Source organism: Corynebacterium phocae (assembly GCF_008693075.1).
In the GTDB taxonomy this organism is placed as follows: Bacteria; Actinomycetota; Actinomycetes; order Mycobacteriales; family Mycobacteriaceae; genus Corynebacterium; species Corynebacterium phocae.
Map to the genome: position 1 here is coordinate 1 of NZ_VXKJ01000048.1, position 230,686 is coordinate 230,686.

Annotated in this window: 195 protein-coding genes, 1 tRNA gene, 1 CRISPR repeat array and 1 riboswitch; of the genes, 72 read left to right on the forward strand and 124 right to left on the reverse strand. The window is 59.0% G+C overall.

The features are described from left to right. Positions 1–251: 251 nt before the first annotated feature. The 17 genes from rplQ to rpsH all read right to left on the reverse strand — a co-directional run bounded on the left by rplQ (position 252) and on the right by rpsH (position 11,224). Positions 252–746, reverse strand: a complete 495-nt coding sequence (gene rplQ, locus F4V58_RS09760) for a 50S ribosomal protein L17 (RefSeq protein ID WP_075735537.1) — start codon at positions 744–746, stop codon at positions 252–254. Between the two features lie 49 nt (positions 747–795). Then, the gene (locus F4V58_RS09765) at positions 796–1,806 is read right to left on the reverse strand and encodes a DNA-directed RNA polymerase subunit alpha (protein WP_075735539.1); all 1,011 of its coding nucleotides are present in this window, start codon (positions 1,804–1,806) and stop codon (positions 796–798) included. Positions 1,807–1,899: 93 nt separating this feature from the next. Beyond that, positions 1,900–2,505, reverse strand: a complete 606-nt coding sequence (rpsD, locus tag F4V58_RS09770) for a 30S ribosomal protein S4 (RefSeq protein ID WP_075735541.1) — start codon at positions 2,503–2,505, stop codon at positions 1,900–1,902. A gap of 29 nt (positions 2,506–2,534) precedes the next feature. Further along, positions 2,535–2,939: a 30S ribosomal protein S11 gene (gene rpsK, locus F4V58_RS09775; RefSeq protein ID WP_075735543.1), complete on the reverse strand. Its 405-nt coding sequence runs from the start codon at positions 2,937–2,939 to the stop codon at positions 2,535–2,537. A 3-nt stretch (positions 2,940–2,942) separates the two neighbouring features. Beyond that, a complete protein-coding gene (gene rpsM / locus F4V58_RS09780; RefSeq protein WP_075735545.1) occupies positions 2,943–3,311 on the reverse strand; it encodes a 30S ribosomal protein S13 in 369 nt (122 codons plus the stop codon). Between the two features lie 193 nt (positions 3,312–3,504). Next, positions 3,505–3,723, reverse strand: coding sequence for a translation initiation factor IF-1 (gene infA / locus F4V58_RS09785; protein ID WP_075735547.1), 219 nt, complete (start codon positions 3,721–3,723; stop codon positions 3,505–3,507). Between the two features lie 212 nt (positions 3,724–3,935). Further along, complete coding sequence (locus F4V58_RS09790; RefSeq protein ID WP_075735549.1) at positions 3,936–4,670, reverse strand: L,D-transpeptidase; 735 nt, start codon at positions 4,668–4,670, stop codon at positions 3,936–3,938. Between the two features lie 47 nt (positions 4,671–4,717). Next, entirely contained in the window at positions 4,718–5,506 is a 789-nt protein-coding gene (gene map, locus F4V58_RS09795) for a type I methionyl aminopeptidase (protein WP_075735551.1), read from the reverse strand. A gap of 69 nt (positions 5,507–5,575) precedes the next feature. After that, positions 5,576–6,121, reverse strand: coding sequence for an adenylate kinase (locus F4V58_RS09800; protein WP_075735553.1), 546 nt, complete (start codon positions 6,119–6,121; stop codon positions 5,576–5,578). Beyond that, positions 6,121–7,446 carry a preprotein translocase subunit SecY gene (gene secY / locus F4V58_RS09805; RefSeq protein ID WP_075735555.1) on the reverse strand — a complete coding sequence of 442 codons (1,326 nt, stop codon included), beginning with the start codon at positions 7,444–7,446 and terminating at the stop codon, positions 6,121–6,123. The genes F4V58_RS09800 and secY overlap by 1 nt, the downstream gene beginning before the upstream one ends. 232 nt (positions 7,447–7,678) lie before the next feature. Beyond that, positions 7,679–8,182 (reverse strand): hypothetical protein, encoded by a 504-nt coding sequence (locus F4V58_RS09810; RefSeq protein ID WP_084559761.1) that lies wholly within the window; start codon positions 8,180–8,182, stop codon positions 7,679–7,681. Positions 8,183–8,544: 362 nt separating this feature from the next. Continuing rightward, positions 8,545–8,997, reverse strand: coding sequence for a 50S ribosomal protein L15 (gene rplO, locus F4V58_RS09815; protein WP_075735557.1), 453 nt, complete (start codon positions 8,995–8,997; stop codon positions 8,545–8,547). A 3-nt stretch (positions 8,998–9,000) separates the two neighbouring features. Further along, positions 9,001–9,186: a 50S ribosomal protein L30 gene (gene rpmD / locus F4V58_RS09820; protein WP_075735559.1), complete on the reverse strand. Its 186-nt coding sequence runs from the start codon at positions 9,184–9,186 to the stop codon at positions 9,001–9,003. Between the two features lie 2 nt (positions 9,187–9,188). Beyond that, positions 9,189–9,842 carry a 30S ribosomal protein S5 gene (gene rpsE, locus F4V58_RS09825; RefSeq protein WP_075735561.1) on the reverse strand — a complete coding sequence of 218 codons (654 nt, stop codon included), beginning with the start codon at positions 9,840–9,842 and terminating at the stop codon, positions 9,189–9,191. Positions 9,843–9,882: 40 nt separating this feature from the next. Beyond that, entirely contained in the window at positions 9,883–10,284 is a 402-nt protein-coding gene (gene rplR, locus F4V58_RS09830) for a 50S ribosomal protein L18 (protein WP_075735563.1), read from the reverse strand. A gap of 3 nt (positions 10,285–10,287) precedes the next feature. Continuing rightward, positions 10,288–10,824, reverse strand: coding sequence for a 50S ribosomal protein L6 (rplF, locus tag F4V58_RS09835; RefSeq protein WP_075735565.1), 537 nt, complete (start codon positions 10,822–10,824; stop codon positions 10,288–10,290). 16 nt (positions 10,825–10,840) lie between these two features. Beyond that, entirely contained in the window at positions 10,841–11,224 is a 384-nt protein-coding gene (rpsH, locus tag F4V58_RS09840; protein ID WP_075735567.1) for a 30S ribosomal protein S8, read from the reverse strand. A gap of 378 nt (positions 11,225–11,602) precedes the next feature. Here rpsH and F4V58_RS09845 point away from each other — a divergent pair, with 378 nt between their 5' ends. Beyond that, complete coding sequence (locus tag F4V58_RS09845) at positions 11,603–11,845, forward strand: DUF6457 domain-containing protein (protein WP_075735569.1); 243 nt, start codon at positions 11,603–11,605, stop codon at positions 11,843–11,845. Next, positions 11,846–12,679, forward strand: a complete 834-nt coding sequence (fdhD, locus tag F4V58_RS09850) for a formate dehydrogenase accessory sulfurtransferase FdhD (RefSeq protein WP_075735571.1) — start codon at positions 11,846–11,848, stop codon at positions 12,677–12,679. Positions 12,680–12,782: 103 nt separating this feature from the next. On the opposite strand, the gene F4V58_RS09855 is transcribed toward fdhD, so the two are convergent. From F4V58_RS09855 to rplN, 4 genes are all read right to left on the reverse strand, one after another. Then, positions 12,783–14,309 carry an L-lactate MFS transporter gene (locus F4V58_RS09855; RefSeq protein ID WP_075735573.1) on the reverse strand — a complete coding sequence of 509 codons (1,527 nt, stop codon included), beginning with the start codon at positions 14,307–14,309 and terminating at the stop codon, positions 12,783–12,785. Positions 14,310–14,485: 176 nt separating this feature from the next. Further along, on the reverse strand, positions 14,486–15,040 hold the full coding sequence (gene rplE / locus F4V58_RS09860; protein WP_075735575.1) for a 50S ribosomal protein L5: 555 nt from the start codon (positions 15,038–15,040) through the stop codon (positions 14,486–14,488). A gap of 2 nt (positions 15,041–15,042) precedes the next feature. Continuing rightward, positions 15,043–15,357: a 50S ribosomal protein L24 gene (gene rplX / locus F4V58_RS09865; RefSeq protein WP_075735577.1), complete on the reverse strand. Its 315-nt coding sequence runs from the start codon at positions 15,355–15,357 to the stop codon at positions 15,043–15,045. A 3-nt stretch (positions 15,358–15,360) separates the two neighbouring features. Further along, the gene (gene rplN, locus F4V58_RS09870) at positions 15,361–15,729 is read right to left on the reverse strand and encodes a 50S ribosomal protein L14 (protein ID WP_075735579.1); all 369 of its coding nucleotides are present in this window, start codon (positions 15,727–15,729) and stop codon (positions 15,361–15,363) included. A 567-nt stretch (positions 15,730–16,296) separates the two neighbouring features. Between rplN and F4V58_RS09875 the strand changes: the two genes are divergently transcribed. From F4V58_RS09875 to F4V58_RS09940, 14 genes are all read left to right on the forward strand, one after another. After that, positions 16,297–17,940 (forward strand): GTPase family protein, encoded by a 1,644-nt coding sequence (locus tag F4V58_RS09875; RefSeq protein WP_075735581.1) that lies wholly within the window; start codon positions 16,297–16,299, stop codon positions 17,938–17,940. Then, positions 17,933–19,537, forward strand: a complete 1,605-nt coding sequence (locus tag F4V58_RS09880) for a GTPase (RefSeq protein ID WP_075735583.1) — start codon at positions 17,933–17,935, stop codon at positions 19,535–19,537. Before F4V58_RS09875 ends, F4V58_RS09880 begins: the two co-directional genes overlap by 8 nt. Before the next feature lie 267 nt (positions 19,538–19,804). Further along, positions 19,805–22,456 carry an Ig-like domain-containing protein gene (locus F4V58_RS09885; RefSeq protein ID WP_075735585.1) on the forward strand — a complete coding sequence of 884 codons (2,652 nt, stop codon included), beginning with the start codon at positions 19,805–19,807 and terminating at the stop codon, positions 22,454–22,456. 76 nt (positions 22,457–22,532) lie between these two features. Then, positions 22,533–23,834, forward strand: a complete 1,302-nt coding sequence (locus tag F4V58_RS09890; RefSeq protein ID WP_075735587.1) for an Ig-like domain repeat protein — start codon at positions 22,533–22,535, stop codon at positions 23,832–23,834. Between the two features lie 623 nt (positions 23,835–24,457). Further along, positions 24,458–25,441, forward strand: a complete 984-nt coding sequence (locus tag F4V58_RS09895; RefSeq protein WP_075735589.1) for an ABC transporter permease — start codon at positions 24,458–24,460, stop codon at positions 25,439–25,441. Positions 25,442–25,443: 2 nt separating this feature from the next. Continuing rightward, positions 25,444–26,466: an ABC transporter permease gene (locus tag F4V58_RS09900; protein ID WP_084559762.1), complete on the forward strand. Its 1,023-nt coding sequence runs from the start codon at positions 25,444–25,446 to the stop codon at positions 26,464–26,466. Then, positions 26,463–28,394, forward strand: coding sequence for a dipeptide ABC transporter ATP-binding protein (locus tag F4V58_RS09905; RefSeq protein ID WP_075735591.1), 1,932 nt, complete (start codon positions 26,463–26,465; stop codon positions 28,392–28,394). Before F4V58_RS09900 ends, F4V58_RS09905 begins: the two co-directional genes overlap by 4 nt. A gap of 264 nt (positions 28,395–28,658) precedes the next feature. Further along, on the forward strand, positions 28,659–30,374 hold the full coding sequence (locus F4V58_RS09910) for an ABC transporter family substrate-binding protein (protein ID WP_075735593.1): 1,716 nt from the start codon (positions 28,659–28,661) through the stop codon (positions 30,372–30,374). Between the two features lie 457 nt (positions 30,375–30,831). Continuing rightward, positions 30,832–35,743: direct repeats of the CRISPR family, unit length 29 nt; unit sequence GCCTTCCCCGCATGAGCGGGGATGATCCC. Positions 35,744–35,765: 22 nt separating this feature from the next. Further along, positions 35,766–36,395, forward strand: coding sequence for a type I-E CRISPR-associated protein Cas7/Cse4/CasC (locus F4V58_RS09915; RefSeq protein WP_075735595.1), 630 nt, complete (start codon positions 35,766–35,768; stop codon positions 36,393–36,395). A 2-nt stretch (positions 36,396–36,397) separates the two neighbouring features. Further along, complete coding sequence (cas5e, locus tag F4V58_RS09920) at positions 36,398–37,105, forward strand: type I-E CRISPR-associated protein Cas5/CasD (protein ID WP_075735597.1); 708 nt, start codon at positions 36,398–36,400, stop codon at positions 37,103–37,105. A gap of 14 nt (positions 37,106–37,119) precedes the next feature. Beyond that, positions 37,120–37,764, forward strand: coding sequence for a type I-E CRISPR-associated protein Cas6/Cse3/CasE (gene cas6e, locus F4V58_RS09925; protein WP_245803065.1), 645 nt, complete (start codon positions 37,120–37,122; stop codon positions 37,762–37,764). 4 nt (positions 37,765–37,768) lie between these two features. After that, positions 37,769–38,737: a type I-E CRISPR-associated endonuclease Cas1e gene (gene cas1e / locus F4V58_RS09930; protein ID WP_075735601.1), complete on the forward strand. Its 969-nt coding sequence runs from the start codon at positions 37,769–37,771 to the stop codon at positions 38,735–38,737. After that, positions 38,734–39,084 carry a type I-E CRISPR-associated endoribonuclease Cas2e gene (gene cas2e / locus F4V58_RS09935; protein ID WP_075735603.1) on the forward strand — a complete coding sequence of 117 codons (351 nt, stop codon included), beginning with the start codon at positions 38,734–38,736 and terminating at the stop codon, positions 39,082–39,084. The genes cas1e and cas2e overlap by 4 nt, the downstream gene beginning before the upstream one ends. A 332-nt stretch (positions 39,085–39,416) precedes the next feature. Then, complete coding sequence (locus F4V58_RS09940; protein ID WP_150385789.1) at positions 39,417–40,163, forward strand: chymotrypsin family serine protease; 747 nt, start codon at positions 39,417–39,419, stop codon at positions 40,161–40,163. A 310-nt stretch (positions 40,164–40,473) separates the two neighbouring features. Here the strand turns inward: F4V58_RS09940 and F4V58_RS09945 are convergent, their stop codons facing one another. Then, the gene (locus F4V58_RS09945) at positions 40,474–41,331 is read right to left on the reverse strand and encodes a trypsin-like serine protease (RefSeq protein ID WP_075735605.1); all 858 of its coding nucleotides are present in this window, start codon (positions 41,329–41,331) and stop codon (positions 40,474–40,476) included. A 220-nt stretch (positions 41,332–41,551) separates the two neighbouring features. On the opposite strand from F4V58_RS09945, the gene F4V58_RS09950 reads away from it, so the two are divergent. Further along, positions 41,552–41,923 (forward strand): hypothetical protein, encoded by a 372-nt coding sequence (locus F4V58_RS09950; protein WP_150385790.1) that lies wholly within the window; start codon positions 41,552–41,554, stop codon positions 41,921–41,923. Between the two features lie 222 nt (positions 41,924–42,145). On the opposite strand, the gene F4V58_RS09955 is transcribed toward F4V58_RS09950, so the two are convergent. The 12 genes from F4V58_RS09955 to rpsJ form a co-directional block, all read right to left on the reverse strand. After that, a complete protein-coding gene (locus F4V58_RS09955) occupies positions 42,146–42,595 on the reverse strand; it encodes a Panacea domain-containing protein (protein WP_075735609.1) in 450 nt (149 codons plus the stop codon). A 165-nt stretch (positions 42,596–42,760) separates the two neighbouring features. Further along, on the reverse strand, positions 42,761–43,045 hold the full coding sequence (rpsQ, locus tag F4V58_RS09960) for a 30S ribosomal protein S17 (protein ID WP_075735611.1): 285 nt from the start codon (positions 43,043–43,045) through the stop codon (positions 42,761–42,763). A 2-nt stretch (positions 43,046–43,047) separates the two neighbouring features. Continuing rightward, a complete protein-coding gene (rpmC, locus tag F4V58_RS09965) occupies positions 43,048–43,278 on the reverse strand; it encodes a 50S ribosomal protein L29 (protein WP_075735613.1) in 231 nt (76 codons plus the stop codon). Further along, the gene (gene rplP / locus F4V58_RS09970; protein ID WP_075735615.1) at positions 43,278–43,694 is read right to left on the reverse strand and encodes a 50S ribosomal protein L16; all 417 of its coding nucleotides are present in this window, start codon (positions 43,692–43,694) and stop codon (positions 43,278–43,280) included. Before rplP ends, rpmC begins: the two co-directional genes overlap by 1 nt. Positions 43,695–43,697: 3 nt before the next feature. Beyond that, positions 43,698–44,447, reverse strand: a complete 750-nt coding sequence (rpsC, locus tag F4V58_RS09975; RefSeq protein ID WP_075735617.1) for a 30S ribosomal protein S3 — start codon at positions 44,445–44,447, stop codon at positions 43,698–43,700. Next, the gene (gene rplV, locus F4V58_RS09980; RefSeq protein WP_075735619.1) at positions 44,447–44,809 is read right to left on the reverse strand and encodes a 50S ribosomal protein L22; all 363 of its coding nucleotides are present in this window, start codon (positions 44,807–44,809) and stop codon (positions 44,447–44,449) included. Before rplV ends, rpsC begins: the two co-directional genes overlap by 1 nt. 3 nt (positions 44,810–44,812) lie before the next feature. Beyond that, entirely contained in the window at positions 44,813–45,091 is a 279-nt protein-coding gene (rpsS, locus tag F4V58_RS09985) for a 30S ribosomal protein S19 (RefSeq protein WP_075735621.1), read from the reverse strand. A 13-nt stretch (positions 45,092–45,104) separates the two neighbouring features. Further along, the gene (gene rplB / locus F4V58_RS09990) at positions 45,105–45,941 is read right to left on the reverse strand and encodes a 50S ribosomal protein L2 (protein WP_075735623.1); all 837 of its coding nucleotides are present in this window, start codon (positions 45,939–45,941) and stop codon (positions 45,105–45,107) included. 24 nt (positions 45,942–45,965) lie between these two features. Further along, positions 45,966–46,268: a 50S ribosomal protein L23 gene (gene rplW, locus F4V58_RS09995; protein ID WP_075735625.1), complete on the reverse strand. Its 303-nt coding sequence runs from the start codon at positions 46,266–46,268 to the stop codon at positions 45,966–45,968. Then, the gene (gene rplD / locus F4V58_RS10000) at positions 46,261–46,920 is read right to left on the reverse strand and encodes a 50S ribosomal protein L4 (protein WP_075735627.1); all 660 of its coding nucleotides are present in this window, start codon (positions 46,918–46,920) and stop codon (positions 46,261–46,263) included. Before rplD ends, rplW begins: the two co-directional genes overlap by 8 nt. Further along, positions 46,917–47,573 (reverse strand): 50S ribosomal protein L3, encoded by a 657-nt coding sequence (rplC, locus tag F4V58_RS10005; protein ID WP_075735629.1) that lies wholly within the window; start codon positions 47,571–47,573, stop codon positions 46,917–46,919. The genes rplD and rplC overlap by 4 nt, the downstream gene beginning before the upstream one ends. A 45-nt stretch (positions 47,574–47,618) precedes the next feature. Beyond that, positions 47,619–47,924, reverse strand: a complete 306-nt coding sequence (rpsJ, locus tag F4V58_RS10010) for a 30S ribosomal protein S10 (RefSeq protein WP_003848085.1) — start codon at positions 47,922–47,924, stop codon at positions 47,619–47,621. 1,146 nt (positions 47,925–49,070) lie between these two features. Between rpsJ and F4V58_RS10015 the strand changes: the two genes are divergently transcribed. From F4V58_RS10015 to F4V58_RS10040, 6 genes are read left to right on the forward strand one after another with little or no spacing between them, the layout of a single operon-like run. Beyond that, complete coding sequence (locus F4V58_RS10015) at positions 49,071–49,586, forward strand: Asp23/Gls24 family envelope stress response protein (RefSeq protein WP_075735631.1); 516 nt, start codon at positions 49,071–49,073, stop codon at positions 49,584–49,586. An 18-nt stretch (positions 49,587–49,604) separates the two neighbouring features. Then, complete coding sequence (locus tag F4V58_RS10020) at positions 49,605–49,916, forward strand: hypothetical protein (protein ID WP_075735633.1); 312 nt, start codon at positions 49,605–49,607, stop codon at positions 49,914–49,916. 44 nt (positions 49,917–49,960) lie between these two features. Beyond that, positions 49,961–50,152, forward strand: coding sequence for a hypothetical protein (locus F4V58_RS10025; protein ID WP_075735635.1), 192 nt, complete (start codon positions 49,961–49,963; stop codon positions 50,150–50,152). An 11-nt stretch (positions 50,153–50,163) separates the two neighbouring features. Next, on the forward strand, positions 50,164–51,372 hold the full coding sequence (locus tag F4V58_RS10030; RefSeq protein ID WP_075735637.1) for a hypothetical protein: 1,209 nt from the start codon (positions 50,164–50,166) through the stop codon (positions 51,370–51,372). A gap of 2 nt (positions 51,373–51,374) precedes the next feature. Beyond that, positions 51,375–51,947 (forward strand): DUF6286 domain-containing protein, encoded by a 573-nt coding sequence (locus tag F4V58_RS10035; RefSeq protein ID WP_150385791.1) that lies wholly within the window; start codon positions 51,375–51,377, stop codon positions 51,945–51,947. Further along, a complete protein-coding gene (locus F4V58_RS10040) occupies positions 51,940–52,497 on the forward strand; it encodes an Asp23/Gls24 family envelope stress response protein (protein ID WP_075735641.1) in 558 nt (185 codons plus the stop codon). The genes F4V58_RS10035 and F4V58_RS10040 overlap by 8 nt, the downstream gene beginning before the upstream one ends. Before the next feature lie 17 nt (positions 52,498–52,514). On the opposite strand, the gene F4V58_RS10045 is transcribed toward F4V58_RS10040, so the two are convergent. The 9 genes from F4V58_RS10045 to F4V58_RS10085 form a co-directional block, all read right to left on the reverse strand. Further along, on the reverse strand, positions 52,515–53,366 hold the full coding sequence (locus tag F4V58_RS10045; protein WP_075735643.1) for a hypothetical protein: 852 nt from the start codon (positions 53,364–53,366) through the stop codon (positions 52,515–52,517). A gap of 218 nt (positions 53,367–53,584) precedes the next feature. Next, positions 53,585–54,775 (reverse strand): elongation factor Tu, encoded by a 1,191-nt coding sequence (gene tuf, locus F4V58_RS10050; protein ID WP_075735645.1) that lies wholly within the window; start codon positions 54,773–54,775, stop codon positions 53,585–53,587. 397 nt (positions 54,776–55,172) lie between these two features. Next, the gene (fusA, locus tag F4V58_RS10055) at positions 55,173–57,302 is read right to left on the reverse strand and encodes an elongation factor G (RefSeq protein ID WP_075735647.1); all 2,130 of its coding nucleotides are present in this window, start codon (positions 57,300–57,302) and stop codon (positions 55,173–55,175) included. A 392-nt stretch (positions 57,303–57,694) separates the two neighbouring features. Further along, complete coding sequence (gene rpsG / locus F4V58_RS10060; RefSeq protein ID WP_075735649.1) at positions 57,695–58,162, reverse strand: 30S ribosomal protein S7; 468 nt, start codon at positions 58,160–58,162, stop codon at positions 57,695–57,697. 6 nt (positions 58,163–58,168) lie between these two features. After that, on the reverse strand, positions 58,169–58,540 hold the full coding sequence (gene rpsL, locus F4V58_RS10065) for a 30S ribosomal protein S12 (protein ID WP_018017465.1): 372 nt from the start codon (positions 58,538–58,540) through the stop codon (positions 58,169–58,171). A 447-nt stretch (positions 58,541–58,987) separates the two neighbouring features. Then, on the reverse strand, positions 58,988–59,776 hold the full coding sequence (locus F4V58_RS10070; protein WP_075735651.1) for a hypothetical protein: 789 nt from the start codon (positions 59,774–59,776) through the stop codon (positions 58,988–58,990). 129 nt (positions 59,777–59,905) lie between these two features. Next, positions 59,906–60,724, reverse strand: a complete 819-nt coding sequence (locus F4V58_RS10075; RefSeq protein ID WP_425429762.1) for a sugar ABC transporter permease — start codon at positions 60,722–60,724, stop codon at positions 59,906–59,908. A gap of 83 nt (positions 60,725–60,807) precedes the next feature. Continuing rightward, positions 60,808–62,163, reverse strand: a complete 1,356-nt coding sequence (locus tag F4V58_RS10080) for a carbohydrate ABC transporter permease (RefSeq protein WP_075735655.1) — start codon at positions 62,161–62,163, stop codon at positions 60,808–60,810. 193 nt (positions 62,164–62,356) lie between these two features. Then, positions 62,357–63,589, reverse strand: a complete 1,233-nt coding sequence (locus F4V58_RS10085; protein ID WP_075735657.1) for an extracellular solute-binding protein — start codon at positions 63,587–63,589, stop codon at positions 62,357–62,359. A gap of 475 nt (positions 63,590–64,064) precedes the next feature. On the opposite strand from F4V58_RS10085, the gene F4V58_RS10090 reads away from it, so the two are divergent. Further along, complete coding sequence (locus tag F4V58_RS10090; RefSeq protein WP_075735659.1) at positions 64,065–65,624, forward strand: alpha-amylase family glycosyl hydrolase; 1,560 nt, start codon at positions 64,065–64,067, stop codon at positions 65,622–65,624. 26 nt (positions 65,625–65,650) lie between these two features. Here the strand turns inward: F4V58_RS10090 and pulA are convergent, their stop codons facing one another. The 11 genes from pulA to rpoB form a co-directional block, all read right to left on the reverse strand. Then, positions 65,651–67,459 carry a type I pullulanase gene (gene pulA, locus F4V58_RS10095; protein ID WP_075735661.1) on the reverse strand — a complete coding sequence of 603 codons (1,809 nt, stop codon included), beginning with the start codon at positions 67,457–67,459 and terminating at the stop codon, positions 65,651–65,653. Between the two features lie 133 nt (positions 67,460–67,592). Then, the gene (locus F4V58_RS10100; protein WP_075736695.1) at positions 67,593–68,894 is read right to left on the reverse strand and encodes a DUF4032 domain-containing protein; all 1,302 of its coding nucleotides are present in this window, start codon (positions 68,892–68,894) and stop codon (positions 67,593–67,595) included. A 283-nt stretch (positions 68,895–69,177) separates the two neighbouring features. Then, entirely contained in the window at positions 69,178–70,269 is a 1,092-nt protein-coding gene (locus tag F4V58_RS10105) for an ABC transporter ATP-binding protein (protein WP_075735663.1), read from the reverse strand. 117 nt (positions 70,270–70,386) lie between these two features. Beyond that, positions 70,387–70,938: a nucleoside/nucleotide kinase family protein gene (locus F4V58_RS10110; protein WP_075735665.1), complete on the reverse strand. Its 552-nt coding sequence runs from the start codon at positions 70,936–70,938 to the stop codon at positions 70,387–70,389. After that, positions 70,935–71,705: an energy-coupling factor transporter transmembrane component T family protein gene (locus F4V58_RS10115; protein WP_075735667.1), complete on the reverse strand. Its 771-nt coding sequence runs from the start codon at positions 71,703–71,705 to the stop codon at positions 70,935–70,937. Before F4V58_RS10115 ends, F4V58_RS10110 begins: the two co-directional genes overlap by 4 nt. Continuing rightward, positions 71,698–73,155 (reverse strand): ABC transporter ATP-binding protein, encoded by a 1,458-nt coding sequence (locus F4V58_RS10120; RefSeq protein ID WP_075735669.1) that lies wholly within the window; start codon positions 73,153–73,155, stop codon positions 71,698–71,700. Before F4V58_RS10120 ends, F4V58_RS10115 begins: the two co-directional genes overlap by 8 nt. Further along, a complete protein-coding gene (locus tag F4V58_RS10125; RefSeq protein ID WP_075735671.1) occupies positions 73,155–73,772 on the reverse strand; it encodes an ECF transporter S component in 618 nt (205 codons plus the stop codon). The genes F4V58_RS10120 and F4V58_RS10125 overlap by 1 nt, the downstream gene beginning before the upstream one ends. After that, positions 73,766–73,879: riboswitch (TPP riboswitch) on the reverse strand. (Overlaps the previous gene by 7 nt.) 71 nt (positions 73,880–73,950) lie before the next feature. Continuing rightward, positions 73,951–74,583: an ECF transporter S component gene (locus F4V58_RS10130; RefSeq protein ID WP_075735673.1), complete on the reverse strand. Its 633-nt coding sequence runs from the start codon at positions 74,581–74,583 to the stop codon at positions 73,951–73,953. A 383-nt stretch (positions 74,584–74,966) separates the two neighbouring features. Then, on the reverse strand, positions 74,967–76,694 hold the full coding sequence (locus tag F4V58_RS10135; RefSeq protein ID WP_075735675.1) for a hypothetical protein: 1,728 nt from the start codon (positions 76,692–76,694) through the stop codon (positions 74,967–74,969). A 510-nt stretch (positions 76,695–77,204) separates the two neighbouring features. Then, positions 77,205–81,215, reverse strand: coding sequence for a DNA-directed RNA polymerase subunit beta' (locus tag F4V58_RS10140; protein WP_075735677.1), 4,011 nt, complete (start codon positions 81,213–81,215; stop codon positions 77,205–77,207). A 121-nt stretch (positions 81,216–81,336) separates the two neighbouring features. Further along, positions 81,337–84,834, reverse strand: coding sequence for a DNA-directed RNA polymerase subunit beta (gene rpoB, locus F4V58_RS10145; protein WP_075736697.1), 3,498 nt, complete (start codon positions 84,832–84,834; stop codon positions 81,337–81,339). Between the two features lie 501 nt (positions 84,835–85,335). Here rpoB and F4V58_RS10150 point away from each other — a divergent pair. Continuing rightward, positions 85,336–86,535 carry a porin PorA family protein gene (locus F4V58_RS10150; protein ID WP_075735679.1) on the forward strand — a complete coding sequence of 400 codons (1,200 nt, stop codon included), beginning with the start codon at positions 85,336–85,338 and terminating at the stop codon, positions 86,533–86,535. Here the strand turns inward: F4V58_RS10150 and F4V58_RS10155 are convergent. From F4V58_RS10155 to dacB, 13 genes are all read right to left on the reverse strand, one after another. Then, positions 86,532–88,448 (reverse strand): 6-carboxyhexanoate--CoA ligase, encoded by a 1,917-nt coding sequence (locus F4V58_RS10155; RefSeq protein WP_075736699.1) that lies wholly within the window; start codon positions 88,446–88,448, stop codon positions 86,532–86,534. The genes F4V58_RS10150 and F4V58_RS10155 overlap by 4 nt on opposite strands. Positions 88,449–88,527: 79 nt before the next feature. Next, positions 88,528–89,346, reverse strand: coding sequence for a pantoate--beta-alanine ligase (locus F4V58_RS10160; RefSeq protein WP_075735681.1), 819 nt, complete (start codon positions 89,344–89,346; stop codon positions 88,528–88,530). Beyond that, positions 89,343–90,011, reverse strand: a complete 669-nt coding sequence (locus F4V58_RS10165; protein ID WP_150385792.1) for a hypothetical protein — start codon at positions 90,009–90,011, stop codon at positions 89,343–89,345. Before F4V58_RS10165 ends, F4V58_RS10160 begins: the two co-directional genes overlap by 4 nt. Further along, positions 90,012–91,172: a DUF6779 domain-containing protein gene (locus tag F4V58_RS10170; RefSeq protein ID WP_075735685.1), complete on the reverse strand. Its 1,161-nt coding sequence runs from the start codon at positions 91,170–91,172 to the stop codon at positions 90,012–90,014. Positions 91,173–91,196: 24 nt separating this feature from the next. Continuing rightward, positions 91,197–91,667, reverse strand: a complete 471-nt coding sequence (locus F4V58_RS10175; RefSeq protein ID WP_075735687.1) for a DUF3180 domain-containing protein — start codon at positions 91,665–91,667, stop codon at positions 91,197–91,199. Then, positions 91,664–92,149, reverse strand: a complete 486-nt coding sequence (folK, locus tag F4V58_RS10180) for a 2-amino-4-hydroxy-6-hydroxymethyldihydropteridine diphosphokinase (protein ID WP_075735689.1) — start codon at positions 92,147–92,149, stop codon at positions 91,664–91,666. The genes F4V58_RS10175 and folK overlap by 4 nt, the downstream gene beginning before the upstream one ends. A 3-nt stretch (positions 92,150–92,152) precedes the next feature. Further along, on the reverse strand, positions 92,153–92,527 hold the full coding sequence (gene folB / locus F4V58_RS10185) for a dihydroneopterin aldolase (protein ID WP_075735691.1): 375 nt from the start codon (positions 92,525–92,527) through the stop codon (positions 92,153–92,155). 5 nt (positions 92,528–92,532) lie between these two features. Continuing rightward, on the reverse strand, positions 92,533–93,438 hold the full coding sequence (folP, locus tag F4V58_RS10190) for a dihydropteroate synthase (RefSeq protein WP_075735693.1): 906 nt from the start codon (positions 93,436–93,438) through the stop codon (positions 92,533–92,535). A gap of 3 nt (positions 93,439–93,441) precedes the next feature. Beyond that, entirely contained in the window at positions 93,442–94,026 is a 585-nt protein-coding gene (folE, locus tag F4V58_RS10195) for a GTP cyclohydrolase I FolE (RefSeq protein WP_075735695.1), read from the reverse strand. Beyond that, entirely contained in the window at positions 94,016–96,646 is a 2,631-nt protein-coding gene (gene ftsH, locus F4V58_RS10200; protein WP_075735697.1) for an ATP-dependent zinc metalloprotease FtsH, read from the reverse strand. Before ftsH ends, folE begins: the two co-directional genes overlap by 11 nt. Positions 96,647–96,667: 21 nt before the next feature. Beyond that, on the reverse strand, positions 96,668–97,252 hold the full coding sequence (gene hpt / locus F4V58_RS10205; RefSeq protein ID WP_075735699.1) for a hypoxanthine phosphoribosyltransferase: 585 nt from the start codon (positions 97,250–97,252) through the stop codon (positions 96,668–96,670). A 9-nt stretch (positions 97,253–97,261) separates the two neighbouring features. Continuing rightward, on the reverse strand, positions 97,262–98,209 hold the full coding sequence (tilS, locus tag F4V58_RS10210; protein WP_075735701.1) for a tRNA lysidine(34) synthetase TilS: 948 nt from the start codon (positions 98,207–98,209) through the stop codon (positions 97,262–97,264). Continuing rightward, complete coding sequence (gene dacB / locus F4V58_RS10215; protein ID WP_075735703.1) at positions 98,209–99,492, reverse strand: D-alanyl-D-alanine carboxypeptidase/D-alanyl-D-alanine endopeptidase; 1,284 nt, start codon at positions 99,490–99,492, stop codon at positions 98,209–98,211. The genes tilS and dacB overlap by 1 nt, the downstream gene beginning before the upstream one ends. Positions 99,493–99,586: 94 nt before the next feature. Between dacB and F4V58_RS10220 the strand changes: the two genes are divergently transcribed. From F4V58_RS10220 to F4V58_RS10235, 4 genes are all read left to right on the forward strand, one after another. Then, entirely contained in the window at positions 99,587–100,060 is a 474-nt protein-coding gene (locus F4V58_RS10220) for an inorganic diphosphatase (protein ID WP_075736701.1), read from the forward strand. Between the two features lie 120 nt (positions 100,061–100,180). Then, positions 100,181–100,471 (forward strand): rhodanese-like domain-containing protein, encoded by a 291-nt coding sequence (locus tag F4V58_RS10225; RefSeq protein WP_075735705.1) that lies wholly within the window; start codon positions 100,181–100,183, stop codon positions 100,469–100,471. Between the two features lie 47 nt (positions 100,472–100,518). Then, complete coding sequence (locus F4V58_RS10230) at positions 100,519–100,971, forward strand: MarR family winged helix-turn-helix transcriptional regulator (RefSeq protein WP_075735707.1); 453 nt, start codon at positions 100,519–100,521, stop codon at positions 100,969–100,971. After that, positions 100,972–104,928: a Pls/PosA family non-ribosomal peptide synthetase gene (locus F4V58_RS10235; RefSeq protein ID WP_075735709.1), complete on the forward strand. Its 3,957-nt coding sequence runs from the start codon at positions 100,972–100,974 to the stop codon at positions 104,926–104,928. It begins immediately after the preceding gene. A gap of 74 nt (positions 104,929–105,002) precedes the next feature. On the opposite strand, the gene ppk2 is transcribed toward F4V58_RS10235, so the two are convergent. From ppk2 to groL, 4 genes are all read right to left on the reverse strand, one after another. Further along, on the reverse strand, positions 105,003–105,902 hold the full coding sequence (ppk2, locus tag F4V58_RS10240) for a polyphosphate kinase 2 (RefSeq protein WP_075735710.1): 900 nt from the start codon (positions 105,900–105,902) through the stop codon (positions 105,003–105,005). A 155-nt stretch (positions 105,903–106,057) separates the two neighbouring features. Then, the gene (locus F4V58_RS12575; protein WP_157105779.1) at positions 106,058–106,216 is read right to left on the reverse strand and encodes a hypothetical protein; all 159 of its coding nucleotides are present in this window, start codon (positions 106,214–106,216) and stop codon (positions 106,058–106,060) included. Positions 106,217–106,325: 109 nt separating this feature from the next. Further along, positions 106,326–106,571, reverse strand: coding sequence for a PorH family porin (locus F4V58_RS10245; RefSeq protein ID WP_075735712.1), 246 nt, complete (start codon positions 106,569–106,571; stop codon positions 106,326–106,328). Positions 106,572–107,168: 597 nt separating this feature from the next. After that, complete coding sequence (gene groL / locus F4V58_RS10250; RefSeq protein WP_075735714.1) at positions 107,169–108,812, reverse strand: chaperonin GroEL; 1,644 nt, start codon at positions 108,810–108,812, stop codon at positions 107,169–107,171. Between the two features lie 583 nt (positions 108,813–109,395). On the opposite strand from groL, the gene F4V58_RS10255 reads away from it, so the two are divergent. Next, a complete protein-coding gene (locus F4V58_RS10255; RefSeq protein WP_075735716.1) occupies positions 109,396–110,943 on the forward strand; it encodes a hypothetical protein in 1,548 nt (515 codons plus the stop codon). Positions 110,944–111,234: 291 nt separating this feature from the next. Here the strand turns inward: F4V58_RS10255 and F4V58_RS10260 are convergent, their stop codons facing one another. Both F4V58_RS10260 and F4V58_RS10265 read right to left on the reverse strand, forming a co-directional pair. After that, positions 111,235–111,510 carry a type II toxin-antitoxin system prevent-host-death family antitoxin gene (locus F4V58_RS10260; protein WP_075735718.1) on the reverse strand — a complete coding sequence of 92 codons (276 nt, stop codon included), beginning with the start codon at positions 111,508–111,510 and terminating at the stop codon, positions 111,235–111,237. Positions 111,511–112,674: 1,164 nt separating this feature from the next. Beyond that, on the reverse strand, positions 112,675–114,648 hold the full coding sequence (locus F4V58_RS10265; protein WP_075735720.1) for an OPT family oligopeptide transporter: 1,974 nt from the start codon (positions 114,646–114,648) through the stop codon (positions 112,675–112,677). 94 nt (positions 114,649–114,742) lie between these two features. On the opposite strand from F4V58_RS10265, the gene F4V58_RS10270 reads away from it, so the two are divergent. The 9 genes from F4V58_RS10270 (at position 114,743) to F4V58_RS10310 (ending at position 125,026) form a co-directional block, all read left to right on the forward strand. Next, positions 114,743–116,092 (forward strand): M20/M25/M40 family metallo-hydrolase, encoded by a 1,350-nt coding sequence (locus tag F4V58_RS10270; protein ID WP_075735722.1) that lies wholly within the window; start codon positions 114,743–114,745, stop codon positions 116,090–116,092. 40 nt (positions 116,093–116,132) lie between these two features. After that, positions 116,133–117,023 carry an endonuclease domain-containing protein gene (locus tag F4V58_RS10275; protein ID WP_075735723.1) on the forward strand — a complete coding sequence of 297 codons (891 nt, stop codon included), beginning with the start codon at positions 116,133–116,135 and terminating at the stop codon, positions 117,021–117,023. Between the two features lie 398 nt (positions 117,024–117,421). Next, positions 117,422–120,346 carry a Na+/H+ antiporter subunit A gene (locus tag F4V58_RS10280; RefSeq protein WP_075735725.1) on the forward strand — a complete coding sequence of 975 codons (2,925 nt, stop codon included), beginning with the start codon at positions 117,422–117,424 and terminating at the stop codon, positions 120,344–120,346. Between the two features lie 6 nt (positions 120,347–120,352). Next, a complete protein-coding gene (locus F4V58_RS10285; protein WP_075735727.1) occupies positions 120,353–120,850 on the forward strand; it encodes a Na(+)/H(+) antiporter subunit C in 498 nt (165 codons plus the stop codon). Continuing rightward, positions 120,847–122,685, forward strand: coding sequence for a Na+/H+ antiporter subunit D (locus tag F4V58_RS10290; RefSeq protein WP_075735729.1), 1,839 nt, complete (start codon positions 120,847–120,849; stop codon positions 122,683–122,685). Before F4V58_RS10285 ends, F4V58_RS10290 begins: the two co-directional genes overlap by 4 nt. Beyond that, complete coding sequence (locus tag F4V58_RS10295) at positions 122,678–123,208, forward strand: Na+/H+ antiporter subunit E (protein WP_075735731.1); 531 nt, start codon at positions 122,678–122,680, stop codon at positions 123,206–123,208. The genes F4V58_RS10290 and F4V58_RS10295 overlap by 8 nt, the downstream gene beginning before the upstream one ends. Further along, positions 123,205–123,474 (forward strand): monovalent cation/H+ antiporter complex subunit F, encoded by a 270-nt coding sequence (locus tag F4V58_RS10300; protein WP_075735733.1) that lies wholly within the window; start codon positions 123,205–123,207, stop codon positions 123,472–123,474. Before F4V58_RS10295 ends, F4V58_RS10300 begins: the two co-directional genes overlap by 4 nt. Beyond that, complete coding sequence (locus tag F4V58_RS10305) at positions 123,471–123,827, forward strand: monovalent cation/H(+) antiporter subunit G (protein ID WP_075735735.1); 357 nt, start codon at positions 123,471–123,473, stop codon at positions 123,825–123,827. Before F4V58_RS10300 ends, F4V58_RS10305 begins: the two co-directional genes overlap by 4 nt. Continuing rightward, positions 123,824–125,026, forward strand: a complete 1,203-nt coding sequence (locus tag F4V58_RS10310) for a glycosyltransferase 87 family protein (RefSeq protein ID WP_075735737.1) — start codon at positions 123,824–123,826, stop codon at positions 125,024–125,026. Before F4V58_RS10305 ends, F4V58_RS10310 begins: the two co-directional genes overlap by 4 nt. Here the strand turns inward: F4V58_RS10310 and F4V58_RS10315 are convergent. From F4V58_RS10315 to F4V58_RS10325, 3 genes are read right to left on the reverse strand one after another with little or no spacing between them, the layout of a single operon-like run. Continuing rightward, positions 125,023–126,141, reverse strand: a complete 1,119-nt coding sequence (locus F4V58_RS10315; protein ID WP_075736703.1) for a glutamate--cysteine ligase — start codon at positions 126,139–126,141, stop codon at positions 125,023–125,025. The two genes, F4V58_RS10310 and F4V58_RS10315, sit on opposite strands and share 4 nt — an antisense overlap. A gap of 14 nt (positions 126,142–126,155) precedes the next feature. Beyond that, a complete protein-coding gene (locus F4V58_RS12730; protein WP_245802986.1) occupies positions 126,156–126,908 on the reverse strand; it encodes a LytR C-terminal domain-containing protein in 753 nt (250 codons plus the stop codon). 27 nt (positions 126,909–126,935) lie between these two features. After that, a complete protein-coding gene (locus tag F4V58_RS10325; RefSeq protein ID WP_075736705.1) occupies positions 126,936–127,178 on the reverse strand; it encodes a DUF3263 domain-containing protein in 243 nt (80 codons plus the stop codon). Positions 127,179–127,194: 16 nt separating this feature from the next. Here F4V58_RS10325 and F4V58_RS10330 point away from each other — a divergent pair, with 16 nt between their 5' ends. From F4V58_RS10330 to F4V58_RS10345, 4 genes are read left to right on the forward strand one after another with little or no spacing between them, the layout of a single operon-like run. Further along, positions 127,195–127,809 (forward strand): peptide deformylase, encoded by a 615-nt coding sequence (locus F4V58_RS10330; RefSeq protein ID WP_075735741.1) that lies wholly within the window; start codon positions 127,195–127,197, stop codon positions 127,807–127,809. Next, on the forward strand, positions 127,810–128,613 hold the full coding sequence (locus tag F4V58_RS10335) for a GNAT family N-acetyltransferase, cg3035/Rv0428c family (protein WP_075735743.1): 804 nt from the start codon (positions 127,810–127,812) through the stop codon (positions 128,611–128,613). 9 nt (positions 128,614–128,622) lie between these two features. After that, the gene (locus F4V58_RS10340; RefSeq protein WP_075735745.1) at positions 128,623–129,414 is read left to right on the forward strand and encodes an exodeoxyribonuclease III; all 792 of its coding nucleotides are present in this window, start codon (positions 128,623–128,625) and stop codon (positions 129,412–129,414) included. After that, positions 129,415–130,872, forward strand: coding sequence for a phospholipase D-like domain-containing protein (locus F4V58_RS10345; protein WP_075735747.1), 1,458 nt, complete (start codon positions 129,415–129,417; stop codon positions 130,870–130,872). On the opposite strand, the gene F4V58_RS10350 is transcribed toward F4V58_RS10345, so the two are convergent. From F4V58_RS10350 to F4V58_RS10365, 4 genes are all read right to left on the reverse strand, one after another. Continuing rightward, positions 130,853–132,070 (reverse strand): multidrug effflux MFS transporter, encoded by a 1,218-nt coding sequence (locus tag F4V58_RS10350; RefSeq protein WP_249041146.1) that lies wholly within the window; start codon positions 132,068–132,070, stop codon positions 130,853–130,855. The genes F4V58_RS10345 and F4V58_RS10350 overlap by 20 nt on opposite strands. Then, positions 132,028–132,777 (reverse strand): hypothetical protein, encoded by a 750-nt coding sequence (locus F4V58_RS10355; RefSeq protein ID WP_084559768.1) that lies wholly within the window; start codon positions 132,775–132,777, stop codon positions 132,028–132,030. The genes F4V58_RS10350 and F4V58_RS10355 overlap by 43 nt, the downstream gene beginning before the upstream one ends. Further along, positions 132,767–133,756, reverse strand: coding sequence for an ABC transporter ATP-binding protein (locus F4V58_RS10360; protein WP_075735751.1), 990 nt, complete (start codon positions 133,754–133,756; stop codon positions 132,767–132,769). Before F4V58_RS10360 ends, F4V58_RS10355 begins: the two co-directional genes overlap by 11 nt. A 62-nt stretch (positions 133,757–133,818) precedes the next feature. Then, complete coding sequence (locus F4V58_RS10365) at positions 133,819–134,346, reverse strand: NUDIX domain-containing protein (RefSeq protein WP_075735753.1); 528 nt, start codon at positions 134,344–134,346, stop codon at positions 133,819–133,821. Positions 134,347–134,470: 124 nt separating this feature from the next. On the opposite strand from F4V58_RS10365, the gene F4V58_RS10370 reads away from it, so the two are divergent. The 4 genes from F4V58_RS10370 to F4V58_RS10385 all read left to right on the forward strand — a co-directional run bounded on the left by F4V58_RS10370 (position 134,471) and on the right by F4V58_RS10385 (position 140,605). Continuing rightward, positions 134,471–135,943, forward strand: coding sequence for a hypothetical protein (locus F4V58_RS10370; protein ID WP_245802987.1), 1,473 nt, complete (start codon positions 134,471–134,473; stop codon positions 135,941–135,943). Beyond that, entirely contained in the window at positions 135,943–136,962 is a 1,020-nt protein-coding gene (locus tag F4V58_RS10375) for a glutamate ABC transporter substrate-binding protein (RefSeq protein WP_075735755.1), read from the forward strand. The genes F4V58_RS10370 and F4V58_RS10375 overlap by 1 nt, the downstream gene beginning before the upstream one ends. After that, positions 136,955–139,426, forward strand: coding sequence for a serine/threonine protein kinase (locus F4V58_RS10380; protein ID WP_075735757.1), 2,472 nt, complete (start codon positions 136,955–136,957; stop codon positions 139,424–139,426). Before F4V58_RS10375 ends, F4V58_RS10380 begins: the two co-directional genes overlap by 8 nt. A 222-nt stretch (positions 139,427–139,648) precedes the next feature. Then, entirely contained in the window at positions 139,649–140,605 is a 957-nt protein-coding gene (locus F4V58_RS10385) for an L-lactate dehydrogenase (protein ID WP_075735759.1), read from the forward strand. 70 nt (positions 140,606–140,675) lie between these two features. On the opposite strand, the gene F4V58_RS10390 is transcribed toward F4V58_RS10385, so the two are convergent. The 5 genes from F4V58_RS10390 to F4V58_RS12590 form a co-directional block, all read right to left on the reverse strand. Then, entirely contained in the window at positions 140,676–141,872 is a 1,197-nt protein-coding gene (locus tag F4V58_RS10390) for an acetate kinase (protein WP_075735761.1), read from the reverse strand. Beyond that, positions 141,873–143,216, reverse strand: a complete 1,344-nt coding sequence (gene pta / locus F4V58_RS10395; RefSeq protein ID WP_075735763.1) for a phosphate acetyltransferase — start codon at positions 143,214–143,216, stop codon at positions 141,873–141,875. It abuts the gene before it with no gap. Between the two features lie 135 nt (positions 143,217–143,351). Next, positions 143,352–143,909, reverse strand: a complete 558-nt coding sequence (locus tag F4V58_RS10400; RefSeq protein ID WP_075735765.1) for a CAP domain-containing protein — start codon at positions 143,907–143,909, stop codon at positions 143,352–143,354. 18 nt (positions 143,910–143,927) lie between these two features. Next, the gene (gene purT, locus F4V58_RS10405) at positions 143,928–145,190 is read right to left on the reverse strand and encodes a formate-dependent phosphoribosylglycinamide formyltransferase (RefSeq protein ID WP_075735767.1); all 1,263 of its coding nucleotides are present in this window, start codon (positions 145,188–145,190) and stop codon (positions 143,928–143,930) included. A gap of 18 nt (positions 145,191–145,208) precedes the next feature. Continuing rightward, positions 145,209–145,814 carry a hemin receptor gene (locus F4V58_RS12590; RefSeq protein WP_170252487.1) on the reverse strand — a complete coding sequence of 202 codons (606 nt, stop codon included), beginning with the start codon at positions 145,812–145,814 and terminating at the stop codon, positions 145,209–145,211. Between the two features lie 134 nt (positions 145,815–145,948). Between F4V58_RS12590 and F4V58_RS10415 the strand changes: the two genes are divergently transcribed. The 7 genes from F4V58_RS10415 to F4V58_RS10445 all read left to right on the forward strand — a co-directional run bounded on the left by F4V58_RS10415 (position 145,949) and on the right by F4V58_RS10445 (position 154,177). Then, complete coding sequence (locus F4V58_RS10415; RefSeq protein WP_075735771.1) at positions 145,949–148,003, forward strand: HtaA domain-containing protein; 2,055 nt, start codon at positions 145,949–145,951, stop codon at positions 148,001–148,003. Between the two features lie 73 nt (positions 148,004–148,076). Next, positions 148,077–149,117, forward strand: coding sequence for a heme/hemin ABC transporter substrate-binding protein (locus F4V58_RS10420; RefSeq protein ID WP_075736709.1), 1,041 nt, complete (start codon positions 148,077–148,079; stop codon positions 149,115–149,117). Beyond that, on the forward strand, positions 149,095–150,144 hold the full coding sequence (locus F4V58_RS10425) for a FecCD family ABC transporter permease (protein WP_075735773.1): 1,050 nt from the start codon (positions 149,095–149,097) through the stop codon (positions 150,142–150,144). Before F4V58_RS10420 ends, F4V58_RS10425 begins: the two co-directional genes overlap by 23 nt. A 1-nt stretch (position 150,145) precedes the next feature. After that, positions 150,146–150,952 (forward strand): heme ABC transporter ATP-binding protein, encoded by an 807-nt coding sequence (locus F4V58_RS10430; RefSeq protein WP_075735775.1) that lies wholly within the window; start codon positions 150,146–150,148, stop codon positions 150,950–150,952. 3 nt (positions 150,953–150,955) lie between these two features. Next, the gene (locus F4V58_RS10435; protein ID WP_075735777.1) at positions 150,956–152,101 is read left to right on the forward strand and encodes an HtaA domain-containing protein; all 1,146 of its coding nucleotides are present in this window, start codon (positions 150,956–150,958) and stop codon (positions 152,099–152,101) included. A gap of 97 nt (positions 152,102–152,198) precedes the next feature. Continuing rightward, entirely contained in the window at positions 152,199–153,287 is a 1,089-nt protein-coding gene (locus F4V58_RS10440; RefSeq protein WP_075735779.1) for an HtaA domain-containing protein, read from the forward strand. A gap of 68 nt (positions 153,288–153,355) precedes the next feature. Then, positions 153,356–154,177, forward strand: a complete 822-nt coding sequence (locus F4V58_RS10445; protein WP_075735781.1) for an HtaA domain-containing protein — start codon at positions 153,356–153,358, stop codon at positions 154,175–154,177. Between the two features lie 83 nt (positions 154,178–154,260). Here F4V58_RS10445 and F4V58_RS12595 read toward each other — a convergent pair whose 3' ends face one another. Beyond that, complete coding sequence (locus tag F4V58_RS12595) at positions 154,261–155,433, reverse strand: HNH endonuclease signature motif containing protein (RefSeq protein ID WP_157105780.1); 1,173 nt, start codon at positions 155,431–155,433, stop codon at positions 154,261–154,263. Positions 155,434–155,642: 209 nt separating this feature from the next. After that, on the reverse strand, positions 155,643–156,932 hold the full coding sequence (locus F4V58_RS10455; protein WP_075735785.1) for an adenylosuccinate synthase: 1,290 nt from the start codon (positions 156,930–156,932) through the stop codon (positions 155,643–155,645). A 97-nt stretch (positions 156,933–157,029) separates the two neighbouring features. On the opposite strand from F4V58_RS10455, the gene F4V58_RS10460 reads away from it, so the two are divergent. After that, entirely contained in the window at positions 157,030–157,821 is a 792-nt protein-coding gene (locus F4V58_RS10460; protein ID WP_075735787.1) for a hypothetical protein, read from the forward strand. Here the strand turns inward: F4V58_RS10460 and F4V58_RS10465 are convergent. The 8 genes from F4V58_RS10465 to clpB form a co-directional block, all read right to left on the reverse strand. Beyond that, positions 157,818–159,005 carry an FUSC family protein gene (locus F4V58_RS10465; protein ID WP_075735789.1) on the reverse strand — a complete coding sequence of 396 codons (1,188 nt, stop codon included), beginning with the start codon at positions 159,003–159,005 and terminating at the stop codon, positions 157,818–157,820. The two genes, F4V58_RS10460 and F4V58_RS10465, sit on opposite strands and share 4 nt — an antisense overlap. 77 nt (positions 159,006–159,082) lie before the next feature. After that, entirely contained in the window at positions 159,083–160,117 is a 1,035-nt protein-coding gene (gene fbaA, locus F4V58_RS10470) for a class II fructose-bisphosphate aldolase (RefSeq protein ID WP_075735791.1), read from the reverse strand. Between the two features lie 109 nt (positions 160,118–160,226). Then, positions 160,227–161,405: a glycoside hydrolase family 76 protein gene (locus F4V58_RS10475; protein WP_075735793.1), complete on the reverse strand. Its 1,179-nt coding sequence runs from the start codon at positions 161,403–161,405 to the stop codon at positions 160,227–160,229. 52 nt (positions 161,406–161,457) lie between these two features. Continuing rightward, positions 161,458–162,135 carry a TrmH family RNA methyltransferase gene (locus F4V58_RS10480; RefSeq protein ID WP_075735794.1) on the reverse strand — a complete coding sequence of 226 codons (678 nt, stop codon included), beginning with the start codon at positions 162,133–162,135 and terminating at the stop codon, positions 161,458–161,460. Further along, complete coding sequence (pyrE, locus tag F4V58_RS10485; RefSeq protein ID WP_075735796.1) at positions 162,119–162,658, reverse strand: orotate phosphoribosyltransferase; 540 nt, start codon at positions 162,656–162,658, stop codon at positions 162,119–162,121. Before pyrE ends, F4V58_RS10480 begins: the two co-directional genes overlap by 17 nt. Before the next feature lie 28 nt (positions 162,659–162,686). Continuing rightward, a complete protein-coding gene (locus tag F4V58_RS12900) occupies positions 162,687–164,003 on the reverse strand; it encodes a type III secretion system chaperone family protein (RefSeq protein WP_075735798.1) in 1,317 nt (438 codons plus the stop codon). 110 nt (positions 164,004–164,113) lie between these two features. Next, positions 164,114–164,950, reverse strand: a complete 837-nt coding sequence (locus F4V58_RS10495; protein ID WP_075735800.1) for a sulfurtransferase — start codon at positions 164,948–164,950, stop codon at positions 164,114–164,116. Positions 164,951–164,991: 41 nt separating this feature from the next. Then, positions 164,992–167,550, reverse strand: a complete 2,559-nt coding sequence (clpB, locus tag F4V58_RS10500) for an ATP-dependent chaperone ClpB (RefSeq protein WP_075735801.1) — start codon at positions 167,548–167,550, stop codon at positions 164,992–164,994. A gap of 194 nt (positions 167,551–167,744) precedes the next feature. Between clpB and F4V58_RS10505 the strand changes: the two genes are divergently transcribed. Then, entirely contained in the window at positions 167,745–168,134 is a 390-nt protein-coding gene (locus F4V58_RS10505; protein ID WP_075735803.1) for a hypothetical protein, read from the forward strand. On the opposite strand, the gene F4V58_RS10510 is transcribed toward F4V58_RS10505, so the two are convergent. The 4 genes from F4V58_RS10510 to F4V58_RS10525 are packed head-to-tail and all read right to left on the reverse strand — an operon-like array spanning position 168,124 to position 171,094. Beyond that, complete coding sequence (locus F4V58_RS10510) at positions 168,124–169,035, reverse strand: ABC transporter substrate-binding protein (protein ID WP_075735805.1); 912 nt, start codon at positions 169,033–169,035, stop codon at positions 168,124–168,126. The two genes, F4V58_RS10505 and F4V58_RS10510, sit on opposite strands and share 11 nt — an antisense overlap. Beyond that, positions 169,035–169,670: an ABC transporter permease gene (locus F4V58_RS10515; protein ID WP_075735807.1), complete on the reverse strand. Its 636-nt coding sequence runs from the start codon at positions 169,668–169,670 to the stop codon at positions 169,035–169,037. Before F4V58_RS10515 ends, F4V58_RS10510 begins: the two co-directional genes overlap by 1 nt. Beyond that, positions 169,671–170,285, reverse strand: a complete 615-nt coding sequence (locus tag F4V58_RS10520; RefSeq protein WP_075735809.1) for an ABC transporter permease — start codon at positions 170,283–170,285, stop codon at positions 169,671–169,673. After that, positions 170,285–171,094 (reverse strand): ATP-binding cassette domain-containing protein, encoded by an 810-nt coding sequence (locus tag F4V58_RS10525; RefSeq protein ID WP_075735811.1) that lies wholly within the window; start codon positions 171,092–171,094, stop codon positions 170,285–170,287. The genes F4V58_RS10520 and F4V58_RS10525 overlap by 1 nt, the downstream gene beginning before the upstream one ends. A 245-nt stretch (positions 171,095–171,339) precedes the next feature. Here F4V58_RS10525 and F4V58_RS10530 point away from each other — a divergent pair, with 245 nt between their 5' ends. Further along, positions 171,340–172,473: an FAD-binding oxidoreductase gene (locus F4V58_RS10530; RefSeq protein ID WP_075735813.1), complete on the forward strand. Its 1,134-nt coding sequence runs from the start codon at positions 171,340–171,342 to the stop codon at positions 172,471–172,473. A gap of 5 nt (positions 172,474–172,478) precedes the next feature. Here the strand turns inward: F4V58_RS10530 and F4V58_RS10535 are convergent, their stop codons facing one another. After that, positions 172,479–173,273: a carbon-nitrogen hydrolase family protein gene (locus tag F4V58_RS10535; RefSeq protein WP_075735815.1), complete on the reverse strand. Its 795-nt coding sequence runs from the start codon at positions 173,271–173,273 to the stop codon at positions 172,479–172,481. Between the two features lie 92 nt (positions 173,274–173,365). Here F4V58_RS10535 and F4V58_RS10540 point away from each other — a divergent pair, with 92 nt between their 5' ends. After that, a complete protein-coding gene (locus tag F4V58_RS10540) occupies positions 173,366–173,644 on the forward strand; it encodes a hypothetical protein (protein WP_075735817.1) in 279 nt (92 codons plus the stop codon). Then, entirely contained in the window at positions 173,644–174,738 is a 1,095-nt protein-coding gene (locus tag F4V58_RS10545) for an alpha/beta hydrolase (RefSeq protein ID WP_170252488.1), read from the forward strand. Before F4V58_RS10540 ends, F4V58_RS10545 begins: the two co-directional genes overlap by 1 nt. Here F4V58_RS10545 and exaC read toward each other — a convergent pair. The 8 genes from exaC to F4V58_RS10585 form a co-directional block, all read right to left on the reverse strand. Continuing rightward, positions 174,735–176,255 (reverse strand): acetaldehyde dehydrogenase ExaC, encoded by a 1,521-nt coding sequence (exaC, locus tag F4V58_RS10550; protein ID WP_075735821.1) that lies wholly within the window; start codon positions 176,253–176,255, stop codon positions 174,735–174,737. The two genes, F4V58_RS10545 and exaC, sit on opposite strands and share 4 nt — an antisense overlap. Positions 176,256–176,385: 130 nt before the next feature. After that, positions 176,386–177,375, reverse strand: coding sequence for a permease (locus tag F4V58_RS10555; RefSeq protein ID WP_075735823.1), 990 nt, complete (start codon positions 177,373–177,375; stop codon positions 176,386–176,388). Beyond that, complete coding sequence (locus tag F4V58_RS10560) at positions 177,372–178,088, reverse strand: TIGR03943 family putative permease subunit (protein WP_084559770.1); 717 nt, start codon at positions 178,086–178,088, stop codon at positions 177,372–177,374. The genes F4V58_RS10555 and F4V58_RS10560 overlap by 4 nt, the downstream gene beginning before the upstream one ends. Before the next feature lie 105 nt (positions 178,089–178,193). Further along, positions 178,194–178,583: a heat shock protein transcriptional repressor HspR gene (locus F4V58_RS10565; protein ID WP_075735825.1), complete on the reverse strand. Its 390-nt coding sequence runs from the start codon at positions 178,581–178,583 to the stop codon at positions 178,194–178,196. Positions 178,584–178,598: 15 nt separating this feature from the next. After that, complete coding sequence (dnaJ, locus tag F4V58_RS10570) at positions 178,599–179,792, reverse strand: molecular chaperone DnaJ (RefSeq protein WP_075735827.1); 1,194 nt, start codon at positions 179,790–179,792, stop codon at positions 178,599–178,601. 84 nt (positions 179,793–179,876) lie between these two features. Further along, positions 179,877–180,518 carry a nucleotide exchange factor GrpE gene (gene grpE / locus F4V58_RS10575; RefSeq protein ID WP_425429763.1) on the reverse strand — a complete coding sequence of 214 codons (642 nt, stop codon included), beginning with the start codon at positions 180,516–180,518 and terminating at the stop codon, positions 179,877–179,879. A gap of 11 nt (positions 180,519–180,529) precedes the next feature. After that, complete coding sequence (gene dnaK, locus F4V58_RS10580; protein WP_075735831.1) at positions 180,530–182,401, reverse strand: molecular chaperone DnaK; 1,872 nt, start codon at positions 182,399–182,401, stop codon at positions 180,530–180,532. Positions 182,402–182,815: 414 nt separating this feature from the next. Then, positions 182,816–184,663: a hypothetical protein gene (locus tag F4V58_RS10585; protein ID WP_150385794.1), complete on the reverse strand. Its 1,848-nt coding sequence runs from the start codon at positions 184,661–184,663 to the stop codon at positions 182,816–182,818. A gap of 384 nt (positions 184,664–185,047) precedes the next feature. Between F4V58_RS10585 and F4V58_RS10590 the strand changes: the two genes are divergently transcribed. Then, positions 185,048–186,430 (forward strand): AI-2E family transporter, encoded by a 1,383-nt coding sequence (locus tag F4V58_RS10590; RefSeq protein ID WP_342743278.1) that lies wholly within the window; start codon positions 185,048–185,050, stop codon positions 186,428–186,430. 753 nt (positions 186,431–187,183) lie between these two features. Beyond that, positions 187,184–187,915, forward strand: a complete 732-nt coding sequence (locus F4V58_RS10595) for a hypothetical protein (RefSeq protein WP_075735835.1) — start codon at positions 187,184–187,186, stop codon at positions 187,913–187,915. Between the two features lie 318 nt (positions 187,916–188,233). On the opposite strand, the gene F4V58_RS10600 is transcribed toward F4V58_RS10595, so the two are convergent. The 9 genes from F4V58_RS10600 to F4V58_RS12600 all read right to left on the reverse strand — a co-directional run bounded on the left by F4V58_RS10600 (position 188,234) and on the right by F4V58_RS12600 (position 199,182). Beyond that, complete coding sequence (locus tag F4V58_RS10600) at positions 188,234–188,821, reverse strand: nucleosidase (RefSeq protein ID WP_075735837.1); 588 nt, start codon at positions 188,819–188,821, stop codon at positions 188,234–188,236. Positions 188,822–188,849: 28 nt separating this feature from the next. Beyond that, positions 188,850–192,968: a non-ribosomal peptide synthetase gene (locus F4V58_RS10605; RefSeq protein ID WP_075735839.1), complete on the reverse strand. Its 4,119-nt coding sequence runs from the start codon at positions 192,966–192,968 to the stop codon at positions 188,850–188,852. Between the two features lie 22 nt (positions 192,969–192,990). Further along, the gene (locus F4V58_RS10610) at positions 192,991–194,226 is read right to left on the reverse strand and encodes an alpha/beta hydrolase (RefSeq protein ID WP_075736715.1); all 1,236 of its coding nucleotides are present in this window, start codon (positions 194,224–194,226) and stop codon (positions 192,991–192,993) included. Positions 194,227–194,239: 13 nt separating this feature from the next. Continuing rightward, a complete protein-coding gene (locus F4V58_RS10615) occupies positions 194,240–194,473 on the reverse strand; it encodes a phosphopantetheine-binding protein (RefSeq protein WP_075735841.1) in 234 nt (77 codons plus the stop codon). A gap of 17 nt (positions 194,474–194,490) precedes the next feature. Then, on the reverse strand, positions 194,491–196,161 hold the full coding sequence (locus tag F4V58_RS10620) for a (2,3-dihydroxybenzoyl)adenylate synthase (RefSeq protein ID WP_075735843.1): 1,671 nt from the start codon (positions 196,159–196,161) through the stop codon (positions 194,491–194,493). Between the two features lie 15 nt (positions 196,162–196,176). After that, complete coding sequence (locus F4V58_RS10625; protein ID WP_075735845.1) at positions 196,177–197,259, reverse strand: isochorismate synthase; 1,083 nt, start codon at positions 197,257–197,259, stop codon at positions 196,177–196,179. Positions 197,260–197,275: 16 nt separating this feature from the next. After that, positions 197,276–197,917 carry an isochorismatase family protein gene (locus tag F4V58_RS10630; protein ID WP_075735847.1) on the reverse strand — a complete coding sequence of 214 codons (642 nt, stop codon included), beginning with the start codon at positions 197,915–197,917 and terminating at the stop codon, positions 197,276–197,278. A gap of 21 nt (positions 197,918–197,938) precedes the next feature. Beyond that, positions 197,939–198,655, reverse strand: coding sequence for an SDR family oxidoreductase (locus F4V58_RS10635; RefSeq protein ID WP_075735849.1), 717 nt, complete (start codon positions 198,653–198,655; stop codon positions 197,939–197,941). Positions 198,656–199,011: 356 nt separating this feature from the next. Then, positions 199,012–199,182: a hypothetical protein gene (locus F4V58_RS12600; RefSeq protein WP_157105781.1), complete on the reverse strand. Its 171-nt coding sequence runs from the start codon at positions 199,180–199,182 to the stop codon at positions 199,012–199,014. Positions 199,183–199,373: 191 nt separating this feature from the next. On the opposite strand from F4V58_RS12600, the gene F4V58_RS10640 reads away from it, so the two are divergent. The 6 genes from F4V58_RS10640 (at position 199,374) to F4V58_RS10665 (ending at position 207,499) form a co-directional block, all read left to right on the forward strand. Then, positions 199,374–202,178 (forward strand): (Fe-S)-binding protein, encoded by a 2,805-nt coding sequence (locus tag F4V58_RS10640; RefSeq protein WP_211272748.1) that lies wholly within the window; start codon positions 199,374–199,376, stop codon positions 202,176–202,178. Positions 202,179–202,366: 188 nt separating this feature from the next. Beyond that, on the forward strand, positions 202,367–203,785 hold the full coding sequence (locus F4V58_RS10645; RefSeq protein ID WP_084559772.1) for a cation:proton antiporter: 1,419 nt from the start codon (positions 202,367–202,369) through the stop codon (positions 203,783–203,785). Positions 203,786–203,869: 84 nt separating this feature from the next. Next, on the forward strand, positions 203,870–204,511 hold the full coding sequence (locus F4V58_RS10650; protein ID WP_075735851.1) for a DUF1707 SHOCT-like domain-containing protein: 642 nt from the start codon (positions 203,870–203,872) through the stop codon (positions 204,509–204,511). A gap of 20 nt (positions 204,512–204,531) precedes the next feature. Next, entirely contained in the window at positions 204,532–205,749 is a 1,218-nt protein-coding gene (locus tag F4V58_RS10655; protein ID WP_075735853.1) for a pyridoxal phosphate-dependent aminotransferase, read from the forward strand. A gap of 36 nt (positions 205,750–205,785) precedes the next feature. Beyond that, entirely contained in the window at positions 205,786–207,036 is a 1,251-nt protein-coding gene (locus tag F4V58_RS10660; RefSeq protein ID WP_075735855.1) for a YibE/F family protein, read from the forward strand. Further along, positions 207,029–207,499: an META domain-containing protein gene (locus tag F4V58_RS10665; RefSeq protein WP_075735857.1), complete on the forward strand. Its 471-nt coding sequence runs from the start codon at positions 207,029–207,031 to the stop codon at positions 207,497–207,499. The genes F4V58_RS10660 and F4V58_RS10665 overlap by 8 nt, the downstream gene beginning before the upstream one ends. Here the strand turns inward: F4V58_RS10665 and F4V58_RS10670 are convergent. Beyond that, on the reverse strand, positions 207,496–208,818 hold the full coding sequence (locus tag F4V58_RS10670; protein ID WP_075735859.1) for a UDP-glucose dehydrogenase family protein: 1,323 nt from the start codon (positions 208,816–208,818) through the stop codon (positions 207,496–207,498). The genes F4V58_RS10665 and F4V58_RS10670 overlap by 4 nt on opposite strands. 99 nt (positions 208,819–208,917) lie before the next feature. Next, positions 208,918–209,481: a dCTP deaminase gene (gene dcd / locus F4V58_RS10675; RefSeq protein ID WP_075736719.1), complete on the reverse strand. Its 564-nt coding sequence runs from the start codon at positions 209,479–209,481 to the stop codon at positions 208,918–208,920. A gap of 110 nt (positions 209,482–209,591) precedes the next feature. Here dcd and F4V58_RS10680 point away from each other — a divergent pair. Next, positions 209,592–209,665, forward strand: a tRNA-Gly gene (locus F4V58_RS10680). A gap of 423 nt (positions 209,666–210,088) precedes the next feature. Here the strand turns inward: F4V58_RS10680 and F4V58_RS10685 are convergent. From F4V58_RS10685 to F4V58_RS10695, 3 genes are all read right to left on the reverse strand, one after another. Beyond that, positions 210,089–210,391 (reverse strand): addiction module antidote protein, encoded by a 303-nt coding sequence (locus tag F4V58_RS10685; protein WP_075735861.1) that lies wholly within the window; start codon positions 210,389–210,391, stop codon positions 210,089–210,091. A gap of 1 nt (position 210,392) precedes the next feature. Further along, on the reverse strand, positions 210,393–210,692 hold the full coding sequence (locus tag F4V58_RS10690; protein ID WP_245802988.1) for a type II toxin-antitoxin system RelE/ParE family toxin: 300 nt from the start codon (positions 210,690–210,692) through the stop codon (positions 210,393–210,395). A gap of 191 nt (positions 210,693–210,883) precedes the next feature. Further along, the gene (locus F4V58_RS10695) at positions 210,884–211,864 is read right to left on the reverse strand and encodes an Abi family protein (protein ID WP_150385795.1); all 981 of its coding nucleotides are present in this window, start codon (positions 211,862–211,864) and stop codon (positions 210,884–210,886) included. A 356-nt stretch (positions 211,865–212,220) separates the two neighbouring features. Between F4V58_RS10695 and F4V58_RS10700 the strand changes: the two genes are divergently transcribed. Next, positions 212,221–215,136 (forward strand): DEAD/DEAH box helicase, encoded by a 2,916-nt coding sequence (locus tag F4V58_RS10700; protein WP_075735865.1) that lies wholly within the window; start codon positions 212,221–212,223, stop codon positions 215,134–215,136. Positions 215,137–215,179: 43 nt separating this feature from the next. After that, positions 215,180–219,673 carry an Eco57I restriction-modification methylase domain-containing protein gene (locus F4V58_RS10705; RefSeq protein WP_211362714.1) on the forward strand — a complete coding sequence of 1,498 codons (4,494 nt, stop codon included), beginning with the start codon at positions 215,180–215,182 and terminating at the stop codon, positions 219,671–219,673. A gap of 26 nt (positions 219,674–219,699) precedes the next feature. On the opposite strand, the gene F4V58_RS10710 is transcribed toward F4V58_RS10705, so the two are convergent. Continuing rightward, positions 219,700–220,056, reverse strand: coding sequence for a hypothetical protein (locus F4V58_RS10710; RefSeq protein ID WP_150385796.1), 357 nt, complete (start codon positions 220,054–220,056; stop codon positions 219,700–219,702). 394 nt (positions 220,057–220,450) lie between these two features. Beyond that, the gene (locus F4V58_RS10715; RefSeq protein ID WP_150385797.1) at positions 220,451–221,122 is read right to left on the reverse strand and encodes a hypothetical protein; all 672 of its coding nucleotides are present in this window, start codon (positions 221,120–221,122) and stop codon (positions 220,451–220,453) included. 196 nt (positions 221,123–221,318) lie between these two features. On the opposite strand from F4V58_RS10715, the gene F4V58_RS10720 reads away from it, so the two are divergent. Further along, positions 221,319–227,513 carry a DEAD/DEAH box helicase gene (locus F4V58_RS10720; RefSeq protein ID WP_075735871.1) on the forward strand — a complete coding sequence of 2,065 codons (6,195 nt, stop codon included), beginning with the start codon at positions 221,319–221,321 and terminating at the stop codon, positions 227,511–227,513. A 2-nt stretch (positions 227,514–227,515) separates the two neighbouring features. Beyond that, positions 227,516–229,789, forward strand: coding sequence for a 3'-5' exonuclease (locus F4V58_RS10725; RefSeq protein WP_075735873.1), 2,274 nt, complete (start codon positions 227,516–227,518; stop codon positions 229,787–229,789). Positions 229,790–230,686 lie beyond the last annotated feature (897 nt).

Sequence of the window (230,686 nt, forward strand, 5' to 3'; positions counted from 1 at the left end):
TACCCGCTTAGTCAGGAAAAACGAAACCCCCGACCATCAAACCACCAGGTCAAACTGTCAATATGAAACTAATCACACCAAAATGAGCCAACTCAGGTTAAATAAGTCACACTGGAATGACCCAAGTCAGGTTAAAATTTGAGGTGCCGTGCACACAATCAAAAACCACAAAAGACACCCTCCACCATCAGCTATGGATGGTGGAGGGTGCCTTGAGGTAGCAGAGCTAGCGCACTAGTTCCGGGAGGGTTTTACTTCTCTTCGGCTGCTGCTTCTTCTGCTGCGGTGTCCTCAGCTACGGCCTCGGACTCGGTGTCCTCTGCTGTGGTGGCATCGGATGCCTTGACAGCAGCTGCCTCGGTTGCCTGGGAAGCTTCCTTGGCAACGGTTGGCTCTAGAACCAGGGAAATCTGGGACATAGCAGCGTTGTCGCCGCGACGGTTCTCCAGCTTGATGGTGCGGGTGTAGCCACCCTCACGGCCTTCGAACTTTGGTGCCAGTTCGTTGAACAGGTGTGCAACAACATCCTTGTGAGGGATGAGCTTAAGCACCTGGCGGCGGTCGGCAACAGTGCCAGCCTTAGCCTTGGTGATGATCTTTTCGACGTAGGGGCGAAGCATCTTCGCTTTAGCGTCGGTGGTCTTGATTGCGCCGTGCTCGATCAGGTTAGCTGCCAAGTTACTCAGCAGGTGAGCCTGCTGCTTGGCGGAGCCGCCGAGACGGGCACCCTTCTTAGGGGTAGGCATAATGTACTCCTCGTGTGCTGTTTAAATAATGAGCGCGTGTGTTGGTTGTTTACTCGGACTCGTCCGCAGACGGATCCTTGAAGTCACCGGTTTCTGCGTCGTAACCCTCAAGCTGCGTTGGGTCAAAGTCCTCAGGAGTGCCCTTGAGGCTCAGGCCCAAGTTGTTGAGCTTGATCTTTACCTCATTGATCGACTTCTGACCAAAGTTGCGGATATCCAGCAAATCCGACTCGGTGCACTCAGCGAGCTCACCGACGGTGTGGATTTCCTGACGCTTCAGGCAGTTGTACGAGCGTACGGAGAAGTTCAGATCCTCAATTGGCGTGCTGTAGGCAGCAATGTATTCGGTCTCCTGTGGGGAGGGGCCAATTTCAATGCCTTCTGCAGCAGTGTTGAGCTCACGGGCAAGGCCAAAGAGTTCAACCAGGGTGCCACCGGCGGAAGCCAGGGCATCACGGGCGGAAATTGAGTTTTTGGTCTCAACGTCAATGACCAGCTTGTCAAAGTCGGTGCGCTGCTCAACACGAGTAGCCTCAACTTTGTAGGACACCTTGAGCACTGGGGAGTAAATCTGGTCCACAGGAATGCGGCCAATCTCACCAGAGGTAGGTGCTGCTGGAACGTAGCCGCGGCCACGCTCAACGATGAGTTCCATTTCCAGCTTGGCATCATCATTCAAGGTAGCAATGTGCAGATCCGGGTTGTGGATCTCCACGCCAGCCGGTGGCTGGATGTCAGCGCCGGTGATAACACCTGCGCCTTGCTTGCTGAGGTACATCACTACTGGCTCATCAGAGTCAGAAGAAAGTACCAAGCCCTTGATGTTCAAGATGATTTCAGAAACATCTTCTTTCACACCGGAGACGGTGGTGAACTCATGCAGGACGCCGTCAATCTTGATTGACGTTACCGCTGCGCCCGGGATGGACGACAGCAGGGTGCGGCGCAGTGAGTTACCAAGGGTGTATCCAAAGCCGGGCTCCAAAGGTTCAATGGTGAACTTGGACCGCGCTTCATCGATAACTTCTTCGGTGAGCTTAGGACGCTGGGAAATGAGCATGTAACTTCTCCTTGTCGGCGACCACTATTTGACGCCGGTAGAGGGTGAATAAAGGATTTAGACGAATGAAACCGTCCGGAAGAATCCGGTTGATTACTTCGAGTAAAGTTCGACGATGAGCTGCTCCTGCAGCGGAATGTCGATCTGAGCGCGCTCGGGCAGCTGGTGCACGAGGATGCGCAGGGTGTCAGGAACTACCTGGAGCCATGCCGGAACAACGGCATCTACTAGGCGGTCTTGAGCGTCTTCAAACCACTCCATCTTCTTGGAACGGTCACGAACATCAATGATGTCGTACTGGGTTACCTTGAAGGAAGGAACGTTGGTCTTCTTGCCGTTAACGGTGAAGTGACCGTGGGAAACAAGCTGACGTGCCTGACGGCGGGTGTTTGCCAGACCTGCGCGGTAAACCACGTTGTCTAGACGGGTCTCTAGCAAGACAACCAGGTTGTCACCGGTTTTGCCCGGGAGGCGGTTAGCCTCTGCGTAGTACTTACGGAACTGACGCTCTAGGACGCCGTAGGTGTACTTAGCCTTCTGCTTTTCCTGCAGCTGGAGCAAGTACTCCGATTCCTTGATGCGGTTGCGTCCTGCCTGCCCTGGTGGGTAAGGGCGGCGTTCAAATGCCATGTCTCCGCCGACTAGGTCTACGCGCAGACGGCGGGAAATACGAGTTGCTGGGCCGGTATAACGAGCCATATTACTTTACCTCTATCCTTTCTGTCTGCTTAAACCGAGCGACGCTTCTTGGGGCGGCAGCCGTTGTGTGCCTGTGGGGTCGCGTCCGTGATTGAGGAAACCTCAAGACCTGCAGCCTGCAGGGAACGGATAGCGGTCTCACGGCCGGAGCCTGGGCCCTTGACAAAGACGTCAACCTTCTTCATCCCGTGATCCATTGCCTTGCGGGCAGCGGACTCAGCAGCCATCTGCGCTGCGAACGGGGTGGACTTACGGGAACCCTTGAAGCCAACGTGGCCCGAGGATGCCCAAGCAATAACAGCACCGGAAGGGTCCGCGATGGACACGATGGTGTTGTTGAAGGTGGACTTGATGTAAGCGTGGCCTGCGGCCACGTTCTTCTTGACGGCGCGACGACCAGTGCGACGTGCGCCGGGGCGAGCTTTAGTAGCCATTGATTACTTCTTCTTTCCTGCGATCGTCTTCTTCGGGCCCTTACGGGTACGAGCGTTGGTCTTGGTGCGCTGACCACGGACTGGCAGACCACGACGGTGGCGCAGACCCTGGTAGGAACCAATTTCAATCTTGCGGCGAATATCAGCCTGTACCTGGCGGCGGAGGTCACCCTCAACCTTCCAGGTGTTTTCGATAACTTCGCGCAACGCCGTCAACTGCTCATCAGTGAGGTTGTCGGTACGCAGGTCAGGAGAGATACCGGTCTTTTCCAGTAGCTCAGCGGAACGGGTTGCACCAATTCCGTAAATGTAGGTAAGTGCGATCTCCATGCGCTTGTTGCGGGGAAGATCAACACCAGCTAGACGTGCCATGTGGCTTGTCCTTTCGGGTTGTTACGGTGGTTTTCTCCCCATCCGTCCCACACCACGAAATCACTTCGCCCGGACCGTGCCGGGAAACGTTGGGAATTCGTACGTTGGTGTAGGCTCCAGCCACCGTAGCCGGAGGTTCCTGTAGGCAGCGCGGTATCAACCGCACAGCTAGAGGGTGAGGAGGCTTGTCTTTTTACTTGTAGCGGTAGACGATGCGTCCGCGGGTCAAGTCATAAGGAGACAGCTCTACAGCCACGCGATCCTCTGGGAGAATGCGGATGTAGTGCTGACGCATCTTGCCCGAAATATGAGCAAGAACCTTGTGTCCGTTGTCGAGCTCGACACGGAACATTGCGTTTGGCAAGGGCTCAATAATTTTGCCCTCAACCTCAATAGCGCCTTCCTTAGCCATAACCTCTACTTTTCTAGGTCACTTTTACGTGTGACCTGCATACTTGTTGTCTACCGTATGGTGTACTCCACGCACTGTTAGTACAGAGCGCGCACACCAAAGCACTACAATACTGCAACGACACGCAAAAACCAAATAATCCCAGCGCACCGCCGTAGCGGGGCTGGGACATCAGCTAAGGAATCAAACGTCTGAGACGCAGGAGGCAGGCCTTAGTAAATGAAAACCTTGTCACCAATCTGGACGTTGTTCCAGTAGTAGACGGCGTCCTGATGTGTCAGGTGAATACAGCCAGCGGAATCAATGTACGGCGAGCCCTCATGGAAGGCGTGGCCGTTGTTGGTGAAGTAGATGGAATAAGGCATAGGCGCGTTATTGAACGGGATGGAGATTTCATCCTTAACCTTGCGAACCACCGGGAAGGTGCCGCGGGGGGTTGCCTGGCCAGGCTTACCGGAAGAGATGCGGGCTACGGAGTATTGCACCTTGCCGTCCCCGTCCTGGACCCAAGTGCGGTGCCCGTCAATGTCCACGCACACGCGGGCGTCAGCCGGGCAAGGGCCAAAGTTGAAACCGCTAGCGCGGCGCTCAGCCTCTTTCTTCCGAGCGGCTTCCTCAGCAGCACGGCGAGCGGCCTCCTCAGCTGCCCGGCGTGCCTCCTCAGCCTTGCGGGTAGCAAGACCCGGGAAGAAGGCGTCAACGGCACCGTCAACAACGCTTTCCAATGCCGGCGCGACAGCTGGATTGTTTAGCCCCTCAATCTGCTTACGGAGATCATTGCGGGTATTCCAGGCGGCGTCTTGGTCAAGCCCCAGGAGCTGGCCAATACCGCCTTGGGAGGAGCTACCAAAGTTGTTGTCCTGCGCAACGGCAGCAGGAGCGGAGACAGCCAGGGTGGCACCCAGCGCTAGAGTGGCTACCGAAGCCTTGAAGAATTTTAGAGACATAGCAAACAGTCTAAACCTAGTGATGTCAAAAATGCTAGTTAGTGACGCTATTTACGGGGAGTGAGGATCCTTGGGCCGTTGGCCGTTGCAGCCACAGTGTGCTCCCAGTGGGAGGCCCAAGAGTTATCGGTGGTAACAACCGTCCATTCATCGCGCAGCACCTTGTTGTCCTCAGTGCCCAAGGTCAGCATGGGTTCAATGGCAAGCACAGAGCCGTCCTGAAGGACAGGACCGCGGCCCGGTTTACCCTCATTAGACAGGTAGGGCTCCATGTGCATCTCACGGCCAATACCGTGCCCGCCGTAGCCGTCAACAATAAAAAGCTCCACACCAAACTTTTCTTCGGCGTCGTAGGTGGCTACCTCCAGCGCATGGGAGACATCGGTAAGCCGATTGCCGGGAACCATGGCCTTGATGCCCTGATCAAGGACCCAGGACGTGGCATCGTTAAGAGCCTGCACCTCCGGGGAGAGCTGCCCGATACCAAAGCTCCACGCGGAGTCCCCTACCCAACCGTCAAGGGTGGCACCGCAATCCACGGAGAACAGATCCCCTTCCTTGAGCACCGTCTCCCGGCTGGGAATGCCGTGAACAATGACCTCATTGACGGAGGCACAGATACTACCGGGGAAGCCGCCATAGCCCTTAAAGGTAGGGATGGCACCGCAATCCCGGATGGTTTGCTCCGCCAACTGGTCTAGCTCCAACGTAGAAACCCCAGGCTTGGCGGCGGCCTTGACAGCCTGCAACGTCTTTCCCACGATTTCCCCGGCGGCCTGCATGGCGTCAAGCTCACCTGCGGTCTTAGCCGGAATCTTCTTTACTCTTCGTGCCACGTGTGTCCTATCCCTTTCATGCCAAAAGGCGCCGGAATACCAGCGCCTTTGGGTGATGTTTTAAAAAAATTACTTGCCCATAGCCTGCAGGGTGCGTTCGTTGATTTCCTCAACGCTGCCCTCAGCCTTGACCGGCAAAATGATGTCCCCGTAATGCTCGATGAGCGGGTGGGTTTCATCACGGTACACACCCAGGCGGGTGCGGATGGTTTCCTCATTGTCATCTGCACGGCCGCGGGAAAGCATACGCTCAACCACCACGTCCTCAGAAACCTCAAAGTTGACCACGCCATCTAGCTTGGTGCCCTTGTTGGCAAGAAGCTTCTCCAGGATCTCAGCCTGCTCCACAGTGCGGGGGAAACCGTCAAGCAAGAATCCGTCTTGTGCGTCTTCTTGGCTTAGGCGGTCTTCCACCATGCGGGCGGTGACATCCGTTGGTACCAGCTTGCCGGCGTCAATATAAGACTTGGCTTCCTTGCCCAGCGGGGTTCCTTCACCGATGTTGGCGCGGAACAAGTCACCAGTGGAGATGTGAGGGATACCCAGCTTTTCGCTGAGAATTGCTGCCTGGGTGCCTTTGCCCGCACCGGGAGGGCCTAGTAGTACGTAACGCATTACTTCAGTAGTCCTTCGTAGTTGGATTGTAGGAGCTGGGATTCAATCTGCTTCACCGTAGTCAGGGCCACGGAAACCATAATCAAAATTGCGGTACCGCCAAAGGCAGAGGAGCCGGTAGCCGACTGCGCGCCAACACCCAAATCCAGCAGGATATTAGGCAGGATGGCGATACAAGCCAAGTATAGCGAGCCAACAAACAACAGGCGGTTCATTACAAAACCTAGGTACTCTGCAGTGGGGCGGCCCGGGCGGATGCCGGGGATAAAGCCGCCGTAGCGCTTCATGTTGTCCGCCTGCTCTACGGGATCGTACTGAACGGAGACGTAGAAGAAGGAGAAGAAGATGGTCAGCGCGAAGTAAGTAGCAATGTACTGCCAGGACGTAGGCGACTGCAGGTGGGCAATCACATTGCGCATCCACCAGTTGTCCGGAACCGTGGCGGAGCCAGAGTTCACAATCTGGGTGATAAGCACCGGCATGTAAATCAGGGAGGACGCGAAGATCACCGGGATAACGCCGGCCTGGTTGACCTTAAGCGGCAAGTAGGTGGAGGAACCACCGTACTGGCGGCGGCCCACCATACGCTTGGCGTACTGCACCGGAATGCGGCGCTGGCCCTGCTCAATGAAGGTAATACCAATCACCAAGGCAATCAGCCCGGCGATGACCATAGCCAGCACCAAGCCACCATTGTTTTGGTAGATGTTGACGCCGTCAGTAGGCATGCGGGTAGCAATACCGGCGAAGATCATCAAAGACATACCGTTGCCGATACCCTTTTCGGTGATGAGCTCACCCATCCACATAACCAACACAGCGCCCGAAGTCATGGTAAGAACCAGGATGATGAGCGTGAAGATATTGCGGTCTGGGTCTAGCACCTCTACGCCCTGGCCCAGCAGCTGCTGGCGGTCAGCCAGAGCCACGATGCCAGAGGACTGCAGCAGCGCCAGCGCCACCGTGAGGTAGCGGGTGTACTGCGTCATCTTGGACTGGCCGGACTGGCCTTCCTTCTTTAGCTCCTCAAAGTGGGGAATGACCACTGTGAGCAGCTGCACGATGATGGACGCCGTGATGTAGGGCATGATGCCGATGGCAAAGATAGACAACTGCAGCAAGGCCCCACCTGAGAACAGGTTGATGACCGAGTACAAGTTGCCTGACTCTTCTGTGAGCTCACGCAGACGCCCTGCAATAGACGCGTAGTCCACGCCTGGTGATGGAACTTGTGCACCCATACGGTACAAAATGACAATCAACAGGGTGAACAGGATCTTCTTACGCAGATCCGCGTCCTTGAAAGCCTGGATAATAGCGGACACTTAAAAATCCTCCTGGCCTACCAACACTGCACATTTTCAGACAGTGCGTGGAGGTGGTTAACTCATTAGCTTGCTTGGAAAGCGATTCTCTCCAAGAAGCAGCTGAACATATATGACCCCACTACTCTACCAGTAGTGGGGTGCCTACCCTAAACAGACCTTAGAAACCCACCTAGACCACGACTAGCACCACGGCTGGCGGTGACTAAGGTCTAAGGGTTAAGGCGTGTGCTTAGGAACTTAGCTGAAGCGAACCCATCAGGTCACGGCCAGTAATAACACGCGCGCCCACTGGGTTATCCAGGGTAACGACAGCTGATGCCAGGGCAGCCTCCCTCGTGCAGGGACCGTCCGTGCCGGGAAGCGCGCCCGTGAACAGTTTGATGTTTACAGTCGTGGCGGTTTCCGCGACCTCTGTCCGGATACCAACACACGATGGGGTGCCCGCCTGGAAGAAAATCCGCACCTGCTTTCCACCATCAAGCACCTCGTGGGAAGTCCAGGTAAGCCGCCGCTCCCCCTCCAAATCATCCCGGGAGGTCCAGTCATTCACGCGCGGGGACTGGCCCACACTAGAGGAGTCAGCAGCAGAACTACTGCCTTGATCTTGCGAGACACCGACGGAGATACCAATGACCCCCGCCAGAGCTATGAGGATGCCCAGCACACCGGCAATAAGTTCCTGCGGTGCGGGGACCCGCCCCAGAAGCTTCTTGAAAATTGTTGGATCGATCACGTTATGTATTCCTTCCTCTATCGGACAAACTTAGGTCTTACTGCTGCGGGCAGAACCGCCAATATCCGGCCCCGGAAAGGGGCCCAGCGCACCTGTCTGAGGTCATTACATCCCCTGAAGCAGTGTTAACTAAAGTATAGCTACTGCCACCACATCCGTTACCCCCCCCTGAAAGCACCCCCAAACGGGGATAAACCCACATCAACAGGGCCGGGCCGCCGGGACTACCAGGCGTTGGCAGGTGAGGCTGGCTGGGCGGTTCGGCGGCTTGGTGGGCGGGCGGCGGGCAGTTTCGAGGGGACGCAAAACCCCACCTCTTCCCGGAGGGAAAAGGTGGGGCTTAGGTAGAAAAGAAGAAAGAATTACTTCTTGGTGGCGGTGGTGGTGCCACCGGCAGCTTCAATCTTTTCAACTGCAGACTTAGAGAACTTGTCAGCGGTAACGTTCAGCTTAACGCTGATGTCACCGTTGCCCAGTACCTTCACAGGCTGCTTCGCACGGACTAGGCCGGCTGCCACGATGTCAGCAACTTTTACGTCGCCGCCCTGTGGGAAAGCCTCAGCCAGGTCAGAGACGTTGACAACCTGGAATACTACGTGGTTTGGGTTCTTGAAGCCCTTGAGCTTAGGCAGACGCATGTGAATAGGCATCTGGCCACCTTCGAAGGCGGCAGAAACCTGACGGCGTGCCTTGGTACCTTTGGTACCGCGGCCAGCGGTCTTACCTTTGGATGCCTCACCGCGGCCAACGCGGGTCTTGGACTTCTTAGCGCCCGGAGCTGGACGCAGGTCATGGAGCTTAATAATGTCAGCCATGTTTTACTCCCCTGCCACTTCTTCGACGGTGACCAGGTGACGCACCTTCTGCACCATTCCGCGAATGATTGGGGTGTCCTGCTTTACAACAGTGTGCCCAATACGCTTGAGGCCAAGAGCCTCAATATTCTTGCGGTGTACAGGCTTGGTGGCCACTAGGCCTTTTACCTGAGTAATTTTCAGAGCCATTGTTATGCCTCCTGACCTGCGCGCTTGCGCAGCATTTGGGCTGGTGCGATCTCTTCGACGGTCTTGCCACGGCGTGCAGCGACCTCTTCAGGGCGAACCAGCTGTTTGAGGCCATCCACGGTAGCGCGGACGACGTTGAGAGCGTTGTCGGAGCCCAAGGACTTCGACAGGATGTCCTGTACGCCAGCGCATTCCAGCACTGGGCGGACAGCACCACCAGCAATAACACCGGTACCAGGAGCGGCAGGCTTCATCATAACGATGCCGGCTGCGTCGCGACCCTGGACTGGGTGGGTGATGGTGCCAGCAATCATCGGAACGCGGAAGAAGTTCTTGCGAGCTTCTTCGGAGCCCTTCTGAATTGCGGCGGGTACTTCCTTGGCCTTTCCGTAGCCAATTCCAACCAGGCCCTGGCCGTCGCCTACCACTACTAGAGCGGTGAAGGACATGTTACGGCCACCCTTGACGGTCTTAGAGACACGGTTGATGGTAACTACGCGCTCGATGTACTTGTCGCGCTCAGCGTCTTGCTGGTTGCGACCGCCACCACGACGGCCGTCGCGGCCACCGTTGCGGTTGTTGTTGTTGCCGTTGTTGTTGTTACGGCCATTGTTCTCGGCGGAGCGTCCGCCGTCACGCTGTTCACGGTCCGACATTAGGCGTTCCTTCCGTTGATGTTTCCGTTTGCGATAATCATTAGAACTTCAGGCCACCTTCACGGGCAGCGTCAGCCAGAGCGGCAACGCGACCATGGTACTTGTAGCCTGCGCGGTCGAATACGACCTGCTCGATGCCAGCGGCCTTAGCGCGCTCAGCAATCAGTTCGCCAACTTTGGTAGCCTTTGCCTTCTTGTCGCCCTCAAGTGCGCGGACGTCTGCTTCCATGGAGGAGGCAGAAACCAAGGTGTGGCCCGCCAGATCATCAATGATCTGAACGTGCATGTGGCGGGAGCTACGGTGCACGACCAAACGTGGGGACTCAGGAGTTCCACGGAGGGTCTTGCGGATACGGAAGTGGCGGCGTGCACGTGCCTCACGGCGACGTGAGGAGATGTCCTTGCCGACCGGGGTGCGCTTGGTGTTTTCAGTGTTTGCCATTGCTTACTTACCCGTCTTTCCGACCTTGCGGCGGACCTGCTCACCGGCGTAACGAATGCCCTTGCCCTTGTAAGGATCATCCTTACGAAGGCGGCGAATGTTAGCGGCGACCTGTCCGACTAGTTGCTTGTCAATACCGGTGACGGACAGCTTGGTGTTGCCGTCAACGGCGAAGGTGATTCCCTCTGGTGCCTCAATGAGGACCGGGTGGGAATAGCCCAAAGCGAACTCCAGGTCTTTACCCTTTTGCTGGACACGGTAGCCGACACCGAAGATTTCCATCTTCACGGTGTAGCCCTCGGTGACGCCGACAACTGCGTTGTTGAGCAGTGAACGGGTCAAACCGTGCAGAGCGCGGCTCTTGCGGTGCTCGTCCGGACGGACTGCGCGCAAGATGCCATCTTCCAGCTCTGCCGTGATAGGCGCAGGCATGGTGACATTCTGGGTGCCCTTTGGACCTTTTACTTCTACGTCCTGGCCGTTGATGTTGATCTCAACGCCGGAAGGGACGGTGATTGGTGCTAGACCGATTCGTGACATAAGTCAATACCTCCCTTTACCAGACGTAGGCGAGAACTTCTCCGCCTACGCCCTTTTCCTGTGCCTGACGGTCGGTCAGCAGACCCTGAGACGTGGAGATGATAGCCACGCCCAGGCCGCCGAGGACCTTTGGCAATTCGGTGGATTTTGCGTAAATACGCAGACCCGGCTTGGATACACGGCGCAGACCGGACAGTGAGCGCTCACGAGCGTTGTACTTCAGCTCGATAGTCAGCTCACGGCCTTCGACGGTGTAATTTACGATGTAGCCTTCCTGCTTCAAGATCTCAGCGATGTTCGCCTTGATCTTGGAGGTAGGCATGGACACGGTGTCATGGTGCGCATGGTTTGCATTGCGCACACGCGACAGCATGTCAGCGATTGGATCAGTCATGGTCATGGTTTATGTGACCGTATACCTTTCTCATTGCGGTTCCTGCGCCCCAGCGAAAGCTGACGCGCGCCAGTATTCCGGCGCCACCCAAGCGTTGTCCGTGTGATTTCGGGCCACTCATCGCTCCAAACGGTCAATACCGCAGGGGCTCGCTGCCCTTTGATGCATACATCGGTCCGCTGATTCGGGCGGAAGGCCTACAACAAAGTAGTAGTTTTAAATTCTTACATGAATTCACCCCGTAGCCAGCGCAAAAGCAACTGACTTAAACCGGGCATGAGTCCAAGCGGAAACTATACACGCCCACCTGCGGTTTTCCAAATCCCAGCCAAGGTGCACCCGCGAGCGCCCACCGTTGGAGGCCCCGCCCCGTACAATGACCCTATGCCAAAAGACCCCCAAGCCATCACCACCGCCAACGCCTGGTTAAAGGAAATCTCCACCACGCTGAACCTGGACCCGCAGGAAGCCACCGAACTCACCGGGGAACTTCTTGAGCTCACACGCGAGGTGGCCCACAACCGCACCCGCCCGGGTGCGCCCCTAACCGCCTTCCTGGTGGGCCTGGCCTCCCGCGATCTTGACGATGCCCGCGCCAACATCGCCGCCATCAGGAAGCTGATATAGATGGCGGGGCGCAAGAACGCGACCTTCGCCGTGACCAAGGTTCACTTCCCCGGCGGGCCGGAAGCCCGCCCTAGCGTGGATACCCGCGCTGATACCGTGGCCGGGGAACAACCCTTAGAGATCCGCTCCGGCGGGACAACCATCACCACCACCATGCGCACCCCGGGCCACGACATTGAGCTTGCCCACGGGTTCTTGTACTCAGAGAGCCATATCCGGCAGGCTGCAGACATCACCGAGGCCCGTTACTGCGCCGGCGCCACCGTGGACGGCAAGAATACCTACAACCTCCTGGACGTGGACTTTGCCCGCACGGGCGTCATCAGCGCCAGTGACCTCAGACTCACCGTCACCAACTCCGCTTGCGGGGTGTGTGGCACCTCTTCCATCGAAGCCCTGGAGAAAAAGCGCCCCTACCCCATCCCGGAGATCCCGGTTGACCCCCAGCTGGTGGTGGGGCTGCCCGGGAAACTCCGCGAACACCAGAGGGAATTCCGCCGCACCGGGGGAATCCACGCCGCCGGGGCCTTCACCTTAGATGGTGAACTTGTGGTTGCGCGCGAGGACATTGGCCGGCACAATGCGGCGGATAAAGTCATTGGCCACCTGCTGTTGGAAGGGCGCCTCCCCGCAGACGACTTGGTTTTGGTAATGAGCTCCCGCGCTTCCTTTGAGCTGGTCCAAAAAGCCGCCATGGCGGGTTTCGGAATGCTGGTGACCGTCTCTGCCGCCAGCTCTTTGGCGGTGGAAACCGCCAGGGCCACCGGCATGGCCCTGGTGGGGTTCGCGCGTGAGGACCGGTTTAATCTCTACTCCGGCCAGCTCAAGGACTAGAAACCCAAGCTACCCCGTCCCGGGTTGGGCAGCACACAAACAAGGCGGCTCCCACGCTGCGGTGGGGCCGCCCAAAAATATCACGCCTTAGCCGATGGCGGATTTAGACGAAGATAGCCGCAGCCTTAACCGCCGTCTGAAAAAGCCCAAAAGCCAAAGACCCGCCTATGAACAAGCCCAACACCAAGGACGCGGCCGCGTGCAGGAAACCGGAGTTGCCCTTGACCTGGCCGGCCGCCTGCGCGGTTGTTTCCGCGTCAATTACCGTTTGTCGGTCCGCGTCCGCCTTTGCTTTCACCGAGGCCGGGTCTTCAAAGAAACGCTCAGACACCGGACGGACCAGCAGGTCCGCTACAAATCCCACGGCCAAGAGCCCGCACATAATAAATAGCGAAAGCTGGTAGAGCGATTGGCCTTCCAAGCCCTTGTCCGCTTGGGATTCCACCACGGTGTTAACAATCAGCGGTCCGGCAATTCCGGCTGCAGACCACGCAGTGAGCAACCGACCGTGAATGGCGCCCACCTGGTACACGCCAAAAAGGTCTTTGAGGTAGGCGGGAATAGTGGAGAAACCTCCGCCGTAGAAGGACAGGATAACCATGGCGGCCAGGATGAACAGCGCCACGTTGGCGGAAAATACCGTGGCCACGCCCAGGTAGAGCGCCAGGCCCAAGCCCAGATACAGAAGATAGATATTCTTGCGGCCGATATAGTCCGAAACCGTAGACCACACAAAACGGCCACCCATGTTGGTCAAGGACAACAGGCCCACAAAGCCCGCCGCGGCGCCGGCGGTAATGGCCGGGAAGTAGTCCTGGATCATCGGGGCGGCGTTTTCCAAAATGCCAATACCTGCGGTGACGTTACAAAACAACACTACCCACAGCAGCCAGAATTGCGGGGTCTTAATGGCGTTATTCGCAGCTACGTTGCCGGCGGTTTGCATAGCTTTTGGCCTTGCAGCGGCAGCGTCATAGCCATCCGGTGCCCAATCCGGGTGAGGAAGGCGGATGGCATAAGCGCCCAACGCGATGACCACTAGGTACAAAACGCCCAGGGTCAAAAACGTGGGCTCCAACCCGGCCGCCAAGTGGGACAGGTCCTTGCCGCCGCCGTAGAAGCTCATCAAAGTATTTGACGCGGGTGAGGCAATCAACGCGCCGCCACCAAATCCCATGATGGCCATGCCCGTGGCCAGACCCGGGCGGTCTGGGAACCATTTCATCAGGGTGGACACCGGGGAGATATAGCCTATCCCCAGGCCAATCCCGCCCAGGAAGCCGTAGCCTAGGTAAACCAACCACAGCTGGCCCCAGCTGATTCCCAGCGTGGCCACAAAGAAACCCAGCACCCAAAACACACCGGCGACCGCCATGGACACGCGCGGACCCACTTTTTCCACCCACGTTCCCATGAACGCGGAAGACAGCCCCAGCATGGCAATGGCCAGAGAGAAGATCCACCCAACGGAGACCTCCCCTACGCCGAAGCTTTCCATCAACGGCCGCTTGAATACGCTAAAGGCGTAGACCTGGCCAATGGACAGGTGGATGGCAAGCGCGGCAGGCGGGATAAACCACCGGTTAAATTGTTTGGGCGCAATGATTGCGCCCCGGGAGAAAAAAGACATGAGTGAGCACCTTTTGGGTTAAATAGGCCAGAAAATTCTCCCTTATATTAACCCACGCTGCGGGAACGCCCAACATAGTGCGGTGGCCCCTCTTGCCAGGAAATGGAAAAAATCCGGCCCCCAGAGGGTGACCGGATTTATTCTTGCCTAAAGCTTTCTTGGTTAAAGCTCAGTGCTTACTTCTTGAACGGGAAGCCCAGTTCCTTAAGAAGTGCGCGACCTTCATCATCGTTGGACGCGGTGGTAACCACGGTGATGTCCATACCACGAGGACGGTCGACCTTGTCGATGTCAATCTCGTAGAACATGGTCTGCTCAGCTAGGCCAAAGGTGTAGTTGCCGTGGCCATCGAACTGACGGTCAGACAGACCACGGAAGTCACGAATACGTGGCAGCGCGATGGTCAGCAGGCGGTCCAGGAATTCCCACATGCGGTCGCCACGCAGGGTGACGCGGGCGCCGATGGGCATACCCTCACGCAGTTTGAAGTTTGCAATGGACTTGCGTGCGCGACGCAGCTGTGGCTTCTGGCCGGTGATTGCGGTCAGATCTTCCAGGGCACCGTTGATGACCTTGGAGTCACGTGCGGCTTCGCCGACGCCCATGTTGACAACAACCTTGGTTACGCCAGGCACCTGCATGACGTTGTCAAAGTTGAACTCATCCATGAGGTTCTTGCGGATTTCCTCGCGGTAGCGAGTCTTGAGACGAGGGGTGTAATTTTCGCTCATGATTAGATGTCCTTCCCGTTGCTACGCGCGATACGGACTTTCTTGCCGTTTTCATCGAAACGGTAGCCCACGCGGGTCGGCTTTCCATCGGAGTCCACGATAGCCACGTTGGACACGTGGATTGGAGCTTCCTGGGTAACAATTCCGCCGGACTCAGCGCCACGCTCAGGGGCGGAGTTTGCGACGTGCTTCTTGATGCGGTTTACGCCCTCAACGAGGACGCGCTCGCGCTTCGGGTAAGCCTCAATGACCTTACCCTGAGCGCCCTTATCTTTTCCGGAGATTACGACAACCATGTCGCCCTTATGGATCTTCATAAGTTAAATCACCTCCGGTGCAAGAGAAACAATCTTCATGAACTTCTTGTCGCGCAGTTCACGAGCAACTGGGCCGAAGATACGGGTACCACGTGGCTCGGAGTCATTCTTGAGAATAACTGCTGCGTTTTCGTCGAAGCGGATGTAGGAACCGTCAGGACGACGGGTTTCCTTCTTGGTGCGGACGATGACGGCACGAATGACCTCACCTTCCTTTACGTTGCCACCTGGGACAGCGTCTTTGACAGTGGCAACAATGGTGTCACCAATGCCAGCGAAGCGACGTACGGAGCCTCCGAGAACGCGGATGCACAGGATTTCCCGTGCACCGGAGTTGTCGGCGACGCGCAGACGCGATTCTTGCTGAATCACTATGGGTCTCCTTGACCTGGATTGATGTGTGAGAAGATTTCCGGCCTTATCACACGCGGTCTATGTACATGTTGCCTGCTAGTACGCAGAAAACTCCACGCACAGTGGTTCGGAAACGCACCACTTCTGTTTCACAAGCAACCCCAGCATTCAACCATATTTTGACCAGACCACCAAATCCCCCTGTGCACCCGCCTGGGTTTGCACGACGTTGGATCCTTCCTATCAAACCAATGCCCCGCAATACTCCGCCATCACAGCGCGGGTGACGATTCCCGCCATGGCCCCTCCCTATTTTATTTCCGCAAGCTCTTAGCAGCGCCTTCACCGCTATCTTCCCTCTTCCCCAGTTACTTTCAGCGCCGAAGTAGCTTCGAATACATCACTGGTTTGCGAAAACAAACCTAAAAAGGGATTTTTTACGCCCTTTTCGTCCCGGCTCACTATAAACGGGGGTGGCCCAACCGCAGCCCGCTGCCTGGCAGCAACAAAACTTTTCCCATCTGGCTTGGCAAACTTTTGACCTTTACTGCCCCATGCGCCACGCCAGGCTGGAAGAATGGAGGCGTGAGTGAAACCTTAAAGCAATTGGAGCGGCTACGCGCCGGTCTGAACGCGGTTACCTACCCGGGTGACGCGGACCGGGCGCGTGCGCTGGCCAACCAGCTAGATGACTACATTATCCCGCGCCTGAAAGACGTGGACGCCCCACTACTGGCAGTAGTGGGCGGGTCCACGGGCGCGGGCAAGTCCACCCTGGTGAACTCGGTGGTCGGTGCGGAAGTCACCGCGTCCGGGGTGATTAGACCCACCACCCGCCAGCCTTCGCTCATCGCGCACCCCGCAGACATCGAGTTTTTCAACTCCCCGCGCGTACTTCCCGGCCTGCCGCGTGAGCACGGCGCGCCCAACCCGCAAGCACTGAGCCTGCGGATTGTGGAATCCGCCCTCATCCCGGCGGGTCTGGCGCTGATTGACGCCCCGGACTTTGACTCCATTGATGACACCAACCGCCAATTAGCCAGCCAGTTGCTGGCCGCAGCGGACCTATGGGTTTTCGTCACCACGCCATCCCGCTACGCGGATAACGTGGTATGGAACTTCCTCGATGACGCCGCTGGTCGCAATATAGAGGTGGTGGTGATCCTCAACCGCGTGGACGAGCAAGCTGCCGCCACCGTCCCGGATGACCTGCGCCGCATGTTGGCGGATAAGGGCCTTGACGCGCGGCTGTTCGTGGTGCCTTTCCACCCGGACCCGCCACTGCCGGTGGAAGAAATTAGGGCCTTCCTGCACGGCCTGGCTAAGGACGCGGCCGCCCGGCGGGAGATTTCACTCAAGACCGTAGCGGGCGCGCTCCAACAGCTGGTGGCCGGCACGGAGGATCTGGCGCACGCGCATGATCTGCGCACCGAACGCGCCAGCCAGCTAGGTGAGGCCTTTGATGATGCCTACCGGCGCTCGGTCACCCACGTCACCGACGCGACATCGGACGGCAATTTGCTGCGCACGGAGGTCATGGCCAGGTGGCAGGACTTCGTGGGGACATCGGACGTGTTCCGCTCGGTGGACCGCTGGTTTTCCACTACCCGCGACCGCCTGGGCTCCTTTTTCACCGGCAAGCCCGCCCCGGTGCGCGAGGTGGAAACCGAAATTGAAACCGGCCTGCACGCAGTAATTGTGGACGCCGCCCACACCGCCGCCGCCCGCGCGTGGTCCTACCTTGGCGCGCAAGCACCGCAGCTACGGGAGGCCGCGCCTTCCGAACTCGCCCACGCCGGAGATGACATCTCCGAGCGCGCCGCCGCATTGGTGCGCCAGTGGCAGGCGGATTTGGTTCGCTATATAGAGGACAACGCCGCGTCCAAGCGCAAGACCGCACGCCTGGCCTCTTTGGGGCTCAACGCCGTGACGGTAGCGCTGATGATTGTGGTTTTTGCTTCCACTGCCGGGCTTACCGGCGGGGAAATTGCCATTGCGGGCGGCTCCGCGGTGGTGGGCCAAAAGTTGCTGGAAACAATCTTTGGGGAGGAGGCCGTGCGGCAGATGGCCAAGCAGGCCAGGCAAGACCTAGACGCCCGCGTCACCGCGCTCATGGCGGAAGAACGCGCCCGGTTTGACCACATCGCCCAGGGCCTAACCGCCGGAACTACTGCGGCCGAGCTGCGCGAATCCGGCGCGGCCGCTCTGCAGGAGGTCGGAGATGTCTAAGCTCAACCAACGCCTGGAAGCCTTAGACCGCGCCGCGCAGTCGCAGTACCTGTCTGATACCGACCGCGCCACGATTGCCAAGGTGCAGTCCCAGGCAACCGCCCGGCGCGCCTTGTCTGCGGAGCACACCGTGGTGGGATTCTTGGGCGCTACTGGGTCCGGCAAGACCAGCTTGTTTAACGCGGTGGTGGGCGAGGATCTAGGTGCTTCCTCCCCGCGGCGGCCTACTACGTCCTCGCCTTTGGCCGCGGTGTGGCACCCGGAAGGCTCCGCGGAGCTGCTGGACTGGTTGGGCGTGGAGGACCGCCGCAACCGCCCGGGGGATTTTGCGCCCCAGGCAGGCCCGCTAATCCTCCTTGATCTGCCGGATTTTGACTCCGTGGAGGCCTCCAACCGGGAGATTGCCACACGCCTAGCCGGCCAGGTGGACGTGCTGGTGTGGGTCACTGACCCGGAGAAGTACGCCGATAAAATCATTCACCAGGATTTCATCGCGCCCCACGCGGCGCACTCTGCAGTCACCCTGGCGGTGCTCAACAAGGCCGATAAGCTCAAAGCTGCCGATATCCCGGTGGTCACCGAATCCCTAGCCGGCTTACTGCGCGAAGATGGGTTGAAGAAGGTGTCCGTCATTGCTACCTCGGCGGTGCGCGGCGAGGGCATTGCGGAACTCAAGCGTGCGATTGCCAAGGTGGCCGCCAAGAATAACGCCCTGAACTCCCGGATTGCCGCTGACTTGGACGCGCTGGCCGCTAAGTTCGCGGCTGGCAAGGCCGGGTGGCCGGGCCAGGAGTTAGCGCGGGTGGGCGGTGCCGGCAGCCTAGACCGGGCCAAGAAGGACCTTGATACCCACCTGGCGCAGGCCGCCGGTGCGCAACGCCTAGCCGCGGCCACTGCGGCGGCCTACCGTAAACGCCTGGGGCAGACCACCGGGTGGCTGCTGACTTCCTGGATGCTGCGGTTTAGGCCAGATCCGCTGCGCCGCTTTGGTCTGAAGGAGACCCGCGACACCGCCGGGGTGCACCGTTCTTCCCTGCCGGAGCTGGACGCCTCCGGCAAGGCGGTGTCCAACCAGGCGGTGCGTGCGTACGCCACGCACGCCGCCGCCGGGTTGCCCGCGCCGTGGGCCAACGCCATTGCTGAGCGGGCGGAAGCTATTGCGGCCCATCTGCCCGAAGAACTTGACCGCGCCGCCGCGCGCACCAAGCTCCCGGCGCAGCCGTCCAAGGCCTGGGGAATTATGACGTTTGTCCAGTGGCTGGCGCTACTGACTGCACTGGTGGGCGTGTTGTGGTACTTGGCCGTTGCTTTTATCCCCGGCGCGCTGCACCCACTGCTGGGGGATAACCTAGTTCCTAAGATTGAGGGCTGGCCTTATCCCACGCTGCTTATCCTGGGAGGCCTGCTCCTGGGGGTTGTCCTGGGCCTGGTCACCGCGGCCTTCGGCGGGGTGATCGGCGCCAGTATCAGGGCCCGCACCCGGCGCGCGCTACGCAGGGAGATAGCGGCCATCTCCGCTGCGGAGGTCACCCAGCCGCTGGGGGCCATCCGGCAGGATTACCTGGACTTTAGCCAGTCTATTCGCAGCGCCGGTTAGCCCTGCACTGACCTTGCTTGCTTGCTTGCTTGGACCTAACCAGCAGGAGCTAGAAGCCTGCGGATGATGGCTGGAAGATTAACTACCAGTAACGGAATTGGTCAGTTAAACGCTAAATACTACTAGCAACCGTTGCAGGCGTTGGCGTAAAGAGCTTGTAGCGGTGTATAGACTGCAACTTAACAAGCTGGATAAAACCTGAAACAATACCCAGGTATCTTTAACTTTATTTCGTTCCCTCTAAACCTGAAAGGTCTAGTCTCAATAGTGAATAAGACACTCAACCGGAAAGCCCTGGCAGCCACCACCGTGCTGGCGCTGGGTTCCGCAACCTTAGTAGCACCGCAAGGCACCGGCTTTGCTCCTGAAGCTAAAGCACAATTAATCTGCGCTTCCCCATCCGCGCCTCTTGGTGGGGCCAGTGCACAGGGCACGTTGACCTCTGCTGGTCAATGGAAACAAAACGTGGTTGCCTCCACGGACCGCGCCGAGGTTTTCCCGGGAGATACTTTCATCTACCGCGTCCAGCTGGGGTCCACCTATAGCTGGACCTCCTTCGGGCGCTTGGCGGTCAACCTGCCAGAGGGCATGAGCGTGGTGAAAACCACCAACCCTTACAGCGACTACTGCGGCTTTAGTGACCTCACTAACTCCGCCTACCCGGAGTACCAAGGTGACAAGACCGGGGTGTGGTCTGTGGCCTCCAACACCGCTTTGGTGGGTAACAAGGAGTTCCGCCAGGTGGACTTCCACATCAAAGTCGCTGAGGACGCCACTGTTCCCAGCACCCATTCGCTTGGTCTAGGCCTGCAGGTTGGACCGACCATTGGTGCAAAACAAAGCGCCGAAAACCCCAACTTTGGCCCCACAATCCGGGTCAACCCCCGGCAAGCCTCTCTTGAACTAAGCGGCGACCGCGTGATTTCTACCAGCGGGGAGGCCACCATTGAGGCGCGCCTGAACCCCGCGCAGGCCCAAGGCCGGGTGTTTTTCTCCATCGCTGGACGCGATGAAGAAGTACCGGTGGACGTAGTAAACGGCAAAGCCGTCTGGCGCACTCCCAGCCCAGATGGGCAAAACTTCACTGTTAAGGCCCGCTACGTTTCCACCAACGGCTTTGGGGAAACGGATGTGCAGTCACTGCCCGTAGAGGTCACGGCCACCCAGACCACCGTTACCCTAGACCACCCCGCCCGGGTAGAGGCTGAGTCCCCAGCTATCCTTTCCGCACGCCTGGCACCGCCCAATGCTAGGGGTTCAATAACTTTCACCTGGACCACGCACAACGGGTCCAAAACGCAGTCTCGAACCGTTAGGCCGGACGAGCTAGGCAACGCCGCCATTGAGGTGGAGTTCCCCACCCAGGGCGTGGAAAAGCTCAGCGCGCAGTTTATTCCGGATCCTGATAGCCCCGTAGCCGCGTCCCCGGTCCGCTACTCCGAGATCAACGTAGGCCAGGTAGGAGGCGCGCAAAGCAAGCAGTCTCACGTGACCCTAACGGCTCCTACCTCCGGGATCCCGGACAGCCCGCTAGAGCTGCAGGCACAAGTCACCCCATCTGATGCCCGTGGCCAGGTGGAGTTCTACATTGGTGATACCCAGCTTGGAACCGCACCGGTTATCAACGGCCAGGCCTCACAAACTTGGACGCCCACTGCCACCGGCAACATGGCGGTAAAAGCGAAATTTGTGCCTGAATCAGCACACTTGCCTAGTGAATCCCAGGCCACGTATGTCACCATCACGCCGGAGCGTTCAGTAATCCAGTCCCTGAAGGTTGATTCCCAGGCCACGTTGTTCAAGCCCGTGCGGGTTACCGCCGTGGTCCAGCAAGCTGACGCGGAGGGCGTGGTGCGTTTCTACATGGGCCGCAACCCCAGCAGTGATCCGCAACCTAGCGAAGACAAAGCTGATAAGACCATCATCGACGTGCCGGTGGTAGACACCGTGGCCAGCACCACTAGCGCAGTGTTCGCCCAAACCGGTGAATCCGTGCCTGTCTACGCGGTATTTATTCCCAAAGAAGGCTCCAAGTACGCCCGTTCTGAGGCCAAGGTAGCCCATTCCAAGGTCACTGTTCCGCAAGCCAAGGCACCCAAGAGCGGCGCAGTTAGCTTTGACAACATCAGTGTGAGCCTGGAATCTGAAGACCGGGTTTACCGCGCGGGGGACCAGATCCAGGTCCGCGTGCACCTGGAAAACCACGAGTCCATTATGAACGGGTTTACCTATGTCAATGAGGTTGGCCTGTACGCGCCCAAGGGCTTTGAGTTTATTTCCGTGGGCGGCACCGATGTCAGCGGCACGGTGAAAGCCCAGGAATCGCTGGTGGATAAAAACAACACCCGCTACACCGGATTCCGGTTGACCAAGTCCAACGTGCCTTCCAACGCTTTCCCGGACTCCGGTTACCGGGATTTCACGGTCACCTACCGGGTTACCGACGCCGCCGTGACCGGCACACCCAGCAAGTTTGAGGTGGCCGTCAACCTCTACGGCGGCGGGGACGCCTCCAAGGAGGGTGAAGTCACCTGGGTTGGCAAGACCATCCAGGCTATCTCCAATGTTGCTGGTTCCTTTGCCGGCGATATCTGGGGCAAGCTGATCAAGTCAGCCGGCACCGGCATTGGTGGCTTTATCAAGGGCCGCAAACGCACGAACCTTGGCCCCCGGACGGCGGAATCCATGCCGGTTACAGTGGCCGGGACTTCAGGTACCGGAAACCCCAACCCACCCATTGACAAGATTGAGGAAGAACCTGGATCCAGCGATATGCCGGAGTGGCAGCAATTCCTCATCGCGGTGGTATCTTCCTTCGCGGCTATAGGACTCATTGCGGCCGCGCTGTTTAGCTTCATCCGCAACCCGGACTTCATCAAGCAGTTCAACCTTCCGCCGCTGCCCAAGCTACCGTTCTAGGCACCCGGCTTCTAACCCACCATTTCTTCCAAACCCATCACGCGCGGCCGCCGCTGCGCGTGGAAAGGAAACATTTATGAAACTCTCTCGCTCAGCTATCGCACTGCTGGCGCTGACCAGCACCGCCTTTGCCACCATTACGGTTCCCTCCGCTACCGCCCGCCCCGTCATGGGAAACCAGGTTGCTGCTTTTGAGCAGCACCAGAAAGTTGGCGTCCAAGCCATCACCGTTGTGGACCACGACTCCGTGTTTCCCGGCAGCCAGTTCAAGGTGAAGGTTCTCTTCGCGCAAGACCCTGATCCCCGCAATTTTGCTAATGTCACCAAAGGTGTATATCCAAAGGCCGCCGGCGTGGGCATGGATAAGGCGCTTTGGGACGCCATTGACCATGACTCCGCCACGGTAAAGCAGTACGCCACCGCCGCTGAGGTCAAGGCAAACTTCACCGAAAAGGAGCTTGCCCAGCTCCCCGCCCCCATCCGGTCCGCGATTGACAATGACTCGTGGCAGCTGAAGGACCGCAACCGCCAGGATCTAAGCAAAGTGGCGTTTGAGGACTACTTTGGCTGGAAATACGCCGTGGTTGCGGATCCTAACTACACCTCGGACGATGACGGGCTGGGCACAGACGGCCTCATCGCGCTGGAATTTACCTTCCAGGTAGGCAATGACCTGAACGCGCAGGACGGTTTGCACGTGGGGGCTGATTTCTACGCTCCTACTTCGGGCGGAATCATCCGCGGGGATGGCGGCAATTGGAAAAATCAGCTTGCTCCAGTCACGGTAAAGGTGCGCAAAGAGGCTGACGTTGAGATGCTCACCCGGGCCGGGGACTACAAGGTTGGTGACAAGGTCACGCTTACCGCACGCGTGACGCCTAGCCAGTACCAAGGCAACGTGACCTTCAATGTGGGTGGGCAAATCATCAACGCCACGATCAACAACCAGACCGCCACAGCGGAGTACACGATGACTGAGGAGACGGTCAACGTCCGCGCCCAAATCACCGGCAATGATGAGTTCAGCGGCGCTATCTCTGATTATGTCCGCCTGGCGCCTAAGGCCACTGAGGTACCCACTCCGTCTAGTGCGCCGAAGCCCAGCCCGGATGCCCCGGCCCCCGAGCCTTCGCCTGCTCCCGCGCCTTCACCCGCCCCCAGCAACCCGCAGACCAGCGAGCCCGAGACTAGCAAGCCTCAGACTAGCGCGCCCGAGACTAGCAAGCCCTCCACCCCACCGCCCGCAGCGGATGAGCCGGAATCCAGCTCCGTTAAGGATTACTGGTGGGCCATCGTGCTTGGCATCTTGGGCTTGTTGGGCATTGCCGGTGGCCATGCTTGGATCAACGGGCTAATTCCGGGTCTTCCCCGGCCGTAGGACCGCCGCTAGCGCGCAGTGCTAGCTAGGCGAGTCCCGCTCCCGCGGGCGTTCCTCCCCTAGCAAGTGCCCGTTTGCTCCCCGTCTGTAGCTTCAATGGAAGCTGACAGGCGGGGAGCTTTTTGGTAGTGCCTAGCGCGACGGCTGGGCGGGGTCGGGCACTGCGGTATCCATCCAGCGGGTCAATGAGGGAATTTTTTTCTTGAGTTTAGGGGCGGGTAGGCCCGGAGGGCAGGGAAAGCGTTAAAACCCGGAGATTCATAAACCCTTAGTGACAGATAATCTCTTAAGCCCAGGTTGCTGGCAGTGGCGTGAGAAAAAGGGAAGTCTCAATCTTATTCAAGACGGGCCGGGCGGGATATATCGCCAGAATGCGCAGCCCCCTCACTAGGCAATTCCCGGGAAGTGAGATATTTTCTATAGCGTGAACGATTATTAAACGGGGTGCGGACATAGTAAGTTAATACCAAGTTTAGAAAGATTGTGACACTGCTCAACCCCATGGCACCTTTTCACTAAGGTCACAGTGAAACCTTCTTGATAGACCGCTTTAACCCCCAGTGGCTTTGGCTACACCGGTGGCTTAAAGGCTGTGTACGTTTCACAATTATTGGAGACTACTAATGTTCAAATATCTCATAAAGAAGGCAGCAGGTTGGACGCTCATCGTCTTTTTAGCCACCAACCTGACTTTCTTCTTGGCGTCGGCATTCCTTGACCCACGCTCGAACTATCTGGGCCGGCGTCCACCCATGACCCCGGACCAGATCAACACTCTCTTGGAGCCTTACCACCTGAGCCCAGAGACACCCATCCTTGAACGTTGGTGGTCCTGGTTCACCGGAATTATGCTGCACTGGGACTGGGGCTATTCCCCCACCGGTGCCTCCGTTAATGATGAGATTGGCTTCCGCATCTGGGTATCCGCGCAGCTGATGCTGGTGGCTACCCTGCTGACAATCGTCCTAGGCGTGTCCGTGGGCGTCTACACAGCCTCCCGGCAGTACCAGCGCGGCGACCGCATCTGGCAGGCACTGTCCATTATCTCGATGAACATCCACATCGTGGTGGCATCCATCATCGTGGTGGCCGCCGCCATCAAGATCAACGACCTGGCGGGCACCCGCGTGCTTTACGTTACCGGCGCTTCCAGCCCGGACGTGCACGGGTTCTTCCCCAAGCTCATTGACTATGCGCAGCACCTCATCCTGCCCACCGTGGCCCTGGTGGTTATCGGCTACGCCGGCTACCACTTCATGCAGCGCTCCTTGCTGCTGGATAACATCAACGCTGATTACGTCCGCACCGCGCGCGCCAAAGGCTTGACCAAGAGCCAGGCCATTCGCAAGCACGCGCTGCGCACGTCAATTATCCCCGTGGCCACCTCCGTGGCCTTCGCCGTGCCCGGTATCTTTACCGGTGCCGTCCTGACGGAGAAGATCTTTGCCTGGAACGGCATGGGCGTTTACTTCGTTGAGACCATGGCAAAAAATGACATCCATGGAGCTGTTGCCGTGGCGGCGTTCGGTGCCGCACTGACCGGCTTCTCCGCAATTTTGGCCGACATCGTTGTCGTGGCCCTTGATCCTCGAGTCCGGGTGAGCTAAAAATGACTGAACTAGATCCAGTAAAAGACCCCGCAAACCAGGGCAAGACCGTACCCGTTGGCAACCGCCGGGCCGTGGTGCCCATGGAAAAGGATGAAACTGAGGTCGTGCTCAGCTCCGCTGATGACGCGGTGGCGCAGGCTGAACCAGAGTCTCCAGAGTTGGTGCGCGGCACCAACCGCCTGACCCTCTACAAGCGCCGGTTTATGCGCAATAAGGGCGCTGTAATCGGGCTTTTCATTTTCATCTTGTTGGTGGCTTTCGCCGTGTTCGGTGGCTACCTGGCCAAGTGGGATTTCACCGAGCCTGACTTCCTTAACTTATCCACCCCGCCTTCCTCCGAGCACTGGTTTGGTACCACCGATGGCGGCCATGACTTGTTCGCACAGGCCTCGCACGGCCTGGGGCGCTCGCTTATCATCGGCGTGTCCGTGGCCTTTTCTACGACGGTGATCTCTGCGATCATCGGCGCCGGGGCGGCCCTTCTGGGCGGTTGGGTGGAAAAGACCATCTTGACGCTCATCCACTTCCTGCTGGCCGTTCCCAGCTTCCTTATCCTGGCACTGCTGGTTTCTGACTCCGGCGGTGACTGGAAGATGTTGATCGTGGTCATGATCGCGTTTGGCTGGATGTACGCCGCCCGCGTCATCTGGTCGCTGTCACTGTCCATCCGCGAGAACGACTTCGTGCGCGCCGCGCGCTACATGGGTGTGTCCCGCACCAAGACCATCGTGCGCCACATGCTGCCCAACATCAGCTCGTTGCTGGTCATCCAGTTCGTGCTGGGCACCATTGCCACCGTCATGGGTGAGACCGGCCTGTCCTTCCTGGGCCTGGGCGTGAAACTTCCCGATGTCTCCTTGGGCACGCTCCTTTCCGGCGGCACCGCCACGCTGATTACCGCCCCCTGGCAGTTCTACGTACCCGCTGCCATCTTGACCCTGTTGACCGTCTCTCTTGCACTTATTGCCGATGGCCTGCGCGACGCCATCGACCCCAACTCGAAGTCCGGAGGAAAAGCATGATTTCGCACAACTCCCCCACCCCAGGTTTCACAGAGCCCGAAAAGCCCACCGGGGACCCGGTCCTGCAGGTACGTGACCTCAACGTCTCCTTCCCCTCCGAGGCCGGGTCTGTGAGCGCGGTGCGCGGCGTGGACTTTGACCTCTACCCCGGCCGTACGCTGGGCATTGTGGGTGAATCCGGCTCCGGAAAGTCCGTGACGTCCCTGTCCATCATGGGACTGCTCCCGGAATACGCCAACATCACCGGCTCGGTGAAGTTTCAGGGCGAAGAACTAGTGGGCAAGACCGACGCCCAGATGTCTAAGATCCGCGGCAAGGGAATTGGCATGATCTTCCAGGATCCCCTCTCCGCCCTGACCCCGGTCTTCGATATCGGCTATCAGCTGGTGGAGGCCCTGCAAGCCCACCAGCGGATTTCTAAGAAGGACGCGCTCAAGCGTGCCATCGAACTGCTTGACCTGGTGGGAATCAAGGAGCCGCACCTGCGCGTGAAGTCCTTCCCGCATGAGTTTTCCGGCGGTATGCGCCAGCGCGTGGTCATTGCCCTGGCTATTGCCAACAACCCGCGCGTGTTGATTGCGGATGAGCCCACCACGGCGCTGGACGTGACCATCCAGGCACAGATCCTCGATGTTGTGAAGCTCGCACAGCGCGAAACCGGTGCTGCCACCATCATGATCACCCACGACATGGGCGTGGTTGCAGAAACTGCCGATGACGTCCTGGTGATGTACGCCGGCCGCCCCGTGGAAAAGGGCGGGGTGTTCGAGGTATTCGACAAACCGCGCATGCCCTACACCGTGGGCCTTTTGGGCTCCACCCCACGCCCGGACGTACCTTCATCCGAGCCGCTCACCCCCATTGAGGGCAACCCGCCCATACTGGTTAACTTGAAAGACCAGTGCCAGTTTGCCGCCCGCTGCCCCGTTGCCATTGATAAGTGCCTGGAAGTAGAGCCCCGGCTCACGCCGCTTCCGGAGCTCGATGACCACGAGGCCGCGTGCATCCGCTCGCATGAGATCTACGACGGCATGATTGGCGGGGAAAAGATGTACAAGGTTCCGCCGCTGAGCGAAGACGTGCTGGCCGATATCCCGCGCAATGAACGCCGGGTGACCCTCAGCGTGAAGGACCTCCGCAAGGAGTTCCCGCTCACCAAGGGCGCGCTGGTCAAACGCAAGGTGGGTACCGTCAAAGCCGTGGACGGGATTTCCTTTGATATCCACCAGGGCGAGTGCATGGCGATTGTGGGCGAGTGCATGGCGATTGTGGGCGAGTCCGGTTGTGGCAAGACCACCACGTTGCTGGAGATTATGGATCTCAAGCCCAAAGACGGCAAGATTGTTCTCAACGGCCGCGACGCTTCCGAGATGTCCAACAAGGAGCGCCGGGACGCCCGCAAGCAGGTCCAGATTGTGTTCCAGGACCCCATGAGCTCACTCAACCCGCGTCTCACGGTGAAAGAAGTGATCGCGGAGCCGCTGCAGTCTTTGGGCTACGACGGTGATGTTGACCGCAGGGTGCAGGATTTGATGGAGCTGGTGGGTCTGGACACCTCCCAGATTGACCGCTTCCCCGGGCACTTCTCCGGCGGCCAGCGCCAGCGTATTGGCCTGGCCCGCGCCCTGGCTACCAACCCCGATGTCATTGTGCTCGACGAGCCAGTCTCCGCACTGGACGTGTCCATCCAGGCAGGTGTCATCAACCTACTGGAAGACCTGAAGCGCAAGCTGGGGCTTTCTTACCTGTTCGTGGCGCACGATCTTTCGGTGGTCCGCCACCTGTCTGACCGTGTGGCCGTGATGTACAAGGGTTCCTTCGTGGAAGAAGGTGAGGTTGATGAGATCTTTGACAACCCCCAGCACGAATACACCAAGAAGCTACTCAGCGCTATCCCTATCCCCGACCCCACGGTGGCCAGGCGCTAAGCCTGACGCTTGTGAACGCAGAGCTCGCGCCAGCGCTCGTGGGCTCGGTTCACTCCCCTTCCGTGTGCGGGAGGGCTCTCCCCCGGGCTGGAAACCCCTAAAAGTTTCCCCAGTCCTGCGGAGAGTCTTTCCTCACTGGGAAGCAAAGACTCTTGAAAATCCCCAGCAACTTCCGCGTTGCTGCGGTATTCTCAGGTAAACACTCGAGGGCCGGTTCATTAACTTTTCACGAACTACCCGAAATCTACTCAAGGAGAACTTCTGATGAAAAAGAACTTCCGCATTGCCACCATGGCAGCTCTCTCCGTGGCCGCTCTTTCTCTGAGCGCCTGCGGCGAAAGCGCTGAGACCGGCTCCAACTCCAACGCCTCCTCTAGCGAGAACGGGGAAAACACCGGCAACGGCGCTTTTGAAATCAAGCCCGCCGGCTCCTACAACGAGCTGGACCGCGACCAGGTCCAAGACGGCGGTGAGCTGGTCCTTCCCACCACCGAAATCTCTGAGCAGCAGAACGCCTTCCACGGCAACATGACCGCTTACACCCGCTCCATCTGGCGCATGTACAACCCCCAGATCGCCCTCTTCGACGGTGACGGCACCTACCACGCCAACCCCGCCTACATCGAAAGCATTGATGAGGAAGAGGTTGACGGCAACCTGGTTGTGAAGTTCAACATCGTTGAAGAAGCTAAGTTCAACGACGGCACCCCCATTGACTGGACCGCCTTTGAGACCACCTGGAAGATGAACAACGGTGAGGATGAGGAACTGGTTCCCAACTCCACCGACGGCTACGAGCGCATTCTTAGCGTAGAAAAGGGTGACAGCGACAAGCAGGCTGTTATCACCTTCGACGGTGCCTACCCCTGGTGGCAGGGCCTGTTCAACGTTGTCTTGCACCCGGCAGTAAATGACGCCGCCACCTTCAACGAGGCTTATGTCAATGAGGTCCACCCTGAGTGGGGTGCCGGCCCGTTCACCATCGATGAATTTGATACCCAGAGCGGTACCGTTAGCTTCAAGCGCAACGACAAGTGGTGGGGCGAGCCAGCCAAGCTGGACAAGGTTACCTACCGCGTCATGGAGTCCCAGGCCACCATCAACGCCTTCCAGAACGGCGAAGTTGACGTAGCGGGCGTTGGCACCAAGGACAACCTGGCAAAGGCCCTGAGCATGGGCGACAAGATTGACATCCGCGCGGCTGCTAGCCCCTCCAACTCGCTCATCGTCCTTAACTCCCAGGCACCCAAGCTGGGCGACAAAGAGGTACGTGAGGCAATTGTCAAGGGTATTGACCGCAAGCAGATCGCTGAGATCCGTTTCAACGGCCTGGACTACTCCGAGGATCTCCCTGGTTCTTTGACCCTGTACTCCTTCCAGCCTGGCTATGAGGACAACTTTGCCGGCGTCGGTTCCTTCGACGCTGAAGAGTCCAAGGCCATCCTGGAAGAGGCCGGCTGGGTAGAAGGCGCCGACGGCATCCGTGAAAAGGACGGGGAAAAACTCTCCATCCGCTACACCCTGCTTGGCGACTCCCCGCTGTCCAAGGCCTTTGCCTCCGCACTGCAGAAGATGATGCGCGACATTGGCGTTGAGCTCAACATCCAGGAACGTCCTTCCTCCGACTTCTCCAAGGTCATGTCCGAAAAGGACTTCGACCTGTTCTTCATGGGCTTCAGCTCCTCCGACCCATTCGGTGTAGCTTACTTTGGCCAGACCTGGAAGTCTGACTCCGAGCTCAACAAGTCCGGCACCGGCAACGCCGAGCTGGACGCCAAGATTGAGGAGCTGCAGAAGCTGCCCACCGCTGATGAGCAGATCGCAGAAGCCAACAAGCTGGAGAAGGAAGCCTTTGCCGAGTACGGCCTGATTCCTATGTACAACGGTCCTTCCATCGTTGGCGTCAAGGACGGCCTGGCCAACTTCGGTGCCCTGGCCTTCGCCGAGCTCCCAGTTGAGAACATCGGCTGGGCAAAGTAACCCCCTAATCCCCCTTAAGTCCGCCTTCTTGGGCTAGACTGCGAAATCCCCACCCCTGGTTTTAATAGCCTACCGGGTGGGGTTTCGAGATTAGTACCCCGGGCGCTCTACCCGATAGCGTCGAGGATCAAAACGAAAAAGCCAACCCCCGGATCCGTGAAAAGATTTGGACACCGGTAGCCGGGAACCTTGGCTCCGGACGTACCATCATAACCCTCCCCAACCGCGAGTCGGAGCAGGGCTACGACTTCGACTTGCTCAACCACGAATGGGTACTAGAAGATATGGAGCGGCTCAAAGTGGTCCGCCGTCCGGGAAAACCAGGGCAAAACGAACGGATGCCCCAAGCCCGGCTGGTCCCGATCCGTAAGAAAGAGACACTACGGACGCTAGTTGTTGAGAAGAGAAAGTAAAGCTAAAATTAGTCTCCAGTGACCGAAACTCCAGGTCAACAAGTGCCTTCCCCGCATGAGCGGGGATGATCCCCTTGTTGAGTACGCGGGTCGGCTGTGCTACCGGCCTTCCCCGCATGAGCGGGGATGATCCCCATGGTGCAATCAAAATCATCAGAAAGTTCCGGCCTTCCCCGCATGAGCGGGGATGATCCCTACTGGTTTATGTTCCTGGCCTGCCAGAATAGGCCTTCCCCGCATGAGCGGGGATGATCCCGCTGGCGCAGCTGCGTGACGTGGCCGCGCTCTGCCTTCCCCGCATGAGCGGGGATGATCCCCCGTATCTTGACGGATACTTTCACTGTTCAGTGCCTTCCCCGCATGAGCGGGGATGATCCCAAAATGCTTAACTCCGGCGAACTCGCCGGGTTGCCTTCCCCGCATGAGCGGGGATGATCCCGTTGTCGAACACTGACGCGTAAGCCACGATTTCGCCTTCCCCGCATGAGCGGGGATGATCCCCAGCAAAACCAGCAGGGCGTGTTTTATCGTTCGCCTTCCCCGCATGAGCGGGGATGATCCGTCATCAAGGTTTCCGAGGTTCACTGCCATTTTGCCTTCCCCGCATGAGCGGGGATGATCCCCCCAGGTGTCTGCCAGTAGCGCTAGATACATCGCCTTCCCCGCATGAGCGGGGATGATCCCTCCAGTGACGCCCTGAACCTGAAGAAGGTTCTGCCTTCCCCGCATGAGCGGGGATGATCCCTAGGCCAAAAGGCTTTCTTTCCTAATCCATCTGCCTTCCCCGCATGAGCGGGGATGATCCCTCCGCGCTGGTGTTCGCCCCGGCGGTGTGGTGGCCTTCCCCGCATGAGCGGGGATGATCCCGCGCTTGCCAAGTGGGTGCGCTGGGGCCGTAGGCCTTCCCCGCATGAGCGGGGATGATCCTGACCTTTACGGTTAGAACCCTCTACTTGCGTCGCCTTCCCCGCATGAGCGGGGATGATCCCCCCAGCAGCAGGTGGCTCACCCAACCCCCAGGGCCTTCCCCGCATGAGCGGGGATGATCCCTCTCGGACGCCCGCGACCGCGCCCGCGCCAAGGCCTTCCCCGCATGAGCGGGGATGATCCCTCATGCAGGCGGTCCTCTAGGTCCTGCCAGCTCGCCTTCCCCGCATGAGCGGGGATGATCCCCCATCAGGAACACCTACTCATTGAGGGACGGTGCCTTCCCCGCATGAGCGGGGATGATCCCCAGTCATCGAACTGCGCTGCGCCCGACAGAGTGCCTTCCCCGCATGAGCGGGGATGATCCCCTCCCGAAAGCCCCCGACCATCAGCCGCTGGGGCCTTCCCCGCATGAGCGGGGATGATCCCACCATGGACTTCGCGTTCGAGCGCAACTCCGTGCCTTCCCCGCATGAGCGGGGATGATCCCAGTCAGTCCAACCAGTGGGAAGACGGAGAAGGGCCTTCCCCGCATGAGCGGGGATGATCCCCCCACGGCCGGCTCGCCATCGAACCGAGGATCGCCTTCCCCGCATGAGCGGGGATGATCCTGATTAACGCGGCTGGCACTGTTAGTGTCCAGGGCCTTCCCCGCATGAGCGGGGATGATCCCTTGTAGAGCGTATTCCTGGTCACTCCCAAGTAGCCTTCCCCGCATGAGCGGGGATGATCCCAGCTTGAATTATCATAGAAATCTATAGAAATCGCCTTCCCCGCATGAGCGGGGATGATCCTGGTGTCAAGCATTGGCTGGATACCAAAAGTAAGCCTTCCCCGCATGAGCGGGGATGATCCCCAGGCCACCACCTACTGCGCCTCTATAAAGGCGCCTTCCCCGCATGAGCGGGGATGATCCCGGGTTGTAGCGCACGTATGGTTTCACCGCGCCGCCTTCCCCGCATGAGCGGGGATGATCCCAATCAGTACTTTGCTGGTGGGCCGTTCCAGGGGCCTTCCCCGCATGAGCGGGGATGATCCTGGTGTCAAGCATTGGCTGGATACCAAAAGTAAGCCTTCCCCGCATGAGCGGGGATGATCCCATCGTCCATGGATAGACGGGCTGCAATGGTGTGCCTTCCCCGCATGAGCGGGGATGATCCCTCCTGCGAATTCTCCACAGTGTCAGTCAAGGCGCCTTCCCCGCATGAGCGGGGATGATCCCTCCGCGATGAACTCCGGATCGGAGTCCACCAGGCCTTCCCCGCATGAGCGGGGATGATCCCAGAAAGGCCCTAAAATGGTCACTCTCATCAAGGCCTTCCCCGCATGAGCGGGGATGATCCTTGCGCTGGTTCACCCGCACGCGATCCCAGTTGGCCTTCCCCGCATGAGCGGGGATGATCCCATCACTTCGTCATCACCGTTCTGGTAGTCGATGCCTTCCCCGCATGAGCGGGGATGATCCCTTGCTATCCATAGTCCGATAAGCAAAAGACATGCCTTCCCCGCATGAGCGGGGATGATCCCTCTTGCAGCTTGCTGGCACGCTCCTCGAACTTGCCTTCCCCGCATGAGCGGGGATGATCCTCACCTCACATCACGCACAGCAACCCAGGTGACGCCTTCCCCGCATGAGCGGGGATGATCCCAATGAGGGTCACAAATCCAAGTGAGGCTTTATGCCTTCCCCGCATGAGCGGGGATGATCCCTCATCACGCGCCTCGGGGCTGTTGAGAATGTAGCCTTCCCCGCATGAGCGGGGATGATCCACGACCTGGTGTGGGAGACGTGTGCCTGTAGTCGCCTTCCCCGCATGAGCGGGGATGATCCCATTAGGAAGTGGAAACGCCGTCACGCTGCTGCGCCTTCCTCGCATGAGCGGGGATGATCCCGTGTTGTGGGTAGGAATAAAGCCATACCCAGAGCCTTCCCCGCATGAGCGGGGATGATCCCAACGGGTGTGTGAGCTGACGGCGAATGTTCGGGCCTTCCCCGCATGAGCGGGGATGATCCCAAGGCTGACGCCCTTGATACCCAGGAACAAGAGCCTTCCCCGCATGAGCGGGGATGATCCCGAGGTTCGCTGAGGAGATGAAAGATGAGATCCGCCTTCCCCGCATGAGCGGGGATGATCCCTCCATTGGGTCGATCTCAGTTAAGCGTAGCAGGCCTTCCCCGCATGAGCGGGGATGATCCCCGGCTGGATACTCTGGCCTGGAGCGCTGCGGAGCCTTCCCCGCATGAGCGGGGATGATCCCTGGCTGAACAAGAAAAATGGGACGAGCTGGCTGCCTTCCCCGCATGAGCGGGGATGATCCCCTTTTCTCGTCTCTACCGCCAATCTGTTATGAGCCTTCCCCGCATGAGCGGGGATGATCCCTATGGAGAGTTGGCTGAGTGGTCGAAAGCACTGCCTTCCCCGCATGAGCGGGGATGATCCCTCGACCAGAAGAAGGACCAATCATGACCACTAGCCTTCCCCGCATGAGCGGGGATGATCCCACACCCCCTGGTGCGCCCCCGGGGACTCGAACGCCTTCCCCGCATGAGCGGGGATGATCCTCGTGAACGCTACTACCACCAGGTGGCGCGTCAGCCTTCCCCGCATGAGCGGGGATGATCCCTTCACCTCCGTCAGCAGCTTTGGCACCAACCAGCCTTCCCCGCATGAGCGGGGATGATCCCCTCATTGGCCTTATCGTGACCGCCCTTGCAGCGCCTTCCCCGCATGAGCGGGGATGATCCCCGGGGCCCTGCTCGTAGAAATGGCGGCGCACGGCCTTCCCCGCATGAGCGGGGATGATCCCACTCTCACCACTCCGGGGTTTTACCCGGTGCTGCCTTCCCCGCATGAGCGGGGATGATCCCTGGGGCTCAATGCTATCCAGTCGTTGCAGCAGGCCTTCCCCGCATGAGCGGGGATGATCCCTCCCGCGATGGCGGTGGTGGCCAGCAGCAGTCGCCTTCCCCGCATGAGCGGGGATGATCCTCAGCAGCCCGTAGAGGGCTACGCCTACTAGGAGCCTTCCCCGCATGAGCGGGGATGATCCCTCCTGCGAGTTCTCCACAGTGTCAATCAGGGCGCCTTCCCCGCATGAGCGGGGATGATCCCAGTTGACCGCGCCCACGGGTTACCAACCCTCAGCCTTCCCCGCATGAGCGGGGATGATCCCCGACCACCATTAATCGCGGCCAGCAGTGGCAGGCCTTCCCCGCATGAGCGGGGATGATCCCGTGGAGATGGGGGGTGGTCGTGGTAATGGTCAGCCTTCCCCGCATGAGCGGGGATGATCCCACCTCGTTTCTTCTGTCATCTTGATAGTCCGTGCCTTCCCCGCATGAGCGGGGATGATCCTTCTGGTTTAGGCCTGTGACCTGCGCAAACGAAGCCTTCCCCGCATGAGCGGGGATGATCCCTAGCAGCAGCCGTTTCAATAATACTCATCGTGGCCTTCCCCGCATGAGCGGGGATGATCCCCGCGCTAAGCGAGTTCCGTACCGGCGCGTGCAAGCCTTCCCCGCATGAGCGGGGATGATCCCTACTGGTTTATGTTCCTGGCCTGCCAGAATAGGCCTTCCCCGCATGAGCGGGGATGATCCCCAGCGTGCGGTTAATCACGTCCGGCTCAAGTTGCCTTCCCCGCATGAGCGGGGATGATCCCCTCACCCTGCGCAAGGCCATTAGTGGCCCCAAGCCTTCCCCGCATGAGCGGGGATGATCCCCACTCGGACAAGCCGCGATTGCGCTACTCTCCGCCTTCCCCACATGAGCGGGGATGATCCCCGTCCGTAGATGGGGTTGCGACTTGTAGAGCTGCCTTCCCCGCATGAGCGGGGATGATCCTGAGGTGGCAAGGTGTCGTTCTTAGACTGCTTTGCCTTCCCCGCATGAGCGGGGATGATCCCCACGGACTTGCATAGCAACGCGCCCATCAAACGCCTTCCCCGCATGAGCGGGGATGATCCCAGGCCACCGCCTACGACAGGCCACCGGGGAGCGCCTTCCCCGCATGAGCGGGGATGATCCCCTCTGCGGACTGGATCTGGGACATGGCCTCGGGCCTTCCCGACGCCCCCGACCTCAACGCCGACGCCTGCTGCCAGGTGGCCCACGCCATCGGCGTCCACCCGCTGGAGGCGGAATTCGATTACTTCACCGCAGTTGATGACAACGCCCCGGAGGACAACGCCGGCGCTGGCATGATTGGTACTATCGAGTACAACGCTTCGACTCTCTACCGCTACGCCACCATTAACGTGCCGGCGCTCATTGAGTCGCTAGGCTCTGTCGATGCCGCCGCGAAGGCCGTCGCCGCCTTCGCTGAGTCCTTTGCAGTCTCTATGCCAACCGGTAAGCAAAACACCTTCGCGAACCGCACCCGGCCAGAATTCTTCGCAGCTTCAATCCGAACTGACCAGCCGGTTAACCTTGTCGGCGCTTTCGAAGACGCTGTGAACTCCCGCGGCAGCCGTGTGGCTGAGTCAGTCTCGCGTCTGGTCGATCACTCACTGGACTCTGACAAAGCGTATGGTGCTTCCGAACCTGCCCAAAGCTACTACCTGGCAACAGGCAACGCTTCTAGGGCCGAGCGGCTGGACGAGTTTGGCGACGTACATACGCTGCCCGAAATCATTGAAATTCTCGAGGCTGCAGTCCAAAGTTCCGGCAAAGAGAACTAGTCATGTCGGTTCTTCTCTTACAACTATCTGGACCGCTGCAGGCTTGGGGTGACAGCTCGCGCTTCGTGCACAGGGAAACCCGGAAGGAACCCACTAAGAGTGGGATTGTCGGACTACTTGCTGCCGCCCAAGGCAGGCCCCGTGCCGCAGACGTCAGTGACCTCGTCGGGCTACGCTTCGGCACCCGTGTGGACCAAGCCGGCCGACTGCTCAAAGATTTCCAAACCGAGATTGACTGGCGCAACGGCAAGGCCAAACCGCTTACCTACCGGCACTATCTGGCTGATGCCAAGTTTCTGGCTGGAATCGAAGGCACGCAAGAGGTGATAGAAGGCTTGGCGGAGAGCATCCGCAATCCTGGGTTCCCTTTATTCCTCGGCCGTCGGGCGTGTACACCTTCTGCGCCCCTATTCTTGGAGATTTCTCCGCTGCCTCTCGATGAGGCATTGGATACCCACCCATGGCTAGCAGCCGAGTGGTACCGCCGCGAGCAACCCCAGAAGGTGCAGCTGGCAATCTCCACAGACTGCCCCCCAGACAAAAACCCGGATGAGCTGATTCGCGACTTGCCACTGTCTTTCGGCAATCGAACCCGTAAGCATGCGTTGCGGCCAGTGCGACATCGTTTCGCCCCGCTCATCGACAATCCCCAGGGCAAGCCCAGCTCGGGACAGCATGACCCGTTCGCACTGATCGGAGGCGCACAATGACCTACCTGAGCAAAATGCAGCTCAATCCCCGGCGCCGCGCTACCGGAAAGTTTCTTTCCAGTCCGCGTACCCTACACGCTGCTGTGGAATCTTGCTTTCCCCCGCACTACCAAGATGAGAATCCTCGTATCCTTTGGAGGCTGGAACGTGTGGGGCACGAGGCTACCCTATGGATGGTCAGTGAGAAAGTACCGTCTTTCGAACCCCTCCAGGAACAAGCCGGATGGGAAAACGCGGTGACGTGGGAAACCCGTGACTACGACCAGCTGCTAAACCGGCTTCTGGCCGGCCAGCGCTACCGCTTCCGGCTCACCGTCAACCCCGTCATGGAGAAGTTCTGCGACGATGACAAAAAGCGCCGCGTTGCCCTCTTCCGCGAGGAAGACCAGATTGATTGGTTGCTTCGTAGAGCCGATCAACTGGGGATTAAATTAACCACAGCAGATGATGACGCGAAACCAACCTTCGCTGTGCGCGAGTCCCGCAGCATGCGCTTCCGGCATGAAAAGCGGACCGTAACACTGCAACGCTGCACCTTTGAGGGTGCGCTCGAAGTCACCGATCCAGAGCTGCTCCGCAAAGCGCTGGTAGGTGGCATTGGTAAGGCAAAAGCTTACGGCTTCGGCCTACTGACGCTCGCCCCTTACAACGAAAGTTAGAAGAATGAATACCCCGGGGATGAAACCCACGCAACCTAGTTCGCTAGTTCGCGCCGACGACCGCCTGAGTTTTCTCTACCTAGAACACTGCACTATTGGAAAGAGTTCCTCAGCTCTCACGGCTACGGACGAAAACGGTGTCATCCACATCCCCAGCGCCACGCTTTCCGTGCTGATGCTGGGGCCGGGAACCCGCGTCACTCACCAAGCCATGTGCGTAATTGCCGACTCCGGCATGAGCGTCATCTGGGTTGGTGAGCAAGGCGTTCGCTACTACGCCCACGGCCGACCTATCGGCAGAAACACCCGTCTCCTTGAAGCACAAGCCAAAATAGTTAGTAACACCAGACTCAGGCTTCAAGCAGCTCGGACTATGTACGAGATGCGATTCGAGGGCGAAGACACCAGCACACTTACCATGCAGCAACTCCGTGGCCGTGAAGGAGCCCGCGTTAGAAAAATCTATCGTGAGATGTCCGAAAAGCACAGTGTCAAATGGAGTAAAAGAGACTATGAGGTAGGTAACCTCATGGCCAGCGACCCCATTAACATCGCGCTGACCGCCGCTCACACCAGCCTCTACGGATTAGTTCACGCAACTATTGTAGCTTTGGGGTGCTCACCAGGGCTGGGTGTTGTTCACACCGGCCACGACCGATCACTAGTCTATGATATTGCCGACCTCTACAAGGCTGAGGTGACCATCCCGATAGCCTTTGAAGCCGTGGTAGCCATGCAAGATCTGGAATTCACGATCGATGAACTTCCCACCTACACCCGACGCGCCTGCCGCAATGCGTTCAAGCAATCACGGATATCAAACCGGATTGTGGCCGACCTAAAGACTATTTTTCTCCCGGATGAGGCTGCAGCTGCCGAAGATGAATCATGGTTTGAGGACTCCGTTATCCATCTCTGGGACAACCTCCATGACAGAGTAGTAGGCGGCACTAACTTCGAATTTGACTCATGATAACCCTAGTTCTATCCTCATGCCCATCCTCGCTTCGTGGCCACCTCACCCGGTGGTTAACCGAAGTATCCGCCAACGTATTCGTCGGAAAAGTCACCCCCCGGATCCGTGAAAAGATTTGGACACTGGTCACCGAGAATCTTCGCTCCGGACGTGCGATCATGACCTTCCCGAGCCGGGAATCAGAGCAGGGCTACGACTTCGAAGTACTCAACCACGAATGGGAGGTAGTGGACGCTGACGGACTGAAACTAGTCCGTCGCCCAAGGAAAACAAGACCTTCGCAAAGCGACGCACCTAAGCCCGGATGGTCCCGAGCTGGAAGGAAAAGGCGCTTCGGGCGCTAGTTGTCACGAAGAGAAAGTAAAGCTAAAGTTAGCCACGAGGGACAATAATTGCAGGTCAGCAAGGCCCTCCCCGCACGAGCGGGGATGATCCCCGGGGGGTGGAAAGACTTACTGGGTGAAATCGGCCCTCCCCGCACGAGCGGGGATGATCCCGGGTTGTAGCGCACGTATGGTTTCACCGCGCCGCCCTCCCCGCACGAGCGGGGATGATCCCGCAGCAGGGCGCGGAACCATCAGGCCCAGGCGGCCCTCCCCGCACGAGCGGGGATGATCCCAGCGCAAACTAAAAATGTTTACTTTTTTCTAGAAAACCCCGTGATAACATCGTAAGTATGTTTAAGAAAATGAAAAAGAGCCTTATTGCGCTCGCGGCACTTGCCGTCACCACAGCCCCTGTCCCTGCTACCGCCAATCCAGTAGATCAGTTGTCATCTACTGCACAGATGTCTTCGAACTCACTAATCAGTGAGGTCTCCAAGTTCATCCCCACCATTAGGGTGTCTTCTGCACCAGCACCTCAGACTGGAAATGTAGTTCTTCATCAAGGAGACCGCATCAACTTCCCTGGCCAAGGAACTTGTACTGTAGGATGGATTGATCACAGCACCCGGCGCGCCTATACAGCACGTCACTGTGGTCGAGATGGTTCTACTGCCACCACTGTCTCCAACCAGATGGTAGGTGTCATCCGACACAGCCCCCTTTCTCATGGGAAGAGCATCAATGATTACGATGTCGCTTACATCGAGCTAAGCCCTAACGTCACCCCAGGAGAAAACAAGTTCTCTGGTAACCTTCGTCCGCTCAACAATGACCAAATCGCTCCAGGCGATGAAGTGTGTGCAGTAGGAGCGCACAGCCGTAGAGTAAGCTGCTCTCGCGTCATCAACAACCGAGAGGGTAATCCCTTCCTTGTATCAGCTCATCAAACTGTCTTCGGTCCTGGCGACTCGGGTGGTCCTGCTTGGGTTCCTGGTAAGGGCTTCGTAGGAATCATCCACGGCGGATACCAGAACATTTTCGGAGGAGACCGCCGGGTTCAGTTCTTCACCATCGAAAGCACCCGCGCTCTAGGATAGATTTTCCTCCTGTCGGCACCCTATGTCCTTGCAAGGATATGGGGTGCTTCTCTTTTTATGTCTTGAAAGAGATTTTTCGGAGAGAGGATGATGTTGATCTCCACTTAGATATTACGGTGACTTTCATGTCTTTTATTCTCCTTTGGTGGTGGGCCCTCCCCGCACGAGCGGGGATGATCCCTTCAGTTCCTCTCCGGTGACGTGACCGGCGGGGCCCTCCCCACATGAGCGGGGATGATCCTGATTACCGCCGGTTGAGTGAAGAAGTAGTCCGGCCCTCCCCACATGAGCGGGGATGATCCATGAGCAACTAAGACTTTACAGCCAGGTTAATCGCATCATAGAGGAAGAAGAACGGGGCTGAGAAGACGCGGTAAATCATCAGCAAGAAGTTGATGAAGCCTCCATCAATGCCACTGTCGCTACTTCTTTTGAACAGAGAGTCTCCAGCAGCCTCACCAGCGCCACCGTAGTAGCCCTTTACGCGCTCATTGGGTACTGTAGATTTCCATGGCTTCTTAATCGAAGTGACGAAGCTTCCAGGCCTGTTTCCTCCAGTAACAGACAAAGTGACGACACCAATGAACCCTTTGCCTGGAATCCATGCTGGACCGCCAGAGTCCCCGCGCTGAGCAGGTGCATCGGTGTAGTATCCACCGGCACTGTCATCAACCTTGATGACCTTGCCACAAGTCGACTTACCTGTGGTCACTCCATAGGAACACACACTGTCTCCAGGATATACTCCTCCTAGGTAGATGTTGCCCGACAGGCCATTGCTACCGGCAGTTACAGTGTCCGCCAGCTTAATGACAGCGAGGTCATTGCCGTTTCCATTAGGGTCGTAGTCTGGATGCACTACGACCTCTCCGAGGAACTGTAGCGCCTCGTTATAGGCCTTGTTGTCCTTGCGCCTATCGAAGCAGTGCGCAGCGGTATAGGCCACGTTTTTGTCGATGTACCCAATGGTACATGCTTCACCAGAACCCGACTGGATTCTATCACCCTGATTAACAACTGTCTTTTCGCCATTACGCAAAATCTCTGAAGACATCACGTCACGAACAGATCCAGCATCAGGGGCAGCCTGAGTTTCTTGTGCGATAGCTGAGGTAGGGCTACACAGTAGCGCTCCAGCCATAACAGTTCCTACGATTTTCTTGAACATTTAGTTCCTCCTTGTTTTCCGTGGTAAGGGTGCGTTTTGCGCTTTCCTTATCCATCTTCTTAATATCGTATATCAAGGACAAACGGATGTCTGTTGTCAAGCGCCATCTAATTTTGCGCGTGTAGCGTCATGTATTTTTGCGCACTACTGGCGTTGGTGATGGCTGAATTTATTTAGTTGTTTTAGTTTATGTGATGGTTTATGTCATGAGGGTGACTCCTTGTCCGTTTTGGGCTTGTTGACGCCTGATGGATTCGCCGCTGGTTTCGTTGTGGTGGGCGTGGTGCATGAGCCAGTCGAGGGTTACTACGGCGAGGTTGGTTGGGAGGATTTTACGGGACACTATCTCAAAGCCCTTGTAACAAAGTTTAAGAAATCGTTTGGATTAGTGCTTGTAGAGCTCGCCGTACTTCGTCTCAATCCAGACAACGTGAAAAACAGCACCCTGCTGAACTCCGACGAACGGCAAGTTGCCCTTATGTCTAAATACGCGGAATTTTTTGGTTCCCTGGAATTGAGGGGGCACCTGCACGGCAAAACACTTTTCACTCAAATCCTCATATCCCAATCCGTGCTTTTTGTGGCTCTTTAGCTCTTTCCAGGTTAGCATCGACCGCTTGTGCCACTTTGTCAGAAACTCCGCCCGCATAGAATCATCCATTTTGGTGAAACCCCATTTTTCCCGGAGAAACCTAGTCGAGAGCAAAGGAAAGGCTTCCGCAGACGCCGCTAAATCGACGACGCGGGCGTCCGGTTCGGATTGTTTAACTGGAGTCGGCCGCGAGCCCCGTCGCCGTGATTTTTTTGCTATGGCTTAGCAGAAATACTCCTTGAGATCTGCGTCGGAGATTTCAATGGCTCTTTCGTCCGCGTTGAAATTCTTCAGCCATGGGCTTTCGGTATGAGTTTTGTTGCGCAAAGCCCAAGCGGAGTATGGACCGTACTTCTGCCAGGTCTCTATAAGGACTTCCTCAACGTCGCGGAAATCGTCCCAGCAGAATTCGTCGGAGACAAAGGTATCCGGATCGATGGCATTTCGGCCACACCCCTTGAGCTGATGATAGAGTTCGACAACCACGGGGCCGTGCGCCCAAGCTTCCATGCGGTCCGAGAACAGTGGAACTCCACCGGAGGCGCGCAGAAACGCGCCCTTGGCGTAGTAGAGCAGTTTTTGAAGCTTTAGCGGAGTTAGGTCCGCGTCCTCCATTTCCTCTGCCCAGGACACGAACCACTCGGCTATTTCGCGAGCTGTAAAAGTTTTCATATTCAATCCCCCTTGTGTTAGCTGAGACTCTACATCACACCGCCCCAGTTGTGAAGATCGTCGGGATAGCTCCCAGGGCAGTTACGGCAACTGCCCCACGCCAATGGCCCCCGCCAGGAAATAAATCCTGTGGGGGCCAAGGTGTTCGTTGACTGTTAAATCGGCTTACTTAGCCTTTTCAACGATCTCGACGAGACGGAAGTGCTTGTCCTTGGACAGCGGGCGGGTCTCGGCGATACGGACGGTGTCGCCGATGCCGGCAATCTCGTCCTCGTCATGTGCCTTAACTTTGGAGTTAGAGCGCATGATCTTGCTGTAAAGTGCGTGCTTCTTGCGGTCTTCGAGTTCGACGACAATGGTCTTGTTCATCTTGTCGGAAACCACAATGCCGGTGCGAGTTTTACGAGCACCGCGCTCTTTGGTTGATTTGTTCACGTTTGCCTCACTCATGATTAAGCCTCAGCTCCCGGAACGGCGGACAGACCCAGCTCGCGCTCACGAAGAACGGTGTAGATGCGGGCGATGTCGCGCTTAACAGTGCCGATACGCTGGTTGTTGGTCAACTGGCCGGTGGCCTTTTGGAAACGAAGGTTGAAAAGCTCTTCCTTCGCGTCCTTCAGGCGGGTCTCCAGCTCAGCGTTGTCGAGCTCACGGAACTCGTGTGCAGGGGTACCTAGTGCCATTAGAACTGGTCCTCCTTCTTGATGATGCGGACCTTACAAGGCAATTTCTGGCCTGCGCGGCGCAGGGCTTCAATTGCGGTTGCTTCGTTCGGGTAGGACATCTCGAAGAGGACGCGGCCAGGTTTAACGTTGGCAACCCACTTCTCGACTGGGCCCTTACCGGAACCCATACGAACGCCAAGAGGCTTCTGGGTCAACGGACGGTCCGGGAAGATGTTGATCCACACCTTGCCACCACGCTTGACGTGGCGGTTGATGGCAATACGTGCAGACTCAATCTGACGGTTGGTGATGTACGCAGGCTCAAGAGCCTGGATTGCGTAGTCACCGAAGTTGATGCGGGTACCGCCTTTGGCGACACCGCTACGGGTTGGGCGGTGTTGGCGACGGTACTTGACGCGCTTAGGAATCAGCATGGATTAGCCCTCCTGCTTCTGCTGTGCGCGCTGCCGGCGCTGGCCACCACGGCGCGGACGACCACCACGGTCGTTGCCGCGGCCACGGCCGGCTGCCGGAGCGTTCAAATCGGACTCACGCACGCCACCGATGACGTCACCCTTGTAGATCCACACCTTGATGCCAATACGGCCAAAGGTGGTGTGGGCTTCTGCGGTGCCGTAATCGATCTCTGCGCGTAGGGTATGCAGCGGAACGCGACCTTCGTGGTAGCGCTCGGTGCGGGACATCTCAGCGCCGCCCAGACGACCGGACAGGAGTACCTTGATACCCTTGACCTGCGGCTGGCGCATTGCAGACTGGATGGCCTTGCGCATTGCGCGGCGGAAAGCCACGCGGTTAACAAGCTGCTCAGCGATAGACTGTGCAACCAGAGTTGCGTTGGCGTCAACCTGCTTGACCTCAAGAATGTTAAGGGCAACCATCTTGCCGGTGAGCTTTTCCAGCTCGCGGCGGATGCGGTCAGCCTCAGCGCCACGGCGGCCAATCACAATACCCGGGCGGGCGGTGTGAATGTCCACGCGGACGCGGTCGCGGGTGCGCTCAATGACGACATCGGCAATGCCAGCCCGCTCGAGGTTCTTCTCGAGGAACTCGCGGATTTTGATGTCTTCAGCTACGTAGTTTGCGTATTCCTTCTCGGCGAACCAGTGAGTCTTCCAGTCAGTGGAGATACCCAGACGGAGGCCGTGAGGATGGATTTTCTGGCCCATTACTTGGCCCCTTCCTTCTGGCTTTCGACAACCACGGTGATGTGGCTGGTGCGCTTGCGAATCAAGAATGCACGGCCCTGTGCACGAGGCTGGAAGCGACGCATGGTTGGGCCCTCGTTGGCGTATGCCTCGGAGATGACCAGGGTGCGCGGATCCAGGCCAAAGTTATTTTCAGCGTTAGCTGCAGCGGAAGCTACAACCTTAGCTACGGGCTCAGCAGCACCCTGGGGTGCGTACTTGAGGATTGCTAGCGCTTCGGCTACGGACTTACCGCGAACCAAATCGATGACGCGGCGTGCCTTCATCGGGGTTACACGGACGAAGCGAGCCGTTGCGGATGCGGAGGTGATGGTGTCACTCATCGCTTATCGACGTCCCTTCTTGTCGTCCTTGATGTGACCCTTAAAGGTCTTGGTTGGTGCGAACTCGCCCAGCTTGTGGCCGACCATCGAGTCATCGATGAATACCGGAATGTGCTTCATACCGTTGTGAACGGCGAAAGTGTGTCCGATGAAGTCGGGCAAAATGGTGGAGCGGCGTGACCAGGTCTTAATGACCTTCTTGGTGCCGGCCTCGTTTTGAGCATCTACCTTGTTGAGGAGGTGCTCATCTACAAACGGGCCCTTCTTTAGGCTGCGTGGCATTTTCTACCTCCTCTTAGCGCTTCTTGTTCGGGCGACGACGGCGCACGATCATGTTGTTGGAATAACGGTTCGGGTTGCGGGTGCGACCTTCCTTCTTGCCCCAAGGGGACACAGGATGGCGGCCACCAGAAGTCTTACCTTCACCACCACCGTGTGGGTGGTCAACCGGGTTCATTACAACACCACGAACGGTCGGGCGAACGCCCTTCCAGCGCATACGGCCGGCCTTGCCCCAGCGGATGTTCATCTGGTCAGCGTTGCCAACCTCACCCACGGTAGCGCGGCAACGGATGTCAACGCGACGGATTTCGGTAGATGGCATACGCAGGATTGCGTAGTTGCCTTCTTTACCCAGCAACTGGATGGAAGCACCAGCGGAACGGGCAAGCTTAGCGCCTGCACCTGGCTTGAGCTCCACAGCGTGGATGGTGGTACCGGTTGGGATGTTGCGCAGTGGCAGGTTGTTGCCAACCTTGATATCTGCGTTAGCGCCAGCTTCAACAAGCTGACCCTGCTTCAGGTTCTTAGGAGCCACGATGTAGCGCTTCTCACCATCTGCGTAGTGCAGCAGGGCGATGTTAGCGGTACGGTTTGGGTCGTACTCAATGTGAGCGACCTTGGCCGGGATACCGTCTTTGTCGTGACGACGGAAGTCGATCAGACGGTAACGGCGCTTGTGGCCACCGCCGATGTGGCGGGTGGTGATGCGGCCGTAGTTGTTACGGCCACCAGTCTTAGACAGTGGGCGCAGCAGAGACTTTTCCGGAGTCGAGCGAGTGATCTCCTCGAACATGGAAACGGAGCTCTGGCGGCGACCTGGGGTTGTCGGCTTGTACTTACGAATAGCCATAGTTTTTCCTTACCTCGACCTTTCCTACGCGCCTGCGCCGAAAATGTCGATTGCGTCGCTGCCTTCACGCAGAGTCACATAAGCGCGTTTGGTGGACTTACGTTGACCGTAACCAGCACGGGTGCGCTTGCGCTTACCTGCACGGTTGGCGGTGTTAACGGAGTCTACCTTGACGCCGAAGATCTGCTCGATGGCATCCTTGATCTGGGTCTTGTTGGAGTCAGTTGCTACATAGAACGTGTAGGTGTTTTGTTCCATGAGGCCGTAGGACTTCTCAGAGACCACAGGTGCGAGAATGATGTCGCGTGGGTTTGCGATCTTAGCCATTGTTGTCCTCCTTGTCCGCGGCGGTTGCGCGGGAGATGAAGGTGTGCAGAGCCTCAACAGAGAACACGATGTCATCAGCATTGAGGACGTCGTAGGTGTTGAGCTGACCAGCGTCCAGGATGTGGACGCCAGGCAGGTTGTTGGCGCTGCGACGGGAGTTGAGGTCCTCGCGGCCTACAACAAAAAGAACCTTCTTGTTGTCGGTGATGCGCTCGAAGAAAGCCTTTGCAGACTTAGTCGAGGGAGTTTGGCCAGGAACCAACTCTTCGATTACGTGGATACGCTCACCGCGGGCACGGTCAGACAGAGCGCCGAAAAGGGCTGCCTTGATCATGCGCTTTGGAGTGCGCTGGGAGTAATCGCGCGGAACTGGTCCGTGCGAAATACCGCCACCTGCGTAGTGAGGCGCGCGGATGGAGCCCTGACGTGCGCGGCCAGTGCCCTTCTGACGGAATGGCTTGCGGCCACCGCCACGCACCTCTGCGCGGGTCTTGGTCTTGTGAGTACCCTGACGCTTAGCGGCAAGCTGAGCAGTGACAACCTGGTGAAGCAACGCTACGGAGGCTTCGGTGTCAAAGATTTCAGCAGGCAGCTCTACAGAGCCGTTGGTCTTGCCTTCAGCGGTCAGGACATCTAGCTTGAGGTTACTCATGCGTGTGCACCGCCCTTCACTGCGGTCTTAACGGTGACAAGTCCGCCGCGTGAACCAGGGATAGCACCCTTGATGAGCAGCAAGTTGGACTCGACATCGATTTTCTGGATCTTCAGGTTCTGCGTGGTAACGCGGTCCTGGCCCATACGGCCAGCCATGCGCTTGCCCTTGAAGACACGTGCTGGGGTTGCACAGGCGCCGATGCCACCAACGCGGCGGTGGGCTGCCTGGTTACCGTGGGAAGCACCCTGGCCGGCGAAGCCGTGGCGCTTCATGGCGCCAGCATAACCATGGCCCTTGGAGGTGCCGGTGACGTCAACGAAGGTGATGCCTTCGAAGATGTCAGCCTTAACTTCCTGGCCTACCTCGTATGCGGAGGTGTCTTCCATGCGGATTTCAGCGACGTGGCGGCGTGGGGTCACGCCAGCCTTCTTGAAGTGACCGGACGCAGGCTTGTTGGCCTTACGTGGGTCAATATCGCCAAAGGCGATCTGGATGGCGTTGTAGCCATCGGTTTCTGCGGTGCGAATCTGGGTAACTACGCATGGCCCGGCTTCAACGACGGTAACCGGTACTACGCGGTTGTCCTCGTCGAAGACCTGGGTCATACCGAGCTTTTTGCCCAGAATGCCCTTGATCTCGTTTTCACTCATTGTTAGTTCTCCACTAAAGTTAAGTATTTAAGGTCTGTTGGACGCTTACTGAATGTTGACGTCAACGCTGGCCGGAAGATCGATACGCATGAGAGCGTCAACGGTCTTCGGGGTTGGGTCGAGAATGTCAATAAGGCGCTTGTGCGTACGCATTTCAAAATGCTCACGCGAGTCCTTGTACTTGTGCGGAGAACGAATAACGGCGTATACGTTCTTCTCAGTTGGTAGCGGCACCGGGCCAACAACACGAGCACCCGTACGGGTTACGGTCTCAACGATCTTCTTTGCAGAAGCGTCAATCGCCTCGTGGTCATAGGCCTTCAGCCGAATGCGGATTTTTTGTCCCGCCACGCTTATCCTCTTCCTCGTCTCCCCACTTTTACATTCCCGGCGTATCCGGGGCGTAAAGCGGTGGGAACTACGCTTCTCGATTTTCTCTATAACGTTGTCCAGGTTTAGGGCCCAGCTCAACGCCAGTGGTTGATTTTCTTATCACGATGACCATCAAAGCGCGCTGGCAATAACCAGCAACCGTTCAGTCAAGTGACTGTCCGTTGGCCACAAAGCTACAAAAGCACCTTTGAGATGATAGGAATAAGGATGTTCTCCGTGGGGGAACAACCAAGTCATATACTGCCGCTGTTTATTTGCCATGCCCTTCTCTGGTTTCAACGTCCGGGGTTTACTTCTACTAAACGCGAGTCTTACCCGGGCGATGAACCTTCTGTTGCGAGTGTGCTCCGGCCAATTAACTTGGCACGGTGCCCTCCTCAACGCGAAGGCGTCATGTTTACCTCACCAGCGCAAACGCTCATATCCGGAGCCGTCAAGGCCCGTCAATTAGCGTTGCCCTGTTAAAGCAACCCTCATATTTAAGCACGTTAAGAACAGTTTCGCAAACCGTCCTCCGCACCTAGCCCGCGCCGGCCCAGTTGCACCCAAACTCTCCTCCCCCAAAACCCGGCCGCCTTGCTTCCACACTCTGCTGTCCCCGTGCACACCACTCTGCTATCCCCGTACACACCCACCCGGCACCCAAAACCCCACCAGCAACACCGACAGCGGATTCCTGCGGCCAGGCCTTGCACCCGGGCACATAATTGCAGAGGATTTTCTGCAGCACGTTTCTACGATCGCCGAGGTTAAGCACAACCGCACCCCCTCCGCGGGGCCTTGCCGGAGACACTGTTCGGCTTACAAGGCGGTTAGCCGGGCCCACGACCTGGTTTTGGGACACGGCCTATTGGTGCCCAGGGCCACCTGCCCTACCAGCCGGTTTTTGCCCACAACCTGCGATTAATCGCTGCAGGGTTGAGACGAGGACATTCGGCGGTAGGTAACTAATTGGTATCAATCAAAAAAATCCTTAGCGCCGGTTTAGGAAGCTGTATATGCTAGGCAACGTTCGTACCGGTTTTGGAATTGAAAGCTCGCCACCCGGCGGGTTTCGCCCAAACGCTAGGTACGCAAAGTATCTCCAAGTGAAAAGGATTAAAAATGGCTGAGAACAACAAGTCCCAGAACACCCCAGCAACCGCTTCCAAAGACGTTGCTGTTGACAAGAAGGACGTCAACACTGACGTCGAGAACACCCGTCGCGTGAACGAGAACCTCGAGACCGAGTACGGCACCACCACCATCGAAAACACCGTTGTTTCCAAGATCGCCGGCATCGCTGCGCGTGAGGTTTCCGGCGTGGCCGCACTGGGCGGCGGCGGAGCTCGCCTGGTTGGCAACATCCGCGAGTCCCTTGGTGCATCTGAGGACGTTCGCCAGGGCGTGTCTGTTGACGTCAACGAAGGCGTTGCCAACATCTCCGTTGCCATCATCGCTGAGTACGGCGTGGCAATCCACGAGCTGGCTGAGGCAATCCGCCGCAACATCATGAACTCCGTTGAGCGCATGACCGGCCTTGACGTCTCCAGCGTTGACGTAACCGTTCATGACGTTAAGCTTCCTTCCGAGGATGAGGACGAGTCTGACAACGAGCAGCCCGCCCTTATCCAGAACTAAAGCCAAGGCAAGATAACAATGGCTTCAGCTCGATTTGAGCTTTCAGCGGCCACAGCGAAGCAATTGGCGGAAGCTTTGGCAGCTCTTCCCGGCGTGCATTCCCTCTTCGGAGGGGATCACGGCGAGATTGCGCTTTTGTTCCCAGGTGAACGTGTTCGCGGTCTTAGGTTCCTAAGCCCCAAGGACGACACCCAGATTGCAGCGCACATCGTTGTCGACTTCAACGCCTCTCCTGATCTCAAGGAACTGGCAGAGAAGATCCGCTCCACCGCTTTCGCACAATGCCGCGACTTGACCAGGGTGAACGTCGTCTTCGCTGACGCGGCTTAATCAGCCACACCCCCGCATTTTTAAGAGAAAGACTAAGAATAGTCATGAAAAACTTTACGTCTCTTGGCGTCCTGGCAGGTCTTATCCTGGCATGGGTCGTCATTACTGGCTGCTGGGAACTGGCGGTCTTGTGCGTCGTATTCGCGACCGTCGGTGGTCTGATTGGTGCCCATTTTGATGGCCGCATCAATCTGAAGGAAATTGGCACCAACCTTGTTGGCAAAGGCCAAGGATAGGTCGCGGCTCAATGGAAAAATCAAAAGTTTCCAAAGGAGCTGCAGCGGCTAATTCTGGTAAGGGCGAAAACATAAGTTTAGATTCCAAGCCCGCTGACGTCATCGTAGCTGTCGAGACCCCGGACACTCCGGGCAAAGACAGCCTACAACCGACGGCAACGGAGGCTGCCAAGCAGGACAACCACCCCGCAAGGAATCAAGACATCTTCCCCGCCAAGGGCGTGGAGGCTGTCATTGGTCAGCAGCTGCTGACTATCCCCGGCGTGATACCGGTTGATTCCAAGCTGGCTGGCCTGGGTGGCCGGGGGTTCCCCCGCGTAGTGGCCCAACTTGATCCGATCAGGAAGGTTGCTGTCGTGGAGGCTGCCATCGCTGTCGTGTGGCCTTCGCCTGTCACCCGCGTTGCTGAAGAGGCACGTCGGGCGATTGCGGAGACCGTCACCGCGTATACCGGTTACAAGACCACCCGCGCCAACGTTGTTGTTGGCCATGCGGAGCCTGGTACCCGTGTCACTGCCGCAGCGATTGAAGAACGCAGGCCAATTAGCGCTAGGAAGCCTATCTCTAGGGAATCCGACATCCGTCAACCTGTTACTACCCGGGGCGTCGAAATCCGCAACGTTGAGCTCCTCGATGATCCCAAGGTCCGCAGCATTTCCACACCAAGTGAGAAGTCCGTGCAGTCTATTCCGGTTCCTGAACCGCCACAGCTCACGGAGATTGTCACTGCTGACAGCGCCAACCTCGTGGAGGTTCCTGAACCCAAGGAACCACAAGTGCGGTCAATCTCTGCACCTGCCACCCGGGAGCTCGCTGCGGTTTCGGTCCGCGAATCCGTGGAGGTTGTCAAACCTGAAGCTCCGAAGGAGCGTCAGCTGGTAGAGGTTAACTACAACAAGGCCAACGTTTGGAAGCCCACCACCCGCGAAGGCGTAAACCTGCGCGAGGTAGAAGCACCGGAGGTAGAACCACGCGTTGTTGAAGCCCCGGCGCAAAAGCCGCTTCGCCGTGTTGTCACCCCAGATACCCAGCCGCGTAGCGTACAGGCACCCCGCAAGGGCCGTCTGAAGCAGGTAACGGTTAATTCCAAGCCTTTGCGCGAGATCTCCATTGCGCCTTCGGCTCCTGTCCGGCACGTGCCGGTTCCGGAACCCACGCCGTTGCGTTCAATTGAGGTTATCCCCGCAAATGCAGAACAACTACGAAGGGCAGGTCGATAGCCGTGGCGAAGTCTCCACAAACAAACGCTCACTACGGCCAAGAACCAAAGGCCTCCCCCGCTGTTCGTTGGGCCACCGTAATCTTAGGCCTCATCCTTCTTGGTCTGGCCTTCGTGGCCGGCCGTGAGGTATGGCGGATTCTGGCAGCACCGGAACAGCAGTCCTGGACGCAGCCAGCAGTTGACGTAATGAGCAAGCCAGGTCTAGAAGATTGGATGCTCTACGCCGCCGCTGGGGCAATCGTTGTTGGGCTTATCTGCCTTTTCTTGGCCTTTAAGCCCCGGCGCAGCACCCACGTTAGCGTTAGCCACGACAACGGTCCTTCCACCTGGATCCGCCACGTGGACGTAGCGCGACGTAGCTCCGCTATTGCGCGCAACGTTCCCGGTGTCGCTTCCGCGCACAGCACGTCAAAGAACAATGTTGTGACGGTAACGGTTAATGGTGATGTCGGTGACTCCGGTCTGGCAGAGCGCGTTTCGCAGGCCGTCAGCGCAGAACTCAGCCACCTTGCCCGCCCTCCGCGGGTGAACGTGAAGACCGAACAAATCCAGGGGGTTGGAAACAATGTCTAGAGCAGTTGCCGGTTTAGACCGGACGATATTTTTCATCCTGGGCTTGGTACTCATTGCCCTCGGCTTGTGGCCCATCCTGGTGTACTTTGGCGTCGATTTTGCTGAGCATCTGGCACGCTGGATTGACCATGACCAATGGGCTGCAGCCCCAGAGCAAGAATGGTGGGTTTGGGCGCTGGGCATTGGCGCAGGCGTAGCCGCGTTGATTGCCCTCGGGCTCATCTGGGCTAACCTGCACATGCGCCGGATTAACAAGGTTGACTCGGACGCCTCCACTGATGACGGTTCCATTGTCATGCACATGAACCCCATCACCGAGGCTATGGTCAACTCCCTAGAGGATAACCCTTACGTGGTTGAGGCTAGCCGCAAGCTTGCCCACGACCGCAAGGATCCGCAGCTGACGGTCTCTGTGCTTGCAAAAGCAGAGACGCCACTGTCAGAGCTAACCCGCATTGTGGATGCCACTGAGAGCGACTTTAGGGCCGCTTTCCCGGCCTCCAAGCTGCATACGGTCTACGAGGTTCAGTACGACCGCTTGACGCAGTAAAACCTGCGCAGAGCTTCCTAGGCGCCCATTCCGTCCACCCGGCGGATGGGCGCCTTTGCTATGAAGATATCCTGCACAGCACCCAGGCAGGCGGTTCCACCGGCAGACAGCTCAACCACCAGATCGTCGCCCGGCGTGCAACTGCGAATACGCGACCAAGAAAGAGTGTCCCGCTTGAGCTCCCGGCGGAGCTTTTCATAAACGTGTATCCGCTTGCCCACCACCACCGTGGCCGACTCAGTACGCACGGCATAGGCGTACCCGTGGAGGTGGCCTTGATGAAGCCCATTGAGGTGCTCAACGTCCAGGGTAGTGGGCTGAAGGGCGGAGATTTGCTTGACTACACCCATCCTGTGCTCGAAGCCGTCACTATCGGCCACCACGAAGGGCCGTGCAGGACCCGTGCGCCTAATACGGCCGTACTCCCACACCACTGGCTGCGTGGCCTCCCGCGCGGCGGGGCCGCGGCCACCAGCGCGCTGGAGCGGCACGGTGTGAACCACGATATGCTTGGCGTCTAGCACCGCGCTGGTGTGTACTCCGCGGCCCTGGTCTGTGGTTTCCACCAGCCAGGTACCAAAGGAAACCGATGCGCCGCGGTTTCCCGCAGTGGGGGCAGTCGAAGCAGCGGCGCTGGCGGCGGCCCCAACCGGGAAGGTGCCGGCCTGCGCGCCAGGGATAGGGAACAGCGGCGGGTGAACCGAGGCCAGTTCCTCGAGAACCTCAACCAGCTGCTCATCAGAACTCCCCCACCCTATCCCGGCGTTGGAAACAACTCCTAGCAAAGTGGCCAGGGGTAAGTCAGGTTGTCCTTCCCACGCGGCGCGGAGGCTGGCAATTACTTTGTCTATTCGCGTTGGATCTTTCACGGCTCATACCTTAGCCTTTTGGCGCGAATCCGGGGTTCACAGGGGGCGTGCGGCCCCGTCTACCCGCAACAAGCGCGCAGAGCGGGTCACTCTTGTCGCCGAACGGACCTGGGGCGGGGGCGGAACAATAGCAAAAGCCGCCCCGTTCCTCCAAGGAGGCCGGGGCGGCTTTCGGGTCGTGGGCTAGCGCCTAAGCGCTAGACCGGTGACTGCAGGAATTACTCTACAATCTTGGTGACGCGGCCAGCGCCAACGGTGCGGGAGCCTTCGCGGATAGCGAAACGCAGACCCTCATCCATTGCGACTGGCTGGATGAGCTCAACCTTCATCTCAACGTTGTCGCCAGGCATAACCATCTCGGTGCCCTCAGGCAAGGTGATGACGCCGGTAACGTCGGTGGTACGGAAGTAGAACTGTGGGCGGTAGTCGTTCTGGAATGGGGTGTGGCGGCCGCCCTCTTCCTTCTTCAGAACGTATACGGAGCCCTCGAACTTGGTGTGAGGGGTGTAAGCGCCTGGCTTGATAACAACCTGGCCACGCTCAACGTCCTCACGCTTGGTGCCACGAAGAAGCAGACCACAGTTGTCGCCAGCTTCGGTGTAGTCCATCATCTTGCGGAACATTTCGATACCGGTAACGGTGGTGGTGGTGGACTTCTCGCGGATGCCGATGATCTCGACGTCCTCGTTGACCTTCAGGGTGCCACGCTCTACACGACCGGTAACAACGGTGCCACGGCCGGTAATGGTGAAGATGTCCTCGATAGGCATCAAGAATGGCTTTTCCATCTCGCGCTCAGGATCAGGGATGGACTCATCACAAGCTTCCATGAGCTCAACGATGCCCTCAACCCACTTCTCGTCGCCCTCAAGTGCCTTCAGAGCGGAGATGTGGATGATTGGAGCGTCTTCGTCGTAGTCCTGGTCGCCCAGCAGTTCGCGGATTTCCATCTCAACGAGCTCGATGATTTCCTCATCATCAACCATGTCGCACTTGTTCAGTGCAACGAGGATGTAAGGAACGCCAACCTGGCGAGCCAGAAGAACGTGCTCACGGGTCTGAGGCATGGGGCCATCGGTTGCAGCAACAACCAAGATAGCGCCGTCCATCTGAGCAGCACCGGTAATCATGTTCTTGATGTAGTCGGCGTGGCCCGGAGCGTCTACGTGTGCGTAGTGGCGCTTAGGGGTGGAGTACTCAACGTGGGAGATGTTGATGGTAATACCGCGCTCCTTCTCCTCAGGAGCCTTATCGATCATGTCGAAAGCGAAAGCGGTGTTCTCCTCAGGGTACTTGTCAGAAAGTACCTTGGTGATTGCTGCGGTAGTGGTGGTCTTGCCGTGGTCGACGTGCCCGATGGTGCCGATGTTAACATGCGGCTTCGTACGTTCGAACTTCTCCTTTGCCACTGTGTGTCCTCCTAGACTTTTGTGGCGGCCACAAGATGTGGCCGGTTATTTCTGATTGTCATTGGCACTTGAGCTACAACCGAGGTTGTCACCCGAAGCGCAAATGACGCTTTCTTTACGTGCCAGTTACATGATCCTAGAATCTAGCCAAGGTTTTTTCAAACCGCCATCATGATAGGTGGTAACTCCGCGCATGTTAGTGCGGCCGTACCCCAACACATGAATCCGACATGAATCTTCAATGGGATCCGCTGAGGGTAACGGCCGGCTGGTCAGACCCGCTAAAGCGGGCCAAACAAGCTCGACCGCTACCCCACGCAAGCACCAAAGTACCCACTGGCGGGAGTACACTCACCCGGCCCCGGAGGGCCAGGCTAGCGGTGCTTACAAGAAGCTATTAGGACTTAACGCCCGTGCGCTCTTCAATAACGGCAGCCGATACGGAGGCAGGAACCTCAGCGTAAGAGTCGAATACCATCGAGAAGTTTGCACGGCCAGCGGTGCTAGACCGTAGGTCACCAATGTAGCCGAACATCTCGGATAGTGGAACCTTAGCCTTGACAACCTTGGCACCGGAACGGTCTTCCATGGCGTAAACCTGGCCACGACGGGAGCTGATGTCACCGTTAACGGTGCCCATGTACTCCTCAGGCGTGACAACCTCAACGGCCATGACTGGCTCAAGAAGGACTGGCTTTGCCTTGGCAACAGCTTCCTTCAGGACCTGGGAACCGGCGAGCTTGAAGGCCATTTCAGAGGAGTCAACGTCGTGGTAAGCGCCGTCTTCCAGGGTGGCCTTGATGTTTACCAGCGGGAAGCCAGCAAGGTAGCCGTACTGCATTGCGTCCTTGATGCCGGCGTCAACGGACGGGATGTACTCGCGAGGAATACGGCCACCGGTGACGGCATTTTCGAACTTGTAGGTTGGGGACTCGCCCTCTTCCAAGGTCTCTGGATCCGGGTTGTAAGGCTCGATAGTGACGATAACCTTTGCGAACTGACCGGAACCACCAGTCTGCTTCTTGTGCGTGTAGTCCAAGGACTGCACAGTCTTGCGGATGGTTTCGCGGTAAGCAACCTGTGGGTTACCAATGTTGGCTTCCACCTTGAACTCACGCTTCATGCGGTCAACCAGCACGTCGAGGTGGAGCTCGCCCATGCCGCCGATGACGGTCTGGCCGGTTTCATCATCCAGCTCAACGGTGAAGGTTGGGTCCTCAGCAGCGAGCTTCTGGATAGCGGTACCCAGCTTCTCCTGGTCAGCCTTGGTCTTAGGCTCAATGGAGACCTTGATAACCGGATCCGGGAAGTCCATGGACTCGAGGATGATTGGGTCATTCTTGTCGCAGAGGGTGTCACCGGTCGTGGTCTCTTTCAGGCCGATAACTGCGTAGATGTTGCCGGCGTCTGCCTGCTCAACAGGGTTTTCCTTGTTGGCGTGCATCTGGAAGAGCTTACCAATACGCTCTTTCTTGCCCTTGGTGGAGTTAAGAACCTCGGTACCAGGCAGAACCTGACCGGAGTACACGCGAACGAAGTTGAGCTGACCGAAGAATGGGTGAGCTGCAATCTTGAAGGCGAGTGCGGAGAAAGGAGAGTTAACCGAAGGCTTACGGGTAATCTCTTCATCCTCGTTGCCCACAGCGTGGCCGGTGACCTCACCGATGTCCAGCGGAGTTGGCAAGTAGTCAATAACGGCGTCCAGCAGTGGCTGGATACCCTTGTTGCGGTAAGCGGTACCGCAGAGCACTGGGTAGACCTCAGAGGCGATGGTCAGCTTGCGGATAGCGCCCTTGATTTCTTCGAGGGTGAGCTCTTCGCCACCGAAGAACTTCTCCATCAACTCGTCGTCAGATTCTGCGACGGTTTCCAGCAGCTTCTCGCGGTACTCTTCTGCCTTGTCTTTAAGGTCAGCAGGAATTTCTTCGATGGTTGGCTCAGCACCGGTTTCCACCTTGCCGCGCCACGTAATGGCCTTCATTTCCAGAAGGTCAACAACGCCGTCAAAGTCATCCTCAGCGCCAATAGGCAGCTGCATAACGAGTGGCTTTGCACCCAGGCGGTCGATGATGGTCTGCACGGTGTAGTAGAAGTCCGCGCCGAGTTTGTCCATCTTGTTGACAAAGCAGATACGGGGAACGTCGTACTTGGCAGCCTGACGCCACACCTGCTCCGACTGAGGCTCAACGCCTTCTTTGCCGTCGAACACGGCAACAGCGCCGTCCAGGACACGCAGGGAGCGCTCTACCTCAACGGTAAAGTCAACGTGGCCCGGGGTGTCGATGATGTTGATCTGGTTGTTCTTCCAGAAACAGGTAACAGCAGCGGAGGTAATGGTAATACCGCGCTCCTTCTCCTGCTCCATCCAGTCAGTGGTGGAAGCACCGTCGTGGGTCTCGCCTACTTTGCGGTTAATACCGGTGTAGAAGAGAATACGCTCGGTGGCGGTGGTCTTACCGGCATCGATGTGAGCCATGATGCCGATGTTGCGAACCTTGTTTAGGTCCTTAAGCACTTCTTGTGCCACGGTTTTACCCCAACTTCGTTGTTTGTATGTCTAAGAAAAAGTGACCTAGAGCGCCATTTTCCTAAACGGTGAATATGTTTGTCTAATTGTGCCACTAACTGGCGGCTTAAGCAGCCCGAGAACCGCGAAATCTTCACGCTGTCACCGGATATTTTCCTGCCTAGCAGCCTTTTTAGGTGCAATATCACACCGTTAAAAAATATGGCACTTCGAGGATTTTTTACTTTATTGCGCTAGCGCTTCTCAGGACACTAGCACCGTCCTATGCTTATGACCCGAGCAAGGCGAAACCACGCGCGGAGCGGCACGCAAGGCGCGCCTGTCCACTTTCGCCAAAGGCGCCTGCGTGGCTACTGAAATAACTCGGGTCGTAAGGCATAGACAAGTGTGAATTACCAGCGGTAGTGAGCGAAGGCGCGGTTGGCCTCTGCCATCTTGTGGGTGTCTTCACGGCGCTTCACGGAAGCACCAAGGCCGTTGGAGGCATCCAAGATCTCGTTCGCTAGGCGATCGATCATGGTGTTCTCACGACGCTGACGGGTGAAGGTGACCAACCAACGCAGAGCCAGGGTGTTGGCGCGCTCAGGGCGAACCTCAACTGGAACCTGGTAGGTAGCGCCACCCACACGGCGGGAGCGAACCTCAAGGTCAGGGCGGATGTTGCCCAGAGCCTTTTCGAGGGTACCTACGGGATCAGTACCGGTCTTCTCACGGCAAGCCTCAAGAGCGCCGTAGACGATACGCTCTGCAACGGACTTCTTACCGTCCTGCAGAACCTTGTTAACGAGCATGGTTACCTGCTCGGAGTTGTATACCGGGTCCTTGACTACAGGACGCTTTGGAGCAGCATTCTTACGCATTGTTTATTACTGTCCCTTCTTTGCGCCGTAGCGGGAACGAGCCTGCTTACGGTCTTTGACGCCCTGGGTATCCAGTGCGCCACGGATGATCTTGTAACGTACACCAGGAAGGTCTTTCACACGACCGCCGCGAACGAGCACCATGGAGTGCTCCTGGAGGTTGTGGCCCTCACCTGGGATGTAGGCGGAAACCTCAATACCGGAGGTAAGGCGCACACGAGCAACCTTACGCAGAGCGGAGTTAGGCTTCTTAGGAGTGGTGGTGTACACGCGGGTGCACACGCCACGACGCTGAGGCGAACCCTTCAGTGCCGCAGTGGCAACCTTGGTGCGCTTATCATGGCGGCCCTTACGGACCAGCTGCTGAATAGTTGGCATGAACCGTCTTTCTATCTTTTGACAATTGGCTTCTCAACCCCTTGGGGGTTTAGAACTCCCAGAGTTGATGACAGATATCTGTTTATTGGTATCTTTGTGCCCGTGCACCACGCGTAGATAACTCCGGCTAGTTAGGTTCCCTATACATACGAAAATAGGGGCTCTTTTCCGGGGCCACGACCGTGATGCTTTGAACTTTGAAGAACTAACTAAAAGCGAAAGTTCCGACTTCCCGCTCCCCAAGTGCCAGGCACCTGCTTGACGGACAAAATTCAAGGCTCCCAAATAAAATATGGGACTATCCACCAACGATAGTCCCACGAGAAACAATAATCAAATCGCCCCGCGCGGCCGGCTTCCTAGCTAGGACCGCAGGGCACCCGCTAGGCCAGCAAGGTTCCCTGTCGCGCCGGCAGGACGGCCCTAGCCCCGCCGGGAAGGTGCCCGCTAGGCCAATAGGGGCACCGCGAGGGTTCCCGCAGCCAGGGCGGCGGGAAACACCAGAAGCACCGCCGCTGGAGGCAAACCCGGTTGCTCGCGCAACAACGGCGCGCGGTAGTGCAGGAAGATGACCCCAAAAGCCGGCGCCAGGCCAAAGGTAGCGCCGATGAGTGCCGCGGACATCATCATGGTGTTCTCCCGGCCCTTGAGGTAGTAGAACACCACAAACATCAGAATCACGATTACCCCGGGGAAAAAGCCGGCAAAGCGAGAACCCACCGCACCCAGGACGGCCCACGCCAGCGCCGCAATAATCACCGCAACAACCGCAATCTTCCCCGCCGCCGCCCCCGACTCCACCCCTGGCCCGGTCCCTGGCCCCGCCCCTGACTGCGCCCCAGTACCGGCGCGGCGCGCAGCCACGAAGATCACAAAGCACAACAGGAAGGACCAGGCGAAGGTCTGCGAGGCGAAATCGAAGAGAGTGCCGGTGCGCAGGAAGTCATAGGCTAATTCCGTAAGCACGCACAGCCCTAGGGTGGCCCAAAAGATAGTGGGCGTTGGACCGCGGGTTTCCAACAGCACCAGGAAGCAGAAAGCCAAGATTGGGTACGCAGCCCAGCTGAGCACCTCAAAGATAATCACCAGGCTCAAGTCCCCAAAGCTGGCCTGACTGGTATCTGGAATACGCCCACGCTCAACCACCAGGCTGATCACGTGAAATACCAGGAAAACCCCCGCTATTGCCAGAAGTTTAGCTAGTGTAAGGCCGCGCCCGGCCTGAGTATTTGCCATAATAACCCGCCATCTTAATAGCGTCAGGGCGCCAACCGGGAACAAGTCCCCGCGGTGGCGCCCTGACGGTGTTGTTGTTAGTTTCCCAGGACTCCCGGATTGCCCTGTGCCCTGTGCCCCAGTGTGCCCCTAACCCTTGACGGAGCCAGCCATGGACTCCTGGTAGTAGCGCTGCATGATGATAAACAGGATGACAATCGGGATGGACACGCACACCGCACCGGCGGCAAAGCGTGCAAACCAATCATGGATGTACTCCTTTTCCAACATCTTCCACAGCCCCAAAGCCACGGTGTAGTTATCCTGCGTGCGGGCGATTGCCTTAGCCAACACGAAGTCCAGCCACGGGGTCAAGAAACCAATGATGGCTTGGTAAACAATCATGGGTTTAGCAATGGGCAAAATAACCATGTAAAACACCTGCCAACGGGAGCAACCATCCAGATAGGCGGCCTCATCCAAAGACTTGGGAATGGTGTCCATGTAGCCCTTCATGATGTAAAAGCCCATGCCGCTACCGGCGGAATAGACAATAATCAGGGCCACATTGGTCCAGGAACCGCCGGTAAGGCCCATGGCTTTCAAGATGAAGTAGATGGCAACCACGGCCATAATTCCGGGGAACATACCCAGCGTCAACGCCATGTTCATGTAGACCTTCCGGAACCTAAAGCGCATACGCGAAAGGCTGAACGACACTATGAGCACGAAGAATACCGAGATGAACATGGTGCAGATAGCAATGATCAGCGTGTTCATAAACATCCGCGGGAAGTCCAGCACCGTGCGTTCGGTGAACAGCGCTATGTAATTATCAAACGTGTATTCCGTGGGGAAGAACGTTGCCGAATACGGCGCGGTGTTTTTGTTGAAGGAGTTGGCCACAATCCAGACGATTGGAGACACCCAGATGATGGACAGCGTGCCCAGCAACAAATAGCTCAAGATATCAGCTACCCGCCGCTTGGAGCGTTGGTCGCTTACCTTGGATTCAGCGCGGGAAGCACGCGCAGTGGAGTCAAAAGGCTTACTCACTGGAAACCCTCCTCGTTACGGTAGGAGCCGGAGCGGCGGTAGGTAATCAGCGCCACCGTGGACAAAACAATGAAGGTCAAGATGCCAATAACGGCACCGATATTGTAGTCGCCCTTGTCCACTGTGAGCTTGTACAACCAGGTAATCAGAAGGTCCGTCTTACCTGCGGAGGCGCCCACCGGGGTGGGGTCACCGCCCGAAAGCAGATAGATGACGTTGAAGTTATTGACGTTAGCGGTAAAGGTGGTGATCAAGTACGGCGTCATCACAAACAACATGTACGGCATGGTCACGCTGCGGAAGGTCTGCCACCAGCTAGCGCCGTCCAGGCGCGCGGCCTCGTAGAGCTCACCCGGGATATTCTGCAAAATGCCGGTGACCTGCATGATGGTGTAAGGAATACCAATCCACAGGTTGATGATGATGACGGTTACGCGCGCCCACGTGGTGTCGGTAAAGAAGGGCAGCGCGCTATCAATCAGACCGTAGTCCATCAACAGCCGGTTGATGGCGCCCTGGGGCTGCAACATAGAGCGCAGCACAAGCAAGGACACGAACTGCGGCACCGCCACGGATAGGGAGAAGATAGCCCGCCAGAACGCCTTGCCACGGGTTGTCTTGCGGTTGATGACCATGGCCAGGAACATGCCCAGGAAGTAGTTCAAGAACGTGGCAAAGAAAGCCCAGACCAAGGTCCACGCCAAGACGCCCAGGAAGAGGTTGAAGTTGACCTCGCCGCCGTCATTGCTAAAGACAGTGGCAAAGTTATCCAAGCCCACCCATTTGAAGTTTTGGGAGTTCTTCGAATCAAAGCTGGTAAACGCCATGGAGATCATAAAGATCAGCGGCAGGACGGTAAACACCAAGATGCCGGCGGTAGGCAGCGTCATAAAGAGGATGGGGGCGTCGGTGTTCAGCAGCGCCTTAAGGTCAGCGCCAAAGCTCCGGGCGTGGCCATGGTTTTCCACCTGCACCTGAGCCTTGAAGGCACTGCGCAGGGCAATGGTGGCAAACCACAGGAACACTAGGACCGCGACCACGGCCACAATCCCGTCCAGCAGGACCACAATGGAAGTCTCCGCTGTGACGTAGGTCCAAAAGCCGTCTACCTTGACGCGCGTTTGGCCACCCTCGCCTCCCAGCTCGGGCAAGGCGGTGATCTTTTGCAGACCCTTGGTGAAAAGGAAAAATAAACTAACTATCTCGATGGTGAGGAGCATCACGCCTTTGATGAATTGCTTCCGGGCTAGGTTACCCAGACCAAAGACGAATAGTGACAACTTGGTGAACAGGTCACCGTCGCTCCACGCTTGCCCAATTTTAAACTCGGCTTCTTGGCCGCGGTGTTTCATTGGTGGTTCTCCTTGTGAAGGACTTGGGGTGCAGGACTTGAGATGCACGATGTGCGGATTTCGCTGACGCGGGATAAGAGGATAAGGGTTTGGTAGAAAAAGCCCCGAAGTCTCCGGTGAAAATCAGAGCGCTTCGGGGCTAGTAATGGAGCCTTTGCTAGCTACCAACTACTTTCTGAGAAAACCTACAGCTCTATTTGTAAGCGGAGAACCAAGCCTTGGTCTTCTCAACTGCGTTTTCCTTGGTTACCTCACCGTTAACCAGGGCCTTACCAAAGTTTTCTGCTGGCTCCCAGAAATCGCTCATAGCCTTGAAGGTTGGCTGCAAGATGGAGGCGTTGGCAACCGTGTCAAACAGAGCCACCGCTACTGGGTCAGAGGAAATATCCGCGTCATCAGCCAGGGTCTTGTCAGAAGGAATGACGCCGTTGAGCTCAAAGTGAGACTTCTGGGATTCACTGGAGGCCAGGAACTGGGCAAACTTAGCTGCCGCAACCTGGTGCTCAGAGTTAGGGTTGTACGCCACGGCCTTGGAGCCGGAGAAGGCCTTCATCTGAACCTCTTCACCGTCTAGGTTGTAGACCGGCGGGGCCGCAACTGCGTAATCATCACCCAAGGCTTCCTTGGCAGCCTTGGCGTCCCAAGCACCGGAGAACACAACGTCCACGGAGCCGTTAGCCAAGCCGCCTAGACCGGAGCCGTCAGCGTCATCAATGAAATTGGGGTTAGCTGCGACGTCAGCCAGGTACTTGGTGACTGCGTCCGCCTTAGCGCCAGGTTCAATTCCGGCGGATTCATCAAGGCCGTCAGCACCAAAGAACTCGGTGCCGGCACCGGCGTAGAAAGAGGAGATGTACCAGGAGTTAGACAGAGGGAAGGACACCTTGGCCTTTTCCAGCATGGTGTCAAAGCTCTTGACGTCTTCCTCAGAAAGCTTGGACTTGTTGTAGTACATGAACCAGGTGTTTGGCTCGTAAGGCAGGCCGTAGACTTCCCCGTCCGTGCCGGTAACGGAGTCAATCAGTGGCTGCTCAGCCTGTTGCTGAATCTGTTCCTTACCTTCGTCGGAGAGCGCACCAATGGCGTTGGCGTCCTTCAGGGCCCCTAGCTGGTCATTGGCAAACAGGTACACGTCCGCAGCGGCGGATGGGTCTTGAGTGACGGTGATACCCGCATCAGCGGGGGAAACCACGGAGTTTTTCCACGTGATATCCATGTCCGGGTTGGCCTCTTCGAACGCCTTTTCCTGAGTCTGCAGCCAGGCGCTGTCATCGGTCTGCTCTTCCTGGGAGGTCCAGACCGTTAAGGTTACGGCCCCGTCAGCTCCGCCAGCGGAGCTGGAGGATTCATCACCGGAGCACGCCACCAGACTGGATGAGCCCAGAACAACAGCGAGCACTGCTGCAAAGGCCTTACGAGTGTTCATCACTGTACAAACACCACTTTCTTATAGAAGATTGTTCCCAATCAAGCGTTCTTGAAAGAGATTGCGGAAATATATTGGGCTTATACCAAGAGCTGAGGAGAAGTGTGTACTTTTCCTACCAACCTTTATAGAAGCTCACTACAGATATCTAAACACAGTCATTAAACCCAACAAAGACTGCCAACTGTGCCCGAAGCCACAAAAAGGCCGTTTACCTTTAGTTAACCTCAGCGATGACCGCAGGCAATGAAAAATATCACAAAATTTGCCACTAAATACCCCAATCACGCCCAAAAACCCGCCCTCCAACGCCCCTAGACGGGGGGAAGATCCGATCTTTCCTCACCGCCCGCAACAAGAAGCCCGGGGCGCGTGCGCCCTCCCAGCCCCGCGCCTGCCGCCGCCCGCACCTGAGACGACGCTCCCCCACCTACCGGCCCGGCGCCGCCGCCTCCGGTTGTTAGACTTGACGGCTATGGACAAAGCACAATGGCTCGAACGTGCCACCTTCTATCAGATATACCCACAATCTTTTTATGACTCCAACGGTGACGGCATAGGTGACCTGGACGGAATTACCGCCAAACTCCCCTACCTCAAAAACCTGGGCATAGAAGGCATATGGCTCAATCCCATCTTTGACTCCCCGTTTTTGGACGCGGGCTACGATGTCCGCGACTACTACACCATTGCCACCAGGTACGGTGACCAAGAAAGCCTCCAGCGGCTGGTACACGCCTGCCACTCCCACGGAATCCGGCTACTTTTGGACCTGGTACCAGGTCACAGCAGTGACCAAAACCCATGGTTCCAGCAGTCCCAGCAACCGGACACAAACAGCCACTCGGACCGCTATATCTGGACCGATAGCTGGTTTGGTGACGCCGATGGCCTGTCCTTTGTGGCAGGGGTGGCCCCACGCGATGGTTGCTACGTGGTGAACTTCTTTCATTCCCAACCCGCCCTCAACTACGGTTTCGGGCAGCCCCGGCGCGCCTGGCAACACACCCCCGCCGCCGCCGGACCCCGGGCCAACCGCGCCCAGATGGTTGACATCATCCGCTTTTGGCTCTCCCAAGGAGTTGACGGCTTCCGCGTGGATATGGCCGACTCATTGGTCAAACGTGATCCGGGCAAGCAGGAAACCATCAAGACTTGGCAGGACATCCTAGGGCAAGTCCGCACTGAATTCCCAGACGCCATCTTCGTCTCTGAGTGGGGAAACCCAGACCAGGCCCTGGCTGCAGGCTTTGACATGGATTTCTATCTGGATTGGCCGGGCAACGGATATAACCAATTGGTGCGGGGCCCGGAACCGTTCTTCGCGGCGGCATCGGCCCGCAGCGCAGCTGACTTCGCGGCGCAATATCTACCGCACTACCGCGCCAGCACGGAGTTTTCCGGCGGGCATTTTTCCCTCATCTCCGGCAACCATGACTGCACCCGCCTTGCCCACCATCTAAACCCCACTGAACGCCCCCTCTTCTTCCTGTTCCTCCTAACCATGCCCGGTGTGCCGTTCATCTACTACGGTGATGAAATTGGCATGACGTGGCACGACCTCCCCACGCTGGAAGGCGGGTACACCCGCACGGGCTCACGAACGCCCATGCAATGGTCCGCCGGCCCCCAATCCGGGTTCAGCGCCGCCACTGACACCTACCTTCCCGCCTTTGCAGACACCAGCGTGGCCGCACAGGAAGGCGACCCGCAATCGCTACTCCACTTCGTACGCGAACTCATCGCGCTGCGGCGCGAGCTGCCCGAGCTGCACGCCTCTGCGGCCTTCGAGATGTGCTTGGATGACAACCACCCGCGGGTGCTGCGCTACCGGCGCGGCGAGCTGGAAGTCATCATCAACTGCTCCACCCGGGACATCGAGGTCCAGGCAGCCCAGGTTCTATTTGCTACCGGGCAAGTCCACGATCCGGGGCTGGGCGCGGAGTCCGCGGGGTCCTCCCCGGCGCAGCCGGACTCCGGTTCCACGCGGGCTTTCCGGGTGGCACCGCTCAGCGGTGCCGTCCTCCGGCACTAGCTCACCGCGGGCCGGCGCCCGGTTTCCTAGCCCAGATACTCCAGCACCGTGGCCTCAAGCGGGGCCACGACAAACTCAAAGTCCAACCTGATGGTCTCCGGGTCATGGAACACCGTGCGGTTATTGACATGGACGCGGTAGTTTCCCGCCTCCACGGGGTGCGCCCAGTGGCTCTTGTCCCCGTTGATGAGCACTAGGGCGTGCCGGTTGGGGCCAAAAGCGTTCTGTACGCGGAAGCTCAGCCGCTGCCCCTGGGCAAAAACCACCTCGCGCGGCCAACCGGCCTCCCTGGTCCACGGGTACTTCTTGCGCAGGACATTGAGGTTGCCCACCAGCGCGACCTCATAATCAAATCGCTGCGCGCGGTCATAATCGAAGGCGTTGATACTATCGGGGCTGTTATAGGAGTTTTCCTCCCCCTTCTTTGTCCGCAGGAACTCCTGCCCGGCGTGGAGGAAAAGGATTCCCGGGGTGAAATATTGGGTAAAGGTAGCCAGCGTGTGTCGCTTGGAAATCTCCGCGATGGTGGCGCGGCGCAGGCCCTTGGTCCCCCGCAACTTATCAAACATGGTCCAGTTGTCATGGGCCTCGTTGTAGATGACCGACTGGGAGGGATTAGGCGGGTTCATGGCGTTGTGCAGACGGTTAGCGTCCAAAGACTTGGAACCAGATACAAACCCCGGGTTAGACAAGAGGAAGTTATCTCCCTTGAGGCTGTCGCGGTAGTAGTCGTTGAACATGGCTATCCCGGGCATCAGCGCGGCGTTACCCTGATGCGCCCCCTGAACGCCCCCGGGATGGTTGCCCATCTCCCAGCCTTCCCCGATTACCACAATCCCCGGATCAATAGCGTCCAGCGCTTGCCGCACAGCGTTCATGGTTTCCACATCATGGATCCCCATCAGGTCAAAGCGGAACCCGTCAAGACCAAAGGTGGTGGCCCAGTACACCACGGAGTCAACAATGAATTTACGCATCATGGACTTCTCCGAAGCGGTTTCATTGCCGCAACCAGTGGCGTTGTGTAAGCGCCCACGTGAATCCGTGCGGAAGAAGTAGCCCGGGACAGTATTTTCAAAGCAGTGGCTGGCGGCGTCATACACGTGGTTGTACACCACGTCCATCACCACGCGCAGCCCCCGGGAGTGCAAGGCATCCACCAAAGCCTTGAACTCCCTAATGCGGGCGGCCGGGTCTGAGGGATCGGTGGAATAGGAACCTTCTGGGGCGTTGTAGTTTACCGGGTCATAACCCCAGTTGTACTGCGCATCAAAGCTCAAATCCCCAGTCTCATCCACACTGCCAAAGTCATAGACGGGCAGGAGCTGAACGTGGGTGCAACCCAAGTTGGCCAGGTAGTCCAGCCCGGAGAGGTTTCCCTTATCCGTGCGCGTGCCCGGCTCAGTAAGACCCAGGAACTTACCCTTGTTGCTAATTCCGTTGTTGGCGGAAATGGTCAAGTCACGAACGTGGGCCTCGTAGATAATCGCGTCAGTTGGCGGACCAAAGCTAGGCATGCGCTCTGCTGGACCAATCACCCGGTCAATCCCTATAACCACGCCGCAACGCCCGTTGGCGGTGACGCTTCGAGCATAAGGATCCACCGCGGTGGTTGTACGGCCATCCGAGAAGGTGAGCTGGTAAGTGTATTCAGCCAGGTGCATATCACCTTCTACGGAAGTCTCCCACTGGCCCTCCCCGCCTTTTACTAGCGGGTACTTCTTGCCTGCCAGTTGCAGGATAACCTCTTGCGCGGTGGGCGCCCACAAGCGAAAGGTAGTGGCTTCGGGGGTGTAGATGGCTCCAAGTTCACCGTCGAAATGGGGATAAGACATGGGCGGAAAAAGCTCTCCTTTTAGAAAAATATGGGGGTCAGAAAATCTGTCCAGAAGGCGCAACAATTCACAGGCTATAGCCCGCGCCCACCGGTAGACAACATGGTGAAACTAGCGGATGGATCCACCAACCTTAATTATCAAGAAAATCCAGGTCATCTGCCAGTCCACCGTCTAGATCACTTTCTTCACTGTTCGGGTGGACAATGAGAACCTTTTCATCCCGGTGACTGGGCAGCACCTTGTGATAGTAGGAGGTGGCAGCCTCCTCGATTGGTACGGCACGGGCGTTTTCTTGGCTGAGGAAATACCGGTGGTCCAGGATCTCGTGGAAAATCTGCGGAGGCTCAAGCTTATCAATCAGCTCCGGCGGGATGGCCTGCACCGTGGGCAAGTATTCCTCGTTATACCACGCACGGGCAGCCTGCTGGATGGGCAAATCCGCCTGGTAATGCCGGATTTCAGACAGGAAACGGCGGGCTTGTTGTTCTTCAACATCCATCCCCAACAAGCTCACAATAAGGTTGCGATGATGGCCCGCGTCTACAATCTTGGGCTTGGCCGTAATCATCCCCGAAGCCCCGGAGGACAACCGCAGCTCCCCAATATCAAACCCCATCTCCGCCAGCTTTTCCACCCGCTCCTTAACCCGCCAGTACTCCGCCGCCGGAACCTCAAACTCCTCCGTCAGCTGCGCCCACAGATCCACGTAGTAGGTTTCAATGGAGTTGCCCAGCGCAATCGGGTCTATTTCCGGGTCCAGAGTCCCGCCTGAAGACAAATCCATCAACTCCCCAATGACGTTAACGCGGGCAATTTCCACGTCATACAAACGGCGGTTCCGGGAAAGCTCCGGCTGGAATTCACCCGTCTCCGCGTCCACTAGGTAGGCAGAAAAAGTATCCGCATCCCGCCTAAACAGCGTATTGGACAAGGAAACATCCCCCCAATAAAAGTTGAGAAGATGCAGCCTCACCAGCAAGATAGCCAGTGCGCGGATGAGCTTGTCCGCCATGGCAGGCTCCAGCTTCTGGGAGAAAATTTCCCGGTACGGCAGGGAGAACCTCAGATGCTCGGTTACCAGCGCGGCCGTGAGGACCTCCCACTCCGGGGACCGGCGCCCCGTAATCACCGCGATGGGGGTCACGGCCGGCGCTTTGACCCGGCGCAGCTCACGCAACATAGCGTATTCGTGGTGCGCGGTCTTGCGGCCAATCTCCTTAATAGCCGCGATGATCCCGCCCGTGGGGGACATCGTGGCAAAGTCAGTGCCAGTTGCGTCCCCCAGATGCACAAACCTCACCACGTGCCGGGAAATACCCCGCGGCAGCCTGACCACCACGTCATCCCCCCACTTATCCAAGGGCGTAGACCAAGGCAACGGCAAAAGACTAGGCGCGTAGGCGCTACCGTCTATATTCATGGAGTTTGTCATGGCGTGATCCGACCTTTCCTTGTCCAACAGCATCCAACAGCTGAACTTCTCTTCCCCTTTGGGCAGTAACGCAAAGCGCTGCCCCAAAGGGGTTTTCTCCTAGCTTGCCCGCGTAGCGCGCAACTTCCAAACCCCCTCCTTACACGCCACAGCCGGCCTGTGGCGGGTTACACCACAAGCCGGCAGGGCCTTAAAAGGGAGGAGCCAAAGGCGTGAGCCAACGTGGCCCCGGGCAGAATAACCAGACGGGCAGTTGGCAGTATGCCACCCTAGCCAGGCACAGTTAAGGCAGGCGGAGCCCGGACTTAGCCGCAAAGTTGTGCTGGCCTTCGGGCTTGACGCGGACGTGGATGGTGGTGCCACGGTCCGGGGCCACGTTCGGGGCGGCGCGGATAACCAGCGGTTTGTTCTCCGCGCCCTCAATATTGCCGTAGAGGAAGGAGTCCGAACCCAGCTCCTCCACGAACTCAAGGGTCACTGGGATGGTGTCACCGGCGGAGGCGTCAACAAGCTCCAGCGCCTCCGGGCGGAAGCCAATGGTAATGCGCCCCTCATCTTCAGCGGAGACAGCAGCCAGCGTTTCAGGAGCCACCGGGATACGAGCTTGGCCGATGGTTGCCACATCACCTTCCAGCTTGCAATCAAGAATGTTCATGGCGGGGGAACCAATAAAGCCCGCAACAAAGACGTTGGCTGGGTTGTCGTAGAGCTCACGTGGCGTACCCACCTGCTGCAGGAAGCCGCCGTTAAGCACGGCAATACGGTCGCCCATAGTCAGCGCCTCAGTCTGGTCGTGCGTAACGTAGAGGGTGGTAACCCCCAGCTTGCGCTGCAGGGCAGCAATCTGGGTACGGGTTTGCACACGCAATTTAGCATCCAGGTTAGACAGAGGCTCATCCATCAGGAATACCTGCGGGTTCCGCACGATGGCGCGGCCCATAGCCACGCGCTGGCGCTGACCACCAGACAGGGCCTTCGGTTTACGCTCCAGGAACTCGGTAAGGTCCAGGGTGCGCGCAGCCTCTTCCACACGGCGGTTGATTTCCGCCTTGTCCATCCCGGCAATCTTTAGAGCAAAGCCCATGTTTTCCCGAACGCTCATGTGCGGGTAGAGCGCGTAGTTCTGGAACACCATGGCAATGTCGCGTTCTTTGGGAGCGGCCGTGGTGACGTCGCGGTCACCGATGTAGATATTTCCCTCCGTGACATCCTCCAGGCCAGCAAGCATACGCAGGGTAGTGGATTTACCACAGCCGGAAGGACCAACCAGAACCAGGAATTCGCCGTCCGCGATCTCAAGGTCAAACTTGTTGACTGTGGGCGCTTTCGCGCCGGGGTAGGTCAGGGAAACTTGATCAAAAGTTACTGATGCCATGATGGCTTCCTTTCATCGGCAGGTACGTGCCGAACGATCCGAGTGAAGAAGTAAGCAAGAGCCCAATCTAGGCCCCTCGCCAAAAATACCACTTTTTTACGGAAGGTAGGTCACTTTTTAGAGGCGAATGTGAGAAAGCACATTAGGCCGGCGGAGCCGCCACACTTTCGGGGGGTTACTGCCCGAGCCGATAAGTAAATCAGGAACCACGCCCTCCCGCGCCCAGCGCGCAAAGTGCTCTTTTTCCTGCCTGGCCCACATCTGCCAGAACTCCCCGTAGTTGTCCTCCGCGTCCCGGTCAAAGGCACGGCGCTGCCGCAGCCTAGCCGGTGCGTCAATCACCACTGACACCACTGCCCCACGGGCAGCAGCAGCACGCAGAGAACCCGCGGACAACGCCCCCACACCCTCCACAATGAGGTCTTCACCGGGGTCTAGCGCCACCCACTGCCCGGGCCGGTCATTTTCCCAGTCCCAACGGCGGTAACCAGGCAAGTGCCCCGCCAACACAGAGTCCGCGACCTGCCGGGAGGCCGCAGCCAAGCCGGACCACCCCGGATAGAAGTCATCAAGGTGCACCACGCGGGCACCCAGCCGGCTGGCTAAGTCCCCCGCCAAGGTGGTTTTGCCCGAGCCGGAAGGCCCATCAATTAAGACCGTGAGCGTCACAGCCCGAAGAACCTCCATGCACCTGTGGCCACGGCAACCGCCACCGGGATGGCCGCTACGGCCATGCCCCCAGCCAACGCCCAAAAGTCCACGGCATGCAACTTAGACTCCCGCGCCCAGGTGCGCTTGCCGCCGCCCGGCGGGGTGCGCCCAAAGCCGCGCGCCTCCATAGCGGTGGCCAGCTTGCCACCACGCCGAAGCGCAATAACCAACAAACCAAAGCTCATGGTCAGCATGTGCTTGAACCGCCCCACATCGGCTATCCCACGGGCCCGGCGGGCCCGTGCCAAAGAGTCCCAGTCATCCTTGAAAAGAGTCAACATACGCACGCCCGCCACCGCGCCGATAACAAAGCGGGAGGGAAGGTGGAGTACCTGTGAGAGGGCATCGCCAAGTTCGGTGGGGTCAATATTGCGGGCCAGGATGAATACGGGGAGCGTAACCGCAAACACGCGCAACATAACGGCTATAGCCAGCTGCACGGAGTTCTCACTAACCGTAACCAACCAGAACGTAAAGTACACCTCCCCACCTTCCCGGCCGTAGAGCAGCATAGAAATGCCAGACAGCGGAGCGATGAAGAACAACGGAAGCGCCATTTTCAACAAGCGCGGAATGGAAACCCCGCACAAAGGCGCGAGCACTAGGGAAAGTGCCACAGACACCGCCGCTGATACCCAATCGATGGTCAGCAGCAGTGGCGTGGTGATGATGACCATCAACGCAATCCGGGTAACGGGATTAACCCCGCGCAGAAGGTTAGGCATGGTGGCCCCCTTCTGCAGTTATACCGGCGGCAAAGCCCGGGGTTTCCCCGGCCTTAACATGAATGCGGTGGTCGCCCAGCGCCGCAATAAACGCTGGATCGTGAGTGATAGAGGCAATAGTGGTACCGGTACTGGCGATATCGCGCAACATACGCACTAATTCGGCAAAGGTTGTAGGGTCCTGGCCAAACGTTGGTTCATCAAGCAACAGTACTTCAGGCGCGGCCACCAGGGCAGTGGCCACCGAAAGCCGGCGTTTTTCCCCGCCGGAGAGGGTAAACGGGTTCGCGTTAACAAGGTGGGTCAGGCGCAGCCGCTCAAGCAGCTCCTCCACGCGGCGGTCCGTACTGGCGTCCTTCTTACCGCGGGCCATCACGCCCGGCCCAACGCGCATTTCTTCAGCCACCGTGCGCGCAACAAACTGGTGCTCCGGGTTCTGGAACACAAAACCAATCCGCCGGGCCAAGTCCGCAGACTTCCAATCATGCGGATCACCCTTGATTCCTTGGCGTACGGCGTCGTGCAAACCGATCTCCCCGCCCCGTGCCGGCAAAAGCCCCGCCACGGTCATCAGCCAGGTGGTCTTTCCCGCACCGTTTTCACCGGTAATAACAGTGGAGTGCCCACGTGGGAGTTCGTAGCTGCGCGGCGGGCCAAAGCGGGTAAGCAATTCGCGGGAAAAGAGCGCCGGCTCCGCGCCAGCCACCGGCTGCGCCTCCGGCAGGCCCGTAATTTTCCGGGTCTCCACAACCTCAGCAAAGGAAGAATCAGCCACCAGCCGGCCATGTTCCACCAGCAACGCGCGGTCCAAGACACCTTCCCAGGCTTGGTACTGGTGCTCGACCACAATCAGGGTCACTCCCGTAGCTTCCGCCACACCAGCAACCGCCTTGACGATGTCCTTTGCACCCTCCGGGTCCAAATTGGCCGTGGGCTCATCCAACAGGATAAGACCCGGGCGCATGGCCATGACACCAGCCAACGCCAACCGTTGCTTCTGGCCGCCAGAAAGGCGCTCTGTAGGGTGATCAAGTGGAACGTCTAGCCCCACCAAATCAAGAGCTTCTTCCACACGGGACCAGATTTCTTCCCGTTCAATGCCCAGGTTTTCACAACCAAAAGCCACGTCATCCCCCACACGGGCGGAAATGACCTGCGCGTCCGGGTCTTGGAGCAACAGCCCTACCGGAATGTTGTGACCGGGGGCTTCGCTGAAATTGCGGGAACGCAGCAGGATCTCACCTTCCTGGTGCCCTTCCTCAGACCCACCCAACACTCCAGCCAGGGCGGCCAAGAGTGTGGACTTTCCGGAACCGGAATCACCAGCTAGAAGCACCCGCTCCCCCGGCTCAATGTGGAAGGTCAAACCCTCCAACGCTCTGCGGGAGCGCCCCGCATGCGTCCACCCAAAGTTTTGGGCGGTAACGCCTACACCTATACCGGAAGCCACTATGGAATACGGGCCTCACGGCCCACGGCGAAGCGGTCTAGCGCGCCGGTCCTAGCCAAAGCCTGGACCAGGAAGTGGCCCAACAGCCCCGCCAAAAGGGCGCCGGAAATAATCAAGCAAACCAGGTAGATGATAAGGAACTGCGGGTCCTTGGCCAAGTTGCCGGAGAGGAAAAGCTCCAGCACCCACGCGGCCACACCAGCGGCAGCGCCGGAGAGCATAGCCACAACGGCACCGAACTTACGGTAAAGGAAAATAGCCACAATGATCTCCACGCCCAGGCCCTGCGCCAGACCCGAGTACAAGGTTTCAATACCCCACTGGGAGCCCAACAAAGCAGACACCGTGGCGGCCAGGGCCTCCACGTAAAGAGCCGCACCCGGCTTGCGGATAACCAGCGCGCCCAGTACGCCGCCAATGAGCCAGATGCCCACCGCGATACCGCCCAGGCCCGGCGTCACCGAGTCCATCGCGGTGAACCAGGCATAGCCAACAGAGTTCCAGCCCACGAACAGCAGGCCGCAGGCTACCGCCAGAACAGTGGCGACGATGATATCCACCACGCGCCACTGCAAGTTCCGCTTGCCAGAGATATGATTTGCGCCCGAAGTGGTCACAAGTATTCCTTCCTTATACGCCGGTATTACCCGGATCAAGTTCAACGGTTTGCCAGAGTAAGTGGCATCTCAGCCGGGGCAAAGCCCCAGCACCCGTATTGTTGTTTAGTTGTTCCCTGAAGTTTTTGCCCGCCTCCAAAATGCAAGGCCAGGCTTTCCCAGGTTAGCAAACCGCTGGCTACACGGCTGCGCGGGCCTCACGCCCCACAGCAAACCGGTCCAACGCCCCGGTCTTAGCCAAAGCTTTAGCTACCAAATGCGCACCCAGACCAGCAATAAGTGCTCCGGAAATCAACAGCGTCACCAGGTAGATGGCCAGGTATTCCGGCCCCTTAGCAAGGTTGCCGTAGAGCACCAGCTCCAAGATCCACGCGCCCACACCGGCCGCTGCACCCGCAAGCATGGCTACCTGCAGATTGAACTTCCGGTACAAGAAGATGGCAACCACGATCTCCACAGCCAGGCCCTGTGCAATCCCCGACCACACAGCAGCGAAACCCCATTGCGCGCCCAGCAGCGGCTCCACGAGCGCCGCCAGTACCTCACAATAGATTGCCGCACCTGGCTTGCGGATGATTAGCGCACCCAAGGTACCGCCGATGAACCAGGTACCGGTGGCCAAGCCACCCAATCCCGGCGTCAGCGCCTCTAAGGACAGTAACCAGGCATAGCCCACGGAGTTCCAGAACATGAAAAGCAACCCGGACGCCAGCGCCAGCACGGTGGCCACGATGATATCTACCACCCGCCATTGCAGGTTACGTTTGGACGCGCCCCTAGGCGCAGTAGATGAATTAGCAGAAACGCTCATTATTTTCTCCCTTATTCGCCGGCATTACCCGGATCAGGTTCAACGGTTCACCACCCATGGAACGTCACTATTTCATTCCATACCATGTGGCATCTCAGCCGGGTTCAATCCCCAGCACCCGCGAAGTATTTATATGTCTTTACTGGTGATTCCTAAAATCAGTCACCAGCGCCTAGTTAGCATAGACTAACCAAAACTTTTTTGCTAGTCCCCAGGTTCCCCTGCCACATCCCCAAAACCACAACCTGCCCTAAAACCAACAACAGGGGTCTTCCCCCAACCCGTAGGTTGGGGAAAGACCCCTGTCTTTTCCGCGTAGATACGAGGTTTTTAAATTCCCTCACGCTCTTTGCCCAAGAGGTTCCTCTGGGCGCAAGCAGCTACTAGGACTGGAAGCGGTGGAAGATATCAGCAACTGGCCCAAAGACGCGGGTCCAGTCATTGCGGCCAGCACCGTGAACTCCAAATCCAGGCAGGATATTCAAAGAAGGCAGCAGTGCGGGAACAAAGTTAACCAGCAGACCAATCAAAGCGGCAGCAGCGGCACCGCCACCAAGCAGACCAATCAACCAGCCGTACTTCTCCAGAGTCTCGTTCTTATCCTCGCCCGACTTGGATGAGCCGTTGTCTGACGTAGAGGACCCGGTGCCTGGCTTAGGGGCCTCATCATCAGTCGTCGTTGGTACAGGCTCGGCCTTGGCAGTAACGGTCACAGTTACTGGCGTTGCACTGGCAGTTACGGTCTCGGTTGCCGTGACGGTGGTAGGAACCGGCTCAACGGGAGCAGCGGTGGCCGTGACGGTGGAAGTCTCAGTAGCCGTCACCGTGGATGGCTCCGCAGTAACCGTAGTCGTGGACAGGACAGTGCTTACCTCAGTCTCAGTCACCGGAGAAGCCTGAACCGTGCTGACGTTCGTGACGGTGGCTGGGTCAGGCTGAACGGTAGTGGTAACCGGGTCAGGCTGAACGGTAGTGGTAACAGGAGCAGGCTCAACCGTGGTGGTTTCCGTAGTGGTAACTGGAGCAGGCTCAACCGTGGTGGTTTCCGTAGTGGTAACTGGGTCTGCCACAACCGTCGTGGTTTCTGTAGTGGTAACAGGAGCAGGCTCAACCGTGGTGGTCACTACCTCGGTGGTGGTAGTAGCTTCAGTCACCGTGGTCTCAACCGGAGTAGTAACGGTGGTGGTCGCGGTCGTTACAACTGGGTCACCAGAGTTATTGGGGTTGGTCTTCTTTTCATTTGGTCCGACCTCAGGGTCGTCAATGGTTTTACCATTTTCATCAACAATAGTGTTGAGCTCTTCGCCGTCCTTCAGACCATCGCCATCGCTGTCTGCTTCCAGAGGATTTGTGCTACCGGCTAGTGCCCCAGTGCTGTAGCTATCGGATTTGAAAGGGTTCTTCTCACCGGAAACTTCGTCATAATCGTTGACACCGTCTGAATCAGTATCGACATTTTTCGAATCCGTGAAGAATTCATAGATTTCGTTTGCATCGGGGAGCCCATCCTTGTCATAGTCCGGGACACCAACAGTAAGCCCCATAGCTTCCTTCACTACGTCCGCAATACCGGCGCCGTCCGAATCTTCGGTGGCGGTATTAGGGTCAGTTTGAAGCTCATATGGGAGATCTAGAAACTGGGTTTTGCTATTTTCATCCACAAATGTACCGAGTTCGCGCCCATCGCTTATCCCATCACCATCGGTATCCGGGTTAATAGGGTTCGTCGTCCCTCGAAGAACTTCGTCCTCACCATTATCACCCTCGATGACGAAGAACCCCGTTTCAAAACTGTGGTAGCCGAAGTTGCCCCACACCTCATCGTAGTCACTGATGCCATCGCTATCCGTATCAGGATCGGTGACACTAGTCCCAAAGCGTTCTTCCAGGTCATCCCGGAGACAGTCGTTATCCTGGTCTGGAACTTTGTTCGCATCCTCTTCGGAGAGGTAGGCACCATCATCAGCATAGTAGTGACATCCGTTGTCGGCGTTTGGAGCCAGCTCTTCCTCAGCTCCGGCCGGGACGGTTGCACCGGCAGTTGCCAGCGCAATGAGGGTTGCCGTGGAAATGGCAACCTTCCTCGTACGGAAATTTGCTTTATTTAACATTAAATTCCTTTCTCAGCAACCAAACGGACTTCCCCCACATTTAGATTTACTAGGTCAAAGAAAATCAAAGCGGACAATCAATCTAACGTCCAAGGGTGGGAATAATACGAGACTGCCTAAAGTTTGCTATTTACCTGGTGAATCGTTCTGAGTTTAGCAGGCTCAAAGTATGCGTCCAACCCAATAAGGACTGACTAAAATTCTTACCCGACTTTAACGGTTTAGGCATTAGTAACATTTTCATAAACTTTCCAAAAGCCCTGCCCACCATAACCTGCAGCCGGAGATACAGCTTGACATAAGCAATCTTTCCTACACTTATTTTGAATATAAAAGCCTTTCGGCTTCATTGCCGGTATGCCGTTTCCTGTCCGTTTTCTCCCCACGAGCCTGGGAGCCTTCCACCTATCTGGATAGCTACTGTGGGTGTGGTGTCTATGAGCACGGCTAAGCCCCGGCACCTCCTGGAAAAGGAAGTACCGGGGCTAAGCGGACTGGCAGTGACTGAACCTAGAAGGAGAAGTCCTCGTCCAAAGGCACGGAGGCGCCGGTGAACTCACCAAAGCCATCATCACCGTAGATGGAATCACCGTAGGTGGGGATGGAGTACGCAGCATTCCGAGCGGCCTCAGTTGGCTTGACGGAGATGTTGCGGTAACGGGAGATACCGGTACCAGCTGGAATCAGCTTACCGATAATCACGTTCTCCTTCAGACCGATGAGCTGATCGGAGCGCTTATTGATAGCGGCGTCGGTAAGAACGCGGGTGGTCTCCTGGAAGGAGGCGGCGGACAGCCACGACTCCGTAGCCAAGGAAGCCTTGGTAATACCCATGATCTCCGAGCGCAGCTGAGCTGGCTCGCCCTTTTCCGCAACCTGCTTAGCGTTAACCTGCTTGGCCTCAGAAAGGTCAACCAAGGTGCCCGGCAAGAAATCGGTAGAACCGGCCTCAATGACGGTACCGCGACGCAGCATCTGGCGAATGATGATCTCAATGTGCTTATCGTGGATAGCCACGCCCTGTGCACGGTAGACGGCCTGAACCTCATCAATAAGGTGCTTTTCCACGCCACGACGGCCCAGAACTTCCAGAACATCGTGCGGGTCAGCAGCACCACGCATGAGACGCTCGCCGGTGGTGACGTGGTCACCATCACGCAAGGAACGCTCAATCATGGCATCCGGATTGGACTCCATTGGGCGGCGAACCTGGGCCAGGCCCTGGCGCTTAGACAGCTTCTCATACTCGATGTTGTCAGAGCCATCATCAGGAGTGATGGTCAGGGTCCAGAAGTTACCCTCATCAGACAGGGAGATGGTGCCGTCAACGGAAGCAATCGGTGCACGGTTCTTCGGGTTACGAGCCTCAAAGAGTTCCTGCACACGCGGAAGGCCGCCGGTAATGTCGCCACCAACACCACCCTGGTGGAACGTACGCATGGTCAGCTGGGTACCCGGCTCACCAATGGACTGTGCTGCCACAATGCCCACTGCCTCACCGATGTCAACCAGCTGGCCGGAAGCCATGGACTTGCCATAGCACTTAGCACACACGCCGGCTGGGGTCTGGCAGGTCAGCACGGAGCGAACCTTGACCTCAGCGAGCCCAGCATCAAGCAGTTTCTGGGTATTGTCTTCAGTCAGGTCATCGCCCGCACTAAGGACAACGTTTCCATCAACATCCTTGGTGTCGGATGCAACGACACGGCCAGAAGCGGTGGTCTCCCACAGTTCGTGCTGAACCAGGTTGCCCTTCCCACCTTCGGTGCCGGACTTAGCCTGACCGATGTGGATAAGTACACCTTGGCGGGTGTTGCAATCCTCTTCGCGGACAATAACGTCCTGGGCCACGTCCACCAAACGGCGGGTGAGGTAACCGGAGTCAGCGGTACGCAAAGCGGTATCGGCCAGACCCTTACGGGAGCCGTGCGAGTTGTTGAAGTACTCCAGAACGGACAAGCCCTCACGGAAGGAGGTCTTAATAGGACGGGTGATGTACTCGCCGTGCGAGTTCACAACCATGCCCTTCATGCCGGCCAGGGTCCAGATCTGACGCATGTTACCGGCAGCACCGGACTTCACGATCATCGGAATCGGGTTGTCGTCCGGGTACAGGTCCTCAACGGCCTTACCCACGGTGTCCGTGGCGTCCTTCCACAGCTCAACCAGGCGGTCGTAACGCTCACGCTCAGTAAGCGCACCCTGCTCCCAGAACTTACGCTCAATGCGGGTGGCTTCCTTCTCGTAGGACTCCAGAACTTCTTCCTTGTTGGGAAGAACCAGCACGTCGTCCATAGAGATGGTCACACCGGAGCGGGTTGCCCAGTAGAAACCGGCATCCTTCATCTTGTCCAGAACCTGAGCCACAGTAATCATCGGGTACTTGATGGCTAGGTCATTAATGACATCACCAAGCAGCACCGCGTTGGACTTGCCACCCTTGCGGAGCATGACGCCCTCAAGGTATGGGTAGTTCCACGGCAGCAAGTCGTTGAACATGATACGGCCCAAGGTGGTGTCAGCCAGCCAAGGCTGACCCTTCTGCCAACCGTCGGGGAACTGCTCAGCCTCAATCTCAGCCGGTGGGCGCAGGTGAGAGATACGCACCTTGATGGGGGCCTGCAGACCAACCATGCCGCGGTCCCAAGCCATGATGGCCTCAGCGTAGGAAGAGAACACACCAGTGGCTGGCTTGTCCTCGGTCGCTGGGGTGTAGCGGCCATTGCCACCAATCTCATCAGGTCCCTTGTCCATGGTCAGGTAGTAAAGACCAGTAACCATGTCCAGACGCGGCATAGCCAAAGGCTTACCGGACGCAGGCGACAAAATGTTGTTGGAAGCAAGCATGAGCACGCGTGCCTCAGCCTGAGCTTCTGCGGACAGCGGCAGGTGAACTGCCATCTGGTCGCCGTCGAAGTCAGCGTTGAAAGCCTCACAAGCTAGCGGGTGCAGCTGGATAGCCTTACCCTCCACCAGCTTGGGCTCGAAGGCCTGGATACCAAGGCGGTGCAGCGTAGGTGCGCGGTTAAGCAGCACTGGGTGCTCCGAAATGGCTTCTTCCAAAACGTCCCAGACCTCTGGGCGCTGGCGTTCCACCATGCGCTTGGCGGACTTGATGTTTTGGGCGTAGTCATTTTCCACCAGACGCTTCATAACGAAGGGCTTAAACAGCTCCAGCGCCATGAGCTTAGGCAGACCACACTCGTGCAGTTTGAGCTGCGGGCCGACGATAATAACCGAACGGCCGGAGTAGTCAACGCGCTTACCCAGCAAGTTCTGACGGAAACGGCCCTGCTTGCCCTTGAGCAAGTCAGACAGAGACTTCAGCGGACGTGAGCCTGGCCCGGTAACCGGGCGGCCACGGCGGCCGTTGTCAAAGAGGGCATCGACAGATTCCTGCAGCATGCGCTTTTCGTTGTTGACGATGATCTCTGGGGCGCCCAGATCAATCATGCGCTTCAAACGGTTGTTACGGTTGATCACACGACGGTAGAGGTCATTCAGGTCGGAGGTGGCAAAGCGGCCACCGTCCAGCTGCACCATGGGGCGCAGCTCCGGCGGGATGACCGGAATAGCGTCCAAGACCATACCCGCTGGGTCGTTGCCGGAACGCAAGAACGCAGCAACAACCTTTAGGCGCTTGAGCGCACGGACCTTCTTCTGGCCCTTACCGCTGTTGATGATTTCCTTGAGAATCTCTGCTTCAGCTTCAAGGTCAAAGTTCCGGATGAGCGTCTGGATAGCCTCTGCACCCATGCCGCCCTGGAAGTAGTCCTCGTAGCGGTCAACTAGCTCCTCGTAGATGTTTTCATCAATGATCATCTGCTTCGGAGTCAGCTTCAGGAAGGTGCTCCAGATTTCATCCAGGCGGGCGATCTCGCGCTCGCCGCGCTCACGGATGTGCTGCATCTCCTTATCAGCGGCGTTTTGAACCTTGCGGCGGGCGTCAGCCTTAGCACCGGCAGCCTCTAGCTCAGCTAGATCCTGCTCCAGCTTGGCGGCGCGCTCCGCGATGTCCGAGTTAACGTCATCCTCAACGTCCTTCTTTTCCAGCAGCATTTCTGCTTCCAGAGTGGACTGGTCATTGTGGCGCGCCTCCTCATCAACGTGCGTGATGATGTTGGCAGCAAAGTAGATGATGCGCTCGAGGTCTTTTGGAGCCAGGTCCAAAAGGTAACCCAAACGGGAAGGAACACCCTTGAAGTACCAGATGTGGGTAACGGGCGCGGCCAGCTCAATGTGGCCCATGCGCTCGCGGCGAACCTTAGACTTGGTCACCTCAACGCCACAGCGCTCACAGATGATGCCCTTGTAACGAACGCGCTTGTACTTGCCACACTGGCACTCCCAGTCACGGGTAGGGCCAAAGATGCGCTCGCAGAACAGGCCGTCCTTCTCAGGCTTCAAAGTACGGTAGTTGATGGTTTCCGGCTTTTTAACCTCACCCTTGGACCAACGACGGATGTCTTCAGCGGTAGCGAGGCCGATGCGGAGCTCGTCGAAGAGATTTACGTCAAACACGTAATGTCTCCCTTTCATCCTCATAAATTTCGAGGAATTGATGGCTTTTAAAAAGAATTATCATTTTGCCTGGTTGCGGCCGTTAGACCGCAACCAGACCAGGCACAAATGCTTAGGGGTTCTAAGCGATGTTGTCGGCGTCGGACCGCTCATCGCGGGACAGGTTAATGCCCAGGGATGGAGAGTCCATGTCGTCATCATCGGAGCCGGAAAGCTCCATCGGAGTGCCGTCAACGGCAAGAACTTCCACGTTCAAGCACAAAGACTGCAGTTCCTTGAGCAACACCTTGAAGGACTCCGGAATACCCGGGTCTGGGATGTTGTCGCCCTTCACGATTGCCTCGTAGACCTTCACACGGCCCACCACGTCATCAGACTTGATGGTCAGCAGCTCCTGCAGGGTGTAAGCAGCGCCGTATGCCTGCATTGCCCACACCTCCATCTCACCGAAGCGCTGGCCACCGAACTGGGCCTTACCACCCAGCGGCTGCTGGGTAATCATGGAGTAAGGACCGGTAGAACGAGCGTGAATCTTCTCATCAACCAAGTGGTGCAGCTTGAGCATGTACATGTAGCCCACGGAAACCGGGTACTTATAAGGCTCACCGGAACGGCCGTCAAACAGACGGGCCTTGCCGTGCTCATCCACCAGAACATCACCATCGCGGTTAGGACGCGAGGAAGCCAGCAAACGAGAAATCTCTTCATTGGTGGCACCGTCGAATACCGGGGTGGCGGTCAAAGAATCAGCCGGGACGTCGTAAAGCTCCTCAGGGAGGGTCTTCAAAATCTCCGCGTTCTTTGGATCCTCAACATCGATCTTCCAACCGGAGTGAGCCAACCAGCCCAAGTGAACTTCCAGCACCTGGCCAATGTTCATACGACGAGGAACACCGTGGGTGTTCAGGATGATGTCTACTGGCGTGCCATCTTCCATGAACGGCATGTCTTCCGGAGGAAGAATCTTGCCCACCACACCCTTGTTGCCGTGGCGGCCAGCCAGCTTATCGCCGTCCTGGATCTTACGCTTCTGGGCAACGTAGACGCGGATCATCTCATTGACGCCAGGCGCCAAATCATCATCTTCATCACGGGAGAAACGAGCAACGCCAATAACCTTGCCGGTCTCACCGTGAGGAACCTTCATGGAGGTGTCGCGGACTTCGCGAGCCTTCTCACCGAAGATGGCGCGCAGCAGGCGCTCCTCCGGAGTCAGCTCGGTCTCACCCTTAGGCGTGACCTTACCCACCAGGATGTCGCCGGGGCGGACATCTGCGCCAATACGGATAATGCCGCGGTCATCCAAGTCGCGCAGGACGTCCTCAGAGACGTTGGGGATTTCGCGAGTGATTTCCTCAGCACCAAGCTTGGTGTCGCGGGCATCGATCTCGTGCTCCTCGATGTGGATGGAAGTAAGCGTGTCATCCTCCACAATCTGCTGATTGAGGATGATGGCGTCCTCGTAGTTGTGACCTTCCCAAGGCATAAACGCAACCAGCAGGTTGCGGCCCAGGGACATCTCACCGTTGTGGGTACCAGGACCATCGGCCAAAACCTGGCCGGCCTCTACACGGTCACCCGCAGAAACTAGCGGGGTCTGGTTGTAGTTGGTGCCCTGGTTGGTGCGCTCAAACTTGCGCAGCAAATAGGTGTCGCGCTGGCCAGAGTCATCCATGATCGTGATCGACTGTGCGGACACAGCCTCCACCACGCCGTCCTTGGCGTTGATGATGAGGTCACCGGCGTCATACGCGGCGCGCTGCTCCATGCCGGTGCCCACAAACGGGGCCTCGGAGCGGACCAGCGGCACTGCCTGGCGCTGCATGTTGGCGCCCATCAGTGCACGGTTGGCGTCGTCGTGCTCCAAGAACGGAATCATGGCGGTTGCCACGGAAACCATCTGGCGCGGGGAGACGTCAATGAAGTCAACGCCCTTGGCGTCAGTCACACCGATATCACCCTCTTTGAGGCGAACCTCAATGCGGCTGTCGGTAATGTAGCCCTGCTCATCACGCTCCACCTCGGCTTGGGCAATCGCGTAGCGATCTTCCTCGTCAGCGGTAACGTAGACGACCTCGTCAGTGATACGGCCGTCCTCAACCTTGCGGTAAGGGGTCTCAATGAAGCCAAACGGGTTCACGCGGGCATAAGAAGCCAGCGAGCCAATCAAACCAATGTTAGGACCTTCGGGAGTCTCAATAGGGCACATACGGCCGTAGTGAGAAGGGTGAACGTCACGAACCTCAATGCCGGCGCGCTCACGCGACAGGCCGCCTGGACCCAGCGCAGAAAGGCGACGCTTGTGCGTCAAACCAGACAAAGAGTTGTTCTGGTCCATGAACTGCGAGAGCTGGGAAGTACCAAAGAACTCCCGGATAGCTGCAGACACCGGACGAACGTTAATCAGCGAGGTAGGAGTAATGGATTCCGCGTCCTGAGTGGTCATGCGCTCGCGAACCACGCGCTCCATACGGGATAGACCCACGCGAACCTGGTTTTGGATAAGCTCACCAACGGTACGCAGGCGGCGGTTACCAAAGTGGTCAATATCATCAGTGTTCAGCGGGATCATCTGGCCATTAGGGGCCTTCATCTCCCGTTCACCGGCATGCAGACGCACCAAGTACTCGAGGGTGACGGCAATGTCTTCCTCGGTCAAGGTCATAAGCCCATCATGGTCCCCACCCAGGCCAAGTTTGCGGTTGATCTTGTAACGGCCCACACGAGCCAGATCATAACGCTTAGCCTTAAAGAATGAGTTGGCCAACATGGCCAACGCCAGATCACGCGTAGGCTGCTCACCCGGGCGCTGCTTACGGTAAATCTCCAGCAATGCCTCATCCGTGTTGGCAACGCCGTCGCCTTCCAGGGTAGACATCATAAGCTCGGAGAAACCAAAGCGTTCCCGGATCTGCTCCTCGGTCCAACCAAGGGCCTTGAGCAAAACAGTCACCGGCTGGCGACGTTTACGGTCAATACGGACACCAACGGTGTCGCGCTTGTCCACGTCAAACTCCAGCCACGCACCGCGGGAAGGAATAACCTTCACGGCGTGCAGCGGGCGCTCCGTAGACTTATCGATTGTCTGGTCAAAGTAAACACCAGGGGAACGCACCAACTGCGAAACAATGACACGCTCGGTGCCATTGACAATGAAGGTGCCCCGGTCGGTCATCATTGGGAAATCACCAATGAACACCGTCTGGGACTTAATCTCCTGGGTGTCTTTGTTGACAAACTCTGCGGTCACATACAGTGGCGCGGAGTAGTTAATATCTTTTTCCTTGCTTTCATCAACCGTGTACTTCACGGGTTCAAAGCGAGGCTCAGACAGGGATAGCGACATACGCTCGGAATAGTCCTCAATGGGCGAGAGCTCATTCAGGATGTCTTCCAGGCCGCTGGTCACGCGGGCATCAGGCCCACGCAACTCCTGCTCACGTTCACGCCACTCAGGCGTGCCGATAAGCCACGAATAGGAATCTAGTTGTACGTCGAGTAGACCCGGAACGGTGATAGGCTCGTCGATCTTTGCGAACGAGTACCGCTTCGGGGCTCCCGGAATCTTTGTCACTGACTTGGTCTGGCGCGAGACTGCCAAGATGGGTCCTTCCAGCACCTCACGCGGAACCGGGTGATCAACCACTCATGCTTGTGATTGGCCCGAAACCGCTGGTAGATTAGCATTTTGTTTAGCTTAAGGAACCACTGCACGTAGAGAGCACGAAATCACCTTGTCAAATAGGTATTTTAACAAGGTGTATGGGTCTACGTAGAATGATTCCAGCGCAACACAACAGTTTATAGCAAAGACGACCGTTTGTCTAGGCGCGCTAATCCACGAGAGGGCCAGTTACCAAATCCCGCTGTTCACAGCCCCTAAACAGCCATCGCCTTCAAGGCCAGACCCGCGCGATCCCGCAGCGAGTGACAGAACAAACTATGCCAACCCCGGCTTGCGTGATGGAATATACCACCTTCAGCCGCCGAGGCCCAAGGACACGCCGCCTGCAACTTGGGCTGCGAGCCGCAAAGCACAGCGCCGCGTAGTCGCGCCCAAAACCCATCAATCTGTGCGCCTAGTGAGAGTGTTTCCGCAAGGGCGCTAAGATGGGTGACCATGTTGCCCCTCTCCCGTGTTATCCCGGCCCTTCTTCTAGGCGTGGGCGTGGCCAGCGTGTCCGCTGGCGTAGCCGCGCCCGTGTTCTTGGACGCGCGGCCTGCGGTACCGCTGGACCTTGAAGACACCACCTGGACCATCGTGGATGAGTCCGCCACCACCCGACTGTTCCAGGACGGGCGGCAACTCAACGTACCCGTTACGGCCCAGTGGCACCTCAACCTCCAAGAGCCGGCTGACGAAGACACCACCACCGTGCGCATTGGCTCCAGCCTCATGCGCTCTAGCCAACAGTCAGAATTAGAGCGGCTAATCCAGGCGCAGGTGTGGACTTACCCCATCGACCGAATTACGCGCAGCTCCACCGGAGTTGCGGAAGTCTCCCACACCATCGGCATGCCCAGCGCCGGACTCACCGTGGACGGCGTGTGGTTCCTGTTCCCGGCAGACGCGGAGAAAACCACCTACGAGGTCTTCGATGAAACGCTACGTGGCACCGCCCCCGCCGTATTCGACCGGGAAGAAAAGATAGATGGACACACCATCTACGTCTACCGGCAGGAAATTGCGCCCACCAACGTGGCAACGCGTTACGCCAGCCTTTTCAACGTCACAGAAGTCGCCGAAAAGGCTCAGCCCGCGCCACCACCTGCTCCCGCCGCACCCGAGGGGCTGCCAGAGACACCCGGGGATGTGCCGGAACCACCCGAGGGGCTGCCAGAGACACCCGGGGATGTGCCGGAACCACCCGAGGGCCTACCCGAGGCACCCGAGGGCCTACCAGATGAACCGGCACCCGACACCCCGGTGGCCCCGGAGCCGCCACAGCCGCAAAAGGGCTACCTCCATCACTCCGCCACCCGCGATTTCTTCGTTGATCAGCGCACCGGCCTGGTAGTGGACATGGACGTGCAGGTCCACGACTTCTACGCCACGGCAGAGGGCGCGGAGCTGGAAAATTCCCTAACCTTTTCCGGCTCCATCTCCGAGGCAGACACCGCGCAGTTGCTAGAACAAACCAAGAAGTTCCCCAACCCCGCGCTCATTAGGACTGTTCGCCTCACCCTTATCATCGGCGGCGGACTACTGACCATTGTCTCCGCGCTAGGCGCTTTTGGACTGGTGGCGCGCAAGCGCCGCGCTGTTAGCACACCGGCCGGCGAAGGGCAGGCCGTGCCCGCTAGCCTGCAGAACCCCTAATCCGGAATAGCCTTCCCTCCCAAAAGCGGCGCCAGCACCTCCGCCAACTGGTCCATGCCAGCACATGTATGGTTGGCCATAATCGTAATCCGGATAATGGCCTGCCCCCTGGGCACGGTGGGATAGCGGATGGCAGGGGCCCAAATTCCGGCCTGCGCCAGTTGCTGGGAAACCCACATAGCGCGGGCTTCATCCCCCACCGGCACCGCCAGAATGGGGACCCCGCGCGCGGCCATCCCTAAGACCTTCTCCGCGTAGGCGATATTGCGGTGCAAACGCCCCACCACGTCCGTGCTGCGTATCAGCCGCAAAGACTCCCTAGCCGCCGCCACGGGGCCGGCGGACAGCGAGGTGGAAAAAACGTAGCTTCTCGCCTGGTTGCGCAGCAACCTGGCGGTCTCAGCGCCACAGCACACAAAACCGCCTTCCGCACCGAACGCCTTTGACAGTGTTCCCACCAAAATATCGGGCGGCAACCGATCTGACGGCAGGCGTTCCTGGTTCAACAACCCTGCCTCCTCCACAACGCCCCGGCCGGATATTCCCAGAGTGCCGATACCGTGCGCGTCATCCACCATGGTCCAGCAGCCGGAATCCATAATCTTCGCTAACGGCGCGCGATCCCCCGACATGGAAAACAGGCCATCAGTCACAATCAACCGTGGGGCGCAATCACGGGTGCCACCGCCCGTCCCGGCGCGCGCAGAAGGCGGAGAAAGGTGCGGGTAGACCTCCACCTTGGCGCCCCGCTGTGTAGCCAAGCGCATGCCGTCAATCAGCGAGGCATGGTTTGCCGTGTCCGAATAAACTTCCAGACCCTCCCCCGCCAGGGCTTGCAGCGTAGAAAGATTGGCCTGGTAGCCGGTGGCAAATAACACGCAGTCCTCGTAGCCCAACCACTGCGCCAGACTGGTTTCAAGCTCGCGGTGCAAACTGTGCGTACCGGTGGTAAGCCTTGACCCGCCGGAGCCAGTGCCCCACAGTGCCGTAGCTTGCAGTGCGGCACTCACCACCTCCGGGTGATGAGCCAGTCCCAGGTAGTTGGAGGAAGAAAACAGTAGGTATTCCCGGCCATCAATAACCGCCCGAGGGCCTTGTGCGGAGCCGAAGGTCCGCGGTTGGCGTTCCAAGCCGGCGGATTCCCACGCCGCATTTCGTTCCGCGCACACCTCGTTGAGCTTTAGCGCGGGTCGTGCAGCTTTCCGGCCCGGCGCGGTGGCGGCGTCCCGCTGGCTGATGAACACCGGCGTGCGCTCAAGGTAGCGGACAATCTCATCCACGGTGGCAACCTGTGGGTCAATAAATAAGGCGCGGCCGCCATGCGGTGAACCCTCGGGTTTGATGTGATGTATGCGGTAGTAAGTGCCGCCACGGGCTACGTACCCGGTGGTATAACGGGGGTCATCGGAAACGCAGACCTCCGCCACCACGCCGGGGCAAGACTGGGCCTTTGTGGCCAGCGCCAAGGCCTCCCGGAAATGACTCTTTGCGCCGCTGTCCACAGAAGTGTCTTGCCAATCCATCCGGGAAACCCGCACGCCCCGGGCGCGGTCCGGTTCCACACGCTGACCGGTGTGGATATCGATGAGGGCAGCGCCGCGAAGGCGCTCGGAATTCCGCGCCAGCTCCAACCCGGACGGCGGAAGATCCGCCAACAGCTGGGCAAGCCTGTCCTCCGCAGCGATATCCCCTGGCTCCTCTACCCGTAGCGCGGGGATGGTCCTCGGGTGGGTCCCCAACTGCTCTACCGTAAGGGTGAGACTATCTGGCAGACCCTGTTCGTGGACCACCGCGCGGTGGGTCAACTCCCCGGCAATCTTTTCCCACTGCCCGGGGGTGGTCACTAGCCTTTCCGCCCCGGAGGTATGGACTCCCGCGCGGGAAGCCCGCATGCGCACTGAATAAACCGCCATGTGGCCATCATAGCCACCAAATTGAACGCCGTTTAAGGAAACAGTGGTGGAAAGATTCGCCTCAGCCCGAAACAAACTGTCACCGGGACTGCGCCTGGTACTGCTCTAGGTTCCTAAACCCAATCCCCAGCGGCAAACCGGCGTTATCTATCAACCGAACTCCACCTACCGTGGCTGCTATCAGCAAACGGCCATCGCCTTGCTCCGGGGGCTCGCCCAGGTCCGCGCCACGAACCTGTACGTATTCAGCTTCCACTCCCGCCGCCTCCAATACTGCCTGGGCAACATCCTGGACTTTCTGGGCTCCTGCCTCCGCGGCGTGCGCCCCGGCAGTTAAAGCCGCTGAAATAGCGCGCGCCTGCTCCCGCGCCTCTGCGGCTACACGGGAATTGCGCGTGCTCACAGCCACGCCGTCCGGCATACGCACGGTCGGAACTCCCTGCACCCGCACCGGCAGATTCAGGTCCTGCAGCGCAACATTAGTGGCCACCAACAGCTCATAATCTTTCTCGCCCATGATGAGGTGGCTGGGCATTACTGTCCCCACCATTGACAACACGCGGTGAAGCTCCGTGCCCAGCTCCGCGGCCGGTTCCAGTCCCTGGAACGTCGGCGCAATCCGAATGCGCACCGGCCGGGGCGCGTAGTGCCAGACCACGTCGACTTTCTCTTTTCGCAACACTTCAAGGTCCGCGTCGCCAACATCACCGACCGCAACTATGACCACTGCCCCCCGGACGGCCCGGGCGGCTCGGACGAGGGCAACATGCCCCGCATGCACACCGTTGCCCAGCGGCACAAGAGCAACCGGGCATCCGGTCTTTCTGAAAGCCGAAGATATCATCCGCACCTGTGCAGGGTCGTCAGTCTCAACGGCACGGCCTAACTCAAAACTCATCGATTCTCCTCCAAAAGTGCCCACATCTCCAGGCTGGGATCTCCGTGGATTTCCGCATACCGGCTAGCGGCCGCCAGATATGCCCGCCGCAAGCTGGGGTCCCCAATATGGGGAAACGCGGCCATAACGCCCCTGCCGCCAATAAGCGGGTCACCATCATTATCTTCATCCAAGAGACCGCGTACGGCCTCCTGCGCCGCCAGCGCGATACTCCGCGTCATCTTGGCGTAGGCCACCTGGGCGGCAAGCAGTCCCCGCTCCGCGTCGGGTATTTCACACCCCTGAGCACCCATCTCCCCCAGAATGAGCTGCGCGATAGTTAGACCCAATTCATCGGCCGCAGAGACCACCCACCGGTTGCCACTGACCGGAGAAATAGCAGCCACTACCACCCCCAGGGTCTCGAGGTTGTCTAGAACCTGCACACCCGTCGATAGGCAGGTGTGAATGACAATGTGAGCGCGCCGCAAATCTGGTTCCAATGCTTGCGTAACCCGGGAAATTCCACCTTCATCAACTGCGAGGATGAAAGCGTCATAACCGCTGAGGCTGTCCACACCGGGATTTTCAACTACCGTGTGCCCGGCCGCCGCCATCCCCGCGGCTAGTGCGGTGCCCTCACGACTTTTGCCCAATAGCGCGACCCGCATACGTGGCGCGGGCACTTACTTATCCTTCTTCAGTTCTGCCAATAGCTCCGCCACCGTCTTCACGCCGTCGCGGTCATTATCAGACCGGCGGCGCCCGTGGCGGTCATAACTTTCCTTCCCCTGGCTGCCAGCTGGAGCAGCCCGCCGGGCACCTTCTGAGCGGTCACGGTCTTCCGGCTGGAGCGTTTCACCGGCTGACTCGTTCTGCCGTGTGGCCCGGGTGGACCCAGTGGATTCGGCCGTCTGAGTGGACCCGGCGGCCTGACCTGTCTGCTCCGGCTGAGGCTTACCATCAACGCTCAGGAATTCCCCGGTATCCCACTTCACCGAATCAAAGGACTTAGTACTAAACAACGGTTCCGGCATTGCCCGGGAAGCGGGTTCAGACCCAGCCTCCACCCGTGCGGGCTGGGGTTCTTCCTCACGCTCTGGAGTTGTCTCAGAGGCGGCGGTGGACGGCAAGTCTTCGGGCACCGGTTGCGCCTGCCGCTCGCTTTCCTTTTGCCGATCTTTGATGAGCGCAGCCAAAGGATTGTCTTGGCGGGGAGCAGATGTGTTTCCCACTTCGCCAGCAACAGCGCTGAGAGAAGGTGCGCCCTGCGAAGGCTGCGTAAAGGAGACTTCTTCTTCCCGCGCAAAATCTTCTGCTGCCGGCGTTGGCGCGCGGAACTCAATCTCCGCTATCCGGCGGGCCTCAGCGTAGAGCGCCGCCGGCTCATAGGCGTACTCCCGCCCGGCCAGCTCAGCGAGCTGAGCCTGGATTTGTTCCAGCTGCTCTTTAATTTCTTTCCATTCTTCCGGCACGGTCGGTGCAGAGGGAGCTGCAGGCTCCTGCCGGGTGTTGTCAGTTGCTTCAGAAGCAACACGAGCCAGTTCGGATTGGTAATACTCCTCACGAATCCACAGCTCATTCTCGCGTTCTGCGGCTTCCCACCTGTAGCGGCTAAGGAGGAAAAAGCCCAATACTGCGGCCCACAAAGAAGCCAAAAGCGCCAGTTTAAGCGCCACGTCAGAGCCGGAAACCAACATCACCACGCTGGCCAGGACGGCCAGGACAACCAGCACTATGACGCCCAGTTGGCCCTTGTCCATGCTAGATTGCTCCGCGGAGGCCTCACCATAGGTGTCTTGGTCCTCAGCAGCTACTTCGGGTTCGTTGCCACGCTCTACAGTCATGGGGTCTAATTTACCCTACTTAATTCACGCGCCAACACCATCAGGCGGCGGTGGCGCTTCACACTGGCCTTCCAGGTAATACCCGGACGCCGCCATGGCTACTCCGCCGGAGATGCAAAAGATGACGCCCCAAAGGTCATCCGCAGCCGCCGCCAGCTCATTCACGCGGGGAAAGACGTAGCAACCAATGCCCCCGTATGCACCAGCTACCACCGCGCCCGTCCACGCAGACGCTTTTCCCACCAGCATGAAGTTGGCCACCGTCATGGGGTTAAGCTGCGAGCGGTCCAATCCGATCCCCAGACCATCGTCCTTCTTGGCAGCGCGGACCTTAAAAGCCAACATCACGCACACCACGGTCATCAACCATAAGGTGACAGACACGGTCACTGGGATGGAGTAGATATTCCCGTAAAAGGCCGGGGTAACTATGGCAAAGGCTGCCACCAGGAAACCAGCTACCGCCACCAGTGCTTTGAGGCTCGTGCGTTTCATAGCTCCTCCATCATTCCAAGTCTGCGGACTCCGGCTACTTCAGCGGGATCCAAGTCCGCTATCAGCGCGCCCAGCTCTTTGCCATGCAGTGTAGCTGCGGGATGCGCCTCCAACCAGGGGATCAGGACAAAAGCGCGCTGATGGGCATAAGGGTGCGGGACGGTAAGCTCCGCGGACTCGGAACTAAAACCTTCAATGTCCACGATGTCCACGTCCAGGGTTCTGGGACCCCACCGGCGCAGGCGCGCGCGCTGGGCTTGGTTTTCCAGCTCCTGCCCGCGCGCCAGCAGCTGCAAGGGCGTGTCATTCACATCCACTACGAGCACCGCGTTGAGGAACTCATCTTGGTCTTCCACTCCCCATGGCGGGGTAGAATACACAGCGGACTGGCTAACAATCTCCCCCGCAAAATCCCGGAATACGGTGCGCAGAAGCTCCACCCGGTCATCCATGTTTGAGCCAACCGATAGCACTGCCCGCATGGCCTAGCCCATGTACTTTCGAGAACGCCGGGCAACTACTGCCACATCTTTAAACGTCCGGGGGATAGGTGCTTTTGGTTTGTGCACAGTCACTTCTACCGCCATCAGGAAACTGAAGGTACGCATGACATCTTCCGCCACAGCAGAGGCCACGGTCTCGATGAGGTCGCGGGAGGGGCCTTCCACAACCTTGGCTGCCACCTCCGCGAGTTCGGCGTAATTGAGGGTCTGCGCAAGATCATCCGTACGGGCGGCTCCGGAGAAATCCAACCAGCACGTTATATCAATGATAAACGGTTGGCCTTCGCGCTTTTCCTCCGCTAATACACCGTGGTAGCCGTAAAACTCCAGCCCGGTCAGTTCAATTCTGTCAGCCATCTTCCTTAACTCCTCTGGTAGGTCTGCGGGGTGGTGTGCCCACCAGCATAGGCTGCGCCGGCGTTCCAGGCGGCTGCCACATCAACGGCGTCGCGGGAGACTGCCACTTCGTGGACCCGAACCCCCCAAGCGCCCAGGTGCGCTGAAATGGCGGTCACCGCTGCGGTGGCGGGATCCGCCAATATAGGGTTTGACTCCACGCCCCGGTCCCCGCGGATAGCGGCCAGGAACCTCTTCCGGGAGGCACCAACCAGCAGCGGGAACTGGCCTTCTAGAAACTGCGGGAGCGCGTTGAGCAAAGCCCAGTTATCTTGCGGGGATTTGGCAAACCCTAAGCCTGGGTCCAGGACTATATTGTCGCTGCGCACCCCGGCGGACAGAGCTTTGTTCACCAGCCTGCCGAGTGTTTCCTGCACGTCTTCGACTACACTGCCGTCCTCATGGGCGCGCCCGGCAGAAGACAACACCCCCTCCTGCAGCGTCTTCCAGTGCATGAGACAAACCGGGATACCTGCACTGGCCATGGCGCTGTACATGCCTGGGTCCGCTAGCCCACCGGACACGTCGTTGATGAGATCCACTCCCGCATCAGCGGCGGCAAGCGCCGTTGCCGCCCGCATCGTGTCCACGGAAGTCCGGATTCCTTCCGCGTGCAAAGCCGCGATAACCGGCACCACGCGGGCGCGCTCTAAGTCAGCGTCTACCCGGGTTGCCCCGGGCCGGGTGGATTCTCCGCCCACGTCAATGATGTCAGCGCCCTTGGCCACCAACTCCCGCGCATGCTTTACGGCTGCGGACGGATCCACCCACTTCCCGCCGTCGGAAAAAGAGTCCTCGGTGACGTTGACTATCCCCATCACTAGAGTGCGGTCAGCAACAGTCAGGTCAGCTACGCTTTGTGCTTGGTCCATTGGTTAGTGCCTAATCAGGCTCATAACCTCAGCCCGCGAGGCAGGGTTGGTCTTAAAACCGCCGCGCACTGCGGAAGTGGTGGTGGTGGCCCCCGGCTTGCGGATACCCCGCATGGCCATGCACAGGTGCTCAGCCTCAATAACCACGATGGCGGACTGGGCGTGCAGCTTCTCTACCAGGGCGTCGGCTATCTGCGAGGTCAGGCGTTCCTGAACCTGCGGCCGCTTGGCGTACATGTCCGCCAGACGGGCCAGCTTGGACAGCCCCGTGACGTGGCCGTCTTTACCCGGGATGTAGCCAATGTGGGCCTTGCCATAAAAGGGCACCAGGTGGTGCTCACAGGTGGAGTAAATAGGGATGCCACGGACCAGGACCAATTCCTGATGGTCCTCAGCAAAGGTCTTAGCCAGCACCTCAGTGGGATCGGTATGCAAGCCCGCGAAAATCTCCCGATAGGAACGTGCCACGCGAGCCGGTGTTTCTTGCAGCCCCTCCCTGTCGGGGTCCTCGCCAACGGCCAGGAGCAGTTCGCGTACCGCGGCCTCCGCGCGTTCTTGGTCAAAGCGTGGGGTGGCTTTATCGCTCATTGCCATCCCCCCGGCCGGTGCCGTACGGGTTGTCCTCCGGATCCGGAACGTGCCAGCCGGGGTTCGCCCAGTCATCGGAAGTCTCCGGTGCCCGGTAGTGCCGCCCCCGCGGCGCGGTGCCTGCGGCGTTGTCCGCAGCGTTGTCCGCAGCGCTGTCCTTAGCAGCGTCGTCCGCAGCGCTGTCCTTGGCAGCGTGCTCGCGGCGGTCACTGCGGTCACTGCGGTCATCACGGTCACTGCGGTCGTCGCGGTCGTCGCGCTGTTCATGCTGGGCAGCGCCATCCCGCACCGAAATTACCTCTGTAGAACCGGGTTGGACTGCCAGAGTCAGCTCCTGAGTCTCCTGCTTAGCTTCGCCGTTATCGGAGCTGTCCCGCTTGCCGTCTTCAGAGTAATCACCAGCGTGAATACCAAAGTTGAATCCAATTTCTTCCTCAGCTTTGATAACGCGCTTGGTGGGCACAGCAGCGCCAGAACCGTCTTCCGACTTATCCTGCGCGCCGTGAGCTCCGGGCTCTGCACCCTTGCTGCCTAAGAAGGGCTTACCGGGAATAATCGACTTAGCCGGCTTCTCACTACCCTCGGCCTTTTCGGCTTCCTCAAGGCGGGCTTTGCGCTCAGCTTCGCGGCGGGCGCGCACGGCCTTGGTGGCATCAAGCAAGGTGAAACGCTTGGGCGGTTCCTCGCCGCGCTCTTTGGCAATCTCCACCGGGGTCTTAACCGGCTCCCGGCCTTCCTGGCGGGGGAAGAAATCATCTTCGCCCTCAAAGACCTCTAGGGCCTCCCGGGGCTCAATTCCAGCAAAGCACGCTTCCAAGTCCGGCCGGCGCAAAGTTTCCTTCTCCAGCAGCATTTCCACCAGCTTATCCAGGTAGTCACGGTTTTCCGCTAGAACGTCATAAGCCTGGCGGTGTGCGCGCCCCAGAAGGTAGCGCATCTGTTCATCAATGGTCCGCGCCACGGCATCGGAGTACTCAATGCTCCCGCCGGCGCCACCATGGGCAAAGGGATCCCCCTGCTCTTGGCCGTATTTCACGGTGCCCAGCTCCGGGCTGAAACCGTATTCGGTCAGCATGGCGCGCGCTATCTTGGTGGCGTGCTCAATATCGGAAGACGCGCCGGTGGTCGGTGCGCCAAAAACTAGCTCTTCGGCAGCGCGGCCACCCATGGCAAAGACCAAGCGGGCGAAAAGCTCATCCCGGGTGTACATACCCTTGTCGTCTTCCTGGGACGTCATGGCATGGCCGCCGGTGCGCCCGCGGGCCAGAATGGTGACCTTATAGACACGCTCAATATCTTTCATGGCCCAGGCCGCCAAAGTGTGGCCGCCCTCGTGATAGGCGGTGACCTTCTTTTCATGCTCGGAGATGATCTTCGACTGCCGGCGGGGGCCGCCCACAACGCGGTCGGTGGCCTCTTCCAGGGCGTCGGCGGTAATGACATTGCCGCCAATACGGGCGGTAAGCAACGCCGCTTCGTTGAGCACGTTGGCCAGGTCCGCGCCGGACATGCCGGCGGTACGCTTGGCCAATTCCTTGACGTTAACTTCCCTAGCCAGGGGCTTGTCTTTGGAGTGGACTTCCAAAATCTTCTCCCGCCCGGCCAGATCCGGTGCGGTTACGGGAATCTGGCGGTCAAAGCGCCCGGGGCGCAGCAGCGCGGGGTCCAGGATGTCAGGCCGGTTGGTAGCGGCAATGAGGATAACGCCCTCACGGTCGCCGAAGCCGTCCATTTCCACCAGGAGCTGGTTGAGGGTTTGCTCCCGCTCGTCGTGGCCGCCACCCATGCCGGAACCGCGTTGGCGGCCAACGGCGTCAATCTCATCTACGAAGATGATGCAGGGGGATTGCGCCTTGGCCTGCTTGAACAGATCGCGCACGCGGGAAGCGCCCACGCCCACAAACATCTCCACAAAGTCCGAACCGGAGATGCTAAAGAATGGCACCCCGGCCTCACCGGCTACCGCACGGGCGAGCAGCGTCTTGCCTGTACCCGGAGGGCCATAGAGCAACACGCCGCGCGGGATCTTCGCGCCCAGCTCATGGTAGCGGGAGGGGTCTTCCAGGAAGTCCTTGATTTCCATGAGCTCTTCCACGGCTTCGTCTGCACCAGCAACATCCGCAAAAGTGTTGGTGGGCATATCCTTGGTGAGCTCTTTGGCTTTGGACGCGCCAATGCCAAACATTCCGCCACCGCCCTGCTGCATGCGGGACATGAAAAAGAACAGCAGACCAAACAGCAGCAGCATCGGAAGCATGAAGCTGATAATGCTGCCGATGAAGGATTCCTGCGTCACGTGCGTAGCAAATTTCTCCGCGCCGGAGTCCTTGACCGAGTTGAAAATCTGCTCAGTGGCACGCGCGGGATACTTAGCTATGACTTCTTCGATGCCCTCGCGCTCTTCGACAGTAATGGGCTCGCGGAGCTTGAGCCTGACTTGTTGTTCGCGGTCATCAATCTGGGCCTCTTCGACGTTTTTCTCCGCCATCTGCTCTAGAGCGATGGAGGTGTCAACCCGCATAAAATTGCGGGTGTCATTGGTAAAAAAGGTAAAGGCGTATAGCGCCATGAGCACCAGCGCAGCGATTGAGCCGTAGCGCACAATGTTGGAATTCTTCATCAATTTTTTAAAGTTTTCTTTTTAATCCGTGTAAACGTCAGGCTTCAGGGTGCCTACGAAGGGCAGGTCGCGGTAGTTCTCGGCAAAATCCAGGCCGTACCCCACAACAAACTCATTGGGAATATCAAACCCGGTAGCCAGCAGGTCCAGGTTGGCCTTGACTACCTCGGGTTTGCGCAGCAGGGTAACAATCTCCAGGCTGCGAGGCTTGCGGCCGCGTAGGTTTCCGAGCAGCCAGGACAGGGTCAGTCCGGAGTCAATGATGTCCTCCACAATCAGGACGTCGCGGCCTTCAATGTTGCGGTCAAGGTCTTTGATAATCCGCACCACGCCGGAGGAAGAGGTGGAATTTCCATAGGAGGAAACGGCCATAAATTCCTGCTGGGAGGGGATAGACAACGCGCGGGCGAAATCTGACAGGAAGAATACGGCTCCCTTGAGAACTCCCACGAGGATAAGCTCTTGCTCGATGTCCTTGTACTTCTCCGAAACCAGATCCGCCAGTTCCTGAACGCGCTTACGGATCTCTTCTTCAGAGAGCACAACGTGTGCAATATCTTCACCGTAAGGGTTGGCCGGAATCGGGTGGTCTTGGATTTCGTGCATGGAGGCTCCTTAGTTGTCTTTACTGGAGATTGTGCCGGGCAATAGTGCCAGTTTGCCACCTTGGCGCTTGACTTCCAACCTCACCCGGGGGTTTCCGCTACTTTTCACCGCCACGGGGCCCTGCCCGTGCCAGTTTGTCACTAGCCTACCTATAGCCTCTAGACTAGCGCGGCCGGCGTCCACCCCGTGCGCTAGGAGCCACGCTTTGATGGCGCGGCTGCGCTGCGGTGCCGGAAGTTCTACCAACGTGGCGATGTCGTTGCTGGCTGGTGTGGCCAGCAGCGCGTTATCTGCCGCTAGGGCGTCACCGGCTGCCGCCAGCGGTGCCACCGCGTCCCCGCCCACGATATCTGCCAGGAGGGGCAGGACCTCTTTCCGCACCCGCACGCGGCGGAAATCCGCGCTGTCATTGTGGGGGTCTAGCCAGGGTTCCAGCCCCAGCTCGGAGCAGGCGGCCTCGGTGTGTGCCCGCCGCAGGTGCAGCAGCGGCCGGAGGATACGGCAGCCCTCCACTTCCGATTCCGGGGCCATGCCCGTAGCGAACCCGCGCAGCGCGCCCAGTAGGAGGGTTTCCGCCTGGTCCTCGGCGGTATGGGCCGCCATCACCGGCAGGCCGAAGGTGGCTAGCGCCCGGTACCGGGCAATTCTTGCCGATGCCTCCCCGGACCCCGCCGCCACCCGAACTACCTGCGCGCGCAGCCCGAAGGACCGCGCTTTAGCCGCCGCGCCGGCGGCAACGTCTGCGGAGCCTTCCTGCAAACCATGGTCCACGCAAATGGCTAGTGGCGGCTTTGTGCGGTGGGAGGATCTGGAGGACTCGGCCGCCAGCGCCGCGGCCAGCGCCAGGGAATCCGGTCCCCCGCTAAGCCCTACCGCCACGGGGTGAGCAGTGAATTCACGTACGGCTGCACGCAGGAGGGCGAAGTTGGGCGAGCGCCGGGGCCAGAAGGGTTCCATTAGAACTCGTGCAGCGCGGAAGCTAGGTTATCCTGCAGCCCGCGCGCAGCCAGGATATCGCCGTCATTGACCAGGAAGGCAAAGGCGTAGATGTGACCCGAAGTGCCCTGCGCTATGCCCGTGAGCGCCGAGACCCCGGTGAGCGTGCCGGTCTTGGCACGGACAAAGCCCCGGCCGCCAAGTTCGGTATAACGCGCGTCCAGGGTGCCCTTTCCGCCAGCCACTGGGAGGTAGCCTATAACCGGCCGCAACGCAGAATCCGTGGCGGCCGTGGCCATAACCTTGGCCAATACCGCCGGCGGGATCCGGTTGTCAGTGGACAGCCCAGAGTTGTCTTCTAAGATCACTCCGGTGGTGGGCATCCCGCGTTCTTCCAGTACCGCCAGCGTGGCGCGCGTAGCGCCGGCAAAGCTGGGTTCTTCACCGCGCGCTGCTGCTAATTCTCTGCCGATAGCCTCAGCCATCACGTTGTCAGAATGTTTCATGGCCGCCTCAGCTCGCTGTGAAAACGGCGGGGAAACGATCTCCGCGATGACCTCCGCGCCCGCTGGGGCCGGCCCCACCCCGAAAGTGGGGGCGTCTAGCCGGCGCGCTAAAAACTTGGCCACGTCAAAGGAAGGGGTGTGGCTGCGCGGGACGTCTCCTTTTGCGGCACCGAGGCGGCCGCCAAAGACCATGCTGGGTTCCATGGGCGTGATGAAGCCGCCATCAACGTTGTCCGGGTCCCAGCCCTTGGCCTCCACCGGGCCCGGCCACACGGAGTTATCCACAAACACCGCTTCTACCTGGGGTACCACTGCCAGAATATCCTGGGCCACCTGGTCTAGCTGCGTGAGCGTCATCCATACGTCCCCGGCAGATTTGATGACCACCTCACCGGGGTTAGCGCCGCGAACAATCTGCGTGTGCAGGCGGGCCCCCGCGTCGAGCTGCGCGGTAGCTGCGGCCACGGTCAGAGCCTTGGTCGCGGACGCGGGCACCAGCGGTGCGCCGCCTTGTTTGTCCCAGACAACCTCCCCGCTGGTGGTGTCAATGACCTGGGCTCCTAGCACTCCCGCGAAACCAGCCGAAAGTTGCTCTAACCGGCCGGACAGCGCTCGGGTACCCACCGGCACCGGCTGCACCGGCCGCAGTGGTAGGGCCACCGCTGGCGCTTGGTAGGGCTGGCCGTGATCCAAGCCGGAATAGGCATCGTGCACAGCCACACCAGTTGCCGCGACCGCAGAACCGGCTCCTAACAGGACTACCGCACAGGTAGCCCACCACACGTAACGTTTACTCATCGCACTAAAGCGTAGCGGGTATGCTGTGAGATGCAATTGTCAACACCCTAAAATCTTGGCTCCCGCTGGAGCCAACCCATTGGAGGAATACAACGTGAGCGTTGAAGTAACCATCGAAATCCCACGCGGGTCCCGCAACAAGTACGAAGTTGATCATGAAACTGGCAAGGTCATGCTGGACCGCTACCTGTTTACCCCGATGGCTTACCCGGCAGACTACGGCTTCATTGACCACACTCTGGGCGAAGATGGTGACCCACTAGACGCGCTGGTCATCCTGCCTGAACCTGTATTTCCAGGCGTTGTTGTTGAGGCCCGCATCCTGGGTGTATTCAAGATGACCGATGAGGCCGGCGGAGATGACAAACTGCTGTGCGTCATCGACGACCCCCGCTGGGAGCGCTACCAGGACATCTCTGACGTGGAAGACCACATCAAGGAAGAGATTGAACACTTCTTTGTCCACTACAAGGACCTGGAGCCCAACAAGGAAGTCACCGGCTCCGGCTGGGGTGACAAGGCAGAGGCGGAAAAGATCCTCGAAGAGGCCATCGCCCGCCACCAGTAACCCGCCGCTGGGATAGATCCGCCGCCGCCCGGTAAAAAGGGGGAAATAACTTCTCCTTCCGCACCAGGGTTTGTGGCGGATTTTGCTTTTCCCCGAATAAAAGTGTCTAGAGTGGGCAGCATGAAACAAGTAGAACCGAAGAACATCCCGTCCGGCGCCCAAATCATTGATGTCCGCGAAGATTGGGAGTACGCCACAGACCACGCCAAGGGCGTCAAGCACATTCCCATGGGTGAGTTGGCGCAACGCGTAGGAGAAATTGACCCGGACCAGGACATCTACGTTATTTGCAAGTCCGGCGGCCGCAGCGCCAAGGTCTGCGCATACTTGGAACAATCCCTGGGGTGGGACGCACACAACGTAGCCGGCGGGACGGACCGGTGGCGGGAGGAAGGGCTCCCCATGGAGTAGCGCCCAATAGTTGGCTTTAACCAATCTTTTGAGGCTAAGATGGTGGCATGTCTAATAATACCCCCATCCCCACCGCCCTCCTAGAGTCTCCATCCTTCCAGCTGGAGAGGGTCCGCCGCCGCGTCCGCGACACCGTGGAATCCGCCCTTGATGACAAGGACACCACCCTCCGGGAGTTCTGGGTCCTGGCCTGCCTCATGGATGAAAGCGCCTCTAGCCAAACCCAGTTGTCCGACACCCTGGCCATTGACGCCTCGGACATGGTCCGGCTGATTGACTCCTTGGAAAAGCGCGGCTGGGTTAGCCGCCAACGCGACCCCAGCGACCGGAGGCGTCAGATTGTTACCAGCACTAAGAAAGGCACCAAGGCCCACAAGGAGCTGGCCGAATTGGTCACTGAAGCCGAAGACGAGGCACTGGATGCCTCCACCAATAAACAGCTCAAGCACCTGCGCAAACTGGCAAAATCCATCGTGCTGGCTGGCGAGGCTGATTCCTAGATGAACCGCGCCCCCGGCTCCGGGAGCCGCCACGGGCGGAATTCGGAGCCCGACCAACCGCCCCTGCCTGGCCCTGGCACAGGCCCTGGCCCAGGCCCAGGCCCAGGCCCAGTCGCAGGCCTAGGCCACGTACCGCAGCAGTACCTCACCAGCGACCAAGCGCCACCTCCGCGCACCCTGGTAGACATCGTGCGCACGAATGCGGAATTCTTCCCCGCCGCTGCCGCCATCGATGACGGGGAGATCCTCACCTACGCCGAACTCCTAGAACAGGTAGAGGCCTGGGCCGCAGAACTGCGCGCGGGCGGCGTGCGGCGCGGGGACCGGATAGGCGTGCGCATGTCCTCCGGAAAACGGGAGCTCTACCTAGCCATCCTGGCCACGCTCTTTGCCGGGGCGGCCTACGTCCCGGTGGACGCGGATGACCCGGAAGAACGCGCGGAGATGGTCTTTGCTGAGGCCAAAATCAACGGCGTATTCACCGATGACGGGTTCCACTTTCTGGGCAGCGCCGGCGGCCCCACGGGAGATCCCACTCCAGAAGATGACGCCTGGATAATTTTTACCTCCGGCTCCACCGGCAAACCCAAAGGCGTAGCCGTGACCCACGGCAGTGCCGCCGCCTTCGTGGACGCGGAAGCCCAGCTTTTCCTCCAGGATGATCCCCTGGGACCCGAAGACCGGGTCCTAGCCGGCCTATCGGTGGGTTTTGACGCCTCCTGTGAGGAGATGTGGTTGGCCTGGGGCCACGGCGCTTGCCTGGTTCCGGCCCCGCGCTCCCTAGTGCGCTCCGGCATGGATCTTGGCCCCTGGCTCATCCGCCGCGACATCACGGTGGTCTCCACGGTGCCCACGCTGGCAGGACTCTGGCCCGCCGAGGCCCTAGACGCCGTGCGCCTGCTCATCGTGGGCGGAGAAGCCTGCTCCCAGGAACTCGTTGACCGCCTAGCCACCCCCGAGCGGGAGATGTGGAATACCTACGGCCCCACCGAGGCCACCGTGGTGGCCTGCGCCGCCCAACTCACCCCCGGCCAGCCAGTCACCATCGGCCTGCCCCTTCCCGGGTGGGACCTAGCTGTGGTCGACGCCCACGAACAACCGGTCAAAATTGGCGAGGTTGGCCAACTAGTCATCGGCGGCGTCGGACTTGCGCGCTACCTGGACCCGGTCAAAGACGCAGAAAAGTACTCCCCCCTAGAGTCCCTCGGCTGGCAGCGCGCCTACCGCTCCGGCGACCACGTGCGGCTAGAAGAAAACGGCCTGTACTTTGTGGGCCGCGTGGACGACCAGGTCAAAATTGGCGGGCGCCGTATTGAGCTAGGCGAGGTAGAGGCCAGCGTGGCCGGACTTGCCAATGTCTATAACTCCGCGGTGGCAGTCCGCTCCACCCCCAGCGGGGAAAAGGTGCTGGTAGGATACGTTTCCTTGGACAACGACAGCGCTGGCTTTGACGAATCCCAGGCCCACGCGCGCCTCGCTGAAACCATGCCGGCCGCCCTAGTGCCACGAATCTGCGTACTTGAACAGCTGCCAGTGAAATCCTCCGGCAAGGTGGACCGGGACGCTCTACCCTGGCCTCTTCCCGGCGTGGGCGTGGACGCCTCCGGGCTCAACCCCACCGAAGCCTGGCTGGCGCAGCTATGGGTAGACGTCTTGGGCGTATCAGTAGAGCACAACAAGGCCGACTTCTTTGCGCTAGGAGGCTCCTCCTTGGCAGCGGCCACCCTGGTAGGAAAAATCCGCGAACGCTACCCCACCGTAGCTGTGCGCGATCTCTACGACCACCCGCGGCTGGGCAGCTTGGCAGAAAAGATTGCTGCTACTAAAGCCCCGGTACCAACAACCACCGCCAAGCCAGTCCAACGCGTGCGCCTTAGCACCCGTGCTATCCAAGCACTGGCGCAAATCCCCGCTATGACTTTGCAGGGCACCTCCTGGCTGGCATGGATTCTCCTAGCCGCCAAGGCGCTTGGCTTGCCCGCTGCCCATTACAGCTGGTGGTTAACAATAGCCATGGTGCTCATCTTTGCCACCCCGCTGGGACGGATCCCCATCGGCGCGCTAGGCGCACGCGCGCTGACAACCGGGATAGGTCCAGGCCGCTATCCCCGGGGCGGAAGCACCCACCTGCGAATCTGGGCCGCGGAACGCTGGGCGGACGCCTCCGGTTCCCGCTCAATCGCGGGCTCCACCTGGGTCAACAGCTACGCCCGACTGCTGGGCGTCAAGCTGGGAAAAAGCGTGGACCTGCATTCCCTCCCTCCGGTGACAGGACTACTCACCATCGGTGACCACGTGGCCGTGGAACCGGAAGTAGACTTAACCGGGTACTGGCTCAATGGGGACACCCTCCACGTCGGTGACATTGTCATCAACCACGACTCCCGGATTGGCGCGCGCACTACGCTGCTCCCCGGTGCGGTTGTTGGCAAAAACGCACACATTGAGGCCGGTTCCACCGTAACGGCGCGAAAGAAAGTCAAGTCAGGCCAGCGCTGGTCCGGCTCACCCGCGCGCAAAGTAGGCCGGTCAAAGCACCGCTTCCCGGACGAACACCCCGCCCGGCGCCCGCACTGGGTATGGATCTACGCGCTCACCTCCTTCCTTCTGGCCGCCTTTCCCTTAATGTCTGTAGGCGTGGGCACAGCCGCAGTCCTAGGGCTGGTGTCAATGACCCACGGCAACCCCTACATTGGTGCGGTACTCTTTGCCCCACTCGGGGCGCTCACGGCCTTCGCCGTGTACATGTCCGTCATCTGGGCCGGAACCAAAACACTGCAGATTGGCCTTCAACCCGGGATCGCTCCCGTGCGCTCCGCCCTAGGCTGGCGGATCTGGGCCGTCGAACGCCTCATGGATGACGCCCGCACCCACTTATTCCCCCTCTACGCCTCCCAACTCACACCTATATGGCTGCGCTCTCTAGGCGCAACCGTGGGCAAGGACGTGGAAATTTCCACAGCAGTCATGGTTCCAAAACTCACCGAAATCCGCGACGGCGCCTTCCTCGCCGATGACACCATGGTGGGCGGCTATGAGCTAGGCCGCGGATGGATGTTCACCGGTCCAACCCGCGTGGGCAAGAAAGCCTTCGTGGGCAACTCCGGAATAGCCGCCCCCGGCCGCAAGCTGGCCAAGAACTCTCTCATTGCTGTGTTGTCCTCCACGCCAAAGAAATCCAAAGCTGGCTCCAACTGGTGGGGCTCACCCCCAGAGCGTATGCGCCGGGTGGAAGTCCAAACCGCTGGCAACGACTCCCAGTCGCTGACCTATAACCCACCCCTGCGCCTCAAAGCAGCACGCGGACTGGTGGAAACCATGCGGCTTTTAGCCCCCATGACCTCCGCCATGATCATGGCCGCCACCGTGGGCACCATGTACTACCTGCTCGCCCACCACGGTCTAGCCACCGCGTGGGGTTTAAGCGGCCTGGTACTCATAGCCTCCGGCTGTGTAGCCATGGCCATCACGGCCGCCGTGAAGTGGGTCTGCGTGGGCAAACACCGCACCGGGGACCACCCGCTCTGGTCACCGTTTGTCTGGCTCAACGAGCTCCAAGACACCTTCGTGGAATCCGTGGCCGCGCCCTGGTTCTTCACCCACACCACCGGCACCGGCGCGATGAACATGGGACTGCGCGCCCTGGGGGTGCGGATTGGCCGTGGCGCGTGGATTGAGTCCTACTGGTTCCCCGAAACCGACCTCTGCGTGGTTGGCGACGGCGCGACCGTGGGCCCCGGCACAGTAGTGCAAACCCACCTCTTCCAAGACCGCGTTATGAGCCTAGATACCGTGCACATTGGTGCCGGCGCTACCCTTGGTTCCCACTCGGTTGCCCTTCCCGCAGCCACCGTTGGAACCGGTGCCACCGTAGGGCCGGGCTCGTTGGTCATGCGCGGCGACCGCGTGCCGGACAACAGCACCTGGCAAGGCAACCCCATTGAACCCTGGCGGTAGCCGCAAAGCGAAAGCGGCCTCCCCGGCAAAGAAGGGAAGCCGCTCAGACGGGCAAACAGGTTGCCTAGAAACTTTTAATCACCAATCTGTTCACGGCCGCGCTTGACAATTAAATCATCAGGCTCACCGACCACACTGTGGTCCTTGCTGGTGTACTCAAACTTGGAGAGCACATAACGCATAGCGTTGACACGAGCGCGCTTCTTGTCATTGGACTTGATGGTAATCCACGGGGACTCATCCGTATCCGTGTACCGGAACTGCTCCTCCTTGGCCCGGGTGTAATCATCCCACTTATCCAAGGAAGCCAAGTCCATGGGGGAAAGCTTCCACTGCCGGACCGGGTCAATCTGGCGGATAGCAAAGCGGGTGCGCTGCTCCTTGCGGGTCACGGAGAACCACAACTTGGTAATCGAAATACCGGAACCCAAGAGCATGTTTTCCAACATTGGAACCTCCCGCAGGAACTCCGCGTGCTGAGACTCCGTACAAAAGCCCATCACGCGCTCCACGCCAGAGCGGTTGTACCAAGAGCGGTCAAAGAAGACTATCTCCCCGCCAGCCGGAAAGTGCTCAATGTACCGCTGGAAATACCACGAAGTGGACTCCCGTGGGGAAGGCTTTTCCAAAGCCACCGTGCGCGCACCACGTGGGTTAAGGTGCTCGTTGAAACGCTTAATAGTGCCCCCCTTGCCGGCGGCGTCACGGCCTTCAAAGATGATGATATGGCGCTGACCAGTCTCCTTGGTCCAATTCTGCCACTTCAACAGCTCAATCTGGAGCGCGCGCTTAGTGGACTCATACTCATCACGGGTCATCCGTTCTTCGTACGGATAGTTCTCACGCCACGTCTGAATGGGTGAGCCATCCGGCATAATCAGATCCGGGTCATCCTCATCCGAATCATCTACTAGATAGCCTTCAGTCTTAGCTAAGTCAATCTCCGGCAATTCATCATCTTTAATATCAGCCATACAGCCTATTTTACGCGTTTTTCCCAGGCCGGGCCGTGATTTTGCCAAGTTTCCCTACCCCAAATGTAGTGAGTTGGCTCGCACCCACATATGAAAAAGCCCGCACCGTGCGGTGCGAGCTTTCCAACGTTCAGCTGTGTCAGCTGGGTGCTAAATTACAGCAGGCCCAGTAGAGACTTGACAGCAGAAGCCAGACCCGAAACGTCCTTCAGGAAGCCGAACAGCTGTCCAAATAGGCCGTGAGAGGAAAGCATATCCCAGTCGCGGAATGCTTCAGCAGCGCCCTGAGCTGCAGTCTTCTTGTCATCGTTCATGTTGATACTCCCTTTGAGTTAAAGATTAAGGTTGGTTTTTCCGACCCTGGTATTTTCCAGGTCCGGGCCATGATGTCCTACTTCGACAAGACATCAAGGTTTCAGAAACTTAGTTGTTACCCTCAGTATCTTTCTTGAAGATACCCTCGGTTACGTCCCAGTGCTTGGAGATGTTCAGAGGTGCCTTGCCGTCAACCTCAGGGTTCTTAACCCAGTTGTCACCAACGAGGTTGCCATCAGAGAACCAGTTGGAGAGGGTGCCAAGGGTGTTAGGAACACCCTGGAAAAGCTTCACGATGTTGTCAATGAAGGTGGAGAAGTTGGACAAAGCGTCCTTGATTACGGAAAGATCCATTTGGGTCTCCTTAAGAGATTCTCCGAACCTAGAGAAGGCCGGAGGCGGTCAATTACAGTTATCACGACTACCCTCGGTGGGAGTCACAAGAAACATCATTGCACATTTTCACAGCCAAGCAAGTTGTTTAAATGAAAATTTTCCCCAGGCAGAGCAACCCACGCACACACGAAAACCTCAGCAGGAAATTTTAGACAACCGCAAAAACGCATTGACCATTATCTTTACACCCGCCAAAAGAATTTTAGGCACTTTTTCACCCTTTCGTGTAACACCCATGGAAGGCGTTGCGATTAAATTAAGCCCGCAACACGGCTGAAAAATTTGGAAAGAACATCAGATATCACCCCTTTCCAGGGGTATTAAATCCCTCTTCTGTCAGAAAGATTTACGCCCCCAAGCAACTTTTCCCCATCAATTCCACAACTTCGGCGCGTCACTGGTTGTAAATAACCTAATTTTATGCAACCTAGAGTTCCCTTAAGGATAAGTTTTTATTAAGTTCGCGGCCAGAAAATAAAAAGACCCGGAATGCACGATCTGCATTCCGGGTCCAGCGAAAGGTGCTACAGCGCTAGCACCCGCGCAAAATTGGGACTAGAAGCCCATGCCACCCATAGCGTCAGCATCAGGGGCACCAGCGGCGCCCGCTGGCTGCGGCTTCTCAGCCACAACGGCCTCAGTAGTCAGGAACAAAGCCGCAATGGAGGCAGCGTTCTGCAGCGCGGAACGGGTAACCTTCACCGGGTCATTGATGCCAGCGGCCATGAGGTCCACATACTCGCCAGTAGCGGCATTGAGGCCCTCACCCTTAGGCAGGGAAGCAACCTTGTCAGCAACCACACCTGGCTCCATGCCAGCGTTGAAAGCAATCTGCTTCAGCGGCGCGGACAGCGCCTCGCGCACAATCTTCACACCGGTGGCCTCGTCACCGGTGAGATCGTCGAGCGAATCGAGGGCATCGGCAGCCTGAAGCAATGCAGCACCGCCACCAGCGACGATGCCCTCTTCAACCGCAGCCTTAGCGTTACGCACAGCGTCCTCAATACGGTGCTTGCGCTCCTTGAGCTCAACCTCAGTAGCAGCGCCGACCTTGAGCACAGCCACGCCGCCGGCCAGCTTAGCCAAGCGCTCCTGCAGCTTCTCACGGTCATAATCAGAATCAGAGTGCTCGATCTCCGCGCGAATCTGCTTCACGCGGCCATCGATCTGCTCCTGGGAGCCAGCGCCCTGGACAATGGTGGTGTCATCCTTGGTGACAACGACCTTGCGGGCCTGGCCCAAGTACTCAAGCTCCGCGGTCTCAAGCGAAAGGCCAACCTCTTCAGAAATAACCTGTCCACCAGTGAGGATAGCCATATCCTGCAGGGAAGCCTTGCGGCGGTCACCGAAGCCAGGAGCCTTAACAGCCACGGACTTGAAGGTGCCACGAATCTTGTTGACCACCAGAGTGGACAGGGCTTCGCCCTCAACGTCCTCCGCGATAATCAGCAAAGGCTTGCCGGACTGCATGACCTTCTCCAGCAGCGGAACCAGGTCCTTGATGTTAGAAATCTTGGAAGAAACCAGCAGGATGTACGGATCCTCCAGCACAGCCTCCTGACGCTCCATGTCAGTAGCGAAGTAACCAGAGATGTAGCCCTTATCAAAGCGCATACCCTCAGTGACCTCAAGGTCTACACCGAAGGTGTTGGACTCTTCCACCGTAATGACGGAGTCCTTATTAACAGCGCCATTTCCGACCGCGTACATAGCTTCCGCAATCTTCTCACCAATAGCCGGATCAGCCGCAGAAATACCAGCGGTGGTAGCAATCTGCTCCTGGGTCTCAATCTCCTTAGCGGAGTCCAGCAAAGACTTCACAACAGCCTTGGTAGCAGCCTCAATACCGCGCTTGATACCCATTGGGTTAGAGCCAGCGGCAACATTGCGCAGACCCTCACGAACCAAAGCCTGCGCCAGAACAGTAGCGGTGGTGGTGCCGTCACCGGCAACATCATCAGTCTTCTTAGCAACTTCCTTGACCAGCTCAGCGCCGATCTTCTCATATGGGTCTTCCAGCTCAATCTCACGAGCGATGGAAACACCGTCATTGGTAATGGTCGGTGCGCCCCAGGACTTTTCCAGGACAACATTGCGGCCCTTGGGGCCCAAGGTGACCTTCACGGCGTCAGCCAGGGTGTTCAGGCCGCGCTCTAGGCCACGACGTGCTTCTTCATCAAAGGCAATCAGCTTTGCCATAGGTTTTTGTGCTCCTTAGATCTGTAGATTCGCTAGGACGACACTCACGTCACCACGGCATGGACGCCCGCGACGGCACGGCTGGTGAGTGTTAACCAACCTCAACCACGCGTGGTTCGATGTTTGTTTAGCACTCACCCTTCGCGAGTGCTAGCAACCATATTGGCACTCGATTGGCCCGAGTGCAAGGTGGCGCGCGGGGGCTTTAGGGGATCGTTACATTGACTGCCAGAACCCCACCTTCCGTGTCAGCCTCGCGAGACGACACGATACATTCGAGGTCAGCAGTGCACTAAAACCATTCGGAAACCACCGAAGGGCAAGACAGCCGCTAGTGGAAACATTGCATTTCATAGGGCGAAGCAAGTACCTCAAACCATCTCCCTTGGGTCTCAATTGGTCAACATGAAGTTGAAGTTGCTGTGGCGAGTTTTTCTCAATGCTTCAAAACATTCCACCCTGGCTTGTATACAATTCACCTCGGTTCTTGGCGTAAGGAAAAAATCAATACCCTAACCCCTTACTGGACCTCGGGTATTGTTGATAAGTAAAATATTCAACTAGCAGACAGGAACTCAAAAGCATGAAATCCATCAACTACCCGTCCTGGGACGAGCTCAAGAACAGCGGTTCCGAGCTAAATCCCAACTTGGAAGATGCCCTTGCTGCATGTCGCGCTTTCTGGCTGGAGTATTACAAGGACGTTGGCGGCGAGGTTTTAGCGAAAGCCCTCCAAGAAAGCGATACGGTCGAAGAATACGGCGGTGATAGCTCTTACTTGGACAAGTTGAAGTCCCTATTGAAATATAGCAACGAGAGCGCTGACGGGGGAAACACAAGGCCAAAGTGGGAGCCGGATACGAAAGACAATAAGGAGCTCAATATAGCCCTTGGCGAATTCTTGCTCGGTTGTTTCCACCCCCAAGATCGCCCTCTGTTGGTGCTAGCGCTGCTTTCCGAGCTGAGAGAATCGATAGAAGATAAAGAACTCAAGAATTTCTTCGAGAAAAGGCATACGGCGGAAAACAAACTTTTTACTTGGTATACAAAGGTCACTGAATGGCTCGAAAACAAAGACGACTACATAAAGGAATTTTTTGGAAAAGCGATACTTTCCCTCACTCCGGGCAAGTCTGAGGATATAACACAGATTCCCTACCTTCTTGGGTTGATTGGCCCAGACGGAGCGGTCCAGTTGAAAGAGGAGGTCAGGCCAACAAGAGCTATTCCTGAATCAGTAACGATTCCTGGAAATGGTGAAGACCTGCGAGTCGTCTGGCTACTGAGGAACCCGGGCTACGGGCCCACGCTTTCGGAAGCTCTCCATGAAATCACACTTAGTCTAAAGGATAGGAACGACCAAAAGTTTATAATCGAGGACGGGCACTCCCACCTTCTAGACCAATGGAACACAGCCAAATCGACAATTACCGGAGGTGGACTCATGCCATGGTCATCCTACGGGCCAGAAGGATTGAGTCGATTGAGACCCGAAACTTATGGCGGCTGGTATCGAAGGGCTTTATTCGAATTTCTGAATGGCGACGATGAAAACGCCAAGGCTTTCGATGTCCTTTATTCACCTCAAGTATTCTTAGACGCCGATGATAACGAGATTGAAGTCAAAGATAGGGTCGCGGATACCAGCCGAGATGAGGGGGCCGTTCCAAATTCTTTTGATAGGAAAATCGGGAGAATCGAGTTATACCCTTACCGCTCGCAGGATAAGTGGCAGATTCCAGAGCTCCTGACGAGACTTCAGAAAGTTGGTGTTCTTCTACCATCTCAGAATCAAGCATTATCGATACTTGGGGCCCTGCTATCGAGGCAAGGATTCAACACCACCGAACTGGTGAAATCGGTCAGTTATTCAAGTTCCAGTGAACAGGGGGCTATCCCGCAAAAGACAATTCAAACTCGGAGGAAGATCCAGTTGTGGAATGACAGTGCTTCTACGACAGAACTCTTGTTGGCCCCCCTACGGTTCTGGGTACGGAGTCCGGAGGACTGGTTGAAACTGATAGTAAACTCTAATTTCTCCAACTTGTACCTTGACTTTCTTGAAAGCGCGTCTAAATACGGAGCCAATAACGTCTTGAAAATTGACCACTTCGAAGATTCGCTATCATAGCTGTTTAAACCAAGGCCAATACCGGATTGGATTCTGCTTCAGTCGGAGCACAACACCTCCTGCCAAAAGGAGTCGCCAGGCACACTAAACAACCCAATCCTATCCACAAATGGAACACTATTGAGACTACAGAAGGCTTCCCAACGGTAGCTCAATGATGTCGAAATGAAGGGTCAGCGAGCTCTTTACCGCATATCTCGGACATTTAAAATGGCCCTCACCTGCCAGTAGCAACCAGTGAGGGCCGAAGCATCGTGAAACATTTGTCGGGACGCTCCCACGTGAAGAATCCTACTCCAACTTCTCGCCAAATTTAAGTTCGCCACGTTCTATGAGAGCTTTTACCTCCTCATGGGTGACCTCTCCGGGTTCTAGCCGGGATTTCCTTGCTGCCTCAACATCTGCAATGTCCTCCAAGGATTCCAAGGCTCGAGCAAAGAACTCAAGAGTCACGAGCACAGCCCTTGGCTCGCCTTTTGTGTCGAGAATTGCCACAGGCTGCGTTGCAACCCTGTCCAAATAGTGAGCCATTTTGGCTTTCAGTTCGACTTCGGTAATCGATTCCATGACTCACAACGTACACGTGTGAACGGGTCGTTGTGTGGTGAAGTGCAACAGAGGCTGCCGTTGGCGCTGTCACCGTTTACTTAGAGTGTGCGCTAGTAATCGGGGTGACCACCGCGAATCCGAGAAACTTCCGCCCTCAAAATTGCTCCGGCGGAATGCTTCCGTCGCGGCACTCAAGGTCTGCGGAGCTGATTGCCGGGGCCGAATCAAAATTTTTCGAACCCCCTCCTCAACTCGCTAGATCTTTCGACTTCGGAAAGCGATGGGAGAAGCCTGCCGTCTTTTCTGTCCCCGGAGGGATCTACGGCTCCTTGGGCCTGCCCCACGTTCCTGGCAACTTTCCGCGGGGAGAAACTCTGTTCACGCGACGCCACCCGCACTCACCTCTACATGGAAACGAAGACCGGCCCTGGACTCCCACCGAGACGGGCAGCGGAACCGGTCATGTTGGTAATCAATATACTTTGTTGGCATAGCCGACACAAGAGTCATTGGTAGGTTCTTCGGCCAGTGAAGCTATTGCCGTGCCGCTCCTCTACTGCCGCGCGCGATGGAGCCTCCGGAAGGACCTGCCGACCGTACTGCGGTATTTAATCGTGTATTTAGCCACAAAATTCTCCGGCCTCGTTTAAACGAGACCAAGTTCCTTTTCAGAGCCTTTGCCCCTTGCACGTCCGACGTTTAAAACAATTTCCCCAAGGACATCCCCAACTCAGAAAGCATAATCTCATTTTTTGCACGATTACTTCGAAGTTTCCCGTGGCAACTATTGAGCGGATTCAAAGAACAGCGGCAAATGCGGCCCCGGGCGGGAAGGCGCTGCTAACAAAGGCGGTGGCGGTCACGCCATCGCGGCAACAGTCCACGCCCCCTTGTTCCTGAATCTGAGGAAAGCAAACGCCCCGTCAGTAGACGAGGCGTTGCGGTAATTTATGGCACTTAACCTTACTTAACGCGGCCCGAAGGGCCGCTTTATTCGGGTCACGAGTCTGAGACTCAGCCCACCCGGTGCCGGCTGTCAGTCTGAGACTGGGGCTTGGGCACCTCACCCCAATCTACCGGGGTCAAGCCGTTTATGTATACGAGGCGCGGGCACGCCCGTGCCCATCCACTCCCATTGCCTTCGGTAGGGAAAGCGGCGTGCGGGCGAAGATGAAGAAACGTTTACTGGTTCACCTTGGACATGGTCCAGCGGTAGATGAACGCCACGCCGGCAATAAACGCGATGACGCCGATGATGTTGGCAAAGGAGCCGCCGGCAAAGATCTCCAGCGGGCTATTGCCGCCAGAGGCGGCGATGATGGCGGCGTTGACCACGCCGAATAGGGACTCGCCCACGATGAGGCCGGTGGCAACTAGGGTGCCCAGGCGCTTGGCGGCATCGGGGGCAGATTGCTTGGCGGCCCAGCGGTTGTAGACAGTGCCAATGATGGCACCAATCGGGATGATGACCGTCAGCGTTACCGGGAGGTACATGCCCATGCCCACGGCCAGCGGGGACAGGGAGTACTTGTCGGTGGTCTTGCGCAAGACCTCATCAACGATGATGAGCACTACGCCAATGCCCATGCCCAGGAAGATGAGGTTCCAGTCCAGGGAGTTATCGAAGATACCGGTAGCCACGGAGGACATGAGCGCCGCCTGGGGTGCGGCGAGGGCATCGGGGCCGGCGCCCTCCATGCCCTGGAAGCCAAAGCCGGTGAGCATGACCTGCAGGATTGGTGGGATGACCACGGAGCCAAAGAGCACGCCAATAATCAGTGCGACCTGCTGCTTCCACGGGGTGGCGCCCACCAGCTGGCCGGTCTTGAGGTCCTGAAGGTTGTCGTTGGAAATGGTGGCAATACCGAACACGATTGCGGCGGTAAACAGCGTGTAGGCCACCAGGGACAGCGGGTTGGCATCAGTGCCGGCGGTCACGGCCGCAATCAGCAGCGCCACGGACAGCACGGCGATGATACCGATGGAGGAAATCGGCGAGTTAGAAGCGCCCACCAGGCCGGCCATGTAACCACACACGGACGCGATGACCAGGCCCAGGACCAGGGTGAAGAGCACGGAGACGGCAATCAGGATGAAGGCATGCTCGTGGATGTCGGTCTTAGAGAGGAACTCCCAGAGCAAGAAGCCGATGGGGATCATCAAGAATAAGATGGTGCCGGCCACGTATGGGAACGGGATGTCGCGCTCGGTGACGTCTACTTCCTCGCCGCCCTTGCGGGCCTTGGCGGCGCCCAACGAAGCAGTAATACCCTTGACAATAGGACCCACAATCTTCACCAGCGTCCACACCGCGGCAATGGCCATGGTGCCCACACCAATGAAGCGGATCTCGCCGGCAAAGACGGAGCTGACTACGTCGCTGAGCGCGGCGGCATCGGTAATCTGGCCAGAAGTGCGCAAGGGAAGCAACACGATAAAGGAGATGAACACGCCGGTGAGCATGGCGATACCCACGGACAGGCCCACCAGGTGGCCCACGCCAATCAGCGCCATGGACAGCGAGGAGCCCAGCATGGTCGCGCCGGATCCCAGCTTGAAATACCCCATCACCGAAGACGCGGCGGCCTTGGTGGCGGCCAGCAACGACATCGCGGCGGAAATCAAGCTGCCCACCAGAATGACGCGCAGGCCCTTGGCGTTTTCGTCTTGCTCGCCGCTCTTGTGCGCGGCGGCATCGCCAACGCGAAGCACCTCAGCCGCAGCCACGCCCTCCGGGTAAGGGAGATCGGAGCCCGTGACCAGCGCGCGGCGCAGCGGGATGGAATACATGACACCCAGCACACCGCCGATAGCGCACACCGCAGCCGTTTCAAAGAAACCGAAACCCTGCCAGTACCCCACCATCACCAGGCCGGGAATGACGAAGATGATGGCGGATAACGTACCAGCCGCAGACGCAATGGTCTGCACAATGTTGTTTTCCTTGATGTTGTGCCCGGCAAAACGCCGCAGCACGGCCATGGAAATCACGGCCGCAGGAATAGAAGTAGCAAAAGTCAGGCCCACCTTGAGGCCCAGGTAGACGTTTGCCGCCGTGAAGATGAGAGTGATAAGCCCACCAATGATGATGCCGCGAAGAGTTAACTCCGGCAACGACTTGGCAGACTGACCAGCCGGGGCTGTAGTGGTAGCCATGGGCTGTCCTTTCTGTGTGGAAAATACGCAACAAAACAATAATCGTAGACCTTCGCGCCCCACGGAAGATAGAGGGGGATATACAGTAGATCCCATGACTGATATCAAGAAGACCATTACCGCAGACCGCGAGCGCATCTTTGCGCAGCTCAAAGAACTAGTTTCCTTCAACTCCGTGCACGGCGCGGAGGGCTCCGAATCCGCCGCCGCAGCCGCCTGGGTGCGCGCCGCTTTCGAAGATCTAGGCTTTGACATGCAGACCTTTGACACCGCAGACGGCTCCACCGCACTACTAGGCACGCTAGCGGGCAAGCCCGGCGCGCGCACCGTCTTGTTGTATTCGCACTACGACGTGGTAGCTGCCGGCAACCGAGACGCCTGGGAATCCGACCCGTTCGAGCTCACCGAGCGTACCCACGCAGACGGGTCCACCCGCTGGTACGGCCGCGGGGCGGCGGACTGCAAGGGCAACATCGCCATGCACCTGGCGGCGTTGCGCGCGGTCAAGGCGGCTGGCGGCACGGATCTCAACCTCAAGATCCTCATAGAGGGGTCTGAGGAGCAAGGCGGGGAGGGCTTGTCCCACCTCATCGAGGAACGCCCGGAGCTTTTTGCCGCCGATGCCATCATGATCGCCGACGCCGGCAACTCCCAGGTAGGCCAACCCACACTGACCACCTCCCTGCGGGGCGGCGGCCAGATTGCCGTTCAGGTAGACACCCTCCACGCGGCCGTGCACTCCGGTCAGTTCGGTGGCGCCGCCCCAGACGCGGTCAAAGCTCTTATGCGCACACTGGACTCCCTCTATGATGAGGCCGGCCGTACCGTCATCGACGGCGTGGACTGCGCCGGTACTTGGGAGGGAGAGCCCTACCCCGCTGCCGCGTTTAGGCAAGACGCGCAAATGATAGACGGCACCAACATCATGGGTGGCGGGGAAACCGCCATCGCCGATCTAGTCTGGGCGCGCCCAGCCCTGACCGTCACCGGTTTTACTTCCACCCCCTTTGACGAGGCGGTCAACGCCGTACCCGCTACCGCGAAAGCTAACGTCAACTTGCGCGTGCCTGCCGGTATGGACGCCGCCGCTACCGCCAAAGCGGTGGTCGCGCACCTTGAGGCCCACGTGCCGTGGGGCGCAAAAATCACGGCCGAGGTGCTAGAGGCCAATGACGGATTCTCCACCGATCCCCAGGCACCCGCAATTGCACTCCTGGGCCAGTGCCTGTCCGAGGCCTACGGCGGTACCGCGACCACCGAGCAGGGCATGGGTGGTTCCATCCCATTGACCACCGAGCTGCAAGAAAAACACCCCGCCGCTGAAATCGCGCTCTACGGCGTGGAGGATCCCAAAGCGGTCATCCACTCCGCTAACGAGTCGGTAGACCCTACCGAGATTGAAAACGTGGCCATAGCGGAGGCGCTATTCCTCACGCGCTTCTAAATGCTAGAGTCGTTGATATCAATTCGGGGGGATGATATCAATGGACACTGTGTCCACCGTGAGCGGGCTTAGCCGCTCGCAGCTAGCGCGAAAATTAGACAAAGGGCAGATATTCCGGCTGTGGAAAGGCACCTACGTAGAGGAACTTCCCACACCCAGTGCGCTGTTTCTTTTCCTGCGGGAAAAATACCCAGACGCTTTACTCACCGGCCGGTCCGTGGCCCAGATCATTCTTGGGGAGGAAGTGACTTTCCCGCTTCACTTCGCAACACCCCGGCGCTTGCCGGTAAGCGACTACGTATCCGGGCACCGCACCACAGTGTTGCCCACATTCCTGCTCAACAATTCCCCCGTCCACCTGCCGCTGCTGGCGCTGCAATGGGTAGAGGATGACGAACTGGCAATAAGCATGCTGGAAAAACTCTATGCAGGCCGAAATGGCCGGGCGCAGTTGGAAAAGGATTCCACATTGGTTCGCCTACTACCCACACGCTGCAGACAACTGCTCAGCCAAGCCGCCCTGGGCACCGACTCCAGCGGCGAGGCAAGACTCATCCGAGCGCTCCAACGCAAGGGACTGAAGGTAGTAGCCAACCACAAGATTGGGCACTACTACTGGGACGCTGTCATCCCCCGCTGGAAAGTAGCCATTGAAGTTGACTCCCACAGGCACCACACCGGCTTGCCGGAGTTCATCCGCGACCGGTGGAAAAACAATGACGCCACCCTGCGCGGTTGGACCACGCTAAGGTATTCCGGCTCCTGCGTGGCGCACCACCTGGACTTAGTAGTGGAGCAAATCCTGCAGGCCAAAAATCCAGATCTGGATGCTAGGTGCTTCCGCGCGGTGTGGAACTGGCACGAGATTTTCCTTCGGGATACTTCCCGATTGGATATGGACGGCACCATACACCACGGTGATTGGGCTTAAGGCGGCTAAACCTGCACATCTGCCAAATCTCAAGGAACACGCGCCCGGACCCGCCCCAGATTAGGCAACAACCACCCAAAAACCTGCACACCCGCCAAAACTCAAGGAACACGCGCCCGGAACCACCGCAAATTAGGCAACAACCACCCAAAAACCTGCACATCCGCCAAAACTCAAGAAACACGCGCCCGGACCCACCGCAAATTAGGCAACAACCACCCAAAAACCTGCACACCCGCCAAAACTCAAGAAACACGCGCCCGGAACCGCCGCAGATTAGGCAACAAAGCAGGTTTTACCCAGAGCAGGCGCTACCAGAGAGCATGGCCAGTACCCGAATACCCGCCATTTTCCGGTAATCTTTCAAAAGGACTAGACAAACTACATGAGGAGCGGGCGTGTTATTACTGCTGTTTGCACTACTGGCTGCATCGGCGGCGGCTCCCATTGTCATCTATAAGTTAGGCAGACCCGCCTTCGCGCTGCTGGCGCTGGTCCCCGCCGCCGGTTTCGTGTGGATAACCCAACAATTCATGGCGGGGACCTTCGCCCACGGCGGGGTGCTGACCTTTGCTCTGGAGTGGATGCCAGCCGCCCACTTAAATATCGTCTTGCGCCTGGATTCATTGGCCGCGCTGTTTAGCCTCATCATCCTAGGCATGGGCGCGCTGATTTTACTCTACTGCTGGGGCTACTTTGATAAAGCTCCCCCACGCCTGGCCCTGTTCGGCGGGGAAATGATGGGCTTTGCCGCCGCCATGTACGGCCTGGTCATAGCGGACAATCTGCTACTAATGTACATGGCCTGGGAAATCACCTCCCTGCTGTCTTTTTTGCTGGTCAGCTATTACGGTGAGCGCGCTTCCGCGCGCAGGTCAGCTATCCAAGCGCTGATGGTAACCGTCCTGGGCGGGCTGGCCATGCTGGTGGGAATCATCAGCTTCGGCCGCCAAACAGGAGTATGGACTTTCAGCGAAATAGCTAGCTTCACCGCCGCAGCCGGGCAGCCCATAACCTCCACGCCTTTTATCACCATCTCCATTGTGTTCATCCTGGCCGGCGCGCTATCAAAATCCGCTATTGCACCGGCCCACTTCTGGCTGCCGGGCGCGATGGCGGCCCCCACCCCGGTTTCGGCATACCTGCACTCGGCCGCAATGGTGAAGGCAGGAATCTACCTCATCGCACGCCTGGCACCGGACCTGCGCTTCGTGGAGTCGTGGTACCTGGTGATTATCCCGCTGGGAATATTCACCATGCTGCTAGGTGGCTGGATGGCGCTTAAACAACGGGACCTGAAGCTCATTCTGGCCTACGGCACCGTCTCACAGCTGGGCTTTATCATTGCCGTGATGTCAATAGGCTCCCGGGAGGCCCTGCAGGCCGGGCTGGCGCTGACGTTCGCGCACGCCCTGTTTAAAGCCGCGCTATTTATGGTGGTGGGCGCAATTGATCATGTGACCGGCACACGCGATATCACCAAACTTTCCGGGCTAATGACCAAGGAGCCACTACTCTGCGCAGCGGCGGTGATCTCCGCCCTGTCCATGGCCGGCTTCCCGCCGCTGCTGGGGTTTGTGGCCAAAGAAGCCGTGATTGAAACGGTGCTACATGAGGACCTGCTGGTGGGGATGCCGCGCCAGATGTTGCTGGTGGGCGTGGTATTGGGCTCGGTGCTGACCATGGCCTACGCCTTGCGTTTCCTCTGGGGCGCTTTTGGGCGGAAGCAAGGCCAGACCTCAGAAGCCGTCTCCAGCGCGCAAAAAGCCGGCCCGCTGCTGTGGCTGCCACCCGCTGCCCTGACGCTGCTGACCATCTTCTTTGGCGTCCACCCGAAGCCTTTAAGCGTGGTGTTCAACCAACACCTGGACAACGTGATGGTCCGGCTGCCGGTCTCTGCTGAACCTACCCACCTGGCCTTGTGGCACGGCCTGAACCTGCCTTTGGGAATTTCGGCGCTCATCGTTGTGGGCGGGGTGGTGATGTTCTGGCAGCGGGATTTGGTGGCCAAGGCGCAATTTGACACCCCGGCGCTGGGGTCGGCTAATGACGCCTATGACCAGGTTCTCATCGGCTTGCGTAAGGCCTCGTTGAAGATCACGGCCAGCACCCAGCGCGGTTCGCTGCAGTACAACCTGACCACTATCTTCTGCTGCCTGATTGTGGTGGTAGGCGCGTCACTGATCTCCGGCGACCTCAACGATGTCCGCATGATTGTGGCGGACAACCTCTGGCAAGCGGTGGCGGCGGTTACCATCATCGTTTCCGCAATCGCGACCATCAACATGCACAACCGCCTGTCCGCAGTGCTGATGGCCGGGGTCAGCGGCTACGGCATCTCTTTCATCTTTGCGCTACACGGCGCGCCGGATTTGGCGCTCACCCAGCTGCTAGTAGAGACCATCGTGGTAGTGCTATTTATGCTGGTGCTGCGCAAAATGCCTTCCAACACCGAATGGCGCCAGGACCCCAAGATGAACCGGTTGCGGGCATGGCTGTCCGTGGCGGTGGGCGTCACGGTGTCTGTGGTGGGATTGTTTGCCCTCAACGCGCGCACCGCAACCCCAATTTCCAGCTTCATGCCGGAGCTGGCGGAGGAGATTGGCCACGGCGCCAACACAGTCAACGTGCTGCTGGTAGACATGCGCGCGTGGGACACCTTCGGCGAGGTCACGGTGTTGGTGGCCGCGGCAACCGGCGTGGCTTCCCTTATCTACGGATCAAAGTCTTTCACCCGCCCCTCCCGGCGCCCCACGCTGCGTACTAAGGGCCGGCGGTGGTTGGCCACCTCCGGGCATTCGGAACGTAGCCAAAACCGGTCTTTGTTAGTGGACGTGATAACCCGCGTGCTTTTTCCTTCCATGCTGGTGCTGTCCATGTACTTCTTCTTCGCCGGGCATAACGCGCCGGGTGGCGGCTTTGCCGGGGGGCTTGTAGCCGGATTGGCGCTGACCTTGCGTTATCTGGCCGGGGGCCGCGAGGAATTGGAGGAAACGCTGCCCATAGACGCCTCGCGGTTGCTGGGCAGCGGGCTGCTTTTAGCCGCCGTCTCAGTGATAGTGCCGCTCTTTTTCGGTCACCCGCCGCTCACGTCGTTCTACACCGCCTTGGAGCTGCCGCTGCTGGGGCACGTTTCTTTGCCCTCGGCGCTGGTCTTTGACGCCGGCGTGTACCTGATAGTGGTGGGCGTAATCACTCTCATCCTGTCCTCGGCCGGCGCAAAGTTGGACGAGGAAGAAGACGCCCGTAAACAACGAGCCCGCGAGCGCGCCGCCAAGGCCGCGCATCACGCGCGCTCCCGGACCAAGAAGGCAAGGGCTTAAGACACCATGGAAGCAAATCTCATGTTGCTGCTGACCACCGGGGTACTTTTTGCCGCCGGGGTCTACCTCATGTTGGACAGGGCCATGACCAAGATGCTCATTGGCATCTTGCTCATTGGCAACGGAGCCAACCTATTGATGCTGCAGGCGGGCGGGCCACCTGGCTCCCCGCCGATTGCCGGGCGCGAAACGGAGCAGTACGGGGAGCAAGTTGCTGACCCCTTAGCGCAGGGCATGATTTTAACCGCGATTGTCATCTCCATGGCCATGACGGCGTTCATCCTGGCGTTGGCCTACCGGCAGTACTGCTACCGCACTGCCGATGTCATCGAAAACGACGCCGAAGACAAAGCCATTGTCGCGGCGGCCGGAAAATCCAGCAACGTGGCCTCCCCGGATGAGGACGCCTCCACTGATAGGACCACCGGCCGCAACACCAGCAAGGGCGACAACTTTGGCCCAGACTTCTTTGAAGGCCCGGTCCAGGAAGGCGGTTCCCAGTGAAAGAGGCATTCAGCCAAGTAGTGAGCTACTTGTTTCCCCTGGTGGGCTACCTGATTCCGATGCCGGTTGTCATCCCGGCGGTAGCCGCAGCGCTGACCTTGCTGTTGACAAAACACCGGTGGTGGCAGCGTGCCGTGGCGTTTTTCTCTTTGCTGGCCGTGGCCCTGGTGGGCGCCAGCCTTATCATCGTGGCCGATTACGAGGGCATCCAGACCCTGCAGGTAGGCGGCTGGGACGCACCGGTGGGCATTACTTTGGTGGCGGACCGCCTCAGCGCCGTGATGTTATTCACCTCCTCCATCGTGCTGTTTTCCGTGATGTGGTACGCCATCGCGCAGGGTATCCGCGACGGCGGCAAACACGAGCCGGTGAGCGTGTTCTTGCCCACCTACATGGTGCTGACCATGGGAGTGAACCTGTCCTTCCTGGCCGGGGACTTGTTCAATCTCTACGTGGGTTTTGAGATTTTCCTTGTGGCCTCGTACGTGTTACTCACGGTGGGGGCCACGGCAGCCCGCGTGCGCGCCGGAGTGGGGTACGTCATGGTCTCCATGGCCTCCTCCCTCATCTTCGTGGTGGGATTGGCGTTAGTCTATGCGGCCGTAGGCACGGTCAACATGGCCCAGGTGGGCATTCGCATGGACGATGTCCCCAGCGGCACCCGCGCCGCCATCTTCGGGGTACTCCTGGTTGCCTTCGGGATTAAGGCCGCGGTGGTCCCGCTGGATGCCTGGCTACCGGATAGCTACCCCACCGCCCCGGCGTTGGTCACCGCCGTATTCGCCGGACTGCTCACCAAGGTAGGCGTGTACTCAATCATCCGCATGCGCACCTCCGTGTTTACCACCGGCACCATGGACACCCTGCTCATGTGGGTGGCGCTAGCCACCATGGTGGTAGGTATCTTGGGCGCGATGGCGCAGACAGACATCAAACGTATGCTGTCTTTCACTCTGGTCAGTCACATCGGCTACATGATCTTTGGCGTAGGTCTGGGCACCGCCCAGGGGCTTTCCGGGGCCATCTTCTACGCCGTGCACCACATCCTGGTCCAGACCACCCTCTTCCTGGTGGTGGGCCTCATCGAGCGCCAGGTGGGAACGTCCTCCCTGCGCCGGTTGGGTTCGCTGCTCTACACCGCGCCCATCATTGCGGTGCTTTATTTCATCCCCGCTATTAATTTGGGTGGCCTTCCGCCATTTTCCGGGTTCCTGGGCAAGATTCTCATCCTGGAGGCGGGCGCGAACCACGGTACGTGGCTGGCGTGGGTGCTCATCATCGGCGCCGTGTTGACCTCCCTACTCACCTTGTATGTGATGATCGTGGTCTTTAGCAAGGGGTTCCAGCGCGACCGCGCCGATGCCCCCGAGGGCAACCTGGCCATATCCAAGACCGCTCCCTTATCCGGCAAGGTCAGCCAAATCGACTGGGCGGACCGCGCCGATCCAGGAAAACTACCCTTTGGCATGCTGGGGGCCACCACACTGCTGGTACTGGCCTCCTTGTCGCTGACGGTGATGGCCGGGCCCATGTCAGGAATTACCTCCCGGGCTGCTGAGTCCGCCCAGGACCGCGATATCTACCGCTTTGCCGTCCTCGGGTTTTCTGCCAGCACCCCCACCCGGCACCTGGATCAAAAAGACCGGTATACCGACGGTGCGGATTCCATTGGCCACCGCCAGGATCCGCTGCCGGAGCCCGCGCCAGGGATTTCGACCGCCCCGGTTACACCCTCCCCGGAGAAATCACCGGCCCCGGCATCCGGCACCGCCGTTGAACCTAACGCAGACACTGGGGCGCACGCCACGCCCAGAAAGCAGGTGAGCAATGAGTAACCCCAGCTTGGCCTCCCGCGTACGCGGGCGCTTCCGGCCGGTTAACTTGGCGTGGCTAGTAGTCATGTGGGTGCTGCTCATGGGGGAGCTTTCCTGGGCCAACGTAATAGGTGGCCTGGTGGTGGGAATTTTAGCAACCGTACTGCTGCCACTGCCGGCCATGCCGTTGAGCGACATGCACATTTCTTGGGGCAAGCTCCTGGTGTTTTTGGGCACGTTTGCCTTCGACTTCCTGGTTGCCTCCGTGCGGGTTTCCTGGCTGGCGCTGCGCCCCAGCGGGCCACCGCGCACGGCCATCGTCAACGTGCCGCTACGCGTTGACAGCGAATTCGTACTAACCGCTGCCGTGCTGCTGTATAACCTGGAACCGGGAGGCACGGTGACAGACATTGACATTGCCAACCGCACGCTGACTGTCCACCTGCTCAACGCAGATTCCGAGGCAGACATCGCGCGCGAAATCCGCGCGATAGCAAAGCTGGAACGGACAATGATAGACATCTTCGAAAGGACTACCAGGTGACCTACTACGACATTGGCTTATCCGTGGCCGCAGCGTTTATCGCGGTATCTTTCCTCATCACCACCTGGCGTATTGTTGTAGGACCAAATTCCCTCGACCGCCTGGTGGGGATGGACGCTTTCATTGCCATGACCCAGTGCGCGCTAGCGGTGTACCTGTGCTGGTCTTTTAACACCTCGGTAGTCAACGCCATGCTAGTGGTGGCGTTGCTGGGCTTTATCTCCACCGTGGCGGTCACCCGCTTCCGTAGGAGGGATAACCAATGAGTGTTATCTCCCTTATTTTTGTGGTGACCGGCGCGCTGTTCATCTTCGCCGCAGCCGTGGGTATCGGCCGCTTTGGGGACACCATGTCGCGCGTGCACGCGGTGACCAAACCGCAAACCATCGGCCTGGTATTTTGCCTCACCGGCGCGATTATCAAGATTGTCAGCTCCCCTGACTTTGGTGTCTCGCAGCGCAGCGACATCGGCATCGTAGTGCTGTTGGTCATCTTCGCACTGCTGACCTCACCGGTAACGGCGCAGCGCATCTCCCGCCTGGCCCGGCGCGAAGGCTTGTATGCTGATGACATGCTGCGCAACGACCGCCCCGCCGGCAAGAAACGGCGGAAACGATGAAACTTCACGGACGCGTTACCCTCGCAACGCTCTTCACGCTGCTTACTGCGTTGGTTTTTTACCGCTACAGCATCTTTGACAGCGACCACGCCCTGCAATGGCGCGAGCCGCTGGACTTGAAAATCTACGCGCTGGCCGGCAAAGACGTAGCCGAAGGGGGCCTGCTCTACGACGCCCCCTACATAGGCGACCTCCCCTTCACTTACCCGCCCTTTGCTGGGGTGGTATTCCAAGGGCTAGCCGCTTTGAGCGCTGACACCGTCTTTGTCCTCTGGCAGTTCGGCACCGCCTTTGCCCTGCTGGCTGTGGTCCTACTAGTGCTGCGCAACCGCAACGTGCAACTGGACTGGCTCACCGTCTACATAGCGGCGTGCGCAACTTTCTGCTCGCTCGCGCTGGCACCTGTTGCCGGCACGCTCTTTTTCGGACAGATCAACATCTTCCTCATGCTGCTGGTTGCCCTGGACTTCCTGCCCAAGAAATACCGGCTGCCCGGAGTGGGGATAGGACTCGCGGCAGGAATGAAACTTACCCCCGCCTACCTGGGCTTAGTGCTGCTGTTTCAACGCCGCTGGGGAGCCGCCTGCGGGTCCATGCTCACCTTCATGGCCACGGCGGGGATAGGCTTCCTGCTCATCCCCGATGCCCGCGATTTTTGGTCAGACGCGGTATTCCGGTCCTCCCGCGTGGGCGTCCACGAAAACGGCGGGGCCATGGCCGTGCGTTCGGTGTTCCACCGCGCCTTTGACATTGACGGCGGCCCGGTATGGATCCTAGCCATCGTGGTCATAGTGCTCATCAACTGCGCGGCAGTGTCCGTTGCCTGCGCCCGGCACAACGGCGCGGCCGCTATGGCGTTCACCGGGCTGGGGGCGTGCCTAGTCTCCCCCTTTAGCTGGTTCCACCACTTCGTGTGGCTAGTCCCGCTACTGGTGCTGATTTTGGTGGGCACAAACCGCTACCTGGGCCCAAAGATAGGTTCCCAAGCCGCCGGCCTGATTTCCTTCCTGGCCATGGCCCTAGCTGCCTTGCCGTGGCTGTCCCAACCAGTAGCCAGAAGCGTGTCCTTTTATCAGCTCAACAACTTAGATGAGCTAGCCCCGTGGGGGACGCTGCTGTTCAGCGGCGCGGTGGTCATCTACATGGCCGTCTACGCCGCCTCCGGGTTTTTCACCCTGCGCGGGCGCAGCCGTTTCTAAAAACGGATCTCCGCGCAGGTCATGTCAACGACGTCTTTCCAGGAACCGGTTTCTTTAAACATTGCCCGTTGGCGCTCATAACTGGCACCGCGGTTGACGATGTCCATAATCCCCTGCAGTTCCCGGTGGCACCCTAGCGTGCTTGCCAAGGGGCTGAGCAGATCCACCAGCTCCGCGAGCTCGTCTTTCACCCAACGCTCATCAGTCTCACGGCTGGTAATCACCAACGCGTCCATGCCGTAGCGAGCCCCACGCCACTTATTTTCCGCCACATGCCACGGCTGCAGGGTGGGAAGCCTTTCACCGGACTCGAGCATCTGGTCATAGTGGACCACCAGGCAGTGCGTGAGCGCCACGATGGCGGCAAGCTCTGCGGGACGCGAGACGGCATCGGAAACCCGCACCTCCACCGTGCCCCACTTAGACGCCGGCCGGATATCAAAGTGCATGGAACCCGTGTGGTTAATCACCCCAGACCGGTTCTGATCCTGCAAATACGACTCCCACTGGAACCAGTTCTCAAACTGATAGGGCATGCCGGCGGTGGGTAGTTGCTGGTACAACATGGTCCGGTTGGAGGCGTAGCCGGTGTCCATGCCCTCCCACGCCGGCGAGGACGCGGAGATAGCCAGCAGGTGCGGCAGCTTAGTCATCAACGCATTGATGATGGGCCACACCTTGTCCTCGTGGCTAATCCCCACGTGGACGTGGGTGCCCCACAACAACATCTGCTGCCCCCAGTACTGGGTGCGGTTGATGATCTCTTTATAGGATTCCTTATCCCCCAGTGGGTTGGTGCGGAAATCGGAGAACGGGTGCCCGCCAGCCGACCACACCTTCAATCCCATATCTTGGGCCTCACGCTGAACGTGCTGAAGGCCCACCCGCAGCTCCTCCATGGCTTGCGGGACCGTGTCGCAGATCCCGGTGACCAGCTCCACGGTGTTTTGGAGAAATTCCTTTTCCAGGTGGATGTCCGGGACACGCGCGTTGACGCGCTCAATGAGCTCCGGCCCGCGCGGGACCAGGTCACGGGTTTCAGGGTCTATTAGCGCAACTTCCCACTCCACGCCCAAAGTGGGGCGCGCGGAGCGGGAGAAGTTATCAGGTTTAATCACAAAACGGCAGTTTACTGGCCAGCCAGAACTATTGTTAGTCCAGGGGAGGCGGGCAGGCTAGGGATGTTCTCGCGGGCGATGCCGCCAAACTGGGTAGCCAGCTTCCGGGCCTCTTGCTCCGCAGCGGCGTTACCAGCCGGGAAGAACACCGTGGTAGTGGGCAGAATCTGGTCATTGAAATTGCCTACCTCAGGCACCTGGTAGCCGCTTTGTTCCAGCTTGCGGGAGGTGTCCGCAGCCCAGCCTTGAACGGTGGAATTGTTCAAAACATTGACCGCTTTTATATTCACGTTTGCCCCTGGGGCTGGTTGTGGTGCCGCCGGCGCGCCTTCCGCGTTGGCCCCTGCGGACCCGTCTTGTGGTGCCGCCGGCGCGCCTGGGTTAGCAGGATCAGCCGGATTGGCTGGGTTAGCAGGATCAGCCGGATTGGCTGGGGCGGCCGGGTTAGCAGGGTCGGCCGGGTTAGCAGGATCAGCCGGGTTAGCAGGGGCCGCTGGGCTGCCAGGGTTGTGCGAAGCGGCCGGGGCCGGCTGGAAGGTCACCCCAGGAGCCGAGGTAGCCGCAGGATGGGCGCTGTTGGCCCCATCTTTGTCATCGCTTTGGGTGAGGGAATAAAGAGCCCACAGCCCAAGCATGATTGCCACGGCTATGAGAACCATGGCCACGCCCCGCAACGGCAGTGCGCTTCCACGGGATTTAGAGCTCGCCGGGATTGCCGGGGCAGCTTCGGGGGTCATTTCATCGTTATAATTCACATCAGTCACACGGGTAACAATAGCGGGAGGGGAAGGCTATTCCCGCGCGGCGCGCCGAGCGATATCGCGCCTTTCCCGCACCCGCCGCAACCGACCCACCAAAACAGGTTGAGCAGCCAACGCGGCCGGGTCATCAAGCAGCTCATTGAGCCGCTGATGGTAGCGCACTGGAGACAGATCAAAGTTCTCCCGGATAGCTTTTTCCTTCGCGCCCACCGAGCGCGGGGCCCGTGATTCAAAGTCTAAAAGGGCGGCGTCTAGATCGGAGAGCTTGTCCATGCCTAAACTGTAAACCATGACTATTCGCCCCGTTGTTATCCACGGTGACCCCGTGTTGCATAACCCCACCGCACCCGTAACTGACCCAATTGACTCCGCTGAGCTCCAAACGCTCATCGCGGACATGTACGAAACCATGGAAGTAGCCCACGGCGTGGGCCTGGCTGCCAACCAGGTAGGCGTGGGACTGCGCCTGTTTGTCTACCACTGCCCCGACGTGGATGGCCCGGAAGGCACCGAAAAAGAAGGCGGTGGTATGCGCACCGGCTGCGTTATCAACCCCGTTCTGGAGACCTCCGAAATTCCCACCACCATGCCGCTTGATGACGGCTCAGATGACGAGGGCTGCCTGTCCGTGCCCGGCCTGGGCTACCCCACCGGCCGCGCGGACTGGGCACGGGTAACGGGCAAAGATGAACACGGCAATGACGTGGACATTGAGGGCTACGGCTTCTTCGCCCGCATGCTTCAGCACGAAGTAGGTCACCTGGACGGTTTCTTGTACACCGACGTGCTCACCGGCCGCTACAAGCGCCAGGCCCGCAAAGACATTAAGGCCAACGGCTGGACGGAACCCGGGTTGTGCTGGATGCCGGGCGAAGGCGAAGACCCCTTTGGCCACGAAGACTAAATGAGCAGCATCTTCCGCTCCGATGCCCCCTCGGCCGGCGAACGCGTAGTGGTCCGGCGCCGCTACGGGGAGGTCACTTCCGATGTCATCGGGCATGTGCTCTCCCTAGACCCCCTGGTGGTACGCCCCCAGGAGGTGGGTGGATACCCCTCCGCGTTGGACGCCATTGAAATTCCCGCTGAAGATATCCAGATAATCAAGCGCTTGAGCCCGCGGATGGTGCGCAACTCCGATATCCGTGCGATTGAGGTCGCGTCTGCCCGGGCCAACCCCGCCCACCCACAGGCGTGGAGCGCCGATTCCCAGTGGTTTATGCGCGCCGGTGCGGATCCCTGCGCCATCCCTTTGGGGCGGTCTGCCGCCTTCGCACCGCCACCGCTGGCCGAGATAACCGACTTCTTCCGCGCGGCGGGCCTACCGGTGCGCTTACTGCTTCCCGAACGCCTGGGGCGCGCCGCAGAGAAATTTCTTGATACCGGCTGGGAGCTTGGGCCGGAGGAAATCCTGGTGGCCTGCAAGCTAGACGGGCAATCATCCGGGCAGCCGGGCACGAGTTCAGGGAGCAGGGACAGCAGCGGCACCCACAGCACCTCCGGCGACAGCAGCGGCGGGCGGCTGGGCGAAGACGGCGCCGGTAAACTCTGGCTGGAAGTTTCTTCTCACCCCACTCAGTCAGAGCTCACCGCGACACTAGCGTGGGCGCAATCCCGCGGGGCCACGGGTGCGTTTGCACGCGGCTTAACCCTGCCCGGTTTTAGCGAACACCACCGCTACCGCTACGCAACAATGCCAAACTCGCGGTAGCCTTAAACCATGCGTATTGGCACCTGGAACATCAACTCCGTCCGCACGCGCGCCCAACGCGCCGTGGACTTGGCCCAACGGCACGACCTAGACGTGTTGTGCCTGCAAGAAACCAAAGTTGCCGATGACAAGTTCCCCGTGGATATCTTCCGCGACGCCGGCTACCACGTGGCCTGTCACGGGCTAAACCAATGGAACGGCGTGGCCATCTTATCCAAAGAGGAACCAGAAGATGTCCGCACCCACTTCCCCAACCAACCGGGATTTGCCAAGGACCCCGCCAAGAGCCAAGACCGGGAAGCGCGCGCCATCGGCGCTACCATCCGGGGCGTGGAAATCTGGAGCCTCTACATTCCCAACGGCCGCGAACTCACCGACCCCCATTACAACTACAAACTGCAGTTCTACTACCAGCTGGCGCGCTACGTGGAGCAACGCTCCCGTGGCAAACTGCTGCTGGGCGGGGACTTCAACATTGCCCCGGAGGACACCGATGTGTGGGACATTGAGGTATTCAGGGGCAAGACTCACGTCTCCGAACCCGAGCGCGCGGCCTTCCAGCGGCTCCTCGAGGCCGGGCTTCGCCCGCTTGAGCACCCGGAGCCTTATACCTACTTCGACTACAAGGGGGCTCGGTACCAGCGCGGCCTGGGGATGAAAATTGACTTCCTGCTAGTCTCCGAGCAGCTCAAGGCCACCAAGACCTTCGTGGACATGGAAGAGCGCGCCGGGGAGAAAACCTCCGACCATGTGCCGCTTCTCACCCAGCTGGATCTCCCAGACTTTGACTCGGTGCGGTAGATGGACTGGAACGTAGAGCTATCCACGCTGCAGGCCATAGGCCTACTGGTGGACTACTCCATCAAAATCTTTGCGATTGGCTTTGTCCCCGAAGGCCGCCGGCCGTCCAGCTCTACCGCCTGGCTACTAGCCATCCTCTTGGTGCCATTCGTGGGCCTGCCACTGTTTCTGCTCATGGGATCCCCCTACATCAACCGCCGGCGCCACCGCCTGCAGGCCCAAGCGCGGGAGATGATTGATGATGTCCAAAAAGATATCCCCGATCACCCCTCCTGCACCCTGCCTTCCGAGGTAGAGTCCGTCATCCGACTCAACCGCCGGCTCACCGGATTTCCCGCCGTGGAAGGCAAGAACGAGGGCCTCCACACAGACTACGCCCAGATTATCCAAGCGATTGCCCGCGCGGTTGACCAAGCGCAAGACTACGTCTACATCGAAATCTACATCCAGAGCTGGGACGAGGACACAGAACCCTTCTACCGCGCTCTGGAGCGCGCCCGGCAGCGCGGGGTGAAGGTGAAGCTGCTTTTGGACCAAATCGGAAGCCTGAAATACCCTGGCTACTTCGGTCTGGGGCGCCGGCTCAGCGGCATCGGCGTGGACTGGCGCTTGACCATGCCACTACAGCTGCACAAATTCCGCTTCCGCAGGCCGGACCTGCGCAACCACCGCAAGCTGGTGGTCATCGACGGCAAACGCGGGTTCCTGGGGTCAATGAACATGATTTCGCGGCGCTACAACACCTCCACCCGGATGTGGGTGGACTACATGGTGGAGCTATCCGGGCCCATAGTCACCTCCTTGGAGGTGCTCTTCGCTGTGGACTGGTACCTAGAGTCCGACGAAGTTCTAGACTTTGAACACCCCCAGCCGCTGCCCCAGTTCACCCCGTCCGCCAACTACTTACAGCTCATCCCCTCCGGCCCGGGATACAAAGCGGAGCCCAACCTCCGGATGTACAACTCACTTATCCACCACGCCAAGAAACACCTAGTCATGGTCTCTCCCTACTTTGTGCCGGACGAATCCATGCTAGAAGCCGTCACCACCGCCTGTTACCGCGGAGTGACCGTGGAGCTGTTCGTGTCAGAAAAAGCCGACCAGTTCATGGTGGGGCACGCGCAGTCCTCCTACTACCAAACGCTGCTGGAAGCCGGCGTTAAAATTTGGCTGTTTCCCGCCCCGTTCGTGCTGCACTCCAAGTTCCTTTTGGCGGATCCTGATGGCAGCGAACCAATGAGCATGTTCGGCTCCTCCAACATGGACATGCGCTCTTTTGGACTCAACTACGAATCCACGCTGCTGGTGGCGGAGGGCAACCTCATCGCGGAGCTAAACCAACTGGCCAACAATTACCAAGTGGTATGCCACGAACTCACGCTGGATGAATGGAGCCAGCGCGGGCCGTTTAGGCGCTACATAGACAACGTCATGCGCCTTACCTCCGCCTTGCAATAGCGGCTGTAGCAGCCCACGCCCCCGCTACCGCAAGCAGGCTGCACGCCACCATGCCCGCCGCCATATCCACCGGCGGGTTGTGTCCCAGGCCCACCAAGGGGGAAACAGCACCGGCGGCCAGGGATTGCACAAAGCCCAGCAGCGCGCTGGCGGCCCCGGCGCGCGTGCGCAGCAACCCCGTTGCCAAGGCAGTGGAGTTGCCCAGGATTAGCCCCGTGGGACCCACGCAGAAAAATAGGCACAGCAGCTGCACCGGGACGGGCGCGTTCAACGCCGCTGCGCCCAGCAAGACGGCGGCGGCCAGGAACTGCGCCGCCACGCCCACCCGCAGCATGGCAACTGCACCCACCCGGTTCACGGCCCAGGAGTTAGTCAGGGCGGCTAGTACCAATCCCAGCGCGTTGGCGGCAAAAATGAAGGAGTAGGCGCGGGGGCTAAACCCGAAGGAGTGTTGGATAACAAAAGGGGAGGCCGCGATGTAGCAAAACAGCGCGCCGAAGCCGAAGGCCGTGGCCGCCGCGAAGCCCCAGAACTCCCGGGTCCGCGCCACCGCCAAGTAGTTGGCGGCCACCTGGCCCGCAAGCCGCTGCCCGCCGGCGCTGTGGCCGCCCGTGGCCGGAACCACTGCCACCGCCAGCAACAGCTGCACCGCGTGCAGGCCTACTAGCGCCCAGTAGATGCCGCGCCACCCAATGGGTTCGGCCAAGAAGCCGCCAATTATCGGTGCGATTGCCGGGGCTAACGCGCCGATGGCCATGAGAAGGGAGTAAGCCCTAGCCGCAGCGTTGCCGGTGGCAAGGTCGGACACGATGGCCCGAGCCAACACCACGCAGGCGCCGCCGCCTAGGCCCTGGAGGGTGCGTGCCGCTATCAGGATTAGAATTCCGGGCGCGGTAGCAGCCCCCACCGATGCCACCAGCGCCACACCCGCTGCCACCACTAGCAGGCGCTTTCTTCCCCAGACGTCGGAAAGCGGCCCTACCAACAGCTGGCCTACGCCCATACCTAAGAAAAAGCCGGTGAGCGTGAGTTGTACCAACGCGGGACTGGCACCGAACTGCCCACCAATCGCGGGCAACACCGGCAAGTACATATCAGTCGCAAAAGGCGCCGTTGCGGACAACAGCGCCAATACAGCAAGGAGTGGAACAGGGATCAAGCGTCGCGTACCACCAGCAGCGCTACGCCGATACCCCACAGCACCAGACCCCAAACCAGGAAGACTACGCCATACATGGCGATACCCTCACCCCACGGGGCGTCCGGAAGGGACCGTTCAGAAATCCAGTTCTGCAGGCCACCAAATGGGGAGTAGTAAATCAACTTCGGGCCAATTTTAGGAATGAGCTGCACCAGCTGGTCAATACCTAGCAGGAAGATGAGGCCAATGGACACCGCACCGGCGGTTTGGCGCACAATCCAGCCCAGGCCCTGCCCAAAGAGAACCACCAGCACCGCGCCCAGCGGAAGCTTCCACATCAGGCGCCGTCCAATTTCAGTCTCCCACGGCTTGTAGATATCCGCGTACTGGGGGTCGTAGAAAATCTTGGTAATGGCAATCGAAAGCGCTAAGGCAACCATCGTCAAGAAAGCGGCAATCAATGCGTAGAGCACAAATTTCACCACTGCCACCGTGAGGCGTGAGGGCTGGGCCATATACAGCGGCATCTGCACGTTATAGCGGTACTCGGTGGTCACCACCATGATTGCTTGAATGAGAATCAAGGCGTAGCCCATCACCTGCAGCCCGGCGACCACGGTGGTGTCTAGGACCGGGCCGGAAGCCCACGCCGCGTTAAAGGCGGGGAACATACAAGAAAGCAGCACCATCAACGCGGAGGTCATCCAGAAAGACCTGGTGGTACGCAATTTGGTGAATTCGGATTTAAAGGTATTAAACAACATTGTTGTCCTCCTGCGCTTGTGGTTGCGGAGCGATGGTGCCAGCACCAGCGGCTCCGGAGGGCAAAGTACCGGCTGAGTATTCCACCGAGTCCCCCGTCAGGCCCATGAAGGCCTCCTCCAAGGAAGCCCGCTTGACGGTGAGCTCGTTGAGCGGAACGCCCAGGGAGAAAGCAAGCTTGCCCACGTAATCCACCTCTTGGTCGTTGATGACCAGGGTTGGGCGGCCTTCGTCGTCCGTGGCGCGGTCAAAGTCCAGGCCCTCGGCCGTAAGCGACTCCGCCAGGGTGTCTAGGTAATCCGAACGCACGATAACGTGCGATCCGGAGTTCGCAGCCACAAAGTCCTTAGTGGACTGGTTGGCCACTAACTTGCCGCGGCCGATAACCACCAGGTGGTCGGCGGTCAACGCCATCTCGGAGAGCAGGTGGGAAGAAATCAGCACACTGCGGCCCTCTGCCGCCAAGGCGCGCACCAGCGAGCGCACCCAATAGATGCCCTCAGGGTCCAGGCCGTTGACGGGCTCATCCAAAATCAGGACACCGGGATCCCCCAGCAACGCAGACGCTAGTCCCAAGCGCTGGCCCATGCCCAGGGAAAAGCCGCCGGCCTTCTTACCGGCGACATCGGAAAGCCCTACCAGCCCCAAGACCTCATCCACCCGGGAGGGGGCAATCCCGTTGGACTGCGCCATCCACTTCAGATGGTTGGCCGCAGAGCGGTGCGGGTGAACCGCCTTGGCATCCAGCAACGCACCTACCTCATGGAGAGGGTTTTTTATATCTCGGTAGGGTTTGCCATTGATGGTAGCCCTGCCCGCAGTGGGTTTGTCTAGGCCCAAAATCATGCGCATGGTGGTTGATTTACCCGCGCCGTTGGGACCTAAGAAACCGGTGACTAATCCGGGTTTGACGTCAAACGTTAGGTCATCTACCGCCCGGACCGCCCCATACTGCTTAGTCAATCCTTCAACTTCAATCATGCCCACAACCCTACCGGCATTTGCCTGCCCTTACCTTATTGGTACGGGGAAAGCCCCAAGCACTATTGCGCCAGGAGGCCTTCCGCCACCGCCAAGACCCGGGGCAAAGATTTCCGGAAGGGCTCCAGCAGCACCAGTTCCTCATCCGGACCACCCCCGGATAAAACGTCTTTAAGCTGGGATAACTCCACCCAACGCAGCTCGTATGATTCCTCATTGGCCTGGGTATCAACCGGCTCCGGCACGCGCGCGATCACGGTGGTATATGTCCAGTCATCCCCCGGGAACGGCCCGGCGGTCACCATACTGGTCAGCACTTCTGGAACCTGCGGATCAATCCCGCACTCCTCAAAAGTCTCCCGCAACGCACCCTCCACGGCGGTTTCCTCCCGGTCTACCGCACCCCCGGGGATTCCCCAGGTGTCCCCCAGATTGGTCCACGCGGCGCGGTGTTGAAGCAGCACGCGGGGGTTCTCCCCGCCCGCCACCAGGAACAAACCAGCCGCCCCAAACAGACCCCAGACCTTGGTGTCTCCCGGGCCCTTGGCCCAGCCGTCTCCGCTGCCGCGCTGTGTGCCTTTTCCAGTCATATCCCCAATTCTAACCGCCCCCGCCCCCGCAGACCCGAAGAAAAGCACCCCAACAGCTAAAATTCTCCAAGGAAACTAGGCCAAATCCCAGCGCGTAAAGCCCATCACTACGTATTCTGGACTAATGACCACGCCCGCGCAGTCTACAGGCACCACCCCGCACGCTAGCGATCTTGCAACAGACGCTGCGGGGGACCGGGACGCGCACGCCCACCAGGACCAGTGGCTCGATGAGGTATCCGAGCCGGCGCAGCCCATCTTCGACCGCGCCACCCACCGCGCCCTGATGTGGTTTGCCGGCCCGGCGCGGCTCATGCGTAGGGGCTACAACTTCATCACCACCACGCCGGGCAAGATGACCACCATGATGGTGCTGCTGACCGTGACTATCGCGGCCGCTGGGCTGTCCATGGCCAACTTCTCCTCCGCGCGCCACGAGCGCCTTGACGTGCTGCTAAGCTCCACGGAGCCAATGAACAACGCGGCGCATAACCTCTACACCTCCTTGTCTTTGGCGGACACGGTGGCCTCCACAACGTTCGTGCAGGCGGGCGACACGCCGGAAATCTCACGGCAGCTTTACAACGACTCCATCGACCGCGCGGCCGCCGCGGCTACGCAGGCGGTCCTGGGCACCGATGAAAGCGATACCCACATCCGTTCGCTGGTGGGGCTCATTCAGCGGCGCCTGCCGGTGTACACCGGCATGGTGGAACAGGCGCGCGCTAATCACCGTTCCGGAAATGCGGTGGCGGTGACGTACATGACTAACGCTTCTGCGCTGATGCGCGATGACATCCTGCCGGCGGCCGGGGAGCTATTCCAGCTAACTAGCGCCAAGGTGGCCACGCAGGAACGCGAGCTCACCACGCCGCAGTGGATTCCCATCACCGGTTTCCTGGCGGCGGTGGGGCTGCTGCTAGTAGCCCAGTGGTGGTTGTGGCGGCTGACACGCCGGCGGTTTAACCGTGGGTTTTTAACCGGCACCGCGCTCATGCTGGTTGCCCTGGTGTGGGTGGTCATTGCCAACGTACTCACGTGGGCCTCCGGTGGCCAACGCTTTGATACCGCGGCCGCGCCGTGGGAGCAGCTGACCAACTCTCAGATTGCGGCCCAGCAGGCGCGTACTGCGGAAACACTGCTGTTGGTCAACCGCCAAACCCCGGACTCGGTGTCGGATGAATTTACCGGGATGGCCAGCGCGGTCAACCAGGCGCTGGACTCTTTTACCAACGCCGAGCACAAGGAACCACGCCACCAGGAGACGGTGGACTCCGCTCGCGCCGCGCTCGCGGAGTGGAGCGTAGCTCACCGGTTGATGGTAGAGAACTTGGCCGCCGGCAATTACGATGCCGCCATCTACCAGGCCACCGCAGTTAATCCGCCGGAGGAGATTCCTACCTCCGCCCCGGCGTTTAGCCAGCTAAACAATTCCCTCACCCAACTAATTGCGACTACCCGGGAAGTCATGCGCACCTACATCAATGACAGCTTGACGGTAAACCGGGCCCTGGGCGGCGCGGTAGGGTTCTTAACGATTGCCGCTATTTTTGCCATCTGGGTTGGTATCCGGCCGCGTCTACAGGAGTACCTCTAATGAGTACCCGCCACGGACTGCTCTCCCTGCTTCTAGCCACCGTTCTGGGCGCCGGTGGCTGCGCACAACTGCCCCCGGACACGGGTTCGCCGCTGGCCTCGCAGCTCAACACCCCTGCTCCGAAGCCTGCTCGGGGGGTGCCGGAACCGTATGGCTCCGTCCTGGAACCGGCCGGAAGCCACCGCGCGCAGGAAATGACCATAGCCCCAGAAAAGCTCCGTGGTAGCCTGCGCCCCGATGACAAGGCCCCAGCGGAGCGGGTGCCACGCATCTTGGCGCGCGGCCGGCTGATTGTGGGCGTGGACCAGTCCAATAACCTGATGAGCTACCGCGACACCGTCACGGGGGATCTGCGGGGCTTCGAGGTTGACATTGCGCGGGAGATAGCCCGGGACATTTTCGGAGATCCGGGAAAAGTAGACTTCCGGTTTGTTACCTCAGCGGGCCGGGTTCCGGCGCTTCAACGGGGGGACGTGGATATTATTATCCGTTCCATGACTGTGACCGCTAAAAGGCAGGAACAGCTGGAGTTCTCCCTGCCGTACATGGTGGCGCACACCCGCATGTTGGTGGAGACCCGCTCCGGAATCAGGTCGCTGGATAATATGGCCGGCCGCACCGCGTGCGCTACCCGGGGTTCTACCTCCGTGGAGTGGGTAAGGGACCGCGCCCCGGAAGCAGACATCCTGATAACCAACAACTGGGGCGATTGCCTGATGGCCCTGCAGCTGGGCCAAGTGGATGCCATTGTCACCGATGACGCCCTCCTGTCCGGCATGAAAGCCCAAGACCCCTACACCGCGATTGTGGGGGAAAAGCTCTCCACCGAGCTCTACGCCGTGGGTGTAGCCTCCGGAAACAACGGTTTAGTACGCCAGGTAAATTCCACCCTGCAGCGGATCCGCTCCGACGGCACGTGGGATGACATCTTCGACGAATGGCTGGGCCAGTACCTACCGCGCCCAACCCTTCCACCAGAGAACTTCCGGGACGAGCCGAAAGGACAAGCGCATGGATAAGCGCATGGATAAGCCCATGGATAAGCCCCAGCCCGATTCCCAGCCCGATTCCCAGCGCCTCGACCAAACAGAGGCCGTGGCCTTTGACCCTTTTGCCGATGACAGTTCTTCTGCTGAGCACACCTCTGCGGTGAAGTTTGACCCCTTTGCCGACGATGAGGACCCCACGGAGGGCGGCACCTCCGCCGTTAGCTTCAACCCCTTCGCTGATGACGAAGACGGGGACTCCACCGACATCGCCGCGTTGGTCGAAGAGCTGGACAAGCTGCGCAGTGCCGTGGGCAACCAACCGGCGGCAAAATCAACCTCACAGACCTCCCGGGAGCGCGCGCTCAAGGCCTTCCGGGACCTGCGCGGAGCCACCCGTACCGACCGCAACGTCGCGGACGGCATGGTCTCCCTGCCCTTTGTCACCCCCAACAACCCCCACGACGCCCTGGTGGATGTCTCCGCAGAAAGCAGCCTTTCCACCCCGCGCCCGCAGCTTGGCCCCGGCGATATCGTGGGCGGACAGTACGAAATCTTGGGCGTTATCGCCCACGGCGGCATGGGGTGGATTTACCTGGCCAACGACCACTTTGTCTCCGGGCGAATCGTGGTATTGAAAGGAATGCAGGCCCACAAATCTGCCGATGAAACCGCCGCCGCTGAGGCCGAGCGCGAGTTTCTGGCAGACATCACCCACCCGGGTATCGTCAAGATTTTCAACTTCGTGGACGACGACCGCGTGCCCGGCGGGTTCATCGTCATGGAATACGTGGGTGGGCCCTCCCTGCGCGCCCGCCGTAACGCCCAAGAAGGCGGGCTTTTGCCCATAGACATAGCCATTGCCTACATCCTGGAAATCCTCCCCGCGCTGGACTACCTCCACTCCCGCGAGGTTGTCTACAACGACCTGAAGCCGGACAACATCATTGTCACCGAAGACCAGGTCAAACTGATCGACCTGGGCGCGGTATCCGGGATCGGTGCCTACGGCTATATCTACGGCACCAAGGGTTTCCAAGCCCCCGAAGTAGCCACTGAGGGTCCCTCCATAGCCAGCGATATTTACACCATCGGCCGCACGCTAGCCGCCCTCACGCTCAATCTGCCCCGCGACGAGGACAACATCTACCTTCCGGGCATGCCCAGCCCCACCGATGAGCCCGGGCTCCGCGCCCACCTGTCCTACTACCGCCTGCTCGCACGCGCCATGCACAAAGACCCCAAGCAGCGCTTTGCCAATATCACGGAACTGCGCACCCAACTCTACGGCGTCCTCCGGGAAGTCATAGCTCAACGAGACGGCATCCAGCACCCCGCGCAGCACTCACTATTCTCCCCCTCGCGTTCCACCTTTGGCACCAAACACCTGGTGTTTCGCACCGACCAGCTAATTGACGGGATTGACCGCACGGTGCGGATAACCTCCCCCGAGGTGGCATCGGCGCTACCAGCACCGCTGTTGGACCGCCGCGACATCGGTGCCGCCCTGCTCCAAGGCTTTTCCTACGCCGAGCCGCAGGAAGCCCTGGAAACCCTGCGCCAAGCCATGCACACCCCGGAGTATGAAACCTCCGCGGAAATACCCTTCGGCGTGGTGCGCTCCATGATTGACCTGGGGTTCATCGGGGAGGCCAAATCCTGGCTAGACAAAATCAAAGACCGCCTGGGCCACGACTGGCGCTTCTACTGGTACTCCGGCGTGGCCGAACTCCTGCTGGACCGCTACGCGAGCGCCCAGGAACACTTCGTGGAAGTACTGACCATCCTGCCCGGCGAGGCCGCGCCCAAACTCGCCATAGCGGCTGTCAACGAGCTTATTTTGCAACAGCTGGGATACCACAACGCGAGCTTCCTTGACCCGGAGATGGCCCGCGCACTCTCCGGCAACGGAACCTCCCTGGCGGACCTTCCCAACGCGGAATTCGCGGATCAACCCGGCTTCTGGGACCACGTTACTGACGACCCCCGGCTGTTAAGAATAAACTCCATGCGCCTCTACGCCCTGGTGTGGGACACCAACCCCACCACGGTGTCCTCCGCGTTTGGCCTAGCCCGCCAACTTCGCACCGAAGGCCAGATTGAGCTAGCCGTGGCCACCCTCGACCGCGTCCCCAACGCCTCCCGGCATCACCGGATGGCCCGGCTAACCACCGTGTTGCAGCTCATTAACCAAGATCTCACCGAATCACGCGTGCGCCGGGCCGCCCGCCGCTTGGAGGAGGTCCCCATGAATGAACCCCGGTTCCTGCAGATCAAGGTGGCCGTCATTTCCGCCGGGCTCAACTTCTTGCGCACCGAAGGGCTTGATGCCGCCGCCTCCCCCAACGACCTCTTCGAATACTCCTTTACCCAACGGGGGCTGCAGACTGGACTGGCCGACACCTTGCGCACCCTCGCCCGCCAAGCGCCTTTCAGCCGCCACCGCTATGAGCTGGTAGACCTGGCCAACCAGGTCCGGCCGATTACCACTTTCTAGGTCCTCGCCCGCGAAGCCGGCGCTACCCCGGGAAGCCGGCACTACCCGAGTGGCCGGCGCTACCCGAGTGTCCGGCACCCCTTTTGCGACTAAGGGCCGCCAGCGGATCCTGACGAGTATCACACCCGGAAAAGTGGGAAAGATCGGGGCAGATCGGGCATAATTAAAGGTGTATAGAGCCAGAAGCAAACACAAACAAGAACACGAAAGGCGGGTTGCTTGATGAAGCAAACTGTAGGAAACAAAGTTGTCCTTATCGGTGCCGGTGATGTGGGAGTGGCATTCGCCTACGCCCTGGTTAACCAGGGAACCTGCGACCACCTGGCCATCATCGACATCGATGAAAAGAAACTGGCCGGAAACGTCATGGACCTCAACCACGGCGTGGTGTGGGCACCTTCCCGCACCAAAGTCACCCGCGGCACCTACGCCGACTGCGAAGACGCCGCCATGGTGGTCATCTGCGCCGGCGCCGCCCAGAAACCCGGCGAAACCCGCCTGGAACTGGTGGACAAGAACATGAAGATCTTCAAAAACATTGTGGACTCCGTCATGGGCGCCGGCTTCGACGGAATCTTCCTGGTGGCCTCCAACCCGGTGGATATCCTCACCTACGCCGTGTGGCGCTACTCCGGTCTGGAATGGAACCGCGTAATCGGTTCCGGTACCGTCCTGGACTCCGCCCGCTTCCGCTACATGCTGGGCGAGCGCTACGAGGTGGCCCCTACCTCCATCCACGCCTACATCATCGGCGAGCACGGTGACACCGAGCTGCCAGTGCTGTCCTCGGCAACCGTCGCCGGTATTTCCATGCGCAAGCAGCTGGAAAAGACCCCCGGCCTGGAAGAAGACCTGGAAAAGATCTTTGAAAAGACCCGCGACGCCGCCTATGAGATCATCGACGCCAAGGGATCTACCTCCTACGGTATCGGCATGGGCCTAGCCCGTATCACCAAGGCCGTTATCCAAAACCAAGATGTGGCGCTGCCCGTCTCCGCCCTGCTCCACGGCGAGTACGGCCAGGAAGACATCTACATCGGCACGCCCGCCATCATCAACCGCAAAGGCATTCGCCGCGTGATTGAACTCGAGCTCAGCGAACACGAAGCAGAGCGTTTCAACCACTCCGCTGACACCCTGCGCGCCATCCAGGAAAAGTTCTTCGCGCCCGAAGACTAACCCAAAGACTAAAACGCCCAGAAAAAGTGCCCCACCAGCCGGTGGGGCACTTCTTAGGTTTTCAACCCGGCTAGGAAACTAGCTCGGTAGCCTTCTGCGCGATAGCAAGTTCCTCATTAGTAGGAACTACCAGCACCTTCACGGCGGAGTCAGGGGTGGAGATAACCCGCGCCTCAGAGGAACGAACCGAGTTCTTCTCCTTGTCCAGCTTGATGCCGTACATCTCCAGACCTGCCAGCGCGTCCGCGCGGACATCGTCATCATTTTCGCCCACACCAGCGGTGAACGTGATGGCGTCCACGCGGCCAAGCGCGATCATGTAAGAACCAATGAACCGGCGCAGCTGGTGGATGTAAATCTCATACGCCAGCTTGGCCTGGGAATCCCCACCCTGAATCTTCTCATGCAGCACACGGAAGTCATTCACACCCGCAATACCCTTGACGCCAGACTGCTTATTCAACAGGTTATCAATTTCATCGATGCCCATGCCGGCCTGGCGAGCCAGGTGGAAGATGATGCCCGGATCCACGTCACCACAACGAGTACCCATAACTAACCCGGCTAGCGGGGTAAGGCCCATGGAGGTATCAATGGCCTTGCCGTTGGCCACAGCCGCGCAAGAAGCGCCGTTACCCAAGTGCAAAGTAATCTGATTGGTCTCCGCAGGATCCCGCTCGATAAGGCCCGGCACCTGCTGGGAAACAAACTCGTGCGAGGTTCCGTGGAAGCCATAGCGGCGAATGTTGTGCTCTTTGGCTACTTCGCTGTTAATAGCGTAAAGAGCAGCGGCCTGGGGCATGGTGTTGAAGAACGCGGTGTCAAACACGGCCACGTGGGGCACGTCCGGCAAGATGGCGCGCGCGGTGCGAATGCCGTCCAGGTTCGCGGGGTTGTGCAGCGGCGCTAGCGGGATAAGATCCTCAATCTTGGACTCGGCGTTGTCGTCGATGACCACTGGCTCGCTGAAAATCTGGCCACCATGGACCACGCGGTGGCCAACGGCAATGAGCTCCACGTCCTGCGGGCCCACCTTATGTTCGTGCATGATTTCAAAAGCGCGGTTAAGGCCTACCGAGTGGTTGGGGATTTCCAACTCCTCGGTGAACTTTTCTCCACCGGTCTTGACGGTAACGGAGCCCTTGGGCTCACCTACCTGCTCTACCAGGCCGCTGACCAGCGGGGCGTCGGTAGCAGCTGCGGTGGGATCTACCACCTGGAACTTCACGGAGGAAGAACCGGAATTTAGAACAAGCACATACGACATTTATTTAACTCCTGCTTGGATAGCGGTAATAGCAACGGTGTTGACAATATCCGGGACGGTAGCCCCGCGAGACAGGTCATTGATGGGCTTGTTGAGCCCCTGCAGAACCGGCCCCACTGCCAGGGCGTTGGCGGTGCGCTGCGCCGTCTTGTAGGCGATGTTGCCGGCCTCCAGGTCCGGGAAGATGAAAACGTTGGCCCGGCCGGCTACGTCCGAGTCCGGCATCTTCTTCTTGGCCACACCCATGTCCACGGCGGCGTCAAACTGCAGCGGGCCGTCAACCTTGAGGTCAGCGTCGAAGGCGCGGGCGGCCTCCACGGCAGCGGCAGCGCGGTCCACGTCCGGGCCAGCACCGGAGGTGCCGGTGGAGTAAGACAGGATGGCCACGCGGGGGTCAATTCCAAACTGGGCGGCCGTCTGCGCGGACACACCAGCGATTTCGCCCAGCTGCTCAGCGGTGGGATTGGGGTTTACGGCGCAGTCGCCGAAGGCCCAGAGGCGGTCGCGGAAGACCATCAGGAAGATGGAGGAAACCACGGATGCGCCCGGCTTGGTTTTGATGATCTGGAAAGAGGGCTTGATGGTGTGCGCGGTGGTGTGCGCGGCACCGGAGACCATGCCGTCTGCCAGGCCCTTGTGGACCATCATGGTGGCAAAGTAGGAGATGTCTTTCATGGTCTCCCGGGCCTGCTCCAGGGTCACGCCCTTGCTCTTGCGCAGTTCCGCGAAGTCAGCAGCGAATTCCTCTGCCAATGGGGAGGTTTCATGGTTGATGAGGTCAGCCTCTGAGAGGTCAACGCCCAGTTCAGCGGCGCGGGCGGTGATTTTTTCCGGATCCCCCAGGATGGTGAGCTTGGCAATCTTGCCGTCCAGCAGCTGGCCGGCGGCGGTGAGAATGCGGTCGTCGTCCCCTTCAGGCAGCACAATGTGCGCACCCGCGGCCTTGGCTTTCTCCAGCAGCTGGTACTCAAACACGGAGGCGGACATCACTGGCTCCGATGCCTCCCCTACCTTGGCGGCCAGCCCCTCTAGCGAAGGCCCGGAAACAACTTCCGCTTTGAGGGCCTCTGCGTGGCGTACTGCCAGACCCAGCGCTGGATCTTCGCCGACAATAACCAGCGGCACTCCCAGTGCCGCAGCGGACATCGCGTCAAAGTGAGTGTCCCCGGTACCCCGGATGACGGTTTTGCGCAGTTCATCGCCCTTCTTCACCACGTCGGATAGGGTATCTAGGCCCTCAATGGAGCCTTTCTCTGCGCCCAGCGCGGAGGCAAAGGAGTCCACGTCAAGGCCTTCAAAGCCCCGACCTGCGACGGTCAGGAGTGCGGAACGAAGTGCAGTCATTGGGTTAACGCCCTTTCTAAAGTTGCTAGTGCCAGCCGTCACAGGCCGACGCATAAGTGACACCTCTACCTTACCCATCCGTAGGGTTGTTCAGCCACCTCGCCGCCCAACTGAGCAAAAATTTGCCGGCGCCAGTTACCACAGCAACTGCAGCGTCGCGTAGACCCTCGGCTGGCTAGGGTCGGAGATGGAAAACCCTGCCCGCGTTACCTCATGACTCAACATGTTCGCGTTGTGCCCCGGGGAGTTGCGCCACTGGACAAAGAAGTCCTCCGGAGTCAGCGGGAGACCGGCGGGCCTCATGGCAATGTTTTCAAATGTTTTGTCATGCGAGTGCACGAAGTGCCCGGTGCGTCCCATGTGCCACGACCACCGCCGGGCCTGGTCTGTGAGCTCCTGGCTGACCCGGACCGGCTGCCTGCCGTTGGCCCTGCGGTAGTTGTTCATAATCTCAAAAAACCGGGCGTCGAAGTTAGTGATCCACACGCCGTCAACCAGAACATAGTCCGGCCCTGGTGCGGGCCCTACCGGTTTGGGCCCTATGCCCGAAGACAAGGCCGCAGGAATACCGGAACTTAGAGCAAACGGGCTTTCTTGCGCCAGTGCGGGCGCGGCCCCGGCGGTTAAACCGTGCGCCCCCAGCGCAGCAGCAACCAAAAGCGATACCAAACCATTAAGAGTGTGCTTTCTCATAGCCACTAATACTAGTTTCTAGGTCCGCCATTTTCTAGGTCCGCCATCCGAAAGCGTGATAGCTCTTGCCGCCAAGGAAGCGTTCTCACGAGCCAGGTCCGCAGTATCAGCCGTGGCCACTACCAGGCCCAGCCGCCGCCCCGCGTAGGCACCGGGCTTACCAAAGACCCGGACGTCCGTCTCCGGAAAACTCAGCGCCTCCCGTACTCCGGAAACCACCACTTCTTTCATGTCACGCTCCGCATGCAGCACCACGGCAGCGCCGGGGCTGGTCAGCGTGACGTCTATCGGATAGCCCAAAATCGCGCGGGCGTGGAGATCAAACTCGCTGAAACGCTGGGTACGGAGGGTGAGCATGGCGGCATCGGAAGGCCGGGGGGAGACCGCGGAGAAATAAACGTCATCACCGGAAACAAACAGCTCCACGCAGTAGACCCCGCGCCCACCTAGCTCATTGGAAATCCGGGCGGCCACAGACCGGGCGTTTTCTAGCGCCTGTTCACTAATGGCGAGGGGCTGCCAGGACTCCGCCAGGTCACCACCCTCGTGGCGGTGCCCAATGGGCTCACTAAACCAGGTGGCCAGGCACCCGGTTGCCGGGTCCACGGACCGCACGGCCAACAGGGTTACCTCATGGTCAAAATCAACAAAACGCTCCACCACCACGTGCCGTTTGTCGGTGCTTACCCGGTGCACGTTGGCCCAGCATTCCGCAATTTCCTCCGGCCCGTGCACCACCACGTGCCCGCGCCCGGAGGTAGCAGCATCAGACTTGACGATGCACGGAAAGCCCAGCTGAGCAGCCGCCTCACCCAATTCCTCAGCCGAGGTGGCAAATTTATATGCCGTACCGGGCAAGCCGATGGACTCCGCGATCTGCCGGATGGAGGCACGGTTCCAGGTATCCGCGCAGGCCCGGGCGGTGGGCACTACCGTGCAAAACCCGGACTCCTCCAGCCTGTTCAAGGCCGGGACTGACACCATTTCCACCTCTGGAACCACGACGTCGGGGCGGATTTCTTGGGCTAGAGCCCAGACCGCTTCCTCATCATTGATGTCTGCCACGTGCGCAAACTGCGCGACCTGGTGGGCCGGGGCACCGTGATAGCGCTCCACGGCATGGACCTCTAAGCCCAGGTTCTGGAACGCTCCGGCAATTTCCTTGCCCAACTCCCCCGCGCCAAGCAGCATGACTCTAGTGGCGTTCGGCGTAAGTGCCGTACCGATGCTGTCTCCCAGCGCCGGGGTGTTTATAGCGGGCTTGTCAAAATGCTCAGGCATGTTCCCGATTATCGCACATCAGGGTTGGGTTTCCACCCTTTTAAACTCCGCGGTGTCCTGGGGGCTGGGGTTACTGACTCCGGAAACTGGGACGGCCACACCCGGCTTCACGGCCGAGCGTCGCGCGGACCACAGGGGGTTAAACCCCGGCATCAGCCACGCCAAAATAGCGGTAAAAACAGCGGCACCGATGGCGAAGTACAGGCGGCTTTCTGCCGTGGCAAACCAGAAGGCGAGGAGGTTCACAGCAATAATTATCACCCAAAAAAGGGTCATCCAAAAGGCCAGGTTTTTTAAAGTTAAAGATTGATCTTCCGCCCACTGTTGACCCGGAAACCGGTCACGAGCTTCCTTACGAATCCTCCGCTGGGTTTGGTTTCCCGCCAGGTACAACACGAACAACAATAAAGCCAAACCGATACCCGCAGCTAGAACGTCCCCCATTACGCAGCCGAAACTCAATATAGCTAAAGCGCCTGCGCAGGAAAGACGTTCAAAAAGCGTCAACGGTTTTCCCCTGGCGGGATCTACGTCCGGATAAAGCTGAGCAAACGAAGTCAGTGGCGCGTGCTGGTTGTAGATCATGGGAATATTTTCCTCCGAGTAAATGGTCAAAAAGTTCAACTAAGTGTAGCCTAATATTCGCTTGGACCTTATGCTAAGCCTTGCCTTACCGGCCGATGTCATCTTCAAACCGACGGGGTCGCGCGCAAGAAGCTTCCGCAGTTAAACCCACCGACCTGGAAGAGCTACCACCTATGGCATCAACCCGCACCGGATACCGCATCCACGCCCGCGCACTGGGGATTATCTCCGCAGCCGCGATAGGCAGCCTCAGTCTCTTTGGCGCCCCTACCGTTAACACCCCGGAGGCCATGGCCCAGGGGACCTGCGCTTTCAACTGGGGCATTAAGGAAAGCTGGCGTTACTACCTCCAAGGGCCCATCGCTAACGGCAACTGGGACAAAAACTCTGGCGTGGGCTTCACCGGTTCCCCGCGCGGTGCCGACGGCGCGTTCGTCTTCACCCCCGAAAAGGCCACCATCAACGGCCCCTCAGAGGCCGTCATTCCTATGCAAGGAACCCTGCACTTCCTGGGGCACAAGCACAAAGATGACGTGCCGCACCTGCTGGATATGAAGATTTCCGACATCAAGGTCAAGGCTTCTGGCAACACCGCAGAAATCACCGTGGACTACGACTCCTACTTCTCCGATTTTTCCGACACCAGCCAACGCGGTGAACCCGTTTCCGGCGATGATGAGGTCATTGGCACCATTGCCCTGAACACCCCAGTCAACACCGACTCCGGCACGGTTGATCTCAGCGGCCCGGTCACCGCCACCGATAGCACCCTGCGGTTGTTTATCTCCGAAAAATACGCTGCCGGCAACGCCCTTGATCCGGCTTCCGGCGTGGTAAAGCTTGACGGCAGCTGCGCCGGTAGCGGCAGCAACGCCGGGGGCTCCGGCTCCCGGGGCGGTGGCCAGAAATGCGGCGCCAACTTTGGCCGTGTGAAGGGCGAATTTGACGGCGACGCTGAGGAAGTCATGGGGATGATCTCCGAGCTCAACGACACCATCGGCGCCGTTGACCTACTGTTGTGCAACTCCACCAACCTCAAGCGCTCCATCGAGGACTTCACCGGCGTGAGCACCGGCCCCAATGGTAGGAACAACGGCGGCGGCTCGGGCGGCTCTGGTTCTGGCAACGGCGGGGCAAACGGCGGCGGCTCCGGCAGCGGCTCTGGGGCCAACGGCAGCGGCGCTGGTAACGGCTCTGGTTCTGGGGCCAACGGCAGCGGCACCGGCACGGGAACCGGCACCGGCGGCGGGGCCAACGGCGCAGGCACAGGCAGCGGATCGGGCTCAGCATCCGGCAGCAACGGCGCTACTGGCGGCACCGGCGCGGGGGCGGCATCGGCGGTAACGGCTGCCGGCGTCTGCGAGGCCGGAACCGCACACGGCGTAAAAACCGCCACTACCCGGTGGGGCATCAAGAAATCCTTCCAGTCCTACATCACCGGCTCCATTGCCAAAGGCAGCTGGACCCTCTCCGGCATCAAGCACGAAGGCGGCCAATTTGTCTTCAACGGCAAATCCGGCGCGGTAGACCCAGCGGCCAAGAAGGGCACCATCGGCTTTGGCGGCGGAGTGAAATTCACCGGCCACAAAGGCATCCTCAACCTGCAAATCACCAACCCGGAAATCCAATTCAACGGTTCCGAAGGCACCCTAATTGCCAACGTCAAATCTTCCGACACCTCCGGCAACCGCAGCGATTACGGCCGCGTGGCCGTGGGCAACCTGAAGTTCAGCTCACTGGAGGTGTCTGACTCCAAGGCTTCCGGGCGCGCCGCCGTGTACCTTACGGCCGCCGGTGCCAAAGCCTTCGCCGGGTTCTACGAGCCCGGCCTGGAACTAGACCCGCTGGAATTCACGGCCAATTTGGGTGCCGCAGCTAACTGCGCGGCCGGACAAGGCACCGCCGCTGCCACCGACGCCGCCGGCGGAAACGGCCAAGGCCCGTCCGCTGCGGAGCTCAAATCCCAGGCCGGCGGCACCGACGGCGCCAGTGGCGACACCACCACCGATGACGTCACCTTCGACGATGAGAACACCGAAACCACTACCGAAGGCTACGAAAACGGCAAGAACAAGTTCAAGATCAAAAGCTCCGCTGCAGACGCCGCTGGCGGCAACGGAGTTGGCGGCACCGGGCTCACCCCCGGTATGTATGCCCTGCTGGCCGCAGCGGCCCTGGCTATCGCCGGTGGCAGCATGGGACGCCTAGCACTGAGCCACCCCGCCTAGAACACTCAAACAGATTGGAGTTTCACCCTTGATTTCTTCTTCTAAACACCTAAAGACCCTTTTCGGCGGGCTGATGTGCAGCGCTTTGCTAGCCGGCTGCGGCGTACAGGGCGCCTACGAAACGGATTCAGACGCCGAACTACGTGACTCCCTGCCGGCTGCAACTTCCCTCGATGATCCGCGCAGCTTCACCGGCGTAACCCACGTCCGGGACTTCGACGAGGTAGTGCCAGTTACCGACAGCCCCCAGCCGGCGCTGCCCGTTGAGCTCACCGACGCCGACGGCTACGACGTCACCGTCACCGACACCTCCCGTATCCTCGCGCTGGACCTCTACGGGACCTACACCAAGACGCTCACCGGCCTAGGCCTGGGAGAAAACATCGTGGGGCGCACGGTTTCGTCTACCGAAAATTCTCTAGCGGACTTGCCCGTAGTCACCCAGGGCGGGCACAACATCAACGTGGAAGCCGTGCTGTCACTCAACCCCAGCGTGGTCATTGTGGATCACTCCATTGGCCCGCGCGACGCCATTGACCAGATCCGCAACGCCGGGGTCACCACCGTGGTCATGGAGCCCACCCGCACCATTGAATCCGTGGAAGAAGACATCAAGACCCTAGGCGCCGTAGTGGGCCTGCCGGAAGAAGCCGAACAACTGGCGCAACGCACCGTCGCCGAGGTGGAAAAAGACCGCGCCGCCATTAAAGACCTAGTTCCAGAAGAACCCATGCGCATGGCGTTTTTGTACGCACGCGGCAACGGCGGCGTGTTTTTCATCCTGGGTGAAGGCACGGGCGCACAGGACTTGATTGAAGGCGTGGGCGGGATCGACCTCGCCGCCGAGCACAACCTGTCCTACGCGGAGCCCGCCAACGCCGAGGCGCTGGCCAAAATCAACCCCGAGGTCATCATCATGATGGACAAGGGCCTGGAATCCACCGGCGGCATAGACGGCTTGCTTAAGCGCCCCGGCGTGGCGCAAACCGTTGCCGGCCAAAACCGCCGGATTGTCACCCTGCCCGACGGCCAGTCCCTAGCCTTCGGACCGCTCACCGGCCAAACCCTCCTGCGACTAGCGAAAGCAATCTATGCCCCTCAAGACGCAAGCTAAGCCAACGGACGTTTTTGCCAAGCGTGCCCGCCGGCGCGTGGTGATGTTTGCCGCCCTGGCGGCGCTGGTGTTCATCGCCTCGCTGCTATCCATTGTCTTGGGCCAGTTCTACGTCCCCTTTTCCGACCTCGGCCGCCTGCTACTAGCCGGCCCCGGCCAACAGGAACTGGCGGGAAACGTCATCTGGTCCATCCGCCTTCCCCGGATTGTGCTGGGGCTATTCGTAGGCGCGGCCCTGGGCGTGGCGGGCACGCTCATGCAGGCCGTATTCGCCAACCCACTCGCGGAACCGTCCATCATCGGCGTGACTTCCGGCGCCGGCGTGGGTGCCGCGCTAGTGATTGTCTTCAACCTCACCGTCTTTGGAACCTTCACCGTCCCGCTGGCGGCGTTTCTCTCCGCCGTGCTGGTCACCTTCATCATCTACGGGTTGGCCCGCCACCAAGGCAAAGTACAGGTAGTGAACCTCATTTTGACTGGTATTGCCATCAACGCGGTGTGCGGTGCGCTCATTTCCTTCATGGTTTACCTAGCGCCCACCGCCAACCGCGAGCAAATCATCTTCTGGCAGATGGGCTCACTCAACGGCTCCCAGTGGAAGCATGTGTGGGTCGTGGCCCCCATCGTGGTCATCGGCATTGCCATCTCGCTGCGCCTGGGCCGCAAACTCGACGTCCTGGCGCTAGGCGAAAAAGCCGCCGGGCACACCGGCATCAACGTACCCAAGCTACGAATAGTGGCCATCGGCGCATCCACCATCCTGACCGCCGGTGCGGTGTCCTTCGCCGGGCTCATCGGTTTCGTAGGGCTTATTATTCCGCACCTGCTGCGCTCAATAGTGGGGCCGGAAAATAAAATCCTGCTGCCCGCCTCCGCGCTGGCCGGTGCCGCGCTCATCGCGCTAGCCGACGTTGCCGCCCGCACTCTCATTCCCTTCGCGGACCTTCCCATCGGTATTTTTACCGCGCTAGTTGGCGGGCCCACCTTCTTTGTTCTTCTCCGCCGCATGATGAGAAAGGGGTTGTAAAGTGATAACCGTCAAAAACGTATCCGCCAAAATCGGCGACAAAACCCTCCTCCACGACGTATCTTTCACCGCCCAAGCCGGGCAAGTCACCGGGCTGATTGGCCCCAACGGTGCCGGCAAATCCACCATGCTGGCCGTGCTCAGCGGGGACTTGGACCGCTGCGCGGGGGAAGTCCACATCGCGGGCAAAGACCCGGCCACTACCATCAACCGGGAGCTGGCCCGCGTGCGCGCGGTCATGCTCCAGGACGTCGGTGTTTCCTTCCAGTTCCTAGTCCGCGACGTCGTGGCCATGGGCCGGCGCCCCTGGGAGGGAACGGACAAACACGCGCTCGATGACGCCATCATCGACGCCGCGCTGGAAGCCACCGACGCCGCCCACCTAGCCGGACGCGATATCGCCACCCTCTCCGGCGGGGAGCGCGCCCGCGTGGCCCTTTCCCGCGTCCTGGCTCAGCAAACCCCCGTCATTATGCTGGATGAGCCCACCGCTGCGCTCGATATCAAGCACCAGGAACAGGTATTGGGCCTGGTCCGCAACATCGCGCTCGACGCCGGGGTGGCCGTAATCGTGGTGCTCCACGACCTCAACGCGGCTGCCGCCTACTGCGACCATATTGTCTGCCTGGCTGACGGTAAGGTGGCATCGGCAGGCCCAGTGGATGAGGTCTATACCAGCGAAAACCTTTCCACTATCTACGACTGGCCCATCCACGTCAGCCACACCGGCGGCGTTATCAGCGTCCATCCCCAACGGCGGCGCGACACCGCTACCGCCACCTCCTTTGTCAACCTCGTTAAGGATTAGACCATGAAGAAACTTCTCATCACCGCACTGCTGGCTACCTCCGTGGCCGCCCCCACTGCCCACGCCGCCGATACCGCCTGCGAACACCCCGGCTACACCGTCACCGGCGGCACCCTAAACTGGGGCATCAAGGAAAGCTGGCGCAGCTACATCAAAGGCACCATCGCCCACGGCGACTGGAAGACCACTGACAACATTTCCCCCCAGGGTGATCCCGTCGCAGCTGACTTTAAGTTTGGGTTCCCTGTGGACCCTGCCCGGACCAAGCTGGCCGTAGACTCCGCCGGTAACCTGCAGGGCGCGGTGGTTGAAACCGAACCTAACGGCATTGCTTTCCAGGGCCACGGCGGATCTTTGGCGTCCACTTTCTTATCCCCCTACGTCCGGGTGGCAGGCACCAAGGCCATGGGCGGAACGGGATATGTGGGCTACTACGTGCCCAACAAGGGCATGACCGACTACAAGCCGGGTGACCGGATTCCGGAAAACCGCGTGGAAGGCAAGGACACTTTTGCCAACGGTGACCTCAGCAATTGGAAGGTCACCGACGCCGGCAATGATCGCGTAAACATCACCTTCGCCTCCCAGGGCTTAAGCATTGCGCCACAGCCCGGCACCAAGTCGGAGAAGATTGGTGAAGAGTGGCATACCTCTATCGAAGGCGTGGACATTGTATTCTTGGGCATCTACACCACGGACTACAAGCCCGAGTTCGACGACTTCCAGGTTTCCCTGGAGGCCACAAAAACCTGCTTAGACGCCGCCGATGCCGCCGCGCTCACCGCCGAGCTGCAAGCCGAGTCCCTGCCCTCTGAATACGCCACCCCGCGCCACGAAAAGTCCTACTTGTCTGAGGATCTGCAGGAAATCTTTACTTCGCTGAACCCGGGCCTTGATTTAGAGTCCGGGATCCCTGGGTCGAATGGCCCGAAGCCCAACGTAGCGCCCAAGCCCAGCACCACACCCGAGCCCAGCACCACACCCGAGCCCGATTCAAAAGGGGAATGGAAAGACATCCGTAAAGGTTGGTCGACGTTCCTGGCGGTAATAGGCGCAATATCAGCTTTTGCCATCCTGGCGTCCCTACTCAAGGACGTCATCACCCCGTTTCTTCCCAAATTTAATTCTCCTTTTCCCCTACCCCGTTAACAGTCTTTTGTTTGACCCTTAACCATTGTGGAGCCAAACCAACCACTGCTAAGGTTAGGCTTAGTTTAAATCTTGTATTCTGCTTGAAGGAGCATAAATGTCACGCACTCGTATCGCCTTAGTTGCCGGAATATCGGTAGCTGCTTCCCTAGTTACCCCAGTTGCAGCTACTGCGGCTGAGGATCTGTCCACCTGTACCACGAAGGGCTTCGCTGTCAAGGAGGGGTCCCTCCACTGGGGCATTAAACAATCCTGGCGCAAGTACATCCTGGGCAGCCTCGCCCGGGGCGATTGGAGCACCGAAGGTGCAGTCACTGACAACGGCAAAACGGAAACGGAGCCAGCATTCCAGCACATTTTCGAAGTGGATCCGGAACTCACCCGCATTGAGGGCACACAGGGCCCCGATGGTTCCGTAAACATCTCCAAAGCCGTAGTGGGCACCAAAAAATCTGCTATCAACTACACCGGACACCACGGTGCTTTAGGGACCACGTTGCGCTCGCCCTACCTAGAGGTAGACGGTGACATGGCCAAGGTTGGCGCCTCCTACATTGCCTACTACGTCAAAGGCAAGAGTATGCACGAGTACAAGGAATCGGACCGCACCACCGAAAACCGTCGTGTAGGTACCGACACCTTCACCGAGGGGTCCATCGGCGGCTGGAAGCTTGACGGTGACACCCTCACCCTGAGCACCAACGGACTAAAGTACAAGGCCCAGGAGGGAACGGACCCGCACGGTAAAATCGTCGGCGTTGACATTGCCTTCATGGGTAAGTACACCACCGGCAAGAAAGTCGATGACGCCACCGTTTCCTTGCAGGTAGAGCCCACTTGCTTGGACGGTAAGACCACGCCAACCGTGGGTTACGAAACCGATCTTTCCACCCCTCCAGGTGACAAAGACGCTTCTGGCAACGACGCTGTGCCAGATACAACTCCAGGCAACACCCCGGCGCCTGCCCCCAAGCCGGACAACACCCCGGCGCCTGCCCCCAAGCCGGATAACACCCCTGACAACACCCCGGCACCGAAGCCTAAGCCGGATGCTCCTAAGCAAGATGGCTTGGACACCGGTGCTATCGTGGGTATCGTAATCGCAGCCATCGTGGCCCTGCTGGGCTTGGTTGGCGCAGGTGCGTTTTTCACTAACCCCGGACTGCTCACACAATTCGGAATTTAACCCCATCGACTAACAACGCCCTGCCATTACCGGCAGGGCGTGTTTTTCCGGAAAGGACACCCTAGACAATGAAAAAGAAACTCCTCAGCGGCGCTTTGGCAGCCGCCATGTGCCTGACTATTCCCACCACCGTTGTTGTTGCCCCGGCCACCGCACAAGTCATTGAAAGTAACCAGAACCAGCTGGAATCGGGTTCCTTCACCTGGGGTTTTCGCAGGTCTTTGGTGCGCTACATGGAAGGCTTTATCGCAAAGGGAAAGGTTGAGCTTTCCGGCCCGGTTAAACGCGAGGGCGCGAATTTCATTTTCCCGCTTGACGCCGCTAATTCTCACCTCGATGCCGCTGGAAACGGCCAGCTCAAACTCCTAGGCGGTCTTCATTTCCTGGGACACTACAACAAATCCGCTCAACGCTGGGATATGGACGTGACTATAGATAATTTTGTCCTGGACGTTGAGGGCAAGAAGGTCACCGTGCGCGCAGACTACGTCACCAAAGGCGATTTGAGCAAGGCTCCTTCCAGCCAAGATGGTGATCAAATCTCCGGAAAGAACGTAGCTTTCGCGACGTTTGAGTTGGACAGCGCAATTAAGCCCGGCACCAATGTGCGCTTTATCAACCAGGATACTGCGGCCACGGCACCCGGATTCTCGGAGGCTTTCCTCAATGACCGCTACGCCACGGGAACGCCTGTCGATGGCCCGAATCTGAAACTGGTCAGTGATCCAACCAAACCGTTTACCGAATACGGCAAGGAGAGCTCGGTAGATAGTGAGAACCGGACTGGGGTAATCATTGGCTCGATTGTGGGTGTCCTAGCAGCGATTGGCGGCCTGCTTGGCGCGCTGAAACACTTCGGACCACAGTTTGGCATTCGCTTGCCGTTCTAGGCGCGCACGTGTGGGGCAGTAGGTTTTCCTACTGCCCTTTTTGTGTGCGCTGGCTAGGCTTGCCGGTGCCGGTGACGCTGCGGCTAGTGCTGCGGCGGCGGGTGCTGCCCCGGTGCCGGCTGGTGCTGCTGGTGGTCCGGCGGCTGGTGCTGCTGCGGCTGGTGGTCCGGCGGTGGGTGCTGCTGCTGCGGCGGTGGTTGCTGCCGGTTTGGTGGTGGCCGGTGGTTGGGGATGTGGGGTGTGATGACCCGTGGTGGCCCGCCTTTGGGTGGTAGCCAGACGACATTCCCGTTGATGGTGTCGATTTTTCCGCGGGTATTAGCCGGCCCGGAGTCCTCGTTGACCCCGTTGTGGTAGGCACACAGCGGGACAAGGTTGTCGAGGTTGGTTAGCCCGCCGCCGGCCCAGCTGTGGATGTGGTGGTATTGGCAGTTATCGGCTGGGGTATTGCAGTCAGGCCAGACGCAGTGCGGGAACTGCGCGGATATCATCGCGCGTTGTTTCCAGTTGGCAAACCTGGCAATCCGGTAGAGGTTCACCGGCCCGGCTACCGGATCAACTAGGGTTATCAGCCCGCAGTCAGCGAGCCGGCGCTCTAGGTATTGTTTGCCGGTCATGGTTGCACCGTTGGTGAGTTGGAAGGTTAGTTCCTCCCCGTCGCCGGAAATTAGGCGCAGCCAGTCCTCGAGTTCGATGATGATGTTGGTTTGGACTGCGGCAATAGCGGCGTCGGTGCCGTCGGTGCCTGTGAAAAAGACGTGCCGGAAGGCCTCGGCGGTATCTGTGGCGTTGGTAGAAGCCAGCACGGCCGCCATGTCAGCGACTTCTAGGGCGGTGCCGGTATAGGACAAGGTGTTGACCCCGCAGCGACGGCGGGTAATGCGCACCCCGGTGGCAGGTGGTGGTTTGGGCGTGGCTTTGAAGTGGTCTTTGGCAACGGCGTCGACGCGCTGGGGTTCGGTGGCGCAGAGTTTAACCCGCAGGTTCCAGGCATCAAGCTGGCGGCGTACTTTGGCCACGTGGGCTTCGATGCGTTGCAGGGAAGCTAGGCTGTGGCGCGCGGCGCTATTGCGGGCGCGGCGTTGTTTGTTGGTAAACGGGGTTTGACCGAAGTAGACGTCTGCCAAGGCGTGGAGGTCCGTGGCCACGCTGCGGTCTAGGCCCAGGCTGAGAAGGTCGGTGATAGACATGCCGCGGGCTTCCTCGACCGGGTTAAGGCCCCGGGAGGTGTAGCTGGCGAATGTCGAAAGGTTCATAACACTGCACGCTAGCACACCGGAAAATCGGGTTTTAGCTGCAAGGACGCTGCCTGTGGATAACTTTGCCTAATACCGGCCGGAGGCGGGGGAAGTTATCCACAGGGCAGAAAAATTTTGCCCAAAACCTTGACATCACCGCCAGGGAGGGTATCATTTGCCCGTTTCCGGCCAATAACGCCCCACCAAGGGAAAATGTGAAATTAGTCTCAGGAGTCCAAAACGTCGTGCCGAACGATGGTTTGGTCGCGTCCCGGACCCACACCAATGTAAGAAATACGGCAGCCGGAGAGCTCCTCTAGGCGCAGAACGTAGTCCTGAGCCTTCTGAGGGAGATCCTCAAACTTGGTGCAGCCCGTGATGTCCTCATCCCAGGCGGGCATGGTCTCGTAGATGGGCTGCGCGTGGTGGAAATCGGATTGGGTCAGCGGCATTTCGTCGTGCCGTACGCCGTCCACGTCGTAGGCCACGCAGATGGGAATTTCCCCAATTCCGGTGAGCACGTCCAGCTTGGTCAGGAAGTAATCCGTAAAACCGTTGACGCGGGAAGCGTAGCGCGCCACCACGGAGTCATACCAGCCACAGCGCCGTTTACGGCCGGTGTTCACGCCCACCTCACCGCCGGTGGTCTGGAGGTATTCGCCCCATTTATCGAACAGCTCCGTGGGGAACGGTCCGGCACCCACACGGGTGGTGTACGCCTTAATAATGCCCAAGGAAGAGGTGATTTTGGTAGGGCCCACGCCAGCGCCCACGCAGGCACCGCCCGCGGTGGGGTTAGACGAAGTCACAAAGGGGTAAGTGCCGTGGTCCACGTCCAGCATGGTTGCCTGGCCGCCTTCCATCAACACGTGCTTGCCGGCGTCCAGTGCCCGGTTAAGCTCCAGTTCCGCGTCGATGATCATGGGGCGCAGGCGGTCAGCATAAGACAGGAAGTATTCCACCATCTGGTCCGCTTCAATCTTCTTGCGGTTGTACATCTTGACCAGCATTTGGTTTTTGATGTCCAGCGCGGATTCGATCTTCTGGCGCAGGATGGACTCGTCAAAAATATCCTGCACGCGCAGGCCTATACGCGCCACCTTGTCCGCATAGGTGGGGCCAATGCCACGCCCGGTGGTTCCAATGGCGCGCTTGCCCAGGAACCGTTCCTGCACGCGGTCTAGGGTCTGGTGGTACGGTGCGACCAGATGCGCGTTCGCGGAAATCTTGAGACGCGATGCCTTGGCGCCGCGGGCTTCCAGTCCGTCTATCTCATCGAAGAGCGCTTCCAAGTTGATGACCGTTCCGTTGCCCAGAATGGGCACGGCGTTTTCGGAAAGCACGCCGGCGGGAAGGAGCTTGAGCTCATACTTTTCACCGCCCACAACCACGGTGTGGCCAGCGTTATTGCCGCCGTTGGGCTTGACCACGTAGTCCACGCGGCCGCCCAGGATGTCAGTGGCTTTGCCTTTGCCCTCATCGCCCCATTGGGCGCCCACGATTACGATAGCTGCCATGGTCTATGTCACTTCCTAGCTCTTGAAGTTAAAAATACTTTCCCATTCTACACGCCACCAGCTAAGGTTTTCACCAAAACTACCCGGAAGGTGACCCGTGAAAATTCTGGCTTTGCGCTGCGCAAGCACCCTGGCTGTCCCCAGTGGCATTGAAGTAGTTGACCTCTCCGCTGTGCCTGACCGCAAGGAGCTTAAAGCTGCCGATACCGCCGCCAAGGCAGCGCTGCCCCACGATCCCACGCCCACGCTCGCGGAGATAGCTAGCCGGCCAGATGTTTCCCATCAGGGCGCGCCGGAGTTTGCACCGCAGCCGGTGGATGAGCCGCTGCGGCTGGTGGTCATCGGCAGCGACGCGGCCTTGAGTGCGGTGTTAACCCGCGCCATGCGGGCTGATTACCTGTGGGCGCATGTGGCTTTAATCCCGGAGGGTAGCTCCACGGCGGCTAAGAACTGGGGGCTGCCGTCCGGCCGCGCCGAACAATGGGCACTGGCCAGCGAGGGCACCGTTAAACCGGCCCCGCTCATCCGAAATGACCAGGCGGTGGCGGTGGCGGGCTCCGCCGGGATCCGGGACTGGGACGGCAAGCGTTTCACCGGTGAAATTGTGGTGGACAATAGCGTGTTGGCCCGCTCCGAGGGATACGGGGCCCGGCTGGTGCCCACCTTGGGGGCTCCGGGGATTGCGGCCGTTAGGGCCACTGCGCCGGAGACGGGGTGGCGCGCCAAGTTCCGGCCAGCACTAGACCCAGAGTCCCTGCTTACCGGCCGCGCGGTGCAGGCCGGCGGGCCAAAGCTGCGGGTCACGGTGGACGGGGTCAGCCATAAACGCCCAGTTGAGCGCGTGACTTTCTACCGCCATCTCAGGGACTTGCAGGTGGTGCGACCTTAGTCTGGATGGACTTCCGGCGGAAACGCCGGGTGGCTGGAGGTGGGCACCAGCGAAGCCACTGCGGACTCGTTAGACATGCCGCACACCATGAGCAGGTCCACCACGATGGAACGGGTCTGCGCCAAGATAGCGTAGGAGGATAACACCGGCGGCTGCTCCACGATGTCCATTCCGGCTTTGGCGCCCACGGCCCGCAGCCGGTGGATGGCCTCGGGGATAACCCGGGACTCTTCCAACCGGCGTTGCTTGGAGGATTGCCCGTAGAGCTCTCCGAGAAGCCTGGAGATATCGGCTAACTCCTCGATGAGCTGGATTTGCACCTCGGAAATGCGGTCTTTATCCAGGGAGGACACCAGGGCCCGGCGCGCTAACACCCGCACGCCACGCACCGCGTTGTCCACCGGCATCAGAATCCTTTCGAGCGAGCGGATGTGGCGCTGCGTGGCCCACAGGAAAGGTGACACGCGGGCGGTTTCCTTGCCGCCCTTGGCGGCGGTGAGCATGGCGTTGATGTTTTCCTGCGAGCCCTGGACGGCGCGGCGGGCGTCCCTGATGGCTTCGGGTTTTCCCTCGCGCAGGCCGTAAGCGACATCGGAAAGCACGGATCCCGCCAGATGCAAGACCTTGGAGACTTCTACGCGGCCGGCGCGCAGCGGGGAGGTAGGGATAAGCGCCATCATGGCCACGCCGATGACCGCGCCCACCAGCGCGTCAATAACCCGGCTTTGGCCCCCCATGTTCTCCGGCGGCAAGATGGTGGCGATGAGGATGGCGCCCACCGCTATCTGGTTGCTAATCAGCTGCGAGTCGGTGAGGAAAAGGGCCACCAGCAAGGCAATCCCAATGGTGATGGTCAGGTGAATAGGACCCGTACCTAGCCAATCGACCAGGAGCGTGCCCACCACCACGCCCACAATTCCGCCCACGGATAACTCAATCGCGCGGGTGAGGCGGTCACTGCCGGATAGCCCCAGAATAATGATGACTGACATGGGGGCAAAGAAAGGTTGCTCGTGTCCAAAAAGGACGTGCGCCACGTAGAAGGCCAGGCCGGCACCCAAAGTAGCGTGCAGGATAAAGACCCACCGGCTGTTGACGCGACGCAGCCGGGCTTTCAAGGATTTATCGAAGGTCCGCAGCGTTTCCCGCGTGGTCTGCCGAACGGAATTTTTCTCGATACCCATAATGATTTAAGAGTCTACCCTGACATGCTAAAGCCGCCCCGCGCAAACCGGGGCGGCTCCAGGTTTAAGTGGTGTTTTTACTTAGAGGTGGTCTTGCCCACGGAGTGCAGATCCTGGCAGGCCTCAATGATGCGGTCAGCCATGCTCTGCTCAGCCTTCTTCATGTAGGAGCGGGGGTCGTAGACCTTCTTGTTGCCTACTTCACCGTCAATCTTCAACACGCCGTTGTAGTTTTCGAACATGTGGGAAACGATGGGGCGGGTGAAGGCGTACTGGGTGTCAGTGTCCACGTTCATCTTGATGACACCGTAGCGCAAGGCTTCCTCGATCTTTTCCTTCTCAGAGCCGGAGCCGCCGTGGAATACGAAGTCGAATGCCAGGGCGTCATCGGACAAGCCCAGCTTTTCACGGGCAACCTTCTGGCCCTCCAGCAGTACCTCCGGGCGCAGCTTAACGTTGCCGGGCTTGTAAACGCCGTGGACGTTGCCGAAGGTAGCGGCCAGCAAGTAACGGCCGTTTTCCCCAGTACCCAGGGCATCAATGGTCTTAGCAAAATCCTCTGGGGAGGTGTAAAGGTTAGCGTCTGCCTTGGCCTGGACGCCGTCTTCCTCACCGCCAACAACGCCAATCTCAACCTCAAGGATGATGTTGGCCTTGCGGGCCTTAGCCAGCAGCTCCTGAGCGATTTCCAGGTTCTCATCGATGTGGATGGCGGAGCCGTCCCACATGTGCGACTGGAACAAAGGCAACTCGCCGCGGTCCACGCGCTCCTGGGAGATAGCAATCAACGGACGCACGTAGTCATCCAGAACTTCTTTCTGGCAGTGGTCGGTGTGCAGTGCAACGTTGATGTCGTAGTGCTTGGCGGCCTCATGTGCGAAGGCAGCCAGAGCGCTGGCACCGGCAACCTTGTTCTTCACGGACAGGCCGGAACCGAACTCCGCGCCACCGGTGGAGAACTGGATGATGCCGTCAGACTCAGCTTCTGCAAAGCCACGCAGCGCCGCATTGATGGTTTCCGAAGACGTGCAGTTGATTGCCGGGAACGCGAATCCGCCCTTCTTGGCGGTGTCCAACATCTGGTTATAAACCTCAGGGGTTGCAATAGGCATGAAATCATCCTTAAGAAATAGGCTACGGTTATACCGTTTTTACTCCTCCATTATGCCAGATAACTACTGCCTACAGACAACCGCAAAAGGGCCGCCGCGCGCCCGGAATCTACTGCCGGAAAAGCCGCGCCACGGCCTCTAGCAGCATCCAGCCGGAAAGTTGGACGGATAGGTCACGCTCTGCCACGCGCACCAGCCCCACGCGTTCGCTCAAGGAGGTTGAGACAAAGCCGTAATTATGCGGCAGCTTGGCGTCTTCGCCCCAGTCGGTGCCAAAAATGGGCAAACCGTCCACCTCCAGGCGGTGCTCCCATAGCGACTGCGCCGATGCCGTGACCAACCTCCTGGCCAGCTTCTTCGTGGCCCGGTTAGACGGCGAGTCTCCGGGTAACCTCACTGCGACATCGGCAAGATAGCGGGCCAGGATGCCCTTGAACAACCCGCCGTCGCCGTCACCGGTGTCGTGGTCTATCACACCGCTGGGGGTAGCCATCCAGGAGGCGATGGCCTGCACCAGCCCGCGGATACGAGTGACGTAAATCATCTGCTCCTCCACGTCTTCGGCGTCTTTGACGGACTCCAGGTGCTCCAATTCCAAGCGGGAGGACTGGCGCAGCGCGAGAACAATTTCCAAACAAGCCCCCAGCACCACCCCCTGGACGTAGGGGTGGATATTGCGAACCACCTCTTGGCCGTCCATGCGAAGCCGGACACCATCCATGACTAGGCCCTGGTCATCAATGAGGTTGTCGTAGATCCAGTCCACAATGTGGCGAGCTTCATCAATCTTGCCCATCCGCGCCAACATAATGGCACCGGGCCCGTTGGAGGGCACGTTCATAAACGTTTCATTGGTGCGCCACGGCAAGATGTTCAAATTGGGATCGAGTCCCTCAATAATGTTGCGCTGCAGCGGGGCCACCGCCTTGGGGCAGGGCACCTTGTCCACATTGCCGGCGCGTTGGAGCGCCAGGGCCAGCCAAGCCTTGTCATCGTAGTAGTTGTTGTTGGTCAAGGCCGAAAGGTTGCGCAACCGCATGCCACGGATGGTCTCGTTGATACGCCGGCGGCGCACCTTGGTGTTGCCACGCAGCGCGGCGTCCACCAAGCAGTCCAGGTAGTGCGCCTGCCACCAGTAGTGCCAATGCACAAACAGCTTCTCCTTGGCGGTGGGAGGCCAGCTCACCAGCGCCAGGTTGGTAGATGGGATCCACCACAGGCGGCTGGCGTGACGGTCATTGATGGCTGTCTCTGCGAGGTCGGCGCGGTGCGCCCACTTTTCTTCCACTACTCATCCCCTAAGAGTTGCCGGATACTAACGGGATTATCTTAGCCCCTATTTACCACGCGCGGGACAGATCAGCGTGCTGCCTGATCCAGGCGTGCATGGCTATGCCGGCGGCCACCCCGGCGTTGATGGAACGCGTGGAACCAAACTGCGCGATGGAACACGTCATCCGTGCATTTTCCTGGGCTTGCGCGCTCACGCCCGGGCCCTCCTGACCAAACAGCAACAGGCAGCGCTTGGGCAGCTGGGCGGTTTCCAAAGGCACACATCCCGGGGTGTTGTCGATAGCCACCACCGCCAACCCCTGCTCCTGCGACCACGCGATGAGGTCCGCCACGGTTTCGTGGTGCATCAGGTGTTGGTAGCGGTCGGTGACCATGGCGCCCCGCCGGTTCCAGCGGCGCTTTCCCACGATGTGGACCGTGTTCACCGCAAAAGCGTTAGCCGTTCGCACCACGGTGCCAATGTTGGAGTCATTTTCAAAGTTCTCGATGGCAATGTGCAACTCGTGGCGGCGGGTGTCGATATCGGCCACGATGGCCTCGCGCTTCCAGTACCGATAGGCGTCCACCACATTGCGGCGGTCACCTTCGGCCAGCAGCTCCGGGTCCAGGCGGGCGTCCTCGGGCACCGGTCCTTCCCAAGGGCCCACGCCGTGGCGGCCCTCCATCCACTCCGTTGGGCCTTTATCCGGCCCCAGCTCACCGCGCGCTTTAGAGCCCAAGGTCATCAAGCCCGAGCAGGTAGCGGTATTCCAGGCCCTCTTTAGCAATCACGTCCCCGGCCCCCGTGGCGCGGTCCACCACGGTGGCAACGGCTACGACCTCCGCCCCGGCTTCGCGCAGCGCCGCTACCGCCGTGAGCGGCGAGTTTCCGGTAGTAGTAGTGTCCTCCACCACCAAAACCTTCTTGCCCACCACATCCGCGCCCTCGATCCGGCGCTGCATGCCGTGCTTTTTTGCCTCCTTGCGCACAACGAACGCGTCAATCGGGCGGCCATCGGCATGCATGACAGACGTTGCCACCGGGTCAGCGCCCAGGGTCAGGCCGCCCACGGCATCGTAGTCCAAGTCAGCGGTTAGCTCACGCAGCTGCGCGCCAATGAGGCGGGAGGCCTCATGCTGCAATGTCGCGCGGCGCAAGTCCACGTAGTAATCCGCCTCCCGCCCGGAAGATAGGGTCACTTTCCCGTGGACAATGGCTAGTTCTTTCACCAGCTCCGCCAGGCGGGCGCGTTGCGTGTTATCAGTCATGGTTATTCTCCTTGTGTTGATAGAAATTCTAGTTCTCATCGTTGAAAATGGACGACTTGCCGTCCAAGTTACGCCGTACCCTGGGCCCTTCGGCTTGGGGGCGTTCGTTGCCGTCGGCAATGGCGTCCACCTCGTCCGCACCCACCGCGCGGTGTGCCACCGGGCCGCGCGCGGCGCTGACCTTACGGGTGGGCATATCCACGGGTTCTTCGGGCCGTTGGATGGGCGGCGGCGTGAATTCCTCATCCGCCTGGGCTACCAGAACGGGGCCGGTGGCCAACATGGTGGCTTCTTGCTCCATGATGCGGGTGGGGTCACCGTCTTCTAGGCGCAAGACCAGGGCCGCCTGTGAGCGCGGCGGCAAGCACCGGGCGGTATCAGCAATCAGCGCCATAGCGGCCTGCATGGCCTCCCACACCGAGGGCTGGGCGTCGCGCGGGAACTGCGCCAGGGCCCACTCGGATTCCAGCCACACCGCTGTGACTTCTTCCGGTAGGGACTCCAGGGCGACCTCCATGCGGGGGTCAATCATGCGCTGGGCCACGGCCGGTTCACTGGCAAAAACGCTGAAACCGGCTATCTCCTGGACCTCGGTGAGGTCCTCGGAATGCGCCTCCAGCTGGCCTGTGCGCCGGAAGTCCACGATTACCTCCGATGCCGCCCCCGTGCGCACCGCCATCACACCCACGTTGCCAATATCCATGAGCAACATCTCATGGCCCAGCACGTGGCCGGCCACGATGTCGCGCGGGGCAGCACCCGTGGCGGCCGCACCGCGGGTGAATTCATCAATCAGGTACTCGTCATGCTTGTGATAGTCATAGCCGCGTTCTAGGGCCCACTCACGGCGTTCCCGGCGCAGCGCACCAGGTAGCTGCCGCAGGCGGGAGGTTTTTCCCGGTATAAGCTCCGAACCCCTTCCCCTAGACTCTGGTTCTGGTTTGGGTGCCGGTGCCGGTTCTGGCTTGCGTGCCGGTTCTGGTTTGGGTGCTGGTTCTGGCTTGCGTCCTGGTTCCGGTTCCGGTTCTGGTTTGGGTGCCGGTGCCCGTGCCGGTTCTGGTTCTGGTTCTGGTTCTGGGGCGGGCTCCGGCGCGGGGTCGGCCGAGGGGGCCGGCACTAAGCCCGGCGCCGTCGGAGACCCGGCCTCCGGCTGTGGCTCGGGCTCTGCCGTCGCAGTAAACCCGCGCCGGGAATCCCGCGCTGCTTTCAACTCGGGGTTGGACTCTGAGACCGGATCCACGTCCTGCGGCGCGGACGCCTGGCGCTCTAGACGAACGGCGAAAACCCACAGCAAAACGCCGGCAGCAGCCAGGAGCACAGCTAAGGAAAGAAGGATTAAAGGCATCACCCTTCAAACCCTAGTAGGTAGGTGGCGTCTTTAGGGCAAGACAAGGCATATTCTTCGGGTTAATTCTTCCGGGCACAGACTCCGGCCGGTGGCCGGTGGCCGGGAAGCTAGAGCCCACGCTCCACCGGGTTTTTAGGGTTAGCTGACCATTGGGACCAACCGCCCACAAAGTGACGCGGCACGGGAAGCCCCGCCCACTCCATGGCGGCGATGGCCAGGCCAGAGTGGTTTCCGGAACCGGAGTATATGATGGCGTCTTTGAGGTTTTCCTCGTTTGCGCCCGCTTTAACAAAAGCGTCGCAAATCTCCTTCTTGGACTTCCAAGTTCCGTCTGGTTTGTGGAAGGCACGTTCCGGAACGTTGATAGCCCCCGGGATGTGACCGGCCTTCAGGTCAAGGTTCTCCCGGAACCCGGCAAAGCGGTTGGGTTCACGGGTGTCAATAAGAAGCCCCTCGTGGGCCTTGACTTCCTCGATAGTGGCGGTGGGCAAGGAACCAGGCCGGACCTGGGAGTCGGACTCCACTGCAATATTGCCAGGCCCTGCCAGGGTGGGATAGCCCTGCTCACGCCAATTCTGGAAGCCGCCGTCAAGGATACTGACGTCTTTGATTCCGGCCCACCGCAGAATCCACCAGGCACGCCCGGCCATCAGGCCGCGGCCTTCGTCATAGACGATGACGGGGCGGTCATCTTCCAACCCCCAGCGCTGGAACCATTTTTGGAGGTTGGCCGGATCCGGGAGCGGGTTGCGCCCAAATTGTGAGCCTGGAATGCCCGCTAGCGCTGCAGCCGCGTCACAAAAGCGGGCGGTGGGAATATGCAGGGAAGAAAACAGACCGTAGCTGCCGGCGGGGCCGGGTTCCCAAACGCTAGCCAGGAGGGTAAAACGCTTGCCGGTATGAATTAGGTTGTTAAGTTCGGACGGAGAAACCAATATGCTCATGCCCTCAATAATAAGGGCATGAGCACATTTGCGCTAAGCAGCTAACTACGTGGGGCTAACTCCAAGGACTGGCTGTCTTCTGCGACGGTCACGTCCACGGTGTCGCCGTCCACGATATCGCCAGCCAGAAGCGCCTTGGCCAGCTTGTCCCCAATAGCCTGCTGGATGAGCCTGCGCAGCGGGCGGGCGCCGTAGGCGGGGTCATACCCGCGCTCAGCCAGCCAGCGCTTGGCATCCGTTGATACCTCCAGGATCAGGCGGCGGCCAACCAAACGCGCCGCGAGGCCACGCAGCTGGATGTCCACGATCCCTTCGAGCTGCGCCTCATTAAGCGAGTCGAAGACCACCACGTCATCAAGGCGGTTGATGAACTCCGGTTTGAAAGCGTGCTTGACGGCCTCCATGACCTGCTCCTTGGTACCGCCGGCCCCCAGGTTGGAGGTCAGGATAACCACGGTGTTGCGGAAGTCCACGGTGCGGCCCTGGCCATCGGTCAAGCGGCCTTCGTCGAGAACCTGCAACAGCACGTCGAAGACGTCCGCGTGGGCCTTTTCCACCTCATCGAACAGCACCAGGGAGTACGGCCGGCGGCGGACGGCCTCGGTCAGCTGGCCGCCGGCGTCATAGCCCACGTACCCCGGAGGGGCACCGACAAGACGCGCCACGGAGTGCTTCTCCCCGTATTCGGACATGTCAATGCGGATCATCGCGGACTCATCATCGAAGAGGAACTCGCTCAAAGCCTTGGCCAACTCCGTTTTACCCACGCCCGTGGGGCCTAGGAAGAGGAAGGAACCTACCGGCCGGTTGGGGTCAGCAACACCTGCGCGGGCGCGGCGGACGGCGTCAGACACAGCCACCACGGCTTCTTCCTGCCCCACCACGCGGGCGCCCAGCAGGGACTCCATGGCCAGCAGTTTCTCCGTTTCGCCCTGCAGCATCTTGCCGGCCGGAATGCCGGTCCACGCGGAGACCACCTCAGCGATGGTATCCGGGCTAACCTCCTCCACCAGCATGGTGTTGACCTGGGCGTTGGCTTTGGCTTCCGCCTCCGCCAGGTCCTTTTCCACCGGCGGGATCTTGCCATAGCGGATTTCGGAGGCCTTAGACAGATCCCCGTCACGCTCCGCGATTTCGGCCTCGCGGCGCAGGCTATCGAGCTGCTCCTTGAGTGCCTGCACGGAATCGATGGCCGATTTCTCGTTGGCCCAGCGGGCCTTGACTTCGCCGAGCTTCTCGCGCTCATCGGCAAGCTCTTGCTGCAGCTTTGCCAACCGGTCCTTGGAGGCGGCGTCCTTTTCTTTCTTCAGAGCCAGCTCCTCGATCTCCATGCGACGGACCACGCGCTCCAACTCATCGATTTCCTGCGGGGAGGAGTCAATTTCCATGCGCAGCCGCGAGCCGGCCTCATCGACCAGGTCAATGGCCTTATCCGGCAGAAAGCGGTTGGTGATATACCGGTTGGACAGCTCCGCGGCCGCCACCAGGGCGGAGTCCTGGATGCGGATCCCGTGGTGGACCTCGTAGCGCTCCTTGAGCCCGCGCAGGATACCAATGGTGTCCTCCACGGAAGGCTCCGCCGCATAAACCTGCTGGAAACGGCGCTCCAGCGCGGCGTCCTTCTCAATGTACTTGCGGTACTCATCCAAGGTGGTGGCACCAACCAGGCGCAGCTCGCCGCGCGCCAGCATGGGTTTAATCATGTTGCCGGCGTCCATGGAGCCCTCGCCCGTGCCGCCAGCACCGACGATGGTGTGCAGCTCATCGATGAAGGTAACAATCTGGCCGTTAGAGCCCTTAATTTCATCAAGCACCGCCTTGAGGCGCTCCTCGAACTCGCCGCGGTACTTCGCGCCGGCAATCATGGAGCCTACGTCCAGGCTGATGAGCGTCTTGCCCTTCAGCGACTCCGGGACATCGCCCGCCACAATACGGCGGGCCAGACCCTCCACGATGGCGGTCTTGCCCACACCGGGCTCACCGATGAGCACCGGGTTGTTCTTGGTACGGCGCGAGAGCACCTGGACCACGCGGCGGATCTCCTGATCGCGGCCAATAACCGGGTCAATCTTTCCCTCCCGCGCACGGGCGGTTAAGTCCGTGGAGTACTTCTCTAGGGCCTGGAACTGGTCCTCCGGGTTCTCGGTGGTCACCTTGGCGGCACCGCGAACGGACTGGAAGGCGCCCTTGATGGCGTCATAAGTAGCGCCGCGAGAGGTCAGCAGCTCCGCCGCGTCCGTCTTGGAGCCGGCGATGGCGGCGAGGAGGACCTCGGTGGAGACGTATTCGTCTCCCAGCTCGCCGGCTAGTTCCTGCGCGCGGGTAAGGACGTTAAGGCCGTCACGGTTAAACTGCGGGTTGCCCATGCCGGAGCCTTCGGCTTTGGGGTAACCGTCCACCAGCTTGGTGGCCTCACCGGCCACGGTCTGCGGATCTACGCCGGTAGCGCGCAGCACGGGCGCTGCAATGCCGTCCTCCTGCTTCAAGATGGCTGCCAGCAAGTGGGCGGGGCGGATATCGGGGTTTCCGTTTGCGGAAGCGGTCTGCAGCGCCTGCTGCAGGGCTTCCTGGGATTTTGTAGTTGGGTTGAAAGCGTTCATAAGGGGTGTAAATCTCCTTGGTTTATGTGAGTTGCTGGGTGCCTATCTGCTTCGTGGCTCCCAGTCTATGTCTGTTACTTCCCACAACGCCACAAAAGTTGAGTCTATTCCACTCAACCCGAAAAAATTTGAGCGCGGTCCACTCAACTTTTTAACCATTGTAGAACGCCCAGTTGGTGCCTATAATCGCACCTATGAAGATCGCACAGATTACCGCACTCCTGCTTCTTGCAATCGGACTTCTTCTGCTCATCTTCATGGGCAACTCCGGCAACCCGTTCCCCCTGACGGGAGCCGTGCCTTACGCGCTTGGCCTACTGCTGACCGCCGGTCTGGGAATCTTAGTCTCACGGAAAGGCAAGCCGCTCACCCGGCTCATCCCCGGAGTAAGCCCAAAGGCTTTGGCCTTTGTTGTTACACTCTGCGGGATCGGTGCCATAGTGACCCTGGTTCTGGATGTGACCCTCCTCGATAACGACAGGTGGGCGGACGTGGTCTTCTACAGCCTCTTTGCCGTCATGATGGTCTCCCACCTGGAGATTATTGTGGCCTCCAGGCGGGAAGAACCGGCCGCTAGTCGGTGAAGAACTCTTCCACGATGACGTCCACTTCAGCCTTCTCCGGCCCCACGTGGCGCACGTTCATTGCCTTGAGATTCTCGGTTAAAAGGCCCGCGTTGAAGGCATCGAGGGAAGCGATAGCTTCCGCCGGTACGCCCTGGGCGTAGAGCGGAACCACATTCTGAGCGGAAATAATGTTCTTTGGGTCTTCCAGGCGAACGGTGGGAAGCTCGTTACCGTCGCGGTCTAGGACCGGGGAGGTGGTGTAGATATTGGCCACGTCAATCTCCCCTTTTGCCAGGGCCGCCACGGTCAGCGGGCCACCAGCGTCGGAGATAGGTTTTACCTCCACGTTGTCAATGCCGTAAACCTCTTTCAGGCCTTTGGGACCGAAGGGGCGGTTGACAATCTCCGGGTTAGCCCCCAGCGTGAAACCGTCGAGCTTGGCCAGGTCCGCGATCGAGGTCACGCCGTTGGCCTTGGAGAATTCCTCGGTAACGTTGAAGGAGTCCTTGGACTCAGCGGCAGACATCTTGCCCACTTTGAGCTTTTCCGGGAGCACGGACTCTAGTGAGGCATAGACCGCGTCAGCATCGGCGCCAGGCTCAAGTTCCGCGCCGTAGTATTGCGCCAGACTGCCGGTGTATTCCGGCATGACGTTAATTTCCCCGGACTCTAGCGCCTCAAGGTAGACCTCGCGGCTGCCGATCCCGCTTTTGACAGTGACATCGAAACCCTCGTCCTCTAGCACCGCGGCCCAAAGTTGGCCCAGGATCTCAGATTCGGGGAAGTTGGCGGTGCCAATGACGATCGACGCGCCGGGAGCTGCGGCGCTAGTGTCAGCGTCGGGAGCGTCCAGCGGGTCCTGGCCGCCGCAGGCGGTAAGGGCGAAAGCTAGGCAAAGAACAGGGGTTAGGCGTTTCATTAGTTGAGTCCTTTCGGGCGCACTAGGCGCTGGATTAAAGCAAAGATGAGATCCACCGTAATAGCTAAAGCGGCAACTAGCACTGCGCCGGCCAGCATTTGGGGGTAGTCACGGATAGCTAAACCATCGATAAGGTAGCGCCCCAAGCCTGAAAGGCCAATGTAGGCCACGATGGTGGTAGTGGCTATGACCTGCACGGTAGCCGACCTGATGCCACCGACAATGGAGGGAGCCCCCAGCGGCAGTTCGACTGCTCTTACAATATGGGATTCACTGAACCCAGAGGCCCGGGCGGAATCAACTACCGATGTCGGAATGGCGACCAATCCAGATACCGTCCCGGCCAAGATGGGCGGGACAGCCAGAATAGCCAACACGATTATTCCCGGAATCAGCGGCAGAGAAAGTCCGAACGAAAGCTGTAGCGTCAGCCACGTGAGCAGCCCTAGCGAAGGGACGGCGCGTAGCGCGCCCGTGGCCGCCAGGACCAGACTGGCAAAGCGCCGCGTGTGGCCCAAATACAACCCCAGGGGCAACGCTAGGACCACGGCGGCAAGTACCGCGAGCGCGGAGTAACCCAGGTGCTCGGCCAGCCGAGGTAGTACCGTTGGCTCATTGGCAATGAAGGTAAACATCTAGACCCTCCTCTGCCAAGGCATGGATACCCAGCCCAGGAGGACCAGTAGAAGGTCAAATATTAGGGCCAAGACCACACATCCAATTAGTCCGTAGGCCACTTGTTCGGGATAGTTGCGCAAAAAGCCCTCTGTAAAAAGGGTGCCCAAAGAGGGCACGCCAATCAGGGCACCGACCGAAATCAACGAAATAGTCGAAGCACTAACCACCCGGAGTCCGGCTATCAAACCCGGCCCAGCTAGGGGGAGCTCCACCTTCCAGAAACGCTGCCAGGCTGAATAGCCCACCGCCGTGGCGGCCGCGCGAATGGGGCCGGAAACAGTGGAAAAGGCGTCAGCGGCAGAGCGCACCTGCAACGCCAGACCAAACAGTGTCATAGCGATAATCACGTTGACTGGAGACAGTAGCGAGGTGCCCAGGACCTTGGGCAAGATGATGAATAAGGCCAGAGAGGGGATGACGTAGAGCAAACTAGTCACTGTTACCAGCACTTCCCGTACCCGGGGATAGTGGGATGCTGCCCAACCCAGAGGCAAGGCCAGTACTGCGGTGATAATCAGTGGAGGCACGGCTAGCAGGGTATGCGCCCATGCTAGCTCCAAAATCTTGTCCATTAGTCCTCCAACAAGGCCACGATATTGCCCTGGGCATCCACTACCAACCGTTTACCGTCCCGCTCAGCAACGCGGACCTTACGGTGCTCCATACCCACGAAGTGCTCAACGATTTCGTTGGCCGGCCTAGTAATAAATTCCTCCGCCGTGCCGTGTTGCTCGATGTGAGCGTGATCAGACAGCAGCACTATCTCATCGCCCAGGTAGAAGGCTTCCTCAATATCGTGAGTCACCATGATGATGGTCTTTGCCATCCGCTCCTGGAGCCCCAGAACCTCTTGTTGAAGCTCCCGGCGAACAACCGGGTCCACGGCACCAAAGGGCTCGTCCATGAGCACGATGTCCGGGTCAGCCACCAGGCCACGCGCTACCCCGACGCGCTGTGCCTGCCCCCCGGAAAGCTCTCCGGGATAGCGCTTGAAGAGCGCCGGGTCAACGTGTACGGTCTCCAGCCACTGCGCCGCACACTCCCTGGCCTCAACCTTGCTCGCGCCGGACAGCCGGGCCACGGCCGCCACGTTCTCCAGGGCTGTTACGTGCGGAAGCAGCCCAGAATTCTGCATGACGTAGCCAATTGAACGCCGCAGCTGCACAGGATTGCGGCCGGCAATGTTTTCACCACCGATGCTCACAGCCCCCGAGGCCGGCTCCACCATCCGGTTTACACAGCGCAAGAGAGTGGTTTTGCCACAGCCTGATGGCCCCACCAAAGCGGTGGTTTTCCCGCGGGCAAAGTGGAAGCTGAAATCCTCCACTGCCGGGGCAGCGGTCCCGGGGTAGGTCACGGTAACGCGGTTGAAATCTATCATCAGCAACCAATCCTACCCAGAAATCCCTCACCTACGCCCACAAAGGGGACCGGTGACTCAGCCGTGGCAACGTGAAAAGCTCACTGCTTGCGAAGAAGCATCACCCTAGAAGGACCTGTCTATCACCACGTCCCCCGAAAATTTTTGGCCGGGCGTTAACTTCTAGCCGCTGGGTATTTTAGCCACACCCGTGGCTCCGGTACCTGGTTGGGTTCCAAACCGGGAAAAGTAGCTAGACTAAACCCATGAAAAATTTGGCCGAGCTGCTGCGCGCAAACGCTGATTCCTACCGCGAGAAAGTCCATCAAGAGTTCTTCCTCGACCACCCGGAAGCCCGCCAAATCTTTTCCTTGTCCATGAAATCCACCCACCTCGAACTCGCCGGCGGGCTGGCGTGGTTCCTCGAACGCTGCGACCACTGGGGAACACCCTCGCCTGCCGCGCTGGAGCGCGTGCGCCGCCTGGGCGTTGACCACCGACGCCACGGCTTCCCCCCAGAAACTTACGCCCAATTTGCCACCTACCTCATCCGGGGCCTGGATCTTTTTGACCTCTCCCCCTCGGACCGGGTTTCGGCGGAAAAGGCGGTAGGGATGGCATCGGCAGCCATGCGCGAGGCCGCAACCGAGGCGGACAAAGCCGGGGTTGCCCCCGCACACCAAGCCCGCGTAATTGAGGTTGACCACCCCAACCGGGAGACCGCCACAATCCGCCTGGAAACCGCCATGCCCCTGGCTTATCACCCCGGTCAGTATTTCTCCGTGACCACCTCCCTCATCCAAGGGCGCTGGGTTCACCTAGCCGCCGCTGCTCCCCCCAACCTGGCCGGCCAACTAGAGTTCCACGTGCAAGCGTCCGCGTCCGGGGAGATGGAAGCCGCCGGCGTGCTCAAACGCGCCAAGCTGGGCGATTCTTGGACCTTCGGCGAACCCCGCGGCACCTTTCCGCGCGCGGCCGCAGACGTATTCCTCTGCTTTGGCACCGGCTGGGCCATGGTGCGCTCGCACCTGGTGGGGCTGGTCGATGCCACCGCGGGCCAACCCAAGTGGACATCGGCAGTGTATGCACACGCCTTAAGCCCCGGGCAGCACTACGACGCCGCCACGCAGGACAACTTGAGCCGGTTGGGGCTTAGCCTGACACGGTTGGTAGGCAGCAACACCGACCCCTGGTTGCTGGGAGCCAAAGGCCAAGCGCCGTCTTGCACGGTCACTGACAACCCCGTGGCCACCGTGATTGAGCGGGAAGGCACCGGAAAAAGGTTTGTCCTGGTAGGCCCCGCCGCGCAGGTGGACAAAGCCGCCGCGCAACTAAAAGCCGCCGGCGCCACGGACGTAGAAACCCACCCGTGGGCAACCGGGCGGGCCTGGAACCACTAACCCCGCTACTTCAACACCGGCAGCTTTGCACGCACCTTATCTACTACCTCCGGGTCAATGTCCGCGTAGATGATGGTGTCCTCATAGCCTGCCTCCGCCAGGCGCTCACCGGTGGGAGAAACCACCACCGAATGACCCACGCCCAGCGGCCCGGAGGTCTCCCCGGCCTTAGCGTTACCGCCCGGGCGGGACTGATCTGCCGCCACGATATAAGCCGTGGAGTCCAGCCCGCGCGCTGTGGACAACAAACGCCATTGCTCCAGCTTGCCCGGACCATCCGCCCAGCTGACCGGCACCGCAATGACTTGCGCCCCGGCGCGGGCCAGATCCCTAAACTGTTCCGGGTAGCGGACGTCGTAGCAAATGGCCACGCCCACGGTCACGCCTTCCACCTCGAAGGTACACAGGGAATCACCTGGTTTGACGGTTTCGGATTCTTGGTAGTCCTCAACGTCGTAGGTGTGGATCTTGTTATATCCCTTATGAACCCCGGCACCGGTAATCAGCGCGGTGTTGTACACCCGGTTGACGTCCCCCACGCTGTCAGCTGGGCGGAACATGCCGGCTACCACCACAACATCGAGCTTTTCCGCGACCTCCCGCAGCCCGGTGGCAAAGGGCCCGTCCAACTCCTGGGCCTGGGTATCTAAGCGCCCGGAGTCGAAGTTCTGGGAGGTGGCCTCGGGCAGAACTATGAGCTTTGCGCCCTCGCCCGCAGCTTTGGTCACGAGCTTAGTTATGGTCGCGAGGTTTTCCTTGATGTCTCCAGTGGAGTTAAATTGCACAGCAGCTATCTTCATAACTGCCCAATGTAGTGGTAAACCGGCCAGTTATCCACAGGTTTTCAGCAGCCCCCTTGCCACTGCCCCTCCAAGAGGGCACTTTAGGGAACATGAAATACCTCCAAATCACCTCATGCAGCCAATCCGTCCGTCTATGCAACCAACTTGCGCGCCTTGAACGCGCTGCTCTGAGCCCTCCCCCGGGGCCTGGTAATCCCAGCGGCGGCGGATATACCGCAGCCGCGTTGCGCGCAGCCACGGAGACCTGGGAACGCGAGCTACAGTCTGCAGACCGCCGTGCGGTAGAGCTAGCGGAGTCCTTCCGGGGGTTCCTGGACCAGGCCGCGCATGCCGATGCCCACCTGCGCCGGAAGTTAGAGGCCGGATGATGGCCGCACACTTTTCCCAGGCAGCAACCACACTTGCGGGCCAGCGGAGCAAGGTCTTGGAATTCCAGCATCAGTCCCTCCAGCTGTGGGAATCCCTGTGGGAGGGCGTCCAGGGCCCCGCGCCTGCGGCCGCCGCGCGTTTTTTCCAGACCCTGGAATCTCAACGGCGCGCACCCGTGGAGCAGATGGCACAGGTAGTGGAAATATTAGAGGAGTATAACCAACGGGCGGAGCGTGCCCGCACCCATGCCTTGCGGGAGAACCGCGAGCTAGTTGAGGAAGCCCTCGACATCCTTTGCGCGCGGGCAATAACCCAAGCGTGCGTGGCCCCATCCCCCGCCCCGGCGCGGGGGCTGAGCTCCATGCAAGGTTTAAGCCTTCCCGCCATCCACGCCCTGAACTTTGCGGAGGCCCCCGCTTATGTACGGGCAATGGTGGAAGAAAACCCGGACATTACCTTGTTGGAAGTGGGCAACGGGACGGTAGCAGCGCTCGTGCCCCCAGACGGGCCGCACGGGCTCGATGAGTTGACTACCCACCCCGCCTCGGTGACCACGTTTGTTCCGGGGGTTTCTTCCACCCTGCCGGAAAATCTAGGGGATCAAATCTCTCACGCCCGCAGCCTGGCCACCGCTACCCGTGGCCCCGCAATAGCGTGGTTGGGCTACGGTGCCCCGCGGACCGTGGTCAACGCGGCACAGAAAAAGTCCGCCGTGCAGGGGGCTCGGCGGTTTGAAGTGTTCCAGCGGGCCGTTGATGCCCGCTGGCCGGATTCCCACAAGGTAGTGGTGGGACATTCCTTTGGATCCGTGGTGGTTGGCGGCGCAAACCTGCGGGATTCGGGTGTGGATGATTTTGTGATCATCGGCAGCCCCGGGGTGCAGCGGGACACCGCCGCTGAACTAGGCGTGCGCACCTGGGCGGCCCGGAGTGATCTCGACCCTATTGGGCTAGTAAGCGGGGTGTACGGAACGGACCCCACCAGCCCCCGGTTCGGCGCCCGCCGGCTAGGCAGCGGGCGCTTTAACCCGGGCGGTCACAGCAGCTATTTCGAGGATCCGGGGTTCCTCAAAGCGCTAGGAGCACTGGTTTAGAAAAATCCCATAGGATTCTCATCGTAAGACACCAGCAGGTTCTTGGTTTCTTGGTAGTGGTCCAGCATCATCAGGTGGTTCTCGCGGCCAATGCCGGATTCCTTGTAGCCGCCGAACGCCGCGTGCGCTGGGTAGTTGTGGTACTGGTTGACCCACACGCGGCCGGCCTGGATTTCGCGACCGGCGCGGTAGCAGATGTTCTGCTGGCGCGACCACACGCCGGCACCCAGGCCAAAGTTGGTGTCATTGGCAATCTTGATGGCCTCATCGAAGTCTTTGAAGGTGGCCACGGATAGCACGGGGCCAAAGATTTCCTCGCGGAAGATGCGCATGTCATTGGTGCCCTTAAACACGGTGGGCTCAATGTAGTAGCCGTTTTCCAGGCCGTCGATCTTGTTGATGTTGCCACCGGTGAGCACCTCCGCGCCCTCCTTCGGGCCAATCTCCAGGTACTCGGTGATCTTGTCCATCTGCTCCTGGGATGCCTGCGCGCCCATCATGGTATCCGTATCCAGCGGGTGACCAATCTTAATGGCCTTCACGCGCTCAATGGCACGCTCAACGAATTTATCCGCAATGTCCTCGTGCACCAGCGCGCGTGAAGGACAAGTGCAGACCTCGCCCTGGTTAAGGGCGAACATTACAAAGCCTTCCACGCACTTGTCCAGGTAAGCGTCATCTTCATCCATGATGTCTTTGAAGAAGATGGACGGGGACTTGCCGCCCAGCTCCAGGGTGACCGGAATGAGCTTGTCAGAGGCGGCTTTGTTGATCATCTTGCCCACGGGGGTGGAGCCGGTGAAGGCAATCTTGGTGATTCGGTCGGAGCCGGACAGTGCCGCACCGGCTTCTTCACCCACACCGTTGACAATATTGACTACGCCGGCGGGCAACAGGTCTTCAATCAGTTCCATGACGTAGAGGATGGAGGCCGGGGTCTGCTCAGCAGGCTTTAGAACCACGCAGTTGCCGGCGGCAAGTGCCGGGGCCAGCTTCCAGGCGGCCATCAAAATGGGGAAGTTCCAGGGGATGATTTGGCCCACCACGCCCAGGGGCTCGTGGAAGTGATAAGCCACGGTGTTGTCATCGATTTGGGACAGGCGGCCCTCTTGGGCGCGGATGGCGCCGGCAAAGTAGCGGAAGTGATCCACGGTCAGCGGGATGTCAGCGGCCAGAGTCTCACGGACTGCCTTGCCGTTTTCCCAGGTTTCCGCGACGGCAATCTTTTCCAGGTTCTCTTCAATGCGGTCAGCAATCTTGTTGAGAATGTTGGCGCGTTCCGTGGCGGAGGTCTTGCCCCACGTCTTAAATGCCTCCTCAGCGGCGTCGATGGCCGCGTTGATGTCAGCTTCTTTGCCGCGGGCTACCTCACAAAAGACCTCCCCGTTGACGGGGCTGATGTTTTCCAGGTACTCCCCATCTTTTGGGGCTACCCACTGGCCACCAATGTAGTTGTCGTAGCGCTTGCGGAATTCAACAATCGCGCCTTCGGTTCCGGGATCTGCGTAACGGGTCATAAAACTCATCCTTCCTATGGGGCGTAGGCCACGAAGATAAAAGTTAGTGACTTACGCCATATTACAATGGTTGGCCCCACGATAGTTTTGTACAGAGAGATACGCCAGGATTTTTCTGAACCCACCCCCGTTAAGGGGAAATCACGGCCCCTACCGCCAGTCCCATAAACAGGGCGGCCACAAAGGTCAAAGGAGCGAAACGCGCCACAAAGCGCCGGCCCCAAGCCCCGTATTGCATGGCCATGAGCTTGATGTCCACCATGGGACCTACCACCAGGAACACCAGCTGCGCGGCCGGGCTTATCTGAGTGAATGACGCCGCGATGAAGGCATCAGCTTCTGAACACAGGCTCAGCGCCACGGCAAGTAAGGCCATCACCACGCACGACACTAGGGGGTAGGCCCCAATGGTCTCAAACCACTGACCGGGCACCGTAACTTTAATTAGCGCCGCGACCATAGCCCCCAGGGTCAGGAAACCCCCGGCGCTGGTGAGGTCGTGCAGTGCCGCTGCGCGGAAGGCCTCCCAGGTGCTGGCCCCGGCTTGGCCGTGGCTGTGGCCCTGACTGTGGCTGTGGCCGAACCTGGCCAGCGCCCCCACCATGGGAACCCGGTGGCCAACAAGCACCCACGCCCAACCCACGGCGATGGCCGCGAATAACGACGCCACTACCCGTGCGGCTGCCATGTTTGGGTGGCCCTGGAAGGCCACCACAGTGGAAACAATCACCACGGGGTTGATAGCTGGGGAGGCCAGCAAGAAGGTCAGCGCTGCGGCCTCCGGGACCTTGCGCCGGATAAGCGACTGCGCTACTGGTACGGAGGCGCACTCGCAGCCGGGCAACAAAAAGCCCGCCGATGCCGCCGCCGGGACCGCCAAGAAATCGTTGCGCGGAGTAATCCGGCGCAGCAGCCCCTGTGACACGAAGGCGGAGATAGCCCCGGAAACCAGCACGCCGAAGACCAGGAAAGGTACCGCCTGCATAACGATAGCAACGGTGATGGACGCCCAGGCCTCGAACAGGCCCTCTAGCTGCAGCGGGGGTCCCCAGGTAAGGCTGAATGCCATCCCGGCCAGGCTGAACGCTATGACGATTAAGGGTCCGCGGTAGGCATTCATAGGTAGGGCACCTCCGGAGCCGGAATTGGCTCTACCTGGCTTACCGCGATGGTGGGTAGGTCCGGATCCGTGGTGGTGTCCACGGTGCCCGTGATTGTCACCCAGGAATCCGCCCCCGGGTTGGGCGCACCGCTTATGCGCACGCCGTAAGCTATCGCGTCAGCCGCGCAGCAAAAGATCTTGAACCGCGACAGCATCCAGCCGCCCCCGGTGGGCACTGCAAAGCCGGTTACGCGGACGGGTTTTCCTTCAATCCGGGCCTTGTCATCATAGGCAAAGCGGTTGAAGAGCTCCTCCACCGTAAGGTCATTGGGCGTGGTGGCAGACAGGTCCTTATAGGCCAGCAAAGACCTTGATATTGGCTTGACGTTGGTGGCCTTTTTCAGCTCACCGCCGCCCACTGCGGTTGAGGTGACCATGGCGCTGCCCAGCGGGTCCGGGCGGGCCAGGATGGCCAGAATCACTGGTACCAGCAACATGCCGGTCATCGGGTGCAGCGGGTCCTTGCCGCCAGTTGCACTCTTGGCGACGCGAAGGCTCCATACCCCCAGGCCAGTCAACAAGACCCCGGTAATGAGAATAAAGGGGCGGAACCATTCCCGTAGGTAGTTGTTGCTCACTCCGCTTAAGGCCACGCCGCAGAGCAAGATGCCAAATACTGTGACCACGGTTGCTGCCATGGCTGCCTGTTGCTGGCTGGCGTCTTGTTCCACTCACGGCTCCTTCATGTGGCTTCCTACCAGCAAAATCTACCACGCCTATAAGCGTAAAAAGTCTCACCCGAGCACTACGGGTGAGACTTCCAGACTGCGCGGTGGCTAGGTGCGACCGCGTTTGCTGCGGGGTTTCCACATCACCAGCGAGGTTGACCGTGGAACGTGGACCAGCTCGCCGCCCCGGGAGCGCCCGCGCTGGGCGCGCAACTCACGGAGTTCTTCAAGCAAGGCATCCCGCTCTTCTTCGAGCTGATCCCGCTGCTCGGTGAGCTCGATGATGGCTTTGATGCCCGCCAGGTTCACGCCTTCTTCGTGGGAAAGCGCCTGAATCTTGCGCAAGGTGGCTATGTCCCTGTCGGTGTACCGGCGGCCACCCCCACTGGTTCGGGCGGGGATGACCAGGCCCATGCGGTCATAGGTGCGCAGCGTCTGGGCGTGCATTCCGGATAGTTCGGCTGCCACCGATATCACGTACATCTTCTGCTCGCTCATCACTTCACACCTCCTCTACGCCTGGCCGTCCCAGTTAGCCCGGGGGTTGAAACCGGATTCCTTCTCCGCTTGGGCGTACGCCCGCAGCGCACTGGTAGCGGAAGCATCCAGCGTGGACGGAACCTGGACTTCCACCGTCACCAGCAGATCACCGGCCTTTCCGCCACGCCTTTCAATACCTCTGCCGCGCACGCGCAGCGTACGGCCGTCAGGGGTACCGGCGGCAATTTTGAGACGAACCGGCTTGTCTAGCGTTGGCACCGTAATCGTGTCCCCCAGTGCCAGCTCCGCGAAAGAAACAGGGACACTCACGTGGAGGTCATCACCGTCACGTGTGAACACCTTGTCTGGCTTCACGCTGACGGAGACAAAAAGGTCACCAGCCGGGGTACCGTTGGGGCCGGCTTCACCTTGGCCCGCTAGGCGTACCTTCTGGCCGTCAATAACACCGGCCGGGATGCGAACCGTGATGGAACGGCTGCGCTTAACAGTCCCGGTTCCGGAGCAATCCGGGCACGGATCCGCAATCGTCTGGCCGTTGCCCCCGCAGTGAGTACACGGCGCGGAGAACCCGAAGGCACCCCGGTTTTCGGAAGTAAAGCCCGAACCCTGGCAGTGCTGACAGCTAGTGGTCTTGCCCGACTTAGCACCGGAGCCGTGGCAGGTGGTACACGGAGCGTTGCCAGTCAGCTGCAGCGGAAGGGTAGTTCCCGTGGCCGCCTCGCGGAATTCGAGGGTGACCCGGGTTTCTACATCCGCCCCCCGCGACGGCCTAGCTGATGGGCCAGGACCACCGCCGCGGTTGAAAACGCTACCGAAGATATCCCCAAAACCGCCGCCAGCAGACGCTGCTCCGCCTTGTCCGAAGATGTCGGAGAAGTCTGAGAAGTCCGAGGCCCCGAACCCTTGCGCGCCCTGCGACCGAAACCCGCCGGGAAATCCGGCGCCTCCTGCCCCAAAGCCACCGCGGGAAACCATGGCTTTGAACTGGTCATACTCCTTACGGTCAGCAGCGTCACCAATAACGTCATAGGCTTCGCCAATTTTCTTGAAGCGCTCGAGCTTTTCCGGCTCATCCGGGTGGGTATCCGGATGGTTTTCACGCGCCAGTTTGCGGTAAGCCTTCTTGATTTCTTCCTGGCTTGCGGATGAGGAGACCCCCAGATCCGCGTAATAATCTTTTTCAGCCCATTCAGGTTTTGCACTCATCTGGGCATCTCCTCCTTTCAAAGCGGAGATAGTTTAAGCGCCGGGGCTTTAAAAAGTTTTTGCACCCGGCGCCTAAGTGGATAGTTATTCTGATTCGCGACCAGCGATGATGACCATGGCGGTGCGCACTAGGCGGTCACCCACGCGGTAACCGCGGCGCAAGACCGTGCCTACCACCTGATCTTCACCATCGGACAGATCTTGAACTGCTTCGTGGATTTCTGGGTCAAAGTCATCACCCTCAGCGGCAAAGGCTTCGAGCTTCTGCGACTTCACCGTTGCCAGGAGCTTGTCAGCGAATGCCTTGAGTGGCCCTTCCTCCAAATCCCCGTGCTGGCGGGCCAGCTCCAGGTCATCCAGCAAAGGCAGGAACTGGGAGAGAACCTGGGCCTTGGTGCTGGTGACGGCGGCATCACGCTCACGCTGAGTGCGCCGGCGGTAGTTGGTGTACTCCGCAGTTAGGCGCTGGAGGTCTTCCGTGCGCTCGGCCAACTGATCCTCAACGGAAGGCTCGGTTGGCTCGGTTGGCTCAGCGTCAGCTTCTGCACCGGACTCAACGTCCACATCAGCCACATCAGCTAGGGCTTGTTCCAGATCCGCCTCGAGGGAGGGGTCTATCTCCGGCTCCTCATCAGCTTCCGCGGCACGCTCTGCAGCCGCCTCCGCTTCATTCGGAGTCATGGACTCGTGGTCGGTATTTTCCGGATTTCCCGGGTCATTTGGCATAGTCATACGGTCTACTTGCTTTCCTTATCAGCGTTGTCAGAATCAGCAGCGTTGTCCGCGTCCTCATCAACAACCTCAGCGTCTACTACGTTGGGGTCGCTGGACTGCGCACCCGCCGCGGCATCGGCAGCACCGGCTTCAGCAGCCTGAGCTTCGTAGATCTGCTTGCCCATCTCCTGGGACTCCGTGTTGAGCTTCTCCACTGCGGCCTTGATGGCCTCAATGTCCTCACCCTTCAGAGCCTCATCAACGGCATCGGCGGCCTCGGTGACCTTGGTCTTGACGTCCTCAGAGACCTTGTCAGAGTTCTCATCCAAGAACTTGCGGGTCTGGTAAGCAGCGGACTCTGCCTGGTTGCGGGTCTCCTGCTCCTCGCGGCGCTTCTTGTCCTCTTCGGCGTGGGCCTCTGCGTCCTTGACCATCCGGTCAATTTCTTCCTGAGACAGGCCGGAACCATCCTGAATCTTGATGGTGTTTTCCTTGCCAGTGCCCTTGTCCTTAGCGGAGACGGAAACAATGCCGTTGGCGTCGATGTCGAAGGTAACCTCAATCTGCGGCACGCCACGTGGAGCCGGCGCAATGCCGCCCAACTCGAAGGAACCCAGCAGCTTGTTAGCCGAGGCAATCTCACGCTCACCCTGGAAGACCTGGATCTGCACGGAAGGCTGGTTATCTTCAGCCGTGGTGAAGGTCTCAGACTTCTTGGTAGGGATAGTGGTGTTGCGCTCGATGAGCTTGGTCATCACGCCACCCTTGGTCTCAATGCCTAGGGAAAGCGGGGTGACGTCTAGAAGCAGCACGTCTTTGACCTCGCCGCGCAGAACGCCAGCCTGCAGGGCAGCGCCCACGGCAACCACCTCATCAGGGTTAACGCCCTTGTTTGGCTCCCGGCCGGTGAGTTCCTTGACCAGCTCAGACACGGCTGGCATACGGGTGGAGCCGCCAACTAGGACCACGTGGTCAATGGAGGACAGGGAAACTTCCGCGTCCTTAATAACCTGGTTAAACGGTGCCTTGGTGCGGTCCAGAAGGTCCTGGGTAATGCGCTGGAACTCGGTGCGGGACAGGGTTTCATCCAAGAACAGTGGGTTCTTGTCAGCGTCAACCGTGATGTACGGCAGGTTGATGTTTGCGGACTGGGAGGAAGACAGCTCAATCTTGGCCTTCTCCGCAGCCTCGCGCAGACGCTGCAGGGCCATCTTGTCCTTGGTCAAGTCAATGCCGTGTGCGGACTTGAACTTGTCCACCAGCCAGTCAACAATGCGCTGGTCCCAGTCATCTCCACCCAGGGAGTTGTCACCGGCGGTGGCCATAACCTCAACCACGCCGTCACCGATCTCTAGGAGGGAGACGTCAAAGGTGCCGCCGCCCAGGTCGAAGACCAGGATGGTCTGCTCTTGCTCGCCCTTTTCTAGGCCGTATGCCAGCGCAGCCGCAGTTGGCTCGTTAACAATACGCAGGACGTTGAGGCCGGCAATCTGACCGGCTTCCTTGGTTGCCTGACGCTGGGAGTCCTCGAAGTAAGCGGGGACGGTGATAACTGCGTCGGTTACTTCCTCACCCAGGTAGGACTCTGCGTCGCGCTTGAGCTTCATCAGCGTGCGCGCGGAGATTTCCTGCGGGGTGTAGTTCTTGTCATCAATTGCAACGGTCCAGTCAGTGCCAACGTGGCGCTTGACGGAGCGGATGGTGCGGTCAACGTTGGTGACAGCCTGGTTCTTAGCCGACTGGCCAACGAGGATTTCGCCGTTCTTTGCGAAAGCAACGACGGAAGGGGTGGTGCGTGCACCCTCGGAGTTAGCGATTACTACTGGCTCTCCACCTTCCAGTACGGAAACTACTGAGTTGGTGGTACCGAGGTCAATGCCTACTGCGCGTCCCATGGTGATAATTCTCCTTGTGTCTAGGGGTTTTACTTTAAGTTGATTGTACTTGGCTCAACTTTCGTTGAGCTCGACAGCCACTCTAGCAGATTCCGTCAAGTCTTGACCAGAACCTTGAGTGGATGTCACTCAACCTATACAACGGGAGCTACGTCAAAGTTGTTCCCGCTTCGCTCAACTTTTTTCAAAAGTCCACTTAATCCCTCACGGAAATGCTGTTAGGAGACTAGATCTCCAGATCCGACACCCGACCTCAGTCGGGACGTGGAAGAGTGTTAAAGATTTGGTAACAAACCAGCATGCCCGGCTGTCTCCCCTTCGGCAGGCAGCACACAGACGCCTCCTACACTCCAAATTTTCGGGCGGATGCACGGTCAGTAATTCGAGGGTTCCGTGCAGTACACCGTTAATCAGCTAATCCCCCGAAGCATAGAGCGCATAATGCGGTTCATTTATTCGAGAGAAATCCCCTCGACGAAGGCCCTCTACGATATCTTCGAATTTTCCGGCTAGCTCGAGAATAGTCATATGAGGTGCACGACCTGCCCGATCTTTATCCATAGCCTGATAACACGTATCTAAGAATTCCCGCATGGCTTTGGACAACGTCCGATATTTCAAGCTTTCAGGTACTTCAGAGTGTGCGGTTTGATTTCGTACGTATCGCATTCGCTGTAAAGCGACGTCAGCTTCCCGCTCGACCCTCCTTAAGTACTCCGCCATCGCCGCTGCATTCCTCCGCAGCTTTACAACCTGGTCAATCCTGAGACTGGTCACCAAATCGACCTTCTCGAGAATCTCGTTAAACTGCTTCCGAACCAAATCAGCTTCCTGCGCCGAAAGACCTTTATCGCGGGAGAGCCGGACCATACCTGCACCCGCCGAATCATTCCCAGCGGCCAGGAGAGAGAATAGATTCTTCTGGTCTATGTACCTGGAGGTTCGAGGACCTTTACGCAGTTGCAAAACTTCTTTAAGGGGGCTCGGTAAATCCGACACGGGTGTCGATCCTGTGATCGAAAAGGCGACGTCATTGGCTAGATGCTGCAAGGAACTTAGCGCAATAATCTTCGGGACATACGTCGCGACGAATGCTTGGGCGGAGAGGTTTCGATTTCGAGAATCCTTCACTTCATTGCCTCGACCCAGGTACTCAAGAGCTGACCAACCGAAAAAGATTGCCATCGCTCCCGCGCGTTCAGTAGAAGCTCTCGACGCAAGGCGAAGAGAACGCTGAACGCTAGGAGAATCATGCTCCCTCATGGCCCTCGTATTTTTAGTCCCCTCAATTGAATCCGAGAGATAGCAAGTCCGTTTTTCGCCATGTTTGAGAACTAAAACTTTTCTCTTTACTCCGAAATCTCCGATACGATGCTCAGCGTTAATACGGTCCATCAGGGTCTCAGCTTTGTCGAGGGCAATATGCCGAGCCTGAATAGGATCCCATGCGCGAACATCCCAGACGAATACCTGGGCATGGACGAAATGGTCACAGCTAGGTTCCGCACTTTCTACCTTCCAGTGCTCCATACAGAAGTTGTAAAGGTCAGATTCCGCATGTGAGCCAGGGCTAAAGGAATTTCTCTTCCCATTTCTTTTCTTTCCACCTACTCGCCCCATCCACCTCACAGGGCCGGGGAACGTCAATGCTCGCCCTTGCAAATCCTTCAAAGGTTCACGGTAATCAACGGCCCCCGTGATGACCGTCGCAACGGAATATTGTGCAGGTTCCCGAGTTAGCAACTGATAGACACGCTCGCACAGTTCTTCGTCTGTTCGGTCTCTTTCAGCTTCGAAAATTGCAGCGATATCTTCTGCCAGTACTTCAACCACCCGACCACAATAGCTAAGGAAATTGGAGATCTCAGGCACTATTTTCCCGATCTTCTCTACACTCCTCTCTGGCAGCACTTGAGGCCGTAGTGCTGCCCGCGCACGCTGGCATAACGATTCAAAGTAGAAGGCTTTTAACTCTTTGAGGGCCTCTCGTAAAACAACCTCCACCGAAGATACGTTGTCGGACACAAACCCCTTTCGCCTGCGCCCGGACGCTGATTCAAACCCTTCAGAGAATTTCTCAACCGAGTTCTTCAAGCTTCGACAGTTAGGAAGTTGCAGAATTCGAAGACTCAGAACAGATGACGAGAACGAGAAAAGGATCCGATTAAACACGTAGGGCAGCGAATTCCAAGTCTGCTCTGGCTCTGTTTTGTAGGCATTTAAAGCTTCTACTGCCTCTTCGAGGGCTTCAACTGGGGTCAAGATCCAATTCGAAGATGTTTCAAAATACGTCTCTCTAGCCACGCTCCGGCGCAGAATTTCCTCGAATAGTTCTATCGGTCTCGATCCGTTGGCCACAGCGCTCCCCGGGGTAAAAATAAAGCTAACGCCCCCTATTTTACTAGGGGGCGAGCCCGGATGTGGAGCTGGCTCATCTCGAGTGCCCACACAACCTCTAATTGCGTCCATATTAGCACGCGGTAGCCTGAAATCAAGTCTTTTCCCTCGAGTCCTCGACTAATATTCTCCGGGACCCAATATCGCGTGAACTCCTGTCACCAATCCGAACATCAAAAAACCGGATTGCTAAAGCTTTGGTAACAAAATCGCCGAAAGGCCTGCGCGAATTCGTAGAATACTGAAACCTTGGCTTACTATCGCCTGATGAACAACAAGCAAGTCCGGTTCCATGCCGACGACGTAAACGATCGTCACGCAGAAACCGAAGATAAAAATGGCGTACCCGAGCAGCCGATGGTCGAAAAAGACAAAGAGGGCCTGGGCCAGGACGTGGGCGTACCCATTCGCCACGACAGCAAGTCCGCCGTCCTCACCAAAGACATCCACGAAATTGCGATGTTCTTTGGCCGCTTCATCCTCATCGTTGCCGGGATCGTTGTCACCGGGTTCATTCTCAAGTACATCTGGGCCGGCCTTTTGCCAGTAATTTTGGCCCTGCTGGTAGCAACCGTCATGGTTCCAGTGGCTCACTTCCTTCGCAATAAACTGCGCTTCCCTTCCGCCCTAGCAACCTTGACCACCATGGTGGGCTTCTTTGCCATCATCGGCGGCGTCATTGCCGCCATGGTCGCAGTAGTCAGCGCCCAGGGCGAGGAACTTGTGAACCAGGCCCGCCAGGGTTTCTACGAGCTCAGTAAGCTAACGCAAAATCTCCCCGTGGAGATTCCCGTTGAGCGCCTCGATGAAGCCGTCACCGAGATCACCGGAATGGTAAAGAACCAGGCCTCTAATATTGCCGGCGGCGTGATGAGCGGTTTCTCGACCGTTTCCTCCATTGTTATCGGTCTAATCATCATGCTCTTCCTGTCCTTCTACATCACCAAGGACGGGGAGAAGTTCCTTCCTTGGCTGCGCAAATACACCGGCTCCCCGCTGGGCTGGCACCTGACCGAACTAGGCTCCCGCATCTGGAAGACCCTGTCCGGCTTCATCCAGACCCAGGCGCTGGTCGCTTTGGTCGACGCCATCTTCATTGGCCTTGGCCTCTGGGCCCTGCAGGTACCACTCGCACTGGTTATCGCCGTAGTCACCTTCTTCGCCGGCTTCATCCCGCTCATCGGCGCAATTGTTGCCGGCCTGCTGGCAGTCAGCATCGCGCTGGTCTCCAACGGCCTGACCAACGCCCTGCTAGCACTACTGCTAGTCATCCTTGTTCAGCAGTTTGAGGGCAACGTCCTACAGCCGCTGCTCCAGTCCAAGGCCATGGGCCTGCACGCCGCAATTGTCCTGCTCTCCGTTACCGTTGGCGGCGGCCTAGCCGGCATTGTGGGCGCCTTCCTGGCAGTTCCCGTTGCGGCCACCATCGCCGTGGTCCTGCGTTACCACGGAGTCACGGCCGCGCTACGCGCCGGTGAGGTTGACCCCGAGGAAGTAGATATCGTCACGCCGGGCGACCAAAACGAACATGGCTCCGTGGCCAACAAAATCCGCGAGCTCTACCGCGAACTGGCCAAAGAGAGCTACGACCCAGCGCACGAGGTCGTGGCAACTGGCAACCACGCCAAGTAATGCCTGAAGCGTTCTAGCCCCGCCTAAGGCTTTATCAACTGCTCCCCAAGAGTCAGGATTGATTTCCTCAGTCCAACTTCTGGGGAGCAGTTCGTGATCTAGGCCAAACACGGAACCACCTGCGCGCTTCTCATCGAGAATCAAGACGGCATTCAGCTTGCCGCCAAAGAAAAGAAGCTTCCGAACCTCCAGCGGGGTTCTTCAGACTCCGATTGGGGTGCTCTCCACATTTTAACGGCCGTCGACATACTCGAACGCTGCTCACGCACCAACCTTATTGCCAACCGTGCCGAAAAGTGCGAAATCTACACCAAGATACAACGCCCAGACGACGGGCCCCTTTACAAGGCAACCCAGTTAAGCAGGCTGAGTTGGACCAGGGGTTAAACGACCTACAATCACCTCGCGCCCGGCGCATGCGGCCGTCACCGCTTAACACCCCGTTCAAGGGCCCAATTTATCAGGGGCCCAATTTGATCGCACTGTGGACGCACGCACTCAGGAATTCGAACACCGCCGCCCCGCGACGCGGTCTGCACCACCTACTCGACGGCGCGAAGTTATTTTTCCTCCCCCAACAACACTAGCTGATATACCGCCCTGAACAGCTAGAACGTGGGTCAGCAGCCCGCCAAACTGGCTTCCGAGGAGGTTTGAAAAAGCATTTTTCCGAGCCAGTGTCCACCCGTTATGGTTTAATGTTTCCTATCACCATTAGAACACCCGTACGAACGACCTTAGATAGGAACCGCCATGACCTTTCAACTCAATTTCGCCACCGCGCCCCTTCGCCTAGCCGCTACGCAACAAGGTGCAACACACGGATTTTCGCGCACTCCCGCCCCTACGCTTGCGCGGCGCCGTCCAGACAGCCATGAGCCGGTGGGGGATTTGGACACCGCCAAAGACCAGCTACAGCGGGCATTCCATTCGCGGCCGGTGGTCGTGGACATTCCCGCCGCCGCGGTCGCCCCGCCGCTATTTGAGCACACCACTGCCCAAGCTGCCAGCGCGTTGCGGCGCTATGGCCTAACTGTGGCTGGCGCGGCGGACATACTCGAGGACGCTGAGCGCACCCCCGGGAGGGAGGGCCGGACCTGTTTCTGGACCGGAGATTTCTACGCCGTGGTGGATGAGCCCGCTTCCCTACTCATCGCCTGGCAGCCCCAAACCACATCTCCTCGCCCACAGTGCCGGAAGACCCCGGGAGCTAAGCGCGGCGGCCGGCGGGATACGCGCCGGCCACTGCCCACCACCCGGCGGGATTACGTCGCGGCGCTGGAATCCTTCGGCTTTGTCATCCGCGATGGCCGCAAGCACTCCAAAATCACCCACCCCGACTTCCCCGGCAACCAGTTGACCATGCCCAAGACAGCCTCCGACTACCGGTGGATTGCCAACAACGCCCGCGATATCCGCATGGTGTTTGGCGTTGATATTCGCACCAGCACCCCGGAGAAACCACAATTGCAAAGCTGCGCGTAGGCTGCCAGGAAACCCGAAGCAGTTGGCAGCAAACGCCTATAAACCATTCATTGCCGTGTCAGGAACGTGCGCCATACTTGCATCATGCGTTTGAGAGGGAGCTTGAGAACGCAGATGAGAGAGATTCCCCTTGTTCTAGAGGGGTGAACGGCTTGAGAACCCGTTCGGGAGACTAGGACACCTTGAGAGATAGAGACGCTTCAGGGCCTTGGACCACACCGTGGTTCAAGGCCCTTTAGCGTTGCCGGGTTCCGGGTTCCTGTTCGCGGTCCAGGGTTGGGGCTTGGGGAACCTAGGCCGCGCGAGTTGCGCCGGGACCTAGTGCGGTAGGAAGCCCAGCTTCTTCGCTGCCTGGTCAAGCTCAAATGCGGCGCGGTCAAGGGCGTTTGCCCACTGCCCCACGGTTTCCTCATTGGCCGGATCTGACACCTGCTTCAGCATGGTCAGTGGCACCCCGAAGTGTTGGCAGGCAGCGGCAATGGCGTAGCCCTCCATATCGCAGAGCCCGGATTCTTCAGCCAGGCGGTTGCGCAACTGGGTGTCCGTCACGAAGGTGTCGCCGGTGGCCAGACCCTGCCTGGGCAACTGCCCGGTGGTCTCCAGCTCGATGACCTCGGGCAGGAGGTAGCGGTGGATATCCGACTCAATCAGCAGGTTCCAGTCATGCTTGATGACGGTGGATATCTCAAATACGCCGTCTAGGCCATCCCGGAGTGCCCCCACAGTTCCCAGGTTCACCACGCGGTCAGGCAGTTGGCCGCGCTCACGGGCGGCCGCCAGGTACTCGGAGACTTTCATGGCGGCATTGACCGTTCCAATCCCGGTAATGAGCAGTTCCGCGTCGCTGGGCAGGTGCTTGACCTCGGCGTCAACGGCAGCTACGAATAAGATTTTTTCTTGACTCATAGCCACACACCTTAGCGCAGCACGCGGCCTACGCCCTATCCCCAGTGCGGGTTCGGGAGACTATTTTCCGCGCTAAGTCTTGAAGCACCTCGGGGCCCACCATGCCAGGGTGGGAAACCTCAAAGCGCTCGGACTCTAGGTTCCCGACCAAGGGCAGCCAGGCGTTCGCGCGGATGAGTTCGGAGCGGCCAGCCTCGTCCGCAACCGCTGTGTAATGCAGCGCGTGCCCCGGGTAACTACCGGCCGTGTGTTCCCGCATTAAACGGGCATTGTGCTTAACCATGGTCCGGATTCCGTGAATTTCGTGGTCTTCCAGTGCGGCGAAGGTACTGTTCCCGGCTTTGAGGGCCGCCAGGACTGTGTCTGGGTCTGTGGATTCTTGGGCGTCGAGCTTGATTCCTGCCATAGCCAACACTCCAGCCCACAGTTCCTCGTCCGTGGGCGGGGTAAGCTGCTGCCAAACGGCCGGCGGGTAGGCGTCTAGCAGGTAGAGCCCAGCAACGGCTATCTTCGGGTGCGCCTGCGCTAGTTGCGTTGCTACCTCGTGCGCCACCACGCCACCTACTGACCAGCCCACCAGGTGTACAGCCTTCACACCGTGGATGTTTGCCAGGTCTGCGATGAAGTCTACTGCTGCCGATGCCTGTTGCGTGATACTTTCCGCCCGCTGGGAGGCCTCCACTATCCCCAAGGACTGCATGCCAAAGATTCCGGCGGAAAATCCCGGGTCCGCGGTATGCAGCGCGTGAACTAGACGGGCATAAGACCAGGCCAGGCCACCCGCAGGGGCAAAGCATAATACTGGAGCGCCCTGCGTGAAGGCGGTGAACTCCATTACCGGGGAAAAGCCCCGGCGGGTATGCGGCGCGGGCTTTGAATCAGCGGAGCGCCCAGTGGCCCGCGCGGAACGTTCGGGGTGGTCCGGTCCAGCGGTGCTGGAATCCCAGGTGGGGTCAGGGGACGTACCGCCAGCCCCTGCCGGACCGGCGCGGTTGTCTAACAGGGCGGCTAGGCCGCGCGGGGTACTCGTGGCAAAAATATCCGCTACGTTGATATCCGCCGAGCCGCCGGCAAGCCTTATCCCTAGTTCCACCGCGCTGAGCGAACTTCCGCCCAAAGCGAAGAAGCTGACGTCAACGTCCGTCACTGGTGTTCCCAAGATGGCGGAGAACGCTTCGAGGACCGTCTTTTCGGTGTCAGTTAGCTCTTGGTTAGCAGTGGGGGCCGTGCCGCTGGGCGGGAGCGCAGGTTCCGGTAGTGCCGCTACATCAAGCTTGCCGTTGGGGGTTAGGGGCAGGGTGTGGACTGGAAGGTAGAAGGTGGGAACCATGTATTCCGGTAGGTGGCCTGCGGCTAGCTCGCGGAGATCGCGGGAGAGATCTTCCGCGCGGTCTGTTGGGGACTGGGGTTTCGTTGGGATGTAAAAAGCCGCCAGGTAGGGGTTGTCCCCGCGGTGTTTTAACACCACAGCGGCCTCATTGACCTGGGGGTGGGTGCTGAGAACCTGGGATATTTCCGAAAGTTCTAGGCGCTGGCCGTGAATCTTGACCTGGGAGTCTGCGCGGCCCAGGTAGTGGATACTCCCGTTGCGCCAGGCGGCTATGTCCCCGGAGTTATAGACCCGCCCGGCTGTGGCTGGGAGCTGGGGGTTGGAAAAGAAGCGCTCATCGGTTAGTTCCGGTTGGCCGCAGTAGCCCAAAGCAACCTGCACCCCGCCAATGAGCAAGGTGCCGGGGACGCCCGGAGGTACCGGAGCAAAATAGTGGTCCACCAGGTGAATCTGGGTGTTCCAGACGGGCGCGCCGATGGGGATGGTCTGCTCTGTGCCCGTCACCGTATGCGCGGTGACGTCAATTGCGGCCTCCGCTGGGCCGTAGAGGTTATGGATCTGCGCCCCGAAGATCTCCCGCGCGCGGTTAGCCGTAGCACTATCCAGTGCCTCCCCGGATGAGATCACCGCCCGCAGCCGGAAGGCCTCCGCACCGGCCTGCCATTGCGCGCTGGAGATGTAGGAGAGAAAGACCTTGAGGGCCGAGGGCACGAAGTGGCAGAAGGTGGCCCCGGATGAGACGAGCTGAGCTGCGATTTCGGCTGGGTTGCGGTGCGATTGTGGGAGCGCCAAAGCGGTGGGGACACCGTGGGTAAGCGCAAGCAGGTATTCCCACACGGAGACGTCGAAGGAACTTGGGGTTTTATGCAGCAGCACGTCTTTTTCCCCAAATCCGTACCAGTCGCACATCCATGCCAAGCGGTTGACGATACCCCTTTGCGGCACGGCCACCGCCTTGGGAACGCCGGTGGATCCGGAGGTAAACAGGATGTACGCGCATTCCGGGTCCACGGTTGGCTGGAAGCGGTGTCCGGGAAAGCCCTCCGGGTTAAAGCCTTTTACTGCGGTGTGCAGTGTGGGCACTGCGCCAGTTACGGAAGGGTCATGGTCACCGGCTGTGGTGATAACCAGCCCGGCGCCGGAAGCTATCACCATGTGACGGCGGCGCGCCACCGGCAACGTTGGGTCGACCGGGCACCAGGCCACACCTAGTTGGGCGCAAGCGGCAACCGCGTAGAAAAACTGCTCGCCCCTTTCCATGTGGATAGCGACCACGTGGCCCGGCCCCAAGCCGTAACCGGCCAACGCCTGAGCGCGGGAGTCAACTTGGTCCCAGACATCTTGCCAGGTAAGCCACGTGGGCCCACCCTTCCAGTCTTCCGCCCGGGAGGGATCGAAGACCCCCAAGATGTGGGATTCGGGCCGGGCTGCGGCGCGGGTGCGCGCTATGAGCTCAGGGAGGTTGGCCGCCGGCATATCGTGGCTAGTGCGGTTGCTCGCGGCTATCGCAGATAGTTCCGCCGGCAAGGCCACGCTGCGCCCGGCGAACAGCGGCCGGGACAGCTCTTTGGGCTCCGGCAGATGGCTCAGGAAGTTAGCTAGCCTAGCAGCGTGCGTTTCCACGTCCGCGCGGAGATTAGAGCCCCGCGCCATGACCTGAATCTCCAAAGTCTGGTCGCTGCGGGATTCAACGATGAACTCGCAATCATTGATGGGGCCTACCGAAACGGTGCGCAAGCTGGCGCGGCAATCCCCAAAGGCGAACGTGGGGCTGAATGGGCGGAAGTTCACGTGGGGCCCCACCAGGCGCGCTTGCGGGTCCTTTAGCCCGCGCAGCACCCTTATCTGGTGCCCTAATACGTCCGAGTGCTGGCGCAGCTGTGCCAGCGCACTAGCTACTCCGGCGGCAGTCACACCGTCCGCAGAATCCAGTTGGGGTGAGCGCGCCGGGTTCAGCGCTACCACCAACGGCAAGACTGTGACCGTGGGGGCCTGTTCCACCAGCTTTTGACCCATGGGGCGGTTCATCATGGGCAGTCCCAAGCTAATGTACTGGTCCGATCCGGATAGGACAGCACAATAATGGGCCGCCGCACCAAAAATAATCTCCAACTCACTCACACCCGCAGCACTGGCGCAGGCCCGCAGCCGCTGGCGGGATGCAACGTCTACGGTGGCTGCGGCGTGGACCATCAGGGTATCGGCAGCTGGGGCGGACATGATGGTATCCGGGGCGAAAACGGGAAGCTCTTTCCAGAAATCTGCGGTCGCGGCCGCCGGTTCCGGGGTGCGGACTTCAGTTCCCGCAGGCACACTAGGGAGTTGCCGAAAGGGACTTGGTGGGTCCCCTTGGCCCGCCTGGCGCGCGCTGAAAGTAGCGGCAATCCAGCGGATCAGGGTGTTGACAAAGAAGCCGTCGCAGCAGATATGGTGGAAGCGCGCGAGCCAAAAGACGCGCCCATCTGCGCCGGCAAAGATCCAGTGCGCGGTCAGTACTGCGCCGGAGAGCTCCGTACCGGCTTCCGTGGTGATAAGCCGGCTTGCGTGGTCTAGCGGCTGGTCAACACGGTGGTCAAGGTGCCGGACCTGGATGGGGTTAGGCACCCGCACGGCGGTGTGGGGATTGGGGTAGCGAGCCTGGAATACCTCCAGCGCCTCCAGGCAGTCGGTGATACACCGCGCCAGCAAGCCGGTATCCATACCATCCGCGGGGAACTCCACCAGCTCAGCCGTCTGGTACTGCGCCCCGCTGGGATCACTCATATGGGCCAACCACAGGGCCTGCTGATTGGGGTTGAGGGCAAAGTGGGTGCTCATGGTGATCCTTCCGGGGCGGGGACTAAAAACAGTTGGGATTAAGGGCGGCTGGGGGCAAGCCCTTCAGCGCGGCCGCCAGATGGCTAAGAAGAAGCTCGCGCCACCACGCTATGTCGTGGCCGCCATCAACCGTTTGATAGGTGTGCGGCCACCCGCAATCTTCCAACGCGAAGGCCAGGTTCAGACAGTGTGGCAAGAGCTGGTCTTCCCGTAGTCCAGCCGCCAGATAGACGATAGGGAAATCCGGAAAATCAGCGGCAGATTTGGCATAGAGGCGTTCCACCAGCCAGGGAGTAATTTGCGTGTGCAAATCCCGCGGGCTAGCCCCGGGGGCGGGGCTCCACCACAAGGAGGGCGAATAGGTAATGACGCTACTGAAAGCCTGGGGCGAGTCCATGGCAGCTATCAACGCGTTGAAGGCCCCTAGGCTCTGCCCAGCAATAATTGGGGGCAAATCGCTCAACTGGTGGCCGGAATTCTTAGCCTCCCGGCGCGCCAGGCCCGCAAGTCCGGAGGTTAGCTCCGCCTGAAACTGGGAGTTTAACCCCAAGCTTTCCTTGCGGTCCGCAGCACTGGCAAAGCCACGGCCGATCACCGCCACCGGAGGTAGCTTCCCAGTGGCTATCGCCTGCCCTAAAACCAGGTCTAGGCGTTGGCGGGTGAACCAGACATCGGCATCGGCAAGTATGAGCAAGGGCAAGTCCTGGAACGCGGCCGCAGGGGCCCACCAGAAGTATTGCTTTCCGCCCTCAGTGAAGGTGCGGTAGCTGGCCGGGCGGTGCCTGTCCAGTCTCGCCCACTGCGTACTCGGGGACTGGCGGGCACCCAGCAGCAAGGAAAGCCCGCACGAACCGGCATCCACCACCGTGCCGCCCCGGGCAAAGGGATCCCGCGCGTGAGGGAACTGGTTGTGCCCCGGTGGTCTATGCCCGCCCGCGTTAAGGCGGAAACAATACGCGGCGCGGACCGTTGGGGGCACGTACACCGTGCGAACCCACACACTGGTCCCAGGGACCTGGCGCATGACTCCGTGTTCATGGTGGGCCTTGTCGGTGAGGCGGTTGATCCACAGGTGTACTTCACGGACCGGCTCCTCCGGGAGGGCCGCCCCCAAGGTGTCCGTGTCCACGATAAACGTCATCAACGGGCGCGTGGGATGGACCAGTGGGGTGCCCGCGGCGCTAAGCCTGGCGAACAGCTCCCGAGGATTCGCACTTGTAGCGAAGAGCTCAATGAGCTCATCATCTGTATAGAACATGCCGCCGCGGTTGCTAAGCATCCTGGGTAAGTAGGCTTACCCAATCACCAACGGTGGGCGCTGCGATGAGCTCGTTGAAATCCACCTCGTGGCCCTCCGCACGCCACTTTTCGGTCAACATGATGAGTTTCATGGAGTCCAACCCCAGGTCGCTAAGCAACTGCTCATCTCTAAGATCACTTGCGCCTATGTTGTTGTCTACCGCCGCCGCCAGGTCAGCGCGAATTTTTGCTTCTGAAAGTGCCATACTGTTAAAACTTCCTTCTAGTTGTTGTTTTGGGTGGCATATTGCTGGACCATTGCGCGTAATTCCTTGCGGCTGGTCTTGCCCACGCCGGTGTGGGGAAAACTGGCCGCAAATTCGAAGAAATCCGGCAGCTTGTACTCCGCGAGGCCGCGCTCACGAAGATAGGACCGTACGGCCACCGCGTCCAGATCTTTACCGGTGCTACCTTCCGTACGCACGATGAAGGCAAAAACCTTCTCCCCTTGCGAGTCATCCGCAACCGCCACTACCGCCGCGTCCAGGATGTCCGGATGGGAAATCAGGTGATCCTCTATTTCCTCAGCGGAGATTTTCTCCCCGCCCCGGTTAATCTGATCCTTGGATCGCCCCTCCACCACCAGGTGACCGGAGGGCAACTGGCGCACGATATCGCCCGTGGAATAGAACCCACCGGCGGTAAAAGAACCGGGGTCTGCGCCCTGGAAATAGCCGGTGATGGTGTACGGTCCGCGCGTAAGCAGGTGGCCACGCTGCCCGGGAACTACATCCTCCCCGTTGTCATCAACAACCCGTATCTCATCATCCGGTGAAATGGGCTTGCCCTGGGTAGTCTCAATCAGCTCTGCCGGATCATCCAAGCGGGTGTAGTTAACCAAACCTTCCGCCATGCCAAAGACCTGCTGGAGTGTGCAGCCCAGCTCCGGGGCCACACGGCGGGCTGCCTCCGGGGTGAACTTGGCACCGCCCACCTGCAGCACCTCCAAAGATTCCAGGTTGGGTTTAAGCACCGGTGCCAAGGACAGCCACGCCAACGCCAAGGGTGGAACCAACGCGGTCATGGTGATTTCCTCCGCCGCAATGAGGCCAAACGCGGTGGAAGGGGAAGGATCAGCGGTCATCACTACACAACCACCAGCCCAGAACACGCCCAAGATGCCCGGCGAGGACATGGTGAAGTTGTGTGAGACCGGCAGAACCACCAAGAAGCGGGTTGCCGGGGACAGCCAGCAAATCTTGGCCGACTCCCGGACCGAATAAAGGTAGTCCGCATGCGTGCGCGGGATGAGCTTGGGTATTCCCGTGGTTCCACCCGAAACCTGCAAGAAAGCCAGGTCCGTAGAAACGGGGTTAACAGCATCAAGGGCCCGCACACTGGAACTATCCGCACCTTCCCACACCGCAGGGCTCAAGCACACATTGTCCCCCGCGTCTGCTCTGGCAATGATAACGGCAAGCTCAGGGGTATCCTCCCGCAAACTCTCCGCTAGTTCCCGATGGTTGAAACCCTGGTACTTATCCGCACAGATCAAAGCCTTGGCTTTGGTCTGCGCAATGAAGTGCCCCAGCTCCTCGCGCCGGTGTGCCGGCAGGCTGAAGACCGGCCGCGCCCCCAAGCGAAAAAGGGCACCAATAACCAACACGTACTCGTAGATATTTGGCAGCTGCACCACCACAAAATCTTCCGGGTTAATGCCCTGGCCGGCCAGGAAATCAGCCGTCGCAGTAATCTGCTGATTAAGCTGCCGGTACGTTGCCCGGCGCGCCGCGCCCTGGCAATCCTTAGCCACCAAGGCCTCATTGTCCGGGAAAGTTCCAGCACACGTGGCAAAGAACTCCGCAAAGGTATCTTCAGTCCAGTAGCCCTTTTCTTGATACTGCTTTGCCCGCTCTGGCGGGAAGTATTCCGGCTGTTTAACCAAGTCTGACATTGTTTATCTTTCGCCTTAATCCACGTCTGTATTTAGTGTTAATTTCTCTGGTTCTAACCCCAGCACCGCTCGGATGGGACCCAGCTTCGCGGAGGTTTCCGCGAGTTCTTCCGCCGGCACGGAGTCCGCCACGATGCCGCCGCCGGCATAGGCCGTGATGGCTTCTGGCTCCACGAGCGCGCTGCGGATGGATACCCGCCATTCGCCGTTGCCCTGGGAGTCCGCCCACCCCACGACACCGCTGTAGAAGTTCCGGTTAGGCTCCTGCCGCGCCAGCATCTCCCGCGCTTGAGGGGCCGGGTGGCCGTTGACGGCGGCGGTGGGGTGCAGCATATGCGCCAGGGACAGCGCGGAGATATCTTCGGCCAGCTGCCCCACAATCTTGGTTCCCAGGTGCCATGTGTGGGCAGTGTGCATAAGCTCCGGCTGCGGGGGCACCTCCAAGTGAGTGCACAGCGGGCCCAGTACCTCAGCTATTCCCTCGGTGACGTAGGCATGCTCAACATGGTCCTTCGTGGAGGTAAGCAGCGCCTGCGCACGGGCGTTATCGATCTCCGGGTCGTGGCTGCGCGGGGCCGTGCCCGCCAAGGGGAAAGACTCAATCCAGCGGCCTTGTTTGCGGATTAAGACCTCCGGGCTGGGCCCCACAAAATACGCGCCGCCGCCAACGGCCGTTAAGTAGCCGTATCCGGTACCAGCGGTGGCCATGTATTTAGCCAAGATGGCCTCCGCGCTAACCGGTGCCGCTAACTGGTAGCGCTGCGCCCGGGACAGGACAATCTTTTTCAAGCTGCCTTGCTTGATAGTTTCCACCGCCTGCGCGACTGCCCGCTGGTGTTCCTGCGGGCTGGGGTGGTCTTCTACTCCAATGACCTGAGCGTCCAGCCAGGTTTCCAGCTGCGGCAGCTTTTCACCAAACTCCCAGGAGTCCGGCTGGAACAGGTAGGCGGGGTCCCTGCGGTGGAAGGGGATGGCCCCCACCAGTAACTTTCCCGGCTGTTGTAAGAAACCTTCCGCTTCTGCCAGCGTTGTAAACGCTACTTCTACCCCGCGCGCAGCCAGGGTGCGCGAGTGGTCAGCAAAAATAAAACTGTACATTTTTACCGAATCCCCGCTAACTAACCGCCGCCGCAGACACGGCCTCACAAGCCGCCGCTGCGTCTAGCACCACACCGCAACGCTTTGCCACCCACTCCAGCGCCTGCTGGTGCTCCCCGGCACTAAAGTCTGCGATGGCGTCGCTAACCATAAACGGCTGAATATCTTTCATAAAGGCGTCCCCCGCGCTGACTTGGCACCCCATGTGCCCGTATACGCCGGTGATTATCAGCTGATCCCGGCCCGCAAAGGACATTGCCTGTGCCAGACCGGTGCGCTCAAACGCGGAATAGCGCCACTTGGTGATTACCTCATCACCCGGCTGGGGTGCCAGCGCCGTGATAATGCCTGCTTCTTCTTCCGTCTGCATGCCCTGCCCCCACACCTCGCTCAGCAGCCCGCGCTGCAAGGGGTGCTGGCGGGGCGGTTGCGCCGAGTAAAACACCGGCACCCCGGCTTCTCGCGCAGCCTCCAGCAGCCGCGCGATGTTGGCAATGACCGGTTTGATTGGCGCGTGCCCCGGGTCGTAAGCCGCAATGAAATAGTTCTGCATGTCATGAACTAGTAGCGCCGCTCGCTGCGGGTCAAGCTCCCACGCGGCCGCGCGCCGCTGCGGGGGTTGAGGGATGTCGTAGTTGGGGATTGCAGGTATAGCCATGGAAAATATCCTTTACGTAATCTAGCTATCGAGGGTGGCTCCGCCATCCACGCGCATATCGTGCATGGTGATGTGCCCGGCGGCAGGAGAGATAAGAAACAGGCAGGCCGCCGCAACGTCTTGCGGTTGCGCTAGCTTGCCTAGCGGGATTCCCAGGCGGTAGGTGTCCTGGTTGCCCGCAATTACGGCCGCGGATTCATCCGCGCCGGGTGCCCACATCCCTTCCAGCATGGGTGTGCGCGTGGAGCCAGGGGAAACCACGTTGCAGCGCACCCCGTGCGGCGCGCATTCTAGGGCTAGCGTTTTTGTCCACGCGGTAACCGCCGCCTTGGACGCACCGTAGCTGGCCATGCCCACGCGCGGGGTGGTTGCCGCGTTGGAGGACACCACCACAACTGCGCCGCTGCCCTGCTGGCACATCTGGCGCGCTACGGGCGCTACCACGTTGACGGTTCCGCCAAAATTCACTGCGAAGTTAGCGTTATCTTCTGGCTCCAGCGCACAGTCCGGTTCCATCACGCCGGCCACGTGAATCAAGGCATCTACCGGCCCGCGCGCCTCCACGGCTTTGCGGAGATGTTGCTGCACCGCCTCTGCGTCCCGCACATCTACTTCCGGTAAGTCCCAGGCCGTAACCTGGCCGCCACTGTCAGCTGCCAGGTCCAGCACTGCTTTGCCGATACCCCCTCCAGCCCCCGTTATCAACAGGTGCCGGAATCCGGTGTCCCAGGTGGCCATGGCCGCACGCTCCTTCAAGGTTTCCTGCGCCGCACAGGGCCAGGTGCCCGCAACGCAGACGAGCGCGTGCGGGATTCCTCCCCCAGAACAATGCAAAGGTTGGTAATAAAATTCATCCGAAAGACGTAACAATTGAACCACGACCGCGGATAAATGGCCAGTTTTTAGGACAGGTTTACCTCATTTTCTGCCGTTGCCGCCCTCAAGGACATAGCGGAACCTGACTGCGCCTGGACAACTTAGCCCCTTGTATCGAGCAACGTTTAACACGTTCCAGGTAGCGTCATTCAGGTAGCGTCATTTTCAGTGCTACAAGTGGTTGGATGGAACGGCCAGTTTTTGGAAAGGGCTTGGACCTAGTTCCCCGGATCAAGCAAGTTTGCCGATTGATCGAGAGGACTTCGTGGCAGTCCACGGCCCTCTTCCAGATAGGCGTCAATGTCAAACTCCGGCACTTCTCCCATTAACTCTTCGGGAGTCAAAATAGCCAGTTCTAGAGCGGTAAATCCCCCCGAAGGTTCGTCCATCAGAAAAGAACTCCTTCATAGACTTGGCAGTCACTTGGCTTCTGAACCGGGACCCTACCACACCGGCTGCACCGCGGTAAAGGGTATTACAGAGCCGGACAGGGGCCGGCCCGCACTGACTCCCACTTTTTGGCTCCCAAGGTTTAGGCTGTTTGATAACTGCGCAAACCCAAAAGGAGCCCTACTACCCCATGTCTTCCGTGTTCGGCTGGATAGCTATCCTCGCATCACTTCCGGTGTGGGGCTACTTCTTCTACCGCGCGTGGAAAATGTACGCGTTTATCAGCTCCGGCGGACCTAACTCCGTCACGCGCACGGACAAACCCGCCAGGCGCCTCAAGCGCGTCATCGTTGAGGTCTTCGGCCACACGCACTTCAAGGGCCGCCCCTTTGTCAACGCCGCGCACTGGGCCGTCATGGTGGGCTTCCTCTTTGGCATAGTGGTCTGGTTCGAGGCCTACATCCAAACCTTCGCGCCCGCGCGCGGGTGGCCGCTCATATCCAACCTGGCGGCCTATCACCTGGTGGAAGAAGTCCTGGCCATAGCCACGGTCCTGGGCATTAGCTTCCTTGCTTTCATCCGCTGGCGGAAACCAGCCCGGTTTGAAAACTCCCAAACCCTGCCGGCAATTCTGGTGGAGGCAATCGTCTTCTCTGAAGGCCTGGGCATGCTGTTTGTGAAGGCCGCCAAAATTGCGGCCTACGGTCACGGACACATGGCCACGGATTTTGTCTCCCTCCCGCTATCCCACCTGCTGCCGGCCAGCCCCGCACTAGTCTCCGGATTGGCGCTCTTTAAGCTGCTCACCGGCCTGGCGTTCATCGTGGCCATCTCCCGCTACTTCACATGGGGTGTCATGTGGCACCGCTTCTTAGCCTTTTTCAACATCTTCTTCCAACGCAACCCCAGCGGGGAAAAAGCCCTGGGCAAACTCCCCACCCCGGACCTGGAAGAAGACGTCACTTTCCACAGCTGGAAGATGCTGCTGGACTCCACCACCTGCACAGAATGCGGGCGCTGCCAGGATCTTTGCCCCGCCTGGAACACGGACAAGCCGCTGAGCCCCAAGAAGTTCATGACCGACCTACGCGACGCCGCCGTGGACCAGCACGCCAACCTCAACGTCCTCAACCTCACCGGCGTGATTGACGATGACGTCCTGTGGTCCTGCACCAACTGCGGCGCCTGCGTGGACCAGTGCCCCGTGGACATTGAACACATTGACCACATCAGCGACCTACGCCGCTTCAAGGTCCTGGCGGAATCCGACTTCCCCTCCGAGCTGACTTCCCTGTTTAAAAACATTGAGAACAAGGGCAACCCCTGGGGCCGCAATAACTCTGAGCGCCGCACCTGGATCGATGAGGTCCGCGCCCAAGGCATTGAGGTCCCCATCATCGGCGAGGATGACTTCACCGACATGGAGTACCTGTTCTGGGTGGGTTGCGCCGGCGCTTATGACGATGCCGCCCGCGCCACCACCAAAGCCACCGTCCAGCTCCTGCACACCGCCGGGGTCAAGTTCGGTGTGCTGGCCACCGGGGAAACCTGCACCGGGGACCCGGCGCGTCGCGCCGGCCACGAATTCCTCTTCCAGATGATGGCCCAGCAGAATGTGGAAACCCTCAACAGCGCTTTCTCCGACTTTGACGCCACCGAGAAATCCCAGCGCAAAATCATCACCACCTGCGCGCACTGCTTCAACACCATCCGCAACGAATACCCCGACTTTGACGGCCACTTTGAGGTCTTCCACCACACCCAGCTTCTCAACCGCCTAGTCCGCGAGGGTCTGCTCAAACCCGTCCCCCGCACCCCGAATAACCGCAAACCCATTACCTACCACGACCCCTGTTTCCTGGGCCGCCACAACAAGGTCTACGACCCACCCCGTGAGCTACTCGAAGCCACCGGCGTGCAGCTGCGGGAGATGGATCAAAACAAGGAAACCGCCATGTGCTGCGGTGCCGGCGGCGCCCGCATGTTCATGGAGGAAAAGCAAGGCCAGCGCATCAACGAAGTCCGCTCCGCCCAGGCGGTTGCCACCGGCGCGGAGGAAGTTGCCACCGGCTGCCCCTTCTGCAATGTCATGTTCACCGGCGGGCTCAAAGCCGTGACCAGTGCCACCGGCGGTGACTCCCCCGCCCCGCGCGTCAACGATGTGGCCATCATGCTGCGTAACTCCATCACTGACGCCGACGGCAACCTGCCCACCGCCCGCCCCAAGGCCTTCCTGGGCCAACCCGTCCGCCGCCTTTCCAGGCCACAATCTTCGCAGGTAACGCAGTCCCCCACTCCCACGGCACCTAAAACCCCCGTAGCGCCCAAACCCCCTGCACCAGCGCCAGCAGCGCCAGTAGCGCCAGCGCCAGCAGTGCCAACACCACCGGCAAACGCAAGCACAACACCAGCACCACCGGCCGCACCGGCTGGAGTAGCACCAGCAGCGCCAGCGCCAGGTGTACCAGCAGCGCCAACACCGCCAGCACCTCCGAAACCACCAGCACCTCCGGCTGGAGTAGCACCAGCAGCGCCAACACCACCAGTGCCACCGGCAGCAGCTCCACCGGCTGGAGCAGCACCGGCAGCCCCCACGCCACCAGCACCAGGTGTGCCAACGCCACCGCAAGCGCCCGTAGTAGCGCCAGCTGTACCAACGCCACCGGCAGCGCCAACGCCACCAGCACCTCCGACTGGAGTAGCGCCAGCTGTACCAGCAGTGCCATCGCCGCCGGCCGCGCCCACACCACCGGCAGTAGCAGCCCCACCGGCTGGAGTAGCACCAGCAGCACCAACAGTGCCAACACCACCGGCCGCACCCACACCACCGCCGCCTCCGGCTGGAGTAGCACCACCACAGCCACCTGCAGCAGCTCCAGCGCCACCAGCTGGAGCGGCACCGGCAGCCCCCACGCCACCGCCGCCAGCTGTACCAGCGCCACCGGCTGCGCCGCCAGCACCGGGAATTCCGTTACCACCGCCGCCCCCAAGTTAAGGCCAAGTGCTCGGGGGTTTAAGCCCGAAACGGGCGCCATACCTTGCCATGTCACCTTGCTCGAAAGAGTCCGTGCCTGGCTCGGACTGCAAAAATTGTGACACCTAGCGTGAGCCAAACACCTGTGCGCTTGATAACACGTTCGTTCAATAGTTAAATACCGGCGGCTCTTGCGTAAGATCTACTCCATGCTTTCTACTGCGGGGTTTGGCCCTGACACTATTTATTTAGCTGCTGGCGCAACTGAATACACTGACTCGTTGAAGTCCTTTGCCTGGATTATGGCCGCAGCCTTGCTCGCGCCCTTGGTTTCTTTCATGCTGGGGCGGAAAATGCCTGCTGTGGCCCTACTGATCATCTTCGGAATGATAATTGGCCCGTCAATCATGGACGTGGCGCATCAAGACGCTGGTATTGGCATGGTCAAAGAGCTGGGTGTCGGCGCGCTGTTTTTGCTTGCAGGCTTTGAAATTGATCTTTCCACCATGAAATCCCGTGAGGCTAAAAACGCGCTGTCGACGTGGACCATGTGTCTAGCGGCCTGTGTTGTGGGGGCCTTTTTCCTGGTGGACGGTTTTTCCATGGCACTGGTCATGGGGTTGGCACTGACGTCCACGGCGTTGGGAACTATCATGCCGGTTTTGCAGCAGGAGAAACTCAACGGCACCGTGGTTGGCAACTCCGTCATGATTCACGGGGCGGTGGGTGAAGTTGCTCCAATTACAGTTATGGCCCTGCTGTTGGGTACACGGGATACCTTCTTGACGGCGATCATCTTGCTAGGTTTCATAGCCATTGCCGGTTTGATGATGTTCGCGCCGCAATTGATTGCAAAGATGTTGCCGGTGCTTCGCAAGGCGTTTGTTGCCAGTGCGGGGGCCACTAACCAAACTACGCTGCGCTTAATTATCACGGTGCTAGCCATCCTGATGGCTATTGCGGCAGTATTTGAACTCGATATTGTGCTGGGTGCCTTTGCCGCCGGCATTATTTTCAACCGCATTATTCCGGAAGAGATGCACAAGAGCCTTGAGAACCGAATGAACATTGTGTTCCATTCCATGTTGATTCCGGCCTTCTTTGTGGTTTCCGGTATGTCCATTAACTGGGATTCCATTGTTGGCAATCCTTTAAAGGTTCTGGGTATTCCGTTGCTCATTTTGTTTACTCGCGGTCTTCCTGTTTTCTTGCGGGAAAATGTTCACCACACTGGCTCGGAGATGGAGACTTGGCGGGAGCGTCTGCAGGTGGCACTGTTTGCGGCCACGGGTCTGCCCATCATCGTTGCGGTGACCACCATTGCGGTTGATTCGGAGATTATGGGTACGGAAACTGCTTCTATATTCATTGCTGGTGGCGCGCTCACTGTTGCTATATTCCCGTTACTAGCTGTGCTGGTGGGCCCAAAGAAGCCCCGGAAAGCCTCAAGCTCTGATGACGAGGACAAGCAAAGTGCCGGTCAGCATCCGGCGGACTCCGGCGATGGCCAAGACACTGATGAAGACGAGGATGAGCACTCCCACGAGGATCTGGCCAAAGGCATGGTGTGTGATGTTGATGACGGTGAGGCGCAGAAGGTTCAAGAAGATGCGGGACAAAGGTCTTAGGTACCTTGGCCAGTTGGCAGGGTAAGCACTTTAAGTCCGAGTGCCGCTGACACAGGCTACTGCACCTGGCCTACACTGGTTTTTGTGACTAATAGCTTTGATTCTTTCCCCGCCGGCAACCGCGTCCGGGCGTCGGATGCTGAGCGGCAAGACGCGATTAACCTCCTTGCTACGGCGGTCGGGGAAGGGCGGTTGAGTATTGAGGAGTTTGAGGAACGCGCGGACCGGGTAATGAGAACCACCACGCAGCAGGAGCTAGCAGCTATTTTTCGCGACATCCCGGTGCGTGCGGAGGTTGAGCCCAAGGAGTTTTCCCGCGCTGAGCTAGAACGTGCGCGGCAAGCTGGAAGAAGGCCCCGGCTGGCCACTGCGCTAATTGGCAGCGGTGCGCTCAACTTCGCAGGCGTGGCGCTACTTGTCGCTGGTGACGGTTCCGGTTCGTTGCTTGCCCTTCTAGCGGGTCTGGGGGCGTTCACGCTGATACCTATTCTTTGGATCCTGCTTTACGTGGCCAAGATTGGTCCTGATTCCTGGCATGTGCCGTCCCCGCGCCAGATTGAGCGGCAACAGATCCGCGAGCTGCGGGCTCTGACGGCTAGGCAGCGCGCGGAGCAAAAGCAGCTGGAATCTGAGATGTGGGCGCAGCGCCGCCTGCAGGCGGGTGAGTTGACAGGTGAGGCTCTGGATTTAGCAAAACGAACTATTGACCGTATGCACCGGCGTTAGGGCGTATAGAATAGCGCGTTATGGCGCGTATTTTCGGAGAAGCAGACAAACTCAAAGGTGTGGCGTATGACATTCGTGGGGAGGTAACCACGGAGGCCGAACGCATGGAACTTGATGGTCATTCCATCTTGAAGCTTAATACCGGCAACCCGGCGGTGTTTGGTTTCAACGCCCCTGATGTCATTATGCGTGACATGATTGCGGCGCTTCCCACCGCGCAGGGTTACTCCACCTCCAAGGGCATTATTCCGGCCCGGCGCGCCATTGTTACGCGCTATGAGTTGGAGGATTTCCCCACTTTTGACATTGATGATGTCTATTTGGGCAACGGCGTATCGGAGCTTATTTCCATGACCACGCAGGCCTTGCTCAACGATGGTGATGAGATTTTGATTCCCGCGCCGGATTACCCGCTGTGGACGGCCGCTTCCTCGCTTTCCGGGGGAACCCCGGTGCATTATCTGTGCGATGAGGAAGATGATTGGAACCCCTCGATTGAGGACATTAAGGCCAAGATCTCGGATAAGACCAAGGCCATAGTGGTCATCAACCCTAACAATCCCACGGGCGCGGTGTATTCGCGGGAAGTCTTGCAAAGCATTGTTGATATCGCCCGGGAGCATGAGCTGTTGATTCTCGCGGATGAAATCTACGACCGCATTCTTTACGATGGCGCCAAGCACATCAGCATTGCTTCTTTGGCACCGGACTTGCTGTGTATTACGTACAACGGACTGTCCAAGGCCTACCGCGTTGCCGGTTACCGCGCTGGTTGGATGATTATTACGGGGCCCAAGAGCCACGCCAAGGGCCTTATCGAGGGCATCGAGCTGCTTTGTGGCACCCGCTTGTGCGCCAACGTTCCGGCCCAGCACGCCATCCAGGTAGCGTTAGGCGGCAAGCAGTCTATCTATGGGCTTACTGGGGAGGGCGGCCGGCTGCTAAAGCAGCGTGATGTGGCCTTCGAAAAGCTCAATGAGATCCCTGGCGTTTCTTGTGTGAAGCCCATGGGGGCGCTGTATGCGTTCCCGCGGCTTGACCCGGAGGTGCATGAGATTCACGATGACGCCAAGCTCATGTTGGATATCTTGCGGTCGGAGAAAATTTTGATGGTGCAGGGCACTGGATTCAATTGGCCTAAGCCGGACCACTTCCGCGTGGTCACCTTGCCGTGGGCTTCGCAGTTGGAAAAAGCTATTGAGCGCTTAGGAAACTTCCTGGCAAGCTACAAACAGTAGCCCGGGTGTGCGCCACGGGGACTACTATTAGACCCCATGGGAAGACATTCAAGCGCACACGCAGTTGCCTCTAGGCCTAAGAGATCCCCCTGGCGCGTGGGTTTGCTAGTTGGCCTTGCTACCTGCTTTATTGCCACGGTGGTGGGGTTGGTGGCGCTGTGGCCCAGCGGGGACGCTGACCGGTTTGTCACAGAGCAGTTCAGCCAGACTTATGCGCTGAATCAGCCGCAGGTTAGTGGCACGGTGGTTTCAGTGGATGACCAACTGTGCAATTCGCAGGCCACCGGCCAGGCATTTTCGGAACCTCCTCCCAAACCGGCTTTTGATGAACAGGCCGGGTGTGAACGCTCCTTGGTAGAGCTTAACTCTGGCAATAACGCTGGTAAGTACACTCAACTGGTTCACTGGGGCTTGGCGGGTGATCCCACTTTGGCGGAGGGTGACAGGATTTTGTTGTCTGAGTCTGCGGACTCGACGTATTCCTTTGCTGACTTCGAACGCGGAAAAGGCATGTGGCTGTGGCTTGGTTTTATTGTGGCCGCCATTGTCATCTTTGCTGCGTGGCATGGATTACGTGCGCTCGTGGGCCTGGCGTATTCTTTGGCGCTGATTTTTGTTTTTCTCTTGCCTGCTCTGATTGAGGGCCGTTCCCCCTTGCTGGTGGCGTTGGTGTGCGGTGCTGCCGTGGTCATGGGGGCTATCCCGTTGGTGCATGGCGTCAACTGGAAATCAGCGGCCGCATTGGGTGGCACGTTGTTGTCACTGGGCGCGGCGGGTGTCTTTGCCAAACTGGCCATTGACTCTACTGCGCTAACGGGGATGAGCAATGAGGAAAATCTTAAGCTGGCGCTCTATTTACCTTCGGTGTCAATCGTGGGGGTCTTATTATGCGGCTTTGTGGTGGGTGCTTTAGGCGGCCTCAACGACGTGGCAATTGCGCAGGCTTCCACGGTTAATGAGTTGGCGGCGGTGTCCCCGGATGCCTCCCCGTGGCAGTTGTTTGTCTCCGCTATGAAGGTGGGCCGGGATCATATTGCTTCGATGGTTTACACCATTATTTTGTCCTATACCGGCGCGGTTTTGCCGCTGCTCATCCTTATCTCCGCTGCTTCACGTCCCGCGGGGCAGATTCTCACGTCAGATCTTATTGCTACGGAGTTGATGCGTTCGGGAGTGGGAGCATTGGCCCTAACGCTTAGTGTTCCCTTGACCACGGTGCTAGCCGCTCTCACAGTGAAAAATCAGCCAAAATCTCAGTCTCAGGTCTATAATCTTAGCCATGATTAAGACTTTCCTGGCTGGACTCATGACCTTCATCGCTTCTTTCACCTCCATGCCGTACGGTGCCGGTCCCACTGTGGGCAGTTCCTCGCATGGTTCTTCACATAACCCGATTGTTCAGGAAAAGATGATCCCTTCCCAGCCTTCCTCCCCAGCGGATATCGCCCAAATCCGCCAGGGCACTTATGTGGGCACCGCGGACCGCGCCTTGCGCGTGGAGTTTCGCGGCGAGCACATTTTCTTCACCGATGGTTGCAACCAGTACAACGGTACGCTGGATTTTGCCGGCAACGTCATTCACGTCACCGGCATAACTTCCACACGGGTGGCGTGCCCGCCGGCGCGTATGCGCATGACTGACCAGTTCTTGGACGCGTTGGAAGGTGGAGAGCTTTTCAACCCGGCAGGCGACACCGCGCACGTTTATCTGCGCCACGGTTCTCACACCATCGCGCTGCGCCAAGCCTAGAGGTTGCGCCCTAGGGCCTCCACGGTCCAGCCGGCGGCCTGCCACGCGGCCACGTCTAATACGTTGCGCCCGTCGATGATGTGGCGCGCGGCCACCAGCTCACCTGCGGCTGCGGGGTCCAGGTCGCGGAACTCCTGCCACTCGGTGGCCAGGATGACCAGCTCCGTGTCTTGCAGCGCCTTACTTGCCGATGTCGCGTAGGCCAAGGTTGGAAACACCCTCCGCGCGTTGTCCATGCCCTCGGGGTCGTAGACCGTCACGGCCGCGCCCGCCAGTGACAGCGACCCCGCTACGGATAGCGCTGGGGAGTCACGCACGTCATCGGAATTAGGCTTGAACGCGCACCCCAGGACGGTGACGCGGCGGCCCAGCACCGACCCGCCCAGGGCGCGCTTGGCCACGTCCACCATGCGGTCGCGCCGGCGCATATTGATGGCGTCTACCTCCCGCAGGAAGCTCAGCGCCTGGTCCGCGCCCAGCTCACCGGCGCGCGCCATGAACGCGCGGATGTCTTTGGGCAGGCAGCCGCCGCCAAAGCCCAGGCCCGCGCCTAGGAACTTGCGACCGATACGCTCATCTAAGCCGATGGCGTCTGCCAGGGCCACCACATCCCCGCCGGCAATTTCACAGATCTCCGCCACGGCGTTGATGAAGGAAATCTTGGTGGCCAAGAAGGCGTTGGCGGAGACTTTGACCAGCTCCGCCGTCTGTAAGTCCGTAACTAGCAATGGCGTGCTGGCCTCCAGCGCCTGGGCGTAGACCTCCCGGGCTACCTCCTCCGCGCGCGAGGCCTCCTCGCGCACACCCAGCACAATGCGGTCCGGGGTGATTGTGTCTTGGACCGCGTAGCCTTCCCGCAAGAACTCCGGGTTCCACGCTATTTCCACGTGTGTATCCGGGCCGGCCAGGCTATTGGCTAGTTCCTGCAGATCCCGCGCGGTGCCCACCGGGACCGTGGATTTGCCAAAAATGATGTGGCTGCCCGTGAGCTTAGGCACCAGGTCCTCGATGACCGCGCGGACGTAAGTTAGGTCTGCTGCGAAGGAACCGTGGCGCTGCGGGGTGCCCACGCCCAGGAAGTGTACGTTGGCAAACTGCGCTGCCTGCGCGTAATCAGTAGTGAAATCAAGGCGGCCGGCCGCGATGTTGCGCTCCAACACCTCCGGCAGGCCGGGCTCAAAGAACGGGACTTGACCCGCCTGCAAGGACTTAATCTTGGATTCATCCACGTCCACGCCTAAAACCTCATGGCCAAGCTCAGCCATGCAGGCGGCGTGCGTTGCACCCAGGTAACCGGTGCCAATTACTGTCATCCGCATAGTCCGCCATCTTAGGCAGGCTAAGTGAACGTCCGGTTACACGCGGCCAAAGATCAGCATGCCAATCCGACCACCAACAAATCAGACCGCCAAAACCGGCTAGCGGAAGTTCAGGTAGGACCGTGAAGGCGTGGGGCCGCGCTGCCCCTGGTACTTCGAGCCCAAAGCCCCAGTTCCGTACGGGCTTTCCGCCGGCGAGGACATCTTAAACAGCGCCAGCTGGCCCACCTTCATCTCCGGCCACAGCGTGATGGGCAGGTTGGCGGTATTGGACAGCTCCAGCGTGATGTGACCGGAAAAGCCTGGGTCAATGAACCCTGCCGTGGAGTGCGTGAGCAGCCCCAAACGGCCCAGGGAGGACTTGCCCTCCAGGCGGCCAGCCAGGTTATCCGGCAGAGTGAACATCTCCAGCGTGGCGCCCAGGACAAACTCCCCCGGGTGCAAAACGAAGGCGTCCCCGTCCTCAACCTCCACCAGCTTGGTGAGATCCGGCATCTCTTCCTTGGGGTCAATGTGCGTGTAGCGGGAGTTGTTGAACACCCGGAAGAACTTGTCCAGGCGCACGTCAATAGACGAAGGCTGGATAAGCTCCGGGGAGAAAGGCTCTACGCCAAGCGCCTGGGAGTCAATGGCGGCACGGATGTCTCTGTCAGATAAAAGCACGTCCACAATTTTACGCGCTTAGGCTTCCCGGCACCTAGTAACCCCTATTTTTCACTAACCGGGCACGCGGTGTAATATGAACACGAGCACGGGCTTCTAGTCCAGTGCACGCCGGCGTAGTTTAGTGGTAGAACATCAGCTTCCCAAGCTGAGAGTGCGGGTTCGATTCCCGTCGCCGGCTCCAATTGATCCATATCGTGGAACAGGCAAAACCATCTGAAACTTTTTGCCACGGGGGCTCCTCAAGTTGCACATATCACTTCGGGAAGGGGATCCCAGGCGCGCACTCTTGAAGGCAACTGGAGCAGTAGCTACAGCGCTCGTTTCAATATGCACCAAGTCCATCGCCGCCTGGGGATATCAAAGGTCAACCCCCATCCTCAGATCATTAGGTAACACAACAAAAATTCAAGCCGGTGCCGGCGCCAGAATAATGGTTGACGCTCGTGAGGACAGGTCAAGTCCAAGGTTCGCCTTTATACTGCGGCCGGAATCGTTGTCACCTCTATTCTGCTCATCCCTTTACGGCTGCGTCCGCTAGGGTGGTGTGCTTTCTGAGACGGGCCCACTGTTCCCCGCCTCCGGCACAGACCGAAAATGAGAACCCCTAGCGAGCTTCTGGCGCCAGGGTCAGCTTGAGCCCCAATGCTTCCATAACTCGCAAAATGGTTGCGAAAGAGGGATTCCCTTCGGCCGACAGGGACTTGTACAGCGACTCGCGGTTGAGGCCGGATTTCGTGGCTAGAGCGCTCATTCCTTGGGCCTTGGCAATATCCCGTAGGACTAGTTGGATATCTCGCGGATCTCCGTCCTCTAGAGCAGCGGCGAGGTATTCGCGCACCGTTTCGGCATTATCCAGATACTCACTGGCATCAAATCTCCGCGTCCTAGTAGCGACCTTCGTATTCATGCTATCCCTCCGCAAATTCCTTCGCTAACCGTTTGGCAAGTTTAATATCTCTTGACTGTGTGGACTTGTCTCCACCTGCAAGCAGCCACACCAAGGTCTTTCCATGCTGCGCGTAGTAGAGGCGGTATCCGGGACCGAAATGGAGTCGAATCTCATGAACACCACCAACTGCTTTAATGTCCCCGACCATCCGGGATGCTCTTTCACACTTCGTTATGGCATACAAGATTCGCGCCTTACTCCTCATATCTTTAAGGCTCTTCAGCCAAGAGGAAAAGTGATCGGTTTCGCGAATTTCCACGACACCATTGTAGCCCATGGACTACACGGGGTGCCATCCTGCCGGAAATTAATCCTCAGTGGTTGAGCAGTCCACTTGTCGCTACCGGCGTTCAAGCGCGGTCCCCGTGGAGCACTATCTGAAAGAGCAGTCTGGCAAGTCTTAGGGTTGCCGCTCTACACAACTGACCTTGCGGCCATCTACACAAAAGGTCAGGCGAAAGGGGACGTCATTATCCCCAACTTGAGTAAGGGGCGCTGCTCTAGGAATTCTTCCAATTCTTGGAGGTAGATCGCCCGCAGGTCACCGGGCAGAAGCCTTGACAAGACCACCAGCACAACGAACTGAGCTTGCTTATTTTGATTCTTAAACTCACCTTCCCTATAGCGGCGCTGCAGGTCCTTCGGCATACCCGGGCTTTTCGCCATGGGGCGTAGCCATAGGCGCTGATGATGAAAGACGGTGTTTCTTAAGACGCCGAATGCGTCAACGGTGACACTAAAATGCTTTGCGGAAATTCCCAGCTCTTTGGATATCTCTTTCCACACTGGGACCGCTAAGGAGACGCCAGACTCTTTGCCTTCCGCCACTCCACACATTTGGATAAATTTCCCCAACGTTCCTATCGAAAAGCTGTCCACCACAGCCCAGAGGGGAAGGTTCTTAGTGAGCTCCAGCCACAACTCCTCGTTGCTGCCAGGACAGAAGCGTGGACGGCTTTTGAGCCCCATCCGGGAAGCAGCCTCTGTAAGATGCTTCGCAACATAGGGCTCACCGTGCCGCTGGATACCGTCAAGGATTTTGGTTTGAAGCTGAGGCCTGTCGCCTTGTCTTAGGCTCGTCCAACGGGAAGTGTCCAAATATCCTTCCCCGTGCCCGGGTGCGGAACAGAAGTGCTTAACCGTCAGCGTCCGGAGGTACCACTCCGCTCTCCGCAGCCAGGGAGTAAGGAAAGCCGCTAGTTCTTCCTCATCAGCAATCAGTGACCGCAAGGTACCGATGGTCGGATCGACGTCAACTACTCCCTCTCTTCTGAGCTGGCGAAGGTTGCGGGCGTACCCGAGGAAATAATGAAAGTTGATTGTTTCGAGCCAGTCGCGTTCTGTGTTAGTGAGCGGTACCGACGAAATCATCCCGTGATCCCGGAGGAAGGCTTCTTGGGCATCTTGCCCCAGATACGGTAAACGTTTCACAGAACACCTGGCTTGTAGAAAAAAGGGCCCCCTTGAGGCGCTTCCATGAGAGGCGTAGGGGGTGCTGTTAAAAAGAATGCTACACGACTAAGGGAACATGAGGAATTCATTTGCCGAAATCAACACATTTCCACTGTTCAACGACATTTTTAACCATTCATAGGTTCGAATTCCTCCGAAAAATAGATATGCGCCGAGCGACTCTTAACGCGTGACTTGGTTTTGAGCCTCCTTCCTACCGCTTACCCGGAGACTCCTCACGGACGTAAAGCTACGCCGAACAGGTATCAATTATTGCCGGTAACACAACGGCTAAAGCGAGGACTACTGCTGCGAAAAGGGATACCCTAAATACTATGATTCCAGACCGCGTATCCCCCACCCGGCAGCCTGCTACCTCCGCTGAAGACGCCGCGCAGTTAGCTCCCGGCATTATCGTCGAGGTCCGCGATGAGGAATGGCTGGTGACCAGCGTTATCCGCTCGGTTGACGGCTGGAAGATTAAGGCACGGGGGCTCACGGAGTACGTGCGCGATAGCGTGGCCACGTTCTACTCCGCCATTGATAACATCCAGGTGTTTGACCCCACCCAGGTGGAGGTGGTGCCGGATAGCTCCCCGCAGTACCGGCACTCCCGCTTGTGGATGGAGACCACGCTGCGCAACACCCCGGTGCCGCTGTACCAGGAAGACTTGTCGGTTGCGCCCAAGATGTTGGCGGACCCGCTGCCTTATCAGCTATCGGCGGTGCGCAAGGCGCTATCTGAGCAGAATATCCGCCCGCGCGTGCTGTTAGCGGACGCTGTGGGTCTGGGCAAGACCCTGGAAATCGGGATGATTTTGGCGGAGCTCATCCGCCGTGGCCGCGGCGACCGCATCCTGGTAGTCACACCCAAGAGCGTGCTGGAGCAGTTCCAACAGGAGATGTGGACGCGCTTTTCCATTCCACTGGTGCGCCTGGATTCCCAGGGCATCCAGAAGGTAAGGCAGAAGCTGCCGGCTTCGCGCAACCCGTTTACGTTCTTCCCGCGCGTCATTGTTTCCATTGACACGCTGAAGTCGCCTAAGTACCGGGCGCAGCTAGAGAAGGTCAATTGGGACGCGGTGGTCATTGATGAGATTCACAATGCCACCAACGCGGGCACCCAGAACAACCAGTTGGCCCGTACGTTGGCACCTACTACGGAGTCACTCATCCTGGCCTCCGCCACCCCGCACAATGGTGATCCGGAGTCTTTCAAGGAGATCCTCCGCCTGCTAGATCCCACCTCGGTATTGCCAGACGGCTCGATTGATGTCACCGCCGCCAAGCGCCTGATTATCCGCCGCCACCGCAATTCGGATGAGGTGGCGCAGGTTGTGGGCCAGCGTTGGGCCAAGCGGGAGGAGCCCAAAAACATCATCATTGATCCTTCGGAGCAGGAGCTGGACATCGCCAAGGAGCTGGATGAGACCTGGATTAGCCCGGAAGACAGCGCCCCCAGCAAGGACCACCTGTTCCCTTGGACGCTGGTCAAGGCCTTCCTCTCCTCCCCGGCTGCACTCCAGGAGACGGTGGCCTCCCGCCTGGAGCGTGCCAAGGACCCGCAGGAGCGCGCGGCATTAGAAAAGCTCCAAGGCTTGGCCAATGAACTCACCCCGGAGACCAGTGAGAAGTACAACGCCTTGGTCAATTACCTGCAAGAAATCGGTATTAAACGTAATTCCCCCACCCGCGTGGTGGTCTTCTCCGAGCGCGTTGCCACCTTGAAGTGGCTGCAGGAAAACCTCACCAAGCACCTGAAACTCAAGAAAGGTGCGGTTGCCATCATGCACGGCGACTTGAGCGATGTGGAACAGATGGAGCTCATCGACAGCTTTAAGCGGGAGGACTCCCCCATCCGCGTGCTGGTCACAGGTGACGTGGCCTCAGAGGGCGTTAACTTGCACACGCAGTGCCACCACCTCGTGCACTACGACATCCCGTGGTCGCTCATTCGCATCCAGCAGCGCAACGGCCGTATTGACCGCTACGGCCAGGAGCATTCCCCGGAGATTGTTTCTTTGCTCCTGGACACCGGCGAGCAAGCAGAGGGCCTGGGTGAGCTGCGCGTGCTGGCCAAGCTCATCGAGCGCGAGCACACGGCGCACGAAATTCTTGGCGATGCCGCCAGCCTGATGGGCAAGCACTCCATCGGCGGCGAGGAGGAAGAAATCCGCCGCGTCCTGCAAGGCACCCGCGATTTCGATGCCGCCGTGCGCACCCCCGAGGCCGTCCAGGCCGGCGCCCACGCGCTCATCAAAGAGCAGGAGCAAGCCGAAAATAACAACGCGGACACCACCCTCGCAGACATCGATGACCTCCTGGCAATGCTCAACCCCAAAAGCGACCCGGACGCAGGCTCATCCACCACTGCCACGCACTCCGAAATCGGCAGCCTCTACACCTCCGAGGCGGGCTATCTCCTCGATGCCCTCGCGGAGGCCTTCGCCGACCCCCGCGCCAGCAAGCGCGGCGGCGGGATCGAACTCGTGGAGCACCGCAACGACATCGTGGAGTTCGCTCCCCCAGCGGATCTGCAGCGCCGCCTAGACTTCCTGCCGCAGGACTACGTGGAGTACCGCAAGGTTTACGACAAGCTTTCCCTGGCCACATCAGCAGAGCGCGGCAACCAGCTCTTGCAGGCCGCCCGCCAGGGTGATTCGGAGAAGTCCTGGCCCACCGCCGTGTACCTGGGCCCGCTGAGCCCAGCCACCAGCTGGGCCGCGGATCGCGCGCTGTCTTCGATGTCCCGGCGCGAAATCCCCGCCATTACCGGCAATGTGGACAGCCCCACGGTCTTCCTCATGGGGACGCTGACCAACAGCCGGGGCCAAATTGTGTCGTGTAACTTTGTCACCGCCAGCCGCAACGAGTGGGGAATCATCTCCCCGGATATCCTCCTGGATCCGGTGGCGTGGTTGAAGTCGGCGGGCCTGAGCATGGACGCCATCAACCCCGGCGGCACAAAGGTCCCGGAGGGCGTGCAGGCGCTCATCGCCGAATCCGTCGATGCCGCCCAGGGCCAAGTCGCACTGACCAAGCAGTCAGCCACCGCCGCCGCGGAGGCCCGTATCTCCCAGTGGCAGGAACGCGCTGCCCGCTGGGAAGAAAAGCGGGAGGGAGCCGCCCACAACTCCCGCGCCGTCAAACAGGGAGCCCCCATGATCGAGGCCGAGCGCAAGCTCATCCCCGACCTGGAACCCGACCGCACGCTGGTCCGGCCACTGCTTCTCATCGTGCCCGCGAACTAAAAACACCTTTCTCAATCCACTACCAAAATTTAGGACCCTTATCATGGCTGCTTTTGACTCAATCATTAACGTAGAAGAATGGATTAGCGACCATTACTTCATCTCCGATGAAAACCAATCCTTCGGTAAACGAGTAACCGGTAGGCACACGGAATGGGAAAATGAAACAGAAACCAGCAATAGCGGCACCAGCCCGTGGACGCGTTTCCATTCCTCTCGCGAGCAATTACAGCTGGCGTTGGCCACGGTGGAAAAGGGGAATCAGGACAAGATCCGGGATCTCAATAGTTCGATTGCTCTCGCCTTGGGCTATCCGGAGCCTCACGCGGTAGAAGTTGAACACGGCGGTGAGACCATCAGTTTTACTGGCCATATCAGCCAAGAGGGCAGCTATGCGGTCATTGCTTCGGAGCCGGTAAGTGACGTTTACGGACTTGCTGACGCTTCCCCAACTGGACCTGTGACCGTAGCGGACAAGGAAGTGAAGCTAAGCACTCACAAGCTGGTGGGGCAGGTGTTCTTGTCCGATAGCGCTCCGGAATTTATTGTCATCATCGCCGGGGGCTTCATCTTCCTCGCCGAGCGTGATACTTGGGCTCTGGGTCGCTTTGTGGGAATTGATTTGGCACTCGCTATCGAGCGAAATGACGCCAAGGTAAAAGGTGAGCTCCAGCGTATCGCCGTTATAGTGTCCCGCGAGAACGTTGAGCGCGCCGCTGACGGCGTTACCTGGTGGGCGGAGACTATCGCGGAATCCCGCGACCACGCCGTCAAAGTGTCCGACGGTCTACGTGAAGCCATCAAGAAATCCATTGAACTGATTGGCAATGATGTCCTCAAGCGTTCTGAGAACCAGAACATCATCGCAGACCCCAACGAGGTTGATGGCAATGAGCTGGCTAAGCAGTCCTTGCGCTACCTCTACCGAATTTTGTTCCTGCTCTTTGCGGAAGCCTCCCCGGAGTTGGAAATCCTTCCCACGGGCACCACAGAATACGATGAGGGCTACGGCCTAAGCCGCCTGCGCGATCAGATCCTGACCCCACCGGTTTCAGAACGTGCCCAGAACGGCACCCACCTCTACCAATCCCTGCAGCTGCTATTTAACCTGGTGGATGAGGGCCACGACCCCGCAAACTTCGCGGACTCACGCGCTTCCGAAGGCGGGGACCATGGAATCGTATTCCGCAATCTTTCCGCAGACCTGTTTCAGCGCAGCGCCACCTACTTGATTGACCGTTGTCAGCTGTCCAACTCGGCACTGCACCAGGTTCTTGAGCATCTCCTACTCTCCCCGGAACGCAAGGGCCGGGACAGGGGCTTCATCTCCTACGCCACCCTGGGCGTCACCGAACTGGGCCAGGTCTATGAGGGACTGATGTCTTTCACAGGTTCCATCGCCCAGGAAGACTCCGTGGAGGTAGCTCCCAAAGGCGACCCAGCGAAGGGCTCCTGGGTGGTCCCGGAACGCCTAACCGATGACCTACCAGAAGATTGCTTCGTCAAAATTGAGCAGGAAATGAGCGAGGGTGGAACCGACAAAGTCATCAAGCGCTACCCCAAGGGTTCCTTCGTCTACCGTCAATCTGCACGCGACCGCGAGCGTACCGCATCCTTCTACACCCCGGTCGTGCTCACGTCCTTTACGGTCGGCCAGGCAATTGAGGAACTCCAAGCCTCCGGGAAAATTGAGAAGGCCGATGACATCCTGGCGCTCACCATCTGCGAGCCAGCCATCGGATCCGGTGCCTTCGTGGCTGAGGCCGTGCGCCAGCTTGCTGACCTGTACCTGCAAATGAAGCAAGAAGAGCTGGGCCAGGAAATCGAACCCGAGCAACGCGTGACTGAACTCCAACGCGTCAAGGCCTATATTGCGCTGCACTGCGTTTACGGTGTGGACCTTAACGCCACCGGCGTTGAGCTAGCCGAAATCACACTCTGGCTGGACACCATGACCTCCGATCTTAAGGCTCCGTGGTTTGGCCTGCACCTGCGCCACGGCAACTCCCTGGTGGGTTCCCGCCGCTCCACCTACTCCGTCAAAGAGGTTGAGGAAAAGGCGTACCTGTCTACTGCTCCTCAGCACCACATGCTGGAGGACTTGGCGGATAGCTCAATTCCCAACACCACGTTCGGCCGTATTCACCAATTCCTTTTGCCATCTGCTGGCTGGGGCGCTGCCGCTGACGCCAAAGACGTTAAGGACCTTGTCCCTGATGAGATTAGATGGCTGAAAGACTGGCGGAAGCAAAACAAGCTAAAGCTCAACAAAGGCCAAATCAAGCGGCTCAAAGACCTAGCATTGCGCACGGAAACCCTGTGGAAGTTCGCTCTCACCCGACTCCAAATTGCTGAGGCCCAGATCCGCCGTGACATCAAGGTTTGGGGCCAGGACTTTCCTGCCGCCACCCACTCGGTGACCCGCGCGCAGATTGAGAAGGAACTTTTTGGCAACCTCGAAGGCGCCTACCAACGCCTCCGCCTGGTCATGGACGCCTGGAACGCCCTGTGGTTCTGGCCCTTGCAATCAGTGGAGGAAAATGCCGCTAACCTCCCCAAGATCGATGAATGGCTGGACTTCCTGCAAGCCACACTAGGAACCACCGCCGAGGTCAAACCCAAAGACCGCGACCAGTACCAACTGGGTGAGAACCCCTCCTGGGATGAACTCAACGACTCCGAGAAGTTCGACCTAGCTATCTCCGGTGCCTCATCCCGCGATAGCCTCCTTAACCGCTTCCCCTGGCTTAACTCCGTCACCGACATCGCAGAGAAACAAGCCTTCTTCCACTGGGACCTCGACTTCGCCGTAGTCATGGCCCGCGGCGGTTTCGACTTCCAGGTTGGTAACCCGCCGTGGGTGCGGCCCGATGCCGATGTGGACGCCCTCCTCTCCGAACACGATCCTTGGTTCTCGATCGCGCACAAACCAACCCAAAAAGTCAAGAGAGAAAGAACCTCAAAGATTCTCCAGTATAACCAGGTCGTCTGCGATTTACTAAGAGGGGTTACGGAAAGTTTCATTCTGGCGAAAATTCTGGGTGATACTACACAATTTCCCTACCTCTTAAAACAAAGAGCCGATCTATACCGTGCATTTATCAATCGAATTTGGGGGAATTCCAGTAAGGATGGAGTGGCCTCACTTATTCATCCAGAGTCGCTATTTACCGAAAAGAAAGCTGCACCACTGAGGCGAGAAGCTTACCTTCGGTTGCGACGGCACTGGCAGATCCACAATGTGTTAAAACTTTTTGCCCACAACCACAGTCAGCTGATTTACGGGATAAATGTATATTCAACACCCCAACAACATCCATCATTTATGTCGGCTTCAAATATTTACCATCCCCAAACCATTGAAGATTCGATTCTGCACGATGGTAGTGGAGACTTGCCAGGATTAAAAACCTCCGATAATAATTGGGACCGCCGAGGTCACTCAAGTCGAATTATCACTGTCGATTCAGATGAGTTAAAAATCTGGCATTCCATTCTCGAAGATGAGCATACTCCCCTACTTGATACTCGGATGGTATTCACCGTGAATGAGAGTATCTCAAATATCTTAGAACAGCTCGCTCAGGCTCCTCGCGTGAAGGAACTAAAGTTCTACTTCTCCGGTGGCTGGAATGAAACGACGGACAAAAAGGCCGGAATCTTCGATACCGGCTGGGCCGTTCCTAAGTCTTGGGAAGATGTAATCCTCCAAGGGCCCCACTTGGGAGTCTCAACCCCTATGATCACGCAGCCCAATCCTACACTGAAGAACAATAAGGACAACTCCCCTGTAGATCTCGAGGCAATCGGGCCAGGTTTTATTCCAGCGACTGGTTACCAACGAACCGCCGATAATGAATATTATGTCAAAAAGTATGGATCCTGGACCATTGACGGGAAAGAAGTTCCGGTTGCCAGCACATACCGGATTGCGTGGCGGGAGATGGCGGCGACCACGGGGTACCGAACCCTGTACCCAGCGATTATTCCGCCGGGAGCGTGCCATGTAAATACTGTTAACAGTTGTGGGTCTCCCAACAATTTATGGGGTCTATGCCTTGTGGGAGGCACCCTTTCATCCTTGGTCGTAGATTTCTTTGTTCGAGCATCCGGTGCGGGACACATTTCTGCAGAAACGGTTAAGGGGTTGCCATCCGTAGATCCCGCAAGTCCGCTGTCGCAGGAGATTGTGCTCAGATTCTTGCAGTTAAATTGCCTTACCTCGGCTTATGCTGACATTTGGGAAAATGTTACAGGTACAAAATGGGATACTTCCACCCCGATTCGAAATGCCCTCAAAAGGGAAAAAGTAAAAGCGGAAATTGATGCATTGGTCGCTCTTGCTCTCGGAATCTCGTACCAAGAGCTCAAAACCGTTTACCGGAGTCAGTTCCCGGTCATGAGAAAATATGACCAGCAGTGGCGTTACACGCAAGAAGGCAAAATTTTAGGAGCAAATTCCCCAGACGGAATTACGTTCGACCGAGTTGGAGTCTGGCGACGCATATTTCAGAAACATGGTTCACCAGTTGCGTAAGCCCTCTGAAACCGGAGGGGTTTCCGCTACAAGTCTTCCAACCCACGGTATATCTGCGCGTAGAGGGTTTCACGCTCGATCTTGCGAAATGGCCTTTCAATCTTGTAGACCTCTCCCGATTGGGGGTGTACATAATCAAAAACGTCCCGGTCATCCGAGTCCTCATTTTTAGATATCTCCGCTGGGACCAGTCGCCCATTTTTGTCAAACAAGCGTTCTCCATCGTACTTGCGCATGACGGGGAACTGACTGCGATAAATGGTAAGAAGATCGGATAAGGACAGGCCCAAACCGTGCGCCACCAGTGTGTCAATCTCGCATTGGGCGATTTCTCTTTCATACTGGACTAAAAGTGGAGTTTCTGGGGTCCAAGGCTCAGACATGAATTGCTCCCATAGCGGGGCATAAGCGCCGGTCAGGCAGTTTAGACGGAGGCACAGTTCAAGAATCCTAGAAGTATGGTGCTGAGAGTCAGTCACTAATATCGGCAATGATTCGAATGCAGGACGACGAATATTGGAACACGCACTAGAGCGTAGGAAAAAATCACAGATTAGGCTGCTAGCTCCAGCCGCAGCCAATAAGCTTTCTTCGCAGAATATACCCATGCTGTAGATGCCATCGATATGAGCGGAACCCGGGGGTATTATGCAGGGGATAAGAGTCCGGTATCCCGTTGTAGCTGCCATCTTTCGCCAAGCAACCCGGTAGGTACTTGCAATCGGAATTTCTTTACCGTCGACGGTCCAGGATCCATACTTTTTGACATAATATTCATTATTGTTCCACTATTTGGCTCATTTCCGCATGTGCTTCTTGGATGGCAGCTTCCCGGTCGAAAGGTTCGAAAGGAGGCTCGAACCTATAATTCACTCCTGACTGTGGGTGGGTCCAGTCTAGATCTGTTTCAGCGGAATTCCCCTCATACGCTTTCACGATCTCCTTGGGTACGACGCGTCCATTTTGATCATAGAGAACTTCACCGTCGTAGCGCCGCATGACCGGGAATTGGGACCGGTAGATAGTTATTAAATCCTCTACGTCGAGACCAAGGGCAAGGCCAACCAGGGCATCAATCTCCGTCTGTACCTTCTGACGTTCCAGTGCGATCCGTACCGGTACAGCGGGTGTCCATGGAGTCCCCATGCACGCCTCCCACAGTTCCGCGTAGGCTTCGGTCAAAGCGCACAAACGGAGGTAACGTTCCACCAGCATGTCAGATATTTGAGCGTCGAAGACCATCGGTAAGCTCTCTAGCGTAGAACCGAATATATTCGCAGCACCAGCAACGCGCAGTACGAAGTCACAAGGGAAGCTACTCATTACGGCACCAGCAACGACCAGCGTCTTAAGGTCGGGATGGGTGAACGACAGTACCCCGTTTATATGCTTGGCACCCGGAGGGATGATAGCTGGATAAAGGGTTCTGTATCCGGTGATTGCGGCCATAGCTCGTACTGCCACGCGGGGTACCGAGTCCATCGGGACAGGCTTGCCATCAATAATCCAGCTGCCGTAGGAATTGGTGACAGAATATTCATTATCAGACAGCTATGCGCAGACGCGCTCAGTTTTTCGGGCTGGACGGTTCATGCGGTGCGATAAGCTGGGGGTTGCTAAATAATCTCGAGCATATGGGGTTCCAATGTCCACTCTCATTCCGGTCCACGCTGCGCATACGGTGCGTCAAGGTATAACCGAGTACTTGACCACCAGTTTCTCCCTGGCTGATAAGAATACGGCGGCTAGGTTGGCGGAGTTCTTGACGGACTCCGAGACCGGTATGTTCCGTGGGCCATACGTCCGCACGCGTCTGCCCTATGCCCCGGCTGACACAAGTGGTGAGCTCTCCGCGATTCTTCCAGAAGGTTTTAGGCCCTACCGCCACCAGGCGGAAAGCTTCAAACGCCTGCGCTCGGTGGATGAGAATGGCGTGGCCCGCAAGCCCGAGCCCACCTTGGTGGTCACCGGTACTGGCTCCGGTAAGACGGAGTCCTTCCTCTACCCCATCCTGGAGCACTGCCAGAACTCGGACGCCCGCGGTGTGAAGGCGCTCATTCTGTACCCGATGAACGCGCTGGCCAATGACCAAGAGGCTCGCCTGGCCAAGCTCATTGATTCCAACCCTGAGCTGAAGAACGTCACCGCCGGTATCTACGTTGGTGAGAGCGATAGCAGGCCGAAGAAGATGTCCAAGACGCGTCTGATTGCCGACCGCAGCCAGCTACAGATGAACCCACCAGACATCCTGCTAACCAACTACAAGATGTTGGACCAGCTGCTACTACGCTCCAACGACCAACCCATCTGGGAGCGTTCCGCAGCCACCTTGCAGTACCTGGTACTCGATGAGTTCCACACCTATGACGGCGCGCAAGGCACGGACGTTGCATTGCTGCTGCGCAGGCTGGAACTGATGCTTCAGAAGTTCCGCCCCGAGCGTGCGGATATAGCGGTCACGCCAGTGGCGACATCGGCAACTATGGGCGCTGACGCTGACCCGGCAGCCATGGTGGACTTTGCACACACCGTGTTCGGCGTAGAGTTCCCGTCCGACGCGGTTATCTCCGAAACCTCGCTGACGCTTGAGCAGTGGCAAGAGCAGATGACAGCGAGCTTCGGTGAGCACCACGGCGAGTTCCCCGAGCTAACGGGGCAGTTGGTGCGGGCGGTGAATGAGGGCATCGGGAGCCGTCAGGCTGAGGGGGACGCTCCCTACGACCACGATGTACACGAGGTTATCTGCGAAAAGCTATTTACGTGCCCCAGCACCGTTGATGCAGCACTGGCTGCTTATAACAAGCACCCGCTCATCGTAGAAATCTTGAAGCATGCGAGTGAAAGCCCGGTCCCGCTCGTGGCACGAGAGGAAAGCGACGAGGTGTCCCTGGCTACGAAAGTGCTCGAGCCGACTCTGCTGAGGGTTTTGGGTGACGAAGCCCAGACCTTCCTCATGCACGTGCTGAGCGAAATTGCTTTTCTCCGCGCCGAGTACGGGTTTGACCACCCCTTTGAAGCCAAGCAGTTGCCGGGCGTGGAGACACACCTCTGGGTGCGCGAGGTCTCCCGTGTGGAGCGTGCCGTTGGACCGACTGACGGCCCGATGTTTAGGTGGTACGACGACGGCCCTAGTGACGACCCGCAATGGCTGCCGGCATGCTACTGCCGTAACTGCGGTCGAAGCGGATGGATGATTGCCAAAGAGGCCGGCGACGACCAACTAGTCACCGAAAGCCAGAAGATCCGCTCCATCAGCATGGACAAACCGCAGCTGCAGCGCCCGCTGCTAGATGCTGAAGCGGAGGCGCTCGAGGAAATAGGCCGCGACCTAGGTGATATTGCGAGTGTCCACTGGCTAAACCTGACGCTTCCTGCGCTCACCCGCACCAAGCCTTCGGACAAAGACGTCGAGGACAACCGGATTATTCCGGTGCTGAGCTACGCCACCAAAGACAACAGCGAAGCCGACCTAGCAATTGACCGCACCTGCCCGTCGTGCGGTGAGTCAGATACCATCCGCTACCTGGGCTCTTCGGTGGCCACGCTGCTTTCGGTGGCGCTATCTAACTACTTCGGGCAAAAGGACCTGGATGATGAGGAAAAGAAGACCCTCATCTTCACCGACTCCGTCCAGGACGCCGCGCACCGCGCGGGCTTCGTGCAATCTCGTGCGCGTGCGTTCGCACTGCGTACCTTCATGCGCAAGCTGGTTGCCGAGGACGAACTCACACTCGATAAGCTGCCGGCACTGCTGACCGAAAGCGCCAAAGCCTCCCCGCGAAAGCGCTACGAGCTCATCCCGTCTGAAATGGTGGACTACGACGCCTTCCGGGACTACTGGGCCGAGGAGAACCCCAAGGGTGCCTTGAGGCGCAACGTAGAAAATCGCCTGGCCTTCGACGTGGCGCTGGAGTTCGGCCAGCGCGCGGATCTAGCCCGATCACTTACAACCACCGGTGCGTTGACAGTGATGGTGGACACTGATGACGACACCCTGCTCAGTGCCGCGCAGCAGGCGCTCAGCAAGACCTCCATGCAGATGCCGCTGGGCGGTTTTGAAGACGCGACTCTCATCGCGTGGGTACGCGGGATCATCGAAATCATGCGACTCAAAGGCGGAATCAACCATCCTTGGTTCCAGTCCTACCTCAAGCACGATTGCAACCCCTACCAACTCAACCGCAGGGAGTCCCTATCCAAGGGCGTTACCGCCTTTGCACGCGGGAATACACCGAAATTCCCGCGCCGCGGCAAGAGCGTGTCCCATAAAGACTACGGCGATATGTCCATTGGCTCCCCGCAGGCTTTCTACCCGCGCTGGACTGCAAAAGTTCTGGGCCTGGGTACCCAGGACGCTGGACACGTGATGGTGTCGTTGTTTGAGGCGCTCACCAACCGTGACGTGGTGACCGCCGTGCGCACGGACACCAACGGTGAAGTCTACGCTTTGGAACCGCACACAATTGTGCTTTACGCAGAGGCCGAGCCAAAGTTCCTGGAGTGCAGTGTCTGCCATGCTCGCGTGGGCGTGGGCGGGCCGGCGCGCCGAGTTTTGGACGGCCACCCCTGTCACAACCTAGGTTGCCTAGGTGTCTACGAAGTCAAAGCAATTGAGGACAACTACTACCGGGAGCTCTACACCTCCACCGAACCCAGGACCGTAGTGGCAAGAGAGCACACCAGTCTGCTGCCCACCCAGGAGCGCCTAGAAGTGGAGAACAACTTCAAGAAGCCGGTGGGTAGTGTTCCGCACGCCCCGAACGTGCTGGTGGCTACCCCGACGCTGGAGATGGGTATTGATATTGGCGACTTGTCTTCCGTCATGCTGTCCTCCCTCCCTAAGACCGTGGCCAGCTACGTGCAGCGCGTGGGACGTGCAGGACGCCAAAGTGGCAACTCCCTGGTCATGTCTATGATTCGCGGACGCACCTCCGCACTGCCCATGCTCAATGCTCCGCTAGACATGATTGGCGGAACCGTAGAGCCGCCGGCGGCATTCTTAGGCGCAGAGGAGATTCTGAAGCGACAGTTCATTGCCTACCTCATCGAGAGCAACGAGCTTGCCAAACAAGTACCGGAACTTCGGTGGGGCTCGTCTGTCTTTTCGCTAGCCCCCGGCCGAAAATCCGAAACCCTCATTGCGGTGATGGAACGGGAACTCACCGAAGAAGTTATTGCCAAGGGACTTGCGGCCTTCCTAAGCACCATCAGTGACTACGTCACCCCGGACGTGGTGGAAGAACTCACCAGCTGGGCTACCGGGGGCGGTCTGCATGCTTTGCTCCACCAGGCACGCTCAGACTGGAACAAGGATCTAGAACTGCTGCGAGAACGCAAGATCGAGCTCGAAAAAATTGTTGCGGAAACCGAAAAAGCAGCTAACTCGGCTGCGGCCGACGGTGAGACCGTTGCCCAGGACCGCAGCGCAAAAGCCAGCCTGCGGCACTTGCGTAAACAAATCAGCACCCTGGTGGAAGAATTCTGGATCTCCGCGATGGAGCGCCACGGCCTGCTGCCAAACTTCACGCTGCTGGATGACGCGGTTGATCTCAACGTACAGGTCAGCTCCCAGAACCCGAACACGCGCGAGTTTGATACCCAAAGCAGCGAGTACAGCCGCGCGGTGTCCGCCGCCCTGTTTGAACTAGCCCCCGGCGCGACCTTCTACATCCAGGGAATTGCCGCGACGATTGACAGTGTCGAGATTGGCAAAGGCGGCGAAGCCATTGAGCAACGCCGCTTCTGCCCCGACTGTTCCTACTCCGAGCTGGTGACCGATGAGCCCCAGAAGACTTCTGCGTGCCCGGTGTGCGGAGCAGCGCGCTTTGCAGACATGAACCAGGTTCTCAACGTGGTACAAATGCGTAAAGTCTCCGCAGAAGTCGAACGCACCCGCTCCGCCATCACTGACAACGCTGAAGACCGTAAGATAGCTCATTTTGCACGTCTTACTTCCTTCATCTACCAGACAGAAGACGTGGGCAAGGAATGGTACGTAAGCTCCGGCTTTGGTGTTAAACACATTCGCAGGCTGGAACTGCACATGTTCAACCTGGGCAAAGGCAACGGCGATAAACGTGTCATTGCCGGCAACGAGATTGAAACTCCGCTATTCAGGGTCTGCCGCTACTGCGGCCACCTCGATTCCCAAGCCGACTCCAACAGCTGGCGTGACCACCGGCGCTGGTGCTCACACCAGAAAGCACGCCAGGAAGATAGCGTGAGCTTCGCGCTCTCCCGGACCTTAAAGACCCAGGGCGTGCTCATCACGCTGCCGACGCTGCTCTCCGTGGCCGATAAGGTGACGGTGCCCAGCGTTACGGCTGCGCTTCTCATGGGCTTCAAACTATTACTCCGCGGCAACCCGCACCACCTACACATTCACGAAGTAAGCATGGCCAGTGACAAATCTGGTCTCCTGCTCAACGACGCAGTGCCTGGCGGTACCGGCTACCTCACCCAATTCGCCCAGCCCGAACAAGTCCGCAAACTCCTGATGCTGGCGTGGGCGCGTCTGAGTACCTGTAGCTGCATAGACACCGATCGCCTGGCATGTGAGAACTGTTTGCTGCCCTACGCGGCCTTCAACGCCGACTCAGTATCCCGCGCCGCTGCGGAGTCCGCGCTCTACAAACTGCTTATCGATAATATGCACCCCGAAGATGACATTGATCCGGGAACGGTGAAGTGGGACACCCAAGCCACGGCCCCCGACAACAAGTACAGCGAATCCGCACTCGAGGCGCTTTTCCTCCGCGAGTTCCTGCCCCAGATTGAAGACAAAGCCGAATACTTGCGGGAAAAGGTTGTAGGCCGGCACCGGGTATGGGAATTCCGATTCAAAGGGGAAAAACATGCCTGGCGTATGCGCGAGCAATTCGATAAGGGCGAAACCATCCCTGACTTCTATATTGATACCGAAGACCCCAACATCCGCGATATCGCCCTCTACTTGGACGGGGCCCAGTACCACATTCGCGGCAACAACGTCCGCGTAGAAGATGACATGCGCAAGCGCCGCAGCCTGCGTCGCAAGGAAGACATTATTCCGTGGTCGCTCACGTGGAAAGACGTAGAAACCTATGAAGATGTACGCAAGGGGGTGGATCCCGAGGCTCCGCGATGGTTCAAATCAGAGCAGGTAGGGGCCCTGTCAGGACACTATTCGCTCGACCATCTCACCACCACTCTGCTAGCGAAGAATCCAATCATCCCGCTGATGCGCTATCTACAAAAGCCCACGGAAGACGTATGGTCCAGGTTGTCCAACATTGCAGCGCTTATGTCCATGTCCCGAGGCGCCACAGCCGAAGACGGTATGAAAAAATCAACTGGCCTTGGCGAGTTAACAGTCTGGTTCGATCCACGCGGCAACCACCGCTTGGAGCTTTTCTTCCAAAACGAAGTAGACGAGGACGTGTGGCGGGAGTACCTCCATCTTTCCAACTTCTTCTTCGCGAGTGAGAAAGACTGCCACGTCACGGTACGACGCGGATCCCCAATTGAGCACTTACTGGAAGAAACCGTTGAGACTGCGCCTACCCCAGAACCCGCAACCGGTGCGTGGGCGGATGTTCTCAACGAGTTCGCTGGGGAAGACGAAGTTGTGGCGGCGCTACAACTGCTGGAAAAGCATGGCGTGCCGCTGCCTTCCAACTCCGGCGAAGAAGTCGAGGGACTTCCCACCGTTGCCACCTGGACGGAAGAAAAAGTGGCGTTGCTTTACCCCGAGGACGCCGAGCTACTAGAGGAGTTCACTGGCCTGGGCTGGCACACCGTCCTCGCGGAGGAGACCGATACGCTGGTTGAAGACGTCACTACTGGATTGGCGAGGAGCTAAACATGGCAAACATCATCATGTACAACAAGTTCGAGGTTGCCCCCGAACTACGGGAACCAACGCTGGCCCTCATCAAGCAGCTCGGATCCAATTTGGAAGAGGTTTTACCAAGGTTTGTCACACCAGACCGTTTAGTCGATCCGCGCGCCCGCCTGGTCCCCGTCGATGACGAATCCATGATGTTGATCTTCGATATCACTGGTGAATCAACACGCCAGTTGCTGTTAGTAGGTGTGTACCAGAACGGTGAGGCCACGGACAAAGCCGAAAGGCTCAAGATGGAGGTCAACCCGGTCAATGGGATCACCTCCTTGGTCGAGCATGAGCCAACTGTTGATCTTAAGGCTGCAGCTACCGCTGCGCCTGCGGCCGAACCTGCGGCCGAATCTGCCGCTGAGCCGGTAGCTCCAAGCGAAGATGCCCGCACGCTGATTCGACAGATTGATGCGGGATCAGAGTCCGCGGGCGCGCTGTCAAGCCAGCTCATAGACGACCTAGGGTTCTCTTACGCACTCGTTCAACTATTGGAGTCTCATACCGATACCGACTCCTTCGCGGAGGCAGCTTCCGCTCTCCCGGCGTGGGAAGTAGACGCCGCGCTGGCATTGGTTGCGGGGATGTCTGTGGACCAGGTCAAGGAAGACTACGGCCTGAATCAACCCACGGCCACCGATGAGCAGACACCGGATGAGAAGCTCGCAGCCGGCCTATCCCACCCGGCGGCGCAGATGCAGTTCACGCACGACCCGGACGCCGACGCCATGGAGGCCATCATCGAGTCGGCAGATTTTAACGCCTGGCGTATCTTTGTCCACCCGCAACAGCGCAACATCATCACGGCAAACCACAAGGGTGCTGCCCGTGTGACCGGTGGCGCGGGCACAGGTAAGACCGTGGTACTCATCCACCGCGCTAAGCACCTGATGGAGCAATCCCCGGAAGCACGCGTGCTGATGACCACTTACACCAAGAGCCTTGCTGAGTCGCTGAAACTCAACATGAATATCCTTGACCCGCGGTTCCTAGAAGCCAGCAAGCCTGGCGATTCCGGTTTATGGATAAGCGGTATTGACGCACTTATCTCCTGGGTGATGAAAGAAGCCAGTAACCAGGAAATTCAGCACGCAATCAAAGCTGTCACCGGCTTAGACGAAGTCACCCGCCCGCGTGCGCTCGACGGCAAAAAGGAGCAACAATTCTGGGAAGACGCCCTGGATCTATATGCAGCAGACCTTCCAGAAGGTGCGCAGATACCAGCGTTTCTGTCCGACGAGTACGAGGCGATCATCCTAGGCCAGCAAATCACTGACATGTCCTCCTACCTGCGCGCGTCGCGACAAGGACGCGGCGTGCCGCTTAACCGCTCACAACGCAAAGTCGTGTGGAGTGTCATGGCATTCTTCACCAATAAGTGCATGACCGCTGGCCGAGTGCCTTTCAAGCTGTTGGCGGCACTTGCTGCCGCAGTGGTTGAACAGCGCAACGAGCCCCTATTCGACCACGTGCTCGTTGATGAGGCCCAGGACTTCCACGCTGGGCACTGGCGGTTCCTACGCGCGGTTACTGCGCCGGGAGCCAATGATATCTTCCTTGCTGAAGACTCCCACCAGCGTATCTACGGCCAACGCCTGTCCCTGCGCCAATTTGGCATTGAAACTCGCGGCCGTGCCACCAGGAAGCTCTCACTGAACTACCGCACCACCAAGGAAAACCTGGACTATGCAGTTCGGATCTTGGAAGGCGCAGACAACGAGGAATGGTTGGACTCGAATGGCGACGTGGACGCCCTCACTGGCTACCACTCGCTGCGCTCCGGCCCTATGCCGATAGTTCGCCGCGCCACGACTGTAACCGAAGAAATCGACGTGGTAGCCGAGCAAATCAAAGCATGGCGGGAGGACAACCCGAGCTCCCACATCGGTGTACTAGCCCCGACCAATCGAAAGGTATCCCAGACCATTACCGGCCTGGAGGGCCACGGAATTGCTTCCCGAAATAACAACACTGCTTCCAACAGCAACGACAGCGATAGCGTGGCAGTCCTGACCATGCACCACGCCAAAGGCCTGGAGTTCACGCATGTCATCCTGATGGGTGTTTCTGATGACGCCGTGCCGCAGCGCTACCGGATGGAGGGGCTTAGTGATCAGGACAAGAACAGCCAGCTGCTCCGGGACCGCGCATTGCTCTACGTGGCGGCGTCCCGTGCCCGTGATGCCATGATGATCACCATGTCCGGACAACCGAGCGAGCTGCTGCCAAAGTCGGAGGATTAAGCCCAAGAAGAATACTTCCATGCCACGCCACCCGCATTGCCGTCTGCGGCATCTGCCGAGCGACATTTAAACCGTTCCAACTAGCGTCATTAAATTGTTCCAGCCCACACCACCACTACCCCGGAAATGATAAAACGGCGTACGTGCTAGCGCGTACGCCAGCCCTAGTCCCTCAGCCTTGGCGCTGACGGAACTGATACTCGCTAGCTGTCAGACCCCCCTCGACGACGACGGCGCAAGACTCGTCCTGCAAGCCATCAGCGACGTATACGAACAACAAAGCCTCATCATCAGCGCAAACCTCCCCTTTCTCACAATGAGGACAAGTCCTCGGCAACAATGACATGGTCGCAGCCGCCATCAACCGAATAGTCCGCCACGGCCGATTCCTAAAATTCGCCAGCCCCAGCTACCTCGTCGCACAGGCCCTCATGAAAATAAGCCGCCGCCAAAGGACTGCCCAAATGGCCCACTTTTCAAAGCCATTTTGGCCCTGTATTTTGTCAAATAGAAGTGAACCAAAAGGGCACAGAAAACTGTGCCAAGTGGGCACGTTTTTGTCCCTTTTGGTTTCGGGTTATTTCATGAGGCCGTGTTCGCCGATCACATGACCCGCACCTTCGGCGTGACGTGGGAGCCCCGGGAGATGGGCTGGGACCGGAACCGGTCGTGGGCGATCAGTAGCGTCCCTGAGGACCTGGTCGCGTAGTTTTCCACGAGGGTGCGGCAGATTGCAGTGGAGAAGGACCGGCTGATGGCCAAGTACGCTGCGACCCACGGTCGGCAGCCATCGGATGCCACGGCGATCCGGTTGCGTGCGCAGACCACGCTCGCGACGCATCCAGAGAAGCTGATCTACTCGTTGGCGGAGCTGACCGAACAGTGGCGCACCCCCGC

What these genes read in the sequence shown, in the direction of transcription:
- rpsE (WP_075735561.1), bottom strand. Translation starts at nt 9,842, where the DNA reads ATGTCGGACCGTGAACAGCGTGACGGCGGACGCTCCGCCGAGAACAAT.
- cas6e (WP_245803065.1), top strand. Translation starts at nt 37,120, where the DNA reads ATGCAGCTCAATCCCCGGCGCCGCGCTACCGGAAAGTTTCTTTCCAGT.
- rpmC (WP_075735613.1), bottom strand. Translation starts at nt 43,278, where the DNA reads ATGGCACTAGGTACCCCTGCACACGAGTTCCGTGAGCTCGACAACGCT.
- F4V58_RS10040 (WP_075735641.1), top strand. Translation starts at nt 51,940, where the DNA reads ATGTCTAGAGCAGTTGCCGGTTTAGACCGGACGATATTTTTCATCCTG.
- F4V58_RS10090 (WP_075735659.1), top strand. Translation starts at nt 64,065, where the DNA reads ATGGACAAAGCACAATGGCTCGAACGTGCCACCTTCTATCAGATATAC.
- F4V58_RS10465 (WP_075735789.1), bottom strand. Translation starts at nt 159,005, where the DNA reads ATGGGTATCGAGAAAAATTCCGTTCGGCAGACCACGCGGGAAACGCTG.
- F4V58_RS09940 (WP_150385789.1), top strand. Translation starts at nt 39,417, where the DNA reads ATGTTTAAGAAAATGAAAAAGAGCCTTATTGCGCTCGCGGCACTTGCC.
- F4V58_RS10100 (WP_075736695.1), bottom strand. Translation starts at nt 68,894, where the DNA reads ATGACAAACTCCATGAATATAGACGGTAGCGCCTACGCGCCTAGTCTT.
- F4V58_RS10605 (WP_075735839.1), bottom strand. Translation starts at nt 192,968, where the DNA reads ATGAGCACCCACTTTGCCCTCAACCCCAATCAGCAGGCCCTGTGGTTG.
- F4V58_RS10275 (WP_075735723.1), top strand. Translation starts at nt 116,133, where the DNA reads ATGGACACTGTGTCCACCGTGAGCGGGCTTAGCCGCTCGCAGCTAGCG.
- dnaK (WP_075735831.1), bottom strand. Translation starts at nt 182,401, where the DNA reads ATGGGACGCGCAGTAGGCATTGACCTCGGTACCACCAACTCAGTAGTT.
- F4V58_RS10715 (WP_150385797.1), bottom strand. Translation starts at nt 221,122, where the DNA reads ATGGCCGCAATCACCGGATACAGAACCCTTTATCCAGCTATCATCCCT.
- F4V58_RS10610 (WP_075736715.1), bottom strand. Translation starts at nt 194,226, where the DNA reads ATGTTCTATACAGATGATGAGCTCATTGAGCTCTTCGCTACAAGTGCG.
- F4V58_RS10415 (WP_075735771.1), top strand. Translation starts at nt 145,949, where the DNA reads ATGGCATCAACCCGCACCGGATACCGCATCCACGCCCGCGCACTGGGG.
- F4V58_RS10225 (WP_075735705.1), top strand. Translation starts at nt 100,181, where the DNA reads ATGAAACAAGTAGAACCGAAGAACATCCCGTCCGGCGCCCAAATCATT.
- fdhD (WP_075735571.1), top strand. Translation starts at nt 11,846, where the DNA reads ATGGCGGGGCGCAAGAACGCGACCTTCGCCGTGACCAAGGTTCACTTC.
- rpsM (WP_075735545.1), bottom strand. Translation starts at nt 3,311, where the DNA reads ATGGCACGTCTAGCTGGTGTTGATCTTCCCCGCAACAAGCGCATGGAG.
- F4V58_RS10330 (WP_075735741.1), top strand. Translation starts at nt 127,195, where the DNA reads ATGACTATTCGCCCCGTTGTTATCCACGGTGACCCCGTGTTGCATAAC.
- F4V58_RS10525 (WP_075735811.1), bottom strand. Translation starts at nt 171,094, where the DNA reads ATGATAGATTTCAACCGCGTTACCGTGACCTACCCCGGGACCGCTGCC.
- F4V58_RS10375 (WP_075735755.1), top strand. Translation starts at nt 135,943, where the DNA reads ATGAGTACCCGCCACGGACTGCTCTCCCTGCTTCTAGCCACCGTTCTG.
- F4V58_RS10555 (WP_075735823.1), bottom strand. Translation starts at nt 177,375, where the DNA reads ATGAATGCCTACCGCGGACCCTTAATCGTCATAGCGTTCAGCCTGGCC.
- F4V58_RS10175 (WP_075735687.1), bottom strand. Translation starts at nt 91,667, where the DNA reads ATGAAACGCACGAGCCTCAAAGCACTGGTGGCGGTAGCTGGTTTCCTG.
- F4V58_RS09890 (WP_075735587.1), top strand. Translation starts at nt 22,533, where the DNA reads ATGAAACTCTCTCGCTCAGCTATCGCACTGCTGGCGCTGACCAGCACC.
- F4V58_RS10665 (WP_075735857.1), top strand. Translation starts at nt 207,029, where the DNA reads ATGATTAAGACTTTCCTGGCTGGACTCATGACCTTCATCGCTTCTTTC.
- pyrE (WP_075735796.1), bottom strand. Translation starts at nt 162,658, where the DNA reads ATGACTGATAACACGCAACGCGCCCGCCTGGCGGAGCTGGTGAAAGAA.
- F4V58_RS10150 (WP_075735679.1), top strand. Translation starts at nt 85,336, where the DNA reads ATGTTGCCCCTCTCCCGTGTTATCCCGGCCCTTCTTCTAGGCGTGGGC.
- rpsH (WP_075735567.1), bottom strand. Translation starts at nt 11,224, where the DNA reads ATGACCATGACTGATCCAATCGCTGACATGCTGTCGCGTGTGCGCAAT.
- folK (WP_075735689.1), bottom strand. Translation starts at nt 92,149, where the DNA reads ATGCGGGCAGTGCTATCGGTTGGCTCAAACATGGATGACCGGGTGGAG.
- F4V58_RS09855 (WP_075735573.1), bottom strand. Translation starts at nt 14,309, where the DNA reads ATGTCTTTTTTCTCCCGGGGCGCAATCATTGCGCCCAAACAATTTAAC.
- F4V58_RS10720 (WP_075735871.1), top strand. Translation starts at nt 221,319, where the DNA reads ATGTCCACTCTCATTCCGGTCCACGCTGCGCATACGGTGCGTCAAGGT.
- ftsH (WP_075735697.1), bottom strand. Translation starts at nt 96,646, where the DNA reads ATGAAGAATTCCAACATTGTGCGCTACGGCTCAATCGCTGCGCTGGTG.
- F4V58_RS09915 (WP_075735595.1), top strand. Translation starts at nt 35,766, where the DNA reads ATGGCCTCGGGCCTTCCCGACGCCCCCGACCTCAACGCCGACGCCTGC.
- F4V58_RS09765 (WP_075735539.1), bottom strand. Translation starts at nt 1,806, where the DNA reads ATGCTCATTTCCCAGCGTCCTAAGCTCACCGAAGAAGTTATCGATGAA.
- rplC (WP_075735629.1), bottom strand. Translation starts at nt 47,573, where the DNA reads ATGAGTGAAAACGAGATCAAGGGCATTCTGGGCAAAAAGCTCGGTATG.
- folE (WP_075735695.1), bottom strand. Translation starts at nt 94,026, where the DNA reads ATGAGCGATAAAGCCACCCCACGCTTTGACCAAGAACGCGCGGAGGCC.
- rplE (WP_075735575.1), bottom strand. Translation starts at nt 15,040, where the DNA reads ATGAGCGAAAATTACACCCCTCGTCTCAAGACTCGCTACCGCGAGGAA.
- rpsS (WP_075735621.1), bottom strand. Translation starts at nt 45,091, where the DNA reads ATGCCACGCAGCCTAAAGAAGGGCCCGTTTGTAGATGAGCACCTCCTC.
- rplB (WP_075735623.1), bottom strand. Translation starts at nt 45,941, where the DNA reads ATGGCTATTCGTAAGTACAAGCCGACAACCCCAGGTCGCCGCCAGAGC.
- F4V58_RS10620 (WP_075735843.1), bottom strand. Translation starts at nt 196,161, where the DNA reads ATGTCAGACTTGGTTAAACAGCCGGAATACTTCCCGCCAGAGCGGGCA.
- rplP (WP_075735615.1), bottom strand. Translation starts at nt 43,694, where the DNA reads ATGCTGATTCCTAAGCGCGTCAAGTACCGTCGCCAACACCGCCCAACC.
- F4V58_RS10310 (WP_075735737.1), top strand. Translation starts at nt 123,824, where the DNA reads ATGAAACTTCACGGACGCGTTACCCTCGCAACGCTCTTCACGCTGCTT.
- F4V58_RS10505 (WP_075735803.1), top strand. Translation starts at nt 167,745, where the DNA reads ATGAAGATCGCACAGATTACCGCACTCCTGCTTCTTGCAATCGGACTT.
- F4V58_RS10305 (WP_075735735.1), top strand. Translation starts at nt 123,471, where the DNA reads ATGAGTGTTATCTCCCTTATTTTTGTGGTGACCGGCGCGCTGTTCATC.
- rplO (WP_075735557.1), bottom strand. Translation starts at nt 8,997, where the DNA reads ATGGCTGACATTATTAAGCTCCATGACCTGCGTCCAGCTCCGGGCGCT.
- rplF (WP_075735565.1), bottom strand. Translation starts at nt 10,824, where the DNA reads ATGTCACGAATCGGTCTAGCACCAATCACCGTCCCTTCCGGCGTTGAG.
- F4V58_RS10480 (WP_075735794.1), bottom strand. Translation starts at nt 162,135, where the DNA reads ATGACCTTGGGCTCTAAAGCGCGCGGTGAGCTGGGGCCGGATAAAGGC.
- F4V58_RS10705 (WP_211362714.1), top strand. Translation starts at nt 215,180, where the DNA reads ATGGCTGCTTTTGACTCAATCATTAACGTAGAAGAATGGATTAGCGAC.
- F4V58_RS10615 (WP_075735841.1), bottom strand. Translation starts at nt 194,473, where the DNA reads ATGGCACTTTCAGAAGCAAAAATTCGCGCTGACCTGGCGGCGGCGGTA.
- rplQ (WP_075735537.1), bottom strand. Translation starts at nt 746, where the DNA reads ATGCCTACCCCTAAGAAGGGTGCCCGTCTCGGCGGCTCCGCCAAGCAG.
- F4V58_RS12595 (WP_157105780.1), bottom strand. Translation starts at nt 155,433, where the DNA reads ATGAACCTTTCGACATTCGCCAGCTACACCTCCCGGGGCCTTAACCCG.
- F4V58_RS10520 (WP_075735809.1), bottom strand. Translation starts at nt 170,285, where the DNA reads ATGGACAAGATTTTGGAGCTAGCATGGGCGCATACCCTGCTAGCCGTG.
- cas5e (WP_075735597.1), top strand. Translation starts at nt 36,398, where the DNA reads ATGTCGGTTCTTCTCTTACAACTATCTGGACCGCTGCAGGCTTGGGGT.
- F4V58_RS10325 (WP_075736705.1), bottom strand. Translation starts at nt 127,178, where the DNA reads ATGGACAAGCTCTCCGATCTAGACGCCGCCCTTTTAGACTTTGAATCA.
- F4V58_RS09905 (WP_075735591.1), top strand. Translation starts at nt 26,463, where the DNA reads ATGATTTCGCACAACTCCCCCACCCCAGGTTTCACAGAGCCCGAAAAG.
- F4V58_RS10030 (WP_075735637.1), top strand. Translation starts at nt 50,164, where the DNA reads ATGGAAAAATCAAAAGTTTCCAAAGGAGCTGCAGCGGCTAATTCTGGT.
- F4V58_RS10445 (WP_075735781.1), top strand. Translation starts at nt 153,356, where the DNA reads ATGAAAAAGAAACTCCTCAGCGGCGCTTTGGCAGCCGCCATGTGCCTG.
- F4V58_RS10400 (WP_075735765.1), bottom strand. Translation starts at nt 143,909, where the DNA reads ATGAGAAAGCACACTCTTAATGGTTTGGTATCGCTTTTGGTTGCTGCT.
- F4V58_RS10160 (WP_075735681.1), bottom strand. Translation starts at nt 89,346, where the DNA reads ATGAGTTTTGAGTTAGGCCGTGCCGTTGAGACTGACGACCCTGCACAG.
- F4V58_RS10270 (WP_075735722.1), top strand. Translation starts at nt 114,743, where the DNA reads ATGACTGATATCAAGAAGACCATTACCGCAGACCGCGAGCGCATCTTT.
- exaC (WP_075735821.1), bottom strand. Translation starts at nt 176,255, where the DNA reads ATGACCCGTTACGCAGATCCCGGAACCGAAGGCGCGATTGTTGAATTC.
- F4V58_RS10265 (WP_075735720.1), bottom strand. Translation starts at nt 114,648, where the DNA reads ATGGCTACCACTACAGCCCCGGCTGGTCAGTCTGCCAAGTCGTTGCCG.
- F4V58_RS09790 (WP_075735549.1), bottom strand. Translation starts at nt 4,670, where the DNA reads ATGTCTCTAAAATTCTTCAAGGCTTCGGTAGCCACTCTAGCGCTGGGT.
- F4V58_RS10420 (WP_075736709.1), top strand. Translation starts at nt 148,077, where the DNA reads ATGTGCAGCGCTTTGCTAGCCGGCTGCGGCGTACAGGGCGCCTACGAA.
- F4V58_RS10710 (WP_150385796.1), bottom strand. Translation starts at nt 220,056, where the DNA reads ATGTCTGAGCCTTGGACCCCAGAAACTCCACTTTTAGTCCAGTATGAA.
- F4V58_RS10170 (WP_075735685.1), bottom strand. Translation starts at nt 91,172, where the DNA reads ATGACTGTAGAGCGTGGCAACGAACCCGAAGTAGCTGCTGAGGACCAA.
- F4V58_RS10295 (WP_075735731.1), top strand. Translation starts at nt 122,678, where the DNA reads ATGAGTAACCCCAGCTTGGCCTCCCGCGTACGCGGGCGCTTCCGGCCG.
- F4V58_RS09895 (WP_075735589.1), top strand. Translation starts at nt 24,458, where the DNA reads ATGTTCAAATATCTCATAAAGAAGGCAGCAGGTTGGACGCTCATCGTC.
- F4V58_RS09910 (WP_075735593.1), top strand. Translation starts at nt 28,659, where the DNA reads ATGAAAAAGAACTTCCGCATTGCCACCATGGCAGCTCTCTCCGTGGCC.
- F4V58_RS10360 (WP_075735751.1), bottom strand. Translation starts at nt 133,756, where the DNA reads ATGATTGAAGTTGAAGGATTGACTAAGCAGTATGGGGCGGTCCGGGCG.
- F4V58_RS10515 (WP_075735807.1), bottom strand. Translation starts at nt 169,670, where the DNA reads ATGTTTACCTTCATTGCCAATGAGCCAACGGTACTACCTCGGCTGGCC.
- F4V58_RS10130 (WP_075735673.1), bottom strand. Translation starts at nt 74,583, where the DNA reads ATGAGCGTTTCTGCTAATTCATCTACTGCGCCTAGGGGCGCGTCCAAA.
- F4V58_RS10685 (WP_075735861.1), bottom strand. Translation starts at nt 210,391, where the DNA reads ATGAATACGAAGGTCGCTACTAGGACGCGGAGATTTGATGCCAGTGAG.
- F4V58_RS10635 (WP_075735849.1), bottom strand. Translation starts at nt 198,655, where the DNA reads ATGGCCACCTGGGACACCGGATTCCGGCACCTGTTGATAACGGGGGCT.
- F4V58_RS10530 (WP_075735813.1), top strand. Translation starts at nt 171,340, where the DNA reads ATGAAAAATTTGGCCGAGCTGCTGCGCGCAAACGCTGATTCCTACCGC.
- F4V58_RS10640 (WP_211272748.1), top strand. Translation starts at nt 199,374, where the DNA reads ATGTCTTCCGTGTTCGGCTGGATAGCTATCCTCGCATCACTTCCGGTG.
- F4V58_RS10600 (WP_075735837.1), bottom strand. Translation starts at nt 188,821, where the DNA reads ATGAGTCAAGAAAAAATCTTATTCGTAGCTGCCGTTGACGCCGAGGTC.
- F4V58_RS09955 (WP_075735609.1), bottom strand. Translation starts at nt 42,595, where the DNA reads ATGAAAACTTTTACAGCTCGCGAAATAGCCGAGTGGTTCGTGTCCTGG.
- rpmD (WP_075735559.1), bottom strand. Translation starts at nt 9,186, where the DNA reads ATGGCTCTGAAAATTACTCAGGTAAAAGGCCTAGTGGCCACCAAGCCT.
- F4V58_RS12600 (WP_157105781.1), bottom strand. Translation starts at nt 199,182, where the DNA reads ATGGACGAACCTTCGGGGGGATTTACCGCTCTAGAACTGGCTATTTTG.
- F4V58_RS10085 (WP_075735657.1), bottom strand. Translation starts at nt 63,589, where the DNA reads ATGAACACTCGTAAGGCCTTTGCAGCAGTGCTCGCTGTTGTTCTGGGC.
- dacB (WP_075735703.1), bottom strand. Translation starts at nt 99,492, where the DNA reads ATGAGTAAACGTTACGTGTGGTGGGCTACCTGTGCGGTAGTCCTGTTA.
- F4V58_RS09945 (WP_075735605.1), bottom strand. Translation starts at nt 41,331, where the DNA reads ATGTTCAAGAAAATCGTAGGAACTGTTATGGCTGGAGCGCTACTGTGT.
- rplW (WP_075735625.1), bottom strand. Translation starts at nt 46,268, where the DNA reads ATGGCTAAGATCGCAAACCCACGCGACATCATTCTCGCACCTGTGGTC.
- F4V58_RS10015 (WP_075735631.1), top strand. Translation starts at nt 49,071, where the DNA reads ATGGCTGAGAACAACAAGTCCCAGAACACCCCAGCAACCGCTTCCAAA.
- F4V58_RS10655 (WP_075735853.1), top strand. Translation starts at nt 204,532, where the DNA reads ATGGCGCGTATTTTCGGAGAAGCAGACAAACTCAAAGGTGTGGCGTAT.
- rpsK (WP_075735543.1), bottom strand. Translation starts at nt 2,939, where the DNA reads ATGGCTACTAAAGCTCGCCCCGGCGCACGTCGCACTGGTCGTCGCGCC.
- F4V58_RS10495 (WP_075735800.1), bottom strand. Translation starts at nt 164,950, where the DNA reads ATGAGCATATTGGTTTCTCCGTCCGAACTTAACAACCTAATTCATACC.
- rpsQ (WP_075735611.1), bottom strand. Translation starts at nt 43,045, where the DNA reads ATGAGTGAGGCAAACGTGAACAAATCAACCAAAGAGCGCGGTGCTCGT.
- rpsD (WP_075735541.1), bottom strand. Translation starts at nt 2,505, where the DNA reads ATGGCTCGTTATACCGGCCCAGCAACTCGTATTTCCCGCCGTCTGCGC.
- F4V58_RS10670 (WP_075735859.1), bottom strand. Translation starts at nt 208,818, where the DNA reads ATGCGGATGACAGTAATTGGCACCGGTTACCTGGGTGCAACGCACGCC.
- F4V58_RS10370 (WP_245802987.1), top strand. Translation starts at nt 134,471, where the DNA reads ATGACCACGCCCGCGCAGTCTACAGGCACCACCCCGCACGCTAGCGAT.
- F4V58_RS10345 (WP_075735747.1), top strand. Translation starts at nt 129,415, where the DNA reads ATGGACTGGAACGTAGAGCTATCCACGCTGCAGGCCATAGGCCTACTG.
- tilS (WP_075735701.1), bottom strand. Translation starts at nt 98,209, where the DNA reads ATGGAACCCTTCTGGCCCCGGCGCTCGCCCAACTTCGCCCTCCTGCGT.
- pulA (WP_075735661.1), bottom strand. Translation starts at nt 67,459, where the DNA reads ATGTCTTATCCCCATTTCGACGGTGAACTTGGAGCCATCTACACCCCC.
- grpE (WP_425429763.1), bottom strand. Translation starts at nt 180,518, where the DNA reads ATGCCAAATGACCCGGGAAATCCGGAAAATACCGACCACGAGTCCATG.
- F4V58_RS10070 (WP_075735651.1), bottom strand. Translation starts at nt 59,776, where the DNA reads ATGGCAAATACTCAGGCCGGGCGCGGCCTTACACTAGCTAAACTTCTG.
- dnaJ (WP_075735827.1), bottom strand. Translation starts at nt 179,792, where the DNA reads ATGAGTGCAAAACCTGAATGGGCTGAAAAAGATTATTACGCGGATCTG.
- F4V58_RS10025 (WP_075735635.1), top strand. Translation starts at nt 49,961, where the DNA reads ATGAAAAACTTTACGTCTCTTGGCGTCCTGGCAGGTCTTATCCTGGCA.
- F4V58_RS10700 (WP_075735865.1), top strand. Translation starts at nt 212,221, where the DNA reads ATGATTCCAGACCGCGTATCCCCCACCCGGCAGCCTGCTACCTCCGCT.
- hpt (WP_075735699.1), bottom strand. Translation starts at nt 97,252, where the DNA reads ATGCACGAAATCCAAGACCACCCGATTCCGGCCAACCCTTACGGTGAA.
- F4V58_RS10155 (WP_075736699.1), bottom strand. Translation starts at nt 88,448, where the DNA reads ATGGCGGTTTATTCAGTGCGCATGCGGGCTTCCCGCGCGGGAGTCCAT.
- rpsG (WP_075735649.1), bottom strand. Translation starts at nt 58,162, where the DNA reads ATGCGTAAGAATGCTGCTCCAAAGCGTCCTGTAGTCAAGGACCCGGTA.
- F4V58_RS10020 (WP_075735633.1), top strand. Translation starts at nt 49,605, where the DNA reads ATGGCTTCAGCTCGATTTGAGCTTTCAGCGGCCACAGCGAAGCAATTG.
- F4V58_RS09900 (WP_084559762.1), top strand. Translation starts at nt 25,444, where the DNA reads ATGACTGAACTAGATCCAGTAAAAGACCCCGCAAACCAGGGCAAGACC.
- F4V58_RS10115 (WP_075735667.1), bottom strand. Translation starts at nt 71,705, where the DNA reads ATGCCTAACCTTCTGCGCGGGGTTAATCCCGTTACCCGGATTGCGTTG.
- F4V58_RS10235 (WP_075735709.1), top strand. Translation starts at nt 100,972, where the DNA reads ATGAACCGCGCCCCCGGCTCCGGGAGCCGCCACGGGCGGAATTCGGAG.
- purT (WP_075735767.1), bottom strand. Translation starts at nt 145,190, where the DNA reads ATGCCTGAGCATTTTGACAAGCCCGCTATAAACACCCCGGCGCTGGGA.
- F4V58_RS10260 (WP_075735718.1), bottom strand. Translation starts at nt 111,510, where the DNA reads ATGGAATCGATTACCGAAGTCGAACTGAAAGCCAAAATGGCTCACTAT.
- rpsL (WP_018017465.1), bottom strand. Translation starts at nt 58,540, where the DNA reads ATGCCAACTATTCAGCAGCTGGTCCGTAAGGGCCGCCATGATAAGCGC.
- F4V58_RS10105 (WP_075735663.1), bottom strand. Translation starts at nt 70,269, where the DNA reads ATGGCATCAGTAACTTTTGATCAAGTTTCCCTGACCTACCCCGGCGCG.
- F4V58_RS10455 (WP_075735785.1), bottom strand. Translation starts at nt 156,932, where the DNA reads ATGGCAGCTATCGTAATCGTGGGCGCCCAATGGGGCGATGAGGGCAAA.
- F4V58_RS10230 (WP_075735707.1), top strand. Translation starts at nt 100,519, where the DNA reads ATGTCTAATAATACCCCCATCCCCACCGCCCTCCTAGAGTCTCCATCC.
- F4V58_RS10595 (WP_075735835.1), top strand. Translation starts at nt 187,184, where the DNA reads ATGACCTTTCAACTCAATTTCGCCACCGCGCCCCTTCGCCTAGCCGCT.
- rplV (WP_075735619.1), bottom strand. Translation starts at nt 44,809, where the DNA reads ATGAGTGACACCATCACCTCCGCATCCGCAACGGCTCGCTTCGTCCGT.
- F4V58_RS10355 (WP_084559768.1), bottom strand. Translation starts at nt 132,777, where the DNA reads ATGTTGTTTAATACCTTTAAATCCGAATTCACCAAATTGCGTACCACC.
- clpB (WP_075735801.1), bottom strand. Translation starts at nt 167,550, where the DNA reads ATGAACGCTTTCAACCCAACTACAAAATCCCAGGAAGCCCTGCAGCAG.
- ppk2 (WP_075735710.1), bottom strand. Translation starts at nt 105,902, where the DNA reads ATGGCTGATATTAAAGATGATGAATTGCCGGAGATTGACTTAGCTAAG.
- F4V58_RS10245 (WP_075735712.1), bottom strand. Translation starts at nt 106,571, where the DNA reads ATGGATCTTTCCGTAATCAAGGACGCTTTGTCCAACTTCTCCACCTTC.
- F4V58_RS10440 (WP_075735779.1), top strand. Translation starts at nt 152,199, where the DNA reads ATGTCACGCACTCGTATCGCCTTAGTTGCCGGAATATCGGTAGCTGCT.
- rplD (WP_075735627.1), bottom strand. Translation starts at nt 46,920, where the DNA reads ATGAGTAACCTCAAGCTAGATGTCCTGACCGCTGAAGGCAAGACCAAC.
- F4V58_RS10435 (WP_075735777.1), top strand. Translation starts at nt 150,956, where the DNA reads ATGAAGAAACTTCTCATCACCGCACTGCTGGCTACCTCCGTGGCCGCC.
- infA (WP_075735547.1), bottom strand. Translation starts at nt 3,723, where the DNA reads ATGGCTAAGGAAGGCGCTATTGAGGTTGAGGGCAAAATTATTGAGCCC.
- F4V58_RS10725 (WP_075735873.1), top strand. Translation starts at nt 227,516, where the DNA reads ATGGCAAACATCATCATGTACAACAAGTTCGAGGTTGCCCCCGAACTA.
- F4V58_RS12900 (WP_075735798.1), bottom strand. Translation starts at nt 164,003, where the DNA reads ATGCCTTTAATCCTTCTTTCCTTAGCTGTGCTCCTGGCTGCTGCCGGC.
- F4V58_RS09880 (WP_075735583.1), top strand. Translation starts at nt 17,933, where the DNA reads ATGTCTAAGCTCAACCAACGCCTGGAAGCCTTAGACCGCGCCGCGCAG.
- F4V58_RS10080 (WP_075735655.1), bottom strand. Translation starts at nt 62,163, where the DNA reads ATGAAACACCGCGGCCAAGAAGCCGAGTTTAAAATTGGGCAAGCGTGG.
- F4V58_RS09845 (WP_075735569.1), top strand. Translation starts at nt 11,603, where the DNA reads ATGCCAAAAGACCCCCAAGCCATCACCACCGCCAACGCCTGGTTAAAG.
- F4V58_RS10255 (WP_075735716.1), top strand. Translation starts at nt 109,396, where the DNA reads ATGAAATCCATCAACTACCCGTCCTGGGACGAGCTCAAGAACAGCGGT.
- F4V58_RS10545 (WP_170252488.1), top strand. Translation starts at nt 173,644, where the DNA reads ATGGCCGCACACTTTTCCCAGGCAGCAACCACACTTGCGGGCCAGCGG.
- F4V58_RS09800 (WP_075735553.1), bottom strand. Translation starts at nt 6,121, where the DNA reads ATGCGTTACGTACTACTAGGCCCTCCCGGTGCGGGCAAAGGCACCCAG.
- F4V58_RS10340 (WP_075735745.1), top strand. Translation starts at nt 128,623, where the DNA reads ATGCGTATTGGCACCTGGAACATCAACTCCGTCCGCACGCGCGCCCAA.
- F4V58_RS12575 (WP_157105779.1), bottom strand. Translation starts at nt 106,216, where the DNA reads ATGAACGATGACAAGAAGACTGCAGCTCAGGGCGCTGCTGAAGCATTC.
- F4V58_RS10385 (WP_075735759.1), top strand. Translation starts at nt 139,649, where the DNA reads ATGAAGCAAACTGTAGGAAACAAAGTTGTCCTTATCGGTGCCGGTGAT.
- folB (WP_075735691.1), bottom strand. Translation starts at nt 92,527, where the DNA reads ATGGCTGACAGAATTGAACTGACCGGGCTGGAGTTTTACGGCTACCAC.
- F4V58_RS10535 (WP_075735815.1), bottom strand. Translation starts at nt 173,273, where the DNA reads ATGAAGATAGCTGCTGTGCAATTTAACTCCACTGGAGACATCAAGGAA.
- rplR (WP_075735563.1), bottom strand. Translation starts at nt 10,284, where the DNA reads ATGGCAAACACTGAAAACACCAAGCGCACCCCGGTCGGCAAGGACATC.
- pta (WP_075735763.1), bottom strand. Translation starts at nt 143,216, where the DNA reads ATGACTGCACTTCGTTCCGCACTCCTGACCGTCGCAGGTCGGGGCTTT.
- folP (WP_075735693.1), bottom strand. Translation starts at nt 93,438, where the DNA reads ATGGACCAAGCACAAAGCGTAGCTGACCTGACTGTTGCTGACCGCACT.
- cas1e (WP_075735601.1), top strand. Translation starts at nt 37,769, where the DNA reads ATGAATACCCCGGGGATGAAACCCACGCAACCTAGTTCGCTAGTTCGC.
- rpsC (WP_075735617.1), bottom strand. Translation starts at nt 44,447, where the DNA reads ATGGGCCAGAAAATCCATCCTCACGGCCTCCGTCTGGGTATCTCCACT.
- F4V58_RS10390 (WP_075735761.1), bottom strand. Translation starts at nt 141,872, where the DNA reads ATGTCGTATGTGCTTGTTCTAAATTCCGGTTCTTCCTCCGTGAAGTTC.
- F4V58_RS10285 (WP_075735727.1), top strand. Translation starts at nt 120,353, where the DNA reads ATGGAAGCAAATCTCATGTTGCTGCTGACCACCGGGGTACTTTTTGCC.
- F4V58_RS10425 (WP_075735773.1), top strand. Translation starts at nt 149,095, where the DNA reads ATGCCCCTCAAGACGCAAGCTAAGCCAACGGACGTTTTTGCCAAGCGT.
- F4V58_RS10565 (WP_075735825.1), bottom strand. Translation starts at nt 178,583, where the DNA reads ATGAGCGAGCAGAAGATGTACGTGATATCGGTGGCAGCCGAACTATCC.
- F4V58_RS10625 (WP_075735845.1), bottom strand. Translation starts at nt 197,259, where the DNA reads ATGTACAGTTTTATTTTTGCTGACCACTCGCGCACCCTGGCTGCGCGC.
- F4V58_RS10510 (WP_075735805.1), bottom strand. Translation starts at nt 169,035, where the DNA reads ATGAAACGCCTAACCCCTGTTCTTTGCCTAGCTTTCGCCCTTACCGCC.
- F4V58_RS10365 (WP_075735753.1), bottom strand. Translation starts at nt 134,346, where the DNA reads ATGACTGGAAAAGGCACACAGCGCGGCAGCGGAGACGGCTGGGCCAAG.
- fbaA (WP_075735791.1), bottom strand. Translation starts at nt 160,117, where the DNA reads ATGCCTATTGCAACCCCTGAGGTTTATAACCAGATGTTGGACACCGCC.
- rplX (WP_075735577.1), bottom strand. Translation starts at nt 15,357, where the DNA reads ATGAAGATCCATAAGGGCGACATGGTTGTCGTAATCTCCGGAAAAGAT.
- F4V58_RS10135 (WP_075735675.1), bottom strand. Translation starts at nt 76,694, where the DNA reads ATGTTAAATAAAGCAAATTTCCGTACGAGGAAGGTTGCCATTTCCACG.
- F4V58_RS10630 (WP_075735847.1), bottom strand. Translation starts at nt 197,917, where the DNA reads ATGGCTATACCTGCAATCCCCAACTACGACATCCCTCAACCCCCGCAG.
- groL (WP_075735714.1), bottom strand. Translation starts at nt 108,812, where the DNA reads ATGGCAAAGCTGATTGCCTTTGATGAAGAAGCACGTCGTGGCCTAGAG.
- F4V58_RS10380 (WP_075735757.1), top strand. Translation starts at nt 136,955, where the DNA reads ATGGATAAGCGCATGGATAAGCCCATGGATAAGCCCCAGCCCGATTCC.
- cas2e (WP_075735603.1), top strand. Translation starts at nt 38,734, where the DNA reads ATGATAACCCTAGTTCTATCCTCATGCCCATCCTCGCTTCGTGGCCAC.
- F4V58_RS10335 (WP_075735743.1), top strand. Translation starts at nt 127,810, where the DNA reads ATGAGCAGCATCTTCCGCTCCGATGCCCCCTCGGCCGGCGAACGCGTA.
- F4V58_RS10660 (WP_075735855.1), top strand. Translation starts at nt 205,786, where the DNA reads ATGGGAAGACATTCAAGCGCACACGCAGTTGCCTCTAGGCCTAAGAGA.
- F4V58_RS10540 (WP_075735817.1), top strand. Translation starts at nt 173,366, where the DNA reads ATGAAATACCTCCAAATCACCTCATGCAGCCAATCCGTCCGTCTATGC.
- F4V58_RS10645 (WP_084559772.1), top strand. Translation starts at nt 202,367, where the DNA reads ATGCTTTCTACTGCGGGGTTTGGCCCTGACACTATTTATTTAGCTGCT.